Source organism: Yoonia sediminilitoris (assembly GCF_003058085.1).
GTDB lineage: Bacteria > Pseudomonadota > Alphaproteobacteria > Rhodobacterales > Rhodobacteraceae > Yoonia > Yoonia sediminilitoris.
Genome location: NZ_QBUD01000007.1, coordinates 1 through 187,132, shown reverse-complemented (window position 1 = coordinate 187,132; position 187,132 = coordinate 1). Strand labels below are relative to the sequence as shown.

General features: G+C 57.2%; 180 protein-coding genes, 3 tRNA genes, 3 pseudogenes and 1 riboswitch. Of the genes and pseudogenes, 96 read left to right on the top strand and 90 right to left on the bottom strand.

The window, feature by feature from the left end:
- The first annotated feature begins 385 nt into the window (after positions 1-385).
- The 13 genes from C8N45_RS14400 to C8N45_RS14340 all read left to right on the top strand — a co-directional run bounded on the left by C8N45_RS14400 (position 386) and on the right by C8N45_RS14340 (position 12,048).
- Positions 386-1,144, top strand: coding sequence for a helix-turn-helix domain-containing protein (locus C8N45_RS14400; protein ID WP_108386942.1), 759 nt, complete (start codon positions 386-388; stop codon positions 1,142-1,144).
- The gene (locus C8N45_RS14395; RefSeq protein ID WP_108386941.1) at positions 1,134-1,589 is read left to right on the top strand and encodes a plasmid mobilization protein; all 456 of its coding nucleotides are present in this window, start codon (positions 1,134-1,136) and stop codon (positions 1,587-1,589) included. Before C8N45_RS14400 ends, C8N45_RS14395 begins: the two co-directional genes overlap by 11 nt.
- Entirely contained in the window at positions 1,586-3,268 is a 1,683-nt protein-coding gene (locus C8N45_RS14390; RefSeq protein ID WP_108386940.1) for a relaxase family protein, read from the top strand. Before C8N45_RS14395 ends, C8N45_RS14390 begins: the two co-directional genes overlap by 4 nt.
- A 65-nt stretch (positions 3,269-3,333) precedes the next feature.
- Positions 3,334-4,011, top strand: coding sequence for an AAA family ATPase (locus tag C8N45_RS14385; protein WP_108386939.1), 678 nt, complete (start codon positions 3,334-3,336; stop codon positions 4,009-4,011).
- Complete coding sequence (locus C8N45_RS14380) at positions 4,008-4,325, top strand: stability/partitioning determinant (RefSeq protein ID WP_108386938.1); 318 nt, start codon at positions 4,008-4,010, stop codon at positions 4,323-4,325. Before C8N45_RS14385 ends, C8N45_RS14380 begins: the two co-directional genes overlap by 4 nt.
- Before the next feature lie 78 nt (positions 4,326-4,403).
- Positions 4,404-5,624 (top strand): DNA (cytosine-5-)-methyltransferase, encoded by a 1,221-nt coding sequence (gene dcm / locus C8N45_RS14375; RefSeq protein WP_108386937.1) that lies wholly within the window; start codon positions 4,404-4,406, stop codon positions 5,622-5,624.
- A 31-nt stretch (positions 5,625-5,655) separates the two neighbouring features.
- Entirely contained in the window at positions 5,656-6,090 is a 435-nt protein-coding gene (locus C8N45_RS14370; RefSeq protein ID WP_309499006.1) for a very short patch repair endonuclease, read from the top strand.
- Positions 6,071-7,405 (top strand): MvaI/BcnI family restriction endonuclease, encoded by a 1,335-nt coding sequence (locus C8N45_RS14365; RefSeq protein WP_108386935.1) that lies wholly within the window; start codon positions 6,071-6,073, stop codon positions 7,403-7,405. The genes C8N45_RS14370 and C8N45_RS14365 overlap by 20 nt, the downstream gene beginning before the upstream one ends.
- Positions 7,406-7,600: 195 nt before the next feature.
- Positions 7,601-9,445 (top strand): ATP-binding protein, encoded by a 1,845-nt coding sequence (locus tag C8N45_RS14360; RefSeq protein WP_211095474.1) that lies wholly within the window; start codon positions 7,601-7,603, stop codon positions 9,443-9,445.
- Positions 9,446-9,659: 214 nt separating this feature from the next.
- On the top strand, positions 9,660-10,115 hold the full coding sequence (locus tag C8N45_RS14355) for a hypothetical protein (protein WP_108386934.1): 456 nt from the start codon (positions 9,660-9,662) through the stop codon (positions 10,113-10,115).
- Positions 10,116-10,275: 160 nt separating this feature from the next.
- Positions 10,276-10,995 carry a dual OB domain-containing protein gene (locus C8N45_RS14350; RefSeq protein ID WP_108386933.1) on the top strand — a complete coding sequence of 240 codons (720 nt, stop codon included), beginning with the start codon at positions 10,276-10,278 and terminating at the stop codon, positions 10,993-10,995.
- Between the two features lie 12 nt (positions 10,996-11,007).
- Entirely contained in the window at positions 11,008-11,595 is a 588-nt protein-coding gene (locus tag C8N45_RS24140; RefSeq protein WP_168769488.1) for a DUF488 domain-containing protein, read from the top strand.
- An 18-nt stretch (positions 11,596-11,613) separates the two neighbouring features.
- Positions 11,614-12,048 carry a DUF488 domain-containing protein gene (locus tag C8N45_RS14340; RefSeq protein WP_108386931.1) on the top strand — a complete coding sequence of 145 codons (435 nt, stop codon included), beginning with the start codon at positions 11,614-11,616 and terminating at the stop codon, positions 12,046-12,048.
- Between the two features lie 72 nt (positions 12,049-12,120).
- Here the strand turns inward: C8N45_RS14340 and tcmP are convergent, their stop codons facing one another.
- From tcmP to C8N45_RS14325, 3 genes are all read right to left on the bottom strand, one after another.
- Entirely contained in the window at positions 12,121-13,056 is a 936-nt protein-coding gene (gene tcmP, locus C8N45_RS14335; protein ID WP_108386930.1) for a three-Cys-motif partner protein TcmP, read from the bottom strand.
- Positions 13,023-13,847 carry a DUF5131 family protein gene (locus C8N45_RS14330; protein WP_108386929.1) on the bottom strand — a complete coding sequence of 275 codons (825 nt, stop codon included), beginning with the start codon at positions 13,845-13,847 and terminating at the stop codon, positions 13,023-13,025. The genes tcmP and C8N45_RS14330 overlap by 34 nt, the downstream gene beginning before the upstream one ends.
- 78 nt (positions 13,848-13,925) lie before the next feature.
- The gene (locus tag C8N45_RS14325; protein ID WP_108386928.1) at positions 13,926-14,465 is read right to left on the bottom strand and encodes a recombinase family protein; all 540 of its coding nucleotides are present in this window, start codon (positions 14,463-14,465) and stop codon (positions 13,926-13,928) included.
- 605 nt (positions 14,466-15,070) lie between these two features.
- Between C8N45_RS14325 and C8N45_RS23005 the strand changes: the two genes are divergently transcribed.
- The 3 genes from C8N45_RS23005 to C8N45_RS14310 are packed head-to-tail and all read left to right on the top strand — an operon-like array spanning position 15,071 to position 17,236.
- The gene (locus C8N45_RS23005; protein WP_133175986.1) at positions 15,071-15,433 is read left to right on the top strand and encodes a hypothetical protein; all 363 of its coding nucleotides are present in this window, start codon (positions 15,071-15,073) and stop codon (positions 15,431-15,433) included.
- A gap of 31 nt (positions 15,434-15,464) precedes the next feature.
- Positions 15,465-15,836: a hypothetical protein gene (locus tag C8N45_RS14315; protein ID WP_108386926.1), complete on the top strand. Its 372-nt coding sequence runs from the start codon at positions 15,465-15,467 to the stop codon at positions 15,834-15,836.
- Positions 15,833-17,236, top strand: a complete 1,404-nt coding sequence (locus C8N45_RS14310; RefSeq protein ID WP_108386925.1) for a radical SAM/SPASM domain-containing protein — start codon at positions 15,833-15,835, stop codon at positions 17,234-17,236. The genes C8N45_RS14315 and C8N45_RS14310 overlap by 4 nt, the downstream gene beginning before the upstream one ends.
- 291 nt (positions 17,237-17,527) lie before the next feature.
- On the opposite strand, the gene C8N45_RS14305 is transcribed toward C8N45_RS14310, so the two are convergent.
- The 4 genes from C8N45_RS14305 to C8N45_RS14290 form a co-directional block, all read right to left on the bottom strand.
- On the bottom strand, positions 17,528-17,710 hold the full coding sequence (locus C8N45_RS14305) for a hypothetical protein (protein WP_108386924.1): 183 nt from the start codon (positions 17,708-17,710) through the stop codon (positions 17,528-17,530).
- 230 nt (positions 17,711-17,940) lie between these two features.
- The gene (locus C8N45_RS14300; RefSeq protein ID WP_108386923.1) at positions 17,941-21,579 is read right to left on the bottom strand and encodes a hypothetical protein; all 3,639 of its coding nucleotides are present in this window, start codon (positions 21,577-21,579) and stop codon (positions 17,941-17,943) included.
- Positions 21,572-22,144, bottom strand: coding sequence for a hypothetical protein (locus tag C8N45_RS14295; RefSeq protein ID WP_114427843.1), 573 nt, complete (start codon positions 22,142-22,144; stop codon positions 21,572-21,574). The genes C8N45_RS14300 and C8N45_RS14295 overlap by 8 nt, the downstream gene beginning before the upstream one ends.
- Before the next feature lie 35 nt (positions 22,145-22,179).
- Positions 22,180-22,887, bottom strand: coding sequence for a hypothetical protein (locus C8N45_RS14290; RefSeq protein WP_133175985.1), 708 nt, complete (start codon positions 22,885-22,887; stop codon positions 22,180-22,182).
- Between the two features lie 714 nt (positions 22,888-23,601).
- On the opposite strand from C8N45_RS14290, the gene C8N45_RS14285 reads away from it, so the two are divergent.
- Positions 23,602-23,856: a peptidase associated/transthyretin-like domain-containing protein gene (locus tag C8N45_RS14285; protein WP_133175984.1), complete on the top strand. Its 255-nt coding sequence runs from the start codon at positions 23,602-23,604 to the stop codon at positions 23,854-23,856.
- 155 nt (positions 23,857-24,011) lie between these two features.
- Here the strand turns inward: C8N45_RS14285 and C8N45_RS14280 are convergent, their stop codons facing one another.
- Positions 24,012-24,230 (bottom strand): helix-turn-helix domain-containing protein, encoded by a 219-nt coding sequence (locus C8N45_RS14280; protein WP_245882676.1) that lies wholly within the window; start codon positions 24,228-24,230, stop codon positions 24,012-24,014.
- 79 nt (positions 24,231-24,309) lie between these two features.
- Here C8N45_RS14280 and C8N45_RS14275 point away from each other — a divergent pair, with 79 nt between their 5' ends.
- From C8N45_RS14275 to C8N45_RS14255, 5 genes are read left to right on the top strand one after another with little or no spacing between them, the layout of a single operon-like run.
- Positions 24,310-25,119: a P-loop NTPase family protein gene (locus tag C8N45_RS14275; RefSeq protein WP_108386918.1), complete on the top strand. Its 810-nt coding sequence runs from the start codon at positions 24,310-24,312 to the stop codon at positions 25,117-25,119.
- Positions 25,116-25,688 carry a hypothetical protein gene (locus C8N45_RS14270; RefSeq protein WP_108386917.1) on the top strand — a complete coding sequence of 191 codons (573 nt, stop codon included), beginning with the start codon at positions 25,116-25,118 and terminating at the stop codon, positions 25,686-25,688. Before C8N45_RS14275 ends, C8N45_RS14270 begins: the two co-directional genes overlap by 4 nt.
- 60 nt (positions 25,689-25,748) lie before the next feature.
- Complete coding sequence (locus C8N45_RS14265; RefSeq protein WP_108386916.1) at positions 25,749-26,309, top strand: metallophosphoesterase; 561 nt, start codon at positions 25,749-25,751, stop codon at positions 26,307-26,309.
- A gap of 1 nt (position 26,310) precedes the next feature.
- Positions 26,311-26,538: a hypothetical protein gene (locus tag C8N45_RS14260; protein ID WP_211095473.1), complete on the top strand. Its 228-nt coding sequence runs from the start codon at positions 26,311-26,313 to the stop codon at positions 26,536-26,538.
- A gap of 4 nt (positions 26,539-26,542) precedes the next feature.
- Complete coding sequence (locus tag C8N45_RS14255) at positions 26,543-26,767, top strand: hypothetical protein (RefSeq protein WP_108386915.1); 225 nt, start codon at positions 26,543-26,545, stop codon at positions 26,765-26,767.
- A gap of 19 nt (positions 26,768-26,786) precedes the next feature.
- Here the strand turns inward: C8N45_RS14255 and C8N45_RS14250 are convergent, their stop codons facing one another.
- Complete coding sequence (locus tag C8N45_RS14250; protein WP_108386914.1) at positions 26,787-27,413, bottom strand: helix-turn-helix domain-containing protein; 627 nt, start codon at positions 27,411-27,413, stop codon at positions 26,787-26,789.
- A gap of 132 nt (positions 27,414-27,545) precedes the next feature.
- On the opposite strand from C8N45_RS14250, the gene C8N45_RS14245 reads away from it, so the two are divergent.
- Both C8N45_RS14245 and C8N45_RS14240 read left to right on the top strand, forming a co-directional pair.
- Positions 27,546-27,752, top strand: coding sequence for a hypothetical protein (locus C8N45_RS14245; protein WP_108386913.1), 207 nt, complete (start codon positions 27,546-27,548; stop codon positions 27,750-27,752).
- A gap of 263 nt (positions 27,753-28,015) precedes the next feature.
- The gene (locus tag C8N45_RS14240) at positions 28,016-29,092 is read left to right on the top strand and encodes a tyrosine-type recombinase/integrase (protein WP_108386964.1); all 1,077 of its coding nucleotides are present in this window, start codon (positions 28,016-28,018) and stop codon (positions 29,090-29,092) included.
- 62 nt (positions 29,093-29,154) lie between these two features.
- On the opposite strand, the gene C8N45_RS14235 is transcribed toward C8N45_RS14240, so the two are convergent.
- Positions 29,155-29,228, bottom strand: a tRNA-Cys gene (locus C8N45_RS14235).
- Between the two features lie 622 nt (positions 29,229-29,850).
- Here C8N45_RS14235 and C8N45_RS14230 point away from each other — a divergent pair.
- On the top strand, positions 29,851-31,287 hold the full coding sequence (locus tag C8N45_RS14230; protein WP_168769487.1) for a diguanylate cyclase: 1,437 nt from the start codon (positions 29,851-29,853) through the stop codon (positions 31,285-31,287).
- Between the two features lie 73 nt (positions 31,288-31,360).
- On the opposite strand, the gene C8N45_RS14225 is transcribed toward C8N45_RS14230, so the two are convergent.
- The 3 genes from C8N45_RS14225 to C8N45_RS14215 all read right to left on the bottom strand — a co-directional run bounded on the left by C8N45_RS14225 (position 31,361) and on the right by C8N45_RS14215 (position 35,519).
- Entirely contained in the window at positions 31,361-33,424 is a 2,064-nt protein-coding gene (locus tag C8N45_RS14225) for an ABC transporter permease (RefSeq protein ID WP_108386911.1), read from the bottom strand.
- Complete coding sequence (locus C8N45_RS14220; RefSeq protein WP_108386910.1) at positions 33,421-34,503, bottom strand: quaternary amine ABC transporter ATP-binding protein; 1,083 nt, start codon at positions 34,501-34,503, stop codon at positions 33,421-33,423. The genes C8N45_RS14225 and C8N45_RS14220 overlap by 4 nt, the downstream gene beginning before the upstream one ends.
- Before the next feature lie 95 nt (positions 34,504-34,598).
- Complete coding sequence (locus C8N45_RS14215; protein ID WP_168769486.1) at positions 34,599-35,519, bottom strand: ABC transporter substrate-binding protein; 921 nt, start codon at positions 35,517-35,519, stop codon at positions 34,599-34,601.
- Positions 35,520-35,753: 234 nt separating this feature from the next.
- On the opposite strand from C8N45_RS14215, the gene C8N45_RS14210 reads away from it, so the two are divergent.
- The gene (locus C8N45_RS14210) at positions 35,754-37,367 is read left to right on the top strand and encodes an alpha-glucosidase (protein WP_108386963.1); all 1,614 of its coding nucleotides are present in this window, start codon (positions 35,754-35,756) and stop codon (positions 37,365-37,367) included.
- Here the strand turns inward: C8N45_RS14210 and C8N45_RS14205 are convergent.
- The 9 genes from C8N45_RS14205 to rlmJ all read right to left on the bottom strand — a co-directional run bounded on the left by C8N45_RS14205 (position 37,357) and on the right by rlmJ (position 44,903).
- Complete coding sequence (locus C8N45_RS14205; protein WP_108386908.1) at positions 37,357-38,136, bottom strand: hypothetical protein; 780 nt, start codon at positions 38,134-38,136, stop codon at positions 37,357-37,359. The two genes, C8N45_RS14210 and C8N45_RS14205, sit on opposite strands and share 11 nt — an antisense overlap.
- Positions 38,133-39,485 (bottom strand): glutamine synthetase family protein, encoded by a 1,353-nt coding sequence (locus C8N45_RS14200; protein WP_108386907.1) that lies wholly within the window; start codon positions 39,483-39,485, stop codon positions 38,133-38,135. Before C8N45_RS14200 ends, C8N45_RS14205 begins: the two co-directional genes overlap by 4 nt.
- The gene (locus tag C8N45_RS14195) at positions 39,482-40,165 is read right to left on the bottom strand and encodes a type 1 glutamine amidotransferase (RefSeq protein WP_108386906.1); all 684 of its coding nucleotides are present in this window, start codon (positions 40,163-40,165) and stop codon (positions 39,482-39,484) included. Before C8N45_RS14195 ends, C8N45_RS14200 begins: the two co-directional genes overlap by 4 nt.
- A 76-nt stretch (positions 40,166-40,241) precedes the next feature.
- Entirely contained in the window at positions 40,242-41,048 is an 807-nt protein-coding gene (locus C8N45_RS14190; RefSeq protein WP_108386905.1) for an ABC transporter permease, read from the bottom strand.
- Positions 41,048-41,932 (bottom strand): ABC transporter permease, encoded by an 885-nt coding sequence (locus tag C8N45_RS14185; protein ID WP_108386904.1) that lies wholly within the window; start codon positions 41,930-41,932, stop codon positions 41,048-41,050. The genes C8N45_RS14190 and C8N45_RS14185 overlap by 1 nt, the downstream gene beginning before the upstream one ends.
- A 66-nt stretch (positions 41,933-41,998) precedes the next feature.
- Positions 41,999-42,727 (bottom strand): transporter substrate-binding domain-containing protein, encoded by a 729-nt coding sequence (locus C8N45_RS14180; RefSeq protein ID WP_181868945.1) that lies wholly within the window; start codon positions 42,725-42,727, stop codon positions 41,999-42,001.
- 24 nt (positions 42,728-42,751) lie between these two features.
- Positions 42,752-43,516: an ABC transporter ATP-binding protein gene (locus C8N45_RS14175; RefSeq protein WP_375342475.1), complete on the bottom strand. Its 765-nt coding sequence runs from the start codon at positions 43,514-43,516 to the stop codon at positions 42,752-42,754.
- 149 nt (positions 43,517-43,665) lie between these two features.
- Positions 43,666-44,106 (bottom strand): tellurite resistance TerB family protein, encoded by a 441-nt coding sequence (locus tag C8N45_RS14170; protein WP_108386902.1) that lies wholly within the window; start codon positions 44,104-44,106, stop codon positions 43,666-43,668.
- Between the two features lie 5 nt (positions 44,107-44,111).
- Positions 44,112-44,903: a 23S rRNA (adenine(2030)-N(6))-methyltransferase RlmJ gene (gene rlmJ / locus C8N45_RS14165; protein WP_108386901.1), complete on the bottom strand. Its 792-nt coding sequence runs from the start codon at positions 44,901-44,903 to the stop codon at positions 44,112-44,114.
- Positions 44,904-45,021: 118 nt separating this feature from the next.
- On the opposite strand from rlmJ, the gene C8N45_RS14160 reads away from it, so the two are divergent.
- Positions 45,022-45,765 carry a MipA/OmpV family protein gene (locus C8N45_RS14160; RefSeq protein WP_108386900.1) on the top strand — a complete coding sequence of 248 codons (744 nt, stop codon included), beginning with the start codon at positions 45,022-45,024 and terminating at the stop codon, positions 45,763-45,765.
- 40 nt (positions 45,766-45,805) lie between these two features.
- On the opposite strand, the gene C8N45_RS14155 is transcribed toward C8N45_RS14160, so the two are convergent.
- Both C8N45_RS14155 and C8N45_RS14150 read right to left on the bottom strand, forming a co-directional pair.
- Complete coding sequence (locus C8N45_RS14155; protein WP_108386899.1) at positions 45,806-46,789, bottom strand: NAD(P)-dependent alcohol dehydrogenase; 984 nt, start codon at positions 46,787-46,789, stop codon at positions 45,806-45,808.
- Between the two features lie 12 nt (positions 46,790-46,801).
- Positions 46,802-47,515, bottom strand: a complete 714-nt coding sequence (locus C8N45_RS14150) for a DUF4386 domain-containing protein (RefSeq protein ID WP_108386898.1) — start codon at positions 47,513-47,515, stop codon at positions 46,802-46,804.
- A gap of 106 nt (positions 47,516-47,621) precedes the next feature.
- Between C8N45_RS14150 and C8N45_RS14145 the strand changes: the two genes are divergently transcribed.
- Positions 47,622-48,554, top strand: a complete 933-nt coding sequence (locus C8N45_RS14145) for a LysR family transcriptional regulator (RefSeq protein ID WP_108386897.1) — start codon at positions 47,622-47,624, stop codon at positions 48,552-48,554.
- On the opposite strand, the gene pyrG is transcribed toward C8N45_RS14145, so the two are convergent.
- The 3 genes from pyrG to C8N45_RS14130 all read right to left on the bottom strand — a co-directional run bounded on the left by pyrG (position 48,551) and on the right by C8N45_RS14130 (position 51,184).
- A complete protein-coding gene (gene pyrG / locus C8N45_RS14140; protein WP_108386896.1) occupies positions 48,551-50,194 on the bottom strand; it encodes a CTP synthase in 1,644 nt (547 codons plus the stop codon). The genes C8N45_RS14145 and pyrG overlap by 4 nt on opposite strands.
- Positions 50,195-50,355: 161 nt before the next feature.
- Complete coding sequence (gene secG, locus C8N45_RS14135) at positions 50,356-50,712, bottom strand: preprotein translocase subunit SecG (protein WP_108386895.1); 357 nt, start codon at positions 50,710-50,712, stop codon at positions 50,356-50,358.
- Between the two features lie 76 nt (positions 50,713-50,788).
- Positions 50,789-51,184 (bottom strand): DUF6524 family protein, encoded by a 396-nt coding sequence (locus C8N45_RS14130; RefSeq protein ID WP_108386894.1) that lies wholly within the window; start codon positions 51,182-51,184, stop codon positions 50,789-50,791.
- Positions 51,185-51,328: 144 nt separating this feature from the next.
- Here C8N45_RS14130 and C8N45_RS14125 point away from each other — a divergent pair, with 144 nt between their 5' ends.
- Positions 51,329-52,621 carry an adenylosuccinate synthase gene (locus tag C8N45_RS14125; RefSeq protein WP_108386893.1) on the top strand — a complete coding sequence of 431 codons (1,293 nt, stop codon included), beginning with the start codon at positions 51,329-51,331 and terminating at the stop codon, positions 52,619-52,621.
- 5 nt (positions 52,622-52,626) lie between these two features.
- Positions 52,627-52,836, top strand: a complete 210-nt coding sequence (locus tag C8N45_RS14120) for a DUF2842 domain-containing protein (protein ID WP_108386961.1) — start codon at positions 52,627-52,629, stop codon at positions 52,834-52,836.
- Between the two features lie 148 nt (positions 52,837-52,984).
- Here C8N45_RS14120 and C8N45_RS14115 read toward each other — a convergent pair whose 3' ends face one another.
- Positions 52,985-53,518, bottom strand: a complete 534-nt coding sequence (locus C8N45_RS14115) for a cysteine dioxygenase family protein (RefSeq protein WP_108386892.1) — start codon at positions 53,516-53,518, stop codon at positions 52,985-52,987.
- A gap of 204 nt (positions 53,519-53,722) precedes the next feature.
- Entirely contained in the window at positions 53,723-55,636 is a 1,914-nt protein-coding gene (locus C8N45_RS14110; RefSeq protein ID WP_114427839.1) for a hypothetical protein, read from the bottom strand.
- Positions 55,637-55,783: 147 nt separating this feature from the next.
- Here C8N45_RS14110 and C8N45_RS14105 point away from each other — a divergent pair, with 147 nt between their 5' ends.
- Entirely contained in the window at positions 55,784-56,440 is a 657-nt protein-coding gene (locus C8N45_RS14105; RefSeq protein ID WP_108386890.1) for a thiamine diphosphokinase, read from the top strand.
- Here the strand turns inward: C8N45_RS14105 and C8N45_RS14100 are convergent.
- Complete coding sequence (locus tag C8N45_RS14100) at positions 56,382-57,284, bottom strand: DMT family transporter (RefSeq protein WP_108386889.1); 903 nt, start codon at positions 57,282-57,284, stop codon at positions 56,382-56,384. The genes C8N45_RS14105 and C8N45_RS14100 overlap by 59 nt on opposite strands.
- Positions 57,285-57,465: 181 nt before the next feature.
- On the opposite strand from C8N45_RS14100, the gene C8N45_RS23000 reads away from it, so the two are divergent.
- Positions 57,466-57,984: a hypothetical protein gene (locus C8N45_RS23000; RefSeq protein WP_133175983.1), complete on the top strand. Its 519-nt coding sequence runs from the start codon at positions 57,466-57,468 to the stop codon at positions 57,982-57,984.
- Between the two features lie 259 nt (positions 57,985-58,243).
- Here the strand turns inward: C8N45_RS23000 and C8N45_RS14090 are convergent, their stop codons facing one another.
- Both C8N45_RS14090 and C8N45_RS14085 read right to left on the bottom strand, forming a co-directional pair.
- Positions 58,244-59,617 (bottom strand): L-serine ammonia-lyase, encoded by a 1,374-nt coding sequence (locus tag C8N45_RS14090; protein WP_108386887.1) that lies wholly within the window; start codon positions 59,615-59,617, stop codon positions 58,244-58,246.
- A 3-nt stretch (positions 59,618-59,620) separates the two neighbouring features.
- Positions 59,621-60,292: a glutathione S-transferase family protein gene (locus C8N45_RS14085; RefSeq protein WP_108386886.1), complete on the bottom strand. Its 672-nt coding sequence runs from the start codon at positions 60,290-60,292 to the stop codon at positions 59,621-59,623.
- A gap of 147 nt (positions 60,293-60,439) precedes the next feature.
- Between C8N45_RS14085 and rpiA the strand changes: the two genes are divergently transcribed.
- The 6 genes from rpiA (at position 60,440) to speB (ending at position 67,566) form a co-directional block, all read left to right on the top strand.
- Positions 60,440-61,228: a ribose-5-phosphate isomerase RpiA gene (gene rpiA, locus C8N45_RS14080; protein ID WP_108386885.1), complete on the top strand. Its 789-nt coding sequence runs from the start codon at positions 60,440-60,442 to the stop codon at positions 61,226-61,228.
- 36 nt (positions 61,229-61,264) lie between these two features.
- Positions 61,265-62,620, top strand: a complete 1,356-nt coding sequence (gene gor, locus C8N45_RS14075) for a glutathione-disulfide reductase (protein ID WP_108386884.1) — start codon at positions 61,265-61,267, stop codon at positions 62,618-62,620.
- 77 nt (positions 62,621-62,697) lie between these two features.
- Positions 62,698-63,840, top strand: coding sequence for an FtsH protease activity modulator HflK (hflK, locus tag C8N45_RS14070; RefSeq protein ID WP_108386883.1), 1,143 nt, complete (start codon positions 62,698-62,700; stop codon positions 63,838-63,840).
- Positions 63,840-64,721 (top strand): protease modulator HflC, encoded by an 882-nt coding sequence (gene hflC / locus C8N45_RS14065; protein WP_108386882.1) that lies wholly within the window; start codon positions 63,840-63,842, stop codon positions 64,719-64,721. Before hflK ends, hflC begins: the two co-directional genes overlap by 1 nt.
- Positions 64,722-64,977: 256 nt before the next feature.
- The gene (locus C8N45_RS14060; RefSeq protein WP_375342474.1) at positions 64,978-66,459 is read left to right on the top strand and encodes a Do family serine endopeptidase; all 1,482 of its coding nucleotides are present in this window, start codon (positions 64,978-64,980) and stop codon (positions 66,457-66,459) included.
- Between the two features lie 144 nt (positions 66,460-66,603).
- Positions 66,604-67,566 (top strand): agmatinase, encoded by a 963-nt coding sequence (gene speB / locus C8N45_RS14055; protein WP_108386881.1) that lies wholly within the window; start codon positions 66,604-66,606, stop codon positions 67,564-67,566.
- Here speB and C8N45_RS14050 read toward each other — a convergent pair.
- Genes C8N45_RS14050 through C8N45_RS14040 form a run of 3 tightly spaced genes read right to left on the bottom strand, consistent with a single transcriptional unit; the run spans position 67,563 to position 71,087 of the window.
- Positions 67,563-67,943: a GFA family protein gene (locus tag C8N45_RS14050; protein WP_108386959.1), complete on the bottom strand. Its 381-nt coding sequence runs from the start codon at positions 67,941-67,943 to the stop codon at positions 67,563-67,565. The two genes, speB and C8N45_RS14050, sit on opposite strands and share 4 nt — an antisense overlap.
- Positions 67,936-70,035, bottom strand: coding sequence for a TRAP transporter permease (locus tag C8N45_RS14045; RefSeq protein WP_108386880.1), 2,100 nt, complete (start codon positions 70,033-70,035; stop codon positions 67,936-67,938). Before C8N45_RS14045 ends, C8N45_RS14050 begins: the two co-directional genes overlap by 8 nt.
- A gap of 56 nt (positions 70,036-70,091) precedes the next feature.
- Complete coding sequence (locus tag C8N45_RS14040) at positions 70,092-71,087, bottom strand: TAXI family TRAP transporter solute-binding subunit (RefSeq protein ID WP_108386958.1); 996 nt, start codon at positions 71,085-71,087, stop codon at positions 70,092-70,094.
- A gap of 172 nt (positions 71,088-71,259) precedes the next feature.
- Here C8N45_RS14040 and C8N45_RS14035 point away from each other — a divergent pair, with 172 nt between their 5' ends.
- Together C8N45_RS14035 and C8N45_RS14030 are read left to right on the top strand one after the other, a co-directional pair.
- Positions 71,260-71,583 carry a 2Fe-2S iron-sulfur cluster-binding protein gene (locus C8N45_RS14035; RefSeq protein ID WP_108386879.1) on the top strand — a complete coding sequence of 108 codons (324 nt, stop codon included), beginning with the start codon at positions 71,260-71,262 and terminating at the stop codon, positions 71,581-71,583.
- Complete coding sequence (locus C8N45_RS14030; protein ID WP_245882675.1) at positions 71,580-72,281, top strand: FG-GAP repeat domain-containing protein; 702 nt, start codon at positions 71,580-71,582, stop codon at positions 72,279-72,281. The genes C8N45_RS14035 and C8N45_RS14030 overlap by 4 nt, the downstream gene beginning before the upstream one ends.
- Here the strand turns inward: C8N45_RS14030 and cobS are convergent.
- Positions 72,271-73,047, bottom strand: coding sequence for an adenosylcobinamide-GDP ribazoletransferase (gene cobS / locus C8N45_RS14025; RefSeq protein ID WP_108386956.1), 777 nt, complete (start codon positions 73,045-73,047; stop codon positions 72,271-72,273). The genes C8N45_RS14030 and cobS overlap by 11 nt on opposite strands.
- Before the next feature lie 76 nt (positions 73,048-73,123).
- Here cobS and cobT point away from each other — a divergent pair, with 76 nt between their 5' ends.
- Positions 73,124-74,134 (top strand): nicotinate-nucleotide--dimethylbenzimidazole phosphoribosyltransferase, encoded by a 1,011-nt coding sequence (cobT, locus tag C8N45_RS14020; protein ID WP_108386878.1) that lies wholly within the window; start codon positions 73,124-73,126, stop codon positions 74,132-74,134.
- Between the two features lie 4 nt (positions 74,135-74,138).
- Here cobT and C8N45_RS14015 read toward each other — a convergent pair whose 3' ends face one another.
- Together C8N45_RS14015 and C8N45_RS14010 are read right to left on the bottom strand one after the other, a co-directional pair.
- Positions 74,139-76,013, bottom strand: coding sequence for a monovalent cation:proton antiporter-2 (CPA2) family protein (locus tag C8N45_RS14015; protein WP_108386877.1), 1,875 nt, complete (start codon positions 76,011-76,013; stop codon positions 74,139-74,141).
- A gap of 123 nt (positions 76,014-76,136) precedes the next feature.
- Positions 76,137-76,595 carry an Lrp/AsnC family transcriptional regulator gene (locus tag C8N45_RS14010; RefSeq protein ID WP_108386876.1) on the bottom strand — a complete coding sequence of 153 codons (459 nt, stop codon included), beginning with the start codon at positions 76,593-76,595 and terminating at the stop codon, positions 76,137-76,139.
- Between the two features lie 133 nt (positions 76,596-76,728).
- Here C8N45_RS14010 and hppD point away from each other — a divergent pair, with 133 nt between their 5' ends.
- Positions 76,729-77,823 (top strand): 4-hydroxyphenylpyruvate dioxygenase, encoded by a 1,095-nt coding sequence (gene hppD / locus C8N45_RS14005; RefSeq protein WP_108386955.1) that lies wholly within the window; start codon positions 76,729-76,731, stop codon positions 77,821-77,823.
- Between the two features lie 5 nt (positions 77,824-77,828).
- Here hppD and C8N45_RS14000 read toward each other — a convergent pair whose 3' ends face one another.
- Complete coding sequence (locus tag C8N45_RS14000) at positions 77,829-80,540, bottom strand: hypothetical protein (RefSeq protein ID WP_108386875.1); 2,712 nt, start codon at positions 80,538-80,540, stop codon at positions 77,829-77,831.
- Positions 80,541-80,662: 122 nt separating this feature from the next.
- The gene (locus C8N45_RS13995; RefSeq protein ID WP_108386874.1) at positions 80,663-81,955 is read right to left on the bottom strand and encodes an O-acetylhomoserine aminocarboxypropyltransferase/cysteine synthase family protein; all 1,293 of its coding nucleotides are present in this window, start codon (positions 81,953-81,955) and stop codon (positions 80,663-80,665) included.
- Positions 81,956-82,044: 89 nt separating this feature from the next.
- Between C8N45_RS13995 and C8N45_RS13990 the strand changes: the two genes are divergently transcribed.
- Positions 82,045-82,458: a VOC family protein gene (locus C8N45_RS13990; RefSeq protein WP_108386873.1), complete on the top strand. Its 414-nt coding sequence runs from the start codon at positions 82,045-82,047 to the stop codon at positions 82,456-82,458.
- A gap of 20 nt (positions 82,459-82,478) precedes the next feature.
- Here the strand turns inward: C8N45_RS13990 and C8N45_RS13985 are convergent, their stop codons facing one another.
- The 3 genes from C8N45_RS13985 to C8N45_RS13980 form a co-directional block, all read right to left on the bottom strand.
- Positions 82,479-83,006: a flavodoxin domain-containing protein gene (locus tag C8N45_RS13985; protein WP_108386872.1), complete on the bottom strand. Its 528-nt coding sequence runs from the start codon at positions 83,004-83,006 to the stop codon at positions 82,479-82,481.
- A 23-nt stretch (positions 83,007-83,029) separates the two neighbouring features.
- Positions 83,030-83,200, bottom strand: coding sequence for a hypothetical protein (locus C8N45_RS23265; protein WP_168769485.1), 171 nt, complete (start codon positions 83,198-83,200; stop codon positions 83,030-83,032).
- 63 nt (positions 83,201-83,263) lie between these two features.
- Positions 83,264-84,259 (bottom strand): GT-B fold glycosyltransferase domain-containing protein, encoded by a 996-nt coding sequence (locus C8N45_RS13980; protein WP_108386871.1) that lies wholly within the window; start codon positions 84,257-84,259, stop codon positions 83,264-83,266.
- Positions 84,260-84,383: 124 nt separating this feature from the next.
- Here C8N45_RS13980 and C8N45_RS13975 point away from each other — a divergent pair, with 124 nt between their 5' ends.
- Complete coding sequence (locus tag C8N45_RS13975; RefSeq protein ID WP_108386870.1) at positions 84,384-85,418, top strand: sensor histidine kinase; 1,035 nt, start codon at positions 84,384-84,386, stop codon at positions 85,416-85,418.
- Positions 85,419-85,428: 10 nt separating this feature from the next.
- On the opposite strand, the pseudogene C8N45_RS23700 reads toward C8N45_RS13975, so the two are convergent.
- From C8N45_RS23700 to C8N45_RS23260, 10 genes and pseudogenes are all read right to left on the bottom strand, one after another.
- Positions 85,429-86,066, bottom strand: a pseudogene (locus C8N45_RS23700) (ABC transporter ATP-binding protein); the annotation flags it as partial.
- Positions 86,048-86,271, bottom strand: a pseudogene (locus tag C8N45_RS23695) (alpha-D-glucose phosphate-specific phosphoglucomutase); the annotation flags it as partial. The pseudogenes C8N45_RS23695 and C8N45_RS23700, both read right to left, overlap by 19 nt.
- Positions 86,272-86,287: 16 nt before the next feature.
- The gene (locus C8N45_RS13960; RefSeq protein WP_181868944.1) at positions 86,288-87,781 is read right to left on the bottom strand and encodes a mannitol dehydrogenase family protein; all 1,494 of its coding nucleotides are present in this window, start codon (positions 87,779-87,781) and stop codon (positions 86,288-86,290) included.
- Entirely contained in the window at positions 87,769-88,539 is a 771-nt protein-coding gene (locus tag C8N45_RS13955; protein ID WP_108386868.1) for an L-iditol 2-dehydrogenase, read from the bottom strand. The genes C8N45_RS13960 and C8N45_RS13955 overlap by 13 nt, the downstream gene beginning before the upstream one ends.
- The gene (locus C8N45_RS13950; protein ID WP_108386867.1) at positions 88,539-89,555 is read right to left on the bottom strand and encodes an ABC transporter ATP-binding protein; all 1,017 of its coding nucleotides are present in this window, start codon (positions 89,553-89,555) and stop codon (positions 88,539-88,541) included. The genes C8N45_RS13955 and C8N45_RS13950 overlap by 1 nt, the downstream gene beginning before the upstream one ends.
- A gap of 12 nt (positions 89,556-89,567) precedes the next feature.
- Positions 89,568-90,398: a carbohydrate ABC transporter permease gene (locus tag C8N45_RS13945; protein WP_108386866.1), complete on the bottom strand. Its 831-nt coding sequence runs from the start codon at positions 90,396-90,398 to the stop codon at positions 89,568-89,570.
- Positions 90,399-90,408: 10 nt separating this feature from the next.
- On the bottom strand, positions 90,409-91,275 hold the full coding sequence (locus C8N45_RS13940) for a carbohydrate ABC transporter permease (protein ID WP_108386865.1): 867 nt from the start codon (positions 91,273-91,275) through the stop codon (positions 90,409-90,411).
- Positions 91,276-91,388: 113 nt separating this feature from the next.
- Positions 91,389-92,693, bottom strand: coding sequence for an ABC transporter substrate-binding protein (locus C8N45_RS13935; protein ID WP_108386864.1), 1,305 nt, complete (start codon positions 92,691-92,693; stop codon positions 91,389-91,391).
- A 115-nt stretch (positions 92,694-92,808) separates the two neighbouring features.
- Positions 92,809-93,840 (bottom strand): LacI family DNA-binding transcriptional regulator, encoded by a 1,032-nt coding sequence (locus tag C8N45_RS13930; RefSeq protein WP_108386863.1) that lies wholly within the window; start codon positions 93,838-93,840, stop codon positions 92,809-92,811.
- A gap of 104 nt (positions 93,841-93,944) precedes the next feature.
- Complete coding sequence (locus tag C8N45_RS23260) at positions 93,945-94,106, bottom strand: hypothetical protein (RefSeq protein WP_168769484.1); 162 nt, start codon at positions 94,104-94,106, stop codon at positions 93,945-93,947.
- Between the two features lie 157 nt (positions 94,107-94,263).
- Here C8N45_RS23260 and C8N45_RS13925 point away from each other — a divergent pair, with 157 nt between their 5' ends.
- Positions 94,264-94,479, top strand: coding sequence for a hypothetical protein (locus C8N45_RS13925; RefSeq protein ID WP_133175982.1), 216 nt, complete (start codon positions 94,264-94,266; stop codon positions 94,477-94,479).
- A 268-nt stretch (positions 94,480-94,747) separates the two neighbouring features.
- On the opposite strand, the gene C8N45_RS23255 is transcribed toward C8N45_RS13925, so the two are convergent.
- Positions 94,748-94,831, bottom strand: a tRNA-Tyr gene (locus C8N45_RS23255).
- 127 nt (positions 94,832-94,958) lie between these two features.
- On the opposite strand from C8N45_RS23255, the gene rlmB reads away from it, so the two are divergent.
- The 3 genes from rlmB (at position 94,959) to C8N45_RS13910 (ending at position 96,886) form a co-directional block, all read left to right on the top strand.
- Positions 94,959-95,738: a 23S rRNA (guanosine(2251)-2'-O)-methyltransferase RlmB gene (rlmB, locus tag C8N45_RS13920; RefSeq protein ID WP_108386861.1), complete on the top strand. Its 780-nt coding sequence runs from the start codon at positions 94,959-94,961 to the stop codon at positions 95,736-95,738.
- The gene (locus C8N45_RS13915) at positions 95,738-96,040 is read left to right on the top strand and encodes a hypothetical protein (RefSeq protein ID WP_108386860.1); all 303 of its coding nucleotides are present in this window, start codon (positions 95,738-95,740) and stop codon (positions 96,038-96,040) included. Before rlmB ends, C8N45_RS13915 begins: the two co-directional genes overlap by 1 nt.
- 378 nt (positions 96,041-96,418) lie before the next feature.
- A complete protein-coding gene (locus tag C8N45_RS13910; RefSeq protein ID WP_108386859.1) occupies positions 96,419-96,886 on the top strand; it encodes a CoA-binding protein in 468 nt (155 codons plus the stop codon).
- A 10-nt stretch (positions 96,887-96,896) separates the two neighbouring features.
- Here the strand turns inward: C8N45_RS13910 and C8N45_RS13905 are convergent, their stop codons facing one another.
- The 3 genes from C8N45_RS13905 to hisA all read right to left on the bottom strand — a co-directional run bounded on the left by C8N45_RS13905 (position 96,897) and on the right by hisA (position 98,986).
- A complete protein-coding gene (locus tag C8N45_RS13905) occupies positions 96,897-97,202 on the bottom strand; it encodes a phosphoribosyl-ATP diphosphatase (RefSeq protein WP_108386858.1) in 306 nt (101 codons plus the stop codon).
- Positions 97,199-97,957, bottom strand: coding sequence for an imidazole glycerol phosphate synthase subunit HisF (gene hisF, locus C8N45_RS13900; protein WP_108386857.1), 759 nt, complete (start codon positions 97,955-97,957; stop codon positions 97,199-97,201). The genes C8N45_RS13905 and hisF overlap by 4 nt, the downstream gene beginning before the upstream one ends.
- Before the next feature lie 309 nt (positions 97,958-98,266).
- The gene (gene hisA / locus C8N45_RS13895) at positions 98,267-98,986 is read right to left on the bottom strand and encodes a 1-(5-phosphoribosyl)-5-[(5-phosphoribosylamino)methylideneamino]imidazole-4-carboxamide isomerase (protein ID WP_108386953.1); all 720 of its coding nucleotides are present in this window, start codon (positions 98,984-98,986) and stop codon (positions 98,267-98,269) included.
- A 143-nt stretch (positions 98,987-99,129) separates the two neighbouring features.
- Between hisA and C8N45_RS13890 the strand changes: the two genes are divergently transcribed.
- Together C8N45_RS13890 and C8N45_RS13885 are read left to right on the top strand one after the other, a co-directional pair.
- Positions 99,130-99,519, top strand: coding sequence for a DUF2147 domain-containing protein (locus C8N45_RS13890; protein ID WP_108386856.1), 390 nt, complete (start codon positions 99,130-99,132; stop codon positions 99,517-99,519).
- A 139-nt stretch (positions 99,520-99,658) separates the two neighbouring features.
- Positions 99,659-100,123: an HTTM domain-containing protein gene (locus C8N45_RS13885; RefSeq protein WP_108386855.1), complete on the top strand. Its 465-nt coding sequence runs from the start codon at positions 99,659-99,661 to the stop codon at positions 100,121-100,123.
- Positions 100,124-100,181: 58 nt separating this feature from the next.
- On the opposite strand, the gene C8N45_RS13880 is transcribed toward C8N45_RS13885, so the two are convergent.
- The 3 genes from C8N45_RS13880 to hisB are packed head-to-tail and all read right to left on the bottom strand — an operon-like array spanning position 100,182 to position 101,882.
- A complete protein-coding gene (locus C8N45_RS13880) occupies positions 100,182-100,631 on the bottom strand; it encodes a transglycosylase SLT domain-containing protein (protein ID WP_309498984.1) in 450 nt (149 codons plus the stop codon).
- 28 nt (positions 100,632-100,659) lie between these two features.
- Positions 100,660-101,298 carry an imidazole glycerol phosphate synthase subunit HisH gene (gene hisH, locus C8N45_RS13875; protein WP_108386853.1) on the bottom strand — a complete coding sequence of 213 codons (639 nt, stop codon included), beginning with the start codon at positions 101,296-101,298 and terminating at the stop codon, positions 100,660-100,662.
- A complete protein-coding gene (gene hisB / locus C8N45_RS13870; RefSeq protein ID WP_108386852.1) occupies positions 101,295-101,882 on the bottom strand; it encodes an imidazoleglycerol-phosphate dehydratase HisB in 588 nt (195 codons plus the stop codon). Before hisB ends, hisH begins: the two co-directional genes overlap by 4 nt.
- A gap of 145 nt (positions 101,883-102,027) precedes the next feature.
- On the opposite strand from hisB, the gene C8N45_RS13865 reads away from it, so the two are divergent.
- Entirely contained in the window at positions 102,028-103,158 is a 1,131-nt protein-coding gene (locus C8N45_RS13865) for a hypothetical protein (RefSeq protein WP_108386851.1), read from the top strand.
- Positions 103,159-103,393: 235 nt separating this feature from the next.
- Here the strand turns inward: C8N45_RS13865 and C8N45_RS13860 are convergent, their stop codons facing one another.
- The 4 genes from C8N45_RS13860 to acsA are packed head-to-tail and all read right to left on the bottom strand — an operon-like array spanning position 103,394 to position 108,595.
- Positions 103,394-103,639, bottom strand: a complete 246-nt coding sequence (locus tag C8N45_RS13860; protein ID WP_108386850.1) for an acyl carrier protein — start codon at positions 103,637-103,639, stop codon at positions 103,394-103,396.
- Positions 103,636-104,835 (bottom strand): dihydrolipoamide acetyltransferase family protein, encoded by a 1,200-nt coding sequence (locus C8N45_RS13855; RefSeq protein WP_108386849.1) that lies wholly within the window; start codon positions 104,833-104,835, stop codon positions 103,636-103,638. The genes C8N45_RS13860 and C8N45_RS13855 overlap by 4 nt, the downstream gene beginning before the upstream one ends.
- A complete protein-coding gene (gene pdhA, locus C8N45_RS13850; protein ID WP_108386848.1) occupies positions 104,832-106,835 on the bottom strand; it encodes a pyruvate dehydrogenase (acetyl-transferring) E1 component subunit alpha in 2,004 nt (667 codons plus the stop codon). The genes C8N45_RS13855 and pdhA overlap by 4 nt, the downstream gene beginning before the upstream one ends.
- Positions 106,832-108,595 carry an acetate--CoA ligase gene (gene acsA / locus C8N45_RS13845; protein ID WP_108386847.1) on the bottom strand — a complete coding sequence of 588 codons (1,764 nt, stop codon included), beginning with the start codon at positions 108,593-108,595 and terminating at the stop codon, positions 106,832-106,834. The genes pdhA and acsA overlap by 4 nt, the downstream gene beginning before the upstream one ends.
- Positions 108,596-108,799: 204 nt before the next feature.
- Between acsA and C8N45_RS13840 the strand changes: the two genes are divergently transcribed.
- Positions 108,800-109,306, top strand: a complete 507-nt coding sequence (locus tag C8N45_RS13840; protein WP_108386952.1) for a hydrolase — start codon at positions 108,800-108,802, stop codon at positions 109,304-109,306.
- Between the two features lie 2 nt (positions 109,307-109,308).
- Here the strand turns inward: C8N45_RS13840 and C8N45_RS13835 are convergent, their stop codons facing one another.
- Positions 109,309-110,184 carry a helix-hairpin-helix domain-containing protein gene (locus C8N45_RS13835; RefSeq protein ID WP_211095472.1) on the bottom strand — a complete coding sequence of 292 codons (876 nt, stop codon included), beginning with the start codon at positions 110,182-110,184 and terminating at the stop codon, positions 109,309-109,311.
- A gap of 124 nt (positions 110,185-110,308) precedes the next feature.
- On the opposite strand from C8N45_RS13835, the gene C8N45_RS13830 reads away from it, so the two are divergent.
- The 4 genes from C8N45_RS13830 (at position 110,309) to C8N45_RS13815 (ending at position 113,061) form a co-directional block, all read left to right on the top strand.
- Positions 110,309-111,043: a DUF5765 domain-containing protein gene (locus C8N45_RS13830; protein WP_168769483.1), complete on the top strand. Its 735-nt coding sequence runs from the start codon at positions 110,309-110,311 to the stop codon at positions 111,041-111,043.
- Positions 111,044-111,065: 22 nt separating this feature from the next.
- Positions 111,066-111,500, top strand: a complete 435-nt coding sequence (locus tag C8N45_RS13825) for a thioredoxin family protein (RefSeq protein ID WP_108386845.1) — start codon at positions 111,066-111,068, stop codon at positions 111,498-111,500.
- Between the two features lie 159 nt (positions 111,501-111,659).
- Positions 111,660-112,031, top strand: coding sequence for a hypothetical protein (locus C8N45_RS13820; protein WP_133175981.1), 372 nt, complete (start codon positions 111,660-111,662; stop codon positions 112,029-112,031).
- 82 nt (positions 112,032-112,113) lie between these two features.
- The gene (locus C8N45_RS13815) at positions 112,114-113,061 is read left to right on the top strand and encodes a 1-phosphofructokinase family hexose kinase (protein WP_108386843.1); all 948 of its coding nucleotides are present in this window, start codon (positions 112,114-112,116) and stop codon (positions 113,059-113,061) included.
- Here the strand turns inward: C8N45_RS13815 and ppsA are convergent.
- Positions 113,058-115,478 carry a phosphoenolpyruvate synthase gene (ppsA, locus tag C8N45_RS13810; protein WP_108386842.1) on the bottom strand — a complete coding sequence of 807 codons (2,421 nt, stop codon included), beginning with the start codon at positions 115,476-115,478 and terminating at the stop codon, positions 113,058-113,060. The two genes, C8N45_RS13815 and ppsA, sit on opposite strands and share 4 nt — an antisense overlap.
- Positions 115,479-115,829: 351 nt before the next feature.
- Between ppsA and C8N45_RS13805 the strand changes: the two genes are divergently transcribed.
- Positions 115,830-116,450: a TIGR02466 family protein gene (locus tag C8N45_RS13805; RefSeq protein WP_108386841.1), complete on the top strand. Its 621-nt coding sequence runs from the start codon at positions 115,830-115,832 to the stop codon at positions 116,448-116,450.
- Positions 116,451-116,940: 490 nt separating this feature from the next.
- Positions 116,941-117,132: pseudogene (locus C8N45_RS24135) on the top strand (tyrosine-type recombinase/integrase); the annotation flags it as partial.
- Positions 117,133-117,382: 250 nt separating this feature from the next.
- On the opposite strand, the gene C8N45_RS13795 reads toward C8N45_RS24135, so the two are convergent.
- The 6 genes from C8N45_RS13795 to C8N45_RS13770 form a co-directional block, all read right to left on the bottom strand.
- Positions 117,383-117,982 carry an FMN-dependent NADH-azoreductase gene (locus tag C8N45_RS13795; RefSeq protein WP_108386840.1) on the bottom strand — a complete coding sequence of 200 codons (600 nt, stop codon included), beginning with the start codon at positions 117,980-117,982 and terminating at the stop codon, positions 117,383-117,385.
- A 1,276-nt stretch (positions 117,983-119,258) separates the two neighbouring features.
- A tRNA-Gly gene (locus tag C8N45_RS13790) sits at positions 119,259-119,333 on the bottom strand.
- A gap of 165 nt (positions 119,334-119,498) precedes the next feature.
- A complete protein-coding gene (locus tag C8N45_RS13785) occupies positions 119,499-119,870 on the bottom strand; it encodes a VOC family protein (RefSeq protein WP_108386949.1) in 372 nt (123 codons plus the stop codon).
- Positions 119,871-119,909: 39 nt separating this feature from the next.
- The gene (locus C8N45_RS13780) at positions 119,910-123,353 is read right to left on the bottom strand and encodes a pyruvate carboxylase (RefSeq protein WP_108386839.1); all 3,444 of its coding nucleotides are present in this window, start codon (positions 123,351-123,353) and stop codon (positions 119,910-119,912) included.
- Between the two features lie 97 nt (positions 123,354-123,450).
- The gene (locus C8N45_RS13775; RefSeq protein WP_108386838.1) at positions 123,451-124,080 is read right to left on the bottom strand and encodes a PAS domain-containing protein; all 630 of its coding nucleotides are present in this window, start codon (positions 124,078-124,080) and stop codon (positions 123,451-123,453) included.
- A gap of 84 nt (positions 124,081-124,164) precedes the next feature.
- Entirely contained in the window at positions 124,165-125,295 is a 1,131-nt protein-coding gene (locus tag C8N45_RS13770) for an alpha-hydroxy acid oxidase (protein ID WP_108386837.1), read from the bottom strand.
- A gap of 136 nt (positions 125,296-125,431) precedes the next feature.
- On the opposite strand from C8N45_RS13770, the gene C8N45_RS13765 reads away from it, so the two are divergent.
- Positions 125,432-127,822, top strand: coding sequence for an ATP-dependent helicase (locus tag C8N45_RS13765; RefSeq protein WP_108386836.1), 2,391 nt, complete (start codon positions 125,432-125,434; stop codon positions 127,820-127,822).
- Between the two features lie 39 nt (positions 127,823-127,861).
- Here C8N45_RS13765 and C8N45_RS13760 read toward each other — a convergent pair whose 3' ends face one another.
- From C8N45_RS13760 to C8N45_RS13745, 4 genes are all read right to left on the bottom strand, one after another.
- Complete coding sequence (locus C8N45_RS13760; protein WP_108386835.1) at positions 127,862-128,458, bottom strand: LysE family translocator; 597 nt, start codon at positions 128,456-128,458, stop codon at positions 127,862-127,864.
- Positions 128,459-128,539: 81 nt separating this feature from the next.
- Entirely contained in the window at positions 128,540-129,163 is a 624-nt protein-coding gene (locus C8N45_RS13755) for a DedA family protein (RefSeq protein WP_108386834.1), read from the bottom strand.
- A complete protein-coding gene (locus tag C8N45_RS13750) occupies positions 129,160-129,516 on the bottom strand; it encodes a hypothetical protein (protein ID WP_108386833.1) in 357 nt (118 codons plus the stop codon). The genes C8N45_RS13755 and C8N45_RS13750 overlap by 4 nt, the downstream gene beginning before the upstream one ends.
- Positions 129,517-130,119: 603 nt before the next feature.
- Entirely contained in the window at positions 130,120-130,335 is a 216-nt protein-coding gene (locus C8N45_RS13745; protein ID WP_108386832.1) for a DUF1127 domain-containing protein, read from the bottom strand.
- A gap of 252 nt (positions 130,336-130,587) precedes the next feature.
- Between C8N45_RS13745 and C8N45_RS13735 the strand changes: the two genes are divergently transcribed.
- On the top strand, positions 130,588-131,661 hold the full coding sequence (locus tag C8N45_RS13735) for an Mrp/NBP35 family ATP-binding protein (protein WP_108386830.1): 1,074 nt from the start codon (positions 130,588-130,590) through the stop codon (positions 131,659-131,661).
- Positions 131,658-132,146: a GNAT family N-acetyltransferase gene (locus tag C8N45_RS13730; RefSeq protein ID WP_108386829.1), complete on the top strand. Its 489-nt coding sequence runs from the start codon at positions 131,658-131,660 to the stop codon at positions 132,144-132,146. The genes C8N45_RS13735 and C8N45_RS13730 overlap by 4 nt, the downstream gene beginning before the upstream one ends.
- 45 nt (positions 132,147-132,191) lie before the next feature.
- Here the strand turns inward: C8N45_RS13730 and C8N45_RS13725 are convergent, their stop codons facing one another.
- Positions 132,192-132,818, bottom strand: coding sequence for an SOS response-associated peptidase (locus C8N45_RS13725; RefSeq protein ID WP_108386828.1), 627 nt, complete (start codon positions 132,816-132,818; stop codon positions 132,192-132,194).
- A gap of 639 nt (positions 132,819-133,457) precedes the next feature.
- Between C8N45_RS13725 and C8N45_RS13720 the strand changes: the two genes are divergently transcribed.
- From C8N45_RS13720 to murD, 8 genes are all read left to right on the top strand, one after another.
- Positions 133,458-133,952, top strand: coding sequence for a division/cell wall cluster transcriptional repressor MraZ (locus C8N45_RS13720; protein WP_108386827.1), 495 nt, complete (start codon positions 133,458-133,460; stop codon positions 133,950-133,952).
- Between the two features lie 3 nt (positions 133,953-133,955).
- Complete coding sequence (gene rsmH / locus C8N45_RS13715; RefSeq protein WP_108386826.1) at positions 133,956-134,930, top strand: 16S rRNA (cytosine(1402)-N(4))-methyltransferase RsmH; 975 nt, start codon at positions 133,956-133,958, stop codon at positions 134,928-134,930.
- Complete coding sequence (gene ftsL, locus C8N45_RS13710) at positions 134,931-135,290, top strand: cell division protein FtsL (RefSeq protein WP_108386825.1); 360 nt, start codon at positions 134,931-134,933, stop codon at positions 135,288-135,290.
- Positions 135,287-137,068, top strand: a complete 1,782-nt coding sequence (locus C8N45_RS13705) for a peptidoglycan D,D-transpeptidase FtsI family protein (RefSeq protein WP_108386824.1) — start codon at positions 135,287-135,289, stop codon at positions 137,066-137,068. Before ftsL ends, C8N45_RS13705 begins: the two co-directional genes overlap by 4 nt.
- Before the next feature lie 10 nt (positions 137,069-137,078).
- The gene (locus C8N45_RS13700; protein ID WP_108386823.1) at positions 137,079-138,563 is read left to right on the top strand and encodes a UDP-N-acetylmuramoyl-L-alanyl-D-glutamate--2,6-diaminopimelate ligase; all 1,485 of its coding nucleotides are present in this window, start codon (positions 137,079-137,081) and stop codon (positions 138,561-138,563) included.
- Positions 138,560-139,984 carry a UDP-N-acetylmuramoyl-tripeptide--D-alanyl-D-alanine ligase gene (locus C8N45_RS13695; protein WP_108386822.1) on the top strand — a complete coding sequence of 475 codons (1,425 nt, stop codon included), beginning with the start codon at positions 138,560-138,562 and terminating at the stop codon, positions 139,982-139,984. Before C8N45_RS13700 ends, C8N45_RS13695 begins: the two co-directional genes overlap by 4 nt.
- Before the next feature lie 10 nt (positions 139,985-139,994).
- Complete coding sequence (gene mraY / locus C8N45_RS13690) at positions 139,995-141,077, top strand: phospho-N-acetylmuramoyl-pentapeptide-transferase (RefSeq protein WP_108386821.1); 1,083 nt, start codon at positions 139,995-139,997, stop codon at positions 141,075-141,077.
- A 116-nt stretch (positions 141,078-141,193) separates the two neighbouring features.
- Entirely contained in the window at positions 141,194-142,585 is a 1,392-nt protein-coding gene (murD, locus tag C8N45_RS13685) for a UDP-N-acetylmuramoyl-L-alanine--D-glutamate ligase (RefSeq protein WP_108386820.1), read from the top strand.
- Between the two features lie 23 nt (positions 142,586-142,608).
- Here murD and C8N45_RS13680 read toward each other — a convergent pair whose 3' ends face one another.
- Together C8N45_RS13680 and C8N45_RS13675 are read right to left on the bottom strand one after the other, a co-directional pair.
- The gene (locus C8N45_RS13680; RefSeq protein ID WP_108386819.1) at positions 142,609-143,010 is read right to left on the bottom strand and encodes a hypothetical protein; all 402 of its coding nucleotides are present in this window, start codon (positions 143,008-143,010) and stop codon (positions 142,609-142,611) included.
- Entirely contained in the window at positions 143,003-144,004 is a 1,002-nt protein-coding gene (locus C8N45_RS13675) for an alkane 1-monooxygenase (RefSeq protein WP_108386948.1), read from the bottom strand. The genes C8N45_RS13680 and C8N45_RS13675 overlap by 8 nt, the downstream gene beginning before the upstream one ends.
- A gap of 142 nt (positions 144,005-144,146) precedes the next feature.
- On the opposite strand from C8N45_RS13675, the gene C8N45_RS13670 reads away from it, so the two are divergent.
- From C8N45_RS13670 to C8N45_RS13655, 4 genes are all read left to right on the top strand, one after another.
- Positions 144,147-145,832, top strand: a complete 1,686-nt coding sequence (locus C8N45_RS13670) for an NAD(P)H-dependent oxidoreductase subunit E (RefSeq protein ID WP_108386818.1) — start codon at positions 144,147-144,149, stop codon at positions 145,830-145,832.
- A gap of 114 nt (positions 145,833-145,946) precedes the next feature.
- Positions 145,947-147,155, top strand: coding sequence for a signal recognition particle-docking protein FtsY (gene ftsY, locus C8N45_RS13665; RefSeq protein ID WP_108386817.1), 1,209 nt, complete (start codon positions 145,947-145,949; stop codon positions 147,153-147,155).
- Between the two features lie 25 nt (positions 147,156-147,180).
- Entirely contained in the window at positions 147,181-148,083 is a 903-nt protein-coding gene (locus tag C8N45_RS13660) for an EamA family transporter (RefSeq protein WP_108386816.1), read from the top strand.
- A 10-nt stretch (positions 148,084-148,093) separates the two neighbouring features.
- The gene (locus C8N45_RS13655; protein WP_108386815.1) at positions 148,094-148,705 is read left to right on the top strand and encodes an inner membrane-spanning protein YciB; all 612 of its coding nucleotides are present in this window, start codon (positions 148,094-148,096) and stop codon (positions 148,703-148,705) included.
- A 19-nt stretch (positions 148,706-148,724) separates the two neighbouring features.
- Here the strand turns inward: C8N45_RS13655 and C8N45_RS13650 are convergent, their stop codons facing one another.
- Together C8N45_RS13650 and C8N45_RS13645 are read right to left on the bottom strand one after the other, a co-directional pair.
- Positions 148,725-149,054 (bottom strand): PilZ domain-containing protein, encoded by a 330-nt coding sequence (locus C8N45_RS13650; protein ID WP_114427835.1) that lies wholly within the window; start codon positions 149,052-149,054, stop codon positions 148,725-148,727.
- Between the two features lie 49 nt (positions 149,055-149,103).
- A complete protein-coding gene (locus C8N45_RS13645; RefSeq protein WP_108386813.1) occupies positions 149,104-149,811 on the bottom strand; it encodes a glutathione S-transferase N-terminal domain-containing protein in 708 nt (235 codons plus the stop codon).
- 119 nt (positions 149,812-149,930) lie between these two features.
- A riboswitch (SAM riboswitch) is annotated at positions 149,931-150,008 on the top strand.
- A 61-nt stretch (positions 150,009-150,069) separates the two neighbouring features.
- On the opposite strand from C8N45_RS13645, the gene metZ reads away from it, so the two are divergent.
- From metZ to C8N45_RS13595, 9 genes are all read left to right on the top strand, one after another.
- Positions 150,070-151,245 (top strand): O-succinylhomoserine sulfhydrylase, encoded by a 1,176-nt coding sequence (metZ, locus tag C8N45_RS13640; RefSeq protein WP_108386812.1) that lies wholly within the window; start codon positions 150,070-150,072, stop codon positions 151,243-151,245.
- 576 nt (positions 151,246-151,821) lie between these two features.
- A complete protein-coding gene (gene folE2, locus C8N45_RS13630) occupies positions 151,822-152,925 on the top strand; it encodes a GTP cyclohydrolase FolE2 (protein WP_108386947.1) in 1,104 nt (367 codons plus the stop codon).
- Between the two features lie 129 nt (positions 152,926-153,054).
- Positions 153,055-154,503, top strand: coding sequence for a TrkH family potassium uptake protein (locus tag C8N45_RS13625; RefSeq protein ID WP_108386810.1), 1,449 nt, complete (start codon positions 153,055-153,057; stop codon positions 154,501-154,503).
- Entirely contained in the window at positions 154,503-156,098 is a 1,596-nt protein-coding gene (locus tag C8N45_RS13620) for a 5-guanidino-2-oxopentanoate decarboxylase (protein ID WP_108386809.1), read from the top strand. The genes C8N45_RS13625 and C8N45_RS13620 overlap by 1 nt, the downstream gene beginning before the upstream one ends.
- 51 nt (positions 156,099-156,149) lie before the next feature.
- On the top strand, positions 156,150-157,028 hold the full coding sequence (locus C8N45_RS13615) for a LysR family transcriptional regulator (RefSeq protein WP_108386946.1): 879 nt from the start codon (positions 156,150-156,152) through the stop codon (positions 157,026-157,028).
- 95 nt (positions 157,029-157,123) lie between these two features.
- On the top strand, positions 157,124-157,948 hold the full coding sequence (locus C8N45_RS13610) for a putative hydro-lyase (RefSeq protein ID WP_108386945.1): 825 nt from the start codon (positions 157,124-157,126) through the stop codon (positions 157,946-157,948).
- A 15-nt stretch (positions 157,949-157,963) separates the two neighbouring features.
- Positions 157,964-158,995 carry a TRAP transporter substrate-binding protein gene (locus C8N45_RS13605; RefSeq protein ID WP_108386808.1) on the top strand — a complete coding sequence of 344 codons (1,032 nt, stop codon included), beginning with the start codon at positions 157,964-157,966 and terminating at the stop codon, positions 158,993-158,995.
- A gap of 26 nt (positions 158,996-159,021) precedes the next feature.
- On the top strand, positions 159,022-159,570 hold the full coding sequence (locus C8N45_RS13600) for a TRAP transporter small permease subunit (protein ID WP_108386807.1): 549 nt from the start codon (positions 159,022-159,024) through the stop codon (positions 159,568-159,570).
- Positions 159,567-160,850, top strand: a complete 1,284-nt coding sequence (locus tag C8N45_RS13595; RefSeq protein WP_108386806.1) for a TRAP transporter large permease — start codon at positions 159,567-159,569, stop codon at positions 160,848-160,850. The genes C8N45_RS13600 and C8N45_RS13595 overlap by 4 nt, the downstream gene beginning before the upstream one ends.
- A 20-nt stretch (positions 160,851-160,870) precedes the next feature.
- On the opposite strand, the gene C8N45_RS13590 is transcribed toward C8N45_RS13595, so the two are convergent.
- The gene (locus C8N45_RS13590; protein WP_108386805.1) at positions 160,871-162,607 is read right to left on the bottom strand and encodes a trypsin-like peptidase domain-containing protein; all 1,737 of its coding nucleotides are present in this window, start codon (positions 162,605-162,607) and stop codon (positions 160,871-160,873) included.
- A 174-nt stretch (positions 162,608-162,781) separates the two neighbouring features.
- Between C8N45_RS13590 and C8N45_RS13585 the strand changes: the two genes are divergently transcribed.
- From C8N45_RS13585 to glmM, 8 genes are all read left to right on the top strand, one after another.
- Positions 162,782-163,702 (top strand): glycine--tRNA ligase subunit alpha, encoded by a 921-nt coding sequence (locus C8N45_RS13585; protein WP_108386804.1) that lies wholly within the window; start codon positions 162,782-162,784, stop codon positions 163,700-163,702.
- Positions 163,702-164,226: a DUF6446 family protein gene (locus tag C8N45_RS13580; protein ID WP_108386803.1), complete on the top strand. Its 525-nt coding sequence runs from the start codon at positions 163,702-163,704 to the stop codon at positions 164,224-164,226. Before C8N45_RS13585 ends, C8N45_RS13580 begins: the two co-directional genes overlap by 1 nt.
- A complete protein-coding gene (glyS, locus tag C8N45_RS13575; protein WP_108386802.1) occupies positions 164,226-166,349 on the top strand; it encodes a glycine--tRNA ligase subunit beta in 2,124 nt (707 codons plus the stop codon). Before C8N45_RS13580 ends, glyS begins: the two co-directional genes overlap by 1 nt.
- 105 nt (positions 166,350-166,454) lie before the next feature.
- Entirely contained in the window at positions 166,455-168,977 is a 2,523-nt protein-coding gene (locus tag C8N45_RS13570) for a putative PEP-binding protein (RefSeq protein ID WP_108386944.1), read from the top strand.
- 198 nt (positions 168,978-169,175) lie between these two features.
- Complete coding sequence (locus C8N45_RS13565) at positions 169,176-169,838, top strand: cell wall hydrolase (RefSeq protein WP_108386943.1); 663 nt, start codon at positions 169,176-169,178, stop codon at positions 169,836-169,838.
- A 69-nt stretch (positions 169,839-169,907) separates the two neighbouring features.
- A complete protein-coding gene (locus tag C8N45_RS13560; RefSeq protein WP_108386801.1) occupies positions 169,908-170,825 on the top strand; it encodes a dihydroneopterin aldolase in 918 nt (305 codons plus the stop codon).
- On the top strand, positions 170,822-171,832 hold the full coding sequence (gene folP, locus C8N45_RS13555) for a dihydropteroate synthase (RefSeq protein ID WP_108386800.1): 1,011 nt from the start codon (positions 170,822-170,824) through the stop codon (positions 171,830-171,832). The genes C8N45_RS13560 and folP overlap by 4 nt, the downstream gene beginning before the upstream one ends.
- The gene (gene glmM / locus C8N45_RS13550) at positions 171,829-173,169 is read left to right on the top strand and encodes a phosphoglucosamine mutase (protein ID WP_108386799.1); all 1,341 of its coding nucleotides are present in this window, start codon (positions 171,829-171,831) and stop codon (positions 173,167-173,169) included. Before folP ends, glmM begins: the two co-directional genes overlap by 4 nt.
- Here glmM and C8N45_RS13545 read toward each other — a convergent pair.
- Positions 173,166-174,068: a DMT family transporter gene (locus tag C8N45_RS13545; protein WP_108386798.1), complete on the bottom strand. Its 903-nt coding sequence runs from the start codon at positions 174,066-174,068 to the stop codon at positions 173,166-173,168. The two genes, glmM and C8N45_RS13545, sit on opposite strands and share 4 nt — an antisense overlap.
- A gap of 96 nt (positions 174,069-174,164) precedes the next feature.
- The gene (gene ilvC / locus C8N45_RS13540) at positions 174,165-175,187 is read right to left on the bottom strand and encodes a ketol-acid reductoisomerase (RefSeq protein ID WP_108386797.1); all 1,023 of its coding nucleotides are present in this window, start codon (positions 175,185-175,187) and stop codon (positions 174,165-174,167) included.
- A gap of 133 nt (positions 175,188-175,320) precedes the next feature.
- On the opposite strand from ilvC, the gene C8N45_RS13535 reads away from it, so the two are divergent.
- From C8N45_RS13535 to C8N45_RS13520, 4 genes are all read left to right on the top strand, one after another.
- On the top strand, positions 175,321-175,776 hold the full coding sequence (locus C8N45_RS13535; RefSeq protein WP_108386796.1) for an Lrp/AsnC family transcriptional regulator: 456 nt from the start codon (positions 175,321-175,323) through the stop codon (positions 175,774-175,776).
- Positions 175,773-176,225 carry an Lrp/AsnC family transcriptional regulator gene (locus tag C8N45_RS13530; protein ID WP_108386795.1) on the top strand — a complete coding sequence of 151 codons (453 nt, stop codon included), beginning with the start codon at positions 175,773-175,775 and terminating at the stop codon, positions 176,223-176,225. Before C8N45_RS13535 ends, C8N45_RS13530 begins: the two co-directional genes overlap by 4 nt.
- 67 nt (positions 176,226-176,292) lie before the next feature.
- Positions 176,293-177,015 (top strand): GGDEF domain-containing protein, encoded by a 723-nt coding sequence (locus C8N45_RS13525; RefSeq protein ID WP_168769482.1) that lies wholly within the window; start codon positions 176,293-176,295, stop codon positions 177,013-177,015.
- 73 nt (positions 177,016-177,088) lie between these two features.
- Positions 177,089-178,225 (top strand): aminotransferase class V-fold PLP-dependent enzyme, encoded by a 1,137-nt coding sequence (locus C8N45_RS13520; RefSeq protein ID WP_108386793.1) that lies wholly within the window; start codon positions 177,089-177,091, stop codon positions 178,223-178,225.
- Here C8N45_RS13520 and C8N45_RS13515 read toward each other — a convergent pair.
- Entirely contained in the window at positions 178,222-179,406 is a 1,185-nt protein-coding gene (locus C8N45_RS13515) for a UbiH/UbiF family hydroxylase (RefSeq protein ID WP_108386792.1), read from the bottom strand. The genes C8N45_RS13520 and C8N45_RS13515 overlap by 4 nt on opposite strands.
- Before the next feature lie 39 nt (positions 179,407-179,445).
- Positions 179,446-180,093 (bottom strand): pyrimidine 5'-nucleotidase, encoded by a 648-nt coding sequence (locus tag C8N45_RS13510; RefSeq protein ID WP_108386791.1) that lies wholly within the window; start codon positions 180,091-180,093, stop codon positions 179,446-179,448.
- Between the two features lie 91 nt (positions 180,094-180,184).
- Between C8N45_RS13510 and C8N45_RS13505 the strand changes: the two genes are divergently transcribed.
- Positions 180,185-180,838 carry a GntR family transcriptional regulator gene (locus tag C8N45_RS13505; RefSeq protein ID WP_108386790.1) on the top strand — a complete coding sequence of 218 codons (654 nt, stop codon included), beginning with the start codon at positions 180,185-180,187 and terminating at the stop codon, positions 180,836-180,838.
- Here C8N45_RS13505 and C8N45_RS13500 read toward each other — a convergent pair.
- Positions 180,792-182,621, bottom strand: coding sequence for a glycosyltransferase family 2 protein (locus C8N45_RS13500; protein ID WP_168769481.1), 1,830 nt, complete (start codon positions 182,619-182,621; stop codon positions 180,792-180,794). The genes C8N45_RS13505 and C8N45_RS13500 overlap by 47 nt on opposite strands.
- A gap of 148 nt (positions 182,622-182,769) precedes the next feature.
- Positions 182,770-183,924 carry a glutamine-hydrolyzing carbamoyl-phosphate synthase small subunit gene (gene carA / locus C8N45_RS13495; RefSeq protein ID WP_108386788.1) on the bottom strand — a complete coding sequence of 385 codons (1,155 nt, stop codon included), beginning with the start codon at positions 183,922-183,924 and terminating at the stop codon, positions 182,770-182,772.
- A gap of 138 nt (positions 183,925-184,062) precedes the next feature.
- Here carA and C8N45_RS13490 point away from each other — a divergent pair, with 138 nt between their 5' ends.
- Positions 184,063-184,524 carry a GatB/YqeY domain-containing protein gene (locus tag C8N45_RS13490; RefSeq protein WP_108386787.1) on the top strand — a complete coding sequence of 154 codons (462 nt, stop codon included), beginning with the start codon at positions 184,063-184,065 and terminating at the stop codon, positions 184,522-184,524.
- 18 nt (positions 184,525-184,542) lie between these two features.
- Here the strand turns inward: C8N45_RS13490 and C8N45_RS13485 are convergent, their stop codons facing one another.
- Both C8N45_RS13485 and ctaD read right to left on the bottom strand, forming a co-directional pair.
- On the bottom strand, positions 184,543-185,034 hold the full coding sequence (locus C8N45_RS13485) for a DUF2244 domain-containing protein (protein WP_108386786.1): 492 nt from the start codon (positions 185,032-185,034) through the stop codon (positions 184,543-184,545).
- 93 nt (positions 185,035-185,127) lie between these two features.
- Positions 185,128-186,786, bottom strand: coding sequence for a cytochrome c oxidase subunit I (ctaD, locus tag C8N45_RS13480; RefSeq protein WP_108386785.1), 1,659 nt, complete (start codon positions 186,784-186,786; stop codon positions 185,128-185,130).
- Positions 186,787-187,132: the final 346 nt, after the last annotated feature.

The following is a 187,132-nucleotide window of genomic DNA, read 5'->3' as shown; positions in this document are numbered from 1 at the left end:
CTTTCTCATCGTCCACTCCTCAGTGGCTACGATGAGCAACAAACCCTCCCTTAGCAAATACAGCTATTTGGACCCATAGGCGCTGACGTCAGACACAGTAACGCCAAACACTGTGTTCAACACAGTGATTCAGCCCACGTAAACACAACTAAGCGCAAAGCCAAAAGTGTGTATCATGTGTATATGATAATTTTGGGCTCAAAAATGACGCTAAGTCATTGATTTTATTGGAGGCGAGTACCGGAATCGAACCGGTGTACACGGATTTGCAATCCGTATACCGCCGTTGTTTCTAAACCAATTTGCTGTAAACGGACCCTGTTTGTTCACTGCGGTAAATCAACGACTTACAGTGATGCTGTAAACGGAAAAGGGGGACTGGCTCATGGCTAAGCTCCTCCCCTTTAAAGACGTAAAATTCCAGTGGTTGAACCTGATTTCACGGGATACCACACTCAGTCCTCGTTCTATACAGATTGCGTTGTATATCGTCATGGTGCGCTTCAATGGAAAACGATTGCGGGCGCTAACCGCGCATTCTGTCGTCGCAAAAGACCTAAATATCTGCACTAAGACTGTCCAGCGCTCGATCAGGGAACTCCGTGCAAAGTGGTTCCTGATCGAGACTGGAAAGTGCAGTGATGCTCCGACGACATACCGGATCAACCCGATTGGTCATGAAGCTGCCAGTAATTTACGCGAGAAAAACCAAGGTGAAAAGCCGGACGAAAATGTCCGTAGTGATGGGCAAATGCGCGGACAGAAATGTCCGACTTCTGGGACAAAAGTGTCCGTGGCTTGCGGACAAAAACGTCCACCAAACCTAGAGTCTCTAAAACACAAGAAAAAGAAAGGCGTTCCGCCGGACTTGCCAAAATGGAGGCAGTCCGGCGAAAGCCTTGTGTTCGTTCCGGGTGGCGGAGGTCGCTTGGAGCGCGACTGGAACGAAGTCCTACACCGGCATGGTATCGACGAATTGTACCGGGTGTTGCCCAAGGCGATGAACGAGGGCAGAGCAGGTTATTACCTGCCAGCTCTGGGTCCGGGGCCACGCGGAAGCAAGCTTCTACGAGAGCAGATGTCCATGATCCGCCGAATGGTTGAGCAGTCCTCCAGCGTGGGGGCGTTATCCGATGCAGCATAGACTAACAGCAAGTGTACCCACGTCTGGCGACGCGGGCAGGCATGGGAGGCGTGCCTCCCCTACCAACCCCACCAATTGCTCCGACGGCAAGGACGAAAAGCTGTCTGAGAAGATCGATCTTCGCTGCACAAAAGCCGAGAAAGTAGAGATCAAATCGAAGGCCAAGGCGGCAGGCGTGTCGGCGTCGCAGTTGCTGCGTGAAGCACTCGGGTTGGCTGACCCGAGAAGTCGTAAGCCCGCGCCAGATGTGTCCCCGGAGATTGTTCTAGCGGTGAGCCGCACGACACGGGATGTCCAGCAGCTTGCTCGGAAAGCGAGGGAGCAGATTTCGCGCGGCGCTAGCATTCAGCAGTTGGAGGCTAGCGCCATGATCGCGGCGCTGGTCGCTATCGACCGTCGGATGTCTGAGCTGTTGAAAATTGGTAGTCGGGAGGACGGAATATGATGATCCGCTTTTTTTCGACGGGCAAAGGCGGGGGCGCGGGACCGGTCCAATACCTGATCGCTACGGAGGTCATCGCATATGACGAAAACCGAGATGTGATTTGCGGTCGTGACGGCCTGCCTAAAATGGTCACTCGGTCTCCTCGGCCAGAGGTTCTGGCCGGTGATCCTGAGCGGACCATTCATTTGATCGATACCTGCCGTCATGCTTGGACCTACACGTCAGGCGTAGTCTCTTTTGAGCGTGGCGACGCTCCGACTGAAGAACAACAACGCGAGGTGATGCGGCTTTTTGAAGAGCTGGCCTTTGCGGGGCTGCAAGACCACCAGTTTGAATGTCTTTGGGTGTCTCACACGCACATGGGCCGCGTTGAGCTTCATTTCGTTGTCCCTCGTCAAGAACTTGTCACCGGCAACAGCATGAACATTGCGCGGCCGGGTCACGAACCACAATTCGACGCCCTTGCGGATATGCTGAACCATCAACACGCTTGGGCTGATCCCCGCGATCCGAAACGGCAGCAGGATGCCAAGAAAAGCAAAGAGGCTCCGACGCGTGCGAAGAGCCGTGAAGGCCTCCATGAGCAGCTCTTTGAGTTGATCGAAGAGGGTTTAGTCTTGGACCGTTCAACGCTGATCGCGGCTTTGCATGAGATGGGTTGGGAAACACCTCGTCTCGGCAAGAAATACATCACCGCATTCGATCCTGAAACCAAGGAGCGGTTCCGGTTGAAGGGAGCAATTTTCGATGAAGAATGGACCGTCGAAGCAACAATTGAAGCAGCGTTTGCGGCAGAAGATGACGGAAAGCGCAGACCTTCAGCTCGACTCGCTGGCTTCGGAGTTGGAGAGCTTCACCAGCGATATCAGAGAGCGTGCGACAAGCGCGCTGCATACAACCTCACGCGATATGGACGCTCTGGCGCAGGCGATAGATCAGCGGATATCGCTCCAGATGCAGAATTGCGAACTGTGGACCGAGAAGGCGAATACAGCGGCCGAACTGATGAAGCAGGTACGGATCGGTTGGATCCGGGACGGATTGATGACGCTTCTGGCTCCGATGATGGTCGGAGCAGTGATCAGCGGCATCGCAGGGGTCTTGATTGCCCTGATGCTCCTTCCATCACCGCCTCAGCCGACCTCAGCTTCGTCAACGCCGAGGGTGGAAGTCACCACTGGCCTTGGAGGAATTGGTCAGGTGTTTCGACACCCTCCCGGCAGCGAAGTCGTACCGTGTCCGCTGCGGTCAAGGTCCGGGAGCGTTTGCGTGAGATCACTAAGGGAGAGCCAATAGATGCTGACACCACTCGAAAAAGAATTGCTCGCGTGCGTGGAAGAGTTGACGACCACCTGCGAGCAGTCCGTAGCCGCTTTGGAGCGCTCGGAAGCCGAATTGAAACGCTGCGAAGCACTCTTGAGGAAGACCAGCGCAAATTTCTCCTCCGACTTGACGAGTTGCGTGCTGGCGTCCGCGAAATTGCAACAAGAATTGTTGAACTGCTGGGCGAAATCCGTGAGCGATCAAGGGCATCAAGCGCGCTGGACCGAGGCCTTGGTGCAGAGCGGCAGCACGCTACGACACCGGATCGCGGACCTCGAAGCGTCCGCCAGCCAGATCAGGAGCGGCTGACTCAGCCGACTGGGCGCACTTCACCTCGAAACAATTTCAATCCGTAACCGGTTGTAGCTGGTAGCTAGCTAGTAGCTACCGGGTTGCTACCATCTAGCCACAGGAGTGCGATGTGCCCGTTATTTCATTTGCAAATCCAAAGGGGGGAGCAGGCAAAACGACTTGTGCACTGCTACTTGCCGGACAGATCGCTCATCGAGGGGGAAAGGTCTGCATTATCGATGCAGACCCCGAACGATGGATATCACAATGGTTGGCTTCCGGCACATCTTCCTCTGATATCAGTGTCAAATCCGTGACTGACCCTGACATGATCATCGACACCATCATTGAAGCGTCACAACGCTTCGCCTTCGTTATTGTGGACCTCGAAGGGACAGCCAGCCTCGCGGTTGCTCAAGCGGTTGGGCTGTCGAATCTTGTGTTGATCCCGTTGCAAGGGGCTTCGATGGACGCGAAGGGGGCTGCCAAGACGATCAGGTTGATAGAGAGCCAGTCAAAGATGCTGGGGCGACAGCTAGAGTACCGTGTTGTCCTGACCCGAACCAATGCCGCTCTGATGACACGATCATTGCGCAACGTCAGGGCGCAACTGGACGCCGCTGGTGTGCCAGTTTTATCAACGCCCATTGTGGAAAGAGCCGCCTATCGCGACATCTTCGATTTTGGCCTTACACTTACTGAACTAGACGGAAGTGCTACCAGCAACCATCCGCAGGCCATTCAAAACGCTGAAGAGTTTTTGGAAGAGGTGATTACTCTGTTGGGCAAATCAGGGGAAACAGAATGACCAAAAGCCGCCTCGATCTTGGATTTACCACGAATGAAACAGACTTGAGTGGAGTGAAGCCAGAGCCAGCTCGTCTTGATCTGCCCCGAGACAACATAAGGGACTCAGCGAAAACTGAAGGCTTTGATAGAGATGCGAAACCTAAACTCCGCCGTCGCCGAACCGGCCGCAACGTGCAGATTAACATCAAGACACGACAGGAAACGATTGATGCTTTTTACATGTTGGCGGACGAGAATGGATGGGGGCTCGGCGAAGCCTTTGAAGAAGCAGTATCCACGCTTGAAGCGAATATACGAACAAATGTTTCATGAATGTTCTTGCTTTAAGGGTCTTTTAATAACAGAGTGTCAAAAATCGTCCCAGAGCGGGCGAACTCAGGGAAGAGCAGAATGACCGAATTTGAAACGCTGATCCAGCAAAGCGGCTGGTCTGTAACCGACGCAGCACAAAACCTAGGCTATTCTGAAGGCCACATATACCGCTGGAAGCGTGGCGAAGAAAAGCCCCGAGACGCCGTATTGAAACTTCTGCAACTACAAGTGGACGCGAGGCGTGTCCCGGCAGAGGGGGCTTCTTTCTCCTTCATTGACTTGTTCGCAGGCATCGGCGGGCTGCGAAAGGCAATGACCAGCGCAGGCGGTACCTGCGTTTTCACGTCTGAATGGGACAAGTTTGCTCAGCAGACCTATCATGCGAATTTCCCTGACAACCGACCTATCGAAGGTGACATCCGCGATATCGAGGCCGCTGATATACCCGACCATGATGTCCTCGTGGCTGGCTTTCCCTGCCAGCCGTTTTCCATTGCGGGTGTATCGAAGAAAAACGCCCTCGGCCGAGCGCATGGCTTCGACGACGAAACCCAGGGGACGCTGTTTTTCGACGTCCTGCGCATTCTGATGCACCACCGGCCCGCTGCGTTCCTGCTGGAGAACGTGAAGAATCTCAAAAGTCACGACAAGGGCCGGACCTTCGAGGTCATCCGCCGCAAGCTGACCGAAGAGCTGGGCTACACCCTGCACACCCGGATCATTGATGCGGCCAACTTCGTCCCACAACACCGGGAACGGATCGTCATGGTCGGGTTCCGCGAGAAAACAGGTTTCGATTTCGACGATGTCGTTCTACCCGGCCGGAAAGGCAGAGGAATGCGCGATATCCTGCACCCCGAGAACGGTACCGAAGCGCCGGAGGGGCCTTTTACCGTCGGGCCTGATGCAAAAGTCAGCAGCAAGTACACGCTGTCGGACAAGCTCTGGACTTATCTTCAAGGCTATGCTGCCAAACACAAAGCCAAGGGCAACGGTTTCGGCTTTGGGCTTGTCGACGGCGACAGCATTTCCCGGACGCTGTCGGCTCGGTACTACAAGGATGGCTCGGAGATCCTTGTAAGCCGGGGAGAGGGCAACAACCCGCGCCGCCTGACACCACGGGAATGCGCCCGCCTCATGGGCTACGATGACAGCTTCCGGATTCCTGTTTCTGACACACAAGCTTACAAGCAGTTCGGCAATTCGGTGGCCGTGCCGGTGTTTGCCGAGGTGGCACAAGTGATGCGCCCGCATATTGCCGAACTGGTCAGAACGCAGCCCCTGAAGAAAGTTGGCTGACGTCCACGACCGGGCAACCCGCAGCCGCAACATGGCGGCGGTCCGGGGAGCAGACACGCGCCCGGAAATGATCATTCGCAAGGCTCTGCACGCGCGGGGTTTTCGATATAGGCTCCACGCGAAAGACCTGCCTGGAAAACCCGATCTGATCCTGCCAAGGTATACCGCTGCGGTCTTCGTTCACGGGTGCTTCTGGCACGGGCATAACTGTCCGCTGTTCCGGTGGCCAAAAACCCGCGAGGAGTTCTGGCGGGATAAGATTGGTCGCAACCAGACGCGGGACGTGGATGTGCGCTGCCAGCTCTGGGCGGACGGGTGGCGCGTTGCTGTGGTTTGGGAATGCGCGCTGAAGAGCAAGGGCCGTCTGCCGTTGGCGCACGTGATTGACTCCCTCTCCGTATGGCTGTCCTCTGATGCAAAAGAATTAAGCATTGAAGGCCGTTTGATTGACGAATCCACTCAATAGACTGCTCGATCAGATGGCCTCTCATGGTGCTGTCAGATTCTACGCAAAACGTCTTGCTCCGAACGACAACTCTAAAAACCAAGTCTACCTTGGCGGTGACTTCGGTGCGTTAAACATCATCCCCCACGGTGAGATCGAGGATGACGTCAGCACCATTGCGGGATCGGTCCGCAACCGCGCCAAAGCAAAGGTGAACTTCTTCTGGCTCGACGATCAGGGGTTGGCGCAGGCCCCGGACGCCCAGCTTATCCTATATCCGAAATACCCAGAGGTCAGAGTGTCTGGCTTTCTAAGAGGGGCTGTGCGCGCTCCTAAAGATCTGATGCGGTCTAGGGACGAAGGCAGGATACTATTCTTCGGCATCAGCCCTGACGGTCGCGTGATCGGCCATGTTTTGGCGCACTCCGATCCCGTTGTGAGGGCATTGGATGCCATTGTGGACACGCTGCCGCTGTCGGGCGTGTTTATCGACCTCGAAACCGTGCGGCAGGGTGGCACCAACCCGAAAGAGGCCCTGCTGGAAGCTCTGCGGCGCATCCACAGTAGAGGCTGGATACCCTCGCAGAAGATGGGCAGGACAGGGGTGCCTGAGCCCTACAGCGCCCGCAACGGCGGCGGCTACACGCTGGAAGCCGAACTGGGCATATCGCCCAACGGCTGCGCAGAGCCAGACTTTATGGGATGGGAGGTCAAACAATACGGCGTGCGGGATTTTACAAAATTTACGGCCAAGAGCCCGGTTACGCTGATGACACCCGAGCCGACAGGTGGGGTCTACCGAGATAAGGGTGTGGAAGTTTTCCTGCGTCGGTTTGGCTATGCTGACAAAGCCGGGAAGGCAGGCCGGATCAACTTCGGGGGCGTCTATGCAAATGACAGAGATTTCCATGCGGAAACGAATTTAGCATTACGTATGACCGGCTTTGATCCTGCATCCGGCAAGATCACGGATGTGGATGGAGCGATTGTACTCGTTGCTCGTGACGACACGATTGCTGCTTCGTGGGGGTTCAAGGAAATCATGGCACATTGGAACCGCAAACACGCCAAGGCGGCTTATGTGCCGTCTCTAATGCGTGCCCCTCCCCCAGAGTATAGTTATGGGCCGGTTGTTGAAATGAACCAAGGGACTGATGTGCTTCTCTTATTGGGCGCGTTTGCGAGAGGGGCCGTGTATTATGACCCTGGTATCAAATTGGAGAATGCCGATACTGGTAAGCCAGTAACTAAGCGGCGTAGTCAGTTTCGGGTCAGGCATAAGCTTCTTCCTTGCCTCTACTCAGAGACATCGATAACCAATCTTCTCGGCAATTAAGCTTGACTGGGATGTGCTTGGAATAGACCAGTATCGCAGAGCCCTAAACAGGGCTTGGTCAAAAATTCAGCTTGCTTGGCAAAAAATGAAGCCGTTCGGCGTCACACTCTTGAGCATTCATCTCCTAATACTTGAGGCAGTGATGTCTCGACCTCTCGTGCAGCACAGCGCTCACGAAAACCTATGGAGAATATTATGTTGAACGAAACTGACACCTCGAATCCCGACGAGAATGACCTGACTTGGGCAGCGGATGCGCCAAAGGGCGGTAGAACCGTGATGAACCGAGTCCTGAAGGATGGTGCAAACGTCCCACTCTTTTTTGCCCAAACTCTAGTTTCATCCCTTCGTGACCAAGGATACAATGACACAACCTCAGCACTTTGTGAGCACGTCGATAATTCGATCCAAGCAAACGCGACTGAGGTGCGGATATACTTTCGCCAAACTGGAAAGCCAGGCTCGTATAGGACGGATGTTGCCGTCCTAGATGACGGACGTGGCATGGCACCAAACGTATTGAAGGTGGCTATGGCCTTCGGTGGGTCCATGAATTTTAATAATCGTTCGGGTATCGGGCGTTTTGGCATGGGTATGAAGACAGCCGCACTGAGTATGAGCCCATTGGTTGAGTTCTACTCGTGGCAAGAGCCTCGAGCTTTTTACAACATCGCACTTGATGTGGAGGCAATTGGCCGGGAACGCTCCAACGCTGTGCTTTTGCCCGATCCTGAGCTGCTCGATGAACTACCAGATGATGTTGCAGACATGATCCAGAAGCCGATGTCCGTTCCAAAAGATCGAAACCAACAAGAACTACTGGCCGATCTTAAAGGTGATCTAGACGAAGCTCTAGGGCGTTCGGGCACCATTGTCTTCATGCCAAGCTGTGATCGTCTGAGCTACGCGAAGGCAAATACGCTTGTGGATCACGCAACAAAAGAGATGGCGCGTGTCTATCGTCGGGCAATCGGAGACGGACTTCGGCTCTTTATCAACAACAGGCGTGTTACAGCATTTGATCCGACGTACTCGATGGCAAACGCCCGACATCGACAGTTCCTAGAAGACACGGACGCCAAAGGCAGCAAACTTGTTACCGCCAAGCTGATTGACGTGCCGATCCACGACAACAAAGACAGCGAGACGGCACAGATAAAAATCAGCCTATTCAAGCTACCCATCGAGGAATGGTATCATCTGCCTACGAAGACCCTGCGAAACGACCTGCATGTTTTTAACGGTCAGACAGTCTCAATTCTCAGGAATGGCAGAGAACTGTTTGCGGATCGTATGCCGGAGCTCACAACAAGACACTCAATCACACACTGGTTTCGGGTCCAGATTGATTTTCCAGGTGAGCTTGATGAGGCGTTTGGCGTCGCTGCAAACAAGCAAGGTGTTCGCCCAAAGGGTTACGTCAAGGATGCCATCAAGAGAGGAATTGGTGATGAGATAAGTACGGTCATCAGTGAAATTAGGCGCTTTCAAAGCGCACAGCGCACAAACGCTGAGGCGTCTAAGCCTTCCGCAAGCGAGAACAAGGCTACAGCGGCGGATCCGCACCAAAGTCGATCTTTTTCACTGAGCGCAGAAGAAGAACAGCAGCTTGAGGACAACCTACGAACACTGGCAATCTCATTGAAGCGCGCGAACGAGACTGATGAGGACGCATTTCAGCGGGTAAAGTCATCTAGGTACCTCATTCAATATGTCCATGATGAATACTGGCCATTTTATCGCGCCGAGCATCGGTTTGGACGTGTGATCCTCTCTATCAATACAGCCCACCCGTTTTTTTCAGAACTCTATGACCCTATCCGAAAGTTGGATGGCAGCGAGAGCCCGGAAGACGACGAAAACAATGGGGCAAAACATGTGCGTGAACAAACAGGTCCGCTGGTTGCACTTGAGCTGCTCCTGCTTTCCCTTGCACGTACACAGTCAGCGCTTTCATTAGAAAACGAGGATGCACAACGAACATTGGAGACGCTTCAACGAGAGTGGTCAGAAACTCTCCGTATCCAGCTTACTGCGTAAAAAAATGTCGGTGGCGGTCACAACTGATCGCCGCCATCTCCTTATAGTTGAGTGAGCCGTGTTTTTCTGATACGGTTCTGCTCACAAGACTGAACCAACGGTGGTGAACGTCGCAAATACAGCACAGCGTCTGTGATTGCGAAACCTCCTTCGAACGTCAGTTTTTCAAACCTTGCGATACCACACGGATCGCACAAACAATGAGGTACTAACCATGGAAGACCAACAGGTCGATTGGGCAGAGTATGCCCGCGCTCAAGATGAGCTGAAAAAATCCACAACAGTTAATGACCGTCATTGGGGGCTAGAAGCTGCCCTTGGTAACGCATTGACAGATATTGAATCTGGAAAACACATTGATCGTTCAGATACCGAACGTCGCATTCAATCTGGCGCTCGCAAGAACCGTCACCGCGCACGTCTACTTCGCCTTCAGCCACTTACGTGGCAGCCAGACATCGTAGACCCAACTGCCAATTATGAAACATCTTCGGAACTTGTTTTCTTGTGCACTGCAATGGGTGGTGACGACTACAATCTGATGAAGAACGTGGCTGGTGGTGCAACCTATGGCGAGCTTTCAGGCATAATGAACGCTGAAACTTCCGCGATAAGAAAACGCGTTTCACGCATCCGCATGAGCGCACGTAACTTATTGCCTCAACAGTAGTGATCTGGGGTCTGAGTGTTTTCAAAGCACTTAGGCCCCATACTTTCTGCTGCTTTCCCGAACTGACCGTGTCTTGCTCCAGTGATTTCATCCGTAGCGACCAAATCCGGAAAGTTTGTGGAGTACAATAATCTAACAATCTAATTTTTAAGGGTAAATTATGTCATTGAAAGAATTACAACAAAGATTCCCGCCGACAGAAAACAAACAAGTGTTGGTCACAGAAGTGACTCGTATGACTGGAGGTCAGGTCTGCGTTGCCGGACTCGATATCCATTCTGGTGAAATGGTTCGCCCCCTTCAGCCGGGTGGTCACAACTGGCCCGAGGAAAAATGGGTTGGGGGTGGATACCTTGCTGTTGGAAATGTCATTTTTCTGGCTCCTGCTAAGGCCGGAAATCCAAGTTATCCTCATGCCAACGAAGATTTCCGCGTGGCGAAAGTAGGAAAACAAGGAGAAGCCTCAGTTACCGAGCTATATGCAGCATGTGCTGAAACATCCGATCAGCACCTTGAAGATATATTTGGTGGCAACTTGGTAGAAGGAAAATATGCTCTGGCGGATAGCGAATGTCGGTCGTTAGGAAGCATCGCTATCCAAGCTCGCAGGTTGAGGGCCAGTGCACCTTATGGGAAACCCCAAGTTTCATATCAGGATGCTCAGAAAATATGGCATAATTTGACAGTGACTGAGCTTTACACGAAAAACTACGCGGATGCAGAGGCAGGAGCTCAGTCACTGTCGGCCCGACTAACAAGTGCTGGTTGGCAAGATGTTATCTTGAGGCTAGGTCTGGCGCGGCCATGGGATGGTGGAGAGCAAGGGTTCAATCCAAAACGATGCTATCTGCAGCTCAACGGCATTATTCTACCAAACTAAGGGTTCATTTTCGTGGGGCAGATTTTTACAATTGGATATTCTGGGCAAGAGGTCGAAGGATTTGTCAAGTTGCTCTCAGAGAACGGCGTGGACGTTGTCTGCGACGTGAGATCAACACCATTTTCACACTACAAACCAGACTTTTCCCGAGGACCGTTCCGACAACACCTAAACGCAGCCAACATCAAGTACGCGTTTTTCGGTGACCAGCTTGGGGCACGTCCGAAGGACCGAAGTTGCTATGTATCAGGACAGGCTACATACGACCGGATTGCTCGGACAGACTTTTTCAATGAAGGTTTGAACCGCCTCAGATTAGGTGCCCGAAAACTAAATCTGGCTCTAGTTTGCTCAGAAAAAGATCCCATCGAGTGCCATCGTGCCGTACTTGTGTGCTACAATTTGCCTGACTTACGCAACAGCATCTCACATATCCACACAGACGGAGCGGTAGAAGATCAAGCCCAATTTGAGCAACGTCTTGTCAAATTTCACGGCCTAACCCCACCTCCATTACTGCAAAGGCCCGGAGACTGGGACGCAGCTGTTGTTGAGGCCTACAAGAAACAAGCAGCCGGGATCGCCTATCGTGAACGCTGATATAGAGATGGAAAACCAATGAAGATATATACGATTGGCTTCACAAAGAGCACTGCTAGAGACTTCTTTGGCCGATTAAACACGGCCGGCGTCAAACACGTCTACGACACCCGCTTGAATCGAACCTCTCAACTTTCGGGATTTGCTAAGCAGAAGGATCTAGATTTCTTTCTCTCAAAGATCGGCGGGATCAACTATTCAGTGGACGCACTTCTTGCTCCGACTGCAGACATACTGTCTGCGTTCAGAAAGAACGAAATCAGCTGGGTAGAGTATGAACGCCGCTACTTGGACCTTCTTTCGTCCAGAAAGGTTGAGAAGCATTTTGACATCGACCAAATGCACGAAGGGTGCCTCTTGTGTAGCGAAGCAACCCCTGAACACTGCCACCGCCGCCTCGCCGCCAATTATCTCGCCCAAGCAAGAACGGACGTTGAGATAGTTCATCTTTAGTCTTTAGGTGAGTTGGATAGAAGGTGATCTCTTCGATCTTTCTAAGCACAAAACCCTTTTTGAGCTGCCCACTTAAGTCTGTTCCCAACTCAGTAAGTCCATTTGGTTATCAGCAGGCGAATTGGCGATTTCACCGCATACCTTTCGATATGCTCTCGTCATGAGCACCGGTGCCTGTGGATGATCACTCGCATGGATAAGGTGAAAAGCAACTTTGGTTCCGTTTTCGTTCAACAGAATTGGGTAAATATTCACATAGCCATAGCCCAGCTCTTTGGTGAACCGTTCGGCAAAAATCAGGGGTAGGCTGCTTTGCTGAGCCTCAATGAGACTTTGCCAGTCAGGGCGCCCCCACCATTTTTCAATCTCTTGAAATTTCTCTGGCCTTGAGGCGCTTTTCAATGAACGCATGGACCAGCTTGTCCCTAAGAAGTACATGACCTCGATCTTTCTTCGTTTAAAATGTGCGAGTTTCCGGACGGTTTCCCAGTGACACTCCATATTTCGTTGGTCGAGGAAAGCGAAGGTAGCTGCTGTCGGCGTGATACGTCGCGAAGCAAGAATACCGTCAACGGTCTGGTTGAAATCTCCCTCCATAACGGACACATGCCTAAATCGCGGCTGTCGGTTGTGAACCTGCTTCAGAGCGCGGAGCTGTTCTACACCATCTGGATCCAGTTCACATAACCAAAAACGTCTCAACCGCTTAGGTTCCAGCTCCAATACTCGCCGCGCTGTCCATGCCTCGGGATGGCTTCGGCTTTGAGGGGCCGCAAAACCATCGATAAATAATCCTCCCTTGGTCACGAGTTGGAACCGTTCAATATATTCGGCGATCAATTTCGATTTGGAGTTTGTCTGACTTGGTGGTGTTAGCTGTTTGTCGAACCCACGGCTGGACACCGCCAGAACCGAAGGATGACGCGGTGCTTTGGCGTTCGTCAGGCCGGAGCCAAACAGACTTTTCTCAGATGCTACAGTGCTCGACTTCTTGGTAATTGGTCCCACTCAGCTCCATCAAGTATGCGCCCGGCCTGCTTCTTTCCCAGGCGCAGCATTTCAGTTCCATCTTGCGCCAGTTGCCTTTTCTTGGCGGGTAGGTTTGTACCATCGCCTGGCCCCCAATCCCCCCATTGCTTAAAATGAAAAGCAACGGAGTTTTCCATGCACTGACGATGAAGCTCTCGGAACCACGCGGGAGAGGCGGGCCGAGCCTTCGGTCCGCTTTCGCCCCCTGTGATTACCCAATCAATTGTCGAATCCAACCAAGCATTAATATCAAGAGGACCAAGAAGTGGTTCAGCTGAAATGAATCTCACTTTTGCAGGAATTTCTGCCAAGTAGGGCAGCAACTCATCAGCGCGGGTTTGTAGTTCGACGGTCGTCCCGAGCCACACGTTATGCGGCCACTCTTGACCCCACCGTGCCAGTTCCCGGACATTCTGGGGGCGCTTCGTCAACAGAAGCCAATCTAGATGAGGCGTCGTTTCTATGAGGTCAAATAGGCGGTCTCGTGGTTCAATCAACTCAGGCCGATCTTCAAAAACATCTGCCATCGAGGCGCAAAATACCCGAGGCCGGTTTGTGGCCCCTTCAGCATCCTTGTTCCACTTAATAGGCTGTTTCCAATGTGCATCAGACATGGTGCGCCTAGCAGCCTTTGGCCCCCAAACCTTTTGACCAACACGCTTTGACCACGCCTCAGCATAACAGTTTTTACAAGCTTCGGACACTTTGGTGCAGCCCCACCAGGGGTTGAACGTATGTGTCGTCCATTCAATTTTGGAATTTGCACCCATGATAACCTCAACGAATTTTGCTTTTTAGTAACCTTCACATGGTTCTGATTGAAAGAGAAACCATTTAATGCCTCTTCCCTAAGCACGCCGCACAGTCCTTTCGCTGACTTTGAACAGGCGTGCGATCTCCGGGACAGCCCGGTGTTCATCGTCTCGCATGTGCCGCACTTCGTCCTTCTGCGCATTTGTGAGGGCCGGGGGCCTACCACCGATACGGCCGCGCTTGCGCGCGGACACCAAGCCTTCCTTTGTTCGTTCTGAAATTCGCTCCCGTTCGAACTGCGCAATGGATGCAAAGACGTGGAACACAAGTCGGCCAGCCGGCGTCGTCGTGTCAATGTCCTCGGTGAGGGATCGAAAGCCGGCACCGCGCTCGCGGACGGTTTCAACGATCTCCAGAAGGTCTTTCAGCGACCGGGCTAATCGGTCATATTTTGTTACGGTCACGACGTCGCCGTCGCGAAGCTGCTCCAGCATCTTGTCCAGTTCGGGCCGTTCACGCTTCGATCCGCTGATCTTGTCTGCAAACAGCTTGCCTGCTCCTGCCGCTGTCAGCGCGTCGGTTTGGGCATCAAGGTTCTGGTCGTCAGTGCTGACGCGGGCATATCCAATAATCATAATTCATTGTGCCAAAAACCTGCCAGAACTGTAAAGGTTTTGCCGGGGGTTTTTGTTATAGTTAAATAATTGTTCTGAAGGAGGGGAGGCGAGTCGGCCAAAAACGACTGTTTTTGACACCAGACAAGAATATGTTTGTGCAACAGCCCTGTCCCAGGCCCTTCCAAAATTCAAAAATATGCTAAGCTAACGTACATTTGATAAGCGGAGGAACTCGATGCCCGTACGAACAGGAAGCAACTTCGAGATGAAAACGGAAAACGGGAAGCAGGTTTGGTACTGGACTGACAAGGTCGGCAGCCAATGTGGCTCGGATCGCAAATGGCGGTATGAAGTCCAAGTTGGTGACAGTGTGAGGCGAGATGCCGGTACATGTCCGGACGGGAGCAAGTGGGCCGAAATGACTATTTCGGCTCTCGGCAATCCTGTGCAAGTGTAACTTCCACAATTCAGAAGCTTGAAGATTGAGCACGTATGATCTTCTACGGATACGGCGCACTATAGCGACGGAACGAGCCTCGACCGAAAAGAATCTCCTTGCTTGAGGAACAACTTCGGTTGAGTATCTGTCTATAGACTGCTTTTTAATTTTAGATAGGTTTTCCATGAGCATTACTACATCAGCCAATAGCCAAGGACCAACTAGCTCGACTGTCGGGAACAACACCTCTGTATCAAATCAATTTTCATTCAGCGTTACGAACACAACTTCAAGTACTGTGACCATTAGCACCAAGGTTCGTGTAGAAATCGACGGAAAACCCTTTTCAAATGAAAAGACGCAAACAAATGTTTCGCTTTCGCCGGGACAATCGTTGAGCGACAACGGGACGGTTTTTTTGAACTTTGCGCCTACGGGCTCAGGAACGCATCAGGTCAAATCCACTACCCGTGTTGATGATGGTGGAGCATTAGGTGGGCCCAAACAATCGGTCAGCACCAACTGGTCTTTCCCAGTCTCAAGCTAAGAGCTTAATAGCTAACAGGAGGAAGCTATCCATGAAATTTTCAGAATTTGTCACAACGAAGGAAGACTTTGAGAAAGTCGTTCTCGACCCAGAAGAGTTCATAAAAGATCGCGGCCTATCTGCTGAATCAGAACTTCAGGTGCTTAATATCTCGAGTATCATGAATGATGCGCTCAAGGTGAACCCTGTATCTTTGTCTGACTTGTCGGATACTTACGCTGGAAAATTTTCTGAGATCGACAGCATGCTAGACGGAGCAGGCGTCGCCGCAGCTGGGTTTACCGACCACTTCACGAAAAACTATACCAACTCAGGGGGAAGTATCGTTGCTGAAATGGTTGGATTTGACCCAAGCACAATCAAGCTGGACTCCCTTACTTCACTGTCCAAGCTCGTTAAGTGACCGACATAAACGCAAGGTTGGTTGGCAATGTTGCATTCGTTGCCAACCGCTCTGGCCAGTGGGCAGCAGTACCTGTAGACCTTGACGAAGGTACTCCCTTCGATCTTGACGCGATAATTGAAGAGAAAAGCCAGATTCTTGAGCAGAATTTGGTTGTTAGGACGGCTGCAAACGCCCAGAAATTTGATCAAGCCGTTCTGCATTGGGACTCGCAAGACTATAGCAAACCAAATCTCTATATTGTTCATCTAACCCAACGCTGCAATCTCACATGTGGCTTCTGCCACTCTTCCGCGGTGAGCGTCTCAGCAAAAGGGAAAGACCTGACCCCTGAAACCATGAAGAAGATCGTTAGGTTTATTCTTCAATCTCCCGGGACAGAGAAGAACATCAACTTCCAAGGCGGAGAGCCAACACTCTGTTTAGAAATGATTTCTTCGTTCATAGAGTATTACAACAGCATTCCTGCTTCGCGCGAGGTTACGACGACTTACTCAATGACAAGTAACGGAACGCTCATTGATTCCTGTACGGCAGGCAATCTGAAAGATTTGGGTGTTTCAGTGTCCCTTTCAATTGATGGGCCGAAAAATATTCACGATACCGAGCGCAAGTATGAAGACGGTAATGGCTCTTACAGAGATACCAAAGCGACCAAAGAGTTATTGGTGAAGGATTTTCCGGAAATCTATTCTGGCCAAATAATGGTAGTTACCCCTGATTCAAAAGACCAGTATAAAGAGATCATATCAGAGCTAATTGATAATGGTCAGAACGAATTTCGCTTCAAGTTTGTAACCCCTTTAGGGCGTGGAAAAAAATTCGTTCGCGACCACGGAAAGGTTAACGCAGATCAGTTCATTTCTTACTATAAAAAGGTCATTGATGAACTAAAGAGGTTGAAGAACGAAGAAGGGATAGTCTTGTTCGAAACATACCTAATAACTTTTTTAGGAAAGCTTTTTTCGAGAGTTAATCGAGGTGATATTGACACGCGAAATACTTGTGGAATCGCAAGAGGTGTCGTTGATTTCACGGTGACAGGCGACATCCACGCGTGTCATGAGACCAATAAATATCGCTCCTTCAAGCTTGGTTCTGCTGATGATTCCTTTGAAGACGTGTTTGAATCCCCTACAGCCGCAAATATGCGATCCTACACCGATCTCAGCAAGCATGATGAATGTTTGAATTGCGCTTACTACAACTATTGCACACCGTGTCCTGCATCGAACTTTCAAGAGAGCGGATCGCCTGAGGTAAAACCTAGCAGAAGCTATGAGTGCCTAAAGACACTTGGAGTTTTGGATTACATCTTAGACGATATGCAAAACGATATTGGGTACTACACTGACTTATGGAAGCATTACCTGATCTCCCGAGTCTCGTCGCAGTGCTAGAAGATTTGGTGTTTTGCAGCAGTTCTGCCCGGGGTTTGTGGACCCGGCAGAAACGACCGTTTTTGGCAACTCCTTTGCGCTGTATCTATAAATCTACTTGGAGGTCGGCGACGCTTGCCGCCGACCTTCTTGATTTTGGCCCAATACAGACAGAGCTACCAAATCACTGGATGAACATCGGCATGCTCAAACCACAGAAAACCTGAGCCGACGTGCTTCAAACCCCAGATGAAGTGCCCGCTCGTCGGGCATCGAGGTGAGGCAAGACCTTCCTCGATGCCCTCTCAAGCACTAGTCTTTCGTCGTGCTCTTGCCGTGTTCGTACCCTTGATTGTAGCTTTGCTGCTCCGCATAAGAGCGGCCGGAGAACAGCGTGCCGGTGTACTGGCTTTCACCAGTTGCACCGGCCTTCGCACCATCGGCCTGGCCTTCGTTATGTGCCGTTTCGTGGTCGTCTTTGCTAAACCAACCCATCTCTACTTCTCCTTTATGTCTGAGTTCGCCGTCTTGGCAGCTTCAGAATGAAAGATTTCGAGGCAACCGCCGGAGTTAAGAAAAACTTTTTCCGATTTCCGGCGGTCCTTTGGTGGCAGTGCTAAGATTCCAAGCCGTTATATTCTGATGGAGGATGCGACTGCGCCGCCGCATGCGACTGACCGCATTGCTGCATCCAGAGAACCAAATGTATGGACCGCATTCATAAATTATATAGCCTGAGCTTCAGGGGTCGAAACTGCAAACCGATTGAGTAAGTAACTCTTCCCTGCTGCGAGGAATGGCTCGACCAAACTTGCCATATGAGAGCCGGGCGCGGCATCTAATTGCAGACCCTCGAGCATCGGCACGACGGTGGCTGACTTTCCATCAACGAAGTCCATAATCAGGGGGTCTGGCTTTGTACCGGTTGTTTCACACGCTCCGAAATAGCCCACAAGGGTGGAAACGATAGGCCAGTTTGCTTGATCCAAAGCTAACCCCTTGAAGTCAATTATCAATTCCACACCTTCTTTGAAGGCTGCGATAAGCCCAGCTTGCTCAGCTGAATTCACAGCAAGCCAGGTATGGTGAGTACAGAGTATCTCCAAGAGCCTGAACCGTCCCTTGTGCCACCGGTCGCAAACGTCCCAATCCATCAAACCCCACGTCGGTCGTGGCGTGTCTGCTACACCGAAGAACGCCCGAGCATCTACAGTGCGGGCCAGCTCCAAGATCGGAGCAGGCAGCTTTGGTTGACCTGACCGTTCAATGCATCCGAGATATTTTACCAGCGCGGGTGTAAACACACGCCCCTTGTCCAAGCCATGAATTTTCTTCCCGCTTAAATCGTTGCTCAGCGCGCAACTGTAGTGCTGCAAAGCGAGCGTGTCGTTCTTAACGAAATCACCCAAGTATATGAACCAATCTAACTTTGGCACGTCGCGAGCTTCGTCCACGTTGTCAATTGCCCAGTTTATGTAACGTTCCATCCTTTCGCCCAGCGGATGCGCCGCAAGCTCTCCTTTCCTGGCCGCATAAAAATGACGGCGAGTCCGCGTCTTACTTGGAGTCCGAGCAAAGAATAGCGTGGCAAATGTAGAGCCTATTATGAACCGTGACGCAGCCTCTTCGTCTACCTGATCTTTCCTGTACTGGGTCTCACCCATCATCTTTGCATCTTCTTCAGCCCGATCCAGCACTAGTGACAGCTGGTCCAGCAGGGCCTCGCGTTCTGCATCAGTATTTTGCTTAGCGTTCTCAATAGCCTTGTACTCATTCCAAATAAGCCACGCGACGTGAGAGGTTTCGATTGGGTGTGACGGACTGGTCCTGCGGTCCAAATGATCCACGGCCGTTTGTTGAAGACTGATGTCCCTCCCATCACCTCCTCTACCAGACGCAATGTGGCGAACGTGGCTCCAAGAGAACGGTTCCCCGTAACTGGAGAATATCGCACGCGCTGAAGAGATCACCTGATACAGTTCGTCATATTCCGTTTCTCCACGGTGTGACCTGCAGAGATCGCGGGCACGACCGAGAAGGTGTTCGGCATCATGAACCTGGGCGGGTTTTAGCATTTGGCCATAGGATGAGATTGCTGTAGTGCCTTCATCGTAAGCGTCGAAAAGCTTTGCCGACATACCTACCAATGCCAGACCACCTCGATAGAGAGCCCTCGCCCGATCCAAATCGGTCGCTTCGTTATCGACAAGATCAAAGTTAAGTACATATTGAGGGATTTTTGGCGCTTTAGACACAAGCGGCACTCCATCGAACGTTTCGTCACAAAGTGCTCTAAGCACTTGATGGCATTTCCAAAAGTCCACCCCCATGACCGCTTTGGCAGTGTCAAAGCTGAAGCCGTTCTGATAGACATGCAAAGCTCTCACACTTTCCTGACTATGGAGCGGAATATTCTCTATTTCGATTTTGGGAAGCGCTCGAATATTGTCATGCGGCAGCAGGATCAATCTTGCTTGACCAACACGATCAGTGACATGCTCCGGCTTAATTTGACCAAGAGCTTTCCTGAGACTGTTCTTCAAAGACCAAAGCTGCAGGCGCTTGAATGGTCCCCGAGGGCACATTTCGCCGCTTTCACTGAGCAATTCTGCCCCAACTATGACGATTTTGTCAGGCTTACGTTGGGGCTCCCAACGGTTTGCTTCAGCGTTGTTCATCTTCTCGGCAAGGATGCGAGCAGGCTCTCCCCAATTTGTCGAGTACGCGAATGCTCGCCAGTCATTCGCTTCACCACTTTGCGGTGGGAGATCAAGTCGAACACTACCCGTCAAGACCTCCCAGATTACCTGCCAGAATCGATCATTGGTTTCGTAGTCAGCAACACGAATGAACAAGGAGGACTGCAAAAATTCTTCCTGCCTAGTCACATAGCCATTCATGCGAGCATCGGTGGCGTATTGGTCGCACTTTCCGTTTATTTCGAAGATGGCTCTAGCCACACTCGTGGCACTGACCTTCGGTCCAAGATCTAGGATTGTATCCTGTGATCGCTCAATACGCTCTCTAACGTGATCGACTTCACTTTGGAGAAATTGATGTCTAGGCAACTTGTCCCTGTACGCCAGGCGTAAGTCGGGACACCTGATAAAACGCGTTTTATTGAAACTATCAGGAAAAATCTCAGCCGCGTAGTCTTGAAGAGTCCACCCAAAAAAAAGCGACACATTCGATGGTACAGACGCCTCGTAGAGGTCATTTTTGACCTTTCCGGGAAATAGCAGCTTCTCAACGTCCGGTAACATTGCAAGTTTTTCCGCTTTCTCCTTAGAGCCGAAAACGGGTTCAACGGTAGCCAGCGCCTTGTTGTTTTCCGGAATTTCTATCTTACCAGTCGCACTTACCCCTTCAGCCGAAGTGTCACCAAGCAGTCGTCCAAGAATACCCAAGGCCAAGTCTGCTTCCAGACTTCGACCTCTCAGCTTCAACGGCGATTTATATCCTGCCAAGGACCTAATTCGACGAGCATGTCCGAGGTCTATCGTAACTTGTGTATTAGAAACATCGGCGTGGTATTCGAGCGACCAGTTGGAGAACTCATTCGTCCATACCGCTATAGCCGCTTCCAGCGAACGCCACGTACTTTCAGCAAGACCTCCAGCAAACTTCGCACTTTTATAACCATCAACAATCCGGACAGATGGTTTCTTGGCTGTGTTGTCGGGGCGAACCCACAACTGCAGCGGCAACGTTATTCCAACGCCCTGAACACCTTCCAGTACACACATCGGCCACAAGAATAGACTGTGCAGAATACTGTTCTCGATCAGTGGCCATTGCTTCCAATGTCGGAGGGCCTCTGAAATAGGGGCCAAGGTATCGATAACTATTGGAAACGAGTAATTTGGGAGTGACGCTTGCCGCACAAACTTCCCAAGTAAGCGTTCTATATTCTTCTGATCTGGTTGCTCCAGTTTTGGAAAGCCACCAATCCCCTTAGTCATCATACGCAGTATTTGAACTGGCGTATGAGTTCCAGAACGCATCCGGTTTGCAATGAGCTTGGCTTGAAAGAAAGTCGAAGTCGTACCGTTCTGCGGCTGCATCAGCTCGCGATAGGTTACTTCTGCATGGCTTCGTATGCCTTCAAGAGCAACGTGTTGAACCTGCGAAAGCTGTTGCAAGACCGATGGGGGCAAACTGCGAAGTCTGTCGCTGCCCATTGGACCGACGCTACAAAGGCCCATAGGCAACAGGAATCTGTGAAATAAGTCATCGACTTCTGCAGACGTGAGGGATCCTTGCCCACCACTCATCGCTTGGTCAAGCCAATATCCGAGTGCTTGGTCGGTGTACCAACGTTCCAAAAATGCATGCGATTCCATATTATTAAGGTCGCTACTCATTTTTTGTTGCCTTATGCAAGATGGCAAAAATCTCGGTGATTGAGGTATCCCGGACTTGATAAAGGTTCATTGGCTCGTTGAAGAGGTCTAGCACTAATTGATGCCCACTGATCTCGACAATCTCACTTTGAAGCTTTTGCTCATCAAAATGTACCTTACTTTCATCGGCCTGAATAATTTCCGCAAATACGTTATCAGCAGAAAAGTCAGCTAGAAAATTGACTTGCAGCCCATCTAGAAAGCTCAAGTCAAATCGCAGCGGTCGCAATTTTGCATCTCTATCCGTTGCTTCACTGGAAGGGTTGCTGGTTGCCTCTGAAATGGCGTCATCCGACGACGCTGCCATAGCACTTTCAGCCGCAACTGTGGATGGCGGTACGGGCAGAGCCTTCACCAAGTGAGGGCGTAACGGTACAACCGTACCCTTTGCAACGGGTTCGCACTCCACTTCATCATCGCCGAATTTAGCCAAAAGGCGCTCACGCGCCTTCTGATCGAGGCGAGGTTTGCGAGAATAGGCGGCCACTTGTGCAACCAACTCGGGGATATTTTTCTCATTCGTCATTTTCGGGTCTCTCATATAGGGCGAGGCTGCGGCGGTTACTCAGCTGCAGCAGTATCTGCGTACTGGTTCAGTTTTTGAGCAAGGCGAGGAGCGATTGTGCCGTAGAAACGTCCTGTCACGTACTTCACTCTGTCTCGCGTCCAGGGGTCGTCCTGATCGCGGAGAAGGCCAGAGTTAAGCTTCTCGGCTATCGCAGCTCTAGAGAAGCCATGAGACGACAAGCCTCTGTCACCCATATTCTCTACGGCGAACAACACGTCCCAAAGGTCCAGATCGTTTTCGTCTTTAAAGTAGTGGGACATCACAAGCGCCCGCATGACTTTGATCAACTTCAGTGGTCTCTCAGCAGCACCAAGGGCATGACCAAACGCATCATCTTCATGCATCACAAGCGACAGTCCGTCGAGTTCCGAGCGCAACCAAGCCGCGTAGCCTAGAGCCTCTGACTGAATCGACGAAATTCGCCCAGCCCGAGCGTAACGACGGAGAGCTTCTTGCACTAACATCTCACCCACGGGCTCAATACCGGACGCCAAGTGCACTAGCAGCTCACCCGGGTTCTCAGCCGTCTGATCGCTAACATATAGCCAATCAGGGTCTTCCTCTCCGATCCACTCAGCGGTCTGTTCAATCAGCATTTGAATCGAACGCAAAGAACGGTCGATTTCACTTAATTCACGTTGCCGCCGGATTAAACTTATCACCGGAAAGCGATAGCAAAGAATCTGGTCAAGGACTTCCATCAGAGCCTCTCGATCTTCGGTTCGAAGCGCAGACAGCGCGTCAAGAACGGAAATCATTCGTGTACTTCCCCCTCAAAAATCAACGATTCGCAGCCTAGCACGGCCGCATATAGGGCGCCGGAAATCCGGGAAATTTTTCCCAATATCCGGCAATTGCCTCAAAATCCTTCAGTCAGAAGCAGCCAAGACGGCGAACCCAGACACAAAGGAGATTTGACATGGGAATGAAAGGCGGAAGCGGCGGTCACGGAAACGGCAACGCCGGTAGCGGCGGCCAAAGTGGCGGCAAAGGTGGAAGCGCGGGCGGTGGAACTGGCCGGCGCGGACAGTAATCACATCAGCAGAAAGGAAAGAATATGACAAAGACTATCCAGATGGGCGCGTTGATGCTGGCAGTCATCACTGCCACGTCACTGACAACTCCGGCGGAGGCATGTGGTTGGGGTTCGGGGTGTGCACAGCGTACTACAGAAGGCGTGTTTCGAGAGTACGGACCACGCGTTCCCGACAGCGTTCGGCGCGGCGCGGACTCCGTTCGTAGGGGCGGCGATGCGCTGCGACGCGGGGCATCGCGCTATGCCGATGAATTTCGCCACGCTTACCCGAAGCCAAGCATTCGCCGTGGGCGCGTGACTGTACCAAACCCATGGTCCGGTCTCCTCCGTCCGCGTTGCGCGGGTGAAGATTGCTGAGACTGAAAAGGAGGTTGTTTCTATGTCTTGGAATTGTTCTGTTAGAGTTGTCGATGACGACGACGAAGGTGTCTCCGGAGCAAAGGTCACTCTGATGGGGAGCCTACTTGGGGGCTACCTGTCGGAGTACACCGACGACGATGGGTGGGCCGAGTTCGAGATCGATGCAAAAAACGATGGTTCGGACTGGATTCTGGACAACATCTACATCAACGGTGAAGAGGTTTCTGGCTCAGTTGCCGTCAGCGATGGCGAAACGATGTCATTCAACATCTGAACGAAAAAGACTCCGGCAAAGGCCCCGAGGTAGTCTCGGGGCCTTTGTCATGTCATCGCCAATACATGCGCCGATCCGCTTTCGATATTGCCGCAGTCTGACTAGTTGGGCGGTGAGGAACGTGCCATACCCTGCTGTACAGACTTGATTGGAAATCAACTGTCTTCCGAACGGTCGCCGTCCACGAGTTCAATGTGACTTACACCGAGAGCCTGTGAAAGCTCATAGAGTGTGATGATTGTCGGGTTTCTCTGCCCTCGTTCAAGCCCGCTCAGGTACTGCTGACTGAAACCAGAGCGCGCTTCAACTTCCTCCTGCGTCAGGCCTTTCTCCCGTCGCAGTCGAGCAAAATTTCGTCCGACTAGTTTGCGCATATCCATGCGCCAGACGATTGATGATTACATACTATAATGTTATCAACTTAAGTATGTAATTTAGTTCCCGGCTCAGCTCATGAAACCAAACATCATTACCTTCCTCGCCCCCAAGGGCGGTGCCGGGCGCACCACGGCAGTCATGGCACTTGCGTCAACGATTGTTGAAGAACGAAGCTTCCCGTCACTGATCATTGATGCCACGCCCGAGGCAAGCCTACGCCCAGCTCACAAGACGACTTTGGGACAGTGGCAGCGGCAGATGTTTAGAACGGGCGTGCAGCGGGACAGCCTCTTGGTCCGCCATGTGGTTGACGAAGATGCGCTTACCGAGATCATCAATGAGCATATCAACGACCGCTTTTCGAAGTTTGGGGTGGTCCTGATCGATACAGGCGGGCGCCTTGATGATCTCGCGCTGACGGCCGCTTCACACAGCAATCTACTCATCGCGCCGTTTATGGATGCCCTGACAGCCCTCAGGATTTCTGAAGAACTGAATGGGGTCGATCTGGGTGGCATACCACTCTACGGCCTGAGATGTGGAGATGCGTGCAATGAAGCTGAGCAACGCGCTGCCTCGGCCGCGTTCACGGCGGGCCGCTTGTTCTTACGCAGCTTACCCTACTCGCCCCAACTTGAGGATATTTCCGTCGATGGGCATCTCTCCAACACCTTTACCAGATTGACCTGTGAGCATGCCATTTACGACCTCTCCGACCCAAGACGAAAACCGGTGCGTGATTTCATCAATGTCAGATCGGAGATCGATAAGCTTCTGGACGAGATCAGATTGGCCTTGGGTGGCTATGAGGTCCGCAAGCGCACGCCCATGCCACGCCGTACCCCCCTTCCTCTGCACGAACTCGCCGGGCTGCTACCGACATGACCGGCTATGGCGGAAATCTCACCATTGTGCGCGGTGTTGTGACGGCTGCGAAAGAGCAGATGCACTCTGTCCGCGTGGACCGGAAAACCGGCTACAGCAGGATCAATGCGACGCGGGAGCTGTGGTTGCGGTGTGAAGATGGCAAAGAACACCGATATCAGGGCGACATGTTCGACGCTGCGCAGCCGGGGCATGAGGTGGCTGTCGTCATCAGCACACTATCTGGCAAGCCAGTGGCCTTTGCCAACTTCACCACCGGGGTCGTCCATGATGGAGAGGAGTTGAATGTCAGTACATCTCTCGGCGCGACCCTAATCAGCACCTTTGGCCTGAGCCTTCTTATCGCTCTACCCGGTCTATTCGTATGGTCCGCTCTTCTGGAGATTATTGGACTTGGCGACCATGCTTTCACAGGAACGGGTTTCCAGCTCTACCTAGTGACACTCATCGCCTGCGTCTATGCCGGACTGACGGTCTGGTCTAAAAGCTACCGGGAGCGCTCCAGCGCGTTGCGGCAGGAAATAGATCACCTGCTGACGCGCGAGACGGCCTCTACGAGCCAAACTTGATCAACAAGCCCAAACCCAACCTGCCCACCTCAACAGGCACATCACGAGCTGAGTAAGACAATGACCATCTGGTACACAGCCGACACGCATTTCGGCCATGATAACATCATCAAGCACTGTGGTCGGCCGTTTGAATCCGCCAGCCACATGGATGCGATGCTGCTCGCCAACCTGAGCGCAAAAGTCGGACCACAGGATACGCTCTGGGTCGTCGGTGACTTCGCGTTCGGTCCCAAGGCGAAAGACCGCAAATGGGTTTCCAACCTGTTCGCGCGGCTGCCCGGCAAAGAAAAGCACCTTGTCGTCGGCAATCATGATGGCGAGGCCACGCAGCAATTGCCGTGGACGAGCGTGTCCCAGATGGCTGAAGTCGCCCACGGCACTGGCCCCCATGCCGTTCTCAACCACTATCCGATGATCACATGGCACCGGGCCAGAAAAGGGGCGCTGCACCTCTTTGGCCACGTGCACGATCAGTGGATGGGAAGCAGGAACGCGGTGAATGTCGGCGTCGATGTCTGGGGCTATGTGCCCGTCACGATCCGGGATATCGAACAGCGCGCAAAGACCTTGCCTGCAAACAAGCACTGGCAAGATGTCGAACACAACGCGGAACTTTGAGATGTCCAGATCGTACCGCAAGACACCAATTACAGGCATGACGACAGCCGAGAGTGACAAGCGCTTCAAGAAGACTGAGCACAAGCGCGCCCGGCGTGCCCTGAACGCAGTAGATCTGACCAAAGAAGAGCCACCTGCCGAGAAAGCCTTCGGCAACCCCTGGAGCGCACCAAAGGATGGCAAATGCTGGACAGATCCAAACGACTGGCCCCGGATTTGGCGAAAGTAAACCAATGACCGATGAACCTGAAAAAGTCGAAACCATCCTTCCAGCCCGCGCCTCTGCACTGGTCGTAACCGCCGCTGGAGAATTTAAATTTGTGATGGCTAACGGACCCACCGACGCACAAATGCAGCCGAACGTTCTGCTGCTATCCGCTGTTATGCTGAGAAGCAGAGCCCCCGAGTGGGTCGCTGAAATGATGGCATGGCTGGAAGCGCAAGACATTAGTATGTGATGGGACAGCGCTACTATATTTAGGTCGGATCGGTATCGCGAGAGTGCTCATGTTCCAGATAGGCCCCGGTTTGCCGGTAGTGCTCGTCAATTGTGTGCATGATCCTCGTCGCGACGCGCTCCATTACCTTCGGTGTTCTTTTGAAGGTCATCGGCCGCCTAGCGATTTCGAAAGCAATAAAAAATTTCACATCTTCGTCTACAACTTCGGGGTACTTGGCCCGAAAAGCCTCAAACACGTCGATTGCCAGCTTCGCGTCTGCGATGCGAAGTGTTTGGGTCGGTGGCTCTGGGGGCAGCCCAAAAATGTCCGACAATTCGACGTCCCCGCGTGCAACGATGCGTTCTAGCAAATCTCCAGGTACAGTTCGGTTGCCTTTTTCATAGTTGAATAATGCGCGGCGTGTTACGCCGAACTCTTCGGCGAATTCTGTTCGTGGAAGGCCTCTTTTCTCACGGTAGTCGGTCAAGCCTTTGGCAAGCGAAGGAGCCTGTCTGGTGGTCTTGAGTTCCCGAGTTCTTTCATCACTTGCGATCCGATCAAGCGAAGCCTTCAAGTCCTTCGTTTGACTGGTTGCCGCGCGGGTCTGACGTGACTTGCGTTTGTTTTGTGGGTCTCCTTTTTTGAAGCTGTAGGTTTTGGACATATCCGTATGACTCCAAAATTGGGAACATTTGTACTCATAATCTAATTGGTAGCGCCGCGCCAGATTTTAGGGGTGGAAACGTGAACAAACCTGAAGAAGCTTGCAGCAAGTCGCTTCAAGGAGGCCGCAGAAATGGAACAATTCGACGACATGCTGACACCACGCGAATGGTGCAAAAAGCTGCAAAAGTCCGGAGCTATCATTTCCGAAAGGGCACTTCGGACGAAGGCGAGAGAGCATGGGCAGTTCTATGCGCTTGGGCGGGCAATGATGCTCAGTGCCGATCACGTTGAAAAGCTGCTCACGTTGGATGCAGCGAACTCAAAACGGGCCGACTGAGTGATTGGAGCCGATTATGGAGTTTAGTGCACAATCCATTCAACTCGTATCGTCCGAGGACCTGGCAACCGCCCTTGGTTTCGCGTCGGCGAACGATGCCTTTCGAGGTTTTTGCAGGGAGAAGGGAATAACACCTGTTCGTCGTAACCCGCACTATTTTGATCCCAAGCTGGTGCGTGTGCGACTTGATCAGGCCCAAGGCCTGTTAGCTCTTGAACCCGTTTCCCAAACCGAAAGTTTGGTTGGTAAGAGGAGGGCTCGTCTTGCGCGGTTACCAGCTTCCTGAGGGAGTCCATCGGGTCGAGAGAAAGCTTGCCGATGGTCGATCTCGATTTCATTTTTACGCAGAACGGGGCAACAAGCATTCCAAGTTCTGGTCTGGATATGTTCGCTGTCCGGTCGATCTCGAGTTTCGGCAAGCCTGGACTGCAAAAATATCACGTCCGAAACCGATTGGAATCTCTACCTCGACAGTCATCGACCGATTCCTGTCGTCTGCGGAATTCGTAGTCGCCATACGGCCGAGGACCCAATCGGACTATCGTGGTTGGCTAAAGAAATTCGATGCCAGCTTTGGAGAAGACTCCATCAAGTTGTTCGAGGAGCCGGAGTCGCGTGGTGAGGTGAATACCTGGCGTCAAAAGTGGATGCATTCACCGAAACAATACGACTACGCCGGAACTGTGGTTTGTCGCTTTTTGAATTGGGCTAAGGACGAAGCAAAAGTGATCACGAAGCATCACTGCGAGGGGTTCAAGAAACTATACCAAGTCGACAGATCGAAGGTCATATGGACCCCGTCGCTTGTGGATCAGTTTTGCAAGGATGCGCCTGTCTGGACAAAGCGCATCCTTATTGCGGCATGCGAAACCGGTTTGCGGCCTGCTGATCTTTGTCGGCTCAACTTGCGCCACGTCGAGCCAACGCCCAAAGGGCGCAGGATCACGATCACAACCAACAAGAGCAACCGAACCGTTTTTATACCCGTCACTGAAGCGATGGCAGATTTGATCGACAGTACTCCAGAGTGCCAAAAATTCATACTTGTTGGACTTTCCGGGAAACCACTCGACGAGCGCCGCATTTCCGAAGCGGTCTTTGAGCATAGGAAGAAGGCAAAAATTGAGGGCGACGTTCGTCTCTACGACGCTCGCGGTACGGCAGCGACCAGACTTTTACACGCGGGATTGTCGCTGAACCAAATCGCCGGTGTCATGGGGTGGGGGCTGCGCTATGCCGCCAACATGATTGAAAAATATGCCGAAATTTCGGGTAGCGAAAGCGACGCGATCCTCGAACTTTTGGAGGAAGCGAAGCATGCCCCAGACGTCGAAGTGTAAACGCAACTGTAAACGCCCCGTTAGGGGCACAAGAAGGAGATAGCTAAGTGCTTGATTTTAAATGGAGGCGAGTACCGGAATCGAACCGGTCTACACGGATTTGCAATCCGCTGCGTAACCACTCCGCCAACTCGCCGTCAGCCAGCGCTTGACTACGCATCAGCACGCGGGGCGTCAAGCGGTTATCTTCAGCCGCCCGCTACTCATTTGTGCGGTCAGGCAAAGGGACGCATGCGCCAAAACCTGCACGCGCTGTAAAACGGGACGTCATTATCCACCACGCGGATCGCGGCAGCCGCTATGATAGCGCCGCCGTTTGAAGTCGGGGCCGACGGTCCATTGGACTGCCGTCATTCTTGCTCCTCTCCTTCTTCAAGAGGATCAAAGCTGAGCGGCTATGGCAGCGATCACGGAAGACGTGCCCGGACGCCATTACGCCAATTTCGGCATATATCAAGGGCTTCTACGATCCGCGCGGGCGGCACACAGCACCAGGCTGGAAAAGCCTCTTGGCCTTCGCAGCAAAGGCTGCGCAAACCGCGTGAGAGTTACGGCTGCAAAGTGGCGTAAGGTTTGCGAAATTTGAGCTAATCAGACAGTGGGGCTTAATGAAATATTCTGAATCTCTGCGGATAAGGCGCTTGGCGGTAAGGGACAACGAAATGCTGCGTGAGACGCAAATCACACCAGACCGAAGGGTCAACACGCGCGTAAGTGCGCCGAAAGATGAATCGGACCAACCGGCTAGTGACCTGGCGATGCAGATATTGGATGCTGTCGAGCAAGGTGTTGTGATTTGGTCATCGGATGGCAGGTGCGTGATGCACAATCAGCGCTTTTTGAATATCCTTGAATTAGAACCCTCCAAGCTGCGCGTCGGGATGCCGCTGGATCGCTTTATGCGCCAAGAGCGTGATCGCGGTGTATTTTCCAGTGAGATGGTTGCAGAGTACCAAGAGCTATTTCAGGTCGGGCGCGGCTTTCAGTTCGACTTCTCTTTGCCTTCGGGCGAAATCATTTCGGCGAATGTGCGCCCTGTCCGTGAGGGTGGCCATGTTGTAGCCGTCACCAATGTCACAGAAACGCGACAGGCGATTACCGCGCTGAACCTTGCCAAGGCAGAGGCCGAGGAAGCCGAACGCAAGACGTCTGCGATACTGGAGCATGAGCGCGCGCGCCAACGAGAAACATCCTTGTTGGCCAATATGGATGAGTGGCTGCAATCCTGTAAATCGCTGGAAGAGCTTTATGTCATTGTCTCAGCCTTCATGCAAAAAGCCCTGCCCGGCACGCGGGGGCAGTTGTTCATCTACGCCAAAGCGCGCGACGTGCTGGAGCTTGCTTGCACATGGCACTGCAAAAACACACAGGAACAGGTCAGTCCTGACAGTTGTTGGGCGCTGCGCCGTGGCCGTAGTTATATCTATGATCCCACGGAGCTGAGTTTTGTCTGTGACCATGTCAAAGACGGAAACGACAGTGATGTGGGTGCACATCGTTTCATCTGTGTCCCCATCATGGCCCATGGTGATACTGTCGGGATGATGCATGTGGGGTTTGTGACTGAAGGCGCCAATATCGAAGTCTTTGACGCTGTCACTTTCACAAACCGCTGCGCGGAACATATCTCGATGGCGATCGCGAATGTGAAGCTGCGCGACGAACTACAAGATCAGTCCACCCGTGACCCGCTGACGGGTCTATACAACCGGCGCTATTTCCTTGAAGCATTGCGCAAGGAACTCAATCAGGCCGCCTTGCGTCAGGGCAATTTTGCGCTGCTTTCACTGGATGCAGATCATTTCAAGAACTTCAATGATCAATATGGCCACGACGCTGGCGATGTCGTTTTGGAAGCAATTGCCGAAAAGATGACTGCGCTGGAGTTTGAGAGGGTTATTCCTTGTCGCATCGGTGGTGAAGAATTCAGTCTGCTGTTGCCTTCTGCCGACCGCACGCGCGCCACTGATGTTGCCGAAGAACTGCGTCAAAGCATTGAAAATGCCCGCATCAAATATGCTGGCGGAGCGCTGCCGAAAGTCACTGTATCAATTGGCGTTGCTGTCTATCCGACACATGGAACCGAACCGCAGGATTTGATCAAACAGGCTGATGTTGCCTTGTACAATGCGAAAAAGTCAGGCCGTAACCGCTGGAGCATCTGCGATGCGACAGACCTGATCACTTTCGATTGAAGTGTGTCGCCCTTGACCTGAGATGTGAGCCAAAGGTGAGACTCCTATGGCATATAGACGCTGGTGAGCAGGTTCAGATTATGTCTGACGAAACTCCGAATTCTTCCTGTTTGCGCTTGCTGATGGCCTGCGTCATCCGGTCGGCGATCATTGCGATCACGGCCATGCCGATGCCCGCAGTCATGCCCACCCCAAAGTCGCCATCCCCCAGGCCGATATAGATTTGCTGGCCCAGCCCGTTGGTTCCCACAAGTGCCGCAATCACCAGCATCCCGATCGCATAGATAATTGTTTGGTTCAGCCCCAGCATGATGGCGGGCAGCGCAAGCGGCAGTTTCACCTTGAACAGCATTTGCGTGCGCGTCGCCCCGATGGCTTCAGCGGCCTCTGTCACAGCGGGGGGCAGGTTGCGCAGCCCGTGTTCGGTGTACCGAATGGCGGGCACGATGGCATAGGCAATCACGGCCAGCACGGCGGTGAATTCGCCGATCTTGAAGACCATGACAAAGGGGATCAGGATCACGAACAGCGGCATGGTTTGCAGCGTGTCGATGATCGGGCGCACAATGGCAGAGACAACCCGGCTTTCTGATGCCCAGATGCCAATCGCCGTTCCGAAGGTAAAGCAGATCAGAACGCCAACGCCGCACAGATAAAGCGAAAGGACCGTTTGCGGCCAGATGCCAGCCACGATCAGGAACAGCAGGGCGCACGCTGTGCCGATCGCCAGCCCGCGCCCGGCGATGATGTAGCTGGCGCAGATCAGGGTGGTAAAAAGCGCCACCCACGGCACATTTGTCAGTCCGATAAACAAGAACACGCTGCCCAGAACGATCAGGCTGGCCAGTGTTGCCCGCCCCCGCACAAAGGCCCATGCGGCAACGCCCGCCACGATCAGTGCGTAGCCTGCGATGATTGGCGGTGACAGGGCAAACCCCCAGGTGAACGGGCTGACCGCCTTGCTCAGGCCGATCTTGATCGGCAGCATGATGAAGAAGAACGCGCTGTTCTTGATCGTATCAATCGTTTCGCGTCCGTTGATGACCACATATTCCAGCGCTTCGTTCATCTGGGGCGCGGGGTCAAACACCAGCGCATCGGGCCATGTGTGCAAGGCAGGGATCAGCAGGGACAACAGCCCGGTCACGATCATGGCGCCTGCGGTGATGCCCCACAGCCTCAGCGCGTTCCTGTTGCGCCCTTGTGCGCGGTCTTTGGTGGCAAACCCGTAGGTGATCCGGTCCAGCACCATGGCAATCAGCGCGATCACGAAGCCGACGAGCAGGCTTTCACCGAATTGCGCCTTGCGGATGGTTGAAAGGACTTCCCAACCGATGTCGTTGGTGCCGCCGATGATCGAGGCGATGATTACCATCGACAGCGATGCCATGGTTGTCTGGTTCACGCCCAGCAGCATTTGGGCCTGTGCTGCGGGCAGGCGCACTTTCCAGAAAAGCTGTGACGGTGTCGCCCCTGAAATCAGGCCAGCCTCGGTTATTTCGGGCGGCACGGCGCGCAGCCCAAGGATCGTGTTGCGCACCATAGGCGGGAACGCATAGAGGATCGACGCCACCAGCCCGACGGTTGTTCCGAATCCGAACAGGATCAGGATCGGTAGCAGATAGGCAAAAGCAGGAATTGTTTGCAGCAGGTCCAGCATTGGCATGATGACCCGCTTGGCCCGCTCTGAATAGGCCCCCCAGACGCCAAACCCGAAACCGACAGCCAGCGCCATCGGCACAGAAATCAGCACGATGGCAAGGCTGTTCATGCTTTCATCCCAAAAGCCGATACCAGCCATGTAAAGCAGTGACAAAGCCACAAACAGCGCCAGTCGCCAGCCAGAGGCTGCATAGCCGAGCACAACAAGAAAAATTGTTGTGACCGACCAAGGCAGAATGCCAAGCAGGCCCTGTGCTGCCCAGATCGGCCATTCCAGCAGCCAGCCAACGGCTTTGAACGCAGGCCCGAATGTATCGACAAAGCCGTTCATCCAACGGTTCATCGCATCGGTGGGCGAGGCCACCCACGTATCGGGGAAACTGACAAGGAACGGAAATTGTGCGGCAAAGACGTAAAGGGCCAGTGTAATGGCCGCAAGACCGCCCCAGATCAGCGGTTGGCCGTTGCGCATCATTGTGCGGCCTCTAGCCGGCCACCCTTGGTGTCTGCCAAGGCGCTGATTACGTCGCGGGCCTTGATCACCCCTAGCGTCGTTTCGCCAGGGCCCTGCACGGCGATCCCGTCTTCGTTGGCGGCAAGCAGGGGCAGCAGGGTCGCCAGCGATGTCGTGGCATCAACCGCTTGCAGTCCCGGCGTGGCTTGCGCGCCCGGTTGCACGATGTCACCCGCCGTCAGAACCATTTCAGAAGGCACGTCATTGGTGAATTCGCGCACGTAATCGTCAGCAGGGTTCAGGATCAGGTCGACCGGGCGCCCGATCTGGACCACTTCACCATCGCGCATGATCGCCATCCGGTCAGCGATGCGCAGCGCCTCGAGGAAGTCATGGGTGATAAAGACAATGGATTTGCGCAATTCGGACTGGATGCGCAGGAATTCATCCTGCATCTGGCGGCGGATCAACGGGTCCAGCGCGCTGAAGGGTTCATCAAGAAACCACAGTTCAGGTTCGACGGCCAATGACCGTGCAATCCCGACCCGCTGTTGCTGCCCGCCTGACAATTCGCGGGGGAAACTTGTCTCGCGCCCCGTCAGTTCGACCAGATCAATCACTTTTTGCGCCTTGGCCTGCCGTTCTTTTAAGGGCACCCCCTGCAATTCGAGCGGAAAGGCCACGTTATCCAACACATTCAGATGCGGCATCAATCCGAAGTTCTGAAACACCATACCCATCTTGTGACGGCGGAAATTGATCAGCTCTTGCTTGGATTGGGTCAGCAGGTTTTGTCCGTTGAACAGGATTTCGCCAGCGGTTGGTTCAACAAGCCGCGACAGACAGCGTACGATGGTCGACTTGCCCGACCCTGACAGCCCCATGATCACGAAGATCTCGCCGACATGCACGTCGAACGACACGTTGGCGCTGGCCACGATATCGCCTGCGTCGCGGATTTTTTGGGCGTGGGCCGCCGCATTGTCGCCGACGTTTCCGTTGGTCCCGTCAAAATAGGCACCGGGGCGGTCGCCGTAGATTTTCCAGACATTACGGCAGGATAGTTTGACCTCTCCAACGGTGGATTTGGGTGCGGTCATGGGGCTTTCTCCTGTTGCCACGCGGTGTGCGCGGATGTGCAAGTGGCAAAAGTTGCCACCTGCAAGGTTATTCCGGCATGTTCATACCGAAACGCTTAGCTGGTCCAGCCGCGCCAAGTCGCTTCGTTGTCTCTCATCCACTCTGCAACAGCTTCTTCGACTGACAGGCCGTCCTGATCGACCCGCTGGATCAAGGCGTTTTGCACGTCGTTTGACAACTCGTATGATTCAACGAATGCATAGGCTTCGGGCCATGTGTCCGCGAAATCCTTGGACACGATTTTCTGCACAGAGGCTTGCGCGAAGCCGCAGGCGTTGCCGCGTGACTGGTCAACACCGGCCAGACAATCGGGCGAACTGCTGTCCCATTCGACGACGTTCAGCGCGATCTCGGCATGGATCCAGTGCGGCTGCCAGAACATCATCAGCATCGGCTGTTCGGTGGCAATGGCAGACTTCATTTCCGCCAGCATCGCGCCTTCGCTGCCGCCTGCAACAGGCTGGAAAGGCAGGCCTAAGGCAGCAACCTGATCGTTTGACCGTGTTCCCCAGTCTGCGGGGTATGTGATCAGGCGCCCGTTGGGAAAGGTGTCTGCGGCGGCAAAGGCTTGCGCGCAGTCATAGAGCGCTTCGTAGGATGGCAGGCCGGGGCACTGTTCTTCCATGTAGGGAGGATAGAACCAGCCTTCGAGCGGACGCAGACCCAGTTCGCCGACGACCGTGATATCACCCGCGTCTACTGCCTTGGGGTAGATTTCGCCCACGTTGTTGGTCCATGTTTCCGGCTGGAAGTGCAGGCTGCCATCGGCGATGGCGGCGAATTGCGGCACGGCGCCGGCGGTAACATATTCAACCTCTTGTCCCATTTCCTGCAGAACGGCGCCTGCGATATAGGCTGACAGGTTTTGCCCTGTCCATTCGTTGACTGCGATCTTGATGGCGTCGGCATGCGCTGGTGCGGCCATGCCCGTGACAATCGCGATGGTTGCGATGCCGGTTTTCAGTGTGACGTTCATTGGAGGCTCCCTATTGTCGTTTTTTACGTGTTTATTGGAAAGCTTTCGTCTTGGCGAGGGGCTGAGCCCAAATACCACAGAACAGGCGTGCAGGCACACGTCGTGGAAGAGGCGCATTTCGGGTGTTTGCTTTTCGCAAAAGCGCAAGAAGAATTAAGTGACTGGACAGGGCCGAAAGCTTTTGAAGTCAGGTCATGGTTTGATATTGTGCCCCAGATCAGGGGAGACGATAATATGCGGGAATGGTGGCGTGATGCGGTGGTCTATCAGATCTATCCGCGCTCTTTTCAGGATAGTACCGGCGACGGTGTTGGCGACCTGCGGGGCATTATCAAACGGCTGCCGCATATTGCAGAGCTTGGCGCAGATGGTGTCTGGCTGTCGCCGATTTTCACATCCCCGCAAAAGGATATGGGTTATGACGTGTCCGACTATAAGGACATTGACCCGTTGTTCGGCTCGTTGGCGGATTTTGATGCGCTGATTGCGCGGGCGCATGAACTCGGTCTGAAGGTAATCACAGATCAGGTGTTGTCACATACATCCGACCAGCATCCGTGGTTCCGCGAAAGCCGGGCCAGTCGCGACAATCCCAAGGCGGATTGGTATGTCTGGGCGGACCCGCTGCCTGATGGGTCGCCGCCGACAAACTGGCATAGCCACTTTGGCGGGCCGGCGTGGGAATTCGACCCCCAGCGCGGCCAATATTACCTGCATAATTTTCTCGCGGCGCAGCCTGATCTGAACTACCACAATCCGCAGGTGGTGGACGCCATTCTGGACACCTGCAAATTCTGGCTGGATCGTGGGCTGGATGGCTTTCGGCTGGATACGGTCAATTACTTTTTCCACGATCAGCTGCTGCGCTCCAATCCTCCGGCACAGGCTGCGCCGCAGGTGATGGCGACCGATCTTTATGGGATGCAGGATAACATCTATAACAAGACCCGCCCTGAAAATCTCGGATTTCTGGAAAAACTGCGCACGCTGACAGATCAGTATGATGACATCATGATGGTTGGCGAAGTGGGCGAGGGTGGCAGCCGCGCTGCCCGCGTGATGGGCGAATATACCCAAGGGACCGACCGGCTGCACATGGCTTATAGTTTTGCCATGCTGGGGCCTGATTTCAGCGCCGAACATTTCCGCAACTGCATTGACGGGTTCCGGCAGGGTGCGCCTGATGGCCACCCCTACTGGTCTTTCAGCAACCATGATGTGCCCCGCCACGTGACCCGTTGGGGTGATCATGCCGTCAGCGAAGATCACGTTGCACGCATGACCTGTGCCATGCTGATGGCGTTTGAAGGGACGGTGGGAATTTATCAGGGTGAAGAGCTTGGATTGACCGAAAGCGAACTGGTCTACGAAGAACTGACGGACCCGCCTGCGCTGCGTTACTGGCCCGGTATCAAAGGCCGCGATGGCTGCCGCACGCCGATGGTCTGGGAAGCGGATGCAATGCATGGTGGCTTTACCGAAGGTGCGCCTTGGCTGCCCGTCAAACCGCCGCAACTGGCGCGTGCCGTGGATACGCAGGGTGCGGGCAGTATTCTGGCATTCTATCGCGACGCCATCGCATTTCGCAAAGATAGCCCGGCGTTGACGGAAGGGACCAAGCGTTTCCTTGATTTGCCAGAGCCGCTGCTGGGCTTTACCCGGCGGGCCAGCGACCAGCAACTGACCTGTGTCTTCAACCTGTCCAAGGATGAAAAACAACTCGATCTGGACGGTGTGGCTGAACTGGTCGGTCCGTATCATGCGCTGTTGCAGGATCAGCGATTGACGCTGCCGGGCAACGGGTTTGCCTATTTGTCACATGCGGATGCGCTGCACGTTACGGTCTGAATTCCACATGGATGTGATCATCATGGCGCGCGGCTTTGCAGCCTTGAAAACGCACATGCTCTGATTGCACACCTAGCCGCTTTGCTAAGTACGGTTCGATGAACAGTTTATAATCCGTGCCCGTCGGATTATTGGCCAGCCAGCGCAGTGCGGCGCCTGTGCGGGCTTCGTTCAATGTCCAATCGCGCAGATAGGGCTGGAGCCAGTCCAAATCCCAACGCAGGCTAAGCCCGGTTTCATCCGCGCAGGACTGCGTTTCGCCCGCGCGGGGTACGGCAAAGCCCCAATAGCCAATGATGGATTTAGCGCGCGCCAGTTGGTATGTGCCCGCCGCATCATCCCAATAAAGCGCAAGGTCCAGCTTTTGCCCGTCATCGTGCGTGAGGTGCGGCAAGAGCGGAAAGCCATCAAGCAAAGGAAAGCTTGCATCAAGCGCGCGCGTCCGGGTGCCGGGGAACTGTTCGTGCATGTGGCTCGCCACTGCGTCGGCATGCGTTTTCATAGCGGAAGTGACGTAATTGCGGTTAAGCGCGCAATAAAGCGGGTTCAGCACAGCAACCTGAGTTGGGCCCGCATCCAGACAGGGCAATGCGGTGCGCCCTGCCATCGGAGCGGCGAAATGTGCCCCGACGGACAGGGCCGTATAAAAGGCAAGGAACAGGACGAAAAATCGCCCGAAACTCCGGGTAAGCAGGGCCAGCAACCAAGCGATGCCGCCCACTTGGGTGAGGGCAGTCAAAAGAAGGATGGCAAACCCGTGTCTGATCATACGTTTAACAAGAGATGTTCACGTTCCCATGGGCTGATGACTTGCAGGAACTCGTCATATTCGGCGTGTTTGACGATCGAATAAACACGCGCAAAGTCAGGGCCAAGCACCTGTTGCAGGTCGGTTGCAGCATCAAAAAGCTCAAGCGCGCTGAACAGATCGCGGGGGATGGCGTCTTCGGCCTCATAGGCATCGCCGTGCCAGCGCTTGTCCGGGCGCAGTTCGTTCTTCATACCAAGATACCCGCAGGCCAGCGATGCGGCAATGGCGAGGTAGGGGTTGCAATCCATCCCCGCAAGCCTGTTTTCGACACGTCGCGCAGCCGGATCGGATATCGGAATACGAATGCCCGTGGTGCGATTGTCCCGGCCCCATTCAAGGTTGATGGGTGCCGCATGGTCGCGGACATAGCGGCGGTAGCTGTTCACGTAGGGGGCAATCATCGCAACCACGGCGGGCAGATGTTCCTGCAAACCTCCGATGAAGTGGAAGAACGCATCCGTCTCGCCCGCTTGCGGTCCGGTGAAGATATTGCGTCCCTTCGCGTCCAGAACGGAATGGTGGATATGCATCGCTGACCCCGGCTCGCCCTCGATCGGTTTGGCCATGAAGGTGGCGAAACAATCGTGCCGCAGCGCCGCCTCGCGGATCAGCCGTTTGAAGAAAAACACCTCGTCTGCAAGCTTCAGCGGGTTGCCGTGGCGCAGGTTGATCTCAAGCTGGCCAGCGCCGCCTTCCTGCGCGATGCCGTCAATCTCGAACCCCTGGATTTCGGCGAATTCATAGATGTCGTCAATGACAGGCCCATAATCATCAACCGCAGACATGGAATAGGCCTGCCGGCCTGCCGCAGGGCGCCCGGTGCGGCCCATCATGGGGGCGATCGGCTTGGCGGGGTCGATGTTGCGGGCCACAAGGTAGAATTCCATCTCCGGGGCGACGACGGGTTTCCAGCCTGCGGCGGTATAAAGGTCGATGACGCGGCGCAAGACGTTGCGCGGGGCAAAGGAAACCGGTGCCCCCTTTTGGTCAAAGGCGTCATGGATGACTTGCAAGGTCCCGTCGGTGGCCCATGGCGCCGCAGTTGCGGTGCTCAGGTCAGGGCGCAGGATCATGTCGGGTTCAAGAAACCCGTCAGGCCCCGCCGCTTCGCCCCAATCGCCGGTGATGGTCTGGAAAAAGATGGAATTGGGCAGGTGAAAATGGCTTTGCTTGTCCCATTTTGTGGCAGGCACGGCCTTGCCGCGCGCGATGCCGGGCAGGTCGGCAATCACGCATTCAACCTCATCAAGTCGGTTCGCCTCAAGATAGGAGCGTGCGGCGGGGGGAATATTGTCAATCCAGTTCATTGCAGCCTGCGTTCCTTGAAAAAGGTTGCGATCTGATGCGCAACCAGTGGGGTGTCAATCGGCAGGTCCTGCGTGGCGTGCAACTGGTCAAGCAATGCTTGCGGGACAACGCCCTTGCCGCGCGTTTGCGCAAGTTTGCCGGTGAATTCGGAATCGAATTCCGGGTGCGCCTGCACTGTGAAAATCCGTTTGTCATAGACCAGTGCCGCGTTTTCGCAAAAGGCACTGCTGGCGCAGACGGTGGCTGCCGCGGGGCGGGCGATGACCTGATCCTGATGCCATGCGTTGATGGCGACCTGCTTGCCCTGCCAGTCATAGGTCTGGCGGCCCACTGCCCATCCCTGAGGATATTTTGCGACCCTACCGCCAAGGGCCTGTGCAATGATCTGATGGCCAAAGCAAATGCCGACAATGGGCACATCAGCGGCATAGGCTGCGCGCACGAACGCTTCAAGCCGGGGGATGAAGGGGTGATCCTCGTAGGAGCTATGTCTGGACCCGGTGATCAGCCAGCCGTCGCAATCGGTGACGGATTTGGGAAACACCATCCCTTCGACATCATAGGAGGCGAATGCAAATCCGTGCCCATCCAGCAGGTCGGCGAACATCCGGTCATAGTCACCGTAGTCCGGGCGCAGTTGGTCCGGGGGGTGCCCGGTTTGCAGAATGCCTATTTTCATGGTGTGTTCTCGTGGTGGTATTGTCGGAAACGCTAGACCTAATCCACAGGTGCCGCAAGCCAGTCAGCTGTGAAAGCTAGCGGATGATCGCCGGACGGATGCGCAGTTTTGCCCGCCTGTCTTGTGGCAGATGCCGGTTCAGACGTCTGTTGATCAGCCCGAAAATACTGATGACGATCAGTGTCAGCAGAATGAAATAGCCCGCAAGGATCGGGTAGGGCACAAACGGATTGAAGGTCTTGTCCGCGAAGTAGTTCGCATAATAAAGCGCGTCGCCCTTTTGCTGGAGCGCGGGAAACCCCGAAAAGAACACCAGTGCGGTTGCATGGAACAAAAAGATCGCTTCGTTGGTATAGGCTGGCCATGCCAGCCGCAGCATGGTGGGCCAGATCACCCGTGTGAAGCGCGACCAGCCGGACAGGCCGTAGGCGTCTGCCGCCTCGATATCGCCTTTGGGTATGGATTGCAGCGCGCCGTAGAAAATCTCGCCCGAGTAGGCGGCGGTGTTCAGGATCAGGACCACCAATGCGCCAGCCCAAGCGGATGTAAGCGGGCTGAAGAATGGGTAGGCCCCTTTGAGGCTGAGAAACAGGAAATAGGCGAAAAAGAACTGGATAAAGAGCGGTGAGCCACGGAACAGAAAGATGAACCACTCTGACGGCTTGCGCAGCCACGGGTTTCGCGCGGCTTTGCCCATGGCCACGGCCGTTGCCAGAAAAAAGCCGCTGCACAAGGCCAGCACGCCGAAATAGACGTTCCAGATCATGCCTGATCCGATCAGGGTGAATTGCTGGCACAGTGTGAAATCCGCGCGCGGCAAAAGCCGCTCTCCTATTCCCAGCGAGCGCAGTCCGTAGGCGGCGATTGTGTCCCAACATTCCATCAGGCGGCCGCCTTGCGCTGGGCTTCGCCTGCTGCGGTTGCCTGACCGTGTGTCAGGCGGGACATGATCCGGTCCAACACCACTTCGGACAGTTTGGTAAAGCACAGGTAGAAAACCAGCAGGGCAAGGAAGTACCACATCCGCCAGTCACCGTGGGGATAGTCTGTGAAACGCTCGGTTTTCGACCCGCCCAGCTCGCGCGCCCAATAAACGATATCTTCCACGCCCAGCAGGAACAGCAGAGGGGTCGCCTTGATCAGAACCATCCACAGATTCGACAGGCCGGGCAGGGCATAGACCCACATTTGCGGCACCAGCACCCGCCAGAAGGTTTGCCGCTGCGACATGCCGTAAGCTTCGGCCGTTTCAAGCTGCCCACGGGGCACGGCGCGCATGGCTCCGAACAGCACATTGGCGGCAAATGCCCCGAAAACGATGGCAAAGGTCAGGACCGCAAGAAAAAACCCGTAGGTTTCATGCAGCCACTGCGGCGCGTTTCCCAATGGCAGTTTGGCCGCTTCGCACACCACAAAATCGCTGCCCTGCCGGATCGGCTGGTCCCAATCGGGGCATTTGAACTTGTGGCGCAGATATTCGAACGCCTGATCCAGCGCGATCACGAAGAACAGGAAAAACGCAATGTCGGGAATGCCGCGGACAATGGCGATGTAGGTTTTGCCAAACCAGCGCAGGGGGGCAATCGGGCTTCGGGCCGCAGCGGCACCGCCGAACCCGAATGCAAGCGCGGTTGGTGCTGTGATCGCCAGAAGCAGTAGAACAGTGCCAACAGCCCAATAGATGGACATATGCTTGCCCGTCGTCAGGTAGCAGCTAAGCCATGTAAGCCCGTCAAGGGTGGCTGGATCTGTGCAGTAACTGAAAATACTGTGGCCTTTGGCGCAAGTCAGGCAAGGAATACGCCCCGCCCTTGTCAGGCGGGGCGCTGTTTTTTATTCGAAAGGCAGTGAACCGGGCAGCCATTTCACGATCAGCTCGTTTAGCGTGCCGTCGTCCTTCATTGAGACGATTGCCGCGCTCAGCTTGTCGCGCAATTCTGTGTCGCTCTTGCGCACACCCATGCCGATGCCACCGCCGATGGCCACATCATCGCCGATGATGGACAGGTCTGCTTCGGCCTCTGCGAAGGGCTCCAAAAAGCCTTTGTCGGCCAGAACTGCGTCTGCTTCGCCATTTTTCACCGCTGCGATGGTTTCATCGGGGCTAGCGAATTCCAGCAGAGTCGCGCCTTCGAGGCTGGCAACGTAACCGGCCTGAATGGTGCTGGCTTGGGCTGCGATCACGGCTGTGTTCACGTCGATCTCGCCCATCGCAAGGTATGCAGAGGGGTCGGGCATCGTATATTGCTCTGAAAAGTCAATGACTTCCATGCGTTCTTCGGTTACGGACATGCCCGCGATGATAGCGTCATAGTTGCCGGACACGAGGTTGGGGATAATGCTGTCCCATTCGTTTGTGACCCACTCGCAGGTCAGTTCGGCGCGGACACAAATCTCGTCGCCGACTTCGCGTTCGAACCCGTCAACTTCGCCTGCGTCGTTGATGAAGTTATACGGAGGGTAGGCGCCTTCGGTGCCCAGACGCACAACTGAATGACCGTCGGCCATGGCCATCGCGCCAAGCAGGGTAAATGCCGTGGTGGTAAGGATCAGGTTCTTCATCATGTTTCTCCCGGAGTGTGATGATTATTGGGTGGCAGACAGAAATCCGCGCAACCGGTCGGTTTTTGGGTGATTGAAAAGCACGTCCGGCGCGCCTTCCTCTTCGATTTTGCCTTGGTGCAGGAAAATGACATGGTCGCTGACATCTGCCGCCAGTCGCATGTCGTGGGTGACGATGATCATCGTGCGGCCCTCGGTGGCGAGGTCCTTGATCACCTTGACCACCTCCTGTTCCAATTCGGGGTCCAGCGCGCTGGTCGGTTCGTCAAACAAAAGCGCCCTTGGTTCCATGCAGAGCGCGCGTGCAATCGCCGCACGCTGTTGCTGCCCGCCCGACAGTTGCGCCGGATAAACATCGCATTTGTCGCCAATCCCGACCTTGGCGAGGTAGGCCCGTGCCTTCTCTTCGACCTCGGCCTTGTCGCGTTTCAGAACGGTGACGGGGGCTTCCATCACGTTTTGCAGAATGGTCATATGGGCCCACAGGTTGAACTGCTGGAACACCATCGACAGGTTTGTGCGGATGCGGATCATCTGGGCGTGATCGCCGGGGTGGCGGCTTTGGCCCGTCCCTTTCCAGATCACAGGTTCACCGCAAAATAACACGTCCCCCTGCTGGCTGTCCTCCAGCAGGTTCGCACAGCGCAAGAGCGTTGATTTGCCCGACCCCGATGACCCGATCAGCGACACCACATGCCCCGCAGGCGCTGTCACATCAACGCCTTTGAGGACCTCGAGATCGCCATAGGATTTATGCAGGTCGCGGATTTCGATGACGGGTGCGTTCACAGGCAGACAGCTCTTACATTTGATATGCAGGACAGTAGGGCCGAGATTGCAGCCATTTGCAACGTCCAACCGCGATTTTTATGCAGCTTTACGTAGCGAAAGCCGCAATATTAGGCAGCCGCGATGCAGTCTTGGCTGTGCCTACAACCTCAGGTGCCGTTGCTGATACGCAGTCGCGCGGCATGGCTTTCCTGATCGGTGATTCCAAGCAGGTTCACGACCATCCGCATCAAGCTGTCTTCTTCCTGGTCACGCACGCCGTCGGCAAGCACGACGGCCCACATCGCCTCGACCAGTGCCAGCCTGTCGTCATGACCAACGGCGTCCTTGATCGCGCGGGTAAAACGCACGGTGTCGGGGGCTTCGGATTCCAGCACCTCGCATTGTGCGCGCAGCTCTGCCGCGCCGTCGGCATCCAGATCGAAACGGCGGCCAAGGGCTGCGTCGATCTGTGCGATCTCTGCCTTGGCATAGTCGCCATCTGTCCGCGCGATACGCACAAGCAGCGCGCCAAGCGCCAGTCGTGCATCAGGGTCGGACAGGGGTTGCGGGTCGGGGGCGGTCAAGCGCCGGAGGAAATCACCAAACATGACCGTTACATAGGCTGCTTGAATGCATTGTGAAAGAGGGTGCTGACAGTGTCACAGGCTTGTGTGAAACCGTAAGGGGCATTGACCACAAACAGGCCGGACCCGACCATCCGGTGTCCGGGTCGCGCGGGGGGAAAGGATACTTCGTGCAGGATACCACCCGGGATCGCGGCCTGCAGGGCCTGCGTCATGCGTTTGTGCGGGCCGTCGGTGAGGATCGGATACCACAGGATCAAAACGCCGACCCCCCATTTGCGATGGATTTTGGCAAAAAAGTCTGGGATCGCGTCATAGTCGGCTTTGACCTCGAAGGACGGGTCGACCATCAGCACACCGCGCCGCGGGTCTGGCGGGCAAAGCGACATGGCCATTTCCCAGCCGTCGCGTTGCCGAAAGATGCCCCCATAGGGCGACATGTTTTCTGTCAGTGCTGCGTATTCCTGCGGGTGCAGTTCGGCCAGATGGATGTTGTCCATCGGACGCAGCAACTCTGCCGCAATCAGGGGCGATCCGGGGTAGCCGCTGTCCCCGTGTTTTTGCTGAATGCGGTGCAGAACCTGCGCATAGGGATGATCCTGTTCAAACCAGTCCCGGGCCACAGTAATTCCTTTTGCGGCCTCACCGGTTTTGATGGCCGCGTCATCCGACAGATCATAAAGGCCCCGCCCCGCATGGGTTTCAAGGTAGCTCAGCGGCTTATCTTTTCGGGTCAGATAGGCCAGTATCCACGCCAGAAGGCTGTGCTTATGCACATCCGCCAGATTTCCGGCGTGATAGCCGTGTTGATATGACAGCATCTGCGGCCCCTTTTTCCTGCTCTCGGCAAGTAACGAAATAGCGACAATTTTCCAAGAGGGCTTGTTCGGTGGGCCAAATGAGATAGCTTTGGAATCAAAGAGATATCCGAGTCTGTAAATGAAACTGCGTATCGCCATTCTTGCCGTGGCCCTTATGGTCCCGCAAACCCTGTTTGCGCAGGACGCCGATGGCGTGACGCTGCGTCTGGGCGTTGGAGCAAAAAGCAAGCCCGAGTATCCGGGTGCCGATGCCAATAACGTTGGCGCCACTGGCAGCTTTTCGATCGAGCGTTTCCAGTTTGGTGATTTTGGCGGCGGCGGCGGCGGGACCGGGCTTGGTTTTGGCGGCTCTGTCCGGATCGTCAGCGAGCGGAGCGCGGAAGAGTTCGATGAGCTGACGGGTCTGGCCGATGTCGATACCTCGATCGAGGTTGGCGGCGGGCTGAAGTATGCGCAGCCGGGTTACAAGGTTTTTGCAAACCTGCGCTATGGTGTGATCGGTCATGAATCGTTGGTGGGTGAAGTTGGCGGAGATCTGATTTACCGCCCCTCTGACCAAGTCACGCTGAGTGCGGGGCCGCGTTTGTTCTGGGGTAGCGATGATTATGCGCAAACCTATTTCGGTGTCACCGCGGAAGAGAGCAGCGCAAGCGCGTTTGATGAATTCGACGCGCAGGGCGGTTTCCTGAGCCAGGGCCTGAAAGCCGAGGCGACCTATGAATTCAATGAAGACTGGGGCGTTACCGGCAGCATCAGGTTTGACCGGTTGCAGGAGGATGCTGCCAGCAGCCCAATCACCCAATCCGAAGATCAGGTGACGGGAAGTATTGTGTTGACCCGCAGGATAACCTTCGGGTTCTGACGCTGGATAACCTTTTGGTTCTGACACCGGGCAAGCCTGTTCAGTTTGGCGCGCCGACGGTCACAACCACATTACCTTTCTTGTGACCTGTATCGACATGGCGGTGTGCGTCGACCATATGCGAGAAATCGTAACATCGGTCGATTACCGGCTTGTAGTGCCCTTGCGCTGCCAGTTCCACGACCTTCCCCAGAATTTCACCCGATTCTGACGCCACGCCTCCGATCAGTTGCTTGCCGCGCAAACGCGCCTTGATGGCGCCAAACAGCATGTCTGACGCGGAACCGGCAATCATCACCATCCGCCCCTTGGGAACCAAGGCGTGCCGGGTGCGGTGCCATGGTGCGTTGCCGACCGTATCGACCACCATGTCATAGCAGGGGCCGTCTGCGGTGAAATCCTTGGCGCGGTAGTCGATCACGTGATCTGCGCCCAAGCTGCGGACCAGATCGGCGTTGGCTGCACTGCATACGGCTGTCACCTCGGCCCCGAAATGTTTGGCGATTTGCACGCAGGCAGATCCTGTTGCCCCTGATGCGCCATTCACCAGCACCTTTTCGCCGGACTGCAATTTGGCCTTGTTGATCAGAAAATCATAGGCGGTCGTGGCCCCGAAAGGGATTGCTGCGGCCTCTTCAAAACGCAGCGTGTCGGGCTTGGGGACCAGTTTTCCCGTTGCGGGCATGGTGATGAATTCCGCATGGGCCCCAAACCCGCCGCCGGGAAATGCGATGACTGCATCACCGGGGCGGAAGTTGGTCACATTGGCACCAACCGCTTCGATCACGCCGGACAATTCGGTGCCCAGTATGCCCTTGCGCGGACCAAAGATGCCAAAGACCAGTCGACCGATCAGCCCCATACCGGCTGGCATTGTCATGCTGCGGGCGCGCCAGTCGCCTGCACTGACGGTCGTGGCTTTGACCTTGATCAGGACCTCGTCGGCCTTTGGGGTCGGTGTTGGCAATTCGATTATGTGCAGCACCTCGGGTGCACCGTATTCTTTGTAAGTATAAGCTTGCATGATGCTGGCCCTTCAAGCGTGTTTGAAAGTTGTTGTTTGAGATGCGCGTCGCGGCGCAAAGATCAGAAGCCAAAGGCCAAAGCTGATCTCTGATATTGTGACGATGACAAGCAGACCGATGATGGCGTAGCCCAGAGTGGTGTTACTGCTAAAGGTTAATTCATAGAATGCCTGCACAAGATAGCCGAATGCGCCGACAAAGAGCCCCCATCCCAAAATCTGCGGGACTGCGCGGCTGCGCAGGACCATCGCGCCAAGGGCCAGCAGATGCGCCCCAAAGAAGATCTGCCAAGCGTAAATGCCAAGGCCGTGTGCGTCGAAAAACAGTTGCGCAAGGTTCTGCCGTTCGGCGAGCGAAAAGTCAGACGGCAGGGTCAGCAGACCGTAGGGCATGACCCAAAGCATCAGGTTGATCCCCATCACAAAGATCATTCCGCTGCGGGCGATAACGCTCATCATTGCAATTGTCGGGCTTTCGCGGCGGAACAGTTGGTACAGGATCACAGTGATCGCAATCTCGCACAGGATCACGGCGCTGTCAGCCAGCACACCCAGTTTGAACAGACCGGCGTGCCCGAGCAAATTGCTGGCAGAAGCGGCAGCGTCGCCGGAAACCACGATCTGCATCGGGACGTAGCCGATGCTAAAGCCGCCGCACAGGGCGATTGTGAGGTAAAGCGCGCCTGCCATGCGGGCAAAAGCGGGGTCGAGTTGGTCGGATTTCATCGCGTTTCCTTTCGTTCATCCATTGGATGGTGGACGATGGTTGTTTGTGCCCTTGGTTTAGCCTGCGCATGGACCAATACGAATTGACCAAATTCTGTCATTTGATATGCAGATATGCATGGATTGGCGGTCGGTAAAATTTGACTGGAACAAAGCGCGGGCGTTTCTGGTCACTGCGGAGGAAGGGTCACTGTCTGCGGCCGCCCGTGCGCTGGGCATGGCGCAACCGACCTTGGGCCGGCAGGTGGACGGGTTGGAACAGGAGTTGGGGATCGTCCTGTTCGAACGGGTCGGGCGCGGTCTGACGCTGACCCCGAGCGGGTTGGAACTGCTGGATCATGTGCGCGCTATGGGAGAGGCGGCAGGCCGTGTGTCCTTGACCGCGCTGGGGCAGTCGCAGGCGCTGGAAGGCACGATCTGCATTTCAGCCAGTGAAACCTATGCGTCTGTTCTGTTGCCGCCTATCATCAAAAAGCTGCGCGCCGAAGAACCGGGTATTCAGGTCGAAGTGGTCGTGTCCAACCATGCCAGTGATTTGCGCCGCCGCGAGGCTGATATCGCGATCCGCAATTTCCGCCCCACTGAACCGGATCTGATTGCCAGGAAAGTCGGTGATGCGGATGCGATTTTATACGCTACGCCCGACTATATTGCATCCATAGGCCACCCGACCAAACCCTATGACCTGCGCCATGCGGATTTCATCAACATGGATCATTCCGGCATGATGATGAAAGGGCTGAACACGCTGGGGCTTGGCCTGACAGAGGCGAATTTCCCCCTGCTCACGGAAAGCTACATCGTGATGTGGGAACTGGTGCGGCAGGGGGCAGGTATCGGCATTCTGGATGCCTATATCGGCGATGCGGAACCCTGCGTGCGCCGGGTGTTGCCGGATCTTGAGCCGATTGTCTTTCCGATCTGGCTGGTGGCCCACCGTGAATTGACGACGAATCGCCGTATCCGCAGGGTGTTTGATTTTCTGGCGCAGGAATTGCGCCGTGACAGGGAAGACGCGCCCTTGGCGCTTGGCAGTTAGACCAGCCGCGAATTTTCAACCGCAGCCCGCACGAAATCCGCAAACAGCGGGTGCGGTGCGAATGGTTTTGACTTCAGTTCGGGGTGAAACTGCACGCCGATGAACCACGGGTGGTCCTGCCATTCCACGATTTCGGGCAGTTTGCCATCGGGCGACATGCCCGAAAACTTTAGCCCGGCCTTTTCAAGCGTTTCGCGGTATTTGGTGTCAACTTCGTAGCGGTGGCGATGGCGTTCCTCGATTGTGGTGCTGCCATAGATTTCGGCGACCTTCGATCCTTCGGACAGGTTGGCGTTATAGGCCCCAAGCCGCATCGTGCCGCCCTTGTCGTCATCTGCCTTGCGGGCGACCGTGTGATTGCCCTGCACCCATTCCTTGAGGTGATAGACCACAGGCTCAAATCGCTTCTTGCCTGCCTCATGGTCAAATTCTTCCGACCCCGCCTTGGTCATGCCTGCCACGTTGCGCGCCGCCTCGATCACCGCCATTTGCATGCCCAGACAAATGCCCAGATAGGGGATTTTCTTTTCGCGGGCGAATTGTGCTGCCTTGATCTTTCCTTCGGTGCCGCGTTCGCCAAAGCCGCCGGGGACAAGGATCGCGTGGAACCCTGCCAGATGCGGGGTCGCGTCACCATCATCGAAAAGTTCCGCATCGACCCATTCGATCCGGACCTTGACCCGGTTGGCCATACCGCCATGGGTCAGCGCCTCTGCGATGGATTTATAGGCATCCTCAAGCTGGGTGTATTTGCCGACGATGGCGACTTTCACCTCGCCTTCGGGGTTGTGGATGCGGTCATAGACATCATGCCAAACGTCCAGCTTGGGGGCGGGCGCAGGCGAGATTTCAAACGCATCCAGAACGGCCTGATCAAGGCCCTGTTCGTGATAGGCCAGCGGGGCCTCGTAGATGGATTTCAGATCATAGGCAGCGACGACACATTCCTTGCGGACGTTGCAGAACAGGGCGATTTTCTCGCGTTCTTTTTCGGGAATGGGATGTTCGGACCGGCAGACAAGCACATCAGGGGCGATCCCGATGGATTGCAATTCCTTGACGCTGTGCTGGGTTGGCTTTGTCTTGAGTTCGCCGGAGGCGGCCAGATAGGGCAGCAAGGTCAAATGCATAAAGATGCATTGGCCGCGTTTCTTGTCGTGGGAAAACTGCCTGATCGCTTCAAAAAACGGAAGCCCTTCGATGTCGCCCACGGTGCCGCCGATTTCGCAGAGCATGAAATCGACTTCGTCCTCGCCGATGGAAATGAAGTCTTTGATTTCATTCGTGACATGGGGAACGACCTGAATGGTCTTGCCCAGATAGTCGCCGCGCCGTTCCTTTTCGAGCACGTTGGAGTAGATGCGTCCGGAACTGACGGAATCCGTCTTGCGGGCAGGGACGCCTGTGAATCGTTCGTAATGGCCAAGATCAAGGTCGGTTTCGGCCCCATCATCGGTGACGAAAACCTCGCCATGTTCAAAAGGCGACATCGTGCCGGGATCGACGTTGAGGTAAGGGTCAAGCTTGCGCAGCCTGACGGAAAATCCACGTGCCTGCAAAAGCGACCCAAGTGCCGCCGAGGCCAACCCCTTGCCAAGAGAGGAAACAACACCGCCGGTGATAAAAATAAAGCGTGCCATTGGCAGGGGACTCCCGTGAAAAATTCCAAAATTGTGGGAAAGCGAACCGTCGAAAATTCGCGTCATCACGGGGTTTAAGTATAGCCGGATTCGCAGGCGACACGCAACCACATGACCCAATATCATGTTGCCGGATCAAGAAACCCAGCAACTTCTTGTGGTTAGTCGCCCGTCGGGACGAGAGGCTCGTCTGCGGATGGCGGCAGCAGACTGTCACCCAGATCAGGCAGCGCCGGTGCGCTTTCGTCCTGCACGGCACCATCACCCAGCCGGTCTACAACTGACGACCCGCCGGCCTTTTCGGCGGCAATCAACGTCAGCGCGATCGAGGTGCAGATAAAGGCAATTGCCAGCATCCATGTGAACTTGCTCATCGCGCTTGCCGGGGGCCTGCCACCGGTCGCCCCACCGCCACCGCCACCAATGCCAAGGCCGCCGCCTTCGGACCGCTGCAACAGCACGGTACCGATCAGGCTGAGTGCCAGGATCAGGTGGATGATAAGGACGACGTTTTCCATTACGGGGCCTTTCAGGCGTTCGCGAACAAGCGGTATCTAAAAGGTGAAGCCCATTCCCGCAACCCCTGTTGGGCGCTTATTCGTCCACGTCATCCATATCGGCCTGACCGCTCAGCTTGCGGCGCACGATTGACCAGCTTAGCCCGACCGCCAGCACAACCGACAAGGTCACAATCGCGATCCATGTGTTGATCGTCGGATCGTTCAGGTCAATCAGCCCCTGATCGTAAAGCACCCAAAGCAAAGTGGCGACCACGGCCAGGATCAGGATCATCCCGAACAGCCCGATCGACCGGAGCGTCGCACGCAGATAGATGATGTAGCCGACCAGCAGGATCAGTCCGAAAAGCACGCTGAGGGAAAGGCTGGTTTCGAAGTTCGCCATGCTCCAGCGGACAAAATTCCACTGGGTTGGATTGTAGGTGGCTGTCAAAAGCACAAAGGCAAAGACCCAGCGAATGAAGAAGCTCATGATATCCCTCGTATTCTTTGACCTAGGGATGAACATGCCGCCGGTCCTGTCGCCTGTCCAGTGTGCCCTTGTGACAATTTTCCGGTTTCGCAGCAGCGGGCGCGGCGGTATAGGACGGATCGGACATCAAAAAGGATCCGTGTTATGGCAAATGTGGTGGTCGTTGGCGCCCAGTGGGGCGACGAAGGCAAGGGCAAGATTGTGGATTGGCTGTCAGAGCGTGCCGACGTGATCGCGCGCTTTCAGGGCGGCCATAACGCGGGCCATACACTTGTTATTGATGGTCAGATTTACAAACTGCATGCGCTGCCTTCGGGTGTCGTGCGGGGCGGCAAACTGTCGGTGATTGGCAATGGTGTCGTGCTTGACCCGTGGCATCTGCTGAACGAAATCGAAACGTTGCGCGGCCAAGGTGTTGAGATTACGCCGGAAACGCTGATGGTAGCCGAAAATACGCCGCTGATCCTGCCGTTTCACGGTGAATTGGACCGGGCGCGCGAAAATCAGAACGCCGTCGCCAAGATTGGTACAACAGGCCGTGGTATCGGCCCGTGTTACGAGGACAAGGTTGGCCGCCGCGTGATTCGTGTGGCCGATCTGGCCGATGATGCCACGCTTGAACTGCGGCTTGATCGTGCCCTTGTTCACCATGACGCATTGCGCCGTGGTCTGGGGCTGGCTCCGGTGGATCGTGACGGAGTTCTGGCAAAACTGCGTGAAGTTGCGCCGGAGATCCTGCAATACGCCGCCCCGGTCTGGAAAGTGCTGAACGAAAAACGCAAAGCGGGCAAGCGGATCCTTTTTGAAGGCGCACAGGGTGCGTTGCTGGATATTGATTTTGGCACCTATCCGTTTGTGACCTCCTCCAATGTGATTGCAGGGCAGGCGGCGACGGGCGTTGGCGTCGGACCCGGGGCGATCGATTTTGTGCTGGGGATTGTCAAAGCCTACACCACGCGGGTGGGCGAGGGGCCGTTCCCGACAGAGCTCGAGGACGCCGATGGTCAGCGTCTTGGTGAGCGCGGCCATGAATTTGGCACCACTACAGGCCGCAAGCGCCGTTGCGGCTGGTTTGATGCCTGTCTGGTGCGCCAGACCTGTGCCACGTCCGGCGTGTCTGGCATTTCGCTGACCAAGCTGGATGTGCTGGACGGTTTTGAAACGCTCAAGATTTGCGTGGGCTATGACCTGGACGGCAAGGTGCTGGACTATTTGCCAACCGCCGCCGACCAGCAGGCCCGCTGCACCCCGATCTATGAAGAGATCGACGGCTGGTCAGAATCGACCGAAGGCGCGCGCAGCTGGGCCGACCTGCCTGCGCAGGCGATCAAATATGTGCGCCGTATCGAAGAACTGATCGAATGCCCGGTCGCTCTCGTTTCAACCTCGCCAGAGCGCGAGGACACGATCCTTGTAACTGATCCGTTTTCGGACTGATGCCGATGACTTACAAAGCACGCAAACGTCTGGCGCTCTTTGTTCTGGTCGTGGGTCTGCCAGCCTATGTCGTTCTGGCGGTCACACTGATGTCAGAGGCGTCGCGGTTCCATAAGGTCGTGGAATTTGTCATCTATGTCGTTTTGGGTATCGGCTGGGTTTTCCCGTTGAAATGGGTGTTCATGGGGATCGGTCAATCTGATCCCGACGAGTAGCAGTATTTCAGCAGTCCGAACGAGGCAGGCTGACGACGCAAATCGGACTTTTATCCGGTGCCCAGTGACCAGTGGCGGTCCGGAGCCCAATCAGCCTTATCGTTAACTCTACTAAATCACTTATTTGCAGTGGTTGCCGTTGGACAGATCAATCTTCGAAGAGGGAACGGACCTTGGCCATATCGTAGGCGTGTTCTGTCAAGTTCTCTGGGTCCCACTCGCTTCGTTCAGCTTCGAAGAAATCTCCGCCATATACGTGAATGGCGCCAGTCAATTTGGGGATTGGGTTTGTGACAGAGTGAATGAGATCTTTTCCCAGCGGGGCACATTGACCAGTGGATAGCGCGCGCGCCCCGGCCGCTTCAATGCGTCCTTCCGGATCATCGGCAACGCGCCGCCAAAAAATGTTGTCCTCTCTACCTCCGTAGATGCCTATAACAGCCCACATTTCGTGATTGTGGGGCATGACGGTCATTCCAGGCTTCCAGATGACATTGACAATCGTCAGGTCAGTCGACTTGTAAATCGGGATAATGCCACTCTCGGTTGGCTCTCCCAAAGCCTGTGTTACGCTCGCAGGATCTCGCATTGCGCGGTCGACGACCTCCGCCACCGATTTGTGAGATGCATCCTGATCCACTGCGGTTCGACAGTCGGCTACAAATTGCTCCATATTCCACATATCCCGCGCTCCTCTCCAGTAGGAATATAAAGAGAATAACACAGCTTGATGAAATGAAGAAATGACCGCCTTGTCCGCACCGTGGATATCTGCCGATGTCGCCCAACTGCCCGTGCTGATGTGGCGGCGTTAGAAACAGGAACCCGGTTCTGGAAACAAAAAAGGCAGGGGCGCGACCCTGCCTTTTGCTTTCAGCTTCTGAGCTTAGCCCTGTGCGGCGCGCCCGTCGGGGCGGAACCGTGTGTCTTCGGACACTTGGAAACGCCCGTTGTTCAGCTTGATGATACGGCTTTGGCGGAGCAGGCGACCGAATGACCGCAGCCCGTCTTCACGGCTGAATTGCTCTGCCGCTGCCATCTGTACCTTTTTCATCACTTGCGGGCGCGAAAAGTCGTCATCACCTTCGACATAGGCAATATAGGCGGCGGCCGCTTCCAGCAGATCGCCCAGTTCCGTTGCACCCTGCGCTGCCGCAAATTCGGCAAAGCCTTCACCCGTTGTTTCGCCGGATTCCTTTACGGATGCGATCTGGCGCAATCGGTCTGCCGGGGCGGCTGGTCGTGCCTCTTCTTCTTCGGCGATCCTGTTTTCAGCAACGAGGCGGAGCGGAGCGGCATCTTTCGATGCTTCTTGCTGGGCGGTGTCGCCGCTTTCATCCTCGCCGGTGGTGCGCCGCGCTTCGTTCAGATCTTCGCGGAAGGCGTCTCGTGGGTCGGCTTGCGTGTTCTGGTCGCCAAGCTGTCGGGCGGCCTCTGTTGCGGCAACGGCAGCCTTGAGCTGTGCAAAAGCGTCGCGGTGGCGCCGTCCTTCGGGTTCGTTCAGACGCTCATCCGCCTGCGACATGATCCGCGACATTTCGCTGTCGTCATGTTCCGGCAGGTTATAGCGCTTTGAGTGGATTTCCCTGATCCGCGCAACCGGTTTCTCGGCCTTTTGTTCCCCGGCTGCATCATCAGACGGGTCCTCATCATCGTCAGACATCCGGGATTCCAGATCTTCAGCATCCGCATCCGCGTCATGCGCGGCGTTTTCTTCCAGCTCCGAAGCATCGTCCGTCGCATCGTCGGCGCCGGCTGCGTCGCTTTCATTGGACAGGACCAGCGGTTCAGAGTAGTCCGATTTGAAATCGAAATCGTCGACAAGATCTTCGGTCTGTTGTGCATCTTCTTCGGGGGAGGTGCCTGTCAAAGCCGACAAACGGTCGACGATGCTGCCGACTTCGGTCGGATCAACGGTTTTTGCAGGTTCGGGGCGGTTTGGTGGCGGCACACGACCGACAAGGGCGCGAATACGTTCAAGTTTGGCAGCGACGCTGTCGCCTGAATCGTCCTCGGTTGCGGTCGCAGGGTCATAGAAGGGCGCGTCTGCGGTTTCCGGCTCGTTTTCTGTGGCGGCAGGCTCTTCTTCAGGTGCTTCGGCCACGTCCTCTTCCTGGGACGCCAGTTCGTCTTCCTCGTATTCCTCGTCTTCGGACGTCAGTTCTTCTTCGTTATGGCTGACGGGCTCATTATTCTCTGGCGTGGTTGCGGCGAGGACGTCGTCGGCCTCTTCTTCATTGAGGTCAGAAGAATCATGTGCCGCATCGACTTCAACGGCTGCGTCGTCTTGTGCGTCTTCTTCAAGCGCGGTTTCGGCGGTATCATCAAGCGCTTCAAGATCGGCCAGATCATCCACTTCGGACAGTTCATCAAGGTCGGAAACATCGTCAAAACCGTCCAGATCGGACCGATCATCCTCGACGTCATGCGCATCCTCTGCCGTGGCGTCTGCTTGGGCTGCGTCGGGCTCTTCCTGCTCTGCCAGATCGGGGTGACGGATGCGCAGGCTCGGGCGCTCGGCCTCTTCCGCTGTTTCGGCTTCGGGGCGCTGGACGCGCAGGGAAACATGGCCCGCCACATCTTTGGCAGTCACGGCCATCCCGCTTTCCTCGACGGTCATTTCCGCCAATTCGTCAAGGTCAGGGGCCTGCGGGTCCATGTCCATGAATCGGTCATGCCCCGCCAGTTCATGGAAGTAGGACACCACGGTTTTCATCGTCTCGACCGAGTCATCGAAACCCTCCAGCCGGCACGAAAAAGTTCCGTAGGTGACGCTTAGGATTTTGTTGCTCTCGCCCATTTTATCCACTTTCTTTAGTTAACTGCCCGCCGTCTTCTGGACAGATACTTGAACTTCATGAAGAACAGTTTGACGGTACATTAGGGATAATATTGTGACCGTTTTAGGGAATGTTTGTGGATTGTACAAAGTGAGCGGGAAGTGGCCATGATTGTTTCAAGTAACGGGATAGTCGGCCTGATCGGTGGAGCGGCCGTGAATCCCGAACAGATGAAGTCGGTTTTATCATTCTTTGACAACTATATAGCCGTTGATGGCGGCGCGGATCATTGTCTGAGGGCGGGCCTTCGGCCTGCGGCGGTGGTGGGTGACATGGACAGTCTGTCGCAGCAGGCCCGTGCCACATTTTCGGAAATTCTCTGCCACATTTCAGAGCAGGATACCACGGATTTCGAAAAGGCGATTGCACGAGTCTCTGCCGCGGCGGTGCTGGCGATGGGGTTCACGGGGGGGCGGCTGGACCATCTGCTGAGCGTTCTCAACGTGTTGGGCCGCAATCGCACGCGCCGGATCTTACTGCTTGACGAGGCTGATATCAGTTTTCTGACTCCGCCAGAGGGCGTGTCGCTGGCGTTGCCTGCGGGCACGCGTATCGGGCTGATGCCACTCGATGACGTGACCGTCACGGCGCGCGGCCTGACATGGCCGATCACGGCGGCGCGCATGCATCCAACGGGCATGGTCAGTTCGTCAAATCAGGTCAAGGACCCGCTGGTGGAAATATCGGCGAAGGGGCCACTGGTGATTACTCTGCCACCGACGCAACTTGGGGCCGTCTTGAAAGCCGTCGTTCCCGCACAATGATATAAAGCCCGGCAGCAACGGTGATACAGATTCCGACAGCGGCTAGATCATTGGGCAGGTCGGAAAAGATCAGCCAGCCAATCGCCGTGCCGAACGGGATTTCAAGATATTGCATCGGCGCGAGGGTCGATGCGGGGGCGAAACGCAGGCTCCATGTCATGAAGAGATGCGCAAGCGTGCCGATCACACCAAGCAGCGCAAGCAGACCGACAGTCTTGCCAGACAGATCGAACGACGCCTGTTCAGGGATCAGCAAGATCAGCGGCAACAGCACTGCCGTGGCCTGTAGCCCGCTGATCGCCTGAAGCTTGATCGGGTCAATCCTGCGCGCAACCTGCCGCGTGACCATCATGAATAGCGCAAAGACTACCGCCACACCCAAAGGCAGCAGTGCGGGATAGCCGACTTCAACAAAGTTTGGCTGGATCACCAGCAGTGTGCCGATAAAACCCACAAGACAGGCCAGCATCCGTTGGCGTCCGACCTCTTCGCCCATCACGAAATGGCCAAGCAGCAGCATGATGAAGGGCATCACAAAGGCAATCGCCAGCGCATCGGCCAGCGGCAGGAACTTCAGCGCGCTGAACATCATGCCGATTCCGATGATATGCAGGCATGTGCGGATCAGCGTCCAGAGCAATGTCCCGCGGGGCAGCCGAAACCCGTCACCTGACAGGGCCACAAGTGGCACCAGAATAGCGGCCTGTATCGCGAAACGGATCAAGACAAGCACACCCAGCGCAACAGTCCCACCCAACAGCTTGGCGATGCTGTCGCCCAGCGGGGCCAGCACACAAAAAGCGAGCATGAAGATAATGCCCACAAAGGGTTTGTCTTGGTTCATTTGCTATGCCTAGCGATTTGTGCGGGGCGGGACAATTCCACCTTGCACCACCTGGGGGGAAATTGTTGTGATAGGTAATACAATGCGCTGCGGCTTGGGGCATTACTTCAAATTCCGGCCGTATATTTGAAAATTCCCCGCGCGTCTTGGCACGATCCCGCACGGCGGTGCCGCCCTTGCCATGGGACAAGCCGCGCAATTGAGCGCCCGCCCACAATTCCCGATATCAGCGGTCTGCCGATTGGTGCCGCACCGATCTCAACGGATTTTACCTGAGCCCCTACAAGGCGTTCAAAGACGACCCGTTCGAGGGCACTGTCAACATCCGGCCTTTCCCGGCTTCAATCCGGTCACGCCCAATGATCTGCTCAAGGGTGCTGTGCCGGGGACGGTGGTGCGTACAACCGTGCTTGAAGTGGATGCGAGCGTGCAGGATGCGCGGATCTCCAACATTCTGTTCAATGTCCGTCAGCTGAATACGTCGGACATGAAATCGACCTTCTGCATCATGGAACTGGAAGAAAAGGACGCCCACGGCCATCCCCGCTCGGTCATGCAATGCAGCCAGATCGTGATGCTGGATTTCTTCGCGCGCCGCGAGGGGATGCCGGGCCTGATCCGCTGGCCGCCCGTCAGCATCAACACGATGGAGAAGGTATGCGAGCCGATGATGGACAGGGCGGAAATGCCGGCTGTGTAGACCAAGCACAAGGCTTTGCGGGTGCTGACAACCGCAATGTTGTTCATGAACGCGTTGAAATAACCTGCAACTTTCCCTGACCTACAGCGTTTCGCCTTTATCTGATGCCTCAGGCTAGAGGCGAAACGCTTTGACGGGGAACAGTCCCCGTCCCTGGGTGGGGGTGATGCCCCTCCCGTGCGGAGGGTTGGGGGCTGCCCGGTCTGACGACCGGGCGGGCGAACAGTTGCGATGTGTGGCGGAAGTGTCGGGCGGTGCACTAACAATTCGGCACATTCACCGCCAAACCACCCAAAGCTGTTTCCTTGTACTTCTCGCTCATATCCGCACCGGTCTGGCGCATCGTTTCGATCGCCACATCAAGCGACACCAGATGGTTCCCGTCGCCGCGCATGGCAAGCGATGCGGCGGACACTGCCTTGATCGCGCCCAACCCGTTGCGTTCGATGCACGGCACCTGCACCAGCCCTTTGACGGGATCGCAGGTCATGCCCAAGTGATGCTCCAGCGCGATTTCGGCTGCGTTTTCTATCTGTTCAGGCGTGCCGCCCAACACGGCTGCCAACCCGGCCGCAGCCATGGCAGAGGCACTGCCCACTTCCGCCTGACAGCCACATTCGGCTCCGGATATCGAAGCGTTGAATTTGATCAGCCCACCAATGGCCGCAGCGGTCAGCAGAAATTCCGGTACGCGCGACGGGGCCGCCCCCGGCACATGATCGAGCCAATAGCGGATTGTGGCGGGCACCACACCGGCGGCCCCGTTGGTGGGGGCTGTCACCACCTGACCACCGGCGGCGTTTTCTTCGTTCACGGCCATCGCATAGGTGGACATGTAGTCGTTGATCGTGTGCGGCGCGGTCAGGTTCATGCCCCGTTCGGCTATCAGCGCATCATGGATACCCTTGGCGCGGCGGCGCACGTTCAGACCGCCGGGCAGGATGCCGTCCGTGGTAAGGCCACGGTCAATGCAGGCATTCATCACCTGCCAGATCCGGTCCAACCCCGCATCAAGCTGCGCCCCCGATTTGCGCGACAGCTCATTGGCCCGCTTCATGTCTGCAATGGTCTTGCCCGATGTCATCGCCATCTCAAGCATCTCGGTTGCGGTGTGGAACGGATAGGGGACAGGGGGGCCGTTGTCGGTGTCTTTACCGGCTTTCAGTTCCGCCTCGGTCAGGACAAAGCCGCCGCCGACGGAATAGTAGATGACTTGGGTGATCACATCGCCCTGGGCATCGGTGCCTTGCAAGATCATGCCGTTGGCGTGGCCGGGCAGGGCGGGCCCGTAGTCAAAGCGCAGATCATCTTTGGGGTAGAACTTCAATGTGCCAAGCCCGTCGGGCGACACTGTGTGTTCTTCTCTGATGCGGGTCAGTTCGGCTTCGGCCTTTTCGGCATCGTAATCTTCGGCCCGGAATCCCGCCAGCCCAAGGATGACCGCGCGGTCGGTCGCGTGACCGATGCCTGTAAAGGCAAGGCTGCCATGCAGCGACGCGCGCAGACCGGCCACAGCAAAGGGCTGGGCCCGCAGATGCTCAAGGAACCGGGCAGCCGCCACCATCGGGCCGATGGTGTGCGACGATGAGGGGCCGACCCCCACCTTGAACATATCGAAGACAGAAAGAAACATGGCTTAAGTTGCGCTTCCGAATGGTGGGTTGCAAGGGTGTGGTGCAGAAAACGGGGTAGGACCCAGCCCTTCGGCCTTGGCGGCGCGAACTGCGGCAGGGCGTTTTTCGCACCGGCGTGCAAATGCTTCCAACCGCGGCCAACGCCCCAGATCAAACCAGTCGGTGTCACCGCCATAAAGCGCAGGCCAGCGCAGCATGGGCGCAAGATAACAGGCTTGGGCGCTTGGTGCGCTGGCATCAAGCCACGGTGCAGTGCTGGCGGCTGCAAGCAGGTCGAGCTGCGTGGTCAGGCGGGTTTGCGTCAAGTCGCGCGCGGCGCCAAATTGCCGGGGATAGAACAACATCCGCAAAGTCGGGTGCAGGGTGTTGGACAGCCAGAAAAGCCACTGGAGCGCCGCGCCGCGTTGTGGGTCGTCAATCTCGGGCAAAAGTGTGCGGTGCCGGTCGGCAAGCCACAAGAGAATCGCCCCCGTTTCGTACATGGGCCCATGGGGTGTTTCCAGCACAGGAATCAGCCCGTTGGGGTTCATTGCCAGAAACGCGGCAGAGCGCTGGGTCTGGGTGCGTCTGTCAACCAGAGCCTCTTGATAAGGCACGCCAATTTCCTCAAGCGCCAACCTTACGCAAAGTGACGCATTATCAGGGGCATAGTGAAGGCAAAGCGGGTCAGACATGGGCGCACATTATAGGATCGGTGGCAGTACCTGTGGTCAAATGCGACCGATTGTCAGCTATTGTGACACCTCGCCCCGCATGATTTGAGGTCTCGCACCCCATGGGCATTTTGCCTATAAGGCGGCAAGTAATTCTGGAGTTCCCCGATGACGAACGCATTGTCACCGATCGATAAGGCAAAGTTTGTAGCCGCAAAGCAAGCCACCGAGTACGTCAAATCAGGCATGAAGGTCGGCTTGGGGACGGGGTCAACCGCCGCGTGGATGGTGCAATGTCTGGGCGAGCTGGTCCGCGATCATGGACTGAAAATCAAAGGTGTGCCGACATCCAGCCGCACCGCAAAACTGGCCCGCGACGTAGGCATCGATGTCATTACGCTGGACGAAGCCAAATGGCTGGATGTGACAATTGATGGCACTGACGAGTATGACGACGACCTCAACCTGATCAAAGGCGGTGGCGGCGCACATTTGCAGGAAAAGATCGTCGCAACCGCCAGTGACCGCATGATCGTGATCGCCGATGCCTCAAAAAAGGTGGAATCGCTTGGTGCATTTCCCCTGCCGGTCGAGGTTATTCCCTTTGGCATGCACACCACCAAGGCACTAATCGAAGAAACGCTGAATGGCATGGATGTGATGGGCCGTGAGGTGACGCAACGGCATGTGGCGGATGCGCCTTTTGTCTCGGACGAGGGCAACTTCATCCTTGATCTGCATCTCAAGCGGATCGGGAACCCGCGCGAACTGAGCCTGATCCTGAACCAGATACCGGGTGTCGTCGACAACGGGTTGTTCATCGACACCTGCGACGTGGTTATTGTCGGGTTTGCTGACGGCCGCGTGACGGTGCGTGATCTGGCCGCTGACCAACACGAAGTTGTGCAGTTCAACATACTGGAAAACGAAAACCTTTTCGCGGATATCAAGGACTGAGCCGACAGAGGCCTTAAGCAAGAACGGAGCAGTTTCATGGCGTTTGATTACGACCTTTTTGTCATCGGTGGCGGGTCTGGCGGGGTGCGCGCTGCGCGCGTTGCTGCGGCCGCCGGCGCCAAGGTCGCCCTGGCCGAAGAATTTCGCATGGGTGGTACCTGCGTCATTCGCGGCTGTGTGCCCAAAAAGCTGATGGTCTTTGCGTCGGGCTATGCGGAAATGATGCAGGACGCCAGCGCATATGGCTGGGATGTCACTGCCGGGGATTTTGACTGGGGCCAGTTCCGTCCCAAGCTGCATGCCGAACTTGACCGGCTTGAAGCTGTCTATCGCAAGTTGCTGGGCAACTCTGACGTTACGATTTTTGATGCCCGGGCCAGCCTGAAAGATCCGCATACTGTTTTGCTCAGCACCGGTGAAGAAGTCAGTGCCAAACATATCCTGATCGCCACGGGGGGCCGTCCTGTTCTGCCCGATATCAAAGGCGCGGAACATGCGATTACCTCTAACGAAGTGTTCCTGCTTGATGAACTGCCAAAGTCCATCCTGATCGTGGGTGGGGGCTATATCGCCTCTGAATTCGCAGGCATCATGAACGGGCTGGGAGTCGCGACCACGCAATTCTACCGCGGCGCGCAAATCCTGCGCGGCTTTGATGATGAGGCGCGCGGTCTGGTTGCCGAAGGCATGATCGAAAAGGGTGTGAACCTGCACCTTGGTACCAATATCCTTGAGATGGACACGTGCGACGGCGGTATCTGGGTCAAGGCATCCAATGGCACCGAGGCGACTTATGATCAGGTCATGTTCGCCACAGGGCGCAAGCCCAACACTGAAAACATGGGGCTTGAAGATGCAGGGGTGACCCTTGGCCGCAATGGTGAAATCATCGTTGATGATTACAGCCAGACGGCTGTTCCGTCGATCTACGCGGTGGGCGATGTCACCGACCGGGTACAACTGACGCCGGTGGCGATCCGCGAGGGGATGGCATTTGTCGAAACCGTCTTTAAGGGCAATCCAACCAAGGTTGACCATGAACTGATCCCCTCGGCCATTTTCACACAACCCGAGATGGGCACCATTGGCCTGTCGGAAGAGGCCGCGCGTGATCTTGAACCGGTCGAGATTTACTGCACGTCTTTCAAACCGATGAACCACGCGTTTGCCGGACGCACTGACAGGGTCATGATGAAACTTGTCGTGTCACAGGCGACCCGCAAGGTGTTGGGCTGTCATATTGTCGCAGATCACGCGGGTGAGATGATCCAGCTTGCGGGCATTGCCGTCAAAATGGGTGCAACAAAGGAAGATTTTGACCGGACTGTTGCAGTTCACCCGACAATGGCAGAAGAATTGGTCACAATGAAGGATCCTGTGCGGACTGCTTGAATTGATTTCAGAAAGCGCCACATGAGGACTGTCGGTCCAACCGAAGGACCTTTGAATAAAGGAAGTGTATAAACGCGATGGCAGGTAACAACGGGGGCCCTTGGGGCGGCGGCGGAAACAAAGGTTCAGGTGGCGGTGACGATAACCGCCCGAACGGCGGACGCAGGCCCGGCAACGATGGCCCGAATATTCCCGAGATCGACGATCTGGTAAACAAAGGCCGCGAACAACTGCGCGTCCTGATGGGCGGTGGCGGTGACGGCGGCGGCAATCGTGGCGGCGCTCGCGGCGGCGGTGGCCCGCAGCTGACACGCGGCACAATCGGACTTGCGCTGCTTGTGGCGATTGGTGCGTGGCTGTTTGCGTCTTTCTACACCGTCAAGCCCGAAGAACAGTCGGTTGAACTGATGCTGGGCCGTTACAGCCAAACCGGTGGTCCGGGTCTTAACTTTGCACCTTGGCCTATTGTTACCCGCGAAGTTATCGCGGTCACGTCGGAACGCAACATTGACATCGGCACCAGCCGCGCAGGGTCAGAAGCAGGCCTGATGCTGACCGGTGACGAGAATATCGTCGATATTGATTTTCAGGTTGTCTGGAACATCACCGATCCGCAGCAGTATTTGTTCAACCTGTCCAACCCCCCACAAACAATCGAGGCGGTGGCTGAATCGGCGATGCGCGAAATCATTTCGCAATCCGAACTGGCACCGATTCTGAACCGTGATCGTGGCGTCATTGCCGACACATTGCGCGAATTGATCCAGACGACATTGGATAGCTACGACAGCGGCGTGAACATCATTCGTGTGAACTTTGACAAGGCCGACCCGCCTGATCCCGTTATCGACAGCTTCCGCCTTGTGCAGGATGCCGAACAGGAACGTGACCGGGTGCAAAACGTGGCTGACGCCTATGCCAACCGTGTTGTCGCCGAAGCCCGCGGTAATGCCGCCCAGATTTTGGAAGAGGCCGAAGCCTATCGCGCGCAAGTCGTCAACCAGGCCGAAGGTGAAGCCAGCCGTTTCTCTGCCGTTTTGGCCGAATACCAGAACGCGCCGGAAGTGACCCGCAAGCGTCTGTATCTGGAAACGATGGAACGTGTGCTGGGTGGTGTTGACATCATCTTGCTTGACGAAGGTCAGGACGGCGCACAGGGTGTCGTGCCCTACCTGCCGTTGAACGAACTGCGCCGCAACACAACAGGGGAGTCCAACTAATGAAAAAGTCAGCTTTTCTTCTTCCCATTCTGGCGGTGATTGTCGTCGGCATCATGTCGTCCGTGTTCATTGTCGATGAACGCGAAAAGGCGCTTGTACTGCAGTTTGGTCAGATCAAACAGGTCAAGGAAACGCCGGGCCTTGGGTTCAAACTGCCCTTGATCCAAGAAGTTGTCCGCTATGATGACCGTATCCTGAGCCGCGATCTAGAACCGCTTGAGGTCACGCCGTCCGATGATCGTCGTCTAGTCGTTGATGCCTTTGCGCGTTACCGGATCGCCAATGTTGAACAGTTCCGCCGCGCCGTTGGTGCCGGTGGCGAAGAGGCCGCCGCGCGGCGGCTCGATTCGATCCTGCGGGCGGAAACACGCGAAGTTCTGGGTTCTGTGACCTCGAACGATATCCTCTCTGTGGACCGGGCCGCGCTGATGCTGCGGATCAGGAATTCAGCGATTGCCGAAGCGCAGGCGCTTGGTTTGCAGGTGATTGACGTGCGTCTGAAGCGGACCGATTTGCCGATTGAAAACCTCAACGCGACCTACGAGCGGATGAAGGCGGAACGTGACCGCGAAGCCGCCGACGAGAAGGCCCGTGGTGAAGAAGCCGCACAGCGTATTCGCGCCGGTGCCGACCGGACCGTGATCGAGCTGGTTTCCGACGCAGAGCGTCAAAGCCAGATCATTCAGGGTGAGGCAGACGCGCGCCGCAACAACATCTTTGCCAGCGCATTTGGGGCGGATCCGGAGTTCTTTGAATTCTACCGGTCAATGACAGCCTATGAACGGTCGTTGCGCCCGGGCAATTCAACGATGGTCCTGTCGCCGGACAATGAGTTTTTCAACTATCTCAAGTCCGATCAGGGTGCGAGCGCATCAGAGTAATCTGATTGTATATGGAATGCGAAAGGGCCGGCCATTGTGCTGGCCCTTTGTCGTTGGCGCAGTCGGTGTGGGTTTTGAACAAAGTTGAATAGAATTCGGTATAATTGAAGCTTTGTTAAGACTGCTGGTGCTTCATCACATCCAGTTGAGTTTCTGATACCCAGATTTGCGTTGCACAATATGTGCCCTACATAGACATTAATGAGAGAACGTCGCTGCCATCAGGCATGCGGAACAGTTAGTAAGGAGACTGCTCGTGACATTGAAGGCAATCGCAATTCAGCAAGACCAAGGGCAGGTACGGCGCCTGGGGTTTGCATTTCTTGCCATGCTCGCCATGGTTTTCGCGCTGGTATTTGTACAAGCCGTGCCATCGGCTGCGCAATCCCGGCCATCCACATTTGCCGAACTGGCTGAAAAAGTAAGTCCTTCAGTGGTGAATATCACGACCAGCACAGTTGTGGCAGGGCGCACAGGGCCCCAAGGTATGGTGCCTGATGGATCCCCGTTCGAAGACTTCTTCAACGATCTTGATCGTGGCCCCGGCGATGGCGCGCGCCGGTCGTCTGCGCTGGGTTCCGGTTTCGTCATTTCCGCGGATGGGTTCATTGTGACCAACAATCACGTGATCGAAGGTGCTGATGAAATCCTGATCGAATTCTTTCCCGGTGGTGAAGACGGGGTGCCTGCCGAACTGGTCGGCACTGACCCCAACACCGACATTGCCCTGCTCAAGGTTGATCTGGAAGATTTGCCATTTGTCGAATTTGGTGACAGCAACGGTGACGGGTCACGCGTGGGCGACTGGGTGATGGCGATGGGTAACCCGCTGGGCCAAGGGTTCTCGGTCTCCGCTGGGATCGTATCCGCCCGCAACCGCGCGCTCTCGGGCACCTATGATGATTATATCCAGACAGATGCCGCCATTAACCGTGGTAACTCTGGCGGGCCGCTGTTCAACATGGACGGTGACGTCATTGGCGTGAACACGGCGATCCTGTCGCCAAATGGTGGCTCTATCGGGATTGGCTTTGCCATGTCGGCGTCGGTTGTGACCAACGTTGTTGACCAACTCAAAGAGTACGGTGAAACACGCCGGGGGTGGCTGGGTGTACGCATCCAGGATGTGACCCCCGATATGGTTGACGCCATCGAAGGTCTGGACATGGCGCGCGGTGCGATGGTCACTGACGTGCCCGCTGGTCCGGCTGAAGACGCTGGCATGTTGTCGGGTGACGTCATTTTGAACTTTGACGGCGTCGAAATCGAAGATACCCGTGAACTTGTGCGCATCGTCGGGAACTCACCGGTCGGCAAGGAAGTCCCTGTGAATGTCCTGCGCAATGGCGGCACAGAGTCATTGACAGTGGTGCTGGGCCGTCGTGAAACCTCCGAGGCTGTGGCGTTCCCTGCCTCGACAGAGCAGGAGAGCGACCCGACCCAAGGCGAAGTTCTGGGGCTTTCAGTGGCCGAGATCACACCCGAGCTGGCAGAGCAATATTCACTTGACCTTGAAGCCGGGCTTGTCATCACAGGCATTGACCCGGATTCAGAAGCCGCGTCGAAGGGCTTGCTTGAAGGTGACGTGATTACCGAGGCGGGCCAGCAAACTGTCGCGACAATCGCTGATTTGAATGCACGCATCGAGGCGGCAACAGAGGCGGGCCGCAAGTCGATCCTGATGCTGGTGCGTCGCGGTGGTGATCCACGCTTTGTGGCGCTGGTTCTGGAAGAGTAAAGCAACCACAGTATTTGAAATTCGGGCGGGCACCGGCAAGGTGCCCGCCCTTTTTTGTGCGCGCAGCTGACTTTGACTTGTTCCGCCGCCAATGCCCGATAAGCTCTGGCTAGGCGCATCGCATCGCATCGGGAGTGAACATCTTTGTCAAATCACGGCTACGCATCTGGACGGCTGAACCTGCCGTTTGTCGGCATCGCAACCTTTGGCAAACGGCCCCTTGTGGCAGACTGGACGGCGATTGATGCCGATGTTGCGGTGTTGGGCGCCCCTTTCGATTTTGGCACCCAGTTTCGGCCAGGCGCACGTTTCGGGCCGCGTGCCGTGCGCGAAGCGTCAACATTGTTCAGCTTTGGTCATGCGGGAGCCTATGATCACGAGGATGACTGCACCTATCTGGGCGCAGACGTGCGCATTGTTGATCTGGGTGATGCCGATATCGTGCATACCGACACAATCCAAAGCCATGCCAACATCAAGACAGGGGTCAACGCTATTCTTGATGCCGGTGCCTTGCCTGTGGTGATCGGGGGTGATCACTCGGTCAATATTCCTTGCATCGATGCGTTCGCGGGGCGCGATGACATTCACATTCTGCAAATCGATGCCCATCTTGATTTTGTCGATGAACGGCACGGGGTCCGTTTCGGACACGGCAACCCGATGCGCAGGGCGGCAGAAAAACCCTATGTCACCGGACTGACGCAGGTGGGTATCCGCAATGTGTCCTCGACCGCCAAGGAAGGCTATGATGCCGCGCGGGCCATGGGGTCGGATATCCTGTCGGTCCGGCAGGCGCACAAATTGGGCCCGCAAGAGGTCATCAACCGGATACCCGAAGGGGTCAAAGTCTATGTGACGCTGGACATTGACGGGTTTTGCCCGTCCATCGCGCCGGGGACGGGAACACCCAGCCACGGGGGCTTTTTGTATTACGACGTGCTTGAAATGCTACAGGCCCTGTCAAAGCGGCACGAGGTGGTGGGCGTTGATCTGGTCGAGGTTGCCCCGGACTACGACCAGACAGGCAGCACGGCCATTCTGGCAGCACAGGTGCTGTTGAACTTCCTTGGGTTCATTTTTCATGAACGCAGGAAAAGGCCCTAGGTTTGATTTTGTGGCAACCCGTCGGCGATGTCGTAATAGTCGCCCTTTTCAGACACAAAGATATGCATCTTCAGAGTCGTCTGCGTGGGCGTATCGAACGCCCCCATCGCGATTGCGGTCCAGTCATGAAACACAGGGTCCCAGAACAAGGTTGATCCGCAGGTGTCACAAAACCCGCGCCTGACCTTTTCAGACGACTGATACCATTTGACATGGCCCATGCCCGACACCTGCAATCTATCGCGCGGCACATCGACCGAGGCTTCATAATGGCCGGAGTGTTTCCGGCAGTTGGTGCAATGGCAGGCGTTCGGCTGTGGCAGGTTCCCCGTGACCGTAAAGGTGACCGCGCCGCAAAGACAGCTTCCCTCATGCATTTTGCGCAGCACTTTCTGGCATCTGCTGGCGGTTCCAGACCAGCAAACCTATGACGATTGCAGCGGCAATTGCGTGGACGGGCAGGCTTGTCGGCCAGATGCAGGCTGCACCGGCAACGCCCAGCACGATGCGGGTCAACCATCCAACCGGGCTTTCCATGCAGCCTTGCAACGCACCCGCGAGCGCGTAGATGCCGACGACCCCAAACGCAAAGATCACAAGCATCACCCCCCAGTCACCTGACAGAAAGGGGGTGTAGGCCATCATCAAGGGCACGATATAAAGCCCCTTGGCCAGCTTCCAGCTGGCAAAACCTGTGGCCATCGCCGGGGCCTTGGCAATCGCGGCCGCCGTAAAGGCCGCAAGCGCCACGGGCGGTGTGACGTTGCTATCCTGTGATAGCCAGAAAATGATCATATGGGCGGACAGCACGGCGGCCACGGCAACCTCTGATGGCACGGTGAGGTCGCGCAAGGGGGCTGCGACTTCCAAAGGCAGTGACTTGATGATCGCCGCGGCATCCTCTGGTGTGATGGGCCCCGCCAGGATCGACGGATCAGGCACCCCGAACATCAGGATTGCCTTGCCAGCCTCTCCGATTGTGCCCGATGCGAGCGCGTCGATGACAAAACGATCCTGAATCATGCCTGCAAGGGCTGGTGCCGAAAGGGTCGCAAGAACGATGTAGGCCGCCGTGACTGGCAGCCCCATGCCCAACACCAGACTGGCAAGTGCAATCAGGGTGATGGCAACCAACAGGTTGCCGCCCGCCCATTCGGCGATCATCAGGCTGAAGGTGTTGCCGATCCCGGCTGTTGCAATCACGTTGACCACAAGCCCCACTGCGCACAGCAGCACCGCCGTCATGATCATGCCCTTGGTGCCCATCACCAAAGCCTCGAGCACGGCGCGGGGCCCCATGGGGTTGCGGGTCAGCCAGCTTGACGCGATCACGGCAATGATCCCGAAAACAGCGGCATAGGCGGGGGTGAAGCCCGCGACCAACATGCCGATTAATCCGCCGATCGGGATGACAAAACTTGCGCCCCCCTTGGCAAAGGCAGAGCCCAGCGTTTCGCCATCACTGTCCATTGGGGGCAGGCCCAGACGGCGGGCTTCGATCCGGACGAAAAATGCAACGGAAAGAAAGTAAAGCAAGGCGGGCAGGGCGGCGACGGCCACGATGGTTTCGTACGGGATCTGGGTAAAGCTTGCCATCACGAACGCCCCCGCGCCCATGATCGGGGGCATCAGTTGCCCACCGGTTGACGACGCGGCCTCGACCCCGCCTGCGAACCTGGGCGGAAATCCTGCCCTTTTCATCAGGGGGATCGTGATGACACCGGTTGATGCAGTATTGGCGACAGCGGACCCTGAAATCGTACCTGTCAAACCAGAGGCGATGACAGCCACAATGCCTGGCCCGCCGACCATGCGCCCGGCGACAGCGCGGGCAAGGTTGATCACAAAGTCACCCGCGCCCGAGCGTAAAAGGAAAGCCCCGAAAATGATGAACAAGAACACATAGGTCGAGGAAATGCGTGCAATGGTGCCAAACATCGCGTCATCGCCATAGATCGACCGAAAGGCGATTGATTCCCATGACAGTCCGGGGAATGAAAAGACCCCGCTGATAAATTTCCCCCACAGCCCGACATAGCTGATGGCGATGATGATAAGCAGTGGAATGACCCATCCGGTCAGCCTGCGGGTCAGTTCGATGGCACCTACCACACACAGGATTGCGGCCATCCAGTCCAGCCCGTTCAGCTTGACGTCGCGGTCATAAATCCCTTGTTCGGCAAAAGGCAGATAGATGGCAGAGGCTGCAACCAGACACCCCAGCGTCAGGTCAACGGCCAGCATCGCCCCACTGCGCGCCGTGCCGCGGATCATCGGGTGCAAGACAGCGGCCAGAAAGGCGAACCCTGCAAAGTGGTATGCGTTGCGTTGCAGTTCAGAGATGATCGGATCAAACGCCACATAGATATGGCCCAATGCGATCAGCAGACAGAGCAATGTCAGCGCCTGATTTGGCCAGCCGGAAAATACGCGCTGGACCAGTCCTTCGGCCGGTTTTTCTTCTGACATTGCTATCTCCCCCGTCATCCGAAAACGGCCCGCCTGTGCGGCGGGCCGTCAGTGGTTTATTGTGCGATCAGACGCTCGGGGATATCAATCCCGACTTCCTGATAATAACGCGCGGCACCGGGGTGCAGGGGCACAGGCAGGCCGGCAATTGCGGCCTCGATCGCCATGACTTTCGTCGCAGGGTGAATGGCCTGAAGGAACGGCAGGTTTTCATAGATCGTCTTGGTGATCATATAGACGTTTTCTTCGGGCAGGCTCGCATCTGTTGCCAGAAAATTGGGCTGCGCGATGGTGTTCACATCTTCGGTCTGGCCGGGGTAGGTGCCTGCGGGAATATTGTAGGGGGTCCACAGTCCGCGACCACCATCGGCCATGGCAACCTGTTCTTCGGTGAAATTCAGCATCTTCACACTGTCACCGGCAGAGGCCATCAACTGGCTGATCGCGCCTGTCGGGACACCCGCAGGTGTGCTTATACCTTTGACCTGACCGTTTTGCAGGGCTTCGGCGGATGGGCCATAACCGGCAAAGACCAAGTCATAATCGGTTTCGATATCAATGCCAAAGCCCGACAGAATCGTGCTGTTTGACCCGATGGTGCCAGAGTTCTGACGGCCAAGCGCCATGCCTTCGCCCTTGAGAGCAACCATATCTTCGATCGTGCCGGTTGTTGCGGCATCTGCGCTGACAACGAACTGCTCCACGTTCTGCCAAAGCATTGTGACGGACCGCAGGTTGTCCTGCTTTTCGCTGACCGGTCCTGTGCCAGTGGCCGCGTAGTAGCCGTAAAGGCCTTGCAGAATGCCGAATTGCGCTTCGCCTTCGCGCAGCAGGCGGACGTTTTCACCGGACCCGGCCGAGCTGATCGCCGACATCCCGATTTTTTCCGATGGCTCCAGCTTGACCTTGATCAATGTCGAAAGCGCGACGCCAACCGGGTAATATGTCCCCCCGGTGGATGCGGTTGCCAGAATATATGACGCCTCTTCTGCGTGGGCCATCGGTGCAACTGTCAGGCTTGCCGCAAGGACCGCCTTGGATAGATAATTCATGTTCTTCTCCCTGATCTGCGGGCCCGTTCGGCCCATCGTCATGCAGGCTACCGTCCGGTGCGTGAGAGTTCAAAGGGAACCTGCGGGATTTAGCGTATTTTCTACTGGTAGGGCGCGCTGCCCTGTCCTAGAAACGACCAAATGCATCAGACTTTCAGGGGAACGATCTCAGATGGCAAAGATTACCTACGTTGAATTTGGCGGAAAAGAGCATGTTGTTGACGTCGCCAACGGGTTGACCGTGATGGAAGGGGCCCGCGACAATGGCATTCCCGGCATCGAGGCGGACTGCGGTGGCGCTTGTGCCTGTTCGACATGCCATGTCTACGTGGATGACGCATGGGTCGAAAAGCTGCCAGCTAAGGACGCAATGGAAGAAGACATGCTTGATTTCGCGTTCGAGCCGGACGCAACAAAGTCGCGTCTGACCTGTCAGTTGAAAGTCACTGACGCATTGGACGGTCTGCGCGTGCAGATGCCAGAAAAGCAGATTTGATTTTTCGTATCGCCGCCATTTGCTGCCTGCTGGCTGCGCCTGTGGCGGCGGATACGATCACCTCTGCCACATACACCACCCCGACGGCACGCTATGCGCACGGTATTCTGGGCGATGCGATTGAATGGGGCGGGATCGACATTATCGGCGTGCAAGGGCGTTGGTCGATCACATTGCCCGACGCGCTGGTGTTCGAAGATACTGCCCCCCGCCTGTGGGATGTCACGGGCGACGGCGCGCCGGAACTGGTGCTGATCCAAAGCCATCGCGACCTTGGTGCCCGCCTGTTGGTGTTGGGGATGGTGGATGGACAACCCGCTGCACTGGCCGCCACCCCGTTTATCGGGCGCACCAATCGGTGGTTGGCGCCGATCGGTGCTGCTGATCTGGACGGGGACGGAGCAATCGAGGTGGCTTATATAGACCGCCCCCATCTGGCCAAGACGCTCCGTGTCTGGCGGTTCATCGACGGTGCGCTGCAACCCGTCGCGGACCTGTCTGGCCTGACAAACCACCGCATTGGCGAAAGCGACATTGCCGGTGGCATCCGTGATTGTGGGCAGGGGCCACAGATGATCACGGCCAATGCCGACTGGAGCCGGATCATGGCGACACGGTTGGTGGATGGCGCACTGACCACCCGCCCCATCGGGCCACATGAGGGGCGGGCATCCTTTGCCGCCGCCCTTAGCTGCTGAACAACACGACCATCGCCAGAAACGCCGCAATTTCGCTGATCTGCTGGGTCGCGCCCAGAGTATCGCCGGTTTGCCCGCCGATTTTCGCCTTGGCAATCGCGGTACAGACCAAAGCCGCCACTTGAGCAACAACAGCGACAATCAGCCCTGTCAGGCCCCAAAGCAACAGGCTGGCGGCCAGACCGATGACTGCGGCGACCGTGGCCCCTGCGTGCGTGGGGCGCCCGACAGACTTGCTCAGCCCGGTGTCGCGGGCATTTGGCAGGATCGCCATAAGCTCTGTCATGCTGGCCCTGCTCAGCATTGCGGCGCTGATGATGGCGGCCCAATGCAGTCCGCTGCCGATCAACATGCTGAGCGCAAGCCAGCGGAGCAGAAACGACAGCGCAAGTGCCGTCACACCGTAGACGCCGATATGGCTGTCTTTCATGATCTCCAATCGGCGCGCAGGCTCCCAGCCGCCCCAAAGCCCATCGGCACTATCGGCCAACCCGTCTTCGTGCATGGCACCGGTGATGATGACATTCGTGGCAAGCGCGAGGGCTGCGGCAATGGGGGCCCCCAGCCCAGCCCAGAGGGCTGCGGTTGCGACACATGCGACGATAGAGCCGATCACCAGCCCCGCCAGCGGATAGGCCCAAGCCGCTGCCGCACCACGTGCTGTGGCTTTTTCCCCGTCCACCGGGACCGGCAACCGGCTGAGCAGGCCCAACGCTGCAAAGACATCGCTGACGGTCATCATGGGCGTCGTGTCGCGGTTGGTCATCAACGGGTCCTTTGTGGTCTTTTCATCCCCGCCGGGATTGTTAGACAGTGGCCAAGCCTGATGCAATGAGGACCTGATGCACGTACCTTTCACCACACTTTCAGAATTTCGCGAAACGCTGGGTCAGTCCACCGTGCCGGATGCCGCAGCGGTTGCCGCCGCACAGGACCGCAACGGGCAATTGACCAAACCGCCAGGCGCATTGGGCCGTCTGGAGGATCTCGCGATCTGGTACGCAGGCTGGCGCGGGACACCGCAGCCGCACATCACCGCGCCACAGGTGATTGTTTTTGCGGGCAACCACGGCGTTTGCGCGCAGGGTGTGTCAGCTTTCCCGCCGGAAGTGACCATGCAGATGGTCGCCAATTTTGAACATGGCGGTGCGGCGATCAATCAACTGTCCAAAGCTGCGGGGGCCAGAATGGACGTGCATGCCTTGTCGCTGGACGTGCCGACGGCGGACTTCACACAAGCCCCCGCAATGACCGAGGCAGAGGTGATCGCCGCCCTGCAAACTGGCTGGAATGCGGTGGACCCCGACAGTGACCTGCTGATCACGGGCGAAATGGGGATTGGCAACACAACATCGGCGGCAGCTATCGCCGCAGCCCTGCTTGGCGGGGACGTCGCCGATTGGACCGGGCGCGGGACAGGCGTGGATGATGCAGGGTTGGCGCGCAAGACTGACGCAATCCGCGCGGGGCTTGCGCTGCACGACAGCCGCGCACCGCTGGACGTTCTGCGGTGTCTGGGCGGGCGCGAGATTGCTGCGATGGCAGGTGCGATGGCCGCGGCGCGGCATCACCGTATCCCGGTGATCCTTGATGGGTTCATTTGCAGCGCTGCGGCTTTGGTTCTGGCCGAAATGCAGGCGGGCGCGCTAGATCATGCAATTGCCGGTCATCTGAGTGCCGAAGGGGCTCATGAAAAGTTGCTGAACGCGCTCGGCAAAGAGCCGCTCTTGCGGCTTGGTCTGCGCTTGGGCGAAGGGTCAGGTGCTGCGCTGGCAATCAATGTGTTGCGCGGTGCTGTTGCCTGTCATTCCGGCATGTCGACCTTTGCCCAAGCGGGTGTAAGCGAGGGCTGATCGCCTAGCTTGCGTCCTTTTCGCTGCTTTGCTGCCGTGCGGTCAGTGCTGTCTCAAGATCGTTGTTCAACTCATTGGCGCGTTTGACATACTCTGGCACTTCTGACACTGGCATGCCGGGTTTCCAAAGCTCTGCCAGTTCGCGCAGCGTGTATCTGTCGTGCTGATAAAAGAGCTGTTCGGCCTCGTTTGCTTCAAACTCGGACAGGCCCAGATTCTCGAGCACATAGCGTCCGGCGCGCAGCGAACTGTCAAACATTTCGCGCACGATGTCATTGGCCCCGGCTGCAAAAAGTTCATAGACATGCACCCGGTCATGGGCGCGTGCAATGATGTGCAGATCGGGCCGTGCCTTGCGGGCATAGGCGACCAGTTTGAGCGCCATGGCCTTGTCGTCAATCGCCACCACAAGAACCTTGGCATCGTCCAGCCCGGCTGCGTTCAGCACATCCGGGCGCGTCGGGTCACCAAAGTAACCGCGAAAGCCGAATTTGCGCATCGTTTGTACAGTGGTCAGGTTGCTGTCGATGACGACCGTGGAAAACCCCGCCGATTGCACCAGCCGGTTGACGATCTGCCCAAAGCGCCCGATGCCTGCGATAATCACGGTGCCTTGTTCTTCGACCTTGTCATGGTCCACGTGTGACACTTCGGTCATCCGCTGGCTGAGCCTGTCATAAACGATGAATAACAGCGGTGTGATCAGCATCGACATGGCCACCACAAGCAGCAAGGTGTTCGACAGACCGTCGCTGAGCACACCCTGTTGCGATGAAAAGGAGATCAGCACAAAGCCGAATTCACCGGCCTGTGCCAGACCAAGTGTGAACAGCCACCTGTCTTTGCCCTTGATTTTGAAGATGATCGCAAGGCTGAGCAGAATAACGGCCTTGATTACCATGACTGCGATTGTCAGGCTCAGAATATACGTCGGTCTTTCAAACAGCAGGGTAAAGTTGATCCCGGCCCCGACAGTGATGAAGAACAACCCAAGCAAAAGCCCCTTGAACGGTTCCAGATCGCTTTCCAGTTCGTGCCGGAATTCAGAGTTGGCCAGCACAACGCCAGCCAGAAACGTCCCCAAGGCAGGGGACAGGCCGACCATGCCCATCAACACGGCAATCGACACCACCATCAGCAGCGCAAGTGCTGTGTACATCTCGCGCAGGCGGGCTTGGTGGATATAGCGGAACACCGGACGGGTCAGAAAAATACCCGCCAGAATTACAGCAGCAACAGCGCCGACCGTGACAAGGGTTACACCCCAGCCCGGAAGTCCTTCGACCAGACTAAGCGTGCCGTGATGTGCATCATCGGGGTCAACCAGTTTCATCGACCCGTCGGGGCTCAGTGTCAAAAGCTCGGGCACTGCCAACAAGGGCAGCAGCGCCAGCATCGGGATCACGGCGATATCCTGTGTCAGCAGAACGGAAAAGGTTGACCTGCCGCCACTGGTTTGTATCAAACCCTTTTCTTGCAGCGTTTGCAGAACGATGGCCGTTGAAGATAACGCAAATATCATCCCGATCGCAAGCGACGTCTCCCAGCCGTATCCCAACAGCATGGCCCCTGCCATGATGGCGACCATCGTGACCGTCACCTGCAAGCCACCCAGCCCGATCAGCCTGTCGCGCATATTCCAAAGCGCGCGCGGCTCAAGTTCCAGCCCGATCAGGAACAGCATCATCACGACGCCGAATTCGGCAAAATGCTGGATGTCGAGGGTCTCAGCCGTGCCAACCAAACCGGTCACAGGTCCGATGACGATGCCTGCCATCAGATAGCCCAGCACCGACCCAAGCCCAAGGCGCGCAGCCAGTGGCACCGCGATAACCGCGGCACCCAGATAGATCGTGGCCTGTAGCAGGAAGCTTTCCATAGATCACGTATAGACAAGCCGCCAGAGCCTGCGCAACGCATGATTGCGAAATGGCGCCTGCAAAGAAAAACTAGTTTAAGTCGGTCCCAACAAACAGGCAGATTGAGTGAAAATATCTGTGACCTAAACGGGCAGTGGCGCGTCGGGTTTGATACGTTCCATCACGATTTGACTTTGTACGCGGCTCACCGCCGGATGCGGCAACAAGACCTGCTGCACCATTCTGTTCAGCGCCGTCAGATCGGCACAGTAGATGCGCAACAGATAGTCGGCATCGCCCGTCAGCGTCCAGGCCCCCACGATCTGCGGCTGTGTCTTGGTCAGCCGCACGAAATCCTGCGCGTTCTGTTCGGTATGGGTGGCCATGACCACCTGAATAAAGGCCTCGACCGTCAATCCGATCTTTTCGGGATGCAGATAGGCGCGGTAGCCCGCGATGTAGCCTTCGGCCTCCAGTCGTTGCCTGCGCCGCCCCGCCTGAGAGGCAGACATGTTCAATTGCGCGCTCAGGTCCTGCGCGGTGAGGGTCGAGTCGCGCTGCAAGGCAGCGAGCAATCGACGGTCAGTTGGATCTAGTGTCATGCGGAAACCTCGCAGCTTATAAGTTTATGGCGCGGCAAATGCGCAAATATTCTGCGATACTCCTATCATTTTGCCGCGAATGCGCAAACAACTTGCGGTATCATGCCGCAAGCAAGAAAAGGAGCATAGCGCAATGGGACCATTTCCACACGACGCACCGAAAGCCACAATCACCGCCGACAATCCTGCCGGGACAGACGGTTTTGAATTTGTTGAGTTCGCGCACGAAGACCCCGAAACGCTGCGCGATTTATTTGGCAAGATGGGTTACACCCACACGGCCACGCACAAGACCAAGGACATTGAACTTTGGCAGCAGGGTGACATCACCTATGTGATCAATAATGAACCGGGCAGCCATGCCCGCAATTTCGTGGCAGAGCACGGCCCCTGCGCCCCGTCCATGGGGTGGCGCGTTGTCGATGCGCAACATGCGTTTGATCATGCGGTCAGCAAGGGCGCGACCCCCTATGAGGGCGCGGGCAAGATGATGGATGTGCCTGCGATTGTGGGCATCGGCGGCAGCCTGATCTACTTCATCGACCAATATTACGAAACCAACCCCTACAACGCCGAATTCAACTGGGTATCCAAGGCGCATCCGGGCGGTGTCGGTTTTCACTACCTCGATCACCTGACGCACAACGTGCACAAGGGCAACATGGACGTCTGGTTCAAGTTCTATGGCGACCTGTTCAATTTCAGGGAAATCCGGTTTTTCGACATCGAAGGCAAGTTTACCGGCCTGCTGTCGCGTGCCCTGACATCCCCCTGCGGGCGTATCCGTATCCCGATCAACGAGGACCGTGGCGAGACAGGGCAGATCGTCGAATATCTCAAGCGGTACAAGGGCGAGGGAATTCAGCATATTGCCGTGGGTGCGCATGACATTTACGCGGCGACAGACGAAATTGCCGCCCGTGGGATCAAGTTCATGCCGAAACCACCGCAAAGCTATTACGATCTGAGCCATGACCGCGTTGTCGGCCACGAAGAACCGCTGGACCGTATGATGAAACACGGCATTCTGATCGATGGCGAAGGTGTGGTGGACGGCGGTGAAACCCGTATCCTGCTGCAAATCTTTTCAAAGACCGTTATCGGACCGATCTTTTTTGAGTTCATTCAGCGCAAGGGCGATGACGGCTTTGGCGAGGGTAACTTCAAGGCGCTGTTCGAAAGCATTGAGGCAGATCAGGTCGCGCGCGGTGTGCTCAAAGCATCATAGGGCGGTCAGTTGACGGGCACCTGTATCGCATAGGTCCTGCCGCGCTTGACGTAGTTCAAAGCCTTGTCACCGATGGCGGTCACTTGTCCGCCATCAAGTGAACTGCCGATTTCCACCCGGACGTAGCGGCCGTTTGTCAGCCTGACCAGCGCGCGCCGTGCATTGGCGCGTCCGTAGACCCCGATCAGATTGATATCGCCAAGCTGGATCGCATCCTCTTGCGTCGCGGCACGCGCTACGCCGCCGGGGACCGCGCCGCCATTGCGGGGGGCTGCGGACGCGGCAGGTGCCGATCTGGGGGCAGCAGCTGCCTGCGGGGCAGGTGTGGCGGGTGTGGCAGGGGTCGCGGCCGTGGCGCGTTGCCGTTGCAGGGCCGCTGTCACCACGCGGCTGAAATTTTGCGGGCGCGTGCGTGGTCTGCGCGATTCAGCGATGGCGTTTCTGGTGATATCGATGAAAGGCGATGCCGTTTCTTCGGTCGCGATCCCCGCAATGACCGACGCAATATCAGGATCACTGGGCAAGGCTTCGGGCGGCAGGCTGGTGTCCAATCCGGCAGGCCGTGCTGTCGGGCGCGGCTCATCCGTGGGCCGGGCAAGCAATGCTTCTGCTGTATCCTCTGTGCCTTGCAAACCTGCAATGCCAACCGCGCCGGGTGCCAAGTCTGCATTGGCTTCGGCCAGATCGTTGGGCCGTACGGGCGGCACAACAGGCGGCGGTCCGGCGATAATTTCTACGCCATCGGGCGATGGGGCAAGGGCCTGCATCATCGCCAGTGTTTCACTGGACAGTTCGGGACGGGCCCTGACGGTCAGGTCGGGCAGACCCGCAAAAACGATGGCCCCTTCGGGTGTCACCGCCCCTTCGGGCGTAGCCACGATATTGCCCTGTTCGTCCACGGCAAAGCGGGCGGTTGGTGGCGGCGGATCGGCCGGGGCCAGAAAATCAAGCTCGGGTGCCAGCACTTTGCTTTCAAGGGTGATCGGTTGCGCGACCTTTCCCGGCGCCGGCAGCGCTTCGGGCCAGACCACACCATCCTTTGTGGTCGTTTCAGGCGCTGCAAGGATGCGTGGCGCACGTTGCCAAACGCCGGTTGCCTGATAGATCAATTCCGCCTCATCAGGGCTAAGTACGCGCCCGCGCAGAAGTGGTGCGCCGACCGTTGCAACAGTCGCTTCCGGTGGCGGGGCTGGCATTGCGGTAGGCGCGCTGAGCGGCGTATCTGGTGCCGCCAGCATAAAAGCGGGTGGGGCACTGTAGGCGGCAAAGCTGATCCAGTCCTCAAAGATTGGCAGGCCGGGCGACACCGCCAGCGGTGCGGGATTGGAACGTGCCAAGGTCGGTGCTTCGGTTGGCACGTCCGGTGGCACATTGGACAATTGCGCGGCGGTATCTGTCGGTTGTTCCGGTATTGCGGCCTCGGATGCCGGGTTGATCGGAACAGTATCAGCTTCCCCCGATTGCATCCACAGCCAGCCAGCCAAAGCCGCGCTGGCCGCGACCGCAGTGCCGACCATGACGGGCTTGGCCCGGTTCGGAGCCGGTTTTGCGGCGTTGCGCACCGGCGCTTTTGGTGCAACGATGACCGGTGCGATGCTTTCAACGTCAGGGTAGTGCGGCGGCGCGGCAGGAGCGACCGCAGTGCGCGAGCCGACAACACGCTGCTTTGCTCGGCGCTGATATTTCGGCCGTGCCGTATGGTATTCTGCAATGATCGGATCGACCGGTATCGTGAAAACCGGACTATTCGGGGGAAGGGCCTTTGGCTGTGGTTCCGTTGGTTCGGGGGGCGTTTGTGGTGCCTCTTGCGGTTCGACGGCATCAGCGATGATGGCGGCCGGTTCTTCGACGACCTCGTCAAACTGCGCAGTTTCAGGCTCTTGCGCCTCTTCTTCGCCGCCATCTGTGGCCTTGGGTGCCGTCTCCGCCGGGGCGTCAACCTCAGCAAACACAAGCTGTTCGCCTGTGGTCGCTGGTTCTGGTTCTACTGGCGCGCTATCCACCTCAGGTGCGGCTGCCTGTGGTTCCGGATCATCTGCGCGTGCAGGCTCCTGCGCGTTTGTGCCCTCATCCGGTGCTTCATCGGCAGCAGAGGGCCCAAGCAGGGTCGCAAGATCGTGCCCGTCAGCCGCAGGCAATTCATCGTCGGGAATGTCAAAGATCAGCAGACGCGACTTGATCCGGGTTCCCGCGATCATGATCGGCAGAACATCGCGCGTGACCTCGCCATTGGCACCCAGAACTTCGGTCATCATCCGGGTCGGGCCAAAGAAAACTTCGCTTTGGAATGTGAAAGGTTCGGGGATCGCCACGAAACAAACCGGGTTGAAGCGGTGGGCGCGCGCAAAGGCCTCGGCCTCGTCCAGCGTTTCCTTGGCCACGGCTGCAATGTGGGTGCGGCCGCCCCGCCGCTCGCTGTCAATCACCAGTTCGTCCAGCGCGTAGGGGGTCGTCCCGTCGATGGCCGCTTCGATCTCTTCTTGCGTGGTCTGCGTCGTATCAAGAGCCAGATATTTGATCTGGTCCAACGGGATAACGAGTTTCGTGCGCATGCCCGTCGGCTCTAACGCCATGGCTTTGTTGCGCAGATCGGCCAGCACATCATCAAGCCTGGGGTCTTCGATGGATGCGTCGCCCACAAGCTTCCAGCCTCCGGTCACCCGGTGGAGCAGCTGAATCCCCTCCATGGAAAGCGATAGCGCGAAGTTTGTGGTCATACCTGCATCTAGCATCGGTCTATTTTCAGCAAAATGCGTTTTGCTCTTGTCGGGTGACGATACAGCACAAACCTGCCAAGGCCAAGTGGTTGGCGGACCCGTCACCGGGCCCGCCGCTTTTGCTAGGCGGTTGCCTTGGCCAGTGCCTGATCCAAATCGGCAATGATATCATCGGCATCTTCGGTCCCGATGGACAAGCGCACGATGTTTGGCCCCGCACCCGCTGCTTCCTGCTGTTCAGTGGTCAGTTGCCTGTGGGTTGTGCTGGCCGAGTGAATGATCAAACTACGCGTGTCCCCCAGATTGGCCACATGGCTGAAAATCTCGAGGTTATCGACAAGTTTCACACAAGAATCGTAGCCGCCTTTCACTGCGACGGTGAACAGGGCACCAGCCCCCTTGGGGCAGATTTTCGGCACCAGTTTGTTGTAGGGCGATGATGGCAGACCTGCATAGGTCACATAGTCAACGCGCGGGTCATTCTCGAGCCAGGTCGCGACCTTGACCGCGTTTTCAACGTGCCGCTCCATCCGCAGGCTCAGTGTTTCGATGCCCATCAGCGTGTAATGCGCCGCCTGCGGGTTCATTGTCATGCCCAGATCACGCAAGCCGATGGCGATGCTGTGGAAGGTAAAGGCCAGCGGGCCGAAGGTTTCTGCGAATTTCAGTCCGTGATAGGCAGGCTCCGGCTGGGACATCGACGGGAACTTGTCATTGGCCGACCAGTCGAACTTGCCACTATCGACGACGCAACCACCCGTGACCGTGCCATTGCCGGTCAGATATTTGGTCGTCGAATGCACCACCAGCGTGGCCCCGTGTTCAATCGGCCGGCACAGATATGGCGTGGCGGATGTGTTATCAACGATCAGGGGCACGCCCGCGGCGTCCGAAATGGCCGAGATCGCATCAAGGTCGGTGATATGCCCGCCGGGGTTGGCGATGGCTTCGCAGAACACCGCGCGGGTGTTGTCGTCGATGGCCGCCTTGACCGCTTCGTGATCGTCAAAATCAACGAATTTCGCCGACCAGCCAAAGCGTTTGATCGTCTGGCTGAACTGGGTCACGGTGCCGCCGTACAACCGGCTTGAGGCCACGATATTCAGCCCCGGCCCCATCAGCGGGAAAAGCGCCATGATTTGTGCCGCATGCCCCGATGAACAGCAAACCGCGCCAACGCCGCCCTCAAGTGTTGCGATCCGCTCGGCCAACACGGCCACAGTCGGGTTGGTCAGGCGCGAATAGATATAGCCGACCTCTTGCAGGTTGAACAACGCCGCTGCGTGATCTGCATCACGGAACACATAGGCCGTTGTCTGGTAAATCGGCGTCTGGCGGGCCCCCGTGGCGGGGTCGGGCTTGGCACCTGCATGAATTTGCAGCGTGTCGAAACCGTAGGTCGGATCGTCGGACATGTCTCTTCTCCCTTTGAAACTTGTTGCGCCAAGGTGTAGGCGCAAACGCAGGCGGCCTCAACGGCCCGATGTAAAAAGAGGAACAACCCATGCCCGTCCCTTTCCATCTTGCATTCCACGTTTTGGATTTAGACGAGGCCCGAGAATTCTATTCCGGTGCCCTTGGTGCGACAGAGGGCCGGTCAACCGAGACATGGGTGGATTTTGACTTCTTCGGACATCAGCTAAGCCTGCATCTGGGGGAACCTTTTGCCAATGCGCCAACCGGCAAGGTGGGTGATCATATGGTGCCGATGCCGCATTTCGGGGTGGTCTTGCCATTGGATGACTGGACCGCGCTGGCGGGGCGACTGGAAGAACGGCAAACCGATTTCATCATCGCCCCCTCTGTGCGGTTCAAGGGCGAACCCGGCGAACAATGGACGATGTTCTTTCGCGACCCGTCGGGCAACCCGATCGAGGTGAAAGGCTTTGCCAGCACCGATGGGATTTTCGCAGATTGATCAGGCGGTGTCGCGGGCGGCTAGGTACTCAGCCAGGCGTCCAGGGACGTTTTGAGAGCAGCCCAATCGGTGAATTCCTTGTCGTGGTGGGGATCAACCTCCTGGTCTTTCTGGGACGCAATCCAGCGCATCGCCATTGATTTGAAATAGTCATACTCGGAAAACCTGAAAGCACCCGCCACATGCATGACGGTTTGCGGTGTCCATCCGGTTTTGCTGGCGAAGTTGGCGACGCAGTCTCGCAAACCCTGCCAGTCGTCTTCGTCCGTGCCAGCGGCTGCCAGCGATACGGATATGAACGCGGCTTTCATGTGTGCCAGTGCGGTGGCCTTTTTGCGTGCGAGCCTGACCAGTGGTTTCTGGTATTTGCCCAAATGAACCGAACCTGCCAGCAGAACAGCATCAAATCGGTTCAATTCAGCATCCGCTGCATCAGATGCACCGGATAGTTCGACACTATGGCCCTGTGCATTCAGATAATCAGCACAATAACGTGCAATCTTGCGGGTCTGTCCTTCGGTCGAGGCATAGGCGATCAGGATTGTCATAGCCAACTCCATTTTTTCACAGTCTAGGGGATTTGCCCGTCGCGGATTTTGACATGGATCAGTCTGTGGAAGTGCCCCGCGCCTTTGGCGGCCGCATCGGCACCTGCCGAACAGACACGGACGCTGCTCAGCTTCGTGATGGCGACCGCCGCCGTTGCAACCTTGTCGCCGTCTTTTGTGAGCAGGTCTGCCATTCGGGTACCGACTTTTTTGCCTGAAACAAGCCTGTCTTAATTCGGCTGGCTGCCCAATCTTGGTTAACGCATCCAGAAACCGGCAGATTTGATCTTGTTGCGCAGGGCCTGTTCCTTGCGTGGCAGGTTGTCTTGATCGAACAGGGCGCGGACTTTCTGGCCGCGTCCTTGATAGATCATGCGTTTGAACGGATCATATTGCTTGAGCCATTTCTTGATCTTGTGGGGGCTGGCCACTGCTTCCAGCGCCGCAACGGCGGCGTCACTTTCGCGGGCATAGAACAGGGGCAGAACCCTGTAGTGGCAACTGACACCGTCATCCAACCCGTCGAGTTCCGGCCCCGGTCTGCCACCGCCAAGGCTATGAATGACCAGCGGCAGCACAACCTGATCCAGCCATGGATCAAGTGGCTGGATGACCAGTTCCTCGGGCGGGTCATTGCGCACCGACAAGGCAAATTCGGTAAACCTGCGCCCGAACACGGCCGGGTCAGCGCCAAAAAACCAGCCTGCGTTGAAATACAGGTAGCGTTCCCAGAATTCGTCAGGCTTTGACAGGTCAAGCGAACTTTCGAAGTCCAGATCGAAGCGATCGTAAAGTGATTTCCAGATCGCGGTGTAGCCCGGCCAGTAAAGCTCTTCCACCGGCCAGCTGGCGTCGCGCTTCATTGATGCGGCGGGCCGCGTGAAATCAAAGGGCACCGATCCAAGGTCGCCGGTGATGATCGTATCGGTGTCAAAAAACACAAACGGCTCGCCCGGGGGCAGGGCGGCCAATGCTTCGATCTTGTTGCCATGTGGATATGATTGTCCAAAATGTTCTGACGCGAAAGGCACAATCCGTGCGCCCAAACCGGTAAGTATATCGCGAATCTCGTCCGTCATCCGGGGGTCGCGGTCCCAAAGCGGGCCGGGTTGCGGTTCGGCCACGTACAGTTGGCCGGCGAAATCCGGTACAAATTGAAGCAGCGACGCGGCAAAAAGCACGGCCTCAAACTGCAAACGCCCTGATTGTCCAACGATTATTACATTAAATCTATGCGCGATTTGGTGCGCCATGTTGCTTTTTTTTTCCCGTTGTGCCTTAGGCTGACGTATCGCGGCGTTTGAACTGTGACAACCTTGGATCGGTAGTGCAACAAGATGGCGGGGACTAAAGTGCGTTTTGCGGGGCACAAGAAAAATGCCCGACAATGATTTTGATTTTCAAGATATTTTCTTCTCGACGCTGGCGCCGTTGGCTGTTGTCGATGATACCTATCGGGTCGTCTGCAATAATCATGCGTTTGCTGCCCTTTTAGGAGAGTCCGAAGATACCATCGTCGGCACGTCGGTGATTGCGATATTCAAGCGCAATGGTGTGCGGTGCGATCAGATCGAAGACTTGTTCGATGGTGCGTTGGACGGGAAGGGCGCCAGTATGGTGCAGCCGTTTCACGTCATGCGCGCGAAGGGCGAAACAGACGATGAGCCAAGGGGCATTTGGCTGCGCATGGAATGTATGTGGATCCCGGCCAAGGAGAAGCGCGGACCGATGCTCCTGTTGCGGCTCAGCAATGCGACCAACGAAGTGCGCGCGATCGAAAGCCGCGAAAGCTTTGCCGAGGAATTGCAGCACCGCATAGGCAATGTCCTGACGCTTGCCCAGATCATCGCGCGCAAGACAGCCAGAACCTCTATTGACATGCGCGCTTTCGTGCGTGCCTACGAACGGCGGATCAGGGCACTGGGCAGGACCCATACATTCTTGTCGAAAGAGGATTGGGATGGCATGACCATCAAGCAAATCCTTGAGACACAAATCCTGTTGCAAAATCATTCCCGGGCGGATTCCATCACGCTGGAAGGCCTGCCTTGGCGCCTATCGGTGCTGCACGCGCAGACATTTGCAATGGCAGTTCACGAACTGCTTGCGAACGCTGCCGCGTTTGGCGCGCTAAGCGTTCCCGACGGGCGCATTGCCATCAGTTGGGAGCGAACCGAGAACGGCAGCTATCACTTCGAATGGATCGAGAGTGGCCTTACCGATCTCAGGGAGCCGGAGCAGCACGGATTTGGCATGCAAATGATATGTCAGTTGCTGCCCGGACAGCTAGAAGGCAAAGTCCACTGTGATTTTACACCAACCGGGTTGCATTATGGACTTGACGTGCATGAAGATGTGACTGTTCCGGTCAGCCTGCCGCTGCTTCAGCCGCACCTTCAGCAAGCACGCTAGGGTCCTGATCCTAGATCCGCTGACCGCTTTGTTTGTCAAAATAATGTGGCAGTTCGGGTAAAATGCCAAAGCCGATTGTCCCGCCCTTGGGTGTTTGGGGCGGCTTGTCGGTCTTTACGATGAATTCGATGCCGGTTTCTGTGATCAAGTGCACAAGCGCATATTTACCGAGGTTTTTAACAAGCTCCAGCTTGCCCTTAACCACGGCACCCGTGGCAGTCGGCACCAAACGTCCGGGCCGCAATCCAACCTGTTCACCTGCCGCGACGGTGCGCGTCAACGTCGCGCTTGAGGTCGGTGTCAGATCGGCGGCGTCAAAGAAATTCATCTCGGGGCTCCCGATGAATTGCGCCACAATCGCGGTTGCGGGCCGCTCATACAGTTCGATGGGTGAACCAACCTTTACGAGATCCGGCCATCGCGCAACACGACGATCTTGTCGGCGAGGGTCATCGCCTCGACCTGATCGTGGGTGAAGTAGATCGTCGTGATTTTCAGTCGCTCGTGAAGCTGCGCAATCTCGAGCCGGGTCTGCACCCGCAAAGCCGCATCAAGGTTCGACAGCGGTTCATCAAACAAGAACACTTCGGGGTCGCGCACGATGGCCCGGCCGGTGGCGACACGCTGGCGCTGTCCTCCCCACACATTGTGACCCGGCCCGCGTCCAGCAAATTGCATGAAAATTTCCACCCCGTCGGCGTTTCAAAGGCCTCAATTCCAAATGCTTTGCCACGCGATCACATGCCGCGTTTGTGCGCATGGACCGCGCAATTCCCACAAGGCCTGATTTGAAGGCGGGGGCAAAATGCGCATTGGCTGCAAGGACGGCCAAACTATCAGACGGTGTCACATACCCGCTTCAATAGAGATCAGCTATTGGCCTTCTCACTTACTCCATCGGCGTAATCGAGGAGAACGGCCTCGCATCCATCGTTCCAGATCGCAGCAAGACTCTTTGAAAACGCTTCTTTAAACATGCTGTTTTCTATGAGGTCTCCATAAATGTTGCTCTGTTCCAACCATGCCAAAGGACGTTCCTTTGCTGCCAAGGCTGCGCTTTTGAGGTCATCCCAGATCGGATCATTGGCTTCGATAACGGAGCCATCTTCGCGCGTGCCTGCACACATCCGCGCCCAAAGTGCCTCAACAAGGGCAAGACCCTCGACCGAACGCCCGGCTGCAACCTGATCACGCAAGATGGGCAGAACAAAACCCGGATGGCGTGCCGAGCCGTCAAAGGCAACACGGCGCGTGGTGTCGACAATCCGCGGGTTTGAAAATCGCGTTTCGATCAGGTCAACGTATTCTGCCGGCGTCTTGCCTGGAACCGGAGCAACTGTCGGCGCGATTTCACTGCGTTGGACTTTGCCAAAGAATGCCCGAATGGTGGGATTGGCCATGCAGTCGGCAATGGTTTCGATGCTCAGGATTTCACCCACATTCGCGATGACTTGGTGGCCTGCGTTGAGGATGCGGATCTTCATCGTTTCAAAGCCGTGCACATCATCCGAAAAGGTTGCGCCGACCTGATCCCAATCAGGGCGGCCCGCGCAAAACTTGTCCTCGATCACCCATTGCCGGAAGGCTTCGTGTGTGACCAAAGCATTGTCTTTGATGCCAAAGTCTGCGGCCAAGGCCAACTCTTTGGGGCCGGTGGCGGGGGCGATGCAATCGACCATGGAATTGGGGAATGTCGCCTCGGCACCAATCCAATCGGCAAGGGCAGGATCGGACAGACGGGCAAGCGATACAACCGTCTGGCGCAGGATGTCGCCGTTGCCTTGCAAGTTGTCACAGCTTTGGCAGGTGAAAGGACCACGGCCTGCGGCCCGGCGCAGGCGCAGGGCTGCGACGATTGCGCCAAAGGCTGTCCGCGGGGTGTCGGGGTTGGCGGCGTCATGCACAAGGTCTTCGTGACCGGCATCAAAACCTTTGGTGACCGGATCGATGTAATAGCCGCTTTCCGTGACGGTCATGGAGACAATCCGAATGGCCGGGTCTGCCATTTGCGCGATGAGCGGCGCGTTGCCTTCTTCGATGGGCAGATAATCGATCATGGAGCCGATAACCTCGGCTGATACGTTTTCGGGATCAAGCTGAATCAATGTGGTCAGGCAATCCTGCGCCAGCAGTTTTTCCCGCATTGCTGCATCGTAGGGCCGTACGCCCGCGCCGATGATTGCCCAGTCGTGGGCCAGACCTTCCTGCATCAGACGGTGTAGATACCATGCCTGATGGGCGCGGTGAAAATTCCCGACCCCGATGTGTACGATGCCCGGCGTCAGCGCCGTACGGTCATAGGTTGGGTGCTCGACGCTCAATCGATCAAGTGTCGCGTTAGAAAGGGAGGTCAGCTCATCCATTGTCCACCATCCACGTTGTAGGTTTGCGCGACGATGTAATTCGCCGCATCGCTGGCCAGAAACACGGCCATGCCAGTCAAGTCATCAGGGGTGCCCATTCGCCCGAAGGGGACGGCGGCACCAACCTCGCGTTTTTTCTGTCCCGGCTCTTTGTTTTCGTATTTCGCAAAAAAGGCATCGACGCCATCCCAATGTTCGCCGTCCACGACACCCGGAGAAATCGCGTTCACGTTGATGCCGTGTTTGATCAGGTCAAGACCCGCAGATTGGGTCAGGCTGATCACGGCGGCCTTGGTGGCGCAATAGACAGCGACCAGCGGTTCCCCGCGACGGCCTGCCTGAGAGGCCATGTTGATGATCTTGCCGCCCTGATTGCGTTTTATCATGTGGCGCGCGACGGCCTGCATTGTGAAGAGTGTGCCGGAGACGTTGATATCGAAGACGCGTCGGTAGTCTTCATGTGTAATCTCGACAATGGGCGCGGCGGTAAAGAGGGCCGCATTGTTGATCAGGATGTCGATCTGGCCAAACTCTTCGGCGGTTTGATCAACAGCAGTGTTTATACTGCTCTGATCTGTAACATCCATTTTCACAGCAATGGCGGATTCACCCAGCTCTTGCGCTGTCGCTTTTGCGCGGGAGTCATCAATATCGGCAATCGCTACGCGCGCGCCTTCCTCGATATACGCCTGCGCAAAGGCCCGCCCGATTCCTCGGGCGGCACCTGTTATCAGGGCTGTTTTGCCAGCTAGTTGCATTAGTCGATCCGCAGACCCTGAGGGTCGAACTTGTGCAGTTTGTCCAGCTGTGGCGTGAGGTAGATGTCATCGCCGTGCTTGACCTCGATGTCGCCCGTGATGCGCACGGTGAACATGTCGCCGGGGCCGGTCTCAAGGCCAGTATTGTGCACGTGGATAAAGGTGTCAGAGCCAAGATGCTCTGCGACCCCGACTGTGCCTTTCCAAGTGCCCTCTGTCTTGCTGACATCCGTATGCTCAGGACGGATACCAATGGTGGCAGCATCATGCTTTTGCGCCTCTGCACCCTTGATCAGGTTCATCTTGGGAGAGCCGATAAAGCCCGCAACAAATTCGTTGCGTGGGTTGTGATAGAGTTCCAGAGGGGAGCCGACCTGCTCGATAATGCCTGCTCGCAGCACGACGATCTTGTCAGCCATTGTCATGGCTTCGACCTGATCGTGGGTCACATAGATCATCGTGGTCGCCAGACGCTTGTGCAACTCGCTGATCTCCAGCCGCATGCCGACCCGCAGGGCAGCGTCGAGGTTGGACAGTGGTTCGTCGAACAAGAACGCCGATGGTTCCCGCACAATGGAGCGGCCGATGGCCACACGCTGCCGCTGACCGCCCGACAACTGACCCGGCTTGCGGTCCAGGTAGTCGGTAAGGTTCAGCGCCTTGGCAGCTGCCTCAATCCGGCGCTTCTGCTCGTCTTCCGGCACGCCCGCCATCTTCATCGGAAACGCGATGTTCTTGCGTACCGACATATGCGGGTAGAGAGCGTAGGACTGGAACACCATTGCCAGACCGCGCTTGGCGGGCGGTACGTTGGTGGCGTCCGCGCCGTCGATCTCGATATGGCCTGAGGTGATGTCCTCAAGCCCAGCAATCAGGCGCAGAAGGGTGGACTTACCGCAGCCCGAAGGCCCGACAAAGACTGTGAATTCTCCATCTTCGATTGTCAGGTCTAGGGGGGGAATGACCTGCACGTCGCCAAAGCTTTTGGTGACTTGGTTAAGTTTGATTTGTCCCATTGGTCAGGTTCCTTATTTCACAGCGCCGAAGGTCAGGCCGCTAACGAGTTGTTTCTGGCTGAACCAGCCGAGAATGAGGATCGGTGCGATGGCCATGGTGGAGGCCGCACTGAGCTTGGCGAAAAACAGACCTTCCGGGCTGGAGTAGCTTGCGATGAAGGCAGTGAGAGGTGCAGCGTTCGCCGCTGTCAGGTTGAGCGTCCAGAAGGCTTCGTTCCATGCGAGAATGAAGTTCAAGAGCAGGGTCGATGCAATGCCGGGGATCGCCATAGGTGTCAGCACATAGAGGATCTCCTCTTTGAGTGACGCTCCGTCCATCCGGGCCGCTTCGAGGATTTCACCGGGGATTTCCTTGAAGTAGGTATAAAGCATCCAGACGATAATCGGCAGGTTCATCAGCATCAGGATGATCACCAGTGCGACGCGGCTATCCAAAATCCCCAACTTGATGCAAATCAGATAGATAGGATAGAGCACGCCGACCGCAGGCAACATCTTGGTGGACAGCATCCACAGCAGAATGTCTTTTGTGCGCCGCGACGGAACAAAGGCCATCGACCAAGCCGCAGGCACGGCAATGATGATGCCAAGGATTGTAGAGCCACCCGCGATAATGATCGAATTCCAAAGGAACTTGGCGTAATTCGACCGTTCCATAACGGCGGTGTAGTTTTCCAGCGTCCAGTCAAAGGCGAGAAAAACAGGTGGGTCTGCAATCGCTGTTGCCTCGGTCTTGAAGCTTGTCAGGATTGTCCAAAGGATTGGGAAAAAGATCAGTAGACCGATCACCCAGGCTGCGGTTGTATTTATGATCTTGCGTTGTTGTGTAACTGCGCGGGCCATTATGTCCTCCTCACGCGTCGAGATTCTTGCCAACGATGCGCATCAAGAAGATAGCAACGATATTGGCGAGAATGATTGCGTAAACACCACCAGCAGAGCCCAAACCAATGTTCTGGCTTTCAAGCACGCGCTGGAAGATCAGGTAGGTAAGTGTCCGGGTTCCGAATGCACCACCTGTCGTAACGAAGATTTCGGCAAAGATCGCGAGCAAAAAGATTGTCTGGATCAGCAGCACGATGGTAATCGCCCGGCTCAGGTGCGGTAGCGTGATAAATGCAAACCGCTTCAGGGGGGGCGCGCCGTCCATTTCGGCAGCTTCCAGCTGTTCGCTGTCGAGTGATTGAATGGCGGTCAGCAAGATGAGGGTCGCGAAAGGCAGCCACTGCCAAGAGACGATCATCACGATCGAAGGCAGTGATGCCTCGGACAGCCATGACACCGGATCAGCACCAAAGAACCGCCAGAGGTGTGCGAACAGACCGTTCGTTGGATCCATGAACATGTTCTTCCAGACCAGCGCAGAAACGGTGGGCATGACAAAGAAAGGGGCGATCACGAGAATGCGCACGACGCCCTGGCCCCACATCGGCTGGTTTAGAAGGATGGCGAGAAGAACGCCGAAGAAAATTGTGATTGCCAGCACGCCGCCGACAACAATGAGAGTGGCTGAAACAGATGGCCAGAACGCACTCGAACTTACGAAACGAACATAGTTTTCAAAGCCGACCCATCCCAGATCACCGCCACGCATGGGCAGGTATTTCTTGAATGAGAACAGTAGGGTCATAACCAAGGGTACAAGCATCCAGCCGAGGAGCAGAATAACTGCCGGTGCCATCATGATGCGAGCCGCTGATCGGGAGTGTTGGGTTGCCATTGGACATACCTCCTCTGTTGATCGCCATGGGGCAATCTGAAACCGAATTGCGATTTTATGGAAGTGGGGAAATGCCCGAGGGAAAAGAATTCACCCTCGGGCGGATAGTGCGCTTAACGGTAGCCAGCGGCTTCCATTGCGTCGTTTGTCAGGGCCTGAGCCTTCTCAAGCGCTTCGTCAACGGACTGCTGCCCAGCATAGACGGCCGAGAATTCCTGGCTGACTTCGGTGGCGATGCCCGCAAACTCGGGGATCGCGACGAACTGGATACCAACGTAAGGAACAGGATCCACGGTCGGGTTTTTCGGATCGGCGGCATTGATCGATTCCAACGTCATGGCTGCGAACGGAACGCTCTTGTAGTTGTCGTTTTCATAGAGCGATGTACGGGCGCCCGGAGGAACGTTGGCCCACCCTTCGTTGGCGGCAACCAGTTCGATGTAATCCTTCGAAGTTGCCCACTCGAGGAACTCCTTCGCAGCATCTTCTTTCTGTGTACCGGCGGGAATTGCCAGCGCCCAGGCCCAGAGCCAGTTTGCGTTCTTGCCTTTGCCGGTGTTCGGCGCCAGCGCGAAGCTGACCTTGTCCGCCACGGTCGAGTCATCGGGGTTGGTCACGAAAGAGGCCGCAACAGTGGCGTCGATCCACATGCCACACTTGCCTTGCTGGAACAGGTTCAGGTTTTCGTTGAAACCGTTGGTCGCGTAGCCTGTCGGGCCGGATTCGTTCATCAAATCGACGAAGAATGTCAGCGCTTCTTTCCATGCGGGCTGATCAAACTGGGCGTTCCAGTCCTCATCGAACCAGCGTGCACCGAAGGAGTTGGCCGTCACGGTGATGAACGCGCCGCCTTCGCCCCAGCCAGCCTTGCCGCGCAGGCAGATGCCGTTGATGTCATTTTCACGATCGGTCATTGCCGCAGCCGCCTCACGGATGAACTGCCAGGTTGGTGCCTCGGGCATCTCGAGACCGGCCTTTTCCATCAGGTCGGTGCGGTACATGACCATCGAGCTTTCGCCGTAGAAAGGTGCCGCGTACAGTGTCCCGTCATAGCTCAAGCCTTCGCGCATGGCAGGCAAGATGTCGTCTGCGTCATACTCAGCAGACAGATCGTTCAGGGGAATCAGCCATTCGTTGGCGGCCCAGATCGGTGTCTCGTACATGCCGATGGTCATGATGTCGAAAGAACCGCCCTTGGCGGCGATGTCTGTGGTGACGCGCTGGCGCAGAACGTTTTCTTCAAGCGTGACCCACTCAACCGTGTGACCGGTCTTTTCGGTGAAATCGTCGGTGTAGCCCTGCATACGGATCATGTCGCCGTTGTTCACTGTGGCGATTACAAGGTTTTCGGCAAAAGCGCCCCCTGCCGTAATAAGAGTCATTGCCGTAGCGGCATATAGTTTCGTGGTAAATGACATCCCAATTTTCCTCCTCTTTGGGTGATGCCTTTCAATCTACAAGATATTATGACGCGTAGTCAATTAAAATTTAGCGCGCGTAAATATATATAATAAGAATTGCGTTAACAATGACTTACGCAGAGTCTCTCATGATCAAACGCCCATCGAATGTCGTCTCGGTACGGTCAGAAAGGCGTTCGTCGTCCTCCAGTATCCCAAAAAGCTCGCTCACTGCGCGATTCGCGATTGCCTCGTAATCCTGCGCGATGGTGGTCAGTGGGGGGCACGTGTACCGGGAGAAAGGATGGTCATCGTGTCCCGCAATCCGAAGGTCACAGCCTGTGCCGTGGCCAACGCGCAAGCCAAGCCCGTAGGCTGCAGAAAGCATGCCAATCGCGAGCCGGTCGTTGCTGCAAAGGATGGTATTGGTGCTGAAAGCCTTTGAGGACAAAAGCCGCGCTCCTTCGGTGCTTCCGATCTCTTCAAAGTTCCAGCCTTCGCCTTCCGCTTGAAAGATGCGCGGCTCCTGGCCATGCCGTTCCATGCTTTCGATGTAGGCCTGACGCCGCTTATTGGCATTGGGGTTGGTGGGGTTTCTCATCTCGAAAAAACAGGGCGGCTCACCGCTGCGGCACAGGTACTCCACCATAAGATCAACGCTTTGCCCGTTGTCTGTACCCACAAAGGCCTGGCCCACTTTGGCCATGTTGGCGTCAAAGAGAACGAGTGGAAATTCTTCATCAAACGCCTGAACCGCAGCTTCATCTGACATCCGGCCAAATGGGGCAAGCAGAACGCCCGCTGGTTTGAGTGACCGCAGGGTTTTGAGGTTATCGCGCTCCATTTCCGGGCTACCGTGAGAACTGAGCAGAATGGGGCTGTAGCCGGCATCAATGCAGGCCAGTTCCACACGTCGGCCAATTTCCGAGAAGAATGGGTCAGCCAGATTTGGCACAACGACACCGATGTTCTTGGTGGTGCGCCGGTTTTGGTTCATCGCAAAGACGTTTGGTTGGTAGTCATGCTTCTTCAAAGACGCTTCGATCTTGGCGCGGGTTGACGCGCGTACGCTGTCAGGATCGTTGAAGTATTTCGAAACAGTCGGGCGTGAAATACCGCTGAGCGACGCGAATTCTTCCATATTGCGAATTTTTGGCTGAGCCATTTTGACACCTGACGTCTGTAAAAGATGCGCGCGATAACTTTTGTAAGATAGGAATGTTGCCTGCCTCGCGTCAAGGAGGTACGTAAATAAAGCCTCTCTTTATCCTAAGTGACCGGCACATTGCCGCGATCTTGGGCAGTCGCAACGTCGCGGCCTTTCGAAAGCCCAATACCCAAATCAGATGAAATCTGAGGGCGTGTTAAGCCACTGGTCGTGGCGGTACGCTCCGCATCACGGCGAAACTCATCAGTGTATCTCGTTGCCATTTCTTGTCTCCTTCATAGCAAACATTGCTGGAAAGAGACCGGAACTAAACCGAGACAAGACTATTCTGTATCCGTACACCTTTGCGACACGAAAGGTTGCCCTTCGAAGCGCAAGTCGATCCGCCGTGGTGAGATCAAACACGGCGCACAATCGATTTTGCGTTTTCTACAGCCTGACGAGCAGCTTGTACCGATGGCGCGGGCGATGTTCACCGATCTTTGGGATGGGCGCGCCCTTGAGGCCAAGGACGCAAAGGAGACGCTCAACAAGCAGCTCAAGGCTCTGGGTGCGGAAGTAAAGTCGCTGCTCGGACGTATCGTGCAGGCAACCAGCTTGGCCGTGATAGGCGCGTATGAGGCGTGTATCGAATAGCCGGAGCATCAACGGCTGAAACTGGTAGACAAGATCGATTCCGAGCTTCCTTCAAATGGACACCCTTCGGAGTTTATGGAACCGGTAATCCAGTTTCTGACAAACCCTTGGAATCTTTGCAAGAAAGGCAACTTTGCGATGCAGCAAACAGTGCTGCTTCTGACTTTCGCAGAGCCCCATCGCTACAGCCGGAATGAAGCTTGTCGCACCGCTAAAACTACCTTTCCCTTCAAGGTGTTAGCGAGAATTTCAACACAAAAGTGCGAAATGGTGGGCGACCCTGGAATCGAACCAGGCGTGCGTCTCCGCGAGGGAGTTACAGTCCCCTGCCACACCTTGCGGCCTGTCGCCCACTGATCGGCTGATTACCCGTGACCCTTTGCTGCGTCAACCGCAAAAGCACAGCTAATTTGGGCAGCCCTTCACACAGGCTGATCTGTAGGGTATCGCACATCTGAGTTTGCCGGATGGGATGACAGATGAAGAAACCAAAATGGGTCGTTGCCAAAGAGCAGGCCAAACGCGCAGCGGCACAAGAAACGGTCTGGTTGTTCGGTTTACATGCGGTCCGGGATGCGCTTGAAAACCCCAAACGCGAGAAGTTGCGCCTTGTTGTCACCCGCAATGCAGCGGAACGGCTGGGTGACGCCATTGCCGCTGGCGGCGTGGAGCCAGAAATCTCTGACCCCCGCAAATTCGCAGCCCCGCTTGATCCGCAATCGGTGCATCAGGGGGCGGCACTTGAGGTCAAGCCGCTGAATTGGGGGAGCCTGACAGATGTGGCCATCGGTGATGGACCGATGCCGCCGCGTGTTATCTTGCTGGATCGGGTGACCGACCCGCATAATGTCGGTGCTATTTTGCGATCGGCCGAGGTTTTTGGCGCGCGTGCCGTGATCGCGATGCAGCGTCATGCCGTTCCGGAGACAGGCGCGCTGGCCAAGACCGCCAGTGGTGCGCTTGAGCGGCAGCCTTACTTACGTGTCCGCAATCTGGCGGATACGATGACGGCGCTGAAGGAGATGGGTTATTTGTGTCTGGGTCTTGATGGGGACGCCCCCCAGACCATAGATGAAGCGCTGGAAGGGCGTCGTGACCATGCGGTGGCCCTCGTTTTGGGTGCGGAAGGACCGGGTTTGCGCGAGAAGACACGAGAGACTTGCGATGCGCTTGTCAGGATTGATGCCGCCGGTGGCTTTGGGTCGCTGAATGTTTCCAACGCCGCGGCTGTGGCGCTTTATGCTGCAAGGGGGGCCTGATGGCGGCGGTCAAGGTTGCGACCTGCTGCTATTGCGGCACGAAAGCCGCTTTGGTTTTGCGCGGAAAGAGCCGTCATGAACTGACTTGCGGGCAATGTGGCGCGCCGTTGCGCCGGATGAAAATGCTCAAGACGCAGCCTGAGCAGGCGACTGCGCATGCGGCAACACCCGCCCGCCCAAACCATCGCACCCGCCCGGCAGCGGCCCGTCCAGCCCAACCCCGCAAACCGCGGCGCCGCAAGAGCCTTTTCCAAAAGGTTGTGTCGGAAATCTGGGACGAAATCGAAGATATCTTCGATTGAGGAGCCGCTGGGTCCAGGGCCGCCATTCAAGCGGGCAGGAATGACGACCAGCCTGCAACTCACATGGCGGAAATAGCAGATATTGCAGTCAGGCATTTTACCATCCCACTGGATGTGGTTCTGGTATCGGCGTTGTTCTTGCATGGCCAGCGCTGGCGGCTCTTGAAAAATCCCGGGTGGGGCGGACATAAGCCGCAAAAGCTGTCTGTTCACGTTTACAGGAGCAGGTCTTTTTCTTTCGCGTCTGCGTTCATAGCTACACTGTATCGGCGCGTCTTCGGAACAAACGTGTCGATTTCACTGTCCCTCGTTCCACACTTGCGCCCGGATCCCCTCCGGGCGCTTTTTTCTTCCGCGAATCCTGCATAGAGTGACGTTATGGATTATTCGAATGATATGTTGCGTGCCGTCTTGAGACGGACAAAGGTGATAGCAGCGGTGGGCGTGTCGGCCAATCCTGTACGTCCAAGCTATTATGTCGCCCGTTATCTGGGGCTGAAGGGGTATCGTGTGATTCCCGTCAATCCAAGTCTGGCGGGCCAGCAATTGCTGGGCGAGACCGTCTATGGGGACGTCACCGACATTCCCGACGATGTGGACATGGTCGATATCTTTCGCCGCTCTGACGCGGTTCCGCCGATTGTTGATGCCGCCCTGGACCGGTGGCCTGATTTGCAGACGATCTGGATGCAGATTGGTGTGACGCATCCGCAAGCAGCTGAAAAGGCCAGTGCGCGTGGCGTTGATGTGATTCAGGGTCGATGCCCGAAAATCGAATATCAGCGCCTGTTCAGTGAATTGCGGATGGCCGGCTTTGCCACCGGTTTGATTTCGTCGAAACTTTAGGGTTCTGACCCTATCGCGCCGCTTTTTCAGCGATGCCCGATGTACCTTGCCGCTTGGCCAGTTCCTGCATGACCTCATCAAGTGTGACGCCTCGTGCGGTCAGCATCACCAGCAGGTGATAGAGCACATCTGCCGCCTCTGATGTCAGCCTTGTCTTGTCGCCCTTGACGGCTTCGATGATCGCCTCGATGGCCTCTTCTCCGAACTTTTCGGCGCATTTTTCCGGCCCCTTGGCGAGCAGCTTGGCCGTCCAGCTGCTGTCGGGGTCGGCATCCTGGCGTGATGCAATCAGGCTGGCCAGATCATCAAGGGTCATAGGCGCACCGGAATGCCAGCGGCTGCCATATGGGCCTTTGCTTCGCCGATTGTATAGGTCCCGAAATGAAAGATCGACGCAGCCAGCACCGCAGAGGCACCGCCGTCGGTCACGCCTTCGACCAGATGGTCCAGCGTACCCACGCCACCGGACGCGATCACCGGCACATGCACGGCGTCAGAAATCGCGCGGGTCAGCGGCAGGTTGAAGCCCGATTTGGTGCCGTCCCGATCCATTGAGGTCAGCAGAATCTCACCGGCCCCTTTTTCGACGACCGTGCGGGCGAATTCTACGGCGTCAATGCCGGTTGGGCGCCGCCCGCCGTGGGTGAAAATCTCCCATTTGCCGGGGCTGACCGTCTTGGCGTCAATGGCCACAACAATGCATTGCGATCCGAACCGCATCGCGGCCTCGGCAACCACGTTGGGGTCGGCGACAGCGGCTGAGTTGAAACTGACCTTGTCGGCGCCCGCCAGCAGCAAATCACGCACGTCATGATGGGTACGCACCCCGCCGCCGATGGTTAACGGCATAAAACATTGTTCCGCTGTGCGGGTGGCCAGATCAAACATCGTGCCCCGGTTTTCCTGCGTTGCCATGATATCAAGAAAGCACAGCTCGTCCGCGCCGGCCGCATTATAGGCAATGGCCGCATCGACAGGGTCCCCCGCGTCAATCAGGTCCACAAAGTTCACGCCTTTCACAACGCGTCCTTCGGCGACATCAAGACAGGGGATGATACGGGTCTTCAACATGCCGAGATCATTAGGCGGATTGTGCCAGAAGTGGAAGGGGTCCGCGGCGACTTGTGTAAGCTTTTGTCATGCAACCAAGGGCGCTGCCGATGAAAACACTGATCATAGCCGCATTGCTTGCCCTGTCAGCCACAGCCGCATGGGGCCGAGATCGTCACAAAACCCGCGCCCCTGTAGGTCAGTGACACAATCAACGGGCTGGTCGCAGGGGTGGTCGCCAAAGTGAATGGCGCCCCCAATGCATTGACGGAAATGCGGTGCGCCGGAATTGAGCCCGCTGCGAGACCACAGACGGACGTGGCGCAGTGCCTAATTCTGCAACAGGTCCAGTGCCTGCGACAGATCAATCGCGCCATCATAAAGTGCGCGCCCCGAAATCGCGCCCGCGATCACGCCTGTTGCTTTCAGCGCGGACAGGTCGGCCATGGACGACACGCCGCCCGAGGCGATCACCGGAATATCGACTGCGCGCGCCAGATCGGCCGTCGCATCAATGTTCGGCCCCTTCATGGCCCCGTCGCGCAGAATGTCGGTGTAGATGATGGCGGCGATCCCTGCGTCCTCGAACGATTTGGCAAGGTCTGTCACCATCACGTCGGTTTCTTCGGCCCAGCCGCGGGTAGCAACCCGTCCGTTGCGCGCGTCCAGCCCAACCGCAACCTGGCCCGGAAATGCGCGGGCCGCTTCGCGCACCAGATCGGGGTTTTCGACCGCAACGGTGCCCAGGATCACGCGGGCCAGCCCCTTGTCGAGCCAGCGCGCGATTGTGGCCATATCGCGGATGCCGCCGCCCAGTTGGGCAGGCACAGGGCAGGCTTTCAGGATCGCTTCGACCGGGGCCGCGTTCACGGGTTCACCCGCAAAGGCGCCGTTCAGGTCCACAAGATGCAGCCATGTGCAGCCCGCATCAACAAAGGTCCGCGCCTGTGCTGCCGGGTCGTCGTTAAAGACGGTTGTCTGATCCATGTCCCCATGCACCAGCCGCACAGCGTTTCCATCCTTGAGATCAATAGCGGGGTAGAGGATCATGCGCTTTGCCTTTCGTTGGGTCTGGCCGCGTTTATGCATGTGCCTTGGCAGATTGCAATGAAAGCCCGCGACCCGACGTCAGACTTGATCGCGCACAGCCATGTGGCGCATCTTTGCCGCCAACGATCAGGGAGGATCACTGAATGAAAAAGCGCATGATGACTGCCATCGCTGCAATCTGTCTGGCAGGGGCCGCGAACGCGGACCCGCTGGAAGGCATCTGGCAGACGGCCAAGGATGACAATGGCAACTTCGGTTTTGTGCAGGTGGCCCCGTGTGGTGCAGCCCTGTGCGGTCGCCTGATCAAATCCTTTGACACCGATGCAAATGAAATCCCGTCAGATTTTACCGGGCAGAGCATCATTTCTGAAACCGTGCCGGAAGGTGGCGGTGCCTACAGTGGCAAGATTTTTTCACCCGATCGTGGCAAGACCTATAGCTCCAGCCTTGAGTTGAACGGCGACCAGTTGGCTGTTTCCGGCTGCGTCTTCGGGATTTGCCGCAGCAGCGGCGTTTGGCTGCGCGTGCAATAATCGGCATTTTTTGGTGTTTAGGGCAGGCCATGGCCTGCCTAATCAAGTTTTCCGACATCCACGCTTCGTAAACCACGTTTCCGCTAACTGTGGGTATGCGCAACACGCTGTCTTTGATCCTGCCGACACTGCTGCCGTCATGGCCCTTTCCCTGCACAGTATCGCGGTTCTGCGCTGTTTTGCCGGACCTTACAATGGTGGCAGCGACCGCATGGGTTTGCTCGTGCTTTGCCGCCGGCCCGCAGCACGCCTGCCGCCAGACGAGTTCTGGAGCGAGATCGCGTTCAGTTATCTGGCGGTACAGGTTGTGCTTTCTTATTTCATTTCCGGGCAGGTCAAGATCGTCAATCCCGACTGGCGCATCGGGCGGGCGTTGCAGGATGTTTTCAGCTTGTCGGCCTATCCGGTCAGTGAACAGTTGCGTGCTCTGGCGGACCGCCCAATGGTGCCGTGGGCGATGTCATGGCTGGTCATGCTGTTTGAGGTGCTTTTTCCGCTGAGCCTGCTCTCGCAACAGGCATTGTGCGCAGCACTTGTTCTGGCGGCGGCCTTTTATTTGGCTAACGCCTGCCTGTTCGGGTTGAACCGTTTCGTCTGGTTCTGAACCGCGGCCTATCCGTCGGTCCTGAGGTTGCAAACGCGGCTGATTCAGGTGGTGTGACCTAGCCGGACCGCAGCCCGGTTTCGACCAGCATACCGCGCCGCTTGGCTTCGTAGTAATAGCCACGGGCATACCAGCTTACCGCAGCATCCTGATCGCCATCCGACACAAGCCACGCCCCGCGCAGATATTTGCCTGCATATTTCAGGTTGGTTTCGGCATCGAGCAACTGCTCTCGTTGCCCGCGAAAGCCCATCGTGCGGGCGGTTTCGGGCAGGATTTGCATTAAGCCCCAATAGGGGCCGTTGCGCGCACCGGGCCGATGTGTGCTTTCGCGTTTGATCACGCGATGCAACAGTGTGACCGGAATGCCGTGGACTGCCGCATATTGGTTGATCAGGCGCCGCAGGGCAGGGGTTTCGTTGGGGTAAAGCGGGATGCTGCGCGCTGTCCGCGTCGCAGTTTCACTTCGCCCGCAGGCCACGAGGCCAAGCCCGGCGATGATGATCATTGCCCGTCTGCTGTAGCTTGCTGTCATCTCAGGGAGCCCACTGTAGGAAGTTGCCGATCATGCGCAGGCCCGCGTCCTGACTTTTTTCGGGATGGAATTGTGTGCCAACGATCGTATCGCGCCCGACGATGGCGGTGATATCCCCTGCGTAATCCACGTGGGCCAAGCGCTGGGCCGGATCGTGGACATCCATTGCATAGGAATGCACAAAATAGGCATGATCACCGGTCCTGATCCCTTCAAGTACCGGATGCGGATGGTCAATGATCAGGTCATTCCACCCCATATGAGGCACCTTCAGCGCCGGATCAGACGGTTTGATCTGACGAATATCGCCGCTGATCCAGTCAAAGCCGGACGTCTCTTCGTACTCGTGTCCAGTGGTGGCCAGCATTTGCATGCCGACGCAAATCCCGAAGAACGGGCGTGCGCGCACGGTGACCGCTTCAATCACGGCTTCGGCCAGTCCTGTCCGCGCAAAGAGTTCCGCCCGACAGTGCGGAAAGGCCCCGTCGCCGGGTAGTACGATCCGGTCAGCCTTTGCCACAACGTCAGGATCGGACGTGACAACAATCGCACCCGCATCCACTTCCGCCGCCATCCGCTCAAACGCTTTTTGGGCGGAATGCAGGTTGCCGCTGTCGTAGTCGATCAAGGCCGTTGTCATAGGCTGCCCTTGGTCGACGGGATGGCATCGGCCTTGCGCGGATCGGTTTCAACCGCTTCGCGCAGGGCGCGCGCCACCGCTTTAAAGGCCGCTTCGGCAATGTGGTGCGCATTGAACCCGTGCAGCTTGTCGATGTGCAACGTGATACCACCATGGGTGCTGAGCGCCTGAAAGAATTCGCGCACCAATTCTGTATCAAAGGTCCCGATCTTGCCGAAGGGCAAATCAAGATTGCAGATCAGATAGGGGCGCGCCGACAAATCCAGCGCACAGCGCACCTGCGCGTCATCCATCGCCAGATGGCAGGACCCATAGCGGCGGATTCCGCGCTTGTCGCCCAGTGCCTGTGTCAGCGCCTGACCCAAGGCAATGCCCACATCCTCGACCGTGTGGTGGTCATCAATGTGCAAATCACCTGACGCCCGCACGGTCATGTCGATCAGCGCATGGCGCGACAACTGGTCCAGCATGTGATCAAAAAAACCGACACCCGTCTGGTTGTCGTATGTCCCCTTTCCATCAAGATCGATGGCCACGGTGATATCGGTCTCGGCCGTTTTGCGTGTAATCGTCGCTGTCCGCATCCTGCGTCCCCTTTGTTCTTGGCCGATCTATAGGGCTATCCGGGGCAGGGGAAAAGCCTGTGTCTTATTTCTGTGGGGTTTTCAGCAAAATTTAAGGGTTGGGTTCCTATGGTCAATCAAACGCTGCAAACATTAGGAGAATCCGATGAAGGCACTTATCTTGCGGGATGATCCTGAAGCCTCGGTCGCATGTGCGAAAGTTCTATCTGACAAGGGGTTTCAGGTCATTTGTGTCGAAACACGCCATATCGCCCGCGCGCTTTTGCGGATCGAAACGGTTGATGTTCTGATTATGGATGAACGGCTGGACGGCCGATTGACCCATTCCATTGCGCTGTCTGCTGAACGGCGACTGCCCTTTATCAGTACCCTGATCATGACCAACCGGAACCGCACGGAATCGGATGAGTTGTTTGACCTTATCCCGTCGCTCTATTGCCTTCTGGGGACGGACATGGCCGCAGAACTGGTGGCCCGTTTCGCCCTGTCGGCGATTGAAAACTATGCAGAGGCCGAAGCCCGCGTGCGGCGCAATCAGGCCCGCGATCTGGAAGAAGCAGCGATGTCGCCCGGCACTGATTGGGAACTGGACGATATCGACGATGAAGTTGACGATGATCCGCTTGATGCATTGATCGCGGATACCCCGATGCCAGAGCGCGCGGAAGCAATCGTGTTGGTCAATCCTGTGGTAGAAACACCGGGTAAGCTGCCAGTTGAAACGCCTTTGCCGGTCGCTTCGCGCTTGCCCGTCGCTTCGCCAGACGCAGCGCATTCCGTTGCCGCACAGCCAGCCACATCACAGGCAGTCGTAGCACCTGAGGTCGCAGAGCAACCTGTTGCCGCGCGGGTAGACACAACGCCGGTATTTGGCGCACATCCAGCGACCGAAACCCGCAAGCGTACGTTCTTTCCATCATCAAACCTGCAAAAGCCAACCTATGCAGCGCCGGGCCGCTTGGCCCGGAACATGCAGGATGAAACCGCCGTAAGTCGGGAGGAGCCAGAGTTCGGAAAGCCGACAACGCAGACGCAGATGGCACGCACTGGCGATGACCGGTCTGACAAGACGCGAACAAAGGATGCCGCTTCCCCCCTCGCGCTGGGCCCCAGTGTCGCGGCCGCGCCTGCAGATACCGACCTGACTGCGATCTCGAAGACGCATACCGAACTTTTGCTGGACCAGATACGCAATAAGAAAGACACCGCCCGCATGGCTGCACAGCAACATCGGGCACGGATCATTGCCGGGTCGCGGTCTTCTTCAGCCCTGTAGTGTGACGCAATTGCGTTTCGCTTTTGGCTGATGCCCCAGGTCAAAGTCGAAACGCTGTAGCGATATTATGATTTGTGCCCGGGACCTGATGTTGGGCTTGGGCGCAGTGCCGTTTGCACTCACTCGGTACGGGGAAATACCACATTCCGGCGGCAATCTCGCAAACAGGGTGTCATTTTTGCCGGTTGTTCTTGCCCGCCACCGGGACACAGTTTTCGTCTGCAAACAGTCCGTGCTACGTCACATGGGATGACAGATACCGTTGCAATCCTACAAAACTGCGCATTTGATCGTAGTCAGTTTCGGGCATGGACAGCCCCAGTTCCTTGCCAAGAGCGGTAATCAGGGTCAGGAAATCCATTGAATCGATATCAAACTCGTCCCGCAGGTCGGCGTCGGGGTCAACCGTGTCAAATGGAACATCAGGTGCGATCTGGCCGAGTTGCCGGATCATCAATGCGCGGATGTCTTTATCGTTCATAGGGCCTCCGGTTGTTGCAAATGGTCTATGATGCTGCGCAGGAAACGTGCGCCGCGATGCCCGTCGCTGACCCGGTGATCGGCGGCCAGGGTGATATTCGCCACCCGGCGCGCGACAAGCTGCCCGTCGATGACCATCGGCTGCCAGCCGGGTGTGCCGATCCCGACAATGGCCACCTGCGGCGGGAAGATAACGCCGGTAATCCCGGCAACACCACGATCACCCAGACTGGTCACTGTGATGGTTGGCTCCGCTAGTTCACGCGCCTTGAAACGGCCCTTTCGAACGCGCATCACAAGGTCGCGCAAGCGCATCATCAATGTTTCCAGATTGCCTTCGTTTGCGTCCAGCAGGGCAGGGGCGACCAGCCCGCCGCCGCGCAAATTGATGGCCATGCCCACATGCGCGGCGGCACTTGGGCTGAAATGTTCCTCTTCGAAGTATCCGTTGAACTCCGGGAATGATTGCGCGGCGCGCGCCGTGGCGCGGATGAAAAGCACTGCGATCAATAGGCGTGCATCAGGTGGCAAATCGGCATTTCGGGAAGCGATGAACGCCTCGGCTGCGGTCAGGTCGATTGTGTCTGACAAATAGTAATGCGGGATTTCACGCTTTGAGCGGGCCATCGCTGCCGCAATCGCCTGTCGCATGGCCGACAGCGGCTTGGGCGCGTCAGCTGTCGGGGCAGATGGCACATCATCCAGCGAAATGACCCGATCCCCGCCGAGCGCAGAGAGGTCAAAACCGGTCTGTGCCGCGCGCCGCCGCGCCGCTGGTGTGACGCGTTGCCGATGCGATGTGCCCATCTTTTCTGGCGGTGGCGCGGGCGGTTCGGGGGCAAGCGGCGGGTCCTCCGGCACTGCCGGGGGCAGGTCCGGTTCCGCGGGCTGTGGCGTTTCGGGCGGCGGCGGCGGCACTGCCGGGTCTTTGGGTTGCGGGATGTCCGGCGTGGCAGGCGGATCGCCAGTGCGGATCATGGCAAGTGGTGTGCCAACCGGCACTTTTGCGCCCAGTGGCACCAGCCAGCGGTCAAGAAACCCGTCCTCAAAGGCTTCAATCTCGATCGCGCCTTTTTGGGTTTCGACGGCCGCGATGACGTCGCCCCTCTGCACAGGGTCGCCCGGTGCCACAAGCTGTTCGACCAAAGTTCCGTCCTCCATGTCTGCGCCCAGCGAGGGCATGACGAACTGGCTCATGGCTGTTGTTCCATCAGCCGTCTGACAGCAGCAATGATACTGTCGGTTTGGGGCAAGGCGGCCTGTTCAAGATGCTGCGCATAGGGGATCGGCACTTCGGCGCTGCACACCCGGCCCAGGGGCGCATCAAGATCAAAAAACGATGCCTCTGCCAGCCGCATCCCTATTTCCGCCGACAGGCTGCCACTGCGCCAGCCTTCATCAACGATCAATGCCCTGTGGGTGTGCGCCACCGACGCGCGGATCGTGTCCATGTCCAGCGGGCGCAGGCTGCGCAGGTCGATGACTTCGGCCATGATACCATCGTCAGCCAGCGCCTTTGCCGCATCCAGTGTCTTGAACAGTGATCCGCCATATGTCAGCAGCGTGATGTCTCGCCCTTCGCGGCGCACCACGGCGCGGTCTATGTCAACAGGGCCGGCGTTTTCCGCCAAATCGCCGACCCTGTTATAAAGAATCACATTTTCAAAAATCAGTACCGGGTCAGGGTCCTCGAGTGCTGTCCACAACATGCCGCGCGCGTCCTCAAGCGTTGCGGGCGCAAGGACACGCAGTCCGGGGATATGGGCATACCAGCCTTCGAGCGAATGGGAGTGTTGTGCGGCAAGCTGCTTGCCCGCGCCTGTCGCCATCCGGATCACCACAGGCACGCCGAACTGATTATTGGACATGTGCCGCAGGGTTGCGGCGGTATTCATGATCTGATCCAGCGCCAGCAGCGAGAAGTTCACGGTCATGACCTCGATGATCGGGCGCATGCCTGCGATGGCGGCGCCAATGCCCGCGCCGGTGAAGCCGGATTCAGAGAGTGGCGTGTCGCGAATACGGTCTGGGCCGAACTGGTCCAGCAGTCCCTTGCTGACCGCATAGCAGCCGCCATAATGCCCGACGTCTTCGCCCATCAAAAAGACCCGGTCATCGCGGGTCAGCGCATCGGTGATGGCAGCCTTTGTTGCGTCGCGATAAGTCGTTTCAAACATCTTGCCGGGCGTTGTGACCGGCGGGGGCGCGGGCCGCTCGGGGGCCATGACGTAACGCTCCAGCGCTTCCACCGGCTCTGCTGTTCCTGCCTCGGCAAAGGCTACGGCCTCGGCTATTTCGGCCTTGATCTCTGTTTCGATGGCCGCAATGTCGTCTTCGTGCAGCAGCCCACTTTGGACCGCCCATTTCCGGAACCGCACGATCGGTCCTTTTTGGCGCCACGCTGCCACCTCTTGCTTGGGGCGGTAAAGCTGCGCGTCAAACATGGAATGCGCCCGAAAGCGGTAGGTGCGACATTCCAGAAAATAGGGTTTGCCGGTTTCCGCGATGGACTGAAGTGCGCGTCGTGCGGCGGCCTCGACCGCGACGACATCCATGCCATCGACCACTTCGGACGTGACCGCATAGCTGCGCGCCTTGGCGGCGATGTCGGTTTCCGCCTCTGAGATAGCCAGCGCGGTGCCCATCGCGTAGCCGTTGTTTTCGCATACAAAAAGCGCAGGCACACCCCACAGGGATGCAAGGTTGAGGCTTTCGTGAAATTCGCCCTCTGCCACGGCACCTTCACCGAAAAAGCAGGTTGTTACCGCGTCGGTGCCTCGCATTTTGTCCGCCAGCGCGAGCCCAACCGCCATTGGCAGGCCACCGCCGACAATGGCGTTGCCGCCGTAGAAATTATGGTCGCGACTGAACAGATGCATCGATCCGCCGCGCCCACCCGCGCAGCCTTCGGCCTTGCCGTACATTTCTGCCAGAACCGCGCCCATCGGCACGCCGCGTGCAAGTGCATGACCATGTTCGCGGTAGGTGGCGACCAGCCGGTCCTGTGGTGCAAGCAGCGGAATGACCCCGGCCGCGACGGCCTCTTCGCCATCATATAGATGCAGAAACCCACGGATTTTCTGTTGGCTGTAGGCCTCGGCGCAGGTTTCTTCGAACAGCCTGATCCGCAGCATCGTGGTGAAGAGCGCGCGGACGTGGGCAGCGTCAAGATGGGGTTTGGTGCTGTGTATTGTCATGCCTCATCGCTTTCCAAGGTAGAGATATCGCCCTCTGGCAGACCCAATTCGCGGGCTTTCAGCAAACGGCGCATGATTTTCCCGCTGCGGGTCTTGGGCAGGTTCTGGCGAAAGGCGATATCTTTGGGGGCGACTGCGGGCCCAAGCCGTTTGCGGGCGTGGCCCATCAAGTTCAACCGTAGATCATCGCCGGGCTCAAATCCCGGTTTAAGCGCGACAAACGCCTTGACGATCTGCCCTGCGGCTTCGTCAGGCAGGCCGATCACCGCGACCTCGGCCACGGCGTCATGTTCCATCAGCGCGCTTTCAACCTCGAACGGGCCGACGAAGTGACCCGCGCTTTTGATAAGATCATCGGCACGCCCGACGAACCAGAAATAGCCGTCGGCATCGCGCATCGCCAGATCGCCGCTCAGGTACCAACCATCTTTGAAGCACTTGTCATAGCGCGCCTGTTCATGCAGGTAGCCGCGCATCATCGATGGCCATCCGGGGCGCAGGGCAAGTTCACCCATCGACATGGGGGCGGTCAGTTCGGTCGCTTTGCCATCCGCCACCTTCACAATTCCCGCCGTAATGCCCGGCAGTGGCTTGCCCATTGATCCGGGTTTGACATCCATCGCCGCATAGTTGGCAATCATGATCCCGCCGGTTTCGGTTTGCCACCAGTTGTCGTGAAACGGCTGGCCGAATGTGTCGTTGCCCCAGATCACCGCCTCGGGGTTGAGCGGCTCACCCACGCTGGCCATGAACCGCAGGTGCGGAAATGTGCGCCCGCCAAGGGCCTCTGCACCGGCCTTCATCAGCATGCGGATCGCAGTTGGCGCCGTGTACCAGACGTTGACAGCCTCTTCAAAAAGAATGTCATACCAACGGTTTATGTCGAATTCCGCCTCATCCACGATCATTGTGGTCCGGTTCGTGAGGGGCGCGATAATGCCGTATGACGTGCCTGTCACCCATCCGGGGTCGGCCGTGCACCAGTAGATGTCGCCTGCCCTCAGATCAAGCGCCAGCCTGCCGGTGGTATGATGTGCCACAACCGCCTGATGCACATGGACCACCCCCTTCGGCTTGCCCGTGGTGCCGGACGTGAAATGCAAAAGGGCCGTATCTTCGGGGTCGGTGGGGACTGTTTCAAATATGTCGGATGCGCTGTCCATGAGCGGCTGCAGGTGGCGGGTGCCCGCGACCTTTGCGTCGTCGGTCGTGAACAGGCAGCGCAACTGCGGGAGCCTGTCGCGAATGCCTGCCACCTTGCGTTGATACAGCCGTTTGGATGTGATCAGCGCATTTGCACCGCCGATCTCCATCCGGGCATGGATCGGTTCAGGTCCGAATGCCGAAAACAGCGGGCAAAAGACGCAACCGGCTTTCAGCGTACCGAGTGCTGCGATGTAGAGTTCGGGCACGCGACCCAACAGGGCATAGACCTTGTCACCCCGTTCAAGCCCGTTGTCGCGCAGGACATTTGCAAACCGGTTGGTCAGGCGGAAGAGTTCGCCATATGTGTAGTCGGTGCGGGCGCCCGATTTGGCGATCCAGCGCAGGGCGATCTGTTCACCGTGTCCGGCGGCAACATGGCGGTCGATGGCTTCATGGGCAATATTCAGATGCCCCCCCGGCAAGCCGTCCAGCGCGGATTCTGCCGCTTCCCATGAAAAACTGTCACGCACCTTGTCATAGTTTTCCATATTGGCATCCGCCCGCACGTGCGCCGGCTTGCTGATCCGCTCCCCATCGTTTGCGGGGCCGGTCATTGTGCTGCGCTTTCGCGATTGTCCCGAACGCGGATTGCGCCGCGCGCTGCCAAGTCCTTGGTCAATTGCATCTTTGGGGCTCCTTGGTTTTACCCAGTCTGCCACTTGGCGGATGCATTGCGGTTGACGAATATCAACGGGCGGTGATGACGGCGCCCTATGGTGCAACTGCCACGGGACCCGACAGGCAAGGAGACTTCCGCCATGCAGACAAATGCATTCCCCTTCAACGACGTCAGTGAAAACACCACCGGGTGTTGCCCGCGCTTCAAACCCCAGGGATGGGACAATCAGCAGCTCCACTTCGAAGACAAGCTCTTTGTGCGCGCCACGACCCGCAGTGCGATGCATATTCCGTGGAATATGGGCACCGTATTCACCCGCGTGCAGGAACATATCGAAGATGAAGGCGCGGCTGACCCCGCAACGGAAATCGTGCTGAGCCGCGATATATCCCCTTGGGAGGCAGAGCATTATTTTGCCGTCTCAAAACCGATCGAAGGGGAAGATATGGCGACCTTGTCAGGCGATTTCATCACGCGGGTTTTTGAAGGACCGTACCGACGCGCCCAGGATTTTTCCCATGACATGGAGGTCGCAGCGACGGCCATGGGCAAGACTGCCAAGCGTGTCTTTTTCTTTTATACAACCTGCCCGAAATGCGCCAAAGCCTACGGTGAAAACTACATGGTGGGTGTGGCCGAGGTTTAACCCTACTGGCCCTCTGTCGCGTAATATTGCGCGCAGGCATTTTCACGCCCGCGAATGACGCGCCGCCCGTCAAGGGGGCCGCCGTGCTGGGTCACGACAGTCACCTGTCCCTCGGGCTGGCTGTCACGCTCGTAATAGATCACGACCCAATCGCGGGTGCGCCCGTATTTATGCGCCGATGCCGTGTTGGAAAACAACGCGGTCATGCGCCATGGTCCGCGTTCTGTATGCAAGATCGGGATGCGTGTCGCACCGTTTTCGTTGAAGCGGCGCGGCGTGATGGTTGGCAGGGTTGCGGCGTTTTCGCGATAGGTGCGGTCAACGTCCAGAATGTCGGCCACCGCCGGGGGCGGGGCCTCATGGCCCGCGCGACCCGGCCTGCGCCGCATCAGCATGTCATTCAGGGAATGGCGAATGCTGTCGACGCGGCGTGGGCCGATGCCTTTCAGTGCTGCCAAGCGACCGTCATGGGCGGCGGCCTCCAGACCCTCCAGCGTGTCGATGTGCAAATCATCATGAATCAGATGTGCAAGCGCAGGACCGATCATCGGAACAGATTGCAGCAGCTTTTCGGGGTCAGCCGATCCGCGCAAGCGGTCCAGCGCGGTCAGCCTGCCACTGTCCAGAAGCTCTGCGATGGCCTGCGCAATGGCGCTGCCGATTGTCGGCAGATCCTCCAGCCCGCGCCTGCCATCGGCAAGATAGACTGAGCGGATCGCAATGGGCAGAGCCGCAATATAAGCGGCCGCATCACGGTAGGCGGTAATGCGAAACCGCGATGCACCCTGCTGTTCAAGCAAATCGGCCAACTCGCCCAATTTTTGCGAAACAAACAGGTTTTCGACCCGTTGCTTTTCTGTCATCGGCTGCTGTTTCATCAGGATTTTCCAAGTGCGCACGCGTTCCTGACAACAATAGGCCCATTGCGCGTGTCAGAATTGATCCTTGTCAAAGCAATCCCAAAGCACCGCGTTAGGGTCATGACAGAAACAGGAGACCGCCATGTGTTGGAGCGCTGAAGTCTCGGGCGTTATGATCGGGGCCGGCGCCGTCGCCGCTGCGGTTACATATCGGCGTGGAGAAGCGCCTGCGATCTGGTTGACGTTGGGCTATTTCACCCTGATGGAGGCGCTTCAGCTTTGGGGCTATGCTGTATTGGATCAGTGCGGCACGCCCGCCAACCGGTCGGTGACTTTCCTGTCCTATCTGCACATCAGCCTGCAACCTTTTCTGATCAATGCCTTTGCGATGGAACTGGTCCCGGTGCCGGTCAAGCATCGCGTTCGCAATTGGGTCTATGGGGCCTGCGCTGTGTCGACCTTGGTGATGTGGGCGCAATTGATCCCGGCACCGCAGTTGGGTGAATGTGTGCCAGGCGTTCCGCTGTGTGCGGAAAACTGGTGCACCGTGTCGGGTGATTGGCACATCGCTTGGGACGTACCTTACAACGGGCTTATGGTCCCGCTCGAGCGTTTCTTTGGCACGGCGACGGGGTTTCCGACTTACATGTTCACTGTCTTTGCGGTGCCGCTGATCTATGGCGCGTGGCGGTTTGTCATTCTGCACGCTGTCGTTGGTCCAGTTCTTGCGTCAGCATTGACGACGAACCCCAATGAAATGCCTGCGATCTGGTGTTTGTTTTCGATTGCAATCCTTTTGGTCGCCCTTAGCCCTGTGGTCAGAAAGTGGATGACGGCAACCCATTGGTGGGGCAAAGAGATCAACGCCCAAGGGTAAGTCAAGAAAGGAAAAGCCGACGATGAGTGAGAGTGCCAGACTGACCTGTCTGTTCTGTGGTCAAGCCAACCGCGTGCCTGTGGCCAAGCTGGACGCGGGCCCCAAATGCGCGAAATGCGGTGCCAAACTTGCCGCAGGTGATGTTGTCGCGTTTGACGTGACACGCCATGACAAGGCCACGCGAAACGATGATTTGCCGCTCATCGTGGATTACTGGGCACCGTGGTGTGGCCCCTGCAAGATGATGGCACCGGAGTTTGCAAAAGCGGCCATCGCCCTGCGCGGCAAGGCACGTTTTGCCAAGATCGACACCCAGGACTACCCGGCCGTGTCGCAACGGTTGCAGATCAGGGGCATCCCCCTGCTGATCCTTTATGCAAAAGGTCGAGAGGTTGCGCGCCTGTCAGGCGCCCGCCCAGCCACCGACATCGAAGGGTTCGTGCGCCAGCACCTGTAACGCGAAGCGTGGCATTTGAGAAGCCGGGTGTGACCGTCGCGGACTGATCCAGATCAATCGCGCAATGCCAAACTGTGCGAAGCTTTCGCAGGTGTCCGGGCAAATGGCCCGATGCCGCCTTTGTCTTTGGCAGGTCCCACACAATACGGAGCGATGAAAATGAAAGACCCTGAACTGGACATACTGATTGAAGAGCTTGAAAAACGGACTGATCTGACTGTCGCGGATTTCGACGGCGTGTCACATGGGTTGGGTTTTTTGTTGCCAGAGCTTGCCGAGACCAACCTGCTGGATGCCGCGCATATCGGCACATCTGACAGTGCGATGCATATTGCAGACAAGGCGTTTCCGAATTGGGCCGTGCATATTCACGGGCGCGCAAACGACAAGAATGGCCATTGGCGCTGCACACTGCGCGAAAGTGATAGCCGCGACAACGACGCTGTTATCGGCAGGGGTCGCTCTCCGGTTCTGGGGCAGGCGATCCTGGCTGCGACGATGCGACTGGCCATGTCGCTGAAGAAAGACTGAGCGGCCCGCGCTGAGCAATCGGGCCATTGTCCTGCCATGTCAAACACGTCAAAAAGGGTGGTGACACAGAAGGGCAAAGTCGCTGAACGATATTCTGACCATCACGCTTAATCCCGCCGTTGATCTTGCGACATCGGTTGAACATGTCATTGCGGGGCCAAAGCTTTATTGCAAGACGCCGTTGATCCACCCCGGCGGTGGCGGGGTCAATGTGGCCCGTGCCATCTGCAAACTGGGCGGGCAGGCCACGGCGCTGGTCGCGGTCGGCGGCCCAACGGGAGAAAGGCTGCTTGATTTGCTCGCGTCCGAGGCTGTGCCGACCAGTCCGGTGCCGGTCAGTGGTGAAACCCGCGAAAGCTTTGCCGTCACCGACGAAACAACCGGCCAGCAGTATCGCTTCAGTGTGCCCGGCCCGACCCTTTCCGCGCAAGACGGTCAAAGCCTGCTTGCTGCTATCGGGGCAGCGGTGACGCCGGACAGTTTTGTTGTACTCAGTGGCGGGTTGGCCGCCGGGCTTGATGTCACTTTTCCAGACCGGATTCTGGCCGCGATCAAACCGGTAAGCGACAGGCTGATCGTCGATACCTCGCGCGGCGCGCTGGCGCATCTGATCCAGCGCAGGGCGGACCCGGTGCATCTTTTGCGGATCGACCAGAAGGAGGCGGCACAGGCGGCAGAACATGCGATGGCAACGGTCGCGGACAGTGTGACCTTTGCGCAGACACTGGTGGACAGGGGCGTTGCCCGCATTGTGGTCACAGGGCGGGGGGCTGATGGGTCAATCATGGTGACGCAGACACAGGCGTTCTTTTGCCATGCGCCCAAGGTGACAGTGCGCAGCAAGATCGGTGCAGGGGATGCGTTTGTCGGTGCGATGACCCTGGCGCTTGCGCGGGGCGCGCCGCCGGATCAGGCGTTGCGCTGGGGTGTGGCCGCCGCCAGCGCTACGGTTGGCACCCAAGGCACAGCACTTTGTGAACGCCAGATGACCGAGGACCTGTTTGAAGATTGTATTATTGAGGTAATCTAGCCCGCTTCCTTCTCTGCCTCTGCCTCTGCCTCTGCCTCTGCCTCTGCCTCTGCCTGTGCTACGTGCCGCAGGACGTCGGCGAAACTGTCGGGCGTGACCGAGACACTGTCGATGCCGAAATTGACCAGCTTTTGCGCATAGGACGGGTCGTTGCTGGGTGCCTGACCGCAAAAGCCGACCAGCGATCCGGCCGCGTGGGCCTTTTCTATGACCGTTTCGATCATCCAAAGCACCGCGGGGTCATCTTCGCGGAACAGGTCTGCCAGTTCATCTGAATCGCGATCAATCCCCAAGGTCAGTTGCGTCAGATCGTTTGACCCAATGGAAAATCCGTCAAAGCGCTGTGCGAATTCCGTAGCGCGCAAAACGTTCGACGGGATTTCACACATGACATAGACCTTGAGGCCATTGTGCCCGCGCTCCAACCCGTTTTCGGCCATAACGGCCAGCACCTTGTCGGCCTCTTCGGGTGTGCGGCAAAAAGGGATCATGACAACGACATTGTCGAACCCCATCCGCCCGCGTAGTCGCGCGATTGCCTGACATTCGAGGGCAAAGCCATCTTTGTAGCTGTCCGAATAATACCGCGACGCCCCCCTGAAGCCGATCATCGGGTTTTGTTCGTGCGGCTCGAATTGCTGGCCGCCCAACAGGTTGGCATATTCGTTGGTCTTGAAATCGCTCATTCTGACGACGACGGGTTTGGGATAGCAAAAGGCCGCAATGCGTGACAGCCCTTGCGCCAGACGGTCCACGAAATAGCCCGGCATGGTGTCGTACCCGGCGGTCATCAGGTTGATCCGGTCGCGCGTGGCAGGGTCGGTCAGCTGGTTAAAATGTGCCAGCGCCATCGGGTGGATGCGCACGGCACTGTTCACCACAAACTCCATCCGGGCAAGCCCGACTCCATCGACCGGCAGACGCCACCACCGTAAGGCCGCCGACGGGTTGGCAAGGTTCAGCATCACTTTGGTGCGGGTTTTTGGCAACTCGTCAATTGCCTCTTCCCTGACTTTGATTTCGGATAATCCTTGTGTCACCACGCCCTCTTCGCCGCCCGCGCACGAGACGGTGACGTCTTGTTCGTCATGCAGGATGTCCGTTGCATTGCCGCATCCAACGATAGCAGGCAGCCCCAATTCACGGCTGACAATCGCGGCATGGGACGTGCGCCCGCCGTGGTCGGTGATGATGGCTGCCGCGCGCTTCATGATTGGCACCCAGTCCGGGTCTGTCGTCGATGTGACCAGCACGGCACCGTCAACGAAACGGTCGATTTCCTTTGCGTCCTCAATGATGCAGACGTGCCCTGACACGGCGGCGCTGCCAATGCTCATCCCTGTCAGGATCGTTTGGCCCGGATCTATGACCTCGTAGGATTTGATCGACCCGGCCGCTATGCGTGACTGTACCGTCTCTGGCCGGGCCTGCACGATGTAGATGATGCCGGTTTTGCCATCACGCGCCCATTCCATGTCCATCGGGTGGCCGTAGTGGTCCTCGATGATGCAGGCCTGTCTGGCCAGTTCCAGTATTTCGGAATCGCGCAAGACGTAGGTGGCACGCTCTGCCTTTGACGTGGGCACATTGCGCGGGGTGCCGTCGGCGTTGAGCACCATCTTGATTGCTTTTGCGCCCATCCGCTTTTCAAGAATGGGGCTGAGGTCGGGGTTTTGCAGAAATGGCTTGAAGACCTCATATTCGTCCGGATCAACCGCGCCTTGCACGACATTTTCGCCAAGACCCCAGGCTGCATTGATTAACACGGCGTCGGGAAAGCCGGATTCCGTATCAATCGAAAACATCACGCCTGATCCGCCGGTATCGGCCGTGACCATCTGCTGTATCCCCACAGACAAGGCAACCTGCTGGTGCGAAAACCCTTTGAGCTTGCGATAGGAAATGGCCCGGTCCGTAAACAGCGATGCATAGCATTTGCGGCAGGCCTCAAGCAGTGCGGCTTCGCCCCGGATGTTCAGGAAAGTTTCCTGCTGTCCGGCAAAGCTGGCATCCGGCAGATCCTCGGCCGTGGCGCTGGAGCGGACCGCAACAGGCATTTCGGGCGTTTCGGCAGCGTCGCACAAGGCGCGATATTGGCGTCTTATGGCTTCTGCCGTATCGATCGGCCACTCACCGTGCAGCACACGTGCGCGGATCGCCTTGCCTGTCTCATGAAGTGTCGCCTTGCCCGACTCCATCTTGTTCATCGCGTTGCTGATAGCCGCGTTCAGGCCGTCAGCTTCCAGAAAGAGCCGAAAGGCGTCGGCGGTGGTTGCGAACCCCGGCGGTACGCGAATGCCCTTGGGGGTCAGGGCCGCGATCATTTCGCCCAAAGATGCGTTCTTGCCACCGACAATCCCCACATCACTGTTTCTTACATCTGCGAAGTCGATCACATGGCGGATTTGCTTGGACATTGTTTCGCCTCTCGTCGAATTACCGATCAAGCGCCGCGCCCGAAATGGCAGGTAAAGCGGCGCAGGATCGTGGTCTTTTTCTACAGGCAGCCCGTGTTTCGGATTTGATCTTTCTCAAAAAGCGCTTGATATGGCGACGGGCGCAAATCAACTTGGTGGCCTTCTGCGGGGTTGCATTGACAGGCGATCGGGAGCGCCGTTTATGGGACGCAGCCAATTCAGTACGCTCCATACATCTTTCGCGCTCGCGGCGTGTTTTGGGTTTGACGGCAGACGTTTTTGGATCAAGATGGGCTTTCGTGGGTATTTACCCACCAAGCCCCCTGAATTACCAAGTGATGGTCCAAGACAATGATGATAGAACAAACGAAATACGAGAAGCTTTTTTCGACGCCGCTGTTTCGTTTCCACGTCCCAGATCATGCCAAGCTTAATAAGACCCTGCTTGAAGAGGGGGAGGCATTGAGAGCCAGATCCGGCGGCGTGGAAAAGTCAAACCGGGGCGGGTGGCATTCCGCGGGCAATCTATTTGAAGAGGAAATGCCGGGTACGACGATCTTGCGTGGTCTAGCCCAAGAAGCGGTGATGAACGCGACGCGCAAGTGTGGCGCGAAAGCGGACCTTGACGAACTCCGGCTCAAGCTGTTTGCCTGGATGAATGCCAATCCGGTTGGTGGCTATAACGCGCCGCACACACATCCCGGCGCGCATTGGTCCGGGGTTTATTATGTCTCGCAGCCAAAGGTCGAATCCGGCAACTCTGGCATGATCGAATTTCTTGATCCGCGGACAGATTTGCCAAACTGGCGGCTGCTGAACGCCTCTGCCTTCAAACTCAAGAAGAAGATTCGCCCGATGCCCGGCGAGATGGTTATTTTCCCGTCCTATCTGGTCCATTGGGTTTACCCCAACGAAGCCGACATGGAACGTGTTTCGGTTGCCTTCAATGCGACGTTCAAGCGGAAAAAATAGCGCCCTGTTTGACCATTGCCCAAGCGTGCCGGTGCGGGGCGATCGCGCCCTACCTGTAGGGCTTGGATTATGATGCCAGTTTCTTTTCGCAGGTCGCGCCCCAAAAAAAGACCGGCAACAGCTGTTGTTGGTATTTTTGCGGTTTCAAACTGGAGCGGGCGATGAGATTCGAACTCACTATCCTAACCTTGGCAAGCGCCTATCATATTGAAAACATTTGATTACCTCAGAAATCGTTCACAAGCGGGGTACAAATGGCCACGATACGATAACGAAAGTCCGGAAAATGGAATGTTCAGATCCGTTTGGCGGGAAATCCTGTGCGTGCACACACCGTTCACAATCGCCACGAAGCGGAACAAAGGGCTCTTGAGCAAGAGTTGCCATCCAAATTTGTCCACCCAAGACTTGGTGAAGCTGGCGAGGATTACGCAAAGATCGTGCTGGCCGTGGCGATGGTACTCTTTATCCCTATGCGTCCTGCAGCGTCTCTCAGGCGGTAAGACGGTCGAGGATTCAGCTTGGACTATCGAGCAACGTTAGGTCACACCAGTGGCGACACTCGCGAATTACTGATGTTGCGCGGAAAGGGTTAAACCAAGCGCAAATCATGGTCGTGAGTGGTCACAGAGATATCAGAAGTGTGCAGAGATACACGCATCTCAAGTGCGTTATTTCATAGCTTGATCGACTAGAAGTACGACGTTTCAACGTGCAAAGTCAGCGAGTTTTTGGCGGAAAATAATTTGTGGTGTAGCGGGTTTGAGTGTCACTTTCGGCCATAACGGACATTACGGAAAACGGACGCGAATGTCGGCTTGCAGCCCGAAGTGTTCGATGCTGCATCATAATAGAATAGCAGCATCGCCACAGATATTGCTCCGTTACTCGACATCATGTAACGACGAAGTCCGACCGTTAGGCGGTCAGTGCTAAGATATTGCGCTAGTATGTGATGCGGCCAAATTCTCTATAGCCTCATGTGCTCCTCGCAGTGAGGTCTCGGCATCTAGCATAAGCTGATCAGCGGCGACCACTTCGACATCAACGATGCCAAGAAATGCCAAGAAGTGACGCATGTAGTTGACTGCATAGTCGTCTTCAGATCCTGACGCCACACCACCGGAAGCGACTATGATGACCGCGCGTTTGTTTTTAAGGAGGCCGACCGGACCGGTCTCAGTGTAGGCAAATGTAACGCCGACACGAGCCACCAGATCGACCCATGCTTTTAGTGCAGCCGGAACAGCAAAATTGTAGATTGGCACACCAATAACCAGCGTGTCGGAATCCATGACTTCTCGAATGAGTTGATCCGAATATGCAAGAACTTCAATCTGTTGGAGTGTGCGATCAGATTCCGGCGTAAAGTTCGCCCCTACCCAAGTCTCATCAATAAATGGCACGCCATCCAACAGATCACGGGTTATCACCTCACTACTACCTAATTTGGCGATGACCCGATCAGCTAAATCACGGGTCACAGACCCATCGCGACGTGCTGAAGCGTCGACCCTTAAAACTTTCCGCATGTTATACGCTCTCCTGTTCGGTATCAGTCTAAGTCACCTGATAAATAAGCAATGCGCAAGCGTTCTCCCCCCAATTCATTTTGTTCAGCAATCGCCAGCAAGACGGTGAATCTAAGATATCTAACTACAATTTAAGCCGAAAAGCTCGAAAAATCATCGCTTTCAGAATGGTCATCATCCCACATTTGCGAACGCGCAACTCACCATCCTGAGATTCTTTAGTGGCTACCAAGACCTCTGGCTAGCGGATTGACGATCAGATCTATGGGTTCGGCCTTACGCGAAATTCAAGGTGCCAGCCCGGCCCTCAATTGGGAAAAGAGCAGAGAAATTGGGGACGCGTGTTGCGTCGATCCGTTGAGACCGCCCGCAGACGAGACGTTGGCGCAAACTGCAGCGAAAGGCTGATCCCCGCCGAACTGGTTGCTAAGTCTTAGCCCCGATCGATAGGGTGGGACCATTGAAGCTGCAGAGGGCAATGAATGTTCTAAAGAATCTCAAGCAGTTTCGGCTCAGGCAAGACGCAGGCGGTAAAAGAACATATCCGCGACAACTTGGATTGTGGTTACATCATCGTGGCACCAGCGGTTCAGCTTTGCAGTGAGATACACCAAAGACAACTCGAGTGTTTCGCTTATGGCAAGGTTGCGAGACCAGAGTACACAAGTGAAGACACAATCCGTTTAGTCATAATCGAAAAAGATGAAGGCCCAGCTTTTCCAAGGGCTTTGAAGGCTTGTCAAGAATTCAACGCTGTGTCCGTCGTCATATTAAATGTGCTTCGTGTCGGGGCGCATGGCTTCGTGTAGCGTTGGAGATTGGCTACCAGAATCAGGGGTATTTCAACATTATCGCTCGCCACACTGGGATAACTGTTTCAGCACTTATAGTGGGCTTTCCAAGACCATTTGCGTTGCGGTACGAAGTCGCGCTTGCATATGTCTTTTGTGCGGAAGTTCAACGATTTAGAGGGGGCAGTGAGCGCCTTTGTGAGCAACATTTTGCTATGTTGGTAGGTCTCGTGGTCGCCAAAGGCGTCTAATGGCCCTGAGACGCAATTTTTCAGAGTGATGACGGTGCCGATTTTTGCGAGATACAAATTTGCTGCGGGCGTAGCTCAGGGGGTACAGCAACTGTGCCGAAACGTTAGATTCGAGCACCTTGCCAAGCAAACGTTCATACGTGTTACTGTGAACGCCGCCAGAAAAACTTGCTCTATAAAAAAATAAAGACCTACAACAGACGTTGTAAGTCTTTGATTTCTTTGGCTTCAAATTGGAGCGGGCGATGAGATTCGAACTCACGACCCTAACCTTGGCAAGGTTATGCTCTACCCCTGAGCTACGCCCGCGTTCCAATTTGTAAGGTGCGATCTACAAAGAGTTGCAGTGCACTGCAAGACCAAAATCACAATTAATCGCAGTTTTTCTTTTCGCCGCTTTCGCGCGGGTCATTTTTCGACAGTGCGCTTTGGTTCAGGGCTGTTTTCGGGCAGGCTGACTGAAAGATACAGTTGCTAACCCTTGAATTGGATCAGGTCCCAGCGATTGCCGAAGGCATCACTGAACACCGCCACAGTGCCGTAGGGTTCGTGTCGCGGGGCTTCTTCGAACTGGATGCCGTTGGCCAACAGTCGGGCGTGGTCCTTGCTGAAGTCATCGGTTTCAAGAAACAGCCAGACGCGGCCACCGCCCTGATTGCCGATGGCCGCCTGCTGCCGGTCGCCATCAGCCCGCGCAAGAATGAAACTGGTTTCGCCACCCCGTGGCCGCACCCGCACCCAGCGCTTTGTGTCCGAAAGGCGGGTATCTTCCAGCAACTCAAAGCCCATGGCGTCAACGTAGTGTCTGATGCCCGCATCGTAGTCGGGCACCAGCAAGCTGATCATGGCAAGTTTCACGTCTGGCCTGTGGCTGGCCGCGCGGACCTATTCGAATTCAATCAGCAAGTCCTTTGCGTCGATCTGGCCGCCAGCATTCACATGGACCGCTTTGACCACGGCTTCACGTTCGGCGTGAAGCCCGGTTTCCATCTTCATCGCCTCGATGGTCAACAGCAGGTCGCCTTCTTTGACCTTTTTGCCGACGGTCACCGCGACAGAGGCCACAACGCCGGGCATCGGTGCCCCGATGTGCTTGGGATTGCCGTTTTCAGCCTTGGGCCGCGACACCATTTTGGCAGCCGCCACCCGGTTGGCCACCCGGATCGTGCGGGGTTGGCCGTTGAGCTCGAAAAAGACTTTCACTTCGCCATCTTCGTTCATCTCGGACACAGCCTGCAGGCGGATTTCAAGCGTCTTGCCGGGGTCGATTTCGGCCACGATTTCTTCGCTGGGTTCCATCCCGTAAAAGAAAGTTCGTGTGGGCAGGGTGCGCACGGGGCCGTAAGTCCGGTGCCGCCCCATGTAATCAAGAAAGACCTTGGGATACATCAGGTAGCCGTTCAGATCCTCGTTGTCGACGCTCTTGCCTTCCAGTTGCTTTGTCAGTTCAGCGCGGGCCGCTTCGAGATCAACGGGCGGCAGGGACTTGCCGGGCCGGTCCGTAAAGGGCTTTTCACCCTTGAGGATTTTCTTCTGAATCGCTTTGGGCCATCCGCCGGGGGGTTGGCCAAGGTTGCCCTTCATCATCTCGACCACGCTATCGGGAAACACCACATCGGTGTCGGGGTCCTCGACATCAGCGCGGGTCAGGTTCTGGCTGACCATCATCAGCGCCATGTCACCGACCACCTTGGAGGAAGGGGTCACTTTGACGATATCACCGAACATCGCGTTCACGTCGGCATAGGTCTGTGCGACCTCGTGCCAGCGGTCCTCCAGCCCCAGCGAGCGCGCTTGTGCTTTCAGGTTGGTGAACTGCCCGCCGGGCATTTCGTGTAAATAGACTTCGGACGCAGGGGCCTGAAGACCGGATTCGAAGGCGGCGTAATGGGCGCGGACCTGTTCGAAATAGTTGCTGATTTCGCGGATCGCCTTGATGTCCAGTCCGGTGTCGCGCGCATGGCCGCGCAGTGATTCCACGATCGACCCAAGGGTGGGCTGCGATGTGTTGCCGGACAGCGCGTCCATGGCCGCATCAATGCAATCTACGCCAGCTTCTGTTGCCGCCAGCACCGTTGAAATGGCCGCACCTGACGTGTCGTGGGTGTGGAAATGGATCGGCAGGCTGATTTCTTCTTTCAGGGCTGTGATCAGGGCGGTGGCGGCCCGTGGTTTCATCAGGCCCGCCATATCTTTGAGCCCAAGGATATGCGCCCCCGCTGATTCCAGTTCTTTGGCCATGCCCACATAGTATTTCAGGTCATATTTGGACCGATCCGGGTCCAGCATGTCACCCGTGTAGCAGATCGTGCCTTCACAGACCTTGTTGGCCTTGATAACGGCATCCATCGCGACGCGCATGTTTTCAACCCAGTTCAGGCTGTCAAACACCCGAAACACATCAACACCGGATTCTGCGGCCTGCGCCACAAAGCTTTGCACCACATTGTCAGGATAGTTGGTGTAACCCACCCCGTTTGAGGCGCGCAGCAGCATTTGTGTCATGATGTTGGGCATCACCGCGCGGATGTCGCGCAGGCGCTGCCACGGGCATTCCTGCAAGAACCGGTAAGCCACATCAAAGGTTGCGCCGCCCCAGCATTCGACGCTGAACAGCTGGTTCATGTTTTGCGCATAGGCGGGGGCTGCGTTGATCATGTCAATCGAGCGCATACGTGTTGCCAGAAGTGACTGGTGCCCGTCGCGCATGGTCGTGTCGGTGATCAGCAACTGCTTTTGGTCGCGCATCCAGTCGGCTACCGCCTCTGGCCCGAACTCATCCAGAATATTGCGGGTGCCGGGGGTTATGTCAGTTGACGGTTTCACCGGCGGGCGCGGCTTTTTGATATCGTGACCGGGCAGTACACGCCCGGCGGTTTCGGGGTGTCCGTTCACCGTGATGTCGGCGATGTAGGTCAGAATCTTGGTCGCCCGGTCGCGGCGCTTGGTGAATTTGAACAGGTCCGGTGTCTCGTCGATGAATTTCGTGTGATATTCATTGTTCAGAAAGGTCGGGTGCTTCAGCAGGTTTTCAACAAAGGCGATGTTGGTGGACACGCCGCGGATGCGGAATTCGCGCAGCGCGCGGTCCATCCGCGCAATGGTCATTTCGGGGGTCGGTGCGCGGGCTGTGACCTTTTCCAGCAAGCTGTCGTAATAACGCGTGATGACCGCACCGGAATAGGCCGTGCCCCCATCCAGCCGGATACCGGGGCCAGTGGCACTGCGGTAGGTCTGGATGCGGCCATAGTCGGGTATGAAGTTGTTCAACGGATCTTCGGTTGTGACCCTGCATTGCAGCGCGTGGCCATCAAGTTTCACGTCATACTGGCTGGCACAGCCTGTGGCCTCGACCAGTGATTTGCCTTCGGCGATCAGGATTTGCGCGCGCACGATGTCGATGCCAGTCACTTCTTCGGTGACGGTATGTTCCACCTGTACGCGGGGGTTCACCTCAATAAAGTAGAATTCACCGCTGTCCATATCCATCAGGAATTCGACCGTGCCTGCGCATTCGTAATTCACATGCTGGCAGATCTTCTTTCCCAGATTGCACAATTGCTCACGCTGGGTGCCGCTCAGGTAGGGGGCAGGGGCGCGTTCAACCACCTTTTGGTTGCGGCGCTGCACCGAACAGTCGCGTTCCCACAAGTGATAGATGTTGCCTTGTGTGTCGCCAAGGATCTGCACTTCGACGTGGCGGGCACGCATGATCATCTTTTCCAGATAACCCTCGCCATTGCCAAAGGCAGCTTCGGCTTCGCGGCGGCCTTCGCGTACTTTTTCTTCCAGTTCGTCTTCGGACATGATGGGGCGCATCCCACGTCCGCCGCCGCCCCATGACGCCTTGAGCATCAGTGGATAACCGACGTCGGCAGCTTCTTTTTTGATCGCCTCCATGTCGTCGCCCAGCACTTCGGTGGCGGGGATGACCGGCACGCCTGCCTCAATTGCCACGCGGCGCGCGCTGGCCTTGTCACCAAGCTGGCGCATCGTCTTGGCTTTGGGGCCGATGAACGTGATGCCGTTCGCTTCACAGGCATCTACGAATTCAGGATTTTCGGACAGCAGCCCGTATCCCGGGTGGATCGCATCCGCGCCGGACATTTTGGCAACGCGAATGATTTCTTCGATGGAGAGATATGCCGCGACAGGGCCCAGACCTTCGCCAATCCGGTAGGCTTCGTCCGCCTTGAACCTGTGCAGGCCCAATTTATCCTCTTCGGCAAAGACAGCGACGGTTTTTTTGCCCATCTCGTTTGCGGCGCGCATGACGCGGATCGCGATCTCGCCCCGGTTGGCAATCAGGATCTTGTTAAACTCTGCCATTTTCCCACTCCTTCGCAGTTGCAGCATGAAGTCTAGGCGAAGAGTTTGTGGGCGTCCATGGGGAGTTGCGCAGGTCTGGGAAAAGGGGGGGCAGGCGCTAGCGCTTTTGCCCGAACTGGCACATGGTCTGGCGATGATTGGTATTGTCGGCCTTCGACGCTGCATCACGGATGTCAGACAAAAGCGCATCAATACTGTGGGTTAGCCCATCAACCATAATAGCCTTGTCGCGCAGGTCTGCGGGTAAATCCGGGCGCTTGCCCACCTGTTCAAGAAAGCTGCGCAACTGGGCGACCTGCATCTGTGCACTGGTGGCGTAGTAGGCGGCGTCTTCCAGTTTTGCAGTGACTGCATGATCTGTCGAAGTGCTGGCAGTCCCGATGATGCGTTGAACGCCGTTGCGCAGGGTGACCGGTTGCAACGTGATGTTCCAGATTGTTGAAAGCCCCGCAAAAGCCAGTTTTTCAACATAGCTCAGCACGGTCTGCCGGTCGACGCAGTCGCGATAGCGGTTTTCCGTCGTTTCCGCATCCTGCGGTGGCAGCAGGTCACAGGTCCGTGCCCCGGCAATGTCCGCGTTTGTCAGTCCAGATCGATTCGTGTGAGCGGAGTTGACGCCAATAAAGCGAAAATGTGCATCTTTGCTCTGACGTTCTACTGCGAACATCGGGACAGCAAATTCGTCCAGCGCGGCAGACAGGGCAAGATGATCGGCGTGCGTGTACATTGTCGGCTCCTGGTAATGTACGGTTAAATATGGTGACTAAATTGTTGCACCCTTCCGCCTTAAAATTGTCCTAACGTATCAACCCTAATACACACAATCTGACGCTTGGCCCGGCGACTTTATGCCCAGTTGCCCCATGTTGCTGACCATATCCTGCCTTAGGATATCGACAAGATGCGCAGCCCCCCGTTCACCCAACGCGCCAAGTGCGTAGTGAAAGGCGCGGCCCAGCATCACGAAATTTGCGCCAAGCGCGATCGCACGCAGGATGTCCAGCCCGCCTTCAATCCCGCTGTCAAAGATCAGCGGCAGGTCGGTCGCCGCACGAATGGCAGGGAGCGTTTCAATCGTGGCCGGGCCGCCATCGAACTGGCGCCCTGCGTGATTGCTGACCCACAAGGCGTCTGCGCCCGCTTCCGTCAGACGTGTCGCATCTTCGGGCCGTCCGACACCTTTGACGATCAAGGTGCCATTCCACGCATCGCGCAATGATTTGAAATAATCCCAGTCCGGCGAGGTTCGGAGCAAATAGCCGATATGCTGGTTGGAAGGCAGCGCGCTGCGATTGCTGGAATAGCTGTCCATCAGTTTCATCCGCGGCATGCCGGTTTTGCGAATCCCGTTCAACCAGACAGGGCATCTGGCGACCTGCATCGCCAGACGCGGGGTGATTTTCGGTGGATTCGTCAGCCCGCTGCGCGTTTGCCGTTCCCGCCGCGAGGCGACGGGCACATCCACCGTCATGACGATTGTGTGAAAACCGGCCTGCCTTGCGCGTTTCAGAATATCGTCGCGGATCGACGGATCGCGTGGTGGATAAAGTTGAAACCATCCCTGACCGCCCGCATGTGGCCCCACATCTTCGGGCAATTGCGTGGCGACGGTAGACATGGTGTAGGGAATGGCCTCTTTGGCGGCGGTGCGCGCCAGCATTTGCTCTGCCCCCGGCCAGATCAGGCCGGACATGCCCACGGGCGCAATGCCAAAAGGCAGCGGATAGGGCCTGCCCAGAAAACTTGTGCGCAGATCGGGGTCAAATTCTCCGTGCAAAATGGAGGGTTTGAGCAGAACATCGTCAAGTTTTTGGCGATTGCGGGCCTGGGTTGCCTCGGTCCCGGTCGCGCTGTCGAGGTATTCCCACACGAAATGCGGAATCCGTTTTCGGGCGCGTCTGCGCAGGTCGGCGATGGCGGGGTAAGTGCTGTGTAAATCCATGCGCCACGCTATGTCGACTGCCGCGCCTTTTGCAATGGCGGGTGCCTCCGGCGGGGATATTTTTTGGCCAAAAGAAGCATGGAACGAAAATAGAACAGGCTCTTTCTCTTTTTGGTGAACGGGGTATATTGGCAGAATGAATGATTTTCCAGAAGATGATGCCTTTGAAGCGGCTGTGCCATTGAGCCAGCGGGCGATGGCGCGGACCGGTGCCGCCTATCTGGACGGGTTGAACCCGGCCCAGCGTAAGGCGGTCGAGACGTTGAATGGCCCTGTCCTGATGTTGGCGGGGGCCGGAACGGGCAAGACCAAGGCGCTGACATCGCGTATCACCCATCTTTTGGCGACAGGCACCGCGCGACCGCATGAAATTCTGGCTGTAACCTTTACCAACAAGGCCGCGCGCGAGATGAAGGTGCGCATCGGCGGTCTGATGGGCGAGGCCGTTGAAGGTATGCCGTGGCTGGGCACTTTTCACGCGGTCTGCGCCAAACAACTGCGCCGTCATGCTGAACTTGTCGGACTGAAATCGAACTTCACGATTCTGGATACAGACGACCAGATCAGATTGATGAAGCAGCTTATCCAAGCCGCAGGTATCGACGACAAACGCTGGCCCGCCCGGATGCTGTCGGGCATCATTGATGGCTGGAAGAACAAGGCGCTGACCCCTGACAAGGTGCCCGTTGCCGACAGCGGTGCCTTTGATCACAAGGGGATCGCGCTTTACACCGCCTATCAGGCCCGTCTGCGTGATCTGAATGCTGTCGATTTTGGCGATATCCTGCTGCACATGGTCACGATCTTTCAGAACCATGATGATGTGTTGCAGCAGTATCAACGCTGGTTCCGCTATATTCTGGTGGACGAATATCAGGATACCAACGTCGCCCAATATATGTGGCTGCGCCTGCTGGCTGCATCGCACAAGAACATCTGTTGCGTAGGTGATGATGATCAGTCGATCTATGGCTGGCGCGGGGCGGAAGTCGGCAACATCCTGCGGTTCGAAAAGGACTTTCCGGGGGCGCATGTGGTCCGGCTTGAGGAAAATTACCGCTCCACCCCGCATATTCTGGCGGCTGCGTCGGGCGTGATTGCCGCCAACAAGGGACGGTTGGGCAAGACGCTGTTTACCTCTTGCAAGGAAGGCGAAAAGGTCCGTCTGATCGGTCATTGGGATGGCGAGGAAGAAGCGCGCTGGATTGGCGAGGAGATCGAGGCGTTGCAACGTGGCACGCGCGGGCTTGACCCGGTTGGGTTGGACAAGATGGCGATTTTGGTGCGCGCCTCGCACCAGATGCGCGCGTTCGAGGACCGTTTTCTGACCATCGGCCTGCCTTACCGTGTCATCGGCGGCCCGCGCTTTTACGAGCGTTTGGAAATCCGCGACGCGATGGCCTATTTCCGGCTGGCTGTCAGCCCGGAGGATGATCTGGCGTTCGAGCGCATTGTGAACACCCCCAAGCGTGGTCTTGGTGACAAGGCGGTGCAGACGATCCAGCGCACGGCGCGGTCCAATGGCGTGTCATTGGTCGAAGGGGCGCGGCTGGTCTGTCAGGGCAAGCTGCTGGGCGGCAAGGGATTGAAAGAGCTGACAATTCTGGTGGACGCGCTAGATCGCTGGCACGGCCAGGTGCGTGCCGAGGCTGATACCCACGTGGAACTGGCCGAGATGATTTTGGATGAAAGCGGCTACACCGGCTTTTGGCAGAATGACAAGACGCCAGAGGCACCGGGCCGGTTGGAGAACCTCAAGGAACTGGTCAAGGCGCTGGAGAATTTCGAGAACCTGCAAGGGTTCCTTGAGCATGTCAGCCTGATCATGGACAATGAAACCGATGAGCAGGGCGAAAAGGTCAGCATCATGACCCTGCACGCCGCCAAAGGGCTGGAATTTCCCGCTGTATTCCTGCCGGGGTGGGAGGATGGGTTGTTCCCCTCGCAACGCTCTATGGACGAAAGCGGCGTCAAGGGGCTGGAGGAAGAGCGGCGGTTGGCCTACGTGGGTATCACGCGGGCCGAAGAGTTGTGCACGATTTCCTTTGCGGCGAACCGGCGGGTGTATGGCCAGTGGCAGTCTTCTATGCCGTCGCGCTTCATTGATGAGTTGCCTCAGGATCATGTGGAGGTGCTGACACCGCCGGGGCTTTATGGTGGCGGTTATGGTGCGGCGGGCATGTCGGCCAGTGCGTCACCTGCGATGGCGGGTATGGCCGGGTCGAATCTGCATGAAAAGGCGCATAAGGCGGATGTTTACAACTCTCCGGGGTGGCGCAGGTTGCAATCCCGCAGCCAGCAGCGGGGCATGTCGATGCCGTCCGAGGCGCGCAATATGACCATTGATGTTGATGCTGTCTCTGCGTTCACTGAGGGTGAAAGGGTGTTCCACCAGAAGTTTGGCTATGGCGAGGTGATGGGGATCGAAGGCGACAAGCTGGTGATCGAATTCGACAAGGCAGGGTCCAAACATGTTGTTGGGCGGTTTATTGTCAGCGCTGACGCGGCCGATGACGTTCCATTCTAGGAGGGGCCATTCTGAAAAAGGGATGGGTCAAAACCCATCTTACATGAACATCGGGTAGAGCGACGCAACCAACAAAAGCGCCATGCTGATGTTGAAGGCCCGCAGCCTTTTTGCGCTGCCCAACCAGCGCCGCACCTGCACGCCTATCCATGCCCAGATCGTAATCGATGGCAGATTTGTCGCGGCAAAAACGGCAGCGACCATCAGTGATCCGACCCACACCCCCTGATTTTGCGGGGCGTACCCGCTGATCGCCGAGATGGCCATGAACCATGCCTTGGGGTTGACCCATTGAAACGCCGCAGCCTGGAGAAATGTGAGTGGCTTGCCAGTCACGGATTTGGCGTCGGGTGGCACGGCATTGGCGATTTTCCATGCAAGCCAGAGCATATATGTCACGCTTAACACGATCAGAAGGATGTTCAGCATTGGGTAGGTTGCAAATACCCTGAGCAACACAACGCCGACCATCGTGACCATAAAGGCATGACCAAGCGATATGCCCAGCATATGCGGGACGGTCCGCCGCAGGCCGTAGTTGGCCCCTGACGCCATCAGCATCAGGTTGTTCGGGCCGGGGGTGATTGATGTCGCGACCGCAAAGCTGATCAGCGCGATGAGGATTTCCAGTGTCATTGCGGCTGTTTAACTGAAGTGGCCAGGATTGAAATCGCCAAATTGATGCAGGGTTGCCCTTTGTCCCATGGTTAAGAGCGCCTATTGCCGCGCACTTTTGTTTGCGGCTTGCCGCAGATGGATGTGCCAGCGCTTGCGTAGCCAGATGATGCATCCGATCACCAAACCGACCGCCAAGATGAGACCGAACGATTTATTCAAAATGTCAGCAACTTGCCCCAATTGGGTGGCAAATGCATATCCAAGTGCCACATAGACCGACACCCATACGGCGGCCCCGACCGTTGCTGTGGGGCTGAATGCAGACCAGCGCATCCCGCCCGCGCCGCACAGATAGCTGACATAAGGGCAGGTGGGGCTAAGGACTGTGTGGCTGATCAGGACTGCCAGTTGACCCTTTGATTTCAGGAGTCTTTCGCTCCGGTTCAGCACCGGGACCAGCTTTGGCTTACTGCGCATCCAGCACAGCAGACGTGGTCCGAGCCCGGCCGCGATGCGAAATGCAATCTGGTCGCCGAGCACGAATGCTGCAAAAGCCACTGCCATGACCTGCCACAAAATCAGGTCTCCCGTCGCGGCAAACGCCCCTGACGCAAGCACCAGCATGGACGATGGTAGCGGCACCGCCAGACATGCCAGCGACACCACACCAAACAAGATGAAAAGACCGTAGGCCGGGATCATGCCGATAAACATGTCGGTCATTGCTGCCCCGCCCGATAGGCTGCCGCGGCCGCGCGGACGATTTCGGTCAACTCATCCAGCGTGATCCCCATTTTCTCCGCGATATCGCGCATCGGCACCCGGCGATCCTGTTGCGGGGTCAGGTCGAGCAGTTCTGCAACGACCTCTGGCGGCAGATCATAGGACATGACGATATATCGGGGCGTCATCCATGGTTTCAGGGCAATATCCTGGTTTTTGGGATCGTTGAAATAGATGAAATCCAGCAGCACGCTGATCGCAAACCATAGTGCGGCCGCGCTGGCCAACGCGATCACCCCGACGATCTGCCAGTGCTGCCGCAGGAAGGAAAGCAGGTGTGGGCTGTTCAGCAAAGGGGTCTCCGACGTGCAAATGCGACCATTGTCCCGTCTCTTTGCGGACTGTTCAAGTCATCCTTTGCGCCAAGGCAGTTCCTTTGGCTTTGCACGGCACGCCTTGCACAAAAAAAACGGCCATGCCCGGGAGGAGGTGGGCATGACCGTCTTTATTTATCAGCGCCCACTCGCATCTCGGGAGGAGAAGAGCGGGGCGCTTCCTCGCTGACGTTGCTCGGGAGGAGGTGAACGCGGCCAGCGGTATGATCGGTTCCACCCGGGAGGAGGTGGGCGGTTCCGAATTCCTGTAAAAGAGGCGACACCCGGGAGGAGGTGGGTGCCGCCACTCTATTTATCAGCGCCCACTCGCATCTCGGGAGGAGAAGAGCGGGGCGCTTCCTCGCTGACGTTGCTCGGGAGGAGGTGAGCGCGGCCAACGGTGACATCGGTTCCGTCCGGGAGGAGGTGAACGGTTCCGAAACTGGTTTGTTTGGGTGGCGGCATCCGGGAGGAGGTGGATGCCGCCACCTGATTGATGACCCGTTGCGCCGGGAGGAAGATAGCGCGAGGGGCCTTATCAGACCCGCCTTACAGGGAGGAGAGGCAGGTCAGATCCTTGAATTACTTGCCGTATGCGGCTTCGAACGCGATATTGTTGATTTGCGACCGGCTAATCCCCAGATCATTCAGGTCGCGGTTGGATAGTACAGAGAGTTCTTCGCGTGTTGTTTTGTAAACCGCGCGCTTGGCCCGTGCTTCGGCCCACTGCGTGCGGACGTTTTCGATGCGATCGCTCAGGCTGATGCCCAGGACGCGTGTGTCGGTAATAAATGCCATCGTTTCGTCTTTCGTCTTTTCTCTATTCGGTTGTCAGTGTCTCCACCGCTTGCCACCCATACTTAGGCATATGCTGCACTTGCACAATGCCGGATAGGGCAATGCTGCTATGCAGAAAGTGCATAAGCATTGCTGACCTAACGTCACAAAACTGCCGCAATCGCGGGCACATGGCCACATCCTCTTGCAGTCTGGTCAAAACCTGCCCAAAAACCGGCCTAAACCTTTCCAACAGGTTAATGGAGGCACGCAATGGCGATCACCCGCGACGAAATTCTGGCGTCACTTTCCCGACTCACTTTGCCCGGTGGGGCCGACCTTGTTTCATCGGATATGGTGCGGGCGCTGACAATCGAGGGCGCGGCTGTGCGTTTCGTGATTGAGGCACCTGACCCCGAAACAGCCGCCAAGATGGAAGGTGTGCGCAGCGCCGCCGAGCGGCTTGTCAGCCAGCTTGCTGGTGTGGATAGCGTATCCGTCATCCTGACCGCCCATGGTCCGTCGCAAAAACCGCAGGCCCCGCCGTCGCTCAAGGTTGGCGGCCATCCCAAACCGCAGGCCGGCCCGACCAAGCCTGCCGGTGTCGATCGCATTCTGGCGATCGGTTCGGGTAAGGGCGGCGTTGGCAAATCTACGGTGTCCTCGAACCTTGCGGTCGCACTTGCGCGTGAGGGGCGTCGCGTTGGCCTGCTTGATGCCGATATCTACGGTCCCTCGCAGCCGCGCATGATGGGGGTGAACAAGCGCCCGGGGTCGCCAGATGGCAAGACGATCATTCCGTTGCAGGCGCATGGCGTCACGATGATGTCGATTGGTCTGATGATGGAAGAAGGCAAAGCTGTCGTCTGGCGTGGCCCCATGCTGATGGGCGCCTTGCAGCAAATGCTGGGGCAGGTGCAGTGGGGCGAACTGGATGTGTTGATCGTCGATCTGCCCCCCGGGACCGGTGATGTGCAGTTGACCCTGTGCCAGAAAACCCAACTGACTGGAGCCGTTGTCGTCAGCACCCCGCAAGATGTGGCCCTGATCGATGCCCGTAAGGCGATCGACATGTTCAACAACCTGCGCACGCCCGTTCTGGGCTTGATCGAGAATATGTCCACATTTGTTTGCCCGACCTGCGGGACGGAATCGCAGATCTTTGGCCATGGTGGCGTCGCGGCAGAGGCAGAGCGGATCGGCGCGCCATTCCTTGGTGCGCTGCCGATTGACCTTGATACACGGCTGGCAGGTGATAGTGGCACACCTGTTGCTGCGGGTGACGGGCCAATGGCCGATGCCTACCGCCAACTTGCGCGTCGGTTCATCGACGGGGGAATGGCGTGATCATACGCCCTGCAACTGCGACCGATCATGATGCGATCTGGACCTTGCTGCACGATGTGTTCCGCGCGGGCGAAACCTATGCTGTTGATCCTGCCATCACCAAGGCCGACGCCCTTGATTATTGGGTCAAGGCCAGTGCCGCCACCTATGTGGCTGAAGCCGACGGTAGAATCGTTGGCACCTACTATATCAAAACAAACCAGCCGGGCGGCGGTGCGCATATCTGCAATTGCGGGTATATCGTATCGCCAGCGGCGCGCGGGCAGGGGCTTGCGAGGCAAATGTGCGAGGCCAGTCAAGAGCGGGCCCGCGCGATGGGCTACCGCGCGATGCAGTTCAACTTTGTGCTGTCCAGCAACGCAGGCGCTGTGCGGCTGTGGCACAAGCTGGGTTTTACAACGGTTGGCACTATTCCCGACGCGTTTGACCATCCGAAGGTCGGGATGGTGGATGCATATGTTATGCATAAGGCGCTGGCGGGATAGGGCCCGTATGCGGTGCGCGTTTGCCCGGTCTGACAACTGAATGTGCTATATCGGCCCATCCACCAGCGTCAGCATCGCATCAGGCAGGGGTCTTTGCAGGCGTAAAGCCTGTTCGGTTGGGGCGGTAAGCCACATATTCACCGCTTCTGGCGAGATCAGGATCACCGGCATTGCCTTGGGGTGGATCGGGGTCACGACCCCATTGGGTTCGGTCGTCAGAAAACCGAACAGATTATCGGTGGTCTCGCCCTCTTTGACTTTGCGCACCGATGTCCATTGCGTCCAGATGCCCGCAAAGAAGGCTAGCGGCTGGTCTTCATTCAAGGCAAACCACTTGGGTCCAACCTTGGGCTGATACTCTGAAAATGCAGTAAATGGCACGACACAGCGATGGTCTGGCCCCAACCAACGCCGCCAATGCGGCGAGGCGGTGTTGCGAATGTTCGTGACGCCTTTGTCTGCGTTCCTGTTCTTGAGCGCAAAGGCCGGTGACGGCATCCCCCACCGCATTTTCGTCAGCATTCGCCCTTGCGGCATGTTGGCCACCACGGGGGCGGCATAGTCCGGGTAGATGCCGGACATGGCAGGCAGATTGCCCGCGTCATCGCCAATGCCATCAAACAGCGCGCGGATCGCATCCTGGTTCTTTGTCATGGAGTAGAGATTGCACATGGGGCCGCCGATAACGTCTATCGGATGATTATGTCTTCAGACCTGACAAAGAGGCAAGGGATCACATCACTACGGGAATTCATGGAATCGCTGTGTATTTCGAATCACTTTTGGAGAAAATTTTATGGCTTGATCGTGAATTGACCGAAATTTCTGGTAGGAAAGCGAGGCGAGAGACGCAATTTCTGAATTATTTTGAATTTTCTGGAATGGATTAACAAACAGTAAATATCGTCTATATGTTGTGTCTGACGTAATGTTTTGCCCTATAATTGCTACGCATCTGCTATGCCTGACCCTATATCTTGTTCGGGGCGGGTCCCTGAAACACCATGTAGTACCATGAATTCCCAGAAAACTGTTGATCGGCACGCAAACCAGTGTCACAACAGTCTCACGGTAAGGCGAACAACACTTCAAAAGGGGCATCTCAAGAACCCCAACCGGCAAAAGCAGGTTTCATACAGGCTTCGCATTACCCAACCAGATCCGGCGCGTGAGCGAGCAGACATCCCCCCAGGTGGCACGCGCAGTCGGACTTCTCCCCCGCTAGGGGTGAAACGGCGGATTGATCAGTGGCAGCAGATCAATCCGCCGTTTTTACATTCAAAACCGGGGGCAAGTGAGGACCGAGGGACAGTGGTTCTGAGTTTTACAGGCGAACACACCCAAAAGGTGGACGGCAAGGGGCGCATGTCGATCCCTGCCGATTTTCGTCGTGTGCTCGAAGCGGGCGATCCCGAGTGGACACCCGGCCTGTCGCCCCGCATGTACCTGCTTTACGGGGATCACCTGAAAAACGAATTGCACGGCTACACTGTTGATGAATTCAACAAGGTCGTGGACCAGATCAACGCGCTTCCGCGCGGGTCTGCCAACAAAAAGAAATTGTCGCGTCTGATTATCGGACAGTCCATCAAACTGGACGTGGACAAGGATGGCCGCACGGTCATGCCCATCAAGCAGCGACAGAAGCTGGGGCTGACCGATGGAGAGTTGACCTTCAGCGGCCTTGGCGATCACTTTGAAATCTGGAAGGCAGAGACGTTTACCCAAGAGGTTGCAGACGATTTGACCGGATGGCTGGCAGAGCAGGAGGATGGCTTTGATCCGCTCATCCTGCTGGATGAGTAGCCAATGTCCGACGCTGCCGCGCCCCATATCCCCGTTCTGATCAGACCGCTCATTGCAGCGGTCTCGCCCGTTTCCGGTGTCTGGCTCGATGGCACATTCGGCAACGGCGGCTACACCCGTGCGTTGCTGGCCGCCGGAGCGGATAAGGTCATCGGTGTTGATCGTGACCCGCTGGCGTTCGAGATGGCGGCAGACTGGGTGGCGGAATATGGCGACCGGATTGAACTGGTAGAAGGCGTGTTCTCAAGGCTGGATGAATACGGGTCTGATCTGGACGGCGTTGTTCTGGATCTGGGCGTCAGTTCGATGCAGCTTGATCTGGCCGAGCGTGGCTTTTCGTTCATGCGGGATGGACCATTGGACATGCGTATGTCCCAAGAGGGCCCTTCTGCTGCTGATCTGTGCAATAGCGCAGACGAGTCGGAACTGGCGGATATCATTTACCTTTATGGTGAAGAACGCGCCTCGCGCCGGATCGCCAAGGCAATTGTTGCCGCGCGTCCGTTGGAAACGACGTTGCAACTGTCAAAGATTGTCGAAGGCTGCTTGCCCCGTGCCAAACCCGGCCAGTCGCATCCGGCCACGCGCACATTTCAAGCGCTGCGCATAGCGGTCAACAATGAATACGGCGAACTTGCCGAGGGGCTGATGGCCGCTGAACGTGCGCTGAAACCGGGTGGAAAACTGGCTGTAGTCACGTTTCACTCGGTCGAGGACCGGATGGTAAAGCGTTTCTTGCAGGCGCGGTCCGGCAACACGGCCAACGCCAACCGTTACGCCCCGGAGGTTGCACAGATCACCCCCGCCTGGCGCATTGAGAAACGCAAGGCGATTGGGCCGGACGATCAGGAACTGGCCGAAAACCCGCGATCGCGCTCGGCGAAACTGCGGGTGGCGATCCGTACCGATGCCCCGGCCGCGCCGATTGATCCGGACGATCTGGGGATGCCGATGAAGAAGCAGAAAGGGCGCAGGTAGATGCGTGGTGTGTTATTTGTAATGGCCGCCTTGGCCGTCATGGGGCTCGCTTTTTGGGCCTATCAGGAAAACTACAAGACGCAGGAAGCGATCCGCGAAGTGCGTGGCTTGCATGCGCAAATCGGGTCTGCACATGAACGTCTGGGCATGTTGCGGGCGGAATGGGCGTACCTGAACCGCCCCGACAGACTGGCCGACCTCGCAGAACTGAATTTTGACCGTCTGGGTCTGCTGCCTTTGATGCCCGATGCTTTTGGCGCGGTTGATCAGATCATCTATCCGATTCCGCCGATCAGCCCGATCATCAACCCGATTGAACTGTCGTCAGATGCGTTCGCAGATATAGAGGACCCGCTATGAGGACCCCGCTGCGCCCGCTTGCCCGTATCCTGAAAGCCCGCGCACAGGGCGAAAACCCAGACGTGATCGAAGCTGAAAACAAGCGCCTGCGTCACGAGGAAATGGCGGACAAGGCGCGCCAGCGCTCTGAAGGGCGGCTGCTTGTGCTGGGGCTTGCGTTTTTCTGCGCGTTTGTCGTGATTGGTGGCCGGATGGGCACGCTGGCCTCTTCTGTCCCGCAAGAGCCGCGTGCATCGGCTGTGGGTAACCCGATTATCGGGCAACGCTCTGATATTGTGGATAGAAACGGGCGCATTCTGGCGACGAATCTGCAAACCCATTCGCTTTATGCCCATCCGCAGGACATGATCGACCCGGCGCATGCCGCTGCAGGTCTGGCCGAGATTTTTCCAGAACTGGATGAAGAGGACCTGATCGAGGATTTCACCGGCAAGCGCAAATTCCTGTGGGTACGCAAGCAGATCAGCCCTGAACAGATGCAAGCGGTCCATGACATCGGTTCGCCTGGTTTGTTGTTCGGGCCGCGCGAAATGCGGCTTTATCCCAACGGCCCGATTGCGGCCCATGTACTTGGCGGTGCCAGTTATGGCCGCGAAGGCGTTGCCAGTGCCGAAGTTATCGGCGTGGCTGGGATAGAGCGCAAGTTTGACACGTTCCTGCGCGATCCAGCCAGCGAAGGTGCGCCGCTGGAATTGTCACTTGACCTGACCGTACAGGCCGCCGCCGAAGAGGTGCTGGCCGGTGGCATGTCGATCATGAATGCAAAAGGTGCCTCGTCGGTTCTGATGGATATTCACACCGGTGAGATCATCTCGATGGTGTCTTTGCCTGATTTTGACCCCAACAATCGCCCGCAGGTGCTGACCAAGGGTGATCAGGCCGACAGCCCGCTGTTTAACCGGGCAGTGCAAGGGGTTTACGAACTGGGTTCGGTGTTCAAGATATTCACTGTGGCGCAGGCAATGGAATTGGCGCTGATCAACCCCGATACCATGATCGACACCCAAGGCCCGCTGACATGGGGCCGCTTTCGGATCAGGGATTTCCATGATTATGGCCCCGAATTGTCAACGACCGATGTCATTGTGAAATCCTCGAACATCGGCACTGCGCGGATTGCCATGCAGGTCGGGGCAGAGCGGCAGCGCGAATTCCTTGGCTCGCTGGGATTTCTGGAACCTACAGGCGTTGAACTGGTCGAAGCGCCAACCGGCAAGCCATTGTTGCCCAAAAACTGGTCCGAAATTTCGACCATGACAATTTCCTATGGGCATGGGTTGTCGTCATCGCCGCTGCATCTGGCTGCTGGCTATGCGTCACTGCTAAACGGCGGGACACGGGTTGAACCCACCTTGCTGCGCCAGCATGCCCCTTTACAGGGTGAGCGGGTCGTGCGCGAGGCCGTAAGCGAACGCGCCCGCCGGATGCTGCGCGAAGTGGTGGTGCGGGGGACCGCATCCTTTGGCGAAGTGCCGGGGTACGAGGTGGGCGGCAAGACCGGCACCGCAGACAAACCGCGCACCAACGGGGCGGGGTACTATGACGATAAGGTGATTGCCACTTTTGCGTCAGTCTTTCCGGCCAACGATCCCAAATATGTGCTGGTTGTCACGCTAGATGAACCCTCTGAGAATTCAGGGTCCGAGCCGCGCCGGACGGCGGGTTGGACTGCTGTGCCTGTAGCCGCTGAGATGATCCGCCGCACAGCGCCATTGCTTGGCTTGCGTCCGCAAGTGGACACTCCGCAATCTGTCGGTGTAACACTCACCTCAAACTGAGAGGCGGGACATGACAACACTTGCAGAACTGGGACTGACAGCACAAGGCGGTGCAGAGGCTCTGGTGACGGGACTGGCCGTCGATAGCCGCGATGTAAAGGCAGGATACCTGTTTGCGGCCTTGCCGGGTACAAAGGTTCATGGCGGCGAATTCATCCAATATGCCCTGCGCATGGGGGCTTCGGCCATTCTGACCGATGCCGAGGGCGCACGCATCGCCGCAGACGTTCTGGCCATGACTGACGCGGCCCTGATCGTGGCGCAAGACCCCAGACAAACGCTGGCCCAGACGGCATCGCTGTGGTTCGGGGCGCATCCGCGCACCGTTGTGGCGGTAACGGGCACCAATGGCAAAACATCCGTTTCCACATTCTGCCGCCAAATCTGGGAGGAACTTGGCATCGCAGGTGTCAATCTGGGCACTACAGGCGTCGAAGGGGCATGGGCGCATCCGCTGAAGCACACCACGCCGGAACCGATTACCCTGCACCGCGTTCTGGCAGAGGCCGCGCGCAATGGCGTGTCTCATGTGGCGATGGAGGCTTCGAGCCATGGGCTTGACCAGCGCCGTCTGGACGGGGTCGTCCTGGCCGCTGCGGGGTTCACCAACTTCACCCAGGATCACCTTGATTACCATGAAACCTTTGAAGCCTATTTTGCTGCTAAGGCGGGTCTGTTTGAACGGGTGCTGACCGACGACGGCGTTGCTGTTGTCAATCTGGATGACCCCAAGGGGGAAGAGGTCGCGCGCCTTTGCACCAAACGCGGGCAGGAAGTGATTGGCGTGGGGCGCCACCCTGCTGCGCGCTTGCGTCTGACCGGGCAACGCTTTGATGCGACGGGACAGGATGTTCTGTTTACGTGGCAGGAAAGGCGGCATCAGGTCAGGCTTGCCCTGATCGGCGGATTTCAGGCGGAAAATGTTCTTTTGGCGGCGGGGCTGGTGATTGCCGCAGGGGCAGACCCGCAGGATGTGTTCGACGCCCTGCCGCATCTGGGCACAGTGCATGGCCGGATGGAACTAGCAGCGACGCGCGAAAGCGGGGCGGCGGTGTTTGTGGACTATGCCCATACGCCGGACGCTGTTGAAACCGCGCTCAAGGCGATGCGCCCGCATGTGATGGGCCGCATTATCGTGATTGTGGGCGCGGGGGGCGATCGCGACGTGGGCAAACGCCCCTTGATGGGGGCGGCCGCTGCGCAAAACGCCGATATAGTGATTGTCACTGATGATAATCCACGCTCGGAAGACCCCGCATCGATCAGGGCGGCTGTGTTGGCAGGGGCGGTTGATGCGGGCGCTGAAAGTGTGACGGAAGTGGGCGACCGGGCCGAGGCAATCTTGCGCGGCATTGACATGCTGGGTGCGGGCGATGCCTTGCTGATTGCGGGCAAAGGGCATGAGACCGGGCAAATCGTGGGCGATTCTGTCCTGCCGTTTGACGATGTGGAACAGGCCAGCGTAGCGGTGGCAGCACTTGAGGGGCGGATATGACCCTGTGGACCAGTGCAGAGGCGGCAGCGGCGACTGGCGGTCAAACCGGCGACTGGGTGGCGACAGGCGTGTCGATTGACACGCGCACGATCCAACCGGGTGATTTGTTCGTGGCACTGCGCGATGTGCGCGACGGGCACGAATTTGTTGCACAAGCCCTTGAAAAGGGGGCGGCTGCGGCACTTGTCAGCCACGTGCCTGATGGCGTTTCGCCAGATAGGCTTTTGATTGTAAAGGATGTTTTGCAGGGGCTTGAAGCGCTGGGCGTTGCCGCGCGGGCGCGGTGCAAGGGCCGGGTTGCTGCGATCACCGGATCGGTGGGCAAGACCTCTACCAAGGAAATGTTGCGCACGGTGCTGGAACGGCAGGGCAAGTGCCATGCTGCCGAAGCATCGTACAACAACCATTGGGGCGTGCCGCTGACGTTGGCGCGGATGCCCGCTGACACCGACTATGCAATCATCGAAATCGGGATGAGCAATCCGGGCGAAATCGCCCCCCTGTCACGGATGGTGCGCCCGCATGTGGCGATGGTGACAACCGTCGCTGCGGCGCATCTGGCCTCATTTGACAGTCTGGCAGGCATTGCCACTGAAAAGGCGGCCATCATTGATGGGTTGGAGCCGGGCGGCGTTGCCGTGCTCAATGCGGATATCGAGACCTCCTCGATCTTGCGTGACCATGCGGACGCGCGTGCCGCGCGACAGCTCTTGTTTGGAGAGACAGCACCTGATTGGACGCTGCGGGATGTACGCCTGAACGGGGATGTGACAGTGATCCGGGCAACGGGCGCCGGGCAGGATTATTTGTTCAAACTGTCGGTTGCGGGGCGTCATTTTGCGACGAATGCGGTGGGTGTGCTGGCGGTTGTTGATGCTTTGGGGGCGGACCCGGTGACCGCAGCCCTTGACATGGCACTGTGGGTGCCACCCGCCGGGCGCGGCACCCGCGAAACCATCGTGATTGATGAAGCAACCGACGGGGAAAGCCTTGCGTTGCTGGACGATTCATTTAACGCCAATCCCACGTCACTGACTGCCGCGCTCGAGGTTTTGGCAGCCGCGCAACCCGTTGACAACGTGGGGCGTGTGGTCAAGGGGCGCAGGATCGCCATTCTTGGCGATATGCTGGAACTGGGCGGGCAAGAGGTGCAGATGCACCGTGATGTCGCCACCAACGCCTATCTGCAAGAGCTGGATCTGGTGCATTGTGTCGGCCCGCTGATGCATCATCTGTGGCAAGCCCTGCCGGATGAACAGCGCGGTCAATGGGCACAAACGGCATCCGAACTTGCGGCCCGCACGACGGGGTTGGTGGATTGCGGCGATGTGGTGCTGGTCAAAGGTTCCAAGGGCAGCAAGGTCAGTCTGGTTGTTGACGCCATCCGAAAACTGGGGCATCGCCGCCCTTTGGAAGAATAAGGATCTTGGCATGTTATACTGGTTGACAGCACTGTCGGACGGTGGCGATTTCTTTAACCTGTTTCGCTATATCACCTTCCGGGCGGGCGGGGCCTTTATGACGGCACTGCTGTTTGGGTTTATCTTTGGGCCGCCCTTGATCAATGTGTTGCGCCGCACGCAAGGCAAGGGCCAGCCTATTCGCAATGACGGGCCAGAGGGGCATTTTGCCAAGGCTGGCACCCCCACGATGGGCGGGCTGCTGATCGTAGGTGCGCTGACCACATCAACCTTGCTTTGGGCGCGGCTTGATAATCCGTTTGTGTGGATGGTGCTGTTTGTGACCTTGTCCTTTGCGGCCATCGGGTTTGCCGATGATTATGCCAAAGTGTCCAAGCAGAACACCGCAGGCGTGTCTGGCAAGGTGCGGATTTTGCTTGGTATTCTAATCGCCGGAGTGGCCGGATACTGGGCTGCGGCCTATCACCCCGATGAACTGAGCAACCAGCTTGCCCTGCCGATTTTCAAGGATACGCTGATCAATCTGGGGGTCATGTTCATCCCGTTTGCGATCATTGTGATCGTCGGTGCTGCGAATGCGGTGAACCTGACCGATGGTCTTGACGGGCTGGCGATCATGCCGGTGATGATTGCAGCGGGCACATTCGGGATTATCGCCTATGCTGTGGGCCGGACCGATTTCACCCAATATCTGGACGTGCATTATGTCCCAATGACGGGCGAAATCCTGATCTTTTCGGCGGGGCTGATTGGCGGCGGTCTGGGCTTTTTGTGGTACAACGCGCCGCCTGCTGCCGTTTTCATGGGCGATACCGGGTCATTGGCCCTTGGAGGGGCCCTGGGCGCGATTGCAGTGGCCACCAAGCACGAGATTGTTCTGGCTATTGTCGGAGGCCTCTTTGTGGTCGAGGCGCTGTCTGTCATTGTGCAGGTCCTTTATTTCAAGAGAACCGGTAAGCGGGTGTTCCTGATGGCCCCGATCCACCATCATTACGAGAAAAAGGGTTGGGCCGAGCCGCAGATCGTGATCCGTTTCTGGATCATTTCGCTGATCCTCGCGATGATTGGTCTCGCGACTTTGAAGGTGCGTTAGCACGTTCACAGCCGCAGATGGTGCGTGGCTAACTGTGGACCTTTGACGCCTTTCCATCCTCTTGCAGACTACGCCGTAGAGCGGCACTGTGCGCCGAAGTGTGAAGGGGCGAAGTAATGATTCCAGTGCAGGGCTATGCAGGCCAAACCGTTGCCATTCTGGGCTTTGGTCGTTCAGGCCGTGCCACTGCGGTGGCGTTGCAGGCTGGTGGCGCGCAGGCGGTTGTCTGGGATGATAGTGCTGCCACCCGTGATGCGGCAGAGGCGGACGGGTACGACCTGCGCGATCTGACCAAAGCAGGCGCGTTCGAAGGGGTCGCGAGCCTCATCGTCAGCCCCGGCATCCCGCACCTTTATCCCGCGCCGCATCCCGTCATTGCGGCTGCATGGGCGGTGGGCGTGCCGGTGGACAATGACATCGGGCTGTTCTTTCAATCCTTTGCCACGGCGGATTGGGACAGTTTTGACACGATGCCGCGTGTGATTGCCGTGACCGGATCAAACGGGAAATCGACCACTGCGGCGCTGATCCATCATATTCTGGTTGAAAATGGACGGCCCGCGCAGTTGGCGGGCAACATCGGGCGCGGGGTGCTGGATATTGAACCCGCCCATGATGGCGAAGTGGTGGTGCTGGAGTTATCATCCTACCAGACCGACCTTGCGCGCGCGCTGACCCCCGACATTGCGGTCTGGACCAATCTGTCGCCGGATCATCTGGACCGCCACGCCGGATTGGGGGGCTATTTCGCGGCCAAACGCCGCTTGTTTGCCGAAGGCGGTCCCGAACGCGCGATCATTGGTGTGGACGAAAACGAAGGTCGGTATCTGGCGAACCAGATGGCGCAGGGGCAGGGCGACGACCGGATCATACAGGTCTCGTCCGGGCAGAAACTGACGGGGCCTGGCTGGCATGTCTTTGCGCGCAAGGGGTTTTTGTCTGAATATCGCAAGGACCGGCAGATCGGGTCGATTGACCTGCGGGCTGTGCCGGGATTGCCCGGGGCGCATAACCACCAGAACGCCTGTGCCGCCTATGCCGCCTGCCGCACGTTGGGGCTTGGCCCGCGCGGAATCGAGGCCGCGATGCGCAGCTATCCCGGTTTGCCGCATCGTTCGCAAATCGTGGCTACGCGGGGTGATGTCACCTTTGTCAACGACAGCAAGGCCACGAACGTGGATAGTGCTGCCAAGGCCTTGCAGGCCTTTCCAAAAATCCGCTGGATTTGTGGCGGGTTACAGAAAGAAGGTGGATTGGACGGGCTGCTGCCACATCTGGGCCATGTGGTAAAAGCCTATGTCATCGGTCGCGAGGCCGATCAGTTTGCACGCCAGTTGGTCGGTGCAGAGGCAGAGGTGTGCACCACGATGGATATGGCCGTCGCCAAGGCCACGGCAGAGGCACAGGCGGGCGAGGTTGTCTTGCTGGCGCCGGCTGCTGCGTCCTTTGATCAATATGACAATTTCGAGAAACGCGGCGAAGATTTCATTCGCTGTGTTGGCAGCTGAAAAACGGGCCACACCTCAGCGCATCAGGATGACAAATCATTACAAATCAAGGGGGTGTCGGCATCAGGCACCTCGTAGATGACCGTGTAGGGAGGACTGGTGGTATAGACGCCACGAATACCGCCCGGCTCGTCATAGATGGTCCAGCATTTGTGCTCTGGGTCGTGGTCATAGCGAAAACAGATGTCGCCCTTGCTTTCGAACCAGACGCCGTACTGGCAAATCCCTTCGACACTGGACCACATAACACGGCGGCCGGGCATATAGCGTTCAACCCCGTAGACGTCAGTTGTATCGGTGCGGAAGGTGATTGTGCGCCCGGTGACATGGGCGTCAAAGGCGGCCCCGTCCATGATATCTTGTGCGGCAAGCGGCATTGTCGCCAACAGCGCCGCAGCCCACGTAAGCCCGATTTGTCTAAGCATGTATGATACGCTCCACCTGTGGGTCCATGATGCGCCGCCAGAGTGGGGGGATCAAGGCGATGCTTGCCATCAAGGGCAGCGGTTTGGGCAGCATTGGGGCATCATCTGGCAATGTCAGCGCGGGATATGGGCGTGCCGGATGCGCGTGATGGTCCGAATGGCGGGTTGCGTTTAGCATCATGGCAGATGAATACCAATGCGGGCTGTTCCAACTGTGGGCTGCTGTGACCGGAACTGGCTTGCCTTGCGCTGTTATCCGGCGCACCAGCCCGTAGTGCTGCACATAATCGGACATCAGCAACTGCATCTGTGCGTAGCCTGCCAGACCCAAATAGCCAAGCGCGCCAGCCCAGCCAAAAAACGCAAATGCAATCGCGATAAACAGGCAAGCCCCTCCAACATAGAGCAGATAGGGGTTGCGCCGAAGCGGGCGGCGTACTGCCTCTGCCCGAAAGCCTGCCTTGAATGACCCGGTCCATGCCCGCAGGGCGTAGCGGTAAAATCCTTCCCCCTTGCGCGATGTATTGGGGTCTGCGTCGGTTGCCACGTAGCGGTGATGCACCAGCACATGCGCGGATGTATGGTGCCCGAAAAGCAGACTGATATAGACCCACATGCCAAGCAGATGCATCGGGCGGGTCGTCCGGTGGATCAATTCGTGGGCATTGGCATTGCTGATTTGGCCAAAGTACAGGCCCGCAGCAAAGAACAACCCCAGCTTTTCCGCCGTGCCAAATCCGGCACCCGCCAGCCCCTGCACAGCCAGCGCCAGCAGGCCAAAATGCAGCAGACCAAGTGTGGCCGACAGTGCCGAATCTGCGGAGAACGCGCTGGATGGGCTGACCCGCTGCACCAGCCTGTCCAGCAGGCCGACGCCGATGGTCTGAAGCATCACCGCCAACACGATCCATAGTCCGCCCCGGACAGCCGCAAGCCCCAGTATGGCCGAAGGTAGCAATGTTGCGATGGCAAAGAATGTGCTTGGATGGGTCATGTTTCGCATCGTTAGCACGGGTTTCCCAAGGCGTCAGCGAAAATAGCCAAACTGCGCGCTTTGGCCCTGTGTCCTGTCGCTTTTGCGTGGCCGGGCAATTTTGGCGGCGCTATGTTGCAACGGACCAAGAGAGGAACCGCCCATGGCACTTGATAACCGCGAAGGTGTTTGGAAATCCGGCAAAGGCAAGGGGCGTCACACGCCCAAGGGCCGCCAGTTGGACGATCAGGCATGGGACGAGGTCAAAGCATTGCTGGGCGAAAGCCCGCGCAGGCGTGATCTGTTGATCGAGTTCCTGCATTTGATTCAGGATGAATACGGTCGCCTGTCTGCCGCCCATCTGCGTGCTTTGGCCGAAGAATTGCGTATGGCGCAGGCCGAAGTCTACGAAGTGGCGACGTTCTATGCCCACTTCGACGTGGTCAAGGAAGGCGAGCCCACACCACCTGCGCTGACCATTCGTGTCTGCGACTCGCTGTCTTGCGAACTGGCAGGCGCACAGCAGTTGATGGCCGCCTTGGAGGACGGGCTTGATGCCAGTGAAGTCCGCGTTCTGCGCGCACCCTGCATGGGTCGCTGCGATACGGCCCCGGTGCTTGAACTGGGGCACAACCACATTGACAACGCGACCCCGCAGAAGGTGAAAGACGCGATTGCCGCTGGCGATACACATGCCCATCTGCCCGATTACCAAACGCTTGCCACCTATATGGCTGACGGCGGTTATGCGGAACTGAAGTCCTTGCGCGATGGCGGCGACTGGGAGGCGGTGCAGGATAAAGTGCTGTCATCCGGCCTGCGCGGCCTTGGCGGGGCGGGTTTTCCGTCAGGCAAGAAATGGGGCTTTGTGCGCGCCAATGCGGGGCCCCGGTATCTGGCGGTGAACGGGGACGAGGGCGAGCCGGGCACCTTCAAGGACCGTTATTACCTTGAACGCACCCCGCATCTGTTTCTTGAGGGCATGCTGATTGCCGCTTGGGCGGTCGAGGCGCAGACTTGTTTCATCTACATGCGCGACGAATACCCCGCCGTGCTTGAAATTTTGCGACGTGAAATCAAAGCACTGGAGGACGCGGGGCTTGTGACACCCGGCTATATCGACCTGCGGCGCGGTGCGGGGGCCTACATCTGCGGCGAAGAAAGCGCCATGATCGAAAGTATCGAGGGCAAGCGCGGGATACCCCGCCACAGACCGCCCTTTGTGGCACAGGTGGGCATTTTTAACCGGCCCACGCTGGTACATAATGTCGAAACGTTGCTGTGGGTCGCGCGGGTCTGCCGCGAAGGGCCAGAGGTGCTGAGCGGTGTCGAAAAGAACGGGCGCAAAGGGTTGCGATCCTATTCCGTGTCAGGGCGGGTGGCCAAGCCGGGGGTTTATCTGTTGCCCGCAGGGTCCACGATCACTGATGTGATCACCGCCGCCGGGGGCATGGCAGAGGGCCATGTCTTCAAGGCCTACCAGCCGGGTGGCCCGTCATCCGGACTGTTGCCTGCCACGATCAATGACGTCCCCTTGGATTTTGACACGCTGCAACCGCTGGGCACCTTTATCGGGTCTGCCGCCGTTGTTGTGCTGTCTGATCAGGACAAGGCGCGTGATGCGGCGCTGAATATGCTCCGGTTTTTCGAGGATGAAAGCTGCGGGCAATGCACCCCCTGTCGGGTTGGCTGTGAAAAGGCGGTTAAGCTGATGCAGGCCGACGCATGGGACCAGCCGCTGCTGACGGATCTATGCACCGCGATGGCCGACGCATCCATCTGCGGGCTGGGGCAGGCGGCGCCGAACCCCATCAAGCTGGTGATGCAGCACTTCAAGGATGAAATCTGAGCATTTGCCGCGTCACTGGTGCAATGATAGTGCGGGTGGGCCTCGGCTTGAGGCTTTTCAATTGTGCCATCAGCCATTAGGTCATGATCAGCAATGATCTAGGGGCTGGTTGCCATGTCGTTCTTCAAAAAGCTCAAGAACCGGATGTTCAAATCCTCGTCCAAGATTGACGAGGGGCTTGATGCGATCGTCAGTGAAGGGGGCGAGGAAGAGGCCGCGCAAACGGCCCCGCTGGCTGATGCGGAAACACCCGAACCCGCCCCGATACCCGAACCGGAGCCTGTCGTTGAAGAGGCGGAGGTAAAGGCCCCGGAACCAGAGGCCGCGCCGGAGGTTGCACCAGAGCCGCCCAAAGAAACCGCCCCTGCACAGGCGCGATTGAATGTCGACATCACGGCCCCGCTGACCGAGGCGTCAGAACCGCAGGCGGAGCCGGAGAAGGCCGGTATTCTTGGCCGGATGTTCGGGCGCACAGAGGCAAAGACGGTCGTGCGGCGCGCGCTGGACGATGACATGCTCGAGCAACTTGAAGAGCTTCTGATCTCGGCCGATATGGGCGTGGACACAGCCTTGCGCGTCACTGCCAACATGGCCGAGGGACGGCTGGGCAAGAAACTGTCGGTGCCGGAAATCAAACAGCTTATGGCGACCGAGATCAGCCGCATCATGGACCCTGTCGCGCGGCCCCTTCCGCTTTATGCCAAGACCCCGCAAGTGGTGTTGGTTGTTGGCGTCAACGGGTCCGGCAAGACCACCACAATCGGCAAGTTGGCCAGCCAGTTCAAGGCGGCAGGCAAAAAGGTCGTCATTGCGGCGGGCGATACGTTCCGGGCGGCGGCGGTTGAACAATTGCAGGTCTGGGGGGACAGGGCTGGCGTGCCGGTGCTGACCGCGCCCGAAGGATCGGACCCTGCAAGCCTTGCCTTTGACGCGATGACACAGGCGCAGGCAGACGGCGCTGATTTGTTGATGATTGACACCGCAGGACGTCTACAAAACCGGGCCGACCTGATGGAAGAACTGTCCAAGATCGTGCGGGTGATCCGTAAAAAAGACCCTGACGCGCCGCACAATACGCTGTTGGTGCTGGATGCAACCACCGGTCAGAACGCGGTGCAACAGGTGAAGGTTTTTCAGGAATTGGCCGATGTATCAGGGCTGGTGATGACCAAGCTGGATGGCACCGCCAAAGGCGGCGTTCTGGTGGCATTGGCGGATAAATTCGGCCTGCCGATCCATGCAATCGGGGTTGGCGAACAGATTGATGATCTTGCACCTTTTGATCCCGAAGAATTTGCCGCAGCGCTGGTCGGACTTGAATGAACCTGCTTTGCCGGTTCGCTGACTGATGGGCGAATGGCTGGTATCCATTGCCGGCACGTCCGAGGGCGCGCGGCTGGCGACGGCCCTTGCGCTGATGTCGGCTATCGCCCATGCGGCCTTTGGGGCGTTGCAAAAAGGGCGCTATGACCCGTGGCTGACACGCGGGGCAATTGATGCGTGGCTGGCGGTATTGTCGGCGCCGGTGGCGCTATTTCTGGTGCCATGGCCTGATGCGACGACAGCACTGCTGCTGGGTGGCGCGATTGTCATTCACTTTGCCTACAAAGTCACGATGGCGCTGGCTTATGAGCGGGCGGCCTATACGGTGGTCTATCCGGTGGTGCGGGGCACCGGGCCGCTTGTCACGGTCATTGCCGCATCCGCATTCTTTGGCGAACATTTCACCGCCACGCAATGGATGGGGGTGGCCTGCCTGTCAGGCGGTATTCTGTTGCTCGCGCTGCGGAACCTGTCGGAAGAAGAACTGGATCTGCGGGCGCTGAAAATCGGCTTGGCTTGGGCGCTAACGGGGGGCGCGCTGGTCGCTGTCTACACAACCTACGATGCTTACGGGATCAGACAGTCGCCGGACCCGTTTACATTTCTGGCGTGGTTTTTCTTTGTGACCGCCTTTGACATGCCCATTCTGGCCCTCTTGCGCCATCGGCGGATGGCGGTGGAATTGATCATCGGCCCGTTGGTCTGGCGTGGGCTTGCCGGAGCGCTTATCGCTTGGGTCAGTTTCGGCGGGGTGATGATGGCGACCCGGCTCGATAAAGTGGGCGAGGCGGCCGTACTGAGAGAAACCTCTACCGTGTTTGCTGCCCTGATCGGCTGGTTCATTCTGGGCGAAAAGGTTGGCCCGCGCCGCCTTATTCTGATGGCGCTGGTTGCGCTGGGCGCCGTGATCGTGGAAATGGGAGGATAAGGAGGAACCAATGGCCCGAAAACAGCTGAACCCGATGCTCAAGCAAGTCCTGGAACTGGGGCCGACCGTGGCGTTCTTCCTGATCTACATTCGGATCAAGGATGATACCTTTGCGATCGGCGGTGTGGACTACAGCGGTTTCATTATTGCGGCGCTGATTTTCGTGCCGATCCTGTTGCTGGCAATGGGGCTGCTTTGGGCCCTGACCGGAAAACTCAGCCGGATGCAGGTGTTCACCGCCTTCATGGTGATCTTTTTTGGTGGCCTGACTGCCTATTTCAACGATGAGCGGTTCTTCAAGATGAAGACCACGATTGTTTACGGGTTCATGGCCGCAATCCTTGGTGTGGGGCTGCTGCGCGGGCAAAGCTATCTGCAATATGTGATGGAAGAATTCCTGCCGATGGAACCTGAAGGCTGGATGATCTTTACCCGGCGTCTGACCTACATGTTCATTACGCTTGCTGTAGCGAATGAACTGATCTGGCGGACGCAATCGACTGATTTGTGGGTCAAGCTGGAAACCTTTGCCTTTCCCGCTGTCTTATTCCTGTTCCTGTGGGTTCAGATCGTCGGCCTGCAAAAATATTTGATCGAGGAACCAACGCCACCGTCTGAATAGGTGCAGCCGGGTCAGGACCCTAGCGCATTTCGACAAAGCCAAAGCCGACCGACCCGCGGCGGGCGGCTTTCCTTGCGTCGCGGCGATAACGTAATGTGTCAACCTGATCATTGGTGATTCGAGGGCGAAACAATATTCCTGTTCGATACCCGGTGGCCCACATGACAACGGCATCGACGCGCAGGCTCAGGATTCTCAACTGCAACCTGTCGCTGCGGTGCATACCGCGCAGCCCTTCAAGCTGGGCACCTTCGTTATGGATATCCAGCACAACCGCCTGTTGCGATCCAAGTGGTGTGACCACCTCTACAGGATAAGTCGTGTTATAACGATGCGGCCGATATTTCATGTGCAACCCTTTCAGCAGCACATGCTATCGCGCCTAACCTAACAAATCGTTATGGCTTCTGTTGAAAAAGCGTGTTCTGCGCCGCCTGATCCTTGCGGAAATCGGCGCGTTTTTCCGCGGCCAGCGCACGCCCGCGCTGCACTGCCGGCCGTGCGCCCATGTCATCCAGCCAGCGCGCCATATGGGGTTTGTCATCCAGCGTCTGCTGCTGCCCTTCCCACAGCGATGCCCAGCCCCAGATCGATATATCCGCGATCGAATAAAAGTCGCCGGCAACATAGGCATTGTTTGCAAGCTGGCGGTCCAGCACGCTATAAAGCCGTGCCGTTTCACTGCGGTAGCGGTCCTTGGCATAGGGCAGGTCATTGGGCGGGTCCATCGCAGGCGCGTATTTCAGGAAGTGATGCGCCTGTCCCGCCATCGGCCCCAAACCGCCCATTTGCCACATCAGCCATTGGTCAACGCTGATCCGGTCCCGTTCGGTTATCCCGTAGAACTGCCCGGTCTTGCGCGCCAGATATTGCAGGATCGCCCCTGATTCAAACACAGACACCGGCGCACCGCCCGGCCCGTCATGATCTACGATGGCAGGCATCCGGTTGTTTGGCGCAATTTTCAGGAAATCAGGCTTGAACTGGTCCCCCGCGCCGATATCGACCAGATGCAGATGATAGGGCAGGTCCATTTCTTCAAGCGCAATCGAGATTTTCCAGCCGTTTGGCGTAGGCCAGAAATACAGATCAATGGGTTGCGTCATTCGGTGTCCTTTCTAGCAATCAAAACGCAGAATGGCAGGCAAGGCGCAAAGAACAACCCCTGTTCGCGGTGCCGCAATTCGCGCCCGGCAGGATTGACGAATGCCCGGCATCGGCGTATTTGCCTGTCCGTGGCGATTTGTTACCGGATTGCGGGCCACGTTAAATATGCCGCTAAAGAGGAAGCGGGATTGACCCCGATACCTTTTCCCGGTGTCGGGGCTTTTTTATGCGCCACAATAGGCGCGAGGTATAATGACATGAAAACGTGGAACAAACGCACCAAAGCGGTCCATGCCGGCACACGGCGCAGCCAATATAACGAAGTGAGTGAGGCGATCTATCTGACGCAAGGTTTCGTCTATGATACCGCCGAAGATGCAGAAGCGCGCTTTATCAAGGCGGGCGAGGATGAATTCATCTATGCCCGCTATGGCAACCCCACCGTGGCCATGTTCGAAGACCGGATCGCCGCTTTGGAAGGCGCCGAAGATGGCTTTGCCACGGCGTCGGGCATGGCGGCCGTCAATGGCGCGCTGACATCCATGCTGCGCGCAGGTGATCATGTGGTGTCTGCGCGGGCGTTGTTCGGGTCGTGCCTTTATATCCTTGAGGAAATCCTGACCCGTTACGGGGTCGAAGTGACATTTGTTGATGGTACGGACCTTGTAGCATGGAAATCCGCGATCCGGTCCGACACCAAGGCCGTGTTCTTCGAATCGATCTCGAACCCGACGCTTGAAGTGGTTGACATCAGAGCGGTGAGCACGCTGGCCCATGCGGTCGGCGCAACAGTCGTTGTCGACAACGTCTTTTCGACGCCGGTGTTCTCGGATGCGATTGCGCAGGGGGCGGATGTGGTCGTCTATTCCGCGACAAAGCATATCGACGGGCAGGGGCGCGCATTGGGCGGCGTGATCCTTGGCACTAAGGAGTTCATTCGCGGCACGGTGGAACCTTACCTCAAACACACGGGCGGTGCGATGTCGCCTTTCAACGCCTGGATCATGTTGAAAGGGTTGGAAACGATGGACCTGCGGGTCAGGGCGCAGGCGGAAACGGCGCACAAGCTGGCCGCAGCTCTGGAGGCGGACGGGACATTGGACAACGTCATTTATCCGGGCTTGGAAAGCCACCCACAACACGCGCTGACCGTGGCCCAGATCGGGGCAGGGGGCACCGTTTTGTCGATAGACGCGGGCAGTCAGGAAAAGGCGTTCAAGCTTTTGAACACGCTTGATATTATCGTCATCTCGAACAATCTGGGCGACGCGAAATCTATCGCGACCCATCCGGCCACAACAACCCACCAGCGGTTGTCTGAAGTGACCAAGCAGAAGCTGGGAATTACGCCGGGTCTGATCCGGTTGAGCGTGGGATTAGAAGATGCGGATGATCTTCTGGCGGATTTGCGGCAAGCGATCAAAGTGATGTGATGCGCATGCGCCCTTTTGGGTGCCGACGATAGGGCAGCACTTGCGCAGATATTTCATGGCGCCGTCAAATACGGCACGTCTGGTTACCTTGACCAATCACAGCGCGATGCCTGGTCCCCGTCTTTTCCTGCACCAGATGCATGGGCCGCGCGTCTGGAGGGACGGACACTTTCGTCGCGCATGATCCGGACCTTCCCAGGGTTCATTTGCATGGCACCCGATGGTTATGTTGATCCCGCTTTCGTGACCCCATCACGATTTGGTCAGGGGATCGCCACTGCACGGTATCATGTGATAGAAACGAGGCCCGACACCGTCAATCGCAACGGTTGGCGGTGCAGGCCAGCCATCTAGCCAAACCGTTCTTTTTGCGGCAAGGTTGGCAGGTGGATGCGCCAAATACGGTAGAACACGGGGGTGTTTCTTTGGGAAACTGGATCATGTCAAAATCGTTGGTGCCCTTTCGCAATGGGTGATTCTGAACTCACTTTTTCGCGCATTTACAAAGAATTCATTGGAAACTCTGATGCAGCGCCCCATTTTGGCAATTCAGACGCACCTGAGAGGGCCCCTGACATGAATATTCACTCGCCTGATATGGATCGCGAACCAACCCGCGAAGAAGCAGAAGCGGCATTGGCATTACTGCGCCGTTGGGCGGATGACGTGACGGCAGAGGAAGTGGCCACGCTTGACCCGCTGGTATCGCGTCTGATCCCCGGTCAGGAGGTGTCGAATTATCCGGCCCTTGCGCGTGCCTACCCTGACGCGTTTGAGGTGGATGATGCCTACAAAGCCACGATGCCTGATCTGCAAAACGGGCCATCCAGCCTGATCCGCGGTGCGCAGCAGCAAATCCAGCATGTCGGCATATCGAATTTCCGCCTGCCGATCCGGTTTCATACCCGCGACAATGGCGACCTGACGTTGGAAACATCCGTGACGGGCACCGTGTCGCTCGAGGCGGAAAAGAAGGGCATCAACATGTCCCGGATCATGCGGACCTTCTACAAGCACGCGGAAGAAACATTCAGCTTTGACGTGATCGAACGGGCGCTGGATGCCTACAAGAGTGATCTGGAAAGCTTTGATGCACGCATCCAGATGCGGTTCAGTTTTCCGATGAAGGTGCAAAGCCTGCGGTCGGGCCTTGAAGGCTATCAGTATTACGACATCGCGCTGGAACTTGTCGAAAGCGCGGGCGTGCGCAAAAAGATCATCCATCTGGATTATGTCTATTCATCCACTTGCCCCTGTTCGCTGGAACTGTCCGAACATGCCCGCCAATTCAGGGGGCAATTGGCGACACCACATTCGCAGCGCTCTGTGGCGCGGATTTCGGTGTTACTGGACAACGAGGCCGGCGTGTTGTGGTTCGAAGATCTGATTGACCGTGCCCGTGCCGCCGTGCCGACTGAAACCCAAGTGATGGTCAAGCGCGAGGACGAGCAGGCATTTGCGGAACTGAACGCCGCCAATCCGATCTTTGTCGAGGACGCGGCCCGTTTGTTCACTGAGCAACTGCAACTTGATCCGCGGATTGCAGATTTCCGAGTGATCGCCAGCCATCAGGAAAGCCTGCACAGCCACGATGCGGTGTCGGTTCTGACCGAAGGAGAGACCTTTGCAACTGAAAGCATCGACCCCAAGCTGTTCGCGTCGCTTTTCCACGTGGGGTGAATCTTGACAAAAGAAACCTGCCTTCCGGTGCATCGTGCTATATTGGAGGGCGTTTCCCGGATCGCGGCTGACACGCCATCAAGCCCATGACTTCTTGACACTCCCTACGCCTCGGGCCAACCCTGCGCCATGCTTGATCTGCGCCCCGTCGGATATGTGATTGGATTGCTTGTCGCCGCTTTGGGGTTGACGATGCTCGCCCCTCTGGGGGCGGACTTGCTGGCGGGCAACGGCCATTGGTTTGTATTCTTTGAAAGCGCGGTCATTACCGTCCTGTGCGGTGGCCTGATGGCCCTGGCTTGCGCCAATGGCGTGACCGAAGGGCTGTCACTGCGGCAGACCTTTCTGCTGACCTCATTGGTGTGGCTGACCCTCCCCATTTTCGGCGCGATCCCCTTTCTGCTGGGGGCGACAGAGGCCAGCCTGACCGACGCTTTCTTTGAATCGATGTCGGGGCTGACCACGACGGGGGCCAGCAACTTTACCAAGCTGGAGGACCTGCCGGACGGGCTCAAGCTGTGGCGGGGCATTCTACAATGGCTCGGCGGGATCGGCATTATTGTTGTTGCGATGGTTTTCCTGCCCGAGCTCAAGGTCGGGGGGATGCAGATTTTCCGCTCGGAATCCTTTGATACGATGGGGAAAATCCTGCCACGGGCCGGGCAGATCGCGACCCAGATTTCCGTGATCTATGTGGCGCTGAGCTGCATCTGTGCGTTTGTCTATTCTGCACTGGGGATGACGGGTTTTGACGCGATCGTGCATGCCATGACAACCATTGCCACGGGGGGGATGGCGAATTCCGACCAGTCGTTTGCGGCCTATGGTGCGGGCATCCACTATGCCGCCAGCCTTTTCATGATTCTGGCTGCCTTGCCCTTTGTGCGTTATGTGCAACTGCTGGCCGGAACCGCGCAGCCCTTGTGGCGCGACAGCCAGATCCGCACATTTCTGGTGATCATTCTGATCTGCGTCCTGCTTATCACCTCATGGATCGTCGGCCGCGAAGGGGTCGTGTCCGAGCGCGCCTTTCGTCAGGCGCTGTTTAACGTCACCTCGATCATCACGGGGACGGGCTATGCGAACGCGGACTACATGCAATGGGGCACCTTCCCTGTCGCGATGTTCTTTTTCATCGGGCTGATCGGGGGGTGTGCGGGCTCGACCGCCTGTTCGGTCAAGGTCTTTCGCTATCAGTTGGTTTTTGCTGCGATCAAAAGCCAGATCAGGCAAATCCACTCGCCACACGGCATATTCACTCCGCGCTACGAAGGCCGCCCGATTTCAGAGGACGTTCTGAACTCGGTCATGGCGTTTCTGGTGGCCTTTATCCTGACGCTGGGCGGGACATCGGTGTTGTTGGGCATGACAGGGCTGGATTTTATCACATCGGTGTCGGGGGCGGCGACCGCGTTGGCCAACATTGGCCCCGGACTTGGTATCGAGATCGGCCCCGCAGGCACATATCAATATATCAACGACACAGCCAAATGGATATTGGCCATTGCGATGTTCGTGGGCCGGTTGGAGATCATGGTGATCCTGACGATTCTGTCCGTCAGATTCTGGAGGGACTGATGACCCAACGCCCCCTTGGTGCCCAGATATCCCATATGCTGAAGGATCGCGGCGTCGATGTGATCTTTGGCATACCCGGTGTACACAATCAGGAAATGTACCGCGGCATCGAAAAGGCCGGGATCACCCATGTGCTGGCCCGTCACGAGCAGGGTGCGGGTTTCATGGCCGATGGTTACGCCCGCGCAACGGGCAAGCCCGGTGTGGCCTACGTGATCACGGGGCCGGGGCTGTGCAATATCATGACCCCGATGGGGCAGGCCTATTCCGACAGCGTGCCGATGCTGGTGATCTCAAGCTGTCTGGACGAGACGGCCGCGCGTCACGGGCAATTGCATCAGATGATTGATCAAAATGCAGCGGCGGCAGCGGTTTGCGATTGGTCGCGCACGACCGCAAATGCCGATGCCGCTTATCAGTTGGTCGACCGTGCGTTTCTTGAGTTTGAAACGAAACGTCCTCGGCCCAAACATCTGAGCTTGCCGATCAAAGCGCTCGAAGGCCCCGGGGGGAGCTTTCCGGCGCTTGCCTCTGTGCCACCAGTGGGCGCTGTTGATACCGTTTCTTCGGGAACCTGCGCGGATTTGCTGAAGAATGCGCAAAAGCCATTCATGATCGTTGGGGGAGGCGCACGGAAACCAGCGCGGCGATTGGCGGACCTTGTACGGCGCATGGGCGTCGCGAGCATGTCGACCTACGCCGGGCGCGGGGTTATTCCGGCAACTGATCCGCTGCATTTTGGATCGTTTCTTGCACGTCCCGACTCAGGGCGGATCATCGCCGAGGCTGATGTGGTCTTTGCCATTGGAACCGAACTGTCAGAAGTTGACCTGTGGCGTGATGAACTGGCGGATGATGTCCCGCTGATCCGCATCGACATTGACCCTGAAATGCTCTGTGATGCCCAAAACAACGTGATGATTGTGCAATCAGATGCAGCCGCATGGGTGGCCGCTGTGGACGATGCACTGGCTGGCGTGACCATAAATTCCGACTGGTCAGCCGATCAGGTTCAACAAACCAAGACCAAATGGCGCAGCGAAATTGATATGGACCGCCCCGGCATCCTGCCTGTCGCGGATGCGCTGAAAGAGGCGCTGCCAGTGGATGCGATGATCTATTCAGACATGACCCAATTCGCCTATGCCGCAAAGGAAGTCTATCCGATGGACCGCCCGGGGCATTGGCATCATCCTTATGGTTTCGGAACTTTGGGCTACGCGCTGCCAGCGGCGATTGGTGGCAAGATCGGCTGCCGCGACCAACCGGTCATCGCAATCATGGGTGACTATGGGTTCCAGTACACGGTGCAGGAATTGGCTGTTGCCGTCGAACTGGAACTGACCCTGCCCATCATCATCTGGGACAATGGCAAGCTGGGCGAGATTGAAGACAGCATGGTGCGCGCGCAAATCGCGCCAAATGCAGTCGTCCAGCGCAACCCGGATTTCTGTAAACTGGCAGAGGCCTACAGTGCCGCGTCGGCGGCCCCGCAAAGCCTGCCAGACTTAAAATCTGCGATCACGACCGCGCTTGCGACAAAGGGCCCGACCATCATTCATGTGAAATCGGATATCGCGGGCGTGGCGAACTAGGCCGTTCAAGTTATCGCTTTGCCCCGGCATTGATCCAACTTATCAATGGTCATGACCTTTGACCAAATCCGCACATTCCTCTGGGTGGCCCGTCTGGGCGGCTTTCGCAAGGCGGCCGAACGGCTGAACCTGTCGCAACCCGCTGTTTCCACCCGCATTTCAAATCTGGAGCATGAATTGCGGGTCGCACTGTTTGAACGTGGACCGGGTGAGTTGGTGCTGACGAAACATGGCACGCTACTGCTGTCCTACGCCGAACAAATGCTGTTCGTGGAAGAAGAGATCAAGCAGCGCGTCGCCAACCCGTCAGAGGCCGAAGGGCTGTTTCGCGTCGGGGCCTCTGAAACCATTGCGCAGGCGTGGCTGCCCGATTTCCTCAAGGCGTTCAGCGAACAGTACCCACGGGTGAACGTCGATCTGACGGTAGATATTTCGATCAACCTGCGCGCCGCGTTGTTGGAGCGCAAGCTGGACATGGCGTTTCTGATGGGGCCGATTTCTGAATTCTCGGTCGAGAATGTCGCCCTGCCGCCGTTTGACTTGCATTGGTACCGGTCAACCATGAATGCGCAAACCGACCTGAGCAAAATTCCCGTCATTTCCTATTCCAGTCAGACGCGTCCTTACAGGGAACTGATGTCTGAATTGTCCCGCCGTGTCGGGCCCAAGTTGCGGGTGTTTGCGTCAGCGTCACTTTCAGCCAGCCTCAAGATGATTGCGGCGGGGATCGCGGTGGGTCCTTATCCGCGCGCGCTGGCCAACGATTTTCTGGAATCAGGCCAGATTGTTGAATTTGATGCAGGATTTCAGCCGCAGCCGCTGGCCTTTACGGCGTCTTATCTGTCAGAGCCGCGCAGCTTTCTGGTGGAAAACAGCGCTGAAATGGCGCGCGCCGTCGCGCTGGCGTGGGATGAAATCCATCCAAAGTAAATTCAAAAAATCGATCACACCTGATATAAAATGATAAATTGCGCGATGTCGGGACCTGTGTGATCCTTCCAAGGGAACTCCCGGGGGCGGACATCATGACAGCAAAATCCGTATCACATGCCGATTTGGTCAAAGCCTCTGCGGCGGATGTGCGGGCCGCGATCCGGGATGGGTCATACGATGGGCACACGGCCGGATTGGCCGCGGGAAAACTGCAATGCAATCTGGCGATCCTGCCTGAACGGTACGCGCTTGATTTCCTGCGCTTTTGCCAGCGCAACCCCAAACCATGCCCCATCGTTGGCATCAGCGACAGCGGCAACCCGGCTTTGCCCACCTTGGGGCGCGACATCGACATTCGGACGGATGTTTCAAAATATCGGGTCTTTGTGAACGGTAATCTGGACAAGGAAGTCACCGATATTACCGACATCTGGACCGATGATCTTGTGACTGTGGCATTGGGCTGTTCCTTCACCTTTGAAAACGCGCTTTTGCGGGCGGGGATTCCGGTGCGTCACAGTGAGACTGGCAAGAATGTCCCCATGTATCGCTCCAATATCGACCTTGTGCCCGCAGGCCGGTTCAGCGGGCGAATGGTTGTGACGATGCGCCCGATCCCCGAAGCCCAGGTTGCCGAGGCCAGAGAAATCAGCAGCCGCTTCCCCCAAGCTCACGGTGCGCCAATTGCCGCCGGAGATCCGGCGCAAATCGGCATTGCCGATCTGTCCCAGCCGGACTGGGGCGATGCCGTTGATATCAGACCCGGCGAAGTGCCGGTCTTTTGGGCCTGCGGCGTCACACCGCAAAATGTCCTTTTGGACGCAGGGCTGCCAATCTGCGTCACCCATTCGCCTGGCCATATGCTGATCGCAGATGTGGCCGAAGATGCGGAAACAACAATCATGAAGCCAGTTTAAAGAAGGAAACACACGATGAAAAAGACACTCTCGATCCTTGCTGCAAGCACAGCGCTTGCTACCCCACTTGCCGCAGAAGACCTGTCCGTGGTCGGCAGCTGGTCCAGCTTGCCACTGCACAACCAATATGAAGCCCCGTTCTGGAACAAGATTCTGCCAGAGGCATCGGGTGGTGAAATCGCTGTTGAACTGACCACGCACAACCAGATGAGCCTTGGTCTGGGCGACATCTATCCGCTTCTGGGGCAGGGGGTGTATGACGTGGCAATGACTGTTGCGGATTATGCGGTCGCCGATGCGCCTGAACTTGAAGGTCTCGACGTACCCTTGCTTGCCCTGAGCGCAGATGAAGCGCGCGCAATGGTCGATGCGGCCCGTCCGATGGTGGCGGACATCTACCGCGACCGCTTCAATTCGCATGTGCTGGCCATTGCGCCCTATCCGCCGCAGGTGGTTTTCTGCAATCACGAGATCAACAATCTTGCTGATCTTGAAGGGCTCAAGGTCCGCGCCTCTGGTCGCATGACTGCCAAACTGCTTGAGGCGCTGGGCGCGGAAGGTGTCAATGTGTCATTCTCTGAAGTCCCGGGTGCGCTGCAAAACGGTGTCGTCGATTGCGCCGTTACGGGTGCCGGTTCTGGCTACAGTGCCGGCTGGTGGGAAGTGTCGACGCACCTTTTGCCAATTCCGCTGGGTGGTTGGGACTCTGTGGTCACGGCGATCAATCTGGACAAGTGGAATAGCCTTGGCGCTGACACACAGGCATTGATCACGACACAGATTGCCGAAGGTTTCGAAGACCCGGCATGGGCGAGTGCGCAGGATGCGTTGGTCAACGATATCGCCTGTCTGACAGGGAATGGCGAATGCCCGTCGGGCGAGCAGCGCGCGATGAAACTGGTTGCTGTCAGTGATGCCGATTTTGACCGGGCACGAACGATCCTGACAACCGAGGTACTGCCAGAATGGGCGGAACGCGCCGGGGGCGACTGGGCCGAACGCTGGAATGACACTGTGGGCAAGGCCGTCGGCGTGACGATCGAGTAAAACCAATAACGAAGGGGGTGCCGCGCATGGAACTCAAACTGATAGAAAACCTCAGAGCGATCAACAAAGGGGTCGCCCTGATGGTGGGTTTTGGTTTGCTTCTCTGTGCGGCATTCGTGCTGATTGATATTGTTTCGCGGCAGATCGGCACGTCCTTTGGCGGCACCGAAGAAATCGCGGGATATACCATGGCGCTTGCGACCTCTTGGGGGATGTCCTTTACCCTGCTTGAATTGGGGCACGTGCGTATTGACCTGCTGCGCAGCCGTGCGGGCAGCTTCAAGCGGGCCTTGTTTGATGTGTTTGCGATGATTGTGATGTCCGGCGTGGTCATCACAATCGCAATCAAGGCGTGGCCTGTGCTGGAACGGTCCATCACGAATGGGTCACGCGCCAATACCCCATTGGAAACCCCTCTTGTCTGGGTGCAGGCGCCTTGGTTTGCGGGCTGGGTCTGGTTTGCGCTCATGTCATCGCTGACCACCATCGCAGCGCTTAGTTTGCTGCTGAAAAAACGCCATGCAGAGACCGAAAAATTCGTCGGCGCCTTTGCCGAGCAGGAGACCTTGCAATGATTGGTTATGTCTCTGTTGGATTGCTGGGCCTGCTGGCGCTGTCAATCCCGGTTGGTATCGTGTTGTTTTTGCTGGGCTTCGGGGTCGATGTATTTTTTTCCAGCTTTCCGCTGACGCGGGGCTTGGGCAATATGGTCTGGTCGGCATCAAATTCGGCGACCTTGATTGCGATCCCGTTTTTTGTGTTGTTGGGTGAAATTCTGGTGCGCAGCGGGGTTGCGACGCGAACCTATGCCGCGCTGGACCGTTGGGTGTCATGGCTGCCCGGTGGACTTGTCCACGCAAACGTGGCCACTGCAACGATGTTTTCAGCGACGTCAGGGTCATCGGTGGCCACGGCGGCGACGGTGGCAACTGTTGCCATGCCGCAGGCGGAGAAACTGGGATATGATCCCAAACTCTTTTCCGGGGCGATTGCGGCGGGGGGCACGCTGGGCATCATGATACCCCCGTCGATCAACCTGATCGTCTATGGATTTCTGACGCAATCCTCTATTCCGCAACTCTTTCTTGCCGGCTTGATCCCCGGCGTCGCGTTGGCGTTGGCCTTTATGGCGGTCACTGCAATTATTTGTCTGGTACGTCCTGATTTGGGCGGCGTCCGGCGCACCTTTCCCTTTCCACAGATGCTGCGGGCTCTGCTGGACCTGATCCCGATCATCATCCTGTTTGGACTGATCGTCGGGTCGATCTATGGCGGCTGGGCCACACCAACCGAAGCCGCTGCCGTAGGCGTCGCGGGCGCACTGCTGATCGCGTTGGCGTTCGGTGGGGTGTCGTGGGCCATGCTGATGCAAAGCCTGACCGGCACGGTCAAGATTACATCCATGATCATGCTGATCGTCATCGGGGCATCGTTTTTGAACTTCACGCTGGCGTCAGCCGGGCTTGGGCGCGAACTGACGGCCTTTATGACGGGCCTTGGCCTGACCCCACTAAAGACAATTCTGGTGGTGGTCGTGCTTTATATCGTGCTCGGGTTCTTTATCGAAACCCTGTCACTGATGGTTGTGACCATTCCGATCATCGTGCCATTGGTGCTTGCGCAGGGCTATGACGTGATCTGGTTCGGCATTTTGATGATTGTCCTGATCGAGATGGCGCTGATAACCCCGCCGGTTGGCCTGAACCTTTATGTGGTGCAGGGCGCGCGCAAATCGGGCAACCTGAACGAGGTCATGCTGGGGGCATTGCCCTACTGCCTGACAATGCTGGCGATGGCCTTCCTGCTCATCGCCTTCCCGAACATTGCGCTATTTTTGCCAAATGCCTTGCAGTAGGCGGCAATGCCGGTGAAGCGTTACCAGCAGCTGACCAGCACGGCGACATCCGCGGCCTGACGGGTGAGGGCAACAGGCGAAATCGGTCCGCCCTTCTCGCGCAGCGTTGGCGCAAAGCCCTGCGCGGTCAACGTCGCTACGATCTGCCCAGCATCTAGCGAAAAATTCACTTCGGGAGGCAAAATCTGCACAGACCCATCGGCCCGTGGCAGCAACATGCCAATTGTTGACCCGCTGTCGTCGAACACAGGGCCTCCTGAATCACCCGGTTGCGGCAGGATCGCCAGCCGCTTGATCCGGTCGTCACCGCTTAGCCCGCGAATATCGATGATCTGGCCAAAGGTCAGCGTGGGTGCGCTGAGCGCGCCATTAAAGGGGTAGCCTGCAACCGCAATCTGGTCTTGCAGCCGCGGGACATCAATCAAGAAAGCCGCCACATCTCGGGGCACAATCGGATCGACGGGCCGCAAGATCGCAAGGCCAATCTCTGCATCGGTAAAGACGACTTCGGCTTCGTCATCGCGGTCAAGCGTGATGCGCGCACAACCGGCAACCGCCTGCGTCGTCGTCACAACGGCCCCGTCCTCGGTCACAAAAAAGCCCGAGCGGGTGAACTGCGGCTTGCGCACGGCCAGACCTGAGACCATGTCGATCGCCTGATCTTCGCCCGGTGGTGCAATGTCGGGGTCAAGGACACCGGGAAGCCGCTCGAAACTGGCTTCCATTTCCTCAATCAGCCGGGTGCGGCGCTGATCGTCACCCTCGGGCCAGACCAGAACAAAGCCTTTGATCTCACCATCGACAAGCGACGCACTGACATAGGTGTGAAGCCCGTCACCGATCCCTTCGATGGTGAAACCGCGCGGCGTTCGGCTGCGTGGCCCATCGGGCGGTACGATATCAAGGATTTGTAGCACTTCGTAGAGGCCGATCATTTTGCCTTCGTCACCAGCCTGGCTGATGAACAGCACCTGCGCTTGGGGAATGTCGCTGTTGGCGTCAAAGCGCACGAAGGGCGGCTGATATTCGATGAAGCCCACAACGCCTGTCGGGACCTCCATCTGTATGCCAGATGCCGTGTCGCGGACTAGCCGCAGGTCGAGCCCGTCCAGCACGCCGTTATATTGTTCAAACAAGAGCGCACGCTGCCGGGTCGTCAGGATGCCCGTGGGTTCCTGATTATTGGCGATTTGCCATGCCTGCATCGACGCGCGCGTGCCGCGTCCGAAAGATCCGTCGATGGCCACAGTGTAGTATCCGGCCCATTTCAGGGCTTTCTGCAACTCCTGCCTTTCTTCAAGGCTGAGCAACCGCTCCGAAGCGCGGGCCTCTGCCGGTGTCTCATCCGGTGTTTCAATGGGATCGCTGGGCAGGTTTGCGGCTGCATTTGCGCCTAGCGGCTCTGCGGCTGGCGGCGTGGCTGCTGCCGACGTTCCACCGCCAATTGGCCAGAACTGCTGTTTGAAGAATTGCCCGCTCTTGACAAAACTGTCCGATGGGATCGCCCCCCGCGCCAACAGCCGATCAAGTGTGATGCTGGCCTCGGCCTGGGAAAAGGGCCCGATGACGATGCCGTAGAAATTGTTGCCCAGATAGAACCCCGCCACATTATCCAGCCGCCGCGTATATTCGCTGGCACGCTCTTGAGCCCCGGACAGCGTGTTGCGGGCTTCAATCTGGACCCAGAAATTGCTTTGCGCCGCAGCTGAAACGGTCAAAGCAAGCGTGAAGAAAATAGCGGTCAGTAGTTTAGACATAGATGCCCCAATATCCGACAAACAGTTTTGGTTGTGATTGCCCTGTTGTGGCTAATAGGCAAGAGCAACCGACGCAATTGTGAAGCAACGAAGTTAATAAGTGGCAATACGTTGCCCAATTGACCCTTTGCCCCGCGCACCCTATTGAGCCACAGACGAAAGATGAGGGTTCCAATGGCCGACAAACCGCGCAGTTTTCAAGAGATCATCCTGAGGCTTCAGACCTATTGGGCGGGCCGCGGTTGTGCCATTCTGCAACCCTACGACATGGAGGTCGGGGCAGGGACCTTTCACCCGGCCACAACCCTGCGCGCGCTGGGAATGAAACCGTGGGCCGCCGCCTATGTGCAGCCGTCACGCCGCCCGACCGACGGGCGCTATGGCGAAAACCCGAATCGCTTGCAGCATTACTACCAGTTTCAGGTGCTCATCAAACCCAGCCCGCCGGATTTACAAGAGCTATACCTTGGCTCGCTCGAGGCAATCGGCATTGACGCAACCATGCACGACATCCGCTTTGTAGAGGACGACTGGGAAAGCCCGACGCTGGGCGCTTGGGGCTTGGGCTGGGAAGTCTGGTGCGACGGCATGGAAGTCAGCCAGTTCACCTATTTCCAGCAGGTCGGCGGGCATGACTGCAAGCCAGTCTCGGGCGAGCTGACTTATGGGTTGGAACGGCTCGCGATGTATGTTCTGGGCGTTGATCATGTCATGGACATGCCCTTCAACGACCCAGCTGCGCCAATCCCGTTGAAATACGGCGACATCTTCAAACAGACAGAGCAGGAATACGCCCGCTGGAATTTTGATGTGGCTGATACCGACGTGCTGCTCCAGCATTTCAAAGATGCAGAGGCCGAATGCCAGCGTATTCTGGAAACACCCGCGCACGACCCCAAGATGGACATGCAAATTATCATGGCGCACCCTGCCTATGACCAATGTATCAAGGCGTCCCACGTCTTTAACCTGCTGGACGCACGCGGTGTTATTTCCGTGACCGAACGGCAGGCTTATATCGGGCGGGTGCGGGCCTTGGCCAAGGCCTGCGCCGATGCGTTCGTCCAGACCGAAGCGGGCGGGGCGGCAGCCTGATGGCCCGTATCGCAATTGTAGGACTTCTTATGCTGGCACTGGCTGCGGGCGTACTGCTCTATTATCAACAGGTCTACGCCTATTACACGGCTGTGCAGGCTGACGCGCAGGATGTGCGCCTGACCAATCTGGTTACAGGCCAGCCTGAACCGATCCTGTTTGAAAACTTCCAAGGGATCGACGCGGACAGCAGCCCGTTGCGGTATCGCGCCTGTTTCACCACGCTGACCAGTCAGGCCACCCTGACCGAGACCTATCTTATCCGCGACGACGCCGAACCACGTGTTGCCCCGGGCTGGTTTGACTGTTTTGACGCCGCCCAAATCGGTGAAGACCTGACTACAGGCGATGCCATCGCATTTCTGGGTGTCGAAAACATCACCTACGGGATCGACCGGCTGGTTGCCGTCTACCCCGATGGCCGGGCCTATGCCTGGCACCAGATCAATGAATGTGGCGAGGTCGTCTTTGATGGCGATCCCGTCCCTGAAGGCTGCCCAGCCCAACCCGAAAGCCAGAATTGATGCCTGATCTTCTGATTGAACTTTTTTCCGAAGAAATCCCTGCGCGGATGCAAAAACGCGCAAGCGAGGACCTGCAAAAGCTGGTGACTGACGGTCTGGTCGACGCGGGCCTGACCTATGCGGGCGCTGCCGCCTATTCCACGCCGCGCCGCCTGACGCTGGCCATCAACGGGCTGACGGGCGAAAGCCAGGCGGTGAAGGAGGAACGCAAGGGGCCAAAGGTAGGCGCGCCCGACAAGGCGATCGAAGGGTTTTTGCGCGGGGCCGGTGTGGCCCGCGATGACCTGATCGTGCGCGACGATAAAAAGGGGCAGGTCTATTTCGCGGTGATCGAAAAACCGGGGCGGATGGCGGCTGACATCATCGCAGAGGTTCTGGAAAAGACGGTCCGTAATTTCCCTTGGCCCAAGTCGATGCGTTGGGGCGATGGCCCGCTGAAATGGGTCCGCCCGTTGCATTCCATCCTGTGTATTCTCAGCGATGATGCCGGTGCGCAGGTTGTCCCACTCGATATTGACGGGATCACATCGGGCAACAGCACGCGCGGGCATCGCTTTTTGGCGCCTGACTCATTTTCTGTCACGTCTTTCGACGATTACGAGGCGAAGCTAAAGCGCGCCAATGTGGTCCTGCGCCCGGATGAACGGGCGGAGGCGATTTGGCATGACGCCACCCATCAGGCCTTTGCGCTGGGGCTGGAAGTGGTTGAGGATAAGGGACTGCTGGCCGAGGTCGCGGGGCTGGTTGAATGGCCCGTGGTCCTGCTGGGGCAGATCGACGATCAATTTCTCGACCTGCCGCCAGAGGTGTTGCAGACGTCGATGAAAGAACACCAGAAATTCTTTTCCGTGCGCAATGGCAAAACGGGCCGGATCGAGCGTTTTGTGACAGTGGCCAACATGGCAACGGCTGACAATGGTGCGACGATCCTTGCGGGCAACCAAAAGGTGCTGTCGGCACGGCTGGCCGACGCCAAGTTCTTTTGGGAAAATGACCTGCGCACCGTCAGGACCGTGGGACTGGAAGGGATGGGCGCGCCGCTCAAGGATGTGACGTTCCACAACAAGCTGGGGTCGCAGGCCGACCGCATCGAACGGATCGCCGCACTCGCCCGCGAAATCGCGCCACATGTTGGGGCCAAGCCCGATTTGGCGGCAGAGGCAGCGCGCATCTGCAAGGCCGATCTGGCATCCGAAATGGTCTATGAATTTCCAGAACTACAAGGACTTATGGGGCGGTACTACGCGCAAGCGGCAGGCCACGATGACGGTGTGCCAGAGGCGTGCGAGCAACACTGGCAACCGCTCGGCCCATCCGACGATGTACCAACAGCGCCGGTTTCTGTGGCCGTCGCACTGGCCGACAAGATCGACACGCTGACGGGGTTCTGGGCGATTGACGAGAAGCCGACGGGGAGCAAAGACCCGTTTGCGCTGCGCAGGGCTGCGTTGGGTGTGGTGCGGCTAGTCTTGGAGAACAATGTCAAAGCAAGCCTTTTGCCAATGTTCGAACCTGCGATAGGAAGGGCAAAAGAAGCTAAGAGCCCAGGGGGGGAACAGGATCAGGGTCTCAAGGAGTTAGATGATAGAGTTGCGATTGTTCATCTATTAGATTTCTTCCATGACCGCCTCAAAGTGTTCCTCAAGGACAAAGGCATCCGCCACGATATCATTGATGCCTGCATCGCGATGCCTGGCAACGACGACCTGACCTTGCTGGTGAAACGGGCAGAGGCTCTGGCTGAGACATTGGCCACCGATGACGGCGAAAACCTGTTGCAGGGGTTCAAGCGCGCCAACAATATCCTCACGCAGGCCGAGGAGAAGGACGGTGTTGAATATTCCTATGGGGCGGACGTCAAATTCGCGGAAGTGGAGGCCGAAAAGGCGCTGTTTGCCGCCCTTGATGCTGCGGATGCAAAGATCACACCGGCGATGGCTGCCGAAGATTTCAGCACAGCGATGACTGAAATGGCAGCACTGCGCGGGCCGATTGATGCATTCTTCACCGATGTGCAAGTCAACGCCGAAAGCGAGATTTTGCGCCGGAACCGGCTTAACCTGTTGTCACGGATCAGAAATATATGCCTGTCTGTCGCCGATTTGACGAAAATCGAAGGCTAGACAGAAAACTGTAAAGTTTTGTGTACAGGTTAGGCGTTTCTGTCCTATGCTGCACCAACAGCGATAGGTGACGCCGCAGTGCAGCAACAGACAATATACCAACCGATGACCCTGATCACACCCACGGCGCGGATGCATGCATCTGTGCACGGCGGGCGGGCGAAATGTCTGCAACGGTTGATCCGGCTGGACATGCCTGTGCCCACGACCGTGGCCCTGTCATTCGATGCGGTGCGCGAAATTGCCAAGGGTATCCTGCCCGACTGCAAGACATTGATGGCGCCTTTCGGCGACCAGCCACTGCTTTCTGTGCGCCCCTCTAGCCAGGACCCGGATTGGGGCGGGCCAAGTGCCATTCTGAACATTGGCATGAACGATGCGCGTCATGCCCAGATGGTCGGGGAAATGGGCGAATGGGCCGCGACCGTGCTGTATCTGCGGTTCGTGCAGGCCTATGCCGTCCATGTGGCCCGACTGGACCCCGACGAATTTCACATGCCCCAAGAGGCCGACGCGCAAAGTCTGCGTGCGATGCTGAAGGCTTACGAGCTGGAGACCGACGAGCCATTCCCACAGGACCCGGGCCGACAGCTGGTGGAAACCCTGCGGTCGATGGCCCGCGCATGGGATGGCACGACTGCCCGTCTGCTGCGCGAGGCGAAAGGGGCGCCGAAGGATGCAGGCCTCGGCCTTGTTGTGCAGGCAATGGCGCTGGGCGTCGGGGCCGGCGAATGCGGCTCTGGGGTGATCCAATACGTCAGCAGCACCACCGGGCAGCCGCAAGTGACCGGTCGCTACATGAGCCAGAGTCAGGGGCGCGAGGCGCTCAGCAATAAAGCGCGCGCCATCTATCTGACCGAGGATGACCGCGGCCCCGCACTTGCGGAGCTGTTGCCGGATGTCTTTGAAAATCTGCTTGCTTACGGCGATGTCTGCCGCCGCCGCCTGCGCGAAGAAATGCAGGTCGAATTCGCCATTGATTGGGATGGGCTGCATATTCTTGACGCCGTGCGCATCCAGCGGTCTTCGCGTGCGGCGGTGCGTATTGCGGTCTCGCTGGCGCAGGATGGGATCATTCCGCGCGAGGAGGCTGTGCTGCGCATCCAGCCCTCTGCCCTTTCCGAATTGCTGCACCGGCAGGTCGACCCCGAAGCCAGCCGTGACCTGATTGTGCGCGGAATTGCCGCGAGTCCGGGGGCGGCAGCCGGAAAGATCGTGCTGACGGCCGCAGAGGCGCAAGCCAGCGCGGCCCGTGACGAGCCTTGCGTCCTTGTCCGCCGAGAGACGACGCCAGAGGATATTCGCGGCATGCACGCGGCACAGGCCGTTCTGACGATGCGCGGGGGTGTCACCAGCCATGCCGCCGTCATTGGGCGCGGCATCGGGGTGCCGTGCGTCGTGGGGGCTTCTGATCTGACGATTGACCGCAAGAAGCGACAGATCATTGCACCTGACGGGCGAAAATTTTCGGTTGGCGATGTGATCACGGTGGATGGTACCACTGGGCAGATATTGGCTGGTGAACCTGCGATGCAGGAAGCCGCACTTGATACGTCCTTCCAGACATTGCTTGAGTGGGCAGACGATGTACGCGACATCGGCGTGCGGGCGAATGCCGATACGCCCGCTGATGCCCAGACCGCCCGTAACTTTGCCGCCGAGGGCATCGGACTTTGCCGCACAGAGCATATGTTCTTTGAAGGTGATCGGCTTGGTGTCATGCGCGAGATGATCTTTGCCGAGGAAGGCGCGGACCGCCGTGCGGTTCTTGACCGTCTCTTGCCGATGCAACGCGCTGACTTTCAAGCTCTGTTTGAGATAATGCAAGGGCAGTCGGTCTGCGTGCGCCTGTTTGATCCGCCGCTGCACGAGTTTCTGCCGTCGGACAAGCAAGGTTTGCGTGACCTCGCCGAACAGATGGCCCTGCCGTTGCCGGAAGTGACTGAACGTGTTGACGCGCTCAGCGAATATAACCCGATGCTGGGCATGCGCGGTGTCCGTTTGGGGATCGCAATTCCCGAAATTTATGACATGCAGGCCCGTGCGATTTTTGAAGCCACCGCAGCCGTGCGCCGCAAGGGCATTGAAATCACGGTAGAGATCATGATCCCGCTGGTCAGTGCCATGCGGGAAGTCGAATTGGTGCGCGCGCGGGTGGATGCTGTGGCCAATGCGGTGATGGCGCAGACAAGAATGCGGTTCGCCTACAAGCTGGGCGTCATGGTGGAAACGCCGCGGGCCGCTTTGCGGGCGCAAGACATCGCCGAGCATTCCGAGTTTCTGTCATTTGGCACCAATGACCTGACGCAAATGACCTATGGGCTGTCCCGCGACGACGCAGGCCGGTTCATGTCATCCTATGTGCAGCAAGGCGTCTATCCCGAAGATCCGTTCCACACGCTGGATATCGAAGGTGTGGGGGAGTTGATTGCGCTTGGTGCCGCCCGTGGCCGGGCCGGGCGCTCTGACGTCATTCTGGCCGTTTGCGGGGAACATGCGGGTAGCCGCGCTGCCATCGCATTTTGTCGCGAGCACAAGTTTGACTATGTCTCTTGTTCACCCTTCCGGGTGCCTGTCGCGCGACTGACTGCAGCGCAGCTTGCCTTGCGCGACCGAATCAAAAGTTGACGCGATAGCATCATTTGTGTCATTTTTGCGGCAGTGATAAGCAAAATGCGCGACAATGATGCCGTTTTTGCCTGACTCCGTTGCCCGCACGGGGACAGTGCGGCGCTTGGGGTAGACCTTTGCGTTGCTTTGCCCTATTGGAGCGGCGTTCGTGCGGGGCATTTCCGCGCTGTTTCCTGGGTGGGAATAGAGATGATGATGTTGAATATTTTACGCGCCGCATGCGCTGCGGCTGTGGTTGTTTGTTTTGGCTCTGCCGCAACTGCCGATAACATTCTGGCCAGCCGTTTGGGTGCGCTTTTGGGACAGGAACGCCAAGCTGTGGCCATCGTACCTGACGCAAGAATGGCTGCTTTGACCAGCCTGCCACCCGCCGAAGAGCGTGGCTTGGCGACGCGCAGCGGCGTGGTTTATGACCGTGAATTCCTGTCTGCGCAGCCGCAGGCAACGGGCGGTGCGCAATGGGAATGTCTGGCCGAGGCTTTGTATTTCGAAGCGCGTGGCGAGTCCGTGCGCGGTATCTTTGCCGTTGGCGAAGTCATCCTGAACCGTGTCGACAGCAAACTGTTTCCCGATACGCTTTGCAGTGTGATCAATCAGGGCACGGGCCGCAAATACGCCTGCCAGTTCACATACACATGCGATGGGCTGGCCGAAACGATCGCCGAGCCGCGTGCGTGGGAACGTGTCGGCAAAGTTGCGCGTATGCTCATTGATGGATCCTCACGCGACCTGACGGGCGGTGCGACGCACTATCATACACGTGCGGTCAACCCAAACTGGGCGCGCGTCTATCCTCGGACCGCTGCAATCGGATCACATTACTTCTACCGCAAGCCAGTCCGCACCGCATCGAACTAATCGGGGCGGGTTGCTCCGGCCCTGACCCCGCTGTATCGGTTAATGGCAGTTAACAAGCGGGACCGTCCGATGAGTGATGATATTCGCCTCGCCTTTGCCCATCCCAGTGAACGGGCAGAGGCCAGCAGCCGCACCCCTTGCGACCGGATTTCGTTGCGCGACTACACGGTCGAGGTAGAGATTGGCGCGTTCCAGCTGGAGCGTGGGACCTTGCAGCGTGTCAGGTTCAATGTGGTGGTCGAGGTGTTGCCTCTCACCGGGCCCATTGATGATGATGTCGACCGGATCCTGTCTTATGACAAAGTGACCGAAGCGATCGGGATCGAGCTTGAGGCAGAGCGTCTGAACCTGCTGGAAACGCTTGCCGCACGCGTGGCTGAACGTATCTTGCTTGAACCGCAGGCAGAGCGGGTCTTTGTGCGGATCGAAAAGCTGGATCGTGGCCCATTCGCGCTGGGTGTTGAAATTGTGCGGTCACGAGACGGTGTTGATCTGGCGGGGCAGGAGCATGTGGCAGCGCCGCATCCAAGGGTTGTTTATCTTTCAAATGAAGCCATCGCATCGGACCTGCTGACCGGCTGGATCGATCAGGTCACGGCGCTTGCTGCGCCGGTGATTTTTTGTGTCGGTGCCAGTGACGTTGCAGCCCCACAGGTCGGGCACCCGCTTGCACAGCGCAGGATCGACCTTTTGGCGATTGAACAGAACGCATGGGCGCTTGCCGCACGCGATCACCGCTGCAAGGTGGTCAGCACCCGGACCGAACTTGATTGGGCGATGAAGAACGGCCAGATTTGCGTCTGGGCCCCGTCCAAGATCGTGCTGGATGCTGTCGATCGTCCCTCTGCCAATCGGCGCGACGCGGTTTCGCTGGCCGCTTGGTTCGCCGAGGAAATCAGCGCAGAAGAACTTTTGGTCATTGGCGATGACGTGCCGGAGACGGACATCCCTGCGCGAAAGCACGATGCGGCGCGCGCAACGCTATGACCAAATATTACCAGCCAATTGTGAAATGCGGTGGCCCTGTGTCTACGCGTGGCCTGCCTTTGGGTGACGGCCCTTGGTGGTTTGAACGGGCGCTGGTGCACAGCCGCGACGGTGTGGCGGAATGCGCCCCCAGCCAGATACCCGATACCATCGTGGCCCGGCTGACCGCGCCGCGTGCGCCTTTGGGCGGTCTGGCGATGAACCTGCCTCGCATCATGGGCATCCTGAACGTGACGCCTGACAGTTTTTCTGACGGGGGGCAGTTCAACGATGCCGGCGCTGCCGTTTCGCGGGCCTTAGCCATGGTTGAACAGGGGGCTGATATCATCGATATTGGCGGGGAAAGCACGCGCCCAGGCGCTGCCGAAGTGCCCGTTGCCGACGAAATTGCGCGGACGCAACCTATCATCGCGGCCATTTCCAAGCAATCCGATGTCCTGATCTCGATTGATACGCGTAAGGCGGCCGTTGCGACAGCAGCGTGCGATGCAGGCGCACAGATGATCAATGACGTGGCCGCGATGTCGTTTGATCCGATGATCGCAGAGGTCGCGGCGCAATTCGACGCACCGATTTGCCTGATGCACGCGCAAGGTGATCCGGCGACTATGCAGGACGATCCGCGTTACGACAATGTCTTGCTGGATGTCTATGATTATCTTGCCGAGCGGATCGCCGCGGCAGAGGACGCTGGCATTGCGCGTGACCGGATCATCGTTGATCCCGGTATCGGCTTTGGCAAGACCATCGCCCATAATCTGCAACTCTTGCGCGGGCTGTCGTTGTTTCACGCGCTTGGCTGTCCGATCCTTCTGGGGGCGTCACGCAAACGCTTTATCGGGTCCATTGGCGGCGGGCGCTGCGCCACGGACCGCGTTGCGGGGTCTGTTGCGGTGGCCTTGCACGGGCTGCGACAAGGGGTGCATATCACCCGCGTTCACGATACTTTTGAAACCAGACAGGCGTTCGATCTGGAACTGGCAATACACGGGGTAGAGCAACCATGACGCGCAAGCTATTTGGCACCGACGGGGTGCGTGGCAAGGCCAACAGCTATCCGATGACTGCCGATTTGGCGCTGAAAATCGGGGCTGCGGCGGGTCGTTATTTCCGGCGCGACGGGTCAAATGTACACCGTGTCGTCATCGGCAAGGATACCCGGCTGTCTGGGTATATGTTTGAAAATGCGCTGACCGCCGGGCTGACGAGCACGGGGATGAACGTGCTGTTGCTGGGGCCTGTGCCTACGCCTGCGGTCGGCCTGCTGACGACATCGATGCGCGCGGATGTGGGGATCATGATTTCCGCCAGCCACAATCCGCATCACGACAACGGGATCAAGTTCTTTGGCCCTGACGGTTTCAAACTGTCCGATCAGGCCGAAGCGGATATCGAGGCGCTGATCGCCAGCGATATCGAACCGGCGCAGGCGCAGAATATCGGTCGGGCCAAACGGATTGATGATGGCCGGTTCCGCTATGCAGAGCGGGTCAAAGCAACATTCCCCGCAGGTCGTCTGGATGGTTTGCGGGTTGTGATTGACTGTGCAAACGGCGCAGCATATCGCGTCGCACCCGAGGTTTTGTGGGAATTGGGTGCGACGGTCATTCCTGTGGGTGTCAGTCCGAACGGGGTCAATATCAATGACGGTTGTGGGTCGACCAGCACCGAACTGGCCGCGCAGACAATTCGGGAGCAGGGCGCGGATGTGGGCATTTGTCTGGATGGCGATGCTGACCGTGTGATGATCCTCGATGAAAGGGGACAAGTTGCTGACGGCGATCAGATCATGGCCCTGATGGCGGCCCGTTGGGCAGATCAGGACCGTTTGAACGGCGGTACGCTGGTCGCCACGGTTATGTCGAACCTTGGGCTGGAGCGATATCTGGACGGGCGCGGCCTGCGGCTTGAGCGGACCGCGGTGGGCGATCGCTATGTGGTTGAGGCGATGCGCGCCAACGGGTGGAATCTGGGCGGCGAACAGTCCGGTCATATTGTCATGACGGACTATGCAACAACCGGCGATGGGCTGTTGGCTGGCCTGCAGTTTCTGGCGGCCATGGTTGAAACAGGACAACCGGCCAGTGCGCTATCAAAAAGTTTCGAAACTGTACCGCAAATGTTGAAAAATGTACGCTATGCTGCTGGTCAGGCCCCTTTGGAGGCTGAGAATGTCAGGAAAGTGATAGCTGACGCTGAGACAAAACTGGTCGGTCAGGGCCGCTTGCTGATCCGCAAATCGGGGACAGAACCTTTGATTCGTGTGATGGCAGAGTGCGAGGATGACAGCCTGTTGCAACATGTTGTCGATGGGATCATTGCCGAAGTCGAGGCGGCGGTCTAGCCTGCGCCAAACAGGCGTTTGAGGCTGCCCCACTGGCTGATCGCGAGACCCGTCAATATGAGCATCAAGGCCACGAAAAAGCGCAGGGGCAACTGCTCTAACAGGATGAGGCTGCCAAAGAACATGGCCCAAAGCGGGACCTGATAGTTCACCAGCGTCATGAAGACAGCCCCGGCTGATCGGATCGTAAAGACGCGCAGCAACGCAGCAAGGGCCGTGGGCACAAACCCCAGGAACAGGATCGCGCCCATGCTGAGCGGATCAGACAATTGTGGCACACCCTCGATCCACAGCATGGCGGGGATCAGCGCGATGGACCCAATCACAAGCAAGAATGCCGCCATGGTGATTGAGTCAATTGGCGGGCATCTGCGCGTCAGAATGCTGGATATCGCATAGCACACAGATGCGGCGACGCAGGCGAGTTGGCCCAAAGGCTCCATCCCGGTGCCAATGCGCATCACGCCGGGTCCAATGAGGACAAGTGCACCGCAAAAGCCGGTCAGGACCCCAACCATGCTGCGCAGATGCATTTTTTCATCCGTGAAGAAATGTGCCAATGGCAGCACGAACAAGGGCAATGCCGCCATCGAAATGCCTGCAAAGGCGGAAGGTACAAACTGTTGCCCCCAACTGAGCAGCGCAAAGGGCAGGGCGGTATTGGTCAGGCCGATGACCAACAGATAGCGGATCAGGCGGGGTGACATCTTTGGCCAAGGCCGACCCATGACACGCATGAGCAACAGCAGCGCTGTTGCGCCCAACGTCGTTCGGGCGCAGGCGACCGTCAGCGGACCGTAGCCGCGCAACGCAATTGAGACGACCATGAATGTGCCGCCCCAGATCACGCCAAGCGCGACAATGGAGAGCCAGTTGGACAGGGTTGGATGCGTGGCCATTGAATTGCTTTGATCGGGAGAAGGATCGAAAAGGGCGCCCGCTTTCGCGCGCGCCCTTTCAAGAGGGATGGGTCAAGACCCATCTTACGGTCTTGATCAGTTCTTCGCTTTGTCGACCATCTTGCCTTCTGAGATCCAGGGCATCATCGCGCGCAACTTTTCGCCAACCTGTTCGATCTGGTGTTCGTCGTTGATACGGCGTGTGGCCTTGAAGTAAGGCTGGCCAACAGCGTTTTCCTGCATGAAATCACGCACGAACTTGCCGGTCTGGATGTCGGTCAGCACGTCCTTCATGCGCTGCTTTGTCTCGGCGTATGGCAGGATGCGCGGTCCGCTGACATATTCGCCATATTCAGCCGTGTTCGAGATCGAGTAGTTCATGTTGGCGATCCCGCCTTCATAAATCAGGTCAACGATCAGCTTGGTTTCGTGCAGACACTCGAAGTACGCCATCTCAGGCTCGTAGCCAGCTTCGACCAGTGTCTCAAAGCCCATACGGATCAGTTCGACAATCCCGCCGCACAGAACAGCCTGTTCACCGAACAGATCGGTTTCGCATTCCTGACGGAAGTTGGTTTCGATGATCCCGGACCGACCGCCACCGATGGCAGAGCAATAGGACAGACCGATTTCCATCGCCTTGCCCGAAGCATCGCGATCAACAGCCACAAGGCAAGGGACACCGCCACCTTTGGTATATTCGCCGCGCACAGTGTGACCGGGGCCCTTGGGCGCCATCATGATCACGTCAACGCCGTCTTTGGGTTCGATCAGGCCAAAATGCACATTCAGTCCGTGCGCAAAGGCCATTGCAGAGCCCGGGCGCAGGTTGTCATGCACGTATTTCTTGTAAGTTTCGGCCTGCAATTCATCGGGCATTGTGAACATGATCAGGTCGCACCATGCCGCAGCTTCGGCGATACCCATGACCTTAAGTCCTTCGCCTTCGGCTTTGGCCTGGCTTGGTGACCCTTCGCGCAGCGCGACTACAAGGTTCTTGGCACCACTGTCACGCAGGTTCAGTGCGTGGGCGTGCCCTTGGCTGCCGTAGCCCAGAATGGCCACTTTCTTGTCCTTGATCAGATTCACATCGCAATCACGATCATAATAAACGCGCATGTTGCCGGTCCTTTGTTTGGTTTCGTTGAAGGCGTTTTAGACGAGGCAATGACGTAATGAGAGTGCCGATTGATGAAAATATTGGGTTTATTTGCAATTGTTATGCGTCATAATCTGAAATATACGAAAAATTATGCTTGATGATCTGGATCGCCGCCTTTTGCGCTTGCTACAAACCGATCCTGCGCAGGGCGTGCCCGAATTGGCGCAGGCCGCCGGCCTGACGCCCGCGCGGGTCGCGCGACGCCTTGACCGGTTGCGCGAGGACCGCGTCCTTTTGGGCAGTCAGGTTGTGATCGACTGGTCCAGACTTGGCTATGCGGTTGCGGTCAGCTTGCGCATCACGCTTGACAAGACCGTCGCACGCGCCTTCGATGAATTTCTTGCGGCGGCACGACAAGTGCCCGAGGTGATTGAAATCCAGACATTTCTGGGCCGCGTGGACGTGCGACTGTCTTTGGTTGCACGCGACCTGACAGACTATCAGCGCATTTACCGCGACGATGTGCTGACGCTGCCGCACATTGCCGATATCGAAGCGCTTATGACCGTGGCAACTGTCAAGGCAGACGACGGGTTGCCGCTATGAAGCTGGATGATCTGGACAGGGCGATTTTGGGGGCGCTTTTGGCGAATGCCGATCAGTCAACGGCCCAGTTGGGCAAAAAGCTCGGGTTGAGCCAGCCCGCGACATGGCGCCGGATTCGTCGGTTGCAGGATGAAGGCGTGATTGCCGGTCGCAGGCTGCTGCTGGATCCGCAAAAACTGGGCTTGGGTGTTACCGTGTTTCTGGGTGTAAAACTGGCCACAAAGGGCCGTGTCAGTCTGGAAGATTTCGAGCGTGCCGTCGGCGCAATTCCCGAAGTGCAGCGGGTCGAGCATGTGCTGGGGCTATATGACTATCGGCTCAGGGTTATTGCCCGCGATCTGGCTGATTTTGAACGTGTCCTGCGCCGTCGCATCATGACACTGCCCGGAGTTGGGGATGTCGAGGCGAACGTGCTATTGTCGGAAGAGCGTAGACCGGGGCCAATTTGACATGCTGGATTCATTCTTTCGAAGGTTTTTTGCAATAACAACGTCCCGTAGGTTTTGGGATTTGCAGATGACAAGGTGGCTGGGCAGTTGGTCAGGGGTCTTTATTGCGGCAACACTGACGACTATTGCCGCCACCGCCGTGGCACAGACAATCGCCTACTTTGTTTACCCTGACCACGCAGTGGGCGTGGCGATGCAGTTAACCCCTATTATCGCGACAATCACTGCATTTCCTTTTTGCGTTTTCATTTGGGCACAGGTCAGGAAAAATATTGAGCTCTCGATAGAACTGCAACGGCTCGTCAATCGCGATCGGCTGACAGACGTCGGGACGCGCGACTATTTCTTCAAGACGATGGAAGCTGAGCCTGTGGCATCGGGGATATCGCTGATGGTGGATATTGATCACTTCAAACGGGTCAATGACCAGCATGGCCATTTCTTCGGGGACGAGGTGATCCGCAGGGCTGCACAGGTCTTGCGCGAATCGACCCGGGACAAGGACATGTTGTGCCGTTTCGGAGGAGAGGGGTTTCTGATCTTCCTGTCTGGTCGCAGCGAAGCTGAAGGGCTCGAAGTTGCCGAGCGTATGCGCAAGAAGATCGCAGAACAGGCAATCGAATATCGCGGTGAAATGCTGAGTGTGACAGTCTCTATCGGCGCGGCGCAAAAAAAGGTGACAGAAGACATAGAGCAGTCGATCCAGCGGGCGGATGCCGCACTTTATCATGCCAAAGAGAGTGGGCGGAACATGGTGGTCATGTCGGCCGGAAGAGTCCGGGCCGCCTGACAGCGGGCAAATTTTCCTTTGCCTTGATGCGGGCTGCCGTCATATTGTGCGGGTCTGATCGAAAGGACCCAAAATGACGGCTATCACGGACATCAAACACGATGTTGACCCCGATGGATTGATGGAGTTTTCCGTCGTCTTTACCGACCGTTCGCTGAACCATATGTCAAAGTCATTTCAGGCGGTGATGACCGACATTTCAGGCATGCTGAAAGAGGTCTATAACGCTGATCATGTTGCCCTTGTACCCGGTGGTGGCACTTACGGGATGGAGGCGGTTGCCCGCCAGTTTGGCAAGGACGCACATGCATTCATCGTGCGTAATGGCTGGTTTTCCTTTCGCTGGACCCAGATTTTCGATGCGGGCAACTTCACCGCGAAAACGACAGTGATAAAGGCGCGGCAGGCGGGCAACGACACGCGCGCGCCGTTTGCACCAGCCCCTATCGACGATGTTGTTGCCGCGATCAAAGAGGCGAAGCCAGACGTGGTGTTTGCGCCGCATGTGGAAACGTCCGCAGGTATCATCCTGCCGGACGATTATTTGGTGGCCCTCGCGGCGGCGGCCCATGAGGTCGGTGCGCTGATGGTATTGGATTGCATCGCCTCGGGCTGCGCATGGGTTGATATGAAGGCAACCGGCGTCGATGTGTTGATATCCGCCCCACAAAAGGGCTGGTCTTCGACCCCGTCAGCTGGTCTTGTCATGATGTCTCAACGCGCCGTTGACCGGATGGCCGACACAAGTTCGGATTCATTCACAGTTGATCTCAAGAAATGGCACAGCATCATGCAGGCCTATGAAAATGGTGGGCATGCCTATCACGCAACGATGCCAACCGATGGGCTGCGCGCGTTCCGGGACACAATGCTTGAAACCCGCGCTTACGGTTTTGACAAGCTCAAGGATGCGCAATGGGCGTTGGGTAATGCGGTGCGCAAACTGCTGAAAGAAAAGGGCATTCGGTCAGTGGCCGCTGATGGCTTTGGTGCACCGGGTGTTGTGGTCAGCTACACCGATGATCCGAACGTGCAAAACGGATCAAAGTTTGCAGCAAGGGGGATGCAGATTGCAGCAGGTGTCCCACTGCAGTGTGATGAGCCTGCGGATTTCCGCACCTTCCGTCTGGGATTGTTTGGTCTGGACAAACTTTATGATGTCGATGCCACATTGGCGCGGCTGGTGCCGGTTCTGGACGAGGTGCTCTAGCGGGCACCCAGTCCCATTTCCATCAGGGTCTGGCGTACGGGCTTGACGCCATACAGCGCCTCGATGCCTTTGGCGCGTAGTGTCTGCAAGGCGGGATTGCCCATGATTGATGCGCGATTGAGCGCGTCAATCCCCGCCACCCGCAGCTTGATATCGGGGTGGCGTTTGCGCGCGTAGGCATCCAGCATCTGTGGGCTGCCAAGGTCATGTGTTGCGGCAAGGTCAAGCAGGCAGGCAAGGTCCTTGAGCGACATGTTCAGCCCTTGCGCCCCAATCGGGGGCATCACATGCGCGGCTTCGGCCATCAGCGCTGTGCGCGGCGCGGTCAGGCGCGCGGCGGTCTGCGAAATGATCGGCCAAACCGTCCGCCGGGTGGCAAGTTTCAGTGGCCCATAACGCCAGGCCGACCGATCGTTCGCGGCACTTTCGAACGCCTCTGCAGGCAACTCCGCCAAGCGATGTATTTCCGGACCGGCATCCATCCAGACAACGGCTGAACAGGGACTGCCGTCGTAGTCAGGCAATGGAACCAGTGTGAAAGGACCGCCCGCACGGTGAATTTCGGTCGAAACATTATCGTGTGGCGCGTCGTGGGTTACGGCAAAGACCACGGCCTTTTGACCGTAGCGCGTGGTCTTTGTATCAATACCGGCCGCCTGTCGCACGGCAGAATGCCTGCCGTCTGCACCAATCACCAGTTTCGCGCGCAGGCTTGCATCATCGCTGAGCGTCACCAGTGTTTCATTGAGACGGGGAACCATGGCGGAAAAGCCAACGCCGGGCCGAAATTCAACGCGGTCAAGCTCGGCCAAGCGGTCCACCATTTCGCGGCGCAACAGCCAATTTGGTAGATTCCAGCCAAACGGCTGGTCAGAGATATCGGCTGCATCAAAATCGCGGACAACCGGCGGTTCGGCGGCGGCATCAACGATCCGCATGACATCCAGCGGAGTGGCGAAAGGTGCCAGCCTGTCCCACAGGCCGGCATCCTCAAGCAGGCGTTGCGCTGGCTGTAAAAAGGCGGTTGTGCGCAGGTCTGCGCCTGCATCGTCGATGTTGGTGACTGGCGGAGCGGGGTCAATGACTACGACGTCAAACCCAGCGGTTCCAAATGCGGCTGCTGCCGTCAGCCCGGCAATTCCGCCGCCCGATATGACGATATCAGTGTTTTTGCGTTTCATGGGGCTAGACATATGCCGCCGGTGGCAGGTGGGAAAGGGTCAGCGCACCACCTGCGACAAGAAATCCGCCAGATCGTCCGTGTGATGATGGATGTGATCATGGGGCGCTGCGACAGGATGCACATGCACTGTACGCATCCCCAGCGCATGCGGAACGGCAAGGTTGCGCGCCTCATCCTCGAACATGGCGGCCGAAGCGGGCACAAGCCCGTCCTTGGTAAAGACTGCCGTAAACGCATCATGGGATGGTTTTGGTTTGAATTCTGCATGTTCCACGCCGTAAACCGCATCAAAACTGCGGGTCAGCCTGCGGGCCGCAAGAACCCGTTTTGCGTGGTTCTCTGACCCGTTCGTAAAGACGATTTTGCGGCCGGGCAGGGCGTTGACCGCTTGGGTCAACAGCGGATTTTCTTCCAGATGTGAAATGTCGATATCATGCACATCGGCCAGAAAATGATGCGGGTCGACATCGTGATGCGCGATCAGCCCCACAAGCGTTGACCCGTATGTATCCCAATATTCGCCGCAAAGCCGCAGTGCGGCCTGTTCGTCCAGTCCCGTCAGCCGTGCGACATAGGCCGAAAAGCGGGCATCCATCAGGTCAAACAGCGCCGCAGATGGCGGGTAGAGCGTATTGTCGAGATCAAACACCCATGTGTTGATATGTGAAAAATGCTTGGCAATCATGGCGGCACATTATGCGCGGGCCCTGCGCCGCGCAATTGATTTGCGTCCCTGACGCGCATAAGCATAGGATAACGGAAAAGGTTGAATAGCGATGCACGATCCGCGGAACCCGCACAAAGATGCCTATACTCTTATCCTCGAGGCGATAGACAGCCACGTCTACAAACCGGGCGACCGGTTAGTGGAAAGCGAGTTGGCAGAGCGTTTCGGCGTGTCACGCACGCCAATTCGTGAAGCTTTGCAGCGGCTTGAAACCCAATCGCTGCTGACCCGCGATGGGCGCTCGCTGATTGTCGCATCGCTTGATCACTCGCAATTGTCCGAACTATATGTTGTGCGGGGCGAACTTGAAGGGCTTGCCGCGCGGCTTGCGGCCCGCCACGCCGCACCCGAAGAGGTCAAGGTGCTGCGTGATATGCTGGAAGAAGACCGCGCGCTTGTGGGCGATCCAAATGCGTTGAGCCGGGCCAATCGCAGGTTTCACAAGCAAATCCACCTTGCATCACATAACCGTTTTCTGGTTCAGCAACTTGACCTTGTGCATCGCTCGATGGCGTTGCTTGCCACCACATCCCTTGCCGCCGAAGGCCGGACCGAGGGCACGCTGGAAGAACATGCGCTGATCGTCGAAGCGATTGAGGCCGGCGACGGTGATCGCGCGGACAAGGCGTTACGGGATCATATCTCGAAGGCGTTTGTCACTCGGCTAAAGCTGGACGCACAAGCGGTTGAAGCGGCGGAGTAGCCTTGGTTTCCCACTCTTTGGGGAGCAAGACACCATGCGCGGTCTTGTCCCAGTAAAACGGACGCGACGCCAATTCGAACAGTCCCTTGTAGGCGGCAATCGCGGCCAGCGGAAAGTAGAACTGTAGCGTTGGTGCCCATTTCAGCAGCCACATCTTGTCAGCCTTGTGTGCGCCCAACGCTGCCATCGCAAGCCCCACAAGTTCCGAGGTGATAAACAGCGCCACCAATGTCCAGAACAACACCGGATGCATGAATGGGGCGAGGGGGTGCGCAACTCCGAGCACTGGCAGCCAGAACGACCATAGGACCGGTGCCAGTACAAATTGCGACAAAGTACCGAGGAAAAGCAGTTGCACGCCCAAGAAGCGCTTTGGTCCCAGATCCTGCCATAGTTTGCTTGGGTCACGCATATGCACGCCATATGTGATCGCATAGCCCTTGAGCCAGCGCGACCGTTGCTTGACCCATGGCCACGCGCGCCCGTTTGCTTCTTCTTCAGTGACGGTATGAATCAGCCGGGTGCGATAGCCGTGCCGACAAAGCCGCACGCCAAGGTCCGCATCTTCAGTGACGTTATGTGCATCCCATCCACCGAGGTTTTCCAGCGCGTCACGGCGGAAGAACAGTGTGGTCCCGCCCAAGGGAACGACCAGCCCCAGTTTTTCAAGACCGGGCAGCATGATACGGAACCAGCTTGCATATTCGAGCGAAAAGCAGCGGGTTAGCCAATTCGCGCTGCTGTTGTAATAGTCCAATGTGCCCTGCAAACAGGCCACTTCGGACCCCGAATTGGCAAAGGCAATCGCGACTTCGCTAAGCTGGTCGGGGTTAGGCGCGTCTTCGGCATCCCAAATCCCGATGATCGATCCGTGAGCAAAATTCAGGGCGTAGTTCAAGGCGCGTGGCTTTGTCTTGATTGTGCCCTTGGGGACAACAACCGGCCGCATCCAAGTGGGCAAGACTGTCCGCCCCAAGGTAGCGCGCGTTGTCACGTCGCTTTCTTCCAGCACCAAACAGACATCCAGCAACTCGCGCGGATAGTCGAGCGCCTTGAGGCGCCTCAGCAAATGCTCTGCGATTGCGGTTTCCTTGTAGAGCGGGACCAGCATGGTGATGACCGGCATGCGGACCGGCACGGCCACTTGCGACGACTCCTGTGCGGTACGGCAACTGACAACTGCTGCGACCGCCTTGAGTGCTGTGCCAAAGAAAAGCGTGACGGCCGCCCAAACCGTCAGTGCCGCCAGCAGGCCAATGGGCGCGAGGTAGCCCAGCAGAGCGATCGTGCCCAAGACCGCAACACCTGCGAACATTGCGCGGCGCGCGTTCCAGTTTCGGCAGCTTTCCAATGAAGGGACTGTTGTCTCGGCTGTTTTGACGAGTGTCCCGCCTGACAGATAGCTGATACAGCGTGCGAGTTGTTCTTCGGTTGTGATCGCCATGCGGATGCGGCCAAAACGCGCCTGAAGGGCGGGTCGCTGCGTTTCGAATTTTTCGGGATGTGATGTCAGGATGATGGTTGCGCCACCGATATGTCGCCACGGCAAGATCCCGTTTTCCAGACAATTAGCGATGCCGTATATGAACACAAGGCTCATATCAGGGGGGGCCGTTACAGGGTTGACGATTTGCGCGCCTGCGTATGTCGCATGTGTTCGCGCCACAGAGAGTTGCGAGACGCCAAAGCGGCGGATCAGAACGTCTTGAACAGGCAGGTTTCGCTTCTGGCTCAATGTCTCTGCCTCAGTGGCTTCGACATGTGTGATCAGGAGGCTCTGCACCAACCCCTGACTAAGGGCACTAAGGCCGTCGTCAGATAAGATTCGTTCATTAAGTCGTTGATTATGGACGTCAAAACGTAGCATTTTACCCCGATCTTTCGAGGTTAAGGATGCGTTACCGAGGTTAATGAAGGATTAAGAACGATTATCAATTATTGGTTGTGGTCGATTCCTGCATCGCTTGAGAAAACCGTTCAAAAAGATAGTAGCTGTCTTGTGGTCCGGGGCTGGCTTCGGGGTGATATTGCACCGAAAAAACAGGGCGATCAGCCAATCGGATGCCGCAATTGCTTCCGTCGAACAAGGACACATGGGTTTCCTTGACGCCAACAGGCAGGCTTTGGCCATCTACTGTGAACCCGTGATTCATTGATGTGATTTCGACCTTACCCGTTTCCATATCCTTAACTGGATGGTTGGCGCCGTGGTGGCCGTGGTTCATCTTGACCGTCTTGGCCCCAAGCGCCAGCGCAAGTATCTGGTGGCCAAGGCAGATGCCAAACACGGGGATGTCATGCGACAGCACCTGCTTGATCATCGGGACCGCATAGGCGCCGGTTGCGGCCGGGTCGCCCGGACCGTTCGATAGAAATACGCCGTCAGGATTAAGGGCCATGACCTCTTCGCCAGTTGCAGTGGCGGGCAGCACTGTGACATCACAGCCGGCACTGGCAAGACACCGCAGGATATTGCGCTTGGCCCCGAAATCAATGGCGACGACCTTGTGGCGGGCGTCGGTTTGCGGCTTGTAACCTTCGGGCCAGGCCCACCGCATTTCGTTCCAGTTGTAGGACTGCGCACAGGTCACGTCCTTGGCAAGGTCAAGCCCCTCAAGCCCTTCAAAGGCGCGGGCTTTCCGGACCAATGCCTCGATATCAAAGATCCCATCGGGGTTGTGGGCCAGCGCTACATGGGGCGCACCTTGTTGCCGGATCGCGCGGGTCAGCCGCCGTGTGTCAACGCCCCCCATACCGATGCGGCCACGTTTCGCCAGCCAGCCAGTCAGTTCCTCTGTGGCGCGCCAGCTGGATGCGTGCGTCGGGTCCCATTTCACGATCATGCCCGCAGCAACCGGATCGGCGGTTTCGTCGTCATCGGGGTTTACACCGGTGTTGCCGATGTGCGGGAAGGTAAATGTGACGACCTGGCCGGCATAGGACGGGTCTGTCATGATCTCCTGATAGCCGGTCATAGCGGTGTTGAAGCAAAGTTCTGCCGTTGTTTCCCCGGTTGCGCCGAACCCCATGCCGTAGAAGATCGTGCCATTCGCCAGTGCCAGACAGGCGGTTGGTTTTTGCGTCATGAGATCACTCCATCCGGTCAAATTGAGCAGGGTTTAAGGGGGCAGTGATGCTGGGTCAAGCTGATATTGTCCCCTTGCAAATAAGGGTGCGCAGGGTAGACTGGCGGCTGGTTTTACGGATCATGCAGGGAATATGTCATGGACATGCGCGAACGGGTCAACGCTGCCCTGAAACAAGCGATGAAGTCGAAAGAAGCGGACCGTTTGTCAACATTGCGCCTTATCAATGCGGCGATAAAGGACAAGGACATCTCCCTGCGTGGATCGGGAGAGGACACAACCGGCGTTGGCGACCCTGAAGTGCTGGCGATCATGGGCCGTATGGTCAAGCAGCGTCAGGAAAGCGCGCGCGCTTACGAAGAGGCCGGCCGCCTTGAGTTGGCAGAAAAAGAGCTGTTCGAGATCAAGGTGATCGAGGAATTCCTGCCCAAGCAGTTGAACGAAGACGAGGCCGAGGCTGCTGTTGATGCGGCAATCGCCGAGGTCGGCGCGCAAAGCATTCGCGATATGGGCAAGGTCATGGGTGTCTTGAAGGCCAAGTTCACCGGACAAATGGACTTTGGCAAAGCGGGCCCGATGGTCAAAGACAGGCTGGGCTGAGCAGACCGTTATTTCTGGTCAGTCCGCCCTGAGCGCACGCCTCAGGTCGTCATAGAGCGTCAGCCTTTCAGCAGCGTCAAGGAATGCCCCCAACTCGACCTCGCGGTCGCCGCCGCGCAGGGTCAGATAGTTTTCAACCGGCCCGCCCTTGGGGTGCAGGTGCACTGTCACCCAATAGCGGTTTGCCTCCCACTCCTGTAAAGGGCCTTTGGGATTGTGCCGGGTCAGATGGGCCGTCGTGTCATCCACGGTCAATTCCTCCAGTACCTCGCCACGTCGATAACTGATGTTCAGTGCGGTCCAGAGCCCCCAGAACATCAGCGCAAAGAACGGCAACAGCGCCCAAAGAATGATCGTTCCGACAAGCGTGATGAGCGGCAGCGCAATGATCAGTGCGGTCGCGCCCATGAACAGGACAAAGTCCTTGCGTAATAATGACCGGTAGGGCCACAGGCAAAGTTGCCAGTGGGATTTGTCGTGCGGCGGTTCTTGGGTCCATTCGTAAGGCATGATCGCTATCTATGTCATGTTACGCTGATGGCAAATGCCAGAAACGAAAAAGGCCCCCGCGATGCGAGGGCCTTTCCAATCTTGCCAGTCCACTCAATGCGCTGGCTGTTTGTCCCAGTCAGACTGCTTGGGCAGCGTTTCGAACGTATGCTCTGGCGGCGGGCTGGGCAGCGTCCATTCCAGCGTATCTGCATATTCGTTCCAGGGGTTGTTTTCTGTCACGCGCTTGCCTTTGGTCAGGGTCCAGAAGAGGACACCGAGAAAGAACACGAATGAAGCAAACGACAGGAAGGCACCCCAGCTTGAGACGTAGTTCCAATAGGCGAATGCTTCTGGATAGTCGATGTAGCGACGTGGCATGCCCTGACGACCCAGGAAGTGCTGTGGGAAGAATGTCAGGTTTGCACCGATGAACATTGTCCAGAAGTGCACTTTGCCGGCCCACTCGGGATACATCTTGCCTGACATCTTGGGCAGGTAGAAGTAGATACCCGCAAAGATCGAGAAGACCGCGCCCAGTGACATGACATAGTGGAAGTGTGCGACCACATAGTATGTGTCATGGTAGACCCGGTCGACACCGGCCTGCGACAGGACAATCCCCGTCACACCGCCGACAGTGAACAGGAACAGGAAGCCGAACGCCCAAAGCATGGGTGTCTTGAACTCAACCGAACCGCCCCACATCGTTGCGATCCACGAGAAGATTTTCACCCCTGTCGGCACCGCAATAACCATTGTGGCCAGCATGAAGTAGGACTGCTGCGTCAGCGACATCCCCACAGTATACATGTGGTGCGCCCAGACGACAAAGCCCAGAACACCAATGGCAACCATCGCATAGACCATTGGCAGGTAGCCAAAGATCGGCTTGCGGCTGAAGGTCGCGATGACATGACTGATGATACCAAAGCCGGGAATGATGATGATGTAAACTTCGGGGTGTCCGAAGAACCACAGAATGTGCTGGTACAGGATCGGGTCGCCGCCACCTTCAGGTTGGAAGAAGGTCGTGCCGAAGTTCCGGTCCGTCAGCAGCATTGTGATCGCGCCGGCAAGAACGGGCAGGGCCAGCAGGATCAACCATGCTGTCACAAAGATCGACCATGCAAACAACGGCACCTTATGCAGGGTCATGCCCGGTGCACGCATGTTCAGGAAGGTGGTGATCATATTGATCGCGCCCAGGATGGACGACGCGCCGGACAGGTGGACCGCAAAGATCGCCAGATCCATCGACATGCCACCTTCGGATGTCGACAACGGCGGATAAAGTACCCAGCCAACGCCGGACCCCAGTTGGCCATTGCCACCAGGTGAAAGCATTGAGGCCACACCAAGGGATGCGCCGGCTACAAACATCCAGAATGAAAGGTTATTCAACCGTGGAAACGCCATATCCGGCGCGCCGATTTGCAGCGGCATGAAATAGTTGCCGAACCCGCCAAACAAGGCCGGAATAACCACAAAGAACATCATCAGGACGCCGTGATAGGTAATCAGGACGTTCCACAGGTGCCCGTTGGGGGTACATGGGTCGGCCATGAATCCTTCGGCACACATGTATTGTACGCCGGGGTTCATCAACTCCAGTCGCATGTAAACGGTGAAGGCGACAGAGATAAATCCTAACGCGCCGGCCACAAACAGATACAGGATCCCGATATCTTTGTGGTTTGTGGACATGAACCAGCGGGTGAAGAAACCCCGCTCGTCTTCGTGCGCGTCGCCGTGGATGGCTGCATCTGCCATTATGGCACTCCTCAAGTTGGCTACTCTTTAGGGGACTCGCGCATTCACGGAATCCCGGCTTCCTGTGCTTCTAATCGCTTGATCCGGTTTGAGCAATAATGGATGCGACATTGATGTTGGGTTAAATTGGCGCAGTCCGGGCGAATTCATCGGCGCAACAACGCAGGGGCTGGCGCAAACGGGCAAATTCGGCAACACGATCGGCAGCTTGTTACAACAAATGCAGTCGGGTCTCTGGCAGACCGCTGGAATGTCTGACGTCAGCGCCTATGGGTCCAAATAGCTGTATTTGCTAAGGGAGGGTTTGTTGCTCATCGTAGCCACTGAGGAGTGGACGATGAGAAAG

Bases quoted from the DNA above. Each gene is read 5' to 3' on its own strand.
- C8N45_RS14125 (WP_108386893.1), top strand. From the start codon at position 51,329: ATGGCAAATGTGGTGGTCGTTGGCGCCCAGTGGGGCGACGAAGGCAAG.
- C8N45_RS14110 (WP_114427839.1), bottom strand. From the start codon at position 55,636: ATGGGCGAGAGCAACAAAATCCTAAGCGTCACCTACGGAACTTTTTCG.
- C8N45_RS23000 (WP_133175983.1), top strand. From the start codon at position 57,466: ATGGGACAAGCCGCGCAATTGAGCGCCCGCCCACAATTCCCGATATCA.
- C8N45_RS13510 (WP_108386791.1), bottom strand. From the start codon at position 180,093: ATGATTGCCAAGCATTTTTCACATATCAACACATGGGTGTTTGATCTC.
- C8N45_RS13995 (WP_108386874.1), bottom strand. From the start codon at position 81,955: ATGTCCGACGATCCGACCTACGGTTTCGACACGCTGCAAATTCATGCA.
- C8N45_RS13805 (WP_108386841.1), top strand. From the start codon at position 115,830: ATGATGATAGAACAAACGAAATACGAGAAGCTTTTTTCGACGCCGCTG.
- hisA (WP_108386953.1), bottom strand. From the start codon at position 98,986: ATGATCCTCTACCCCGCTATTGATCTCAAGGATGGAAACGCTGTGCGG.
- C8N45_RS14190 (WP_108386905.1), bottom strand. From the start codon at position 41,048: ATGGAATGTTGGGACACAATCGCCGCCTACGGACTGCGCTCGCTGGGA.
- C8N45_RS13660 (WP_108386816.1), top strand. From the start codon at position 147,181: ATGGGCGAATGGCTGGTATCCATTGCCGGCACGTCCGAGGGCGCGCGG.
- gor (WP_108386884.1), top strand. From the start codon at position 61,265: ATGGCGTTTGATTACGACCTTTTTGTCATCGGTGGCGGGTCTGGCGGG.
- C8N45_RS13780 (WP_108386839.1), bottom strand. From the start codon at position 123,353: ATGGCAGAGTTTAACAAGATCCTGATTGCCAACCGGGGCGAGATCGCG.
- C8N45_RS14255 (WP_108386915.1), top strand. From the start codon at position 26,543: ATGACCGATGAACCTGAAAAAGTCGAAACCATCCTTCCAGCCCGCGCC.
- C8N45_RS14230 (WP_168769487.1), top strand. From the start codon at position 29,851: ATGCAGATATTGGATGCTGTCGAGCAAGGTGTTGTGATTTGGTCATCG.
- C8N45_RS14210 (WP_108386963.1), top strand. From the start codon at position 35,754: ATGCGGGAATGGTGGCGTGATGCGGTGGTCTATCAGATCTATCCGCGC.
- metZ (WP_108386812.1), top strand. From the start codon at position 150,070: ATGAAAACGTGGAACAAACGCACCAAAGCGGTCCATGCCGGCACACGG.
- C8N45_RS14305 (WP_108386924.1), bottom strand. From the start codon at position 17,710: ATGGGTTGGTTTAGCAAAGACGACCACGAAACGGCACATAACGAAGGC.
- C8N45_RS14295 (WP_114427843.1), bottom strand. From the start codon at position 22,144: ATGACGAATGAGAAAAATATCCCCGAGTTGGTTGCACAAGTGGCCGCC.
- C8N45_RS14000 (WP_108386875.1), bottom strand. From the start codon at position 80,540: ATGACCACAAACTTCGCGCTATCGCTTTCCATGGAGGGGATTCAGCTG.
- C8N45_RS13940 (WP_108386865.1), bottom strand. From the start codon at position 91,275: ATGGCAACCCAACACTCCCGATCAGCGGCTCGCATCATGATGGCACCG.
- C8N45_RS14090 (WP_108386887.1), bottom strand. From the start codon at position 59,617: ATGTTTCTTTCTGTCTTCGATATGTTCAAGGTGGGGGTCGGCCCCTCA.
- hppD (WP_108386955.1), top strand. From the start codon at position 76,729: ATGGGACCATTTCCACACGACGCACCGAAAGCCACAATCACCGCCGAC.
- rlmJ (WP_108386901.1), bottom strand. From the start codon at position 44,903: ATGCTGTCATATCAACACGGCTATCACGCCGGAAATCTGGCGGATGTG.
- hflK (WP_108386883.1), top strand. From the start codon at position 62,698: ATGGCAGGTAACAACGGGGGCCCTTGGGGCGGCGGCGGAAACAAAGGT.
- C8N45_RS14225 (WP_108386911.1), bottom strand. From the start codon at position 33,424: ATGATGCGCAACGGCCAACCGCTGATCTGGGGCGGTCTTGCGGCCATT.
- C8N45_RS14105 (WP_108386890.1), top strand. From the start codon at position 55,784: ATGATTGTTTCAAGTAACGGGATAGTCGGCCTGATCGGTGGAGCGGCC.
- hisF (WP_108386857.1), bottom strand. From the start codon at position 97,957: ATGTTGAAGACCCGTATCATCCCCTGTCTTGATGTCGCCGAAGGACGC.
- C8N45_RS13865 (WP_108386851.1), top strand. From the start codon at position 102,028: ATGAAGGCACTTATCTTGCGGGATGATCCTGAAGCCTCGGTCGCATGT.
- C8N45_RS13565 (WP_108386943.1), top strand. From the start codon at position 169,176: ATGTTGAATATTTTACGCGCCGCATGCGCTGCGGCTGTGGTTGTTTGT.
- C8N45_RS14220 (WP_108386910.1), bottom strand. From the start codon at position 34,503: ATGACCGCACCCAAATCCACCGTTGGAGAGGTCAAACTATCCTGCCGT.
- C8N45_RS13985 (WP_108386872.1), bottom strand. From the start codon at position 83,006: ATGACAATCCTGATCGCCTATGCCTCGACCGAAGGACAGACCCGCAAG.
- C8N45_RS13590 (WP_108386805.1), bottom strand. From the start codon at position 162,607: ATGTCTAAACTACTGACCGCTATTTTCTTCACGCTTGCTTTGACCGTT.
- C8N45_RS13515 (WP_108386792.1), bottom strand. From the start codon at position 179,406: ATGAAACGCAAAAACACTGATATCGTCATATCGGGCGGCGGAATTGCC.
- C8N45_RS13700 (WP_108386823.1), top strand. From the start codon at position 137,079: ATGACAACACTTGCAGAACTGGGACTGACAGCACAAGGCGGTGCAGAG.
- C8N45_RS13725 (WP_108386828.1), bottom strand. From the start codon at position 132,818: ATGTGCAATCTCTACTCCATGACAAAGAACCAGGATGCGATCCGCGCG.
- carA (WP_108386788.1), bottom strand. From the start codon at position 183,924: ATGACGCAAAAACCAACCGCCTGTCTGGCACTGGCGAATGGCACGATC.
- C8N45_RS14355 (WP_108386934.1), top strand. From the start codon at position 9,660: ATGGAAGACCAACAGGTCGATTGGGCAGAGTATGCCCGCGCTCAAGAT.
- ftsY (WP_108386817.1), top strand. From the start codon at position 145,947: ATGTCGTTCTTCAAAAAGCTCAAGAACCGGATGTTCAAATCCTCGTCC.
- pyrG (WP_108386896.1), bottom strand. From the start codon at position 50,194: ATGGCACGCTTTATTTTTATCACCGGCGGTGTTGTTTCCTCTCTTGGC.
- cobS (WP_108386956.1), bottom strand. From the start codon at position 73,047: ATGACCAACCGCGACACGACGCCCATGATGACCGTCAGCGATGTCTTT.
- C8N45_RS14205 (WP_108386908.1), bottom strand. From the start codon at position 38,136: ATGATCAGACACGGGTTTGCCATCCTTCTTTTGACTGCCCTCACCCAA.
- C8N45_RS14370 (WP_309499006.1), top strand. From the start codon at position 5,656: ATGGCGGCGGTCCGGGGAGCAGACACGCGCCCGGAAATGATCATTCGC.
- folP (WP_108386800.1), top strand. From the start codon at position 170,822: ATGACCAAATATTACCAGCCAATTGTGAAATGCGGTGGCCCTGTGTCT.
- C8N45_RS14315 (WP_108386926.1), top strand. From the start codon at position 15,465: ATGAAATTTTCAGAATTTGTCACAACGAAGGAAGACTTTGAGAAAGTC.
- C8N45_RS14155 (WP_108386899.1), bottom strand. From the start codon at position 46,789: ATGCAAGCTTATACTTACAAAGAATACGGTGCACCCGAGGTGCTGCAC.
- C8N45_RS13745 (WP_108386832.1), bottom strand. From the start codon at position 130,335: ATGGCATTTATTACCGACACACGCGTCCTGGGCATCAGCCTGAGCGAT.
- C8N45_RS13905 (WP_108386858.1), bottom strand. From the start codon at position 97,202: ATGACCCTTGATGATCTGGCCAGCCTGATTGCATCACGCCAGGATGCC.
- C8N45_RS13570 (WP_108386944.1), top strand. From the start codon at position 166,455: ATGACCCTGATCACACCCACGGCGCGGATGCATGCATCTGTGCACGGC.
- ctaD (WP_108386785.1), bottom strand. From the start codon at position 186,786: ATGGCAGATGCAGCCATCCACGGCGACGCGCACGAAGACGAGCGGGGT.
- C8N45_RS13885 (WP_108386855.1), top strand. From the start codon at position 99,659: ATGGCCCTTTCCCTGCACAGTATCGCGGTTCTGCGCTGTTTTGCCGGA.
- C8N45_RS14380 (WP_108386938.1), top strand. From the start codon at position 4,008: ATGACCAAAAGCCGCCTCGATCTTGGATTTACCACGAATGAAACAGAC.
- secG (WP_108386895.1), bottom strand. From the start codon at position 50,712: ATGGAAAACGTCGTCCTTATCATCCACCTGATCCTGGCACTCAGCCTG.
- C8N45_RS13755 (WP_108386834.1), bottom strand. From the start codon at position 129,163: ATGACCGACATGTTTATCGGCATGATCCCGGCCTACGGTCTTTTCATC.
- C8N45_RS14015 (WP_108386877.1), bottom strand. From the start codon at position 76,013: ATGGAAAGCTTCCTGCTACAGGCCACGATCTATCTGGGTGCCGCGGTT.
- dcm (WP_108386937.1), top strand. From the start codon at position 4,404: ATGACCGAATTTGAAACGCTGATCCAGCAAAGCGGCTGGTCTGTAACC.
- C8N45_RS13670 (WP_108386818.1), top strand. From the start codon at position 144,147: ATGGCACTTGATAACCGCGAAGGTGTTTGGAAATCCGGCAAAGGCAAG.
- C8N45_RS13735 (WP_108386830.1), top strand. From the start codon at position 130,588: ATGGCGATCACCCGCGACGAAATTCTGGCGTCACTTTCCCGACTCACT.
- C8N45_RS13615 (WP_108386946.1), top strand. From the start codon at position 156,150: ATGACCTTTGACCAAATCCGCACATTCCTCTGGGTGGCCCGTCTGGGC.
- C8N45_RS14395 (WP_108386941.1), top strand. From the start codon at position 1,134: ATGCAGCATAGACTAACAGCAAGTGTACCCACGTCTGGCGACGCGGGC.
- C8N45_RS13505 (WP_108386790.1), top strand. From the start codon at position 180,185: ATGCACGATCCGCGGAACCCGCACAAAGATGCCTATACTCTTATCCTC.
- C8N45_RS14265 (WP_108386916.1), top strand. From the start codon at position 25,749: ATGACCATCTGGTACACAGCCGACACGCATTTCGGCCATGATAACATC.
- rlmB (WP_108386861.1), top strand. From the start codon at position 94,959: ATGAAGAAACCAAAATGGGTCGTTGCCAAAGAGCAGGCCAAACGCGCA.
- hisH (WP_108386853.1), bottom strand. From the start codon at position 101,298: ATGACAACGGCCTTGATCGACTACGACAGCGGCAACCTGCATTCCGCC.
- C8N45_RS14285 (WP_133175984.1), top strand. From the start codon at position 23,602: ATGTCTTGGAATTGTTCTGTTAGAGTTGTCGATGACGACGACGAAGGT.
- C8N45_RS13760 (WP_108386835.1), bottom strand. From the start codon at position 128,458: ATGACACTGGAAATCCTCATCGCGCTGATCAGCTTTGCGGTCGCGACA.
- C8N45_RS13585 (WP_108386804.1), top strand. From the start codon at position 162,782: ATGGCCGACAAACCGCGCAGTTTTCAAGAGATCATCCTGAGGCTTCAG.
- C8N45_RS13485 (WP_108386786.1), bottom strand. From the start codon at position 185,034: ATGCCTTACGAATGGACCCAAGAACCGCCGCACGACAAATCCCACTGG.
- C8N45_RS13820 (WP_133175981.1), top strand. From the start codon at position 111,660: ATGAAAGACCCTGAACTGGACATACTGATTGAAGAGCTTGAAAAACGG.
- cobT (WP_108386878.1), top strand. From the start codon at position 73,124: ATGCACGTACCTTTCACCACACTTTCAGAATTTCGCGAAACGCTGGGT.
- C8N45_RS14325 (WP_108386928.1), bottom strand. From the start codon at position 14,465: ATGATTATTGGATATGCCCGCGTCAGCACTGACGACCAGAACCTTGAT.
- C8N45_RS13765 (WP_108386836.1), top strand. From the start codon at position 125,432: ATGAATGATTTTCCAGAAGATGATGCCTTTGAAGCGGCTGTGCCATTG.
- C8N45_RS13990 (WP_108386873.1), top strand. From the start codon at position 82,045: ATGCCCGTCCCTTTCCATCTTGCATTCCACGTTTTGGATTTAGACGAG.
- C8N45_RS14180 (WP_181868945.1), bottom strand. From the start codon at position 42,727: ATGAAGAACCTGATCCTTACCACCACGGCATTTACCCTGCTTGGCGCG.
- C8N45_RS13610 (WP_108386945.1), top strand. From the start codon at position 157,124: ATGACAGCAAAATCCGTATCACATGCCGATTTGGTCAAAGCCTCTGCG.
- C8N45_RS13675 (WP_108386948.1), bottom strand. From the start codon at position 144,004: ATGACCCATCCAAGCACATTCTTTGCCATCGCAACATTGCTACCTTCG.
- C8N45_RS13880 (WP_309498984.1), bottom strand. From the start codon at position 100,631: ATGATCATCATCGCCGGGCTTGGCCTCGTGGCCTGCGGGCGAAGTGAA.
- C8N45_RS13910 (WP_108386859.1), top strand. From the start codon at position 96,419: ATGGATTATTCGAATGATATGTTGCGTGCCGTCTTGAGACGGACAAAG.
- C8N45_RS13680 (WP_108386819.1), bottom strand. From the start codon at position 143,010: ATGCTTAGACAAATCGGGCTTACGTGGGCTGCGGCGCTGTTGGCGACA.
- C8N45_RS14195 (WP_108386906.1), bottom strand. From the start codon at position 40,165: ATGAAAATAGGCATTCTGCAAACCGGGCACCCCCCGGACCAACTGCGC.
- C8N45_RS14040 (WP_108386958.1), bottom strand. From the start codon at position 71,087: ATGAATTATCTATCCAAGGCGGTCCTTGCGGCAAGCCTGACAGTTGCA.
- C8N45_RS13960 (WP_181868944.1), bottom strand. From the start codon at position 87,781: ATGGATGAGCTGACCTCCCTTTCTAACGCGACACTTGATCGATTGAGC.
- C8N45_RS14200 (WP_108386907.1), bottom strand. From the start codon at position 39,485: ATGAACTGGATTGACAATATTCCCCCCGCCGCACGCTCCTATCTTGAG.
- C8N45_RS13620 (WP_108386809.1), top strand. From the start codon at position 154,503: ATGACCCAACGCCCCCTTGGTGCCCAGATATCCCATATGCTGAAGGAT.
- C8N45_RS13785 (WP_108386949.1), bottom strand. From the start codon at position 119,870: ATGATCAGCTTGCTGGTGCCCGACTACGATGCGGGCATCAGACACTAC.
- hflC (WP_108386882.1), top strand. From the start codon at position 63,840: ATGAAAAAGTCAGCTTTTCTTCTTCCCATTCTGGCGGTGATTGTCGTC.
- C8N45_RS13650 (WP_114427835.1), bottom strand. From the start codon at position 149,054: ATGAAATATCGGCCGCATCGTTATAACACGACTTATCCTGTAGAGGTG.
- C8N45_RS13975 (WP_108386870.1), top strand. From the start codon at position 84,384: ATGCCCGACAATGATTTTGATTTTCAAGATATTTTCTTCTCGACGCTG.
- C8N45_RS14340 (WP_108386931.1), top strand. From the start codon at position 11,614: ATGAAGATATATACGATTGGCTTCACAAAGAGCACTGCTAGAGACTTC.
- C8N45_RS13840 (WP_108386952.1), top strand. From the start codon at position 108,800: ATGCAGACAAATGCATTCCCCTTCAACGACGTCAGTGAAAACACCACC.
- C8N45_RS14170 (WP_108386902.1), bottom strand. From the start codon at position 44,106: ATGTTTGGTGATTTCCTCCGGCGCTTGACCGCCCCCGACCCGCAACCC.
- C8N45_RS14330 (WP_108386929.1), bottom strand. From the start codon at position 13,847: ATGGGTGCAAATTCCAAAATTGAATGGACGACACATACGTTCAACCCC.
- C8N45_RS14115 (WP_108386892.1), bottom strand. From the start codon at position 53,518: ATGTGGAATATGGAGCAATTTGTAGCCGACTGTCGAACCGCAGTGGAT.
- C8N45_RS14160 (WP_108386900.1), top strand. From the start codon at position 45,022: ATGAAACTGCGTATCGCCATTCTTGCCGTGGCCCTTATGGTCCCGCAA.
- C8N45_RS13980 (WP_108386871.1), bottom strand. From the start codon at position 84,259: ATGGCGCACCAAATCGCGCATAGATTTAATGTAATAATCGTTGGACAA.
- C8N45_RS14100 (WP_108386889.1), bottom strand. From the start codon at position 57,284: ATGAACCAAGACAAACCCTTTGTGGGCATTATCTTCATGCTCGCTTTT.
- C8N45_RS13525 (WP_168769482.1), top strand. From the start codon at position 176,293: ATGACAAGGTGGCTGGGCAGTTGGTCAGGGGTCTTTATTGCGGCAACA.
- C8N45_RS14390 (WP_108386940.1), top strand. From the start codon at position 1,586: ATGATGATCCGCTTTTTTTCGACGGGCAAAGGCGGGGGCGCGGGACCG.
- C8N45_RS13860 (WP_108386850.1), bottom strand. From the start codon at position 103,639: ATGAACGATAAAGACATCCGCGCATTGATGATCCGGCAACTCGGCCAG.
- ppsA (WP_108386842.1), bottom strand. From the start codon at position 115,478: ATGTCCAAGCAAATCCGCCATGTGATCGACTTCGCAGATGTAAGAAAC.
- C8N45_RS13520 (WP_108386793.1), top strand. From the start codon at position 177,089: ATGACGGCTATCACGGACATCAAACACGATGTTGACCCCGATGGATTG.
- acsA (WP_108386847.1), bottom strand. From the start codon at position 108,595: ATGACCGGCCCCGCAAACGATGGGGAGCGGATCAGCAAGCCGGCGCAC.
- C8N45_RS14280 (WP_245882676.1), bottom strand. From the start codon at position 24,230: ATGCGCAAACTAGTCGGACGAAATTTTGCTCGACTGCGACGGGAGAAA.
- C8N45_RS13930 (WP_108386863.1), bottom strand. From the start codon at position 93,840: ATGGCTCAGCCAAAAATTCGCAATATGGAAGAATTCGCGTCGCTCAGC.
- C8N45_RS14130 (WP_108386894.1), bottom strand. From the start codon at position 51,184: ATGAGCTTCTTCATTCGCTGGGTCTTTGCCTTTGTGCTTTTGACAGCC.
- folE2 (WP_108386947.1), top strand. From the start codon at position 151,822: ATGAATATTCACTCGCCTGATATGGATCGCGAACCAACCCGCGAAGAA.
- C8N45_RS14145 (WP_108386897.1), top strand. From the start codon at position 47,622: ATGCAGATATGCATGGATTGGCGGTCGGTAAAATTTGACTGGAACAAA.
- C8N45_RS13770 (WP_108386837.1), bottom strand. From the start codon at position 125,295: ATGGATTTACACAGCACTTACCCCGCCATCGCCGACCTGCGCAGACGC.
- C8N45_RS14275 (WP_108386918.1), top strand. From the start codon at position 24,310: ATGAAACCAAACATCATTACCTTCCTCGCCCCCAAGGGCGGTGCCGGG.
- rpiA (WP_108386885.1), top strand. From the start codon at position 60,440: ATGACGAACGCATTGTCACCGATCGATAAGGCAAAGTTTGTAGCCGCA.
- C8N45_RS14150 (WP_108386898.1), bottom strand. From the start codon at position 47,515: ATGAAATCCGACCAACTCGACCCCGCTTTTGCCCGCATGGCAGGCGCG.
- C8N45_RS14035 (WP_108386879.1), top strand. From the start codon at position 71,260: ATGGCAAAGATTACCTACGTTGAATTTGGCGGAAAAGAGCATGTTGTT.
- C8N45_RS13890 (WP_108386856.1), top strand. From the start codon at position 99,130: ATGAAAAAGCGCATGATGACTGCCATCGCTGCAATCTGTCTGGCAGGG.
- C8N45_RS14260 (WP_211095473.1), top strand. From the start codon at position 26,311: ATGTCCAGATCGTACCGCAAGACACCAATTACAGGCATGACGACAGCC.
- C8N45_RS13580 (WP_108386803.1), top strand. From the start codon at position 163,702: ATGGCCCGTATCGCAATTGTAGGACTTCTTATGCTGGCACTGGCTGCG.
- C8N45_RS14245 (WP_108386913.1), top strand. From the start codon at position 27,546: ATGGAACAATTCGACGACATGCTGACACCACGCGAATGGTGCAAAAAG.
- C8N45_RS14300 (WP_108386923.1), bottom strand. From the start codon at position 21,579: ATGAGTAGCGACCTTAATAATATGGAATCGCATGCATTTTTGGAACGT.
- C8N45_RS13825 (WP_108386845.1), top strand. From the start codon at position 111,066: ATGAGTGAGAGTGCCAGACTGACCTGTCTGTTCTGTGGTCAAGCCAAC.
- ftsL (WP_108386825.1), top strand. From the start codon at position 134,931: ATGCGTGGTGTGTTATTTGTAATGGCCGCCTTGGCCGTCATGGGGCTC.
- C8N45_RS13490 (WP_108386787.1), top strand. From the start codon at position 184,063: ATGGACATGCGCGAACGGGTCAACGCTGCCCTGAAACAAGCGATGAAG.
- C8N45_RS14120 (WP_108386961.1), top strand. From the start codon at position 52,627: ATGACTTACAAAGCACGCAAACGTCTGGCGCTCTTTGTTCTGGTCGTG.
- C8N45_RS13915 (WP_108386860.1), top strand. From the start codon at position 95,738: ATGGCGGCGGTCAAGGTTGCGACCTGCTGCTATTGCGGCACGAAAGCC.
- C8N45_RS13935 (WP_108386864.1), bottom strand. From the start codon at position 92,693: ATGTCATTTACCACGAAACTATATGCCGCTACGGCAATGACTCTTATT.
- ilvC (WP_108386797.1), bottom strand. From the start codon at position 175,187: ATGCGCGTTTATTATGATCGTGATTGCGATGTGAATCTGATCAAGGAC.
- C8N45_RS13545 (WP_108386798.1), bottom strand. From the start codon at position 174,068: ATGGCCACGCATCCAACCCTGTCCAACTGGCTCTCCATTGTCGCGCTT.
- pdhA (WP_108386848.1), bottom strand. From the start codon at position 106,835: ATGACAATACACAGCACCAAACCCCATCTTGACGCTGCCCACGTCCGC.
- C8N45_RS13945 (WP_108386866.1), bottom strand. From the start codon at position 90,398: ATGGCCCGCGCAGTTACACAACAACGCAAGATCATAAATACAACCGCA.
- C8N45_RS13835 (WP_211095472.1), bottom strand. From the start codon at position 110,184: ATGAAACAGCAGCCGATGACAGAAAAGCAACGGGTCGAAAACCTGTTT.
- C8N45_RS13530 (WP_108386795.1), top strand. From the start codon at position 175,773: ATGAAGCTGGATGATCTGGACAGGGCGATTTTGGGGGCGCTTTTGGCG.
- murD (WP_108386820.1), top strand. From the start codon at position 141,194: ATGATTCCAGTGCAGGGCTATGCAGGCCAAACCGTTGCCATTCTGGGC.
- C8N45_RS13560 (WP_108386801.1), top strand. From the start codon at position 169,908: ATGAGTGATGATATTCGCCTCGCCTTTGCCCATCCCAGTGAACGGGCA.
- C8N45_RS14050 (WP_108386959.1), bottom strand. From the start codon at position 67,943: ATGCATGAGGGAAGCTGTCTTTGCGGCGCGGTCACCTTTACGGTCACG.
- hisB (WP_108386852.1), bottom strand. From the start codon at position 101,882: ATGCGGACAGCGACGATTACACGCAAAACGGCCGAGACCGATATCACC.
- C8N45_RS13655 (WP_108386815.1), top strand. From the start codon at position 148,094: ATGGCCCGAAAACAGCTGAACCCGATGCTCAAGCAAGTCCTGGAACTG.
- C8N45_RS14045 (WP_108386880.1), bottom strand. From the start codon at position 70,035: ATGTCAGAAGAAAAACCGGCCGAAGGACTGGTCCAGCGCGTATTTTCC.
- C8N45_RS13950 (WP_108386867.1), bottom strand. From the start codon at position 89,555: ATGGGACAAATCAAACTTAACCAAGTCACCAAAAGCTTTGGCGACGTG.
- C8N45_RS14270 (WP_108386917.1), top strand. From the start codon at position 25,116: ATGACCGGCTATGGCGGAAATCTCACCATTGTGCGCGGTGTTGTGACG.
- C8N45_RS23265 (WP_168769485.1), bottom strand. From the start codon at position 83,200: ATGGCAGACCTGCTCACAAAAGACGGCGACAAGGTTGCAACGGCGGCG.
- C8N45_RS13695 (WP_108386822.1), top strand. From the start codon at position 138,560: ATGACCCTGTGGACCAGTGCAGAGGCGGCAGCGGCGACTGGCGGTCAA.
- C8N45_RS14085 (WP_108386886.1), bottom strand. From the start codon at position 60,292: ATGTCTGACCCGCTTTGCCTTCACTATGCCCCTGATAATGCGTCACTT.
- C8N45_RS13600 (WP_108386807.1), top strand. From the start codon at position 159,022: ATGGAACTCAAACTGATAGAAAACCTCAGAGCGATCAACAAAGGGGTC.
- C8N45_RS13775 (WP_108386838.1), bottom strand. From the start codon at position 124,080: ATGTACACGCACGCCGATCATCTTGCCCTGTCTGCCGCGCTGGACGAA.
- C8N45_RS14290 (WP_133175985.1), bottom strand. From the start codon at position 22,887: ATGGAAGTCCTTGACCAGATTCTTTGCTATCGCTTTCCGGTGATAAGT.
- C8N45_RS13645 (WP_108386813.1), bottom strand. From the start codon at position 149,811: ATGACGCAACCCATTGATCTGTATTTCTGGCCTACGCCAAACGGCTGG.
- C8N45_RS13855 (WP_108386849.1), bottom strand. From the start codon at position 104,835: ATGAGCCAGTTCGTCATGCCCTCGCTGGGCGCAGACATGGAGGACGGA.
- glmM (WP_108386799.1), top strand. From the start codon at position 171,829: ATGACGCGCAAGCTATTTGGCACCGACGGGGTGCGTGGCAAGGCCAAC.
- rsmH (WP_108386826.1), top strand. From the start codon at position 133,956: ATGTCCGACGCTGCCGCGCCCCATATCCCCGTTCTGATCAGACCGCTC.
- C8N45_RS14400 (WP_108386942.1), top strand. From the start codon at position 386: ATGGCTAAGCTCCTCCCCTTTAAAGACGTAAAATTCCAGTGGTTGAAC.
- C8N45_RS23260 (WP_168769484.1), bottom strand. From the start codon at position 94,106: ATGGCAACGAGATACACTGATGAGTTTCGCCGTGATGCGGAGCGTACC.
- C8N45_RS13605 (WP_108386808.1), top strand. From the start codon at position 157,964: ATGAAAAAGACACTCTCGATCCTTGCTGCAAGCACAGCGCTTGCTACC.
- C8N45_RS14010 (WP_108386876.1), bottom strand. From the start codon at position 76,595: ATGACACTAGATCCAACTGACCGTCGATTGCTCGCTGCCTTGCAGCGC.
- C8N45_RS13955 (WP_108386868.1), bottom strand. From the start codon at position 88,539: ATGCAACTAGCTGGCAAAACAGCCCTGATAACAGGTGCCGCCCGAGGA.
- C8N45_RS13830 (WP_168769483.1), top strand. From the start codon at position 110,309: ATGTGTTGGAGCGCTGAAGTCTCGGGCGTTATGATCGGGGCCGGCGCC.
- C8N45_RS13795 (WP_108386840.1), bottom strand. From the start codon at position 117,982: ATGCGGAAAGTTTTAAGGGTCGACGCTTCAGCACGTCGCGATGGGTCT.
- mraY (WP_108386821.1), top strand. From the start codon at position 139,995: ATGTTATACTGGTTGACAGCACTGTCGGACGGTGGCGATTTCTTTAAC.
- C8N45_RS14350 (WP_108386933.1), top strand. From the start codon at position 10,276: ATGTCATTGAAAGAATTACAACAAAGATTCCCGCCGACAGAAAACAAA.
- C8N45_RS14360 (WP_211095474.1), top strand. From the start codon at position 7,601: ATGTTGAACGAAACTGACACCTCGAATCCCGACGAGAATGACCTGACT.
- C8N45_RS14250 (WP_108386914.1), bottom strand. From the start codon at position 27,413: ATGTCCAAAACCTACAGCTTCAAAAAAGGAGACCCACAAAACAAACGC.
- C8N45_RS13535 (WP_108386796.1), top strand. From the start codon at position 175,321: ATGCTTGATGATCTGGATCGCCGCCTTTTGCGCTTGCTACAAACCGAT.
- glyS (WP_108386802.1), top strand. From the start codon at position 164,226: ATGCCTGATCTTCTGATTGAACTTTTTTCCGAAGAAATCCCTGCGCGG.
- C8N45_RS13625 (WP_108386810.1), top strand. From the start codon at position 153,055: ATGCTTGATCTGCGCCCCGTCGGATATGTGATTGGATTGCTTGTCGCC.
- C8N45_RS23005 (WP_133175986.1), top strand. From the start codon at position 15,071: ATGAGCATTACTACATCAGCCAATAGCCAAGGACCAACTAGCTCGACT.
- C8N45_RS13595 (WP_108386806.1), top strand. From the start codon at position 159,567: ATGATTGGTTATGTCTCTGTTGGATTGCTGGGCCTGCTGGCGCTGTCA.
- C8N45_RS13705 (WP_108386824.1), top strand. From the start codon at position 135,287: ATGAGGACCCCGCTGCGCCCGCTTGCCCGTATCCTGAAAGCCCGCGCA.
- C8N45_RS14215 (WP_168769486.1), bottom strand. From the start codon at position 35,519: ATGAACGTCACACTGAAAACCGGCATCGCAACCATCGCGATTGTCACG.